Annotated in this window: 235 protein-coding genes, 6 tRNA genes, 3 rRNA genes and 20 pseudogenes (1 of these 264 running past the window's edge); 181 read left to right on the top strand and 83 right to left on the bottom strand. The window is 38.1% G+C overall.

Annotation, left to right across the window (positions count from 1 at the left end):
• Positions 1 to 25: 25 nt before the first annotated feature.
• The 19 genes and pseudogenes from CVPH_RS09845 to CVPH_RS09760 all read left to right on the top strand — a co-directional run bounded on the left by CVPH_RS09845 (position 26) and on the right by CVPH_RS09760 (position 10,789).
• Positions 26 to 544: a YqhA family protein gene (locus CVPH_RS09845; RefSeq protein ID WP_201341526.1), complete on the top strand. Its 519-nt coding sequence runs from the start codon at positions 26 to 28 to the stop codon at positions 542 to 544.
• 71 nt (positions 545 to 615) lie between these two features.
• Complete coding sequence (gene tpiA, locus CVPH_RS09840; protein WP_201341525.1) at positions 616 to 1,362, top strand: triose-phosphate isomerase; 747 nt, start codon at positions 616 to 618, stop codon at positions 1,360 to 1,362.
• A gap of 2 nt (positions 1,363 to 1,364) precedes the next feature.
• Positions 1,365 to 1,733, top strand: a complete 369-nt coding sequence (secG, locus tag CVPH_RS09835; protein ID WP_201342476.1) for a preprotein translocase subunit SecG — start codon at positions 1,365 to 1,367, stop codon at positions 1,731 to 1,733.
• Between the two features lie 16 nt (positions 1,734 to 1,749).
• Positions 1,750 to 1,835, top strand: a tRNA-Leu gene (locus CVPH_RS09830).
• Between the two features lie 173 nt (positions 1,836 to 2,008).
• Positions 2,009 to 2,377 (top strand): hypothetical protein, encoded by a 369-nt coding sequence (locus CVPH_RS09825; RefSeq protein ID WP_201341524.1) that lies wholly within the window; start codon positions 2,009 to 2,011, stop codon positions 2,375 to 2,377.
• Positions 2,374 to 2,679 carry a hypothetical protein gene (locus CVPH_RS09820; protein ID WP_201341523.1) on the top strand — a complete coding sequence of 102 codons (306 nt, stop codon included), beginning with the start codon at positions 2,374 to 2,376 and terminating at the stop codon, positions 2,677 to 2,679. Before CVPH_RS09825 ends, CVPH_RS09820 begins: the two co-directional genes overlap by 4 nt.
• Positions 2,663 to 2,908 (top strand): hypothetical protein, encoded by a 246-nt coding sequence (locus tag CVPH_RS09815; RefSeq protein ID WP_201341522.1) that lies wholly within the window; start codon positions 2,663 to 2,665, stop codon positions 2,906 to 2,908. Before CVPH_RS09820 ends, CVPH_RS09815 begins: the two co-directional genes overlap by 17 nt.
• Positions 2,874 to 3,260: a hypothetical protein gene (locus CVPH_RS09810; RefSeq protein WP_201341521.1), complete on the top strand. Its 387-nt coding sequence runs from the start codon at positions 2,874 to 2,876 to the stop codon at positions 3,258 to 3,260. Before CVPH_RS09815 ends, CVPH_RS09810 begins: the two co-directional genes overlap by 35 nt.
• A gap of 15 nt (positions 3,261 to 3,275) precedes the next feature.
• A complete protein-coding gene (locus CVPH_RS09805) occupies positions 3,276 to 3,950 on the top strand; it encodes a DUF1302 family protein (protein WP_201341520.1) in 675 nt (224 codons plus the stop codon).
• A gap of 165 nt (positions 3,951 to 4,115) precedes the next feature.
• A complete protein-coding gene (locus CVPH_RS09800; RefSeq protein ID WP_201341519.1) occupies positions 4,116 to 4,517 on the top strand; it encodes a hypothetical protein in 402 nt (133 codons plus the stop codon).
• Between the two features lie 165 nt (positions 4,518 to 4,682).
• Entirely contained in the window at positions 4,683 to 4,964 is a 282-nt protein-coding gene (locus CVPH_RS09795) for a hypothetical protein (protein ID WP_201341518.1), read from the top strand.
• A gap of 170 nt (positions 4,965 to 5,134) precedes the next feature.
• Positions 5,135 to 5,601: pseudogene (locus CVPH_RS09790) on the top strand (substrate-binding domain-containing protein); the annotation flags it as partial.
• Positions 5,602 to 5,661: 60 nt separating this feature from the next.
• Positions 5,662 to 6,498 (top strand): annotated as a pseudogene (gene pstC, locus CVPH_RS09785) (phosphate ABC transporter permease subunit PstC); the annotation flags it as partial.
• A gap of 24 nt (positions 6,499 to 6,522) precedes the next feature.
• A pseudogene (gene pstA, locus CVPH_RS09780) lies at positions 6,523 to 7,803 on the top strand (phosphate ABC transporter permease PstA).
• 4 nt (positions 7,804 to 7,807) lie between these two features.
• Positions 7,808 to 8,630 (top strand): annotated as a pseudogene (gene pstB, locus CVPH_RS09775) (phosphate ABC transporter ATP-binding protein PstB).
• Between the two features lie 15 nt (positions 8,631 to 8,645).
• The gene (locus CVPH_RS09770; RefSeq protein WP_201341517.1) at positions 8,646 to 9,008 is read left to right on the top strand and encodes a PhoU domain-containing protein; all 363 of its coding nucleotides are present in this window, start codon (positions 8,646 to 8,648) and stop codon (positions 9,006 to 9,008) included.
• A gap of 431 nt (positions 9,009 to 9,439) precedes the next feature.
• Positions 9,440 to 9,817, top strand: coding sequence for a histidine kinase dimerization/phospho-acceptor domain-containing protein (locus CVPH_RS09765; protein WP_201341516.1), 378 nt, complete (start codon positions 9,440 to 9,442; stop codon positions 9,815 to 9,817).
• A gap of 94 nt (positions 9,818 to 9,911) precedes the next feature.
• Complete coding sequence (locus CVPH_RS10430) at positions 9,912 to 10,073, top strand: ATP-binding protein (protein ID WP_225879721.1); 162 nt, start codon at positions 9,912 to 9,914, stop codon at positions 10,071 to 10,073.
• Positions 10,074 to 10,264: 191 nt separating this feature from the next.
• Positions 10,265 to 10,789, top strand: coding sequence for a hypothetical protein (locus tag CVPH_RS09760; protein ID WP_201341515.1), 525 nt, complete (start codon positions 10,265 to 10,267; stop codon positions 10,787 to 10,789).
• 192 nt (positions 10,790 to 10,981) lie between these two features.
• Here CVPH_RS09760 and CVPH_RS09755 read toward each other — a convergent pair whose 3' ends face one another.
• The 6 genes and pseudogenes from CVPH_RS09755 to rpsB all read right to left on the bottom strand — a co-directional run.
• Positions 10,982 to 11,581 (bottom strand): LytR/AlgR family response regulator transcription factor, encoded by a 600-nt coding sequence (locus CVPH_RS09755; RefSeq protein WP_201341514.1) that lies wholly within the window; start codon positions 11,579 to 11,581, stop codon positions 10,982 to 10,984.
• Positions 11,582 to 11,773: 192 nt separating this feature from the next.
• Positions 11,774 to 12,109: a hypothetical protein gene (locus tag CVPH_RS09750; RefSeq protein WP_201341513.1), complete on the bottom strand. Its 336-nt coding sequence runs from the start codon at positions 12,107 to 12,109 to the stop codon at positions 11,774 to 11,776.
• Positions 12,106 to 12,339 carry a DUF2141 domain-containing protein gene (locus CVPH_RS09745; protein WP_201341512.1) on the bottom strand — a complete coding sequence of 78 codons (234 nt, stop codon included), beginning with the start codon at positions 12,337 to 12,339 and terminating at the stop codon, positions 12,106 to 12,108. The genes CVPH_RS09750 and CVPH_RS09745 overlap by 4 nt, the downstream gene beginning before the upstream one ends.
• Positions 12,336 to 12,524 (bottom strand): hypothetical protein, encoded by a 189-nt coding sequence (locus CVPH_RS09740; protein ID WP_201341511.1) that lies wholly within the window; start codon positions 12,522 to 12,524, stop codon positions 12,336 to 12,338. Before CVPH_RS09740 ends, CVPH_RS09745 begins: the two co-directional genes overlap by 4 nt.
• Before the next feature lie 213 nt (positions 12,525 to 12,737).
• A complete protein-coding gene (gene tsf, locus CVPH_RS09735) occupies positions 12,738 to 13,616 on the bottom strand; it encodes a translation elongation factor Ts (RefSeq protein WP_201341510.1) in 879 nt (292 codons plus the stop codon).
• A 242-nt stretch (positions 13,617 to 13,858) separates the two neighbouring features.
• Positions 13,859 to 14,635 (bottom strand): annotated as a pseudogene (gene rpsB, locus CVPH_RS09730) (30S ribosomal protein S2); the annotation flags it as partial.
• Between the two features lie 379 nt (positions 14,636 to 15,014).
• Between rpsB and ppsA the strand changes: the two are divergent.
• The 3 genes and pseudogenes from ppsA to CVPH_RS10900 all read left to right on the top strand — a co-directional run bounded on the left by ppsA (position 15,015) and on the right by CVPH_RS10900 (position 18,002).
• Positions 15,015 to 17,386 (top strand): annotated as a pseudogene (gene ppsA / locus CVPH_RS09725) (phosphoenolpyruvate synthase).
• Between the two features lie 252 nt (positions 17,387 to 17,638).
• The gene (locus CVPH_RS10905; RefSeq protein WP_342590438.1) at positions 17,639 to 17,809 is read left to right on the top strand and encodes a kinase/pyrophosphorylase; all 171 of its coding nucleotides are present in this window, start codon (positions 17,639 to 17,641) and stop codon (positions 17,807 to 17,809) included.
• Entirely contained in the window at positions 17,802 to 18,002 is a 201-nt protein-coding gene (locus CVPH_RS10900) for a kinase/pyrophosphorylase (RefSeq protein ID WP_281064646.1), read from the top strand. The genes CVPH_RS10905 and CVPH_RS10900 overlap by 8 nt, the downstream gene beginning before the upstream one ends.
• Before the next feature lie 208 nt (positions 18,003 to 18,210).
• Here the strand turns inward: CVPH_RS10900 and rpe are convergent, their stop codons facing one another.
• From rpe to CVPH_RS09630, 19 genes are all read right to left on the bottom strand, one after another.
• Positions 18,211 to 18,882: a ribulose-phosphate 3-epimerase gene (gene rpe, locus CVPH_RS09715; protein WP_201341508.1), complete on the bottom strand. Its 672-nt coding sequence runs from the start codon at positions 18,880 to 18,882 to the stop codon at positions 18,211 to 18,213.
• 36 nt (positions 18,883 to 18,918) lie between these two features.
• Positions 18,919 to 20,457: a 2,3-bisphosphoglycerate-independent phosphoglycerate mutase gene (gene gpmI / locus CVPH_RS09710; RefSeq protein WP_201341507.1), complete on the bottom strand. Its 1,539-nt coding sequence runs from the start codon at positions 20,455 to 20,457 to the stop codon at positions 18,919 to 18,921.
• Between the two features lie 31 nt (positions 20,458 to 20,488).
• Positions 20,489 to 21,580 carry a redox-regulated ATPase YchF gene (gene ychF, locus CVPH_RS09705; RefSeq protein WP_201341506.1) on the bottom strand — a complete coding sequence of 364 codons (1,092 nt, stop codon included), beginning with the start codon at positions 21,578 to 21,580 and terminating at the stop codon, positions 20,489 to 20,491.
• A gap of 23 nt (positions 21,581 to 21,603) precedes the next feature.
• The gene (gene pth, locus CVPH_RS09700) at positions 21,604 to 22,179 is read right to left on the bottom strand and encodes an aminoacyl-tRNA hydrolase (protein ID WP_201341505.1); all 576 of its coding nucleotides are present in this window, start codon (positions 22,177 to 22,179) and stop codon (positions 21,604 to 21,606) included.
• Positions 22,180 to 22,195: 16 nt separating this feature from the next.
• Positions 22,196 to 22,876 (bottom strand): 50S ribosomal protein L25/general stress protein Ctc, encoded by a 681-nt coding sequence (locus tag CVPH_RS09695; protein ID WP_201341504.1) that lies wholly within the window; start codon positions 22,874 to 22,876, stop codon positions 22,196 to 22,198.
• A gap of 149 nt (positions 22,877 to 23,025) precedes the next feature.
• Positions 23,026 to 24,630, bottom strand: coding sequence for a 2-polyprenylphenol 6-hydroxylase (gene ubiB / locus CVPH_RS09690; RefSeq protein ID WP_201341503.1), 1,605 nt, complete (start codon positions 24,628 to 24,630; stop codon positions 23,026 to 23,028).
• 2 nt (positions 24,631 to 24,632) lie between these two features.
• Entirely contained in the window at positions 24,633 to 25,172 is a 540-nt protein-coding gene (locus CVPH_RS09685; protein WP_201341502.1) for a ubiquinone biosynthesis accessory factor UbiJ, read from the bottom strand.
• A 6-nt stretch (positions 25,173 to 25,178) separates the two neighbouring features.
• Positions 25,179 to 25,919: a bifunctional demethylmenaquinone methyltransferase/2-methoxy-6-polyprenyl-1,4-benzoquinol methylase UbiE gene (gene ubiE / locus CVPH_RS09680; protein ID WP_201341501.1), complete on the bottom strand. Its 741-nt coding sequence runs from the start codon at positions 25,917 to 25,919 to the stop codon at positions 25,179 to 25,181.
• Positions 25,920 to 25,921: 2 nt separating this feature from the next.
• Positions 25,922 to 27,058 (bottom strand): citrate synthase, encoded by a 1,137-nt coding sequence (locus CVPH_RS09675; protein ID WP_201341500.1) that lies wholly within the window; start codon positions 27,056 to 27,058, stop codon positions 25,922 to 25,924.
• Positions 27,059 to 27,061: 3 nt separating this feature from the next.
• The gene (gene erpA, locus CVPH_RS09670) at positions 27,062 to 27,415 is read right to left on the bottom strand and encodes an iron-sulfur cluster insertion protein ErpA (protein ID WP_201341499.1); all 354 of its coding nucleotides are present in this window, start codon (positions 27,413 to 27,415) and stop codon (positions 27,062 to 27,064) included.
• Between the two features lie 9 nt (positions 27,416 to 27,424).
• Positions 27,425 to 28,447: an N-acetyl-gamma-glutamyl-phosphate reductase gene (argC, locus tag CVPH_RS09665; RefSeq protein WP_201341498.1), complete on the bottom strand. Its 1,023-nt coding sequence runs from the start codon at positions 28,445 to 28,447 to the stop codon at positions 27,425 to 27,427.
• A 3-nt stretch (positions 28,448 to 28,450) separates the two neighbouring features.
• Positions 28,451 to 29,800, bottom strand: coding sequence for an acetyl-CoA carboxylase biotin carboxylase subunit (accC, locus tag CVPH_RS09660; RefSeq protein WP_201341497.1), 1,350 nt, complete (start codon positions 29,798 to 29,800; stop codon positions 28,451 to 28,453).
• 5 nt (positions 29,801 to 29,805) lie between these two features.
• A complete protein-coding gene (accB, locus tag CVPH_RS09655; RefSeq protein WP_201341496.1) occupies positions 29,806 to 30,240 on the bottom strand; it encodes an acetyl-CoA carboxylase biotin carboxyl carrier protein in 435 nt (144 codons plus the stop codon).
• A complete protein-coding gene (gene aroQ / locus CVPH_RS09650) occupies positions 30,241 to 30,690 on the bottom strand; it encodes a type II 3-dehydroquinate dehydratase (protein ID WP_201341495.1) in 450 nt (149 codons plus the stop codon).
• A gap of 86 nt (positions 30,691 to 30,776) precedes the next feature.
• The gene (locus CVPH_RS09645) at positions 30,777 to 33,008 is read right to left on the bottom strand and encodes a protein-disulfide reductase DsbD (protein WP_201341494.1); all 2,232 of its coding nucleotides are present in this window, start codon (positions 33,006 to 33,008) and stop codon (positions 30,777 to 30,779) included.
• A gap of 241 nt (positions 33,009 to 33,249) precedes the next feature.
• Positions 33,250 to 33,813 (bottom strand): thioredoxin family protein, encoded by a 564-nt coding sequence (locus tag CVPH_RS09640; RefSeq protein WP_225879836.1) that lies wholly within the window; start codon positions 33,811 to 33,813, stop codon positions 33,250 to 33,252.
• Positions 33,814 to 33,834: 21 nt separating this feature from the next.
• Entirely contained in the window at positions 33,835 to 33,960 is a 126-nt protein-coding gene (locus tag CVPH_RS10895) for a hypothetical protein (RefSeq protein WP_281064645.1), read from the bottom strand.
• Between the two features lie 245 nt (positions 33,961 to 34,205).
• Entirely contained in the window at positions 34,206 to 34,634 is a 429-nt protein-coding gene (locus CVPH_RS09635) for a hypothetical protein (RefSeq protein WP_201341492.1), read from the bottom strand.
• Between the two features lie 25 nt (positions 34,635 to 34,659).
• Positions 34,660 to 34,980, bottom strand: coding sequence for an O-antigen ligase family protein (locus tag CVPH_RS09630; RefSeq protein ID WP_201341491.1), 321 nt, complete (start codon positions 34,978 to 34,980; stop codon positions 34,660 to 34,662).
• A gap of 179 nt (positions 34,981 to 35,159) precedes the next feature.
• Between CVPH_RS09630 and CVPH_RS10420 the strand changes: the two genes are divergently transcribed.
• From CVPH_RS10420 to CVPH_RS09510, 26 genes and pseudogenes are all read left to right on the top strand, one after another.
• Positions 35,160 to 35,333, top strand: a complete 174-nt coding sequence (locus CVPH_RS10420; RefSeq protein WP_225879720.1) for a hypothetical protein — start codon at positions 35,160 to 35,162, stop codon at positions 35,331 to 35,333.
• Between the two features lie 130 nt (positions 35,334 to 35,463).
• Positions 35,464 to 35,913, top strand: coding sequence for an O-antigen ligase family protein (locus CVPH_RS09625; protein ID WP_201341490.1), 450 nt, complete (start codon positions 35,464 to 35,466; stop codon positions 35,911 to 35,913).
• 358 nt (positions 35,914 to 36,271) lie between these two features.
• Entirely contained in the window at positions 36,272 to 36,550 is a 279-nt protein-coding gene (locus tag CVPH_RS09620; protein ID WP_225879719.1) for a CDC27 family protein, read from the top strand.
• A 727-nt stretch (positions 36,551 to 37,277) separates the two neighbouring features.
• Positions 37,278 to 37,514, top strand: coding sequence for a hypothetical protein (locus CVPH_RS09615; RefSeq protein WP_201341488.1), 237 nt, complete (start codon positions 37,278 to 37,280; stop codon positions 37,512 to 37,514).
• 9 nt (positions 37,515 to 37,523) lie between these two features.
• Positions 37,524 to 37,868, top strand: a complete 345-nt coding sequence (locus CVPH_RS09610; RefSeq protein WP_201341487.1) for a hypothetical protein — start codon at positions 37,524 to 37,526, stop codon at positions 37,866 to 37,868.
• A 743-nt stretch (positions 37,869 to 38,611) separates the two neighbouring features.
• Positions 38,612 to 39,232 (top strand): hypothetical protein, encoded by a 621-nt coding sequence (locus CVPH_RS09605; RefSeq protein WP_201341486.1) that lies wholly within the window; start codon positions 38,612 to 38,614, stop codon positions 39,230 to 39,232.
• Positions 39,232 to 39,513 carry a hypothetical protein gene (locus CVPH_RS09600; protein WP_201341485.1) on the top strand — a complete coding sequence of 94 codons (282 nt, stop codon included), beginning with the start codon at positions 39,232 to 39,234 and terminating at the stop codon, positions 39,511 to 39,513. The genes CVPH_RS09605 and CVPH_RS09600 overlap by 1 nt, the downstream gene beginning before the upstream one ends.
• 19 nt (positions 39,514 to 39,532) lie before the next feature.
• Positions 39,533 to 39,805 (top strand): hypothetical protein, encoded by a 273-nt coding sequence (locus CVPH_RS09595; protein WP_201341484.1) that lies wholly within the window; start codon positions 39,533 to 39,535, stop codon positions 39,803 to 39,805.
• 140 nt (positions 39,806 to 39,945) lie between these two features.
• Complete coding sequence (locus CVPH_RS09590) at positions 39,946 to 40,518, top strand: hypothetical protein (RefSeq protein WP_201341483.1); 573 nt, start codon at positions 39,946 to 39,948, stop codon at positions 40,516 to 40,518.
• A gap of 5 nt (positions 40,519 to 40,523) precedes the next feature.
• Positions 40,524 to 40,937 carry a hypothetical protein gene (locus CVPH_RS09585; protein WP_225879718.1) on the top strand — a complete coding sequence of 138 codons (414 nt, stop codon included), beginning with the start codon at positions 40,524 to 40,526 and terminating at the stop codon, positions 40,935 to 40,937.
• Positions 40,909 to 41,169: a hypothetical protein gene (locus tag CVPH_RS09580; RefSeq protein WP_201341481.1), complete on the top strand. Its 261-nt coding sequence runs from the start codon at positions 40,909 to 40,911 to the stop codon at positions 41,167 to 41,169. Before CVPH_RS09585 ends, CVPH_RS09580 begins: the two co-directional genes overlap by 29 nt.
• Before the next feature lie 9 nt (positions 41,170 to 41,178).
• Entirely contained in the window at positions 41,179 to 42,027 is an 849-nt protein-coding gene (locus tag CVPH_RS09575) for an autotransporter outer membrane beta-barrel domain-containing protein (protein ID WP_201341480.1), read from the top strand.
• Between the two features lie 42 nt (positions 42,028 to 42,069).
• Positions 42,070 to 42,222: pseudogene (locus CVPH_RS11345) on the top strand (tail fiber domain-containing protein); the annotation flags it as partial.
• Between the two features lie 9 nt (positions 42,223 to 42,231).
• Positions 42,232 to 42,774 carry a hypothetical protein gene (locus CVPH_RS09570; RefSeq protein WP_225879717.1) on the top strand — a complete coding sequence of 181 codons (543 nt, stop codon included), beginning with the start codon at positions 42,232 to 42,234 and terminating at the stop codon, positions 42,772 to 42,774.
• A gap of 82 nt (positions 42,775 to 42,856) precedes the next feature.
• The gene (locus CVPH_RS09565) at positions 42,857 to 42,997 is read left to right on the top strand and encodes a hypothetical protein (protein WP_201341479.1); all 141 of its coding nucleotides are present in this window, start codon (positions 42,857 to 42,859) and stop codon (positions 42,995 to 42,997) included.
• Positions 42,998 to 43,084: 87 nt separating this feature from the next.
• On the top strand, positions 43,085 to 43,339 hold the full coding sequence (locus CVPH_RS09560) for a hypothetical protein (RefSeq protein ID WP_201341478.1): 255 nt from the start codon (positions 43,085 to 43,087) through the stop codon (positions 43,337 to 43,339).
• Positions 43,332 to 43,598 carry an STN domain-containing protein gene (locus CVPH_RS09555; protein WP_225879716.1) on the top strand — a complete coding sequence of 89 codons (267 nt, stop codon included), beginning with the start codon at positions 43,332 to 43,334 and terminating at the stop codon, positions 43,596 to 43,598. The genes CVPH_RS09560 and CVPH_RS09555 overlap by 8 nt, the downstream gene beginning before the upstream one ends.
• Positions 43,599 to 43,606: 8 nt before the next feature.
• Positions 43,607 to 44,101 carry an STN domain-containing protein gene (locus tag CVPH_RS09550; protein ID WP_201341476.1) on the top strand — a complete coding sequence of 165 codons (495 nt, stop codon included), beginning with the start codon at positions 43,607 to 43,609 and terminating at the stop codon, positions 44,099 to 44,101.
• Between the two features lie 465 nt (positions 44,102 to 44,566).
• Entirely contained in the window at positions 44,567 to 44,827 is a 261-nt protein-coding gene (locus CVPH_RS09545) for a secretin GspD/PilQ domain-containing protein (RefSeq protein ID WP_201341475.1), read from the top strand.
• Between the two features lie 174 nt (positions 44,828 to 45,001).
• On the top strand, positions 45,002 to 45,394 hold the full coding sequence (locus CVPH_RS09540; protein ID WP_201341474.1) for a hypothetical protein: 393 nt from the start codon (positions 45,002 to 45,004) through the stop codon (positions 45,392 to 45,394).
• A 130-nt stretch (positions 45,395 to 45,524) separates the two neighbouring features.
• Positions 45,525 to 45,749: a hypothetical protein gene (locus CVPH_RS09535; RefSeq protein ID WP_201341473.1), complete on the top strand. Its 225-nt coding sequence runs from the start codon at positions 45,525 to 45,527 to the stop codon at positions 45,747 to 45,749.
• A 447-nt stretch (positions 45,750 to 46,196) separates the two neighbouring features.
• Entirely contained in the window at positions 46,197 to 46,490 is a 294-nt protein-coding gene (locus CVPH_RS09530) for a hypothetical protein (protein WP_201341472.1), read from the top strand.
• A 187-nt stretch (positions 46,491 to 46,677) separates the two neighbouring features.
• On the top strand, positions 46,678 to 46,911 hold the full coding sequence (locus CVPH_RS09525; protein ID WP_201341471.1) for a hypothetical protein: 234 nt from the start codon (positions 46,678 to 46,680) through the stop codon (positions 46,909 to 46,911).
• Between the two features lie 408 nt (positions 46,912 to 47,319).
• Entirely contained in the window at positions 47,320 to 47,694 is a 375-nt protein-coding gene (locus CVPH_RS09520; RefSeq protein ID WP_201341470.1) for a hypothetical protein, read from the top strand.
• Positions 47,678 to 48,010: a hypothetical protein gene (locus CVPH_RS09515; protein WP_201341469.1), complete on the top strand. Its 333-nt coding sequence runs from the start codon at positions 47,678 to 47,680 to the stop codon at positions 48,008 to 48,010. Before CVPH_RS09520 ends, CVPH_RS09515 begins: the two co-directional genes overlap by 17 nt.
• Positions 48,011 to 48,045: 35 nt before the next feature.
• Positions 48,046 to 48,645 (top strand): formylglycine-generating enzyme family protein, encoded by a 600-nt coding sequence (locus CVPH_RS09510; RefSeq protein ID WP_201341468.1) that lies wholly within the window; start codon positions 48,046 to 48,048, stop codon positions 48,643 to 48,645.
• Positions 48,646 to 49,095: 450 nt separating this feature from the next.
• Here the strand turns inward: CVPH_RS09510 and grpE are convergent, their stop codons facing one another.
• Entirely contained in the window at positions 49,096 to 49,659 is a 564-nt protein-coding gene (grpE, locus tag CVPH_RS09505) for a nucleotide exchange factor GrpE (RefSeq protein WP_201341467.1), read from the bottom strand.
• 124 nt (positions 49,660 to 49,783) lie between these two features.
• Between grpE and CVPH_RS09500 the strand changes: the two genes are divergently transcribed.
• The 3 genes from CVPH_RS09500 to CVPH_RS10405 all read left to right on the top strand — a co-directional run bounded on the left by CVPH_RS09500 (position 49,784) and on the right by CVPH_RS10405 (position 51,918).
• Positions 49,784 to 50,602, top strand: a complete 819-nt coding sequence (locus tag CVPH_RS09500) for an NAD(+) kinase (RefSeq protein WP_201341466.1) — start codon at positions 49,784 to 49,786, stop codon at positions 50,600 to 50,602.
• Between the two features lie 5 nt (positions 50,603 to 50,607).
• Positions 50,608 to 51,168, top strand: a complete 561-nt coding sequence (locus CVPH_RS10410) for an AAA family ATPase (RefSeq protein ID WP_225879715.1) — start codon at positions 50,608 to 50,610, stop codon at positions 51,166 to 51,168.
• A gap of 228 nt (positions 51,169 to 51,396) precedes the next feature.
• Positions 51,397 to 51,918, top strand: a complete 522-nt coding sequence (locus tag CVPH_RS10405) for a DNA repair protein RecN (protein WP_225879714.1) — start codon at positions 51,397 to 51,399, stop codon at positions 51,916 to 51,918.
• Between the two features lie 386 nt (positions 51,919 to 52,304).
• Here the strand turns inward: CVPH_RS10405 and CVPH_RS09490 are convergent, their stop codons facing one another.
• Positions 52,305 to 53,591: an NAD(P)/FAD-dependent oxidoreductase gene (locus CVPH_RS09490; protein WP_201341465.1), complete on the bottom strand. Its 1,287-nt coding sequence runs from the start codon at positions 53,589 to 53,591 to the stop codon at positions 52,305 to 52,307.
• A gap of 170 nt (positions 53,592 to 53,761) precedes the next feature.
• Between CVPH_RS09490 and CVPH_RS09485 the strand changes: the two genes are divergently transcribed.
• Genes CVPH_RS09485 through CVPH_RS09445 form a run of 9 tightly spaced genes read left to right on the top strand, consistent with a single transcriptional unit; the run spans position 53,762 to position 60,569 of the window.
• Positions 53,762 to 54,124, top strand: coding sequence for an ATP synthase subunit I (locus CVPH_RS09485; protein WP_225879713.1), 363 nt, complete (start codon positions 53,762 to 53,764; stop codon positions 54,122 to 54,124).
• Complete coding sequence (atpB, locus tag CVPH_RS09480) at positions 54,124 to 54,978, top strand: F0F1 ATP synthase subunit A (protein ID WP_201341464.1); 855 nt, start codon at positions 54,124 to 54,126, stop codon at positions 54,976 to 54,978. Before CVPH_RS09485 ends, atpB begins: the two co-directional genes overlap by 1 nt.
• 25 nt (positions 54,979 to 55,003) lie before the next feature.
• The gene (atpE, locus tag CVPH_RS09475; protein ID WP_011738379.1) at positions 55,004 to 55,237 is read left to right on the top strand and encodes a F0F1 ATP synthase subunit C; all 234 of its coding nucleotides are present in this window, start codon (positions 55,004 to 55,006) and stop codon (positions 55,235 to 55,237) included.
• Between the two features lie 34 nt (positions 55,238 to 55,271).
• Complete coding sequence (locus tag CVPH_RS09470) at positions 55,272 to 55,745, top strand: F0F1 ATP synthase subunit B (RefSeq protein ID WP_201341463.1); 474 nt, start codon at positions 55,272 to 55,274, stop codon at positions 55,743 to 55,745.
• A gap of 6 nt (positions 55,746 to 55,751) precedes the next feature.
• Entirely contained in the window at positions 55,752 to 56,303 is a 552-nt protein-coding gene (locus tag CVPH_RS09465) for a F0F1 ATP synthase subunit delta (protein WP_201341462.1), read from the top strand.
• 27 nt (positions 56,304 to 56,330) lie between these two features.
• Positions 56,331 to 57,872: a F0F1 ATP synthase subunit alpha gene (gene atpA, locus CVPH_RS09460; protein ID WP_201341461.1), complete on the top strand. Its 1,542-nt coding sequence runs from the start codon at positions 56,331 to 56,333 to the stop codon at positions 57,870 to 57,872.
• Between the two features lie 13 nt (positions 57,873 to 57,885).
• A complete protein-coding gene (atpG, locus tag CVPH_RS09455; RefSeq protein ID WP_201341460.1) occupies positions 57,886 to 58,749 on the top strand; it encodes a F0F1 ATP synthase subunit gamma in 864 nt (287 codons plus the stop codon).
• Positions 58,750 to 58,772: 23 nt separating this feature from the next.
• Complete coding sequence (gene atpD, locus CVPH_RS09450; RefSeq protein ID WP_201341459.1) at positions 58,773 to 60,152, top strand: F0F1 ATP synthase subunit beta; 1,380 nt, start codon at positions 58,773 to 58,775, stop codon at positions 60,150 to 60,152.
• The gene (locus CVPH_RS09445) at positions 60,153 to 60,569 is read left to right on the top strand and encodes a F0F1 ATP synthase subunit epsilon (protein ID WP_201341458.1); all 417 of its coding nucleotides are present in this window, start codon (positions 60,153 to 60,155) and stop codon (positions 60,567 to 60,569) included.
• Between the two features lie 46 nt (positions 60,570 to 60,615).
• Here CVPH_RS09445 and CVPH_RS09440 read toward each other — a convergent pair whose 3' ends face one another.
• From CVPH_RS09440 to rpmH, 8 genes are read right to left on the bottom strand one after another with little or no spacing between them, the layout of a single operon-like run.
• Entirely contained in the window at positions 60,616 to 60,918 is a 303-nt protein-coding gene (locus tag CVPH_RS09440) for an MGMT family protein (RefSeq protein ID WP_201341457.1), read from the bottom strand.
• On the bottom strand, positions 60,915 to 61,448 hold the full coding sequence (gene kdsC, locus CVPH_RS09435) for a 3-deoxy-manno-octulosonate-8-phosphatase KdsC (protein ID WP_201341456.1): 534 nt from the start codon (positions 61,446 to 61,448) through the stop codon (positions 60,915 to 60,917). Before kdsC ends, CVPH_RS09440 begins: the two co-directional genes overlap by 4 nt.
• Positions 61,435 to 61,959 carry a 1,6-anhydro-N-acetylmuramyl-L-alanine amidase AmpD gene (gene ampD, locus CVPH_RS09430; protein ID WP_201341455.1) on the bottom strand — a complete coding sequence of 175 codons (525 nt, stop codon included), beginning with the start codon at positions 61,957 to 61,959 and terminating at the stop codon, positions 61,435 to 61,437. The genes kdsC and ampD overlap by 14 nt, the downstream gene beginning before the upstream one ends.
• 15 nt (positions 61,960 to 61,974) lie before the next feature.
• Entirely contained in the window at positions 61,975 to 62,850 is an 876-nt protein-coding gene (locus CVPH_RS09425; protein ID WP_225879712.1) for a TauD/TfdA family dioxygenase, read from the bottom strand.
• Entirely contained in the window at positions 62,843 to 64,468 is a 1,626-nt protein-coding gene (gene yidC / locus CVPH_RS09420) for a membrane protein insertase YidC (RefSeq protein ID WP_201341454.1), read from the bottom strand. Before yidC ends, CVPH_RS09425 begins: the two co-directional genes overlap by 8 nt.
• A 28-nt stretch (positions 64,469 to 64,496) precedes the next feature.
• On the bottom strand, positions 64,497 to 64,712 hold the full coding sequence (gene yidD, locus CVPH_RS09415) for a membrane protein insertion efficiency factor YidD (RefSeq protein ID WP_201341453.1): 216 nt from the start codon (positions 64,710 to 64,712) through the stop codon (positions 64,497 to 64,499).
• Entirely contained in the window at positions 64,712 to 65,053 is a 342-nt protein-coding gene (rnpA, locus tag CVPH_RS09410) for a ribonuclease P protein component (RefSeq protein WP_201341452.1), read from the bottom strand. Before rnpA ends, yidD begins: the two co-directional genes overlap by 1 nt.
• A 9-nt stretch (positions 65,054 to 65,062) precedes the next feature.
• Complete coding sequence (gene rpmH, locus CVPH_RS09405) at positions 65,063 to 65,203, bottom strand: 50S ribosomal protein L34 (protein ID WP_201341451.1); 141 nt, start codon at positions 65,201 to 65,203, stop codon at positions 65,063 to 65,065.
• A gap of 298 nt (positions 65,204 to 65,501) precedes the next feature.
• Here rpmH and CVPH_RS10400 point away from each other — a divergent pair, with 298 nt between their 5' ends.
• From CVPH_RS10400 to CVPH_RS11335, 20 genes and pseudogenes are all read left to right on the top strand, one after another.
• On the top strand, positions 65,502 to 65,864 hold the full coding sequence (locus CVPH_RS10400) for a DNA-processing protein DprA (protein ID WP_225879711.1): 363 nt from the start codon (positions 65,502 to 65,504) through the stop codon (positions 65,862 to 65,864).
• Between the two features lie 94 nt (positions 65,865 to 65,958).
• Positions 65,959 to 66,159, top strand: coding sequence for a DNA-processing protein DprA (locus tag CVPH_RS10395; protein ID WP_225879710.1), 201 nt, complete (start codon positions 65,959 to 65,961; stop codon positions 66,157 to 66,159).
• Positions 66,156 to 66,341, top strand: coding sequence for a DprA-like winged helix domain-containing protein (locus CVPH_RS09395; RefSeq protein ID WP_281064683.1), 186 nt, complete (start codon positions 66,156 to 66,158; stop codon positions 66,339 to 66,341). Before CVPH_RS10395 ends, CVPH_RS09395 begins: the two co-directional genes overlap by 4 nt.
• Positions 66,342 to 66,348: 7 nt before the next feature.
• A pseudogene (locus CVPH_RS09390) lies at positions 66,349 to 66,817 on the top strand (Smg family protein).
• On the top strand, positions 66,817 to 69,180 hold the full coding sequence (gene topA, locus CVPH_RS09385; protein WP_201341449.1) for a type I DNA topoisomerase: 2,364 nt from the start codon (positions 66,817 to 66,819) through the stop codon (positions 69,178 to 69,180). The pseudogene CVPH_RS09390 and the gene topA overlap by 1 nt, the downstream one beginning before the upstream one ends.
• A 46-nt stretch (positions 69,181 to 69,226) precedes the next feature.
• Positions 69,227 to 69,424, top strand: a complete 198-nt coding sequence (locus CVPH_RS10890; RefSeq protein WP_281064644.1) for a DNA adenine methylase — start codon at positions 69,227 to 69,229, stop codon at positions 69,422 to 69,424.
• A gap of 20 nt (positions 69,425 to 69,444) precedes the next feature.
• The gene (locus CVPH_RS10885) at positions 69,445 to 69,687 is read left to right on the top strand and encodes a DNA adenine methylase (RefSeq protein ID WP_342590436.1); all 243 of its coding nucleotides are present in this window, start codon (positions 69,445 to 69,447) and stop codon (positions 69,685 to 69,687) included.
• Entirely contained in the window at positions 69,641 to 69,994 is a 354-nt protein-coding gene (locus CVPH_RS10575) for a DNA adenine methylase (protein ID WP_245396168.1), read from the top strand. The genes CVPH_RS10885 and CVPH_RS10575 overlap by 47 nt, the downstream gene beginning before the upstream one ends.
• A gap of 465 nt (positions 69,995 to 70,459) precedes the next feature.
• On the top strand, positions 70,460 to 70,681 hold the full coding sequence (locus CVPH_RS09375) for a hypothetical protein (protein WP_201341448.1): 222 nt from the start codon (positions 70,460 to 70,462) through the stop codon (positions 70,679 to 70,681).
• A complete protein-coding gene (locus CVPH_RS09370; protein WP_201341447.1) occupies positions 70,662 to 71,018 on the top strand; it encodes a DpnII family type II restriction endonuclease in 357 nt (118 codons plus the stop codon). Before CVPH_RS09375 ends, CVPH_RS09370 begins: the two co-directional genes overlap by 20 nt.
• Entirely contained in the window at positions 70,927 to 71,157 is a 231-nt protein-coding gene (locus CVPH_RS11340; protein WP_425353118.1) for a DpnII family type II restriction endonuclease, read from the top strand. The genes CVPH_RS09370 and CVPH_RS11340 overlap by 92 nt, the downstream gene beginning before the upstream one ends.
• A 162-nt stretch (positions 71,158 to 71,319) precedes the next feature.
• Positions 71,320 to 71,553 (top strand): DpnII family type II restriction endonuclease, encoded by a 234-nt coding sequence (locus tag CVPH_RS09360; RefSeq protein WP_201342472.1) that lies wholly within the window; start codon positions 71,320 to 71,322, stop codon positions 71,551 to 71,553.
• Between the two features lie 248 nt (positions 71,554 to 71,801).
• Positions 71,802 to 72,551 (top strand): annotated as a pseudogene (locus CVPH_RS09355) (TRM11 family SAM-dependent methyltransferase).
• Between the two features lie 52 nt (positions 72,552 to 72,603).
• Positions 72,604 to 72,843, top strand: a complete 240-nt coding sequence (locus tag CVPH_RS09350; protein WP_201341445.1) for a hypothetical protein — start codon at positions 72,604 to 72,606, stop codon at positions 72,841 to 72,843.
• 111 nt (positions 72,844 to 72,954) lie between these two features.
• Positions 72,955 to 73,137, top strand: coding sequence for a sulfur relay protein DsrC (locus CVPH_RS09345; protein ID WP_201341444.1), 183 nt, complete (start codon positions 72,955 to 72,957; stop codon positions 73,135 to 73,137).
• A gap of 10 nt (positions 73,138 to 73,147) precedes the next feature.
• The gene (locus CVPH_RS09340) at positions 73,148 to 73,855 is read left to right on the top strand and encodes a hypothetical protein (protein ID WP_201341443.1); all 708 of its coding nucleotides are present in this window, start codon (positions 73,148 to 73,150) and stop codon (positions 73,853 to 73,855) included.
• Complete coding sequence (locus CVPH_RS09335) at positions 73,855 to 74,463, top strand: phosphoribosylanthranilate isomerase (RefSeq protein WP_201341442.1); 609 nt, start codon at positions 73,855 to 73,857, stop codon at positions 74,461 to 74,463. The genes CVPH_RS09340 and CVPH_RS09335 overlap by 1 nt, the downstream gene beginning before the upstream one ends.
• Positions 74,460 to 75,665, top strand: coding sequence for a tryptophan synthase subunit beta (trpB, locus tag CVPH_RS09330; protein ID WP_201341441.1), 1,206 nt, complete (start codon positions 74,460 to 74,462; stop codon positions 75,663 to 75,665). The genes CVPH_RS09335 and trpB overlap by 4 nt, the downstream gene beginning before the upstream one ends.
• Positions 75,665 to 75,847, top strand: coding sequence for a hypothetical protein (locus CVPH_RS09325; RefSeq protein ID WP_201341440.1), 183 nt, complete (start codon positions 75,665 to 75,667; stop codon positions 75,845 to 75,847). The genes trpB and CVPH_RS09325 overlap by 1 nt, the downstream gene beginning before the upstream one ends.
• A gap of 125 nt (positions 75,848 to 75,972) precedes the next feature.
• A pseudogene (locus tag CVPH_RS11335) lies at positions 75,973 to 76,155 on the top strand (helix-turn-helix transcriptional regulator); the annotation flags it as partial.
• A gap of 44 nt (positions 76,156 to 76,199) precedes the next feature.
• On the opposite strand, the pseudogene CVPH_RS10385 reads toward CVPH_RS11335, so the two are convergent.
• The 6 genes and pseudogenes from CVPH_RS10385 to CVPH_RS09285 all read right to left on the bottom strand — a co-directional run bounded on the left by CVPH_RS10385 (position 76,200) and on the right by CVPH_RS09285 (position 81,069).
• Positions 76,200 to 76,658, bottom strand: a pseudogene (locus tag CVPH_RS10385) (diheme cytochrome c).
• Between the two features lie 180 nt (positions 76,659 to 76,838).
• A complete protein-coding gene (locus CVPH_RS11330; protein ID WP_201341438.1) occupies positions 76,839 to 77,129 on the bottom strand; it encodes a DUF1924 domain-containing protein in 291 nt (96 codons plus the stop codon).
• Positions 77,130 to 77,329: 200 nt separating this feature from the next.
• On the bottom strand, positions 77,330 to 77,674 hold the full coding sequence (locus CVPH_RS09300; RefSeq protein ID WP_225879708.1) for a cytochrome b/b6 domain-containing protein: 345 nt from the start codon (positions 77,672 to 77,674) through the stop codon (positions 77,330 to 77,332).
• A gap of 283 nt (positions 77,675 to 77,957) precedes the next feature.
• Positions 77,958 to 78,800 carry an MFS transporter gene (locus CVPH_RS09295; protein ID WP_225879707.1) on the bottom strand — a complete coding sequence of 281 codons (843 nt, stop codon included), beginning with the start codon at positions 78,798 to 78,800 and terminating at the stop codon, positions 77,958 to 77,960.
• 229 nt (positions 78,801 to 79,029) lie between these two features.
• Positions 79,030 to 80,388, bottom strand: coding sequence for a bifunctional UDP-N-acetylglucosamine diphosphorylase/glucosamine-1-phosphate N-acetyltransferase GlmU (gene glmU / locus CVPH_RS09290; protein ID WP_201341436.1), 1,359 nt, complete (start codon positions 80,386 to 80,388; stop codon positions 79,030 to 79,032).
• Between the two features lie 9 nt (positions 80,389 to 80,397).
• On the bottom strand, positions 80,398 to 81,069 hold the full coding sequence (locus tag CVPH_RS09285) for a hypothetical protein (protein WP_201341435.1): 672 nt from the start codon (positions 81,067 to 81,069) through the stop codon (positions 80,398 to 80,400).
• 195 nt (positions 81,070 to 81,264) lie between these two features.
• On the opposite strand from CVPH_RS09285, the gene CVPH_RS09280 reads away from it, so the two are divergent.
• The 8 genes from CVPH_RS09280 to CVPH_RS09245 all read left to right on the top strand — a co-directional run bounded on the left by CVPH_RS09280 (position 81,265) and on the right by CVPH_RS09245 (position 89,118).
• The gene (locus CVPH_RS09280) at positions 81,265 to 83,667 is read left to right on the top strand and encodes a heavy metal translocating P-type ATPase (protein WP_201341434.1); all 2,403 of its coding nucleotides are present in this window, start codon (positions 81,265 to 81,267) and stop codon (positions 83,665 to 83,667) included.
• A gap of 74 nt (positions 83,668 to 83,741) precedes the next feature.
• Positions 83,742 to 83,954, top strand: a complete 213-nt coding sequence (rpmE, locus tag CVPH_RS09275) for a 50S ribosomal protein L31 (protein WP_201341433.1) — start codon at positions 83,742 to 83,744, stop codon at positions 83,952 to 83,954.
• Positions 83,955 to 84,069: 115 nt separating this feature from the next.
• The gene (gene hemE, locus CVPH_RS09270) at positions 84,070 to 85,113 is read left to right on the top strand and encodes a uroporphyrinogen decarboxylase (RefSeq protein WP_201341432.1); all 1,044 of its coding nucleotides are present in this window, start codon (positions 84,070 to 84,072) and stop codon (positions 85,111 to 85,113) included.
• A 6-nt stretch (positions 85,114 to 85,119) separates the two neighbouring features.
• The gene (gene trpA, locus CVPH_RS09265) at positions 85,120 to 85,917 is read left to right on the top strand and encodes a tryptophan synthase subunit alpha (protein WP_201341431.1); all 798 of its coding nucleotides are present in this window, start codon (positions 85,120 to 85,122) and stop codon (positions 85,915 to 85,917) included.
• Between the two features lie 19 nt (positions 85,918 to 85,936).
• A complete protein-coding gene (accD, locus tag CVPH_RS09260) occupies positions 85,937 to 86,785 on the top strand; it encodes an acetyl-CoA carboxylase, carboxyltransferase subunit beta (protein WP_201341430.1) in 849 nt (282 codons plus the stop codon).
• The gene (locus CVPH_RS09255) at positions 86,778 to 87,185 is read left to right on the top strand and encodes an FKBP-type peptidyl-prolyl cis-trans isomerase (RefSeq protein WP_201341429.1); all 408 of its coding nucleotides are present in this window, start codon (positions 86,778 to 86,780) and stop codon (positions 87,183 to 87,185) included. Before accD ends, CVPH_RS09255 begins: the two co-directional genes overlap by 8 nt.
• Positions 87,182 to 88,108, top strand: a complete 927-nt coding sequence (gene ispH / locus CVPH_RS09250; RefSeq protein WP_201341428.1) for a 4-hydroxy-3-methylbut-2-enyl diphosphate reductase — start codon at positions 87,182 to 87,184, stop codon at positions 88,106 to 88,108. The genes CVPH_RS09255 and ispH overlap by 4 nt, the downstream gene beginning before the upstream one ends.
• A 68-nt stretch (positions 88,109 to 88,176) precedes the next feature.
• A complete protein-coding gene (locus CVPH_RS09245) occupies positions 88,177 to 89,118 on the top strand; it encodes a carbohydrate kinase family protein (protein ID WP_201341427.1) in 942 nt (313 codons plus the stop codon).
• A gap of 62 nt (positions 89,119 to 89,180) precedes the next feature.
• On the opposite strand, the gene mfd is transcribed toward CVPH_RS09245, so the two are convergent.
• Complete coding sequence (gene mfd / locus CVPH_RS09240) at positions 89,181 to 92,621, bottom strand: transcription-repair coupling factor (protein ID WP_201341426.1); 3,441 nt, start codon at positions 92,619 to 92,621, stop codon at positions 89,181 to 89,183.
• Between the two features lie 5 nt (positions 92,622 to 92,626).
• Entirely contained in the window at positions 92,627 to 93,232 is a 606-nt protein-coding gene (locus CVPH_RS09235; RefSeq protein WP_201341425.1) for a Maf family protein, read from the bottom strand.
• Between the two features lie 56 nt (positions 93,233 to 93,288).
• On the opposite strand from CVPH_RS09235, the gene CVPH_RS09230 reads away from it, so the two are divergent.
• Positions 93,289 to 93,780: a dihydrofolate reductase gene (locus CVPH_RS09230; protein ID WP_201341424.1), complete on the top strand. Its 492-nt coding sequence runs from the start codon at positions 93,289 to 93,291 to the stop codon at positions 93,778 to 93,780.
• A gap of 34 nt (positions 93,781 to 93,814) precedes the next feature.
• Here the strand turns inward: CVPH_RS09230 and CVPH_RS10380 are convergent, their stop codons facing one another.
• Together CVPH_RS10380 and gltB are read right to left on the bottom strand one after the other, a co-directional pair.
• On the bottom strand, positions 93,815 to 94,066 hold the full coding sequence (locus CVPH_RS10380) for a VOC family protein (protein WP_225879706.1): 252 nt from the start codon (positions 94,064 to 94,066) through the stop codon (positions 93,815 to 93,817).
• Positions 94,067 to 94,234: 168 nt separating this feature from the next.
• The gene (gltB, locus tag CVPH_RS09220; protein ID WP_201341423.1) at positions 94,235 to 98,734 is read right to left on the bottom strand and encodes a glutamate synthase large subunit; all 4,500 of its coding nucleotides are present in this window, start codon (positions 98,732 to 98,734) and stop codon (positions 94,235 to 94,237) included.
• 152 nt (positions 98,735 to 98,886) lie between these two features.
• Here gltB and yaaA point away from each other — a divergent pair, with 152 nt between their 5' ends.
• Positions 98,887 to 99,639 carry a peroxide stress protein YaaA gene (yaaA, locus tag CVPH_RS09215; protein WP_201341422.1) on the top strand — a complete coding sequence of 251 codons (753 nt, stop codon included), beginning with the start codon at positions 98,887 to 98,889 and terminating at the stop codon, positions 99,637 to 99,639.
• A 146-nt stretch (positions 99,640 to 99,785) separates the two neighbouring features.
• On the top strand, positions 99,786 to 100,295 hold the full coding sequence (locus tag CVPH_RS09210; protein WP_201341421.1) for a ComF family protein: 510 nt from the start codon (positions 99,786 to 99,788) through the stop codon (positions 100,293 to 100,295).
• 224 nt (positions 100,296 to 100,519) lie between these two features.
• Here CVPH_RS09210 and CVPH_RS09205 read toward each other — a convergent pair whose 3' ends face one another.
• The 3 genes from CVPH_RS09205 to CVPH_RS09195 form a co-directional block, all read right to left on the bottom strand.
• Entirely contained in the window at positions 100,520 to 100,762 is a 243-nt protein-coding gene (locus tag CVPH_RS09205; RefSeq protein WP_201341420.1) for a type II toxin-antitoxin system RelE family toxin, read from the bottom strand.
• Positions 100,763 to 100,766: 4 nt separating this feature from the next.
• Complete coding sequence (locus tag CVPH_RS11325; protein ID WP_483414769.1) at positions 100,767 to 100,937, bottom strand: RelB antitoxin-like protein; 171 nt, start codon at positions 100,935 to 100,937, stop codon at positions 100,767 to 100,769.
• Positions 100,938 to 100,999: 62 nt separating this feature from the next.
• On the bottom strand, positions 101,000 to 101,368 hold the full coding sequence (locus CVPH_RS09195) for a helix-turn-helix domain-containing protein (protein WP_201341419.1): 369 nt from the start codon (positions 101,366 to 101,368) through the stop codon (positions 101,000 to 101,002).
• Positions 101,369 to 101,458: 90 nt separating this feature from the next.
• On the opposite strand from CVPH_RS09195, the gene CVPH_RS09190 reads away from it, so the two are divergent.
• The 5 genes from CVPH_RS09190 to CVPH_RS09170 all read left to right on the top strand — a co-directional run bounded on the left by CVPH_RS09190 (position 101,459) and on the right by CVPH_RS09170 (position 103,510).
• Positions 101,459 to 101,806 (top strand): hypothetical protein, encoded by a 348-nt coding sequence (locus tag CVPH_RS09190; RefSeq protein WP_201341418.1) that lies wholly within the window; start codon positions 101,459 to 101,461, stop codon positions 101,804 to 101,806.
• A gap of 84 nt (positions 101,807 to 101,890) precedes the next feature.
• Positions 101,891 to 102,271: an Ig-like domain-containing protein gene (locus CVPH_RS09185; protein WP_201341417.1), complete on the top strand. Its 381-nt coding sequence runs from the start codon at positions 101,891 to 101,893 to the stop codon at positions 102,269 to 102,271.
• Positions 102,252 to 102,530 carry a BspA family leucine-rich repeat surface protein gene (locus CVPH_RS09180; protein ID WP_201341416.1) on the top strand — a complete coding sequence of 93 codons (279 nt, stop codon included), beginning with the start codon at positions 102,252 to 102,254 and terminating at the stop codon, positions 102,528 to 102,530. Before CVPH_RS09185 ends, CVPH_RS09180 begins: the two co-directional genes overlap by 20 nt.
• Positions 102,527 to 102,889 (top strand): type I secretion C-terminal target domain-containing protein, encoded by a 363-nt coding sequence (locus CVPH_RS09175; protein WP_201341415.1) that lies wholly within the window; start codon positions 102,527 to 102,529, stop codon positions 102,887 to 102,889. Before CVPH_RS09180 ends, CVPH_RS09175 begins: the two co-directional genes overlap by 4 nt.
• A gap of 306 nt (positions 102,890 to 103,195) precedes the next feature.
• On the top strand, positions 103,196 to 103,510 hold the full coding sequence (locus CVPH_RS09170; RefSeq protein WP_201341414.1) for a hypothetical protein: 315 nt from the start codon (positions 103,196 to 103,198) through the stop codon (positions 103,508 to 103,510).
• A gap of 147 nt (positions 103,511 to 103,657) precedes the next feature.
• Here the strand turns inward: CVPH_RS09170 and CVPH_RS09165 are convergent, their stop codons facing one another.
• On the bottom strand, positions 103,658 to 104,581 hold the full coding sequence (locus tag CVPH_RS09165) for a Nudix family hydrolase (RefSeq protein WP_201341413.1): 924 nt from the start codon (positions 104,579 to 104,581) through the stop codon (positions 103,658 to 103,660).
• Positions 104,582 to 104,691: 110 nt separating this feature from the next.
• On the opposite strand from CVPH_RS09165, the gene gshA reads away from it, so the two are divergent.
• The 10 genes from gshA to rrf all read left to right on the top strand — a co-directional run bounded on the left by gshA (position 104,692) and on the right by rrf (position 116,316).
• Positions 104,692 to 106,182 carry a glutamate--cysteine ligase gene (gene gshA / locus CVPH_RS09160; protein WP_245396167.1) on the top strand — a complete coding sequence of 497 codons (1,491 nt, stop codon included), beginning with the start codon at positions 104,692 to 104,694 and terminating at the stop codon, positions 106,180 to 106,182.
• A 7-nt stretch (positions 106,183 to 106,189) separates the two neighbouring features.
• A complete protein-coding gene (mnmE, locus tag CVPH_RS09155; protein WP_201341411.1) occupies positions 106,190 to 107,533 on the top strand; it encodes a tRNA uridine-5-carboxymethylaminomethyl(34) synthesis GTPase MnmE in 1,344 nt (447 codons plus the stop codon).
• 123 nt (positions 107,534 to 107,656) lie between these two features.
• Complete coding sequence (locus tag CVPH_RS09150; RefSeq protein ID WP_225879705.1) at positions 107,657 to 109,051, top strand: GAF domain-containing sensor histidine kinase; 1,395 nt, start codon at positions 107,657 to 107,659, stop codon at positions 109,049 to 109,051.
• Positions 109,048 to 109,677 (top strand): response regulator, encoded by a 630-nt coding sequence (locus CVPH_RS09145; RefSeq protein WP_201341409.1) that lies wholly within the window; start codon positions 109,048 to 109,050, stop codon positions 109,675 to 109,677. The genes CVPH_RS09150 and CVPH_RS09145 overlap by 4 nt, the downstream gene beginning before the upstream one ends.
• Positions 109,678 to 109,682: 5 nt before the next feature.
• The gene (locus CVPH_RS09140; protein WP_201341408.1) at positions 109,683 to 110,162 is read left to right on the top strand and encodes a rhodanese-like domain-containing protein; all 480 of its coding nucleotides are present in this window, start codon (positions 109,683 to 109,685) and stop codon (positions 110,160 to 110,162) included.
• 344 nt (positions 110,163 to 110,506) lie between these two features.
• Positions 110,507 to 112,052 (top strand): 16S ribosomal RNA (locus tag CVPH_RS09135).
• A 215-nt stretch (positions 112,053 to 112,267) separates the two neighbouring features.
• A tRNA-Ile gene (locus CVPH_RS09130) sits at positions 112,268 to 112,344 on the top strand.
• A 106-nt stretch (positions 112,345 to 112,450) separates the two neighbouring features.
• Positions 112,451 to 112,526: transfer RNA gene (locus CVPH_RS09125), tRNA-Ala, on the top strand.
• A gap of 463 nt (positions 112,527 to 112,989) precedes the next feature.
• Positions 112,990 to 115,893: ribosomal RNA gene (locus CVPH_RS09120) — 23S ribosomal RNA — on the top strand.
• A 307-nt stretch (positions 115,894 to 116,200) separates the two neighbouring features.
• Positions 116,201 to 116,316 (top strand): 5S ribosomal RNA (gene rrf, locus CVPH_RS09115).
• The 16S, 23S and 5S rRNA genes sit together here with 2 tRNA genes alongside, the layout of an rRNA operon.
• Before the next feature lie 66 nt (positions 116,317 to 116,382).
• Here the strand turns inward: rrf and trxC are convergent.
• The 3 genes from trxC to CVPH_RS09100 are packed head-to-tail and all read right to left on the bottom strand — an operon-like array spanning position 116,383 to position 117,808.
• A complete protein-coding gene (gene trxC / locus CVPH_RS09110) occupies positions 116,383 to 116,805 on the bottom strand; it encodes a thioredoxin TrxC (RefSeq protein WP_201341407.1) in 423 nt (140 codons plus the stop codon).
• Positions 116,806 to 116,857: 52 nt separating this feature from the next.
• Positions 116,858 to 117,490 carry a hypothetical protein gene (locus tag CVPH_RS09105; protein ID WP_201341406.1) on the bottom strand — a complete coding sequence of 211 codons (633 nt, stop codon included), beginning with the start codon at positions 117,488 to 117,490 and terminating at the stop codon, positions 116,858 to 116,860.
• Positions 117,491 to 117,520: 30 nt separating this feature from the next.
• Complete coding sequence (locus tag CVPH_RS09100; protein ID WP_201341405.1) at positions 117,521 to 117,808, bottom strand: rhodanese-like domain-containing protein; 288 nt, start codon at positions 117,806 to 117,808, stop codon at positions 117,521 to 117,523.
• An 82-nt stretch (positions 117,809 to 117,890) separates the two neighbouring features.
• On the opposite strand from CVPH_RS09100, the gene serS reads away from it, so the two are divergent.
• From serS to secF, 4 genes are read left to right on the top strand one after another with little or no spacing between them, the layout of a single operon-like run.
• Positions 117,891 to 119,180 carry a serine--tRNA ligase gene (serS, locus tag CVPH_RS09095; RefSeq protein ID WP_201341404.1) on the top strand — a complete coding sequence of 430 codons (1,290 nt, stop codon included), beginning with the start codon at positions 117,891 to 117,893 and terminating at the stop codon, positions 119,178 to 119,180.
• A 21-nt stretch (positions 119,181 to 119,201) separates the two neighbouring features.
• Entirely contained in the window at positions 119,202 to 119,546 is a 345-nt protein-coding gene (gene yajC / locus CVPH_RS09090; RefSeq protein WP_201341403.1) for a preprotein translocase subunit YajC, read from the top strand.
• Positions 119,547 to 119,561: 15 nt separating this feature from the next.
• On the top strand, positions 119,562 to 121,415 hold the full coding sequence (gene secD / locus CVPH_RS09085) for a protein translocase subunit SecD (protein WP_201341402.1): 1,854 nt from the start codon (positions 119,562 to 119,564) through the stop codon (positions 121,413 to 121,415).
• The gene (gene secF / locus CVPH_RS09080; RefSeq protein WP_201341401.1) at positions 121,412 to 122,338 is read left to right on the top strand and encodes a protein translocase subunit SecF; all 927 of its coding nucleotides are present in this window, start codon (positions 121,412 to 121,414) and stop codon (positions 122,336 to 122,338) included. Before secD ends, secF begins: the two co-directional genes overlap by 4 nt.
• 39 nt (positions 122,339 to 122,377) lie before the next feature.
• Here the strand turns inward: secF and fabB are convergent, their stop codons facing one another.
• The 9 genes from fabB to CVPH_RS09035 all read right to left on the bottom strand — a co-directional run bounded on the left by fabB (position 122,378) and on the right by CVPH_RS09035 (position 131,399).
• Complete coding sequence (fabB, locus tag CVPH_RS09075; protein WP_201341400.1) at positions 122,378 to 123,595, bottom strand: beta-ketoacyl-ACP synthase I; 1,218 nt, start codon at positions 123,593 to 123,595, stop codon at positions 122,378 to 122,380.
• Complete coding sequence (gene fabA, locus CVPH_RS09070) at positions 123,595 to 124,104, bottom strand: 3-hydroxyacyl-[acyl-carrier-protein] dehydratase FabA (RefSeq protein WP_201341399.1); 510 nt, start codon at positions 124,102 to 124,104, stop codon at positions 123,595 to 123,597. The genes fabB and fabA overlap by 1 nt, the downstream gene beginning before the upstream one ends.
• Before the next feature lie 30 nt (positions 124,105 to 124,134).
• Entirely contained in the window at positions 124,135 to 125,301 is a 1,167-nt protein-coding gene (locus tag CVPH_RS09065) for an O-succinylhomoserine sulfhydrylase (RefSeq protein ID WP_201341398.1), read from the bottom strand.
• Positions 125,302 to 125,326: 25 nt separating this feature from the next.
• Positions 125,327 to 126,844 carry an amidophosphoribosyltransferase gene (gene purF, locus CVPH_RS09060; RefSeq protein WP_201341397.1) on the bottom strand — a complete coding sequence of 506 codons (1,518 nt, stop codon included), beginning with the start codon at positions 126,842 to 126,844 and terminating at the stop codon, positions 125,327 to 125,329.
• A gap of 10 nt (positions 126,845 to 126,854) precedes the next feature.
• Positions 126,855 to 127,703: a CvpA family protein gene (locus tag CVPH_RS09055; protein ID WP_201341396.1), complete on the bottom strand. Its 849-nt coding sequence runs from the start codon at positions 127,701 to 127,703 to the stop codon at positions 126,855 to 126,857.
• 39 nt (positions 127,704 to 127,742) lie between these two features.
• Positions 127,743 to 128,966, bottom strand: coding sequence for a bifunctional folylpolyglutamate synthase/dihydrofolate synthase (locus CVPH_RS09050; protein WP_201341395.1), 1,224 nt, complete (start codon positions 128,964 to 128,966; stop codon positions 127,743 to 127,745).
• A complete protein-coding gene (locus CVPH_RS09045) occupies positions 128,954 to 129,409 on the bottom strand; it encodes an FxsA family protein (RefSeq protein WP_201341394.1) in 456 nt (151 codons plus the stop codon). The genes CVPH_RS09050 and CVPH_RS09045 overlap by 13 nt, the downstream gene beginning before the upstream one ends.
• Positions 129,409 to 130,083, bottom strand: a complete 675-nt coding sequence (gene trmB, locus CVPH_RS09040; RefSeq protein ID WP_201341393.1) for a tRNA (guanosine(46)-N7)-methyltransferase TrmB — start codon at positions 130,081 to 130,083, stop codon at positions 129,409 to 129,411. The genes CVPH_RS09045 and trmB overlap by 1 nt, the downstream gene beginning before the upstream one ends.
• Positions 130,084 to 130,631: 548 nt before the next feature.
• A complete protein-coding gene (locus tag CVPH_RS09035; protein ID WP_201342469.1) occupies positions 130,632 to 131,399 on the bottom strand; it encodes an exodeoxyribonuclease III in 768 nt (255 codons plus the stop codon).
• A gap of 27 nt (positions 131,400 to 131,426) precedes the next feature.
• Between CVPH_RS09035 and pyrE the strand changes: the two genes are divergently transcribed.
• The gene (pyrE, locus tag CVPH_RS09030; RefSeq protein ID WP_201341392.1) at positions 131,427 to 132,065 is read left to right on the top strand and encodes an orotate phosphoribosyltransferase; all 639 of its coding nucleotides are present in this window, start codon (positions 131,427 to 131,429) and stop codon (positions 132,063 to 132,065) included.
• A gap of 2 nt (positions 132,066 to 132,067) precedes the next feature.
• On the opposite strand, the pseudogene CVPH_RS09025 reads toward pyrE, so the two are convergent.
• Together CVPH_RS09025 and CVPH_RS09020 are read right to left on the bottom strand one after the other, a co-directional pair.
• Positions 132,068 to 132,598 (bottom strand): annotated as a pseudogene (locus tag CVPH_RS09025) (DUF1223 domain-containing protein); the annotation flags it as partial.
• Positions 132,599 to 132,881: 283 nt separating this feature from the next.
• Positions 132,882 to 133,316, bottom strand: a pseudogene (locus CVPH_RS09020) (DUF4126 domain-containing protein).
• A gap of 149 nt (positions 133,317 to 133,465) precedes the next feature.
• Between CVPH_RS09020 and CVPH_RS09010 the strand changes: the two are divergent.
• From CVPH_RS09010 to CVPH_RS10875, 16 genes and pseudogenes are all read left to right on the top strand, one after another.
• Positions 133,466 to 133,818 (top strand): annotated as a pseudogene (locus CVPH_RS09010) (ATPase, T2SS/T4P/T4SS family).
• Between the two features lie 34 nt (positions 133,819 to 133,852).
• Positions 133,853 to 134,065 (top strand): hypothetical protein, encoded by a 213-nt coding sequence (locus CVPH_RS09005; protein ID WP_483414750.1) that lies wholly within the window; start codon positions 133,853 to 133,855, stop codon positions 134,063 to 134,065.
• Between the two features lie 67 nt (positions 134,066 to 134,132).
• On the top strand, positions 134,133 to 134,801 hold the full coding sequence (locus CVPH_RS09000) for a hypothetical protein (protein ID WP_225879704.1): 669 nt from the start codon (positions 134,133 to 134,135) through the stop codon (positions 134,799 to 134,801).
• A gap of 168 nt (positions 134,802 to 134,969) precedes the next feature.
• Positions 134,970 to 135,332, top strand: a complete 363-nt coding sequence (locus CVPH_RS08995; RefSeq protein WP_201341387.1) for a hypothetical protein — start codon at positions 134,970 to 134,972, stop codon at positions 135,330 to 135,332.
• Positions 135,333 to 135,404: 72 nt separating this feature from the next.
• A complete protein-coding gene (locus CVPH_RS08990; protein ID WP_201341386.1) occupies positions 135,405 to 135,584 on the top strand; it encodes a hypothetical protein in 180 nt (59 codons plus the stop codon).
• Positions 135,585 to 135,671: 87 nt separating this feature from the next.
• Positions 135,672 to 135,857 carry a hypothetical protein gene (locus CVPH_RS08985; RefSeq protein WP_201341385.1) on the top strand — a complete coding sequence of 62 codons (186 nt, stop codon included), beginning with the start codon at positions 135,672 to 135,674 and terminating at the stop codon, positions 135,855 to 135,857.
• Positions 135,847 to 136,092 carry a hypothetical protein gene (locus CVPH_RS08980; protein ID WP_201341384.1) on the top strand — a complete coding sequence of 82 codons (246 nt, stop codon included), beginning with the start codon at positions 135,847 to 135,849 and terminating at the stop codon, positions 136,090 to 136,092. Before CVPH_RS08985 ends, CVPH_RS08980 begins: the two co-directional genes overlap by 11 nt.
• A gap of 106 nt (positions 136,093 to 136,198) precedes the next feature.
• The gene (locus CVPH_RS08975) at positions 136,199 to 136,393 is read left to right on the top strand and encodes a hypothetical protein (protein WP_201341383.1); all 195 of its coding nucleotides are present in this window, start codon (positions 136,199 to 136,201) and stop codon (positions 136,391 to 136,393) included.
• A complete protein-coding gene (locus CVPH_RS08970; RefSeq protein ID WP_201341382.1) occupies positions 136,380 to 136,631 on the top strand; it encodes a hypothetical protein in 252 nt (83 codons plus the stop codon). The genes CVPH_RS08975 and CVPH_RS08970 overlap by 14 nt, the downstream gene beginning before the upstream one ends.
• A 31-nt stretch (positions 136,632 to 136,662) precedes the next feature.
• Complete coding sequence (locus CVPH_RS08965; protein WP_201341381.1) at positions 136,663 to 136,872, top strand: hypothetical protein; 210 nt, start codon at positions 136,663 to 136,665, stop codon at positions 136,870 to 136,872.
• 49 nt (positions 136,873 to 136,921) lie between these two features.
• On the top strand, positions 136,922 to 137,101 hold the full coding sequence (locus CVPH_RS08960; protein ID WP_201341380.1) for a hypothetical protein: 180 nt from the start codon (positions 136,922 to 136,924) through the stop codon (positions 137,099 to 137,101).
• 135 nt (positions 137,102 to 137,236) lie between these two features.
• Complete coding sequence (locus CVPH_RS08955; protein WP_225879703.1) at positions 137,237 to 137,578, top strand: hypothetical protein; 342 nt, start codon at positions 137,237 to 137,239, stop codon at positions 137,576 to 137,578.
• Positions 137,579 to 137,772: 194 nt separating this feature from the next.
• On the top strand, positions 137,773 to 137,967 hold the full coding sequence (locus CVPH_RS10570) for a prepilin peptidase (RefSeq protein WP_201341378.1): 195 nt from the start codon (positions 137,773 to 137,775) through the stop codon (positions 137,965 to 137,967).
• Positions 137,906 to 138,130 carry a prepilin peptidase gene (locus CVPH_RS11320; protein WP_201341377.1) on the top strand — a complete coding sequence of 75 codons (225 nt, stop codon included), beginning with the start codon at positions 137,906 to 137,908 and terminating at the stop codon, positions 138,128 to 138,130. Before CVPH_RS10570 ends, CVPH_RS11320 begins: the two co-directional genes overlap by 62 nt.
• The gene (locus CVPH_RS10880) at positions 138,091 to 138,279 is read left to right on the top strand and encodes a prepilin peptidase (protein ID WP_425353135.1); all 189 of its coding nucleotides are present in this window, start codon (positions 138,091 to 138,093) and stop codon (positions 138,277 to 138,279) included. The genes CVPH_RS11320 and CVPH_RS10880 overlap by 40 nt, the downstream gene beginning before the upstream one ends.
• Positions 138,255 to 138,422, top strand: coding sequence for a prepilin peptidase (locus CVPH_RS10875; RefSeq protein WP_281064688.1), 168 nt, complete (start codon positions 138,255 to 138,257; stop codon positions 138,420 to 138,422). Before CVPH_RS10880 ends, CVPH_RS10875 begins: the two co-directional genes overlap by 25 nt.
• An 84-nt stretch (positions 138,423 to 138,506) precedes the next feature.
• On the opposite strand, the gene CVPH_RS08930 is transcribed toward CVPH_RS10875, so the two are convergent.
• Together CVPH_RS08930 and CVPH_RS08925 are read right to left on the bottom strand one after the other, a co-directional pair.
• The gene (locus CVPH_RS08930) at positions 138,507 to 138,749 is read right to left on the bottom strand and encodes a helix-turn-helix domain-containing protein (RefSeq protein WP_201341374.1); all 243 of its coding nucleotides are present in this window, start codon (positions 138,747 to 138,749) and stop codon (positions 138,507 to 138,509) included.
• A 77-nt stretch (positions 138,750 to 138,826) separates the two neighbouring features.
• A complete protein-coding gene (locus tag CVPH_RS08925; protein WP_201341373.1) occupies positions 138,827 to 138,964 on the bottom strand; it encodes a hypothetical protein in 138 nt (45 codons plus the stop codon).
• Between the two features lie 328 nt (positions 138,965 to 139,292).
• On the opposite strand from CVPH_RS08925, the pseudogene hemN reads away from it, so the two are divergent.
• Positions 139,293 to 140,619: pseudogene (gene hemN / locus CVPH_RS08920) on the top strand (oxygen-independent coproporphyrinogen III oxidase).
• Here hemN and CVPH_RS08915 read toward each other — a convergent pair.
• Both CVPH_RS08915 and CVPH_RS08910 read right to left on the bottom strand, forming a co-directional pair.
• Positions 140,612 to 141,193, bottom strand: coding sequence for an outer-membrane lipoprotein carrier protein LolA (locus tag CVPH_RS08915; protein WP_201341372.1), 582 nt, complete (start codon positions 141,191 to 141,193; stop codon positions 140,612 to 140,614). The pseudogene hemN and the gene CVPH_RS08915 overlap by 8 nt on opposite strands.
• Positions 141,186 to 143,471, bottom strand: coding sequence for a DNA translocase FtsK (locus tag CVPH_RS08910; RefSeq protein WP_201341371.1), 2,286 nt, complete (start codon positions 143,469 to 143,471; stop codon positions 141,186 to 141,188). Before CVPH_RS08910 ends, CVPH_RS08915 begins: the two co-directional genes overlap by 8 nt.
• A gap of 47 nt (positions 143,472 to 143,518) precedes the next feature.
• Here CVPH_RS08910 and trxB point away from each other — a divergent pair, with 47 nt between their 5' ends.
• Both trxB and CVPH_RS08900 read left to right on the top strand, forming a co-directional pair.
• Complete coding sequence (trxB, locus tag CVPH_RS08905) at positions 143,519 to 144,463, top strand: thioredoxin-disulfide reductase (RefSeq protein ID WP_201341370.1); 945 nt, start codon at positions 143,519 to 143,521, stop codon at positions 144,461 to 144,463.
• Positions 144,464 to 144,517: 54 nt separating this feature from the next.
• A tRNA-Phe gene (locus CVPH_RS08900) sits at positions 144,518 to 144,593 on the top strand.
• A 280-nt stretch (positions 144,594 to 144,873) separates the two neighbouring features.
• Here CVPH_RS08900 and CVPH_RS10365 read toward each other — a convergent pair.
• The 5 genes from CVPH_RS10365 to CVPH_RS08880 form a co-directional block, all read right to left on the bottom strand.
• A complete protein-coding gene (locus tag CVPH_RS10365) occupies positions 144,874 to 145,065 on the bottom strand; it encodes a UPF0149 family protein (RefSeq protein ID WP_225879702.1) in 192 nt (63 codons plus the stop codon).
• Between the two features lie 173 nt (positions 145,066 to 145,238).
• On the bottom strand, positions 145,239 to 145,433 hold the full coding sequence (locus CVPH_RS10360; protein WP_225879701.1) for a UPF0149 family protein: 195 nt from the start codon (positions 145,431 to 145,433) through the stop codon (positions 145,239 to 145,241).
• Entirely contained in the window at positions 145,430 to 146,392 is a 963-nt protein-coding gene (locus CVPH_RS08890) for an aspartate carbamoyltransferase catalytic subunit (protein WP_201341369.1), read from the bottom strand. Before CVPH_RS08890 ends, CVPH_RS10360 begins: the two co-directional genes overlap by 4 nt.
• The gene (gene ruvX / locus CVPH_RS08885; protein ID WP_201341368.1) at positions 146,373 to 146,801 is read right to left on the bottom strand and encodes a Holliday junction resolvase RuvX; all 429 of its coding nucleotides are present in this window, start codon (positions 146,799 to 146,801) and stop codon (positions 146,373 to 146,375) included. Before ruvX ends, CVPH_RS08890 begins: the two co-directional genes overlap by 20 nt.
• Positions 146,798 to 147,982 (bottom strand): lytic murein transglycosylase, encoded by a 1,185-nt coding sequence (locus CVPH_RS08880; RefSeq protein WP_201341367.1) that lies wholly within the window; start codon positions 147,980 to 147,982, stop codon positions 146,798 to 146,800. The genes ruvX and CVPH_RS08880 overlap by 4 nt, the downstream gene beginning before the upstream one ends.
• A gap of 12 nt (positions 147,983 to 147,994) precedes the next feature.
• Here CVPH_RS08880 and CVPH_RS08875 point away from each other — a divergent pair, with 12 nt between their 5' ends.
• Genes CVPH_RS08875 through crcB form a run of 3 tightly spaced genes read left to right on the top strand, consistent with a single transcriptional unit; the run spans position 147,995 to position 150,622 of the window.
• Positions 147,995 to 148,921 carry an FAD:protein FMN transferase gene (locus CVPH_RS08875; RefSeq protein ID WP_201341366.1) on the top strand — a complete coding sequence of 309 codons (927 nt, stop codon included), beginning with the start codon at positions 147,995 to 147,997 and terminating at the stop codon, positions 148,919 to 148,921.
• A 55-nt stretch (positions 148,922 to 148,976) separates the two neighbouring features.
• Positions 148,977 to 150,227: a replication-associated recombination protein A gene (locus tag CVPH_RS08870; RefSeq protein ID WP_201341365.1), complete on the top strand. Its 1,251-nt coding sequence runs from the start codon at positions 148,977 to 148,979 to the stop codon at positions 150,225 to 150,227.
• Complete coding sequence (gene crcB, locus CVPH_RS08865) at positions 150,227 to 150,622, top strand: fluoride efflux transporter CrcB (RefSeq protein ID WP_201341364.1); 396 nt, start codon at positions 150,227 to 150,229, stop codon at positions 150,620 to 150,622. The genes CVPH_RS08870 and crcB overlap by 1 nt, the downstream gene beginning before the upstream one ends.
• Here the strand turns inward: crcB and gshB are convergent.
• Complete coding sequence (gshB, locus tag CVPH_RS08860) at positions 150,616 to 151,578, bottom strand: glutathione synthase (protein ID WP_201341363.1); 963 nt, start codon at positions 151,576 to 151,578, stop codon at positions 150,616 to 150,618. The genes crcB and gshB overlap by 7 nt on opposite strands.
• Positions 151,579 to 151,614: 36 nt before the next feature.
• Here gshB and CVPH_RS08855 point away from each other — a divergent pair.
• The 16 genes and pseudogenes from CVPH_RS08855 (at position 151,615) to rnhB (ending at position 161,072) form a co-directional block, all read left to right on the top strand.
• A tRNA-Met gene (locus tag CVPH_RS08855) sits at positions 151,615 to 151,691 on the top strand.
• Between the two features lie 98 nt (positions 151,692 to 151,789).
• Positions 151,790 to 152,251 (top strand): ribosome maturation factor RimP, encoded by a 462-nt coding sequence (rimP, locus tag CVPH_RS08850; RefSeq protein ID WP_201341362.1) that lies wholly within the window; start codon positions 151,790 to 151,792, stop codon positions 152,249 to 152,251.
• Positions 152,252 to 152,283: 32 nt separating this feature from the next.
• The gene (gene nusA, locus CVPH_RS08845) at positions 152,284 to 153,759 is read left to right on the top strand and encodes a transcription termination factor NusA (protein ID WP_201341361.1); all 1,476 of its coding nucleotides are present in this window, start codon (positions 152,284 to 152,286) and stop codon (positions 153,757 to 153,759) included.
• 57 nt (positions 153,760 to 153,816) lie between these two features.
• The gene (gene infB, locus CVPH_RS08840; protein WP_201341360.1) at positions 153,817 to 156,255 is read left to right on the top strand and encodes a translation initiation factor IF-2; all 2,439 of its coding nucleotides are present in this window, start codon (positions 153,817 to 153,819) and stop codon (positions 156,253 to 156,255) included.
• 17 nt (positions 156,256 to 156,272) lie between these two features.
• A complete protein-coding gene (rbfA, locus tag CVPH_RS08835; protein ID WP_201342468.1) occupies positions 156,273 to 156,611 on the top strand; it encodes a 30S ribosome-binding factor RbfA in 339 nt (112 codons plus the stop codon).
• Between the two features lie 187 nt (positions 156,612 to 156,798).
• A pseudogene (locus tag CVPH_RS10355) lies at positions 156,799 to 157,218 on the top strand (hypothetical protein).
• A complete protein-coding gene (locus CVPH_RS10350; RefSeq protein ID WP_225879700.1) occupies positions 157,196 to 157,336 on the top strand; it encodes a hypothetical protein in 141 nt (46 codons plus the stop codon). The pseudogene CVPH_RS10355 and the gene CVPH_RS10350 overlap by 23 nt, the downstream one beginning before the upstream one ends.
• Positions 157,311 to 157,514 carry a hypothetical protein gene (locus CVPH_RS10345; protein WP_225879699.1) on the top strand — a complete coding sequence of 68 codons (204 nt, stop codon included), beginning with the start codon at positions 157,311 to 157,313 and terminating at the stop codon, positions 157,512 to 157,514. The genes CVPH_RS10350 and CVPH_RS10345 overlap by 26 nt, the downstream gene beginning before the upstream one ends.
• Before the next feature lie 28 nt (positions 157,515 to 157,542).
• Positions 157,543 to 157,749 (top strand): hypothetical protein, encoded by a 207-nt coding sequence (locus CVPH_RS08825; RefSeq protein ID WP_201341359.1) that lies wholly within the window; start codon positions 157,543 to 157,545, stop codon positions 157,747 to 157,749.
• Complete coding sequence (locus CVPH_RS08820) at positions 157,730 to 158,074, top strand: hypothetical protein (RefSeq protein ID WP_201341358.1); 345 nt, start codon at positions 157,730 to 157,732, stop codon at positions 158,072 to 158,074. The genes CVPH_RS08825 and CVPH_RS08820 overlap by 20 nt, the downstream gene beginning before the upstream one ends.
• Before the next feature lie 84 nt (positions 158,075 to 158,158).
• Positions 158,159 to 159,114: pseudogene (locus tag CVPH_RS08815) on the top strand (phosphoribosylamine--glycine ligase).
• A gap of 151 nt (positions 159,115 to 159,265) precedes the next feature.
• On the top strand, positions 159,266 to 159,484 hold the full coding sequence (locus tag CVPH_RS08810) for a hypothetical protein (RefSeq protein ID WP_225879698.1): 219 nt from the start codon (positions 159,266 to 159,268) through the stop codon (positions 159,482 to 159,484).
• The gene (locus CVPH_RS08805; RefSeq protein ID WP_201341356.1) at positions 159,481 to 159,720 is read left to right on the top strand and encodes a Fic family protein; all 240 of its coding nucleotides are present in this window, start codon (positions 159,481 to 159,483) and stop codon (positions 159,718 to 159,720) included. Before CVPH_RS08810 ends, CVPH_RS08805 begins: the two co-directional genes overlap by 4 nt.
• Positions 159,721 to 159,780: 60 nt before the next feature.
• Positions 159,781 to 160,020 carry a Fic family protein gene (locus CVPH_RS08800; protein ID WP_201341355.1) on the top strand — a complete coding sequence of 80 codons (240 nt, stop codon included), beginning with the start codon at positions 159,781 to 159,783 and terminating at the stop codon, positions 160,018 to 160,020.
• Positions 160,021 to 160,064: 44 nt separating this feature from the next.
• A complete protein-coding gene (locus CVPH_RS08795) occupies positions 160,065 to 160,442 on the top strand; it encodes a hypothetical protein (protein WP_201341354.1) in 378 nt (125 codons plus the stop codon).
• An 87-nt stretch (positions 160,443 to 160,529) separates the two neighbouring features.
• Positions 160,530 to 161,072, top strand: a pseudogene (gene rnhB / locus CVPH_RS08790) (ribonuclease HII).
• Here the strand turns inward: rnhB and CVPH_RS08785 are convergent.
• From CVPH_RS08785 to CVPH_RS10870, 3 genes are read right to left on the bottom strand one after another with little or no spacing between them, the layout of a single operon-like run.
• Complete coding sequence (locus CVPH_RS08785; protein ID WP_201341353.1) at positions 161,044 to 161,793, bottom strand: BON domain-containing protein; 750 nt, start codon at positions 161,791 to 161,793, stop codon at positions 161,044 to 161,046. The pseudogene rnhB and the gene CVPH_RS08785 sit on opposite strands and share 29 nt — an antisense overlap.
• 49 nt (positions 161,794 to 161,842) lie before the next feature.
• Positions 161,843 to 162,037: a YraN family protein gene (locus tag CVPH_RS08780; RefSeq protein WP_281064641.1), complete on the bottom strand. Its 195-nt coding sequence runs from the start codon at positions 162,035 to 162,037 to the stop codon at positions 161,843 to 161,845.
• On the bottom strand, positions 162,006 to 162,125 hold the full coding sequence (locus tag CVPH_RS10870; RefSeq protein ID WP_425353134.1) for a YraN family protein: 120 nt from the start codon (positions 162,123 to 162,125) through the stop codon (positions 162,006 to 162,008). Before CVPH_RS10870 ends, CVPH_RS08780 begins: the two co-directional genes overlap by 32 nt.
• 40 nt (positions 162,126 to 162,165) lie before the next feature.
• Between CVPH_RS10870 and rsmI the strand changes: the two genes are divergently transcribed.
• Both rsmI and CVPH_RS08770 read left to right on the top strand, forming a co-directional pair.
• Complete coding sequence (rsmI, locus tag CVPH_RS08775; RefSeq protein WP_201341352.1) at positions 162,166 to 162,996, top strand: 16S rRNA (cytidine(1402)-2'-O)-methyltransferase; 831 nt, start codon at positions 162,166 to 162,168, stop codon at positions 162,994 to 162,996.
• A gap of 9 nt (positions 162,997 to 163,005) precedes the next feature.
• Positions 163,006 to 163,278: a (2Fe-2S) ferredoxin domain-containing protein gene (locus CVPH_RS08770; RefSeq protein WP_425353117.1), complete on the top strand. Its 273-nt coding sequence runs from the start codon at positions 163,006 to 163,008 to the stop codon at positions 163,276 to 163,278.
• A 23-nt stretch (positions 163,279 to 163,301) separates the two neighbouring features.
• On the opposite strand, the gene coaE is transcribed toward CVPH_RS08770, so the two are convergent.
• Positions 163,302 to 163,910 (bottom strand): dephospho-CoA kinase, encoded by a 609-nt coding sequence (coaE, locus tag CVPH_RS08765; protein WP_201341351.1) that lies wholly within the window; start codon positions 163,908 to 163,910, stop codon positions 163,302 to 163,304.
• A gap of 76 nt (positions 163,911 to 163,986) precedes the next feature.
• Between coaE and CVPH_RS08760 the strand changes: the two genes are divergently transcribed.
• From CVPH_RS08760 to ubiA, 13 genes and pseudogenes are all read left to right on the top strand, one after another.
• Positions 163,987 to 164,063: transfer RNA gene (locus tag CVPH_RS08760), tRNA-Met, on the top strand.
• A 177-nt stretch (positions 164,064 to 164,240) separates the two neighbouring features.
• Positions 164,241 to 166,226: a transketolase gene (gene tkt, locus CVPH_RS08755; protein WP_201341350.1), complete on the top strand. Its 1,986-nt coding sequence runs from the start codon at positions 164,241 to 164,243 to the stop codon at positions 166,224 to 166,226.
• 107 nt (positions 166,227 to 166,333) lie between these two features.
• Positions 166,334 to 167,329: a type I glyceraldehyde-3-phosphate dehydrogenase gene (gene gap / locus CVPH_RS08750; protein WP_201341349.1), complete on the top strand. Its 996-nt coding sequence runs from the start codon at positions 166,334 to 166,336 to the stop codon at positions 167,327 to 167,329.
• Positions 167,330 to 167,369: 40 nt separating this feature from the next.
• A pseudogene (locus CVPH_RS11375) lies at positions 167,370 to 167,762 on the top strand (DUF302 domain-containing protein).
• Between the two features lie 18 nt (positions 167,763 to 167,780).
• Positions 167,781 to 168,956, top strand: a complete 1,176-nt coding sequence (locus tag CVPH_RS08735; RefSeq protein WP_201341347.1) for a phosphoglycerate kinase — start codon at positions 167,781 to 167,783, stop codon at positions 168,954 to 168,956.
• Entirely contained in the window at positions 168,949 to 170,391 is a 1,443-nt protein-coding gene (gene pyk / locus CVPH_RS08730; protein WP_201341346.1) for a pyruvate kinase, read from the top strand. The genes CVPH_RS08735 and pyk overlap by 8 nt, the downstream gene beginning before the upstream one ends.
• Positions 170,392 to 170,462: 71 nt before the next feature.
• Complete coding sequence (fba, locus tag CVPH_RS08725) at positions 170,463 to 171,524, top strand: class II fructose-bisphosphate aldolase (RefSeq protein ID WP_201341345.1); 1,062 nt, start codon at positions 170,463 to 170,465, stop codon at positions 171,522 to 171,524.
• A 67-nt stretch (positions 171,525 to 171,591) separates the two neighbouring features.
• On the top strand, positions 171,592 to 173,460 hold the full coding sequence (gene mnmG / locus CVPH_RS08720; protein ID WP_201341344.1) for a tRNA uridine-5-carboxymethylaminomethyl(34) synthesis enzyme MnmG: 1,869 nt from the start codon (positions 171,592 to 171,594) through the stop codon (positions 173,458 to 173,460).
• Positions 173,457 to 174,068, top strand: coding sequence for a 16S rRNA (guanine(527)-N(7))-methyltransferase RsmG (rsmG, locus tag CVPH_RS08715; protein ID WP_201341343.1), 612 nt, complete (start codon positions 173,457 to 173,459; stop codon positions 174,066 to 174,068). Before mnmG ends, rsmG begins: the two co-directional genes overlap by 4 nt.
• Positions 174,065 to 174,826, top strand: coding sequence for an AsmA family protein (locus tag CVPH_RS08710; protein ID WP_201341342.1), 762 nt, complete (start codon positions 174,065 to 174,067; stop codon positions 174,824 to 174,826). The genes rsmG and CVPH_RS08710 overlap by 4 nt, the downstream gene beginning before the upstream one ends.
• Positions 174,827 to 174,871: 45 nt before the next feature.
• Positions 174,872 to 175,642 carry a TatD family hydrolase gene (locus tag CVPH_RS08705; protein WP_201341341.1) on the top strand — a complete coding sequence of 257 codons (771 nt, stop codon included), beginning with the start codon at positions 174,872 to 174,874 and terminating at the stop codon, positions 175,640 to 175,642.
• The gene (locus CVPH_RS08700) at positions 175,639 to 176,550 is read left to right on the top strand and encodes an RluA family pseudouridine synthase (protein ID WP_201341340.1); all 912 of its coding nucleotides are present in this window, start codon (positions 175,639 to 175,641) and stop codon (positions 176,548 to 176,550) included. The genes CVPH_RS08705 and CVPH_RS08700 overlap by 4 nt, the downstream gene beginning before the upstream one ends.
• Positions 176,547 to 177,416 (top strand): 4-hydroxybenzoate octaprenyltransferase, encoded by an 870-nt coding sequence (ubiA, locus tag CVPH_RS08695; protein WP_201341339.1) that lies wholly within the window; start codon positions 176,547 to 176,549, stop codon positions 177,414 to 177,416. Before CVPH_RS08700 ends, ubiA begins: the two co-directional genes overlap by 4 nt.
• Before the next feature lie 117 nt (positions 177,417 to 177,533).
• On the opposite strand, the gene CVPH_RS08690 is transcribed toward ubiA, so the two are convergent.
• Both CVPH_RS08690 and dapD read right to left on the bottom strand, forming a co-directional pair.
• Positions 177,534 to 177,887: an ElyC/SanA/YdcF family protein gene (locus tag CVPH_RS08690; RefSeq protein WP_201341338.1), complete on the bottom strand. Its 354-nt coding sequence runs from the start codon at positions 177,885 to 177,887 to the stop codon at positions 177,534 to 177,536.
• An 82-nt stretch (positions 177,888 to 177,969) separates the two neighbouring features.
• Positions 177,970 to 178,785 carry a 2,3,4,5-tetrahydropyridine-2,6-dicarboxylate N-succinyltransferase gene (dapD, locus tag CVPH_RS08685; RefSeq protein ID WP_201341337.1) on the bottom strand — a complete coding sequence of 272 codons (816 nt, stop codon included), beginning with the start codon at positions 178,783 to 178,785 and terminating at the stop codon, positions 177,970 to 177,972.
• A gap of 158 nt (positions 178,786 to 178,943) precedes the next feature.
• Between dapD and ccoG the strand changes: the two genes are divergently transcribed.
• From ccoG to CVPH_RS08665, 5 genes are all read left to right on the top strand, one after another.
• Positions 178,944 to 180,338, top strand: a complete 1,395-nt coding sequence (gene ccoG, locus CVPH_RS08680) for a cytochrome c oxidase accessory protein CcoG (RefSeq protein ID WP_201341336.1) — start codon at positions 178,944 to 178,946, stop codon at positions 180,336 to 180,338.
• Entirely contained in the window at positions 180,338 to 180,817 is a 480-nt protein-coding gene (locus CVPH_RS08675; RefSeq protein WP_201341335.1) for a FixH family protein, read from the top strand. The genes ccoG and CVPH_RS08675 overlap by 1 nt, the downstream gene beginning before the upstream one ends.
• Positions 180,818 to 181,179: 362 nt before the next feature.
• Positions 181,180 to 181,344 (top strand): hypothetical protein, encoded by a 165-nt coding sequence (locus tag CVPH_RS08670; protein WP_201340675.1) that lies wholly within the window; start codon positions 181,180 to 181,182, stop codon positions 181,342 to 181,344.
• A 225-nt stretch (positions 181,345 to 181,569) separates the two neighbouring features.
• Positions 181,570 to 181,695 carry a hypothetical protein gene (locus tag CVPH_RS10865; protein WP_281064617.1) on the top strand — a complete coding sequence of 42 codons (126 nt, stop codon included), beginning with the start codon at positions 181,570 to 181,572 and terminating at the stop codon, positions 181,693 to 181,695.
• On the top strand, positions 181,692 to 182,564 hold the full coding sequence (locus CVPH_RS08665) for a toxin TcdB middle/N-terminal domain-containing protein (RefSeq protein ID WP_225879642.1): 873 nt from the start codon (positions 181,692 to 181,694) through the stop codon (positions 182,562 to 182,564). Before CVPH_RS10865 ends, CVPH_RS08665 begins: the two co-directional genes overlap by 4 nt.
• Before the next feature lie 245 nt (positions 182,565 to 182,809).
• On the opposite strand, the gene CVPH_RS08660 is transcribed toward CVPH_RS08665, so the two are convergent.
• Positions 182,810 to 183,001: a hypothetical protein gene (locus CVPH_RS08660; protein WP_201340673.1), complete on the bottom strand. Its 192-nt coding sequence runs from the start codon at positions 182,999 to 183,001 to the stop codon at positions 182,810 to 182,812.
• A 188-nt stretch (positions 183,002 to 183,189) separates the two neighbouring features.
• On the opposite strand from CVPH_RS08660, the gene CVPH_RS08655 reads away from it, so the two are divergent.
• Genes CVPH_RS08655 through CVPH_RS08645 form a run of 3 tightly spaced genes read left to right on the top strand, consistent with a single transcriptional unit; the run spans position 183,190 to position 184,340 of the window.
• Positions 183,190 to 183,429 (top strand): RHS repeat domain-containing protein, encoded by a 240-nt coding sequence (locus CVPH_RS08655; protein WP_225879832.1) that lies wholly within the window; start codon positions 183,190 to 183,192, stop codon positions 183,427 to 183,429.
• Positions 183,401 to 183,778: a hypothetical protein gene (locus CVPH_RS08650; RefSeq protein ID WP_201341334.1), complete on the top strand. Its 378-nt coding sequence runs from the start codon at positions 183,401 to 183,403 to the stop codon at positions 183,776 to 183,778. The genes CVPH_RS08655 and CVPH_RS08650 overlap by 29 nt, the downstream gene beginning before the upstream one ends.
• Positions 183,741 to 184,340, top strand: coding sequence for a hypothetical protein (locus CVPH_RS08645; protein WP_201341333.1), 600 nt, complete (start codon positions 183,741 to 183,743; stop codon positions 184,338 to 184,340). Before CVPH_RS08650 ends, CVPH_RS08645 begins: the two co-directional genes overlap by 38 nt.
• Positions 184,341 to 184,712: 372 nt before the next feature.
• Here the strand turns inward: CVPH_RS08645 and CVPH_RS08640 are convergent, their stop codons facing one another.
• On the bottom strand, positions 184,713 to 185,426 hold the full coding sequence (locus CVPH_RS08640) for an ATP-binding cassette domain-containing protein (protein ID WP_201341332.1): 714 nt from the start codon (positions 185,424 to 185,426) through the stop codon (positions 184,713 to 184,715).
• Positions 185,427 to 185,532: 106 nt separating this feature from the next.
• On the opposite strand from CVPH_RS08640, the gene polA reads away from it, so the two are divergent.
• The 3 genes from polA (at position 185,533) to CVPH_RS08625 (ending at position 193,349) form a co-directional block, all read left to right on the top strand.
• Positions 185,533 to 188,262, top strand: a complete 2,730-nt coding sequence (gene polA / locus CVPH_RS08635; protein ID WP_201341331.1) for a DNA polymerase I — start codon at positions 185,533 to 185,535, stop codon at positions 188,260 to 188,262.
• A 6-nt stretch (positions 188,263 to 188,268) separates the two neighbouring features.
• Positions 188,269 to 189,969, top strand: a complete 1,701-nt coding sequence (argS, locus tag CVPH_RS08630) for an arginine--tRNA ligase (protein ID WP_201341330.1) — start codon at positions 188,269 to 188,271, stop codon at positions 189,967 to 189,969.
• A 206-nt stretch (positions 189,970 to 190,175) separates the two neighbouring features.
• Complete coding sequence (locus CVPH_RS08625; RefSeq protein WP_201341329.1) at positions 190,176 to 193,349, top strand: UvrD-helicase domain-containing protein; 3,174 nt, start codon at positions 190,176 to 190,178, stop codon at positions 193,347 to 193,349.
• A 62-nt stretch (positions 193,350 to 193,411) separates the two neighbouring features.
• Here the strand turns inward: CVPH_RS08625 and CVPH_RS08620 are convergent.
• Together CVPH_RS08620 and thiE are read right to left on the bottom strand one after the other, a co-directional pair.
• Positions 193,412 to 194,437 (bottom strand): annotated as a pseudogene (locus tag CVPH_RS08620) (rod shape-determining protein).
• 160 nt (positions 194,438 to 194,597) lie between these two features.
• Complete coding sequence (gene thiE / locus CVPH_RS08615; RefSeq protein ID WP_225879697.1) at positions 194,598 to 195,224, bottom strand: thiamine phosphate synthase; 627 nt, start codon at positions 195,222 to 195,224, stop codon at positions 194,598 to 194,600.
• A 31-nt stretch (positions 195,225 to 195,255) separates the two neighbouring features.
• Here thiE and lptC point away from each other — a divergent pair, with 31 nt between their 5' ends.
• The 6 genes from lptC to aprA all read left to right on the top strand — a co-directional run.
• Positions 195,256 to 196,137 carry an LPS export ABC transporter periplasmic protein LptC gene (gene lptC / locus CVPH_RS08610; RefSeq protein ID WP_245396165.1) on the top strand — a complete coding sequence of 294 codons (882 nt, stop codon included), beginning with the start codon at positions 195,256 to 195,258 and terminating at the stop codon, positions 196,135 to 196,137.
• Positions 196,130 to 196,615 carry a lipopolysaccharide transport periplasmic protein LptA gene (gene lptA / locus CVPH_RS08605; protein ID WP_201341326.1) on the top strand — a complete coding sequence of 162 codons (486 nt, stop codon included), beginning with the start codon at positions 196,130 to 196,132 and terminating at the stop codon, positions 196,613 to 196,615. The genes lptC and lptA overlap by 8 nt, the downstream gene beginning before the upstream one ends.
• Positions 196,616 to 196,922: 307 nt before the next feature.
• Positions 196,923 to 198,131: a sulfate adenylyltransferase gene (gene sat, locus CVPH_RS08600; RefSeq protein WP_201341325.1), complete on the top strand. Its 1,209-nt coding sequence runs from the start codon at positions 196,923 to 196,925 to the stop codon at positions 198,129 to 198,131.
• A 203-nt stretch (positions 198,132 to 198,334) separates the two neighbouring features.
• Positions 198,335 to 199,204 (top strand): adenylylsulfate reductase, encoded by an 870-nt coding sequence (locus tag CVPH_RS08595; protein WP_425353116.1) that lies wholly within the window; start codon positions 198,335 to 198,337, stop codon positions 199,202 to 199,204.
• A gap of 32 nt (positions 199,205 to 199,236) precedes the next feature.
• On the top strand, positions 199,237 to 199,716 hold the full coding sequence (gene aprB / locus CVPH_RS08590) for an adenylyl-sulfate reductase subunit beta (RefSeq protein ID WP_201341324.1): 480 nt from the start codon (positions 199,237 to 199,239) through the stop codon (positions 199,714 to 199,716).
• Positions 199,716 to 200,428, top strand: partial view of an adenylyl-sulfate reductase subunit alpha gene (gene aprA / locus CVPH_RS08585; RefSeq protein ID WP_201341323.1) — the 5' portion only. 1,171 nt of this gene lie beyond the right edge of the window; 713 of the gene's 1,884 nt are visible here — the first part of the coding sequence; its start codon is at positions 199,716 to 199,718; its stop codon lies beyond the right edge, outside the window. The genes aprB and aprA overlap by 1 nt, the downstream gene beginning before the upstream one ends.

The raw sequence follows: 200,428 nt of genomic DNA, 5'->3' as shown, positions 1-200,428 counted from the left end.
GTATATTATGCACGTGGGTTAATCAATGAGTGGTTTAGAAAAGTATTTTGAAAAATTATTGTGGGGTTCTCGCCACATGGTTTTGGCAGCTGTTATTTCGTCGTTACTGTTGTCATTATTACTATTTGTTATCACTGCAGTTGATGTGGCTGCTTTATTGGTGCACGCTTTTGATTATATTTCAGCCACAACAGAGGTTAGAAAGTTGTTAAAGATTGAATTGGTTGCGCATACGGTAGGTTCAATCGATGGATTTTTGTTAGCAACCATTTTGTTAATTTTCTCATTGGGTTTGTACGAGCTTTTTATTAGTGACATTGATGAGGCTAAAGAAAGTGGTCAGTCGTCTAAAGTTTTGGTGATTAATTCATTGGATGATTTGAAATCTAAACTTGCTAAGGTAATACTTATGATTTTAGTGGTGACTTTTTTTGAGGTGTCTTTGTCAATGTCATTTAATTCGGCATTGGATTTGATGTATTTTTCTTTGGGTATTTTAATGGTTTCTTTGGCCTTATATTTTGGCTCGAAATCTTCACACTAAGACCCTGATAGGATTGATTTTTACAACTAAATAGCGTAACATCGTTTCAATTTTTTGAAAGATAATTAATTATGCGTCAAGTAATCATAGCGGGCAACTGGAAAATGAATGCTTCAAAAGAAGCGACCAATACATTGGTTATGGGCATTCTTTCAGGCATGGCAGATGTTAAATCTAAGGTCATTGTTTGTGTGCCTTCACCTTATATGTCACAGGTTGAGGCATTGGCTGTACATTCACAACTTAATTTAGGCGCGCAGAACTTAAATATCAATGCATCGGGCGCTTTTACAGGTGAAATCAGTGCTGATATGATTAAAGATTTTGGTGCACAGTACGTTATTGTCGGTCATTCAGAACGCAGAAGTCTTTATGGTGAAACCGATGAGATTGTTGCACAAAAAGTACAAGTTACACTGGATAATAATTTAACCCCGCTTTTTTGTATCGGTGAATTGTTAGAAGACAGAGAATCTGGTAATACGCAAGTGGTTGTTTCAAAACAAATTCAAGCGGTGATTGATCAGGTTGGTATTGACGCGTTTAAAAATATTATTGTGGCTTATGAGCCTGTTTGGGCAATTGGCACAGGTGTTACCGCAACGCCACAGCAAGCACAGGACACACATGCCTTTATTCGTTCAATGTTAGCTAAACACGACGCTGATATCGCGCAAACCACCCCAATTCTTTATGGCGGTAGTATGAATCCTAGTAACGCAGCTGAATTGCTTAATTGTGAAGATATTGACGGCGGTCTAATTGGGGGCGCTTCACTTAAAGCACAAGATTTCTTACAAATTTGTAAAGCAGGTTAATGATGTCGTTTCAACTTATTTTAATTGTTCATATATTATTGGCACTAGGTTTAATTGCTTTAATTTTAATGCAACATGGCAAGGGTGCTGATGCAGGTGCTGCTTTTGGTGCAGGTGCTTCTGGGTCAGTTTTTGGTGCACGAGGTGCAAATTCATTTCTTTACAAGTTAACTGCCAGTTTGGCTTTTGGTTTCTTTCTAACCAGTTTGATATTGGCTTATTTAGCAACCAATGACAATGACAGTGGTGTTAATAGCGAACTAACAAGTATTATGGAACAAGTAACAGGCGAGACAGTTCCATCTGACGTGCCTATGGTTGTTATGCCCATCTCAACTGAGTCAGATATTAGCGATATTCCAAATCAGTAATATTCCAAACTTATATGCCGATGTGGCGGAATTGGTAGACGCGCTACCTTGAGGGGGTAGTAAGCTAGGCTTGTGCCGGTTCGACTCCGGCCATCGGCACCATTTTTGATAATTCTATTTAAAATCTGAATAGGGCGCAATATAAAAAAACGAAGACTTTTAATAAGTGTCTCGTACCAATCATTTGTAAATAAATTGAAATTGTCGTATTACCAAGTAGTTTTTTAATCTGTTGTTAAATAGGCTTATATATGAATACGAATTGGTGTTATCGCGTGGAAAGAAAATTTGAATATTTTTCAGATTTTATCTTTGATCATCAGAAGAAAGTTATTGTGGCTATATTGTTATTAGTATTAGCAATGGGCTTCCAACTTAAACATCTAACCATGGACACTTCAACAAAAGGTTTTTTGACAAAGCTTGAGAAGTTGCACAAAAGACTTGAGAATGAATTGCCTTATATTGAAGAGGTGGGTTCACTTATTAATGCTAGAAACACTTATGGCAATAAGGGTAGTTTAATTGTTGAAGATTTATTTGAACAATTGTCTAAGTCCCAAGTAGAAATTTACCCGAAAAAACAAAGAGCGCTGATCAATCCATTATTAAAGATAGCGAGGATCAAACCTTCACCACTTTGATTATTGATACGCAAACTTACTCATCATTTGATGCTGATGGGTATTTGATTAAGCTCAGCGAGGAAGATGAGTTTGCAGATGAGCCAAGTGAAGTATCAGAACAATTGTATTTAAGCGATACGGAAAATACCGAAATCGTGATTAAAATCCAACAAATTATTAAAGCTTTTCAAGTAGATAATTTTGATATTTATTTAACCGGCTCTGCTGTTATTGCCGGCACTTTAAAGCAAATTATACCGTCTTTCTTGCTGGCAAGTTGTTACAGGTGGCACGATTCATTTATTGAGTGTCTTTTATAAGGGTTATGTCAAATTAAAAGATACGAAAGCCTCACTGCGTTATGCAATGGGGCATTCAGGACTGGCCATTGTGATGACTGTTTTAACAACCGTTGCAGGCCTTTGGTCATTTTCATTTTCAGCGGTTGCTCCTGTTGCTGATTTGGGTGTTTTTGCTAGTAGTGGTGTATTGTGGTGTTGGCTTGTTGTTTACTTTGGTGCTAGTATCGGCCATACTGAGTACCACTAAGCTTAAGCACAAGGCAGTTAAAGAAAACCAAGAGGGTAACACTCAAATGGATAGGTTTTTGTTAGGGATTAGTAACATTGCAACAGACTATCCGAAAGCTATTGTGCTTGTGAGCACACTAATGATTCTTATTACTGTCTTTTTTGACTCACAATTGCGCTTTTCACATTTGCCGCTTAAGTGGTTCCCTGAAAATAATACTTCTAGGATTGCCACAGAAGTTGTAGATGAGGAGTTAAGAAGCTCAATCACTCTAGAGGTTATTGTTGACACTGGCAAAGAAAACGGTTTATATGAGCCAGTGGTGCTTAATAAAATTGAATCTACCAGTCGTTACCTTAATAGCATTTAAACTAAGGAATATTTTGTGGGTAAAACTTTGAGTGTGGTAGCTGTGCTTAAAGAAACCACCATTAAACGTAAACGCGGCAATGAAGCGGTGTGGGTGATTGAATCATTGCTAAATAATCAAGCCATCATTGATGAAGCCGATTATACCAAGAGTATTTTATATGTGCGTAAAGACAATTATGTGCTGGTACGTGCTAAGTTTTATTTGAAAAAAAGTAAAAGAGTGAAATGTATGGATGTGCGTAAGTTGGCACAAATTAATGGCATTTGGGTGGCGATGCAAACCACCATGACTACTACGCCAAAGGGCTATAAGCACGAATTGAATTTAAATGAGTTAATCCTTGAAGGTAGCATTAACCCTAAAATTGGCAGACAAATTGTTGTCTGGGGGAGGTCAGATTCTATTCGCATAACAGATGTTCTCAACCCATTGGACAATCGTATGCCAGGCTTGGTAGGTATTAAAAATTTACGTCTTGGTAGGTTGATGAGTAAACTGGATTATTATTTTGATAAGTTGAATTTATCCATGATTGTTTTACATGAAAATCGTTTTAGCAAAACTGCCGCCTATGGTTCTGACTTTAAAATAAGTGCAGATAAGCCTGTTAATAAACCTAGTAATGCCTTGGATAATACAGGCGTGGCATTAAGTTTTACAGGCATTTTTGAAGGTTATGATTTATAGGCCTATATTTTGCAGATACTTATACTGACAAGCCGTATTTAGAAGGCGGTGTATTGCAATTTGATAATCACTCAAAAATGTTAGGCATGGCTTATAATCAAGCGATTGATAGTTATTTATTAAAAGTCGAAAAATGCACATTTTAACCACATTAAATACAATGGTATGAGTGACGCCAAGGCGAGAACCGACTTGTTGCTAGGCATCGAATATAGTGGCATTACTGACGGCTCTATTGGTTACAAAGTCGCTATACGTAACATTCATGATTATTCTCATTTAATCAATATTAAATCAAACGGCTTCAAGTCAAAAAGGGAATACCAACAAGTGGTTCGTTTTAACCAATTTTATTTTAATCAAACTTTGGATTTAACAGTTGTGATTAGTGTCTTTGGAAAATCCGTGCAAGTAGGTGGCTCGGCAAGAGTGTCGTTTGATTATGTCATTGATGATCAAACCTCAATCAGTGGCGGTGTGATTGATTATATGGGTGGAGATTTGCCAGTATTCGAAGATATTAAGAATAATGATAGAATCTTTGCTAAAGTAAGCTTTCTTTTTTAAGATGATGATTGATTGCTGGATATTTTTATGAAAAAAGTTAACTGGTTATTATTTTTTTTATTAATAACATCCAATGCATCCTTTGCGTTTTGGAACGGCAACAATTGGGCGCTAAATTACAACAATCAGACAAATAATCCTTATTGGAGAGCTCCTTCAAGCGTTATGAATCATTACAATACTGCAAAAAATCCAAGCGTTTGGCTAAATGATACAAAACCTCGAGTTCAAAATAGGGTTAAGCCTAGTAATTGGCTAATACAAACTGATTTTTCTTCCACCTTGAAAGAAAACAAAACCTCGAGGCCTAATTTTACTATTGATAACGATGTTGGACAATACCGGAGAAATTTTTTTGGGGTAACGGGCGCAACTCACAACAAGCAAGGCCTCACGTTGTCTCCTGCAGCAGTTTCTACCTTAAGGGTTAATACTCAACAAGATTGAGGTAATGTCTATTTCTGATTATTAGAAATAGTTGCGTGAAGTTAAGTGAGAATTATTTTTCACTCTGTCATATTCATTGATTAAACTGGCAGCGTTTTTAACAAGATGGAGTAATAATCATGAAAAATAAAGTTCAATATGTGGTAGTTGTCTTTGGCGCTGTTGTAATAATGACAATTTTTACGCCCGCAATGTCTGTTGTGAGAAACTACATTGATGTGGTAGGCTCATCAACAGTTTATCCTTTTGCAACAGTTGTTGCTGAAATCCATGGTAAAAAAACAAGGAGCAAAACACCAAAGATTGAATCAACAGGTTCAGGAGGTGGTATGAAACTTTTTTGTTCGGGTAGGGGTATTAACACACCAGACATTACCAACGCCTCATGCCGAATAAAATATAGCGAGTTTAAAAAATGCCAAAAAAAATGGGGGTTAAAGATATTGTTGAGGTGAAAATTGGCTATGATGGTATTGCCATTGCAAACTCAAAACAAGCCCCTGTTTTTGACTTAACTCGTCGAGATTTATTCTTAACACTGGCAAAATAAGTGCCAAGTGGCAACAAGGGTGTGTTGATTGATAATCCTTATCTGAATTGGCGTGATGTTAATGCCAAGCTGCCAAACACTAGAATTTAAGTACTAGGCCCGCCACCGACTTCTGGGACAAGAGATGCTTTTGCAGAACCAATGGTTGTTAAGACTGCTATTGATGCGCAAACAACCATTGGTATTGTTTTTTCTGTTGTGTTTGAGGCTGTTCAATTTTTCAAGAGTGCACCTATTTCTGAATTTGTGTTTGGCACGTTACTGGAGTCTGCAAGAGGTAATTAGAGAAGGCCAAGTTGGCGGCTTTGGCTCTTTTTGTAGGCACATTGTTGATTTCTTTTATTGCCTTGCTGATTGCAGTACCTTTAGGACTAATGTCGGCTATTTACTTATCTGAATATGCGATAGATAAATTCAGGGCCTTTGCAAAGGCCCTACTTGAAATTTTGGCAGGCATTCCTACTGTGGTTTATGGATTCTTTGCTGCATTAACAGTTGCGCCATTTATTCGCGATATGGGAGAATCACTGGGTTTGCAACTAGCATCAGAAGGTGCACTTGCAGCTGGTATTGTGATGGGTGTTATGATTATTCCTTTTGTTTCGTCATTGTTAGATGATATTATTTGCGCCGTTCCTCAAACAATGCGTGATGGCTCTTATGCAATGGGTGCAACCAAGTCAGAAACTATTAGGCAGGTTATTATTCCAGCAGCATTGCCGAGCATTTGTTGGTGGTGTTTTGTTGGTGGCTTCACGCGCCATTGGTGAAACCATGTTTGTGGTGATTGTGGCAGGTTTATTTGCAAATCGCACACTAAATCCATTACAAGCAGTAACAACGGCCACTGCCTAAATAGTAACTCTATTGACAGGAGGTCAAGAGTTTGACAGTCCTAAAACATTAGCCGCTTTTGCATTAGGACTGGGACTAAATATTATTTCACTATATATGGTGAGTAAGTATCGTGAACAATATGAGTAGCAGTATATTATGCAAAAATCTGTCATGATTAATAACGAGATAATTAGAAAAAGGCTGGCTAAGCGTTATGCTAAAGAAAGGCGATTTCGCTTATATGGTGTTGCGTTTATCATTATTAGTATTGCCTTTTTGTTAACCCTACTGGTGAATATTTCACTTAATGGATTGCCTGTATTTCAACAAACCTATATCAATTTAGAAGCCAATCTTGATGAGGATATATTTGGCGTTATTTCAAATTCTAATGACAAATAATTTCTCCAAGGCAGTTATAGTAAAGCAATTAAAGCTTCTTTAAAGAAGCTATTTTTTAATGTTAAAGGTTAGGGGAAGAACAATAAAGCATTAAAGCAATTGGTGAGTAGTGGCGTTGCTTATCAGCTAAGAGATTTTGTTATGGACAACCCGAATATGATAACCACCCAGTCTTTTTGGTTTTTAGCCAAGGACGATATAGATGTGTTTATCAAAGGAGGGGTTGATAGGTCATTACCTGAAACGAATCGTCGTCTTAAAGATTTTCAATTGATTTGGATTGGTCAGTTACTGTTTGAGCAGCGATTAGAAAAACGCTTCAATTTTACTTTTTTACGCAGAGTGATTCTCGTGAGCCAGAACAAGCAGGTATTAAAGGTGCAGTGGTTGGGCCGTTATTAGTCATGTTGGTGACTATGTTGCTTTCATTTCCAATTGGTGTGTTGGCGGCTGTATATTTGGAAGAATTTGTACCGAAAAACAATAAATGGGTCGATATAATTAACATTAACAACCTTGCTGCTGTGCCTTCAATTGTTTTTGGTTTACTGGGGTTGGCAGTTTTTATTGGTTTGTTTGGTGTGCCTAGATCGGTGCCTTCGGTGGGCCGGTCTAGTGTTGACACTAATGACATTGCCCATGATTATTATTACTGCCAGAGCAGATTTAAAGGCAGTGCCTTATTCAATCCGTGAGGCAACATTGGCATTAGGGGCTTCTCGTGTGCAAATGGAGTTTCATCATGTTGTGCCTGCTGCTATGCCGGGTATATTGACAGGTGCAATTATTGGTATGGCGCAAGCGCTTGGCGAAACAGCACCACTATTAATGGTTGGCATGGTTGCTTTTGTAGCAGATGTGTCTCAAGGGGTTGCCGATCCATCAACGGTGCTACCTGTGCAAATATATTTGCAGTCAGACAGTTCCCTGGAGCGCGCTTTTATTGAAAGAATATATGCAGCAATTACAGCCCTAATAGGATTTTTGGTGATGATGAATTTTATTGCCGTGATTATGCGCAGAAGATTTGAAAAAAAAATACTAGGTTAGAATAATGATAAATAAACGCAACGAATTCGATGTAGAAATTAATGATACGAAAGGCACGCCCTTTATTGACAATGCTAAAATTTCAGCACGCAATGTTGATATTTTTTATGAGAAAAAACAGGCTATTTTTAACACCAGTATAGACATTGGGGAAAACAAAATTGTTGCTATGGGATCTTCTGGGTGTGGAAAATCAATCCTTCTAAGGTGTTTAAATCGAATGAATGACACTATTCAAAGTTGCCAAACAAGAGGTGAAATTAAATTAGACAATGAGGATATATACGTTCGACAACAAGATCCAGTTTTGTTGCGTGCCAGGGTTGGCATGGTGTTTAAAAATCCCAACCCTTTTTTCTAAATCTATTTATGATAATGTTGCATATGGTGCAAAGTTACACGGATTGACAAGTAATCAAGCAGAATTAGATGACCTGGTTGAGAAAAGCTTAACACGCGCAGGTCTTTTTAATGAGGTTAAAGATGATTTACACAAGCCGGGTATAGGGCTACCTGGAGGGCAACAACAGCGACTGTGTATTGCCAGAACCATTACCATAGACCCAGAAGTTATTTTAATGGACGAACCAACATCTGCACTTGATCCAATTACCACTGCTGTGATTGAGGAGTTAATGATTGAGTTAAGTAAAAAATACATCATTGTTATTGTGACGCATTCTATGCAACAAGCTGCTAGAGTCTCGCAGCAGCGTACAGCTTATTTTCATACGGGTCATTTGGTTGAGGTGAGCGACACAAGTACCGTATTTACCAATCCAGAATATCAACCAACAGAAAATTATATTACAGGCCGTTTCGGCTAGTTATAGGAGGGTACTATGGAGATTCAACAACACATATCACAACAATATAATCAGGACTTAAAAAGCATTAAGAGCAAGGTTATAAGTATGGGCAGCCTGGTTGAATTGCAGGTTAAAAATGCGATTTATGCATTGCTTAATCAAGATAAAGAATTGGTAAAAGAGGTGTCCATGTCTGATTATAAAATCAATAAAATGGAGATGAAAATTGATGCAGATTGTGCCAAGGTTTTTACAAAAAGGCAACTAGCTGCTGGTGATTTAAGGCTCGTTATTGCCGTGGTTAAAATTATTACTGATTTAGAGCGCATGGGTGATGAGGCTGAAAAAATTGGCCTTAAAGGAAGTGGCAGCCGAAATGCATGTCGAGCTTTCTAGTTTGGGAAACAAAGCGATGACTATGCCAAACATGGACACGTTAGACTCATTTGCTCGCATGAATGCCCTGCTAAAACGCTCTCAAAGCATCGTAAAAGGACTGCCATATGCCACTGTTGTGCTTAAAATGGTAACAATGAAATTGATTGGACTAATAAGCTATCTGGTCAATTATTAGGCATTAGCATGAAAGTTGATCGTGGATAGCGTATTGATGATTTAATTCGCTCTTCTGAGTTGTATAAATTGCTTATAACGCAAAGCAATCATGAGGTTTAAATTGAATCACCAAAAAATTCAGCTATTAAACTATCGTTAAGAGTTATTGTTATTAATGCTGATTTAAAATTGTTAATTGCGCGAGATATTAGTGAGAGAGCTCAAATTTTAGACATGCGTAAAAGTTTTATCTCTAATGTATCGGGTATGAGTTGCGCACGCCATTAACAGTCATTTCAGGCTACCTGGAGATGATGCAAGACAGCCATCTTTTGCCAGAAACACTATTTAAAGCTGTACAGTCATCTTATGAGCAGTCAGAAAGAATGGGCAATATTATTGAAGATCTTTTAACGCTTTCGCGCTTAGAAAGCACTAAGTTAGCCCATGAGGCGAGCACGGGAATTAATATGGAAAAGGTGATTAATCATATTTGTAGCGATGAAGGTGATTTAATTATTACAAAAATACCATCAAAGGCACTAATACTTGGCATTGAAACTGAAATTATTAGCCTTTGTTCTAATTTGATATTTAACGCAAAACGGCACATGCCAGATGGCACTAAAATTATTGTTAGCTGGCGCTAAGGGCCAGAAGGTGGGGCGTGTTTTGAGGTTCAAGACTACGGTTCTGGTATTCCTGTAAGACACTTAACACGATTAACTGAACGTTTTTACCGTATTGATAATAGATCTAGAGGTCAAAAAAAGTGGCACTGGTCTTGGATTGGCGATTATTCAACACACCGCCCAAAGGCATGGCGGCGTATTAGATATAAAAAGCGAACTTGGCAAAGGTTCTGTGTTTAACGTATGTTTTGCTAAAAGCAGCGTGATTTTTTAATATAACGACGCTAATTTATTCTGTAATTCTGTATCACATCGGCTTTTTTAGGCACTTTCTAAAATATATATTATAATATCATTGACTTCTAATATATTTACCATATAATACCCCCATCAAGACCACAAAGTCTGATACCTAAAACCCGCTTAACAATAAGAGCGTTAATACTTTTAAATTTGGAGATTAATATGAAAAAAATAATTGCGATTGCTACTTTAGTAGCGGCTACATCAGCATCAGCTGGTTTCTTTAACAATGGTTCAAACAACAACGGTTATGGCTATGGTAACGGTGCTAATAATTGGGGTCCTTTTGACGGCGGTTCTAACTTTGGCCCAATGAATGGCGGTTCTAACTGGGGTCCTTTTAATGGTGGCAACAACATGGGTCCTTTCAACGGCGGTTCAAATATGGGTCCTTTCAACGGCGCTAACAACTGGGGTCCTTTTTCAAACAACAACGACATGAACAACGATTCTGACTGGGGCTTCCATTACAACAACAAGAACAAAACTAAGAACATTTCTAATGCAACTGTTGATGGTCAATATGCAGGTACTGCTGATGCTAATGCTAAAGGTGTCGCTGATGCTTATGCCAAAGGCCAGGCTGATGCATTCGCTAAAGCACAAGCTGACGCTTATGCTAAAGGTTATGCAGATGCTAAAGCTAATGCATCAGTTGACAGTCGTGATCAAGTGATTGCTAAGTAAAGACTTGGCCAATTGACTGCTGGGTTAATCTAGTAGTTTAAGGTTAAATAAAGACCGCCCTTTGGGGTGGTTTTTTTATGTCTGAAAAAATAATAATACTGAATATTTTTGTATGACTTGTTTGATAAACGGCAGGTATAAAATAATATAGGGGCTAAATTTAGCAGAAAAAGTCTTTTAGATGGAGTAAGGTTACATTTTTTTAAATAAGTTAATATGGTTACGACTTACTGATAATGCGGTGTCATCATCTAAATGAACCATCAATTTATCCTGTTTGTTTTTGGATATTTTGCTAATAAATTCTAAGTTTACAATGGTGCCGCGATGAATAGTCCAAAAGTAATTTGGGTCTAATTGGTTAATCAATAGTTTAATGCCGGTATTGATTAAATATGCTTTATCTTGGGTGTAAATATTAGTATATTTGTCTTGTGGTTTAAAGTATTTAATGTCTTTAACATTGATTAAAAATATGACACCTTTGGCATCAGTAGCTTTAATCCAAAGCAAATATTTCGTGTTACCATCACTGAGTTTTTGCTTGATTTTTTCAAGCGCTTCTTGGTTTTCTAAACGATTGAAATATAGCCAAGCAATAACAATGGCAATTACCCCGAAGAACAAACTGATATAAACAAATGTATAATTTAAGGCGGTGTCAAAAATTAATTCATGTCCAATAAAGGCAATTATCCCGCCTAGTACGAACCTTGTCAGGCTATACATTACTATCTTAGTAATGTTTTGCGAATAACGCCCATAAGGAATGAAAAAATTACTTGTCATCATGGATAAACCAATGCTGTGTGAGATAAATAGTAATGAGATAAAAGATGCGTGGCTAGAAAGTGCGAATACCAGTAGGGTAATTAGTGTATTAAAAACTAAAGTGGCAATAATAAATAGGAATAAGTTTATTGTTCATATTTGTAACGCCGTATTACACAGGCTAGTTCCACTGACTAAAGCCAGTTAAAGGTTTTAAAAATTTAATTTCAATTTCTCTGCACTGGAAGTTCTGTCAGACAGGTGTGTATCAAAAGCGGGCATTGTCATTTTTTGCTTATGTTTTTCTAGCAAACGCTTGGCGGTGTCTACCATTTTTCCTAAGTGGGATATTTTTCCTTCAATTTGAATATCAATAGTTTGAAGAATTTCCTTATTTGTGCCTTGCCAGCCTATAAGCCACGGTTTAATTTTAAGGTTTTGATTGAATGCTGTTATCCACTTATCTTGTTTGGCAAATGACAGATGTGGAAATACCAAACTGCTTAATGCTAAAGTGCTGGTTGATTTTATAAATTCTCTTCTGTTCATCGTACTAGCACCACGTCAAGATTAATGGTTTCTTTGTTATCATTAATAACAAAACTAGCTTCTGAAAATGTTGGTTTGCCAAAATTACCAATAACATTATTTGAAAACCCATAGCCTTCATTTGGTGCACCAAAAAAATTAGTACCTAGCGTATTATTATCTTCATCGTGAAATATAGAAAGGGCATAAGTGTCAGGTTCAACGCCATTAATGATAATTTTATGACTCAAGGCCGATACTTTTTTCTAGCACTAAAAATGCTATTTGACTTGTCGTTTTTATCATAGGTATCTTCAGTGTCAAGCGCAATTGATAGTCGACCTATGATAGGTTTGATATTGTTAATGGTTGCTTCAATATTAGTAGCATAGGATAATGTTGAACCGAACAACAATATAGGTATTATTTTCTTCATTTCATTCTCCTTTATTTGAAAAATGATAGTCTAATTGCTTTGTTTCATTGTTTGAAACAAACAGATAAAGGGTTGTTTTTAGAGATCTTTGACCGGATAAACTGGGCGGTCTCCTGTCTTTGGCGTTATTTGTGTATTTGTGCGTAACAAACCAAGACATGGGTAGAAACTATGTTCTGGGCGGCAAGGCGAATAACCGCCTTTTAATCAGTATTAACCTTGAATTTGTGCCATAACTTCATCGGCAAAGTTTTCTTCTTTCTTTTCAATACCTTCGCCAACCTCAAATCGCACAAAAGACTTAACTTGTGCATTGTTTGATTGTGCAAGTTTGCCTATTGTTGTGTCAGGGCCTTTAACAAAAGATTGTTCATATAACGTTACTTCACTCACAAGTTTTTTCATACGACCAACAATCATTTTTTCAATGATACTGTCTGGTTTTCCTGATTCCTTGGCCTGCTCAATAAAGATTGCTTTTTCCCTTTCTAAAAGGTCTGTCGATAGTTCTGCTTCAGTAATACATTCTGGTTTGGTGGCAGCAATATGCATTGCAATGTCTTTTGCTAGCGTTTCATCACCACCTTCTAGCACTGTTACTACAGCAATACGCTCGCCATGTTTGTACGCACCAATGACGCCACTATCAGTTGTGATTGTTTGTACGCGCCTGATTGCAATATTTTCACCTACTTTTGCAATGATGTCCTCACGCGCTTTTTCTAGTGAGTCGCCATTGTCTAGCGTTTGAGATAAAAATTCTTCGATATTAGCGGGTGTTGTTTTAAGTGCTAGCGCACCAAGCATATCAACAAAATCAATAAAGGCATCGCCCTTGGTAACAAAATCAGTTTCAGAATTAACTTCTAAAATGGTGACTGTTTTCTTGTCAGTGCTAATGTTAATTTTAACCAAACCTTCAGCTGTAACACGACCTGATTTTTTAGCAGCTTTAGCAGTGCCAGAGGTGCGCATTAAGTCAATAGCTGCTTCTATGTCGCCATGGGTTTCAGTTAAGGCCTTTTTGCAGTCCATCATGCCTGCACCCGTTCTTTGCCTTAATTCTTTAACTAAAGAGGCTGTAATTGCCATAATTAATCTCCTGTTTGTGTTGCATCTTTACCACCCGTAAGCAGTAAAGGCGTATTAATCAATGCGTTGAATTATGCAAGCTTTTCGATAATTTTTGCCTTAGTGTCGGCACTATTAATAGCTACGTCCTGTGTTTCAGCGTAAGCAACTAAGTCAGTTTTTTTCATTGTATTAAGGACTGTTTTATTTAGTGTTTCAGGCTTGTTGTCTTCCTTATCCTTAACAGGCGCTTTAGTAGCCTCTTCTTTTATTGGCGTTTGTTCAACAGGCGTTTTTTTGGCGGCCAGTTTTTTAGTTTCTGATTTTTTGACCGAAACCTTTTTCTCAATTGATGTGCCAGTAGCAGCCTTGGCTTCTAAAATAGCATTTGCAATTTCTCTTGCGTAATAACCAATTGCTCTAATGGAGTCATCATTGCCAGGGATAACATAATCAATACCTTCAGGGTTGTGATTGGTGTCTACAATGCCAATAATGGGTAAGTGTAGTTTTTTAGCTTCTGCAACTGCATTTTTTTCAACACCAATGTCAATTACAAAGACAACATCTGGAATGCCGCCTAAATTTTTAATACCACCAAGACTACGCTCTAGTTTTTTCATTTCACGCGTCATCATCAGAGCTTCTTTTTTGCCAAATTGATTAAAATTCTCTTCAGCTAAAAACTCAAGGTCTTTTAAGCGTTTAATAGAGGCTTTAATGGTTTTGTAGTTTGTCATCATGCCGCCTAACCAGCGGTGATTAACATATGGCATGCCACAACGTATGGCTTCTTGTTTGATGATATCGCTCGCCGCTCTTTTTGTGCCTACAAATAAAATTGATCCACCGTCTGCTGTGGTTTTGCTTGCAAAATTAAGCACATCATTAAACAGGGGCAGTGTTTTTTCTAGGTTGATAATATGAACACCGTTACGAGTGCCATAAATAAAGCGTTCCATTTTTGGGTGCCAGAAACGAGAACGGTGACCAAAATGTACACCAGCTTCTAGCATTTTTTTCATTGACGTTTTTGCCATTATATTTTCTCCAAGGGTTAAATAAAGCACCTATTGACACCTTCTTCCACAACTTCTACCAGCCAACTCTTTTGTAAGAGCACCCTGACTAATATGTCGAGCTGTGTGATACATTAATAAAAACTGAACTTGCCATTTCAAGAAAAGCGCAATTCAATAATTTGGTTTTTGCAAAAACCATAAAAGCAGAGATTATACCTAAGGGCTAGGTTGCATACGATGATATTTCCTATCTCTAAAATAGGCATGATTTACCTTTTAAAACCAAATGGTGATATTTTGTTAATTGCCGTTGTTATACATAAAAGTCTTGGATTAAATAATAATTTAAGTTCTTGTTAGTAGCGGTTCATTCAAATCAAACCTTGAGGAGGGAGAGGTGAATAAATATATTGTTTGGTTAAAGTCAGTAGGCATCAAAGATGTTAACTTGGTGGGTGGTAAAAACACCTCATTAGGAGAGATGATTATTGGCTTGTCAAAACAAGGTGTGCGTGTTCCCAATGGATTTTCAACGACAGTTGGTGCCTTCCAAGATTTTTTAAAACACAATAAGTTAAAACTTAAAATTGATGCCGTATTGGCAACACTGGATATTAATGATATTGATGCATTAAGCACAACGGGTAAGCAAATTAGAACCTGGGCGATGGAAGGCGCTTTTCCTAAAGTATTGCATGAGGCTATTGTCAAGGCACACCAACAATTTGAAAGTGAATTAGGCAAACAAGCAACTTTTACAATGCGATCTTCTGCTACAGCTGAAGATTTACCAGAGGCTTCATTTGCTGGGCAGTAAGAAATCTACCTTAATGTTGGCTCAATTGATATGATATGAATATCAATTAAAAAAGTATTTGCATTACTTTACAATGATAGGGTAATTTCTTATCGTGTGCATCAAAAATTTGAACATGAGGCGGTTTTTTATCTGTAGGTGTTTTTTTCAGCAAACGGTGCGTAGTGATGTTGCCTCTAGCGGCGTTATGTTTACCCTAGATACTAAATCAGGCTTTAAGGATGCGTTGTTTATTACCTCAGCTTATGGATTAGGGGGCTATTGTGCAAGGGGGGCGGTCAAACCCGGATGAGCTTTACGTTTATAAGCCTGCTTTGGCGCCTGGTAAATAGGCAATACTTAGTCCAAATCTTGGATCTAAAGCAATTTAAGATGACCTATGCCTATAATAACTTAAAAGACACGGTTAAGCATTGAGTCAGTGTCTCAAAAAACAGTAGCGTGAATTTAGCTTGAATGACCAACAAGTACAAGAGTTAGCTGCTTATGCGGTATTGCTTGAAAAGCATTATGGCAGGTCCATGGATATTGAATGGGCGTTAGATAGCAATGATAAACAACTTTATATTGTACAAGCACGTCCAGAGATGGTTAAAAGCCAAGAACACAATATACACCAAGTAGATCGTTATCAGCTAAAACAACACGCCCCAGTGTTGGTTGAAGGTAGGGTTATTGGATAGCGTATCGGCTCAGGTACAGTAAATATTATTAATGATATCTCAGGGACGGACAAGGTAAAATATGGTGATGTGCTAGTCACAGATATGACCGACCCTGATTGGGAGCCTGTAATGAAAAGAGCCTCATCCATTATTACCAATCGTGGGGGGCGAACTTATTATGCAGCCATTATTGCTCGTGAGTTAGGTGTGCCTGCTGTTGTTGGCACTGGAAATGCAAGCACAATACTCACCAATGGCGAGTCTGTGACTGCCTCTTGTGCTGAGGGAGGTACGGGCTATGTGTATCAAGCGTTACTGGATTTTGAACATACCAAAACTCAAATTGATATATTAGCAAAAATTCCAGTAAAAATTATGCTTAATATCGGTAATCCAGGCACGGTATTTGATTTTTCCAATATTCTTAATGCTGGCGTAGGACTCGCAAGGCTAGAATTTATTATTAACAACACGATTGGCACTCACCCAAAGGCATTATTAGAGTTTGAACAACAGTCTGAACAAGTGCGTTTAGAGATTGAGCGCAGAACCTCTGGCTATACAACCCCAGTGGGTTTTTATATAGAAAAACTAGTGGAAGGCATTGCTACTATTGCAGCGGCTTTTGCGCCAGGCCTGTGTTATTATTCGCATGTCTGATTTTAAGTCAAATGAGTATGCTAATCTTTATGCGGGTGGGTTTGTATGAGTCTAAAGAAGAAAACCCAACGCTTGGACTTTTCGTGGTACAGCGTGCTATATTTCAACCGAGTTTCGTGGTTGTTTTGAGCTGGAGTGTTAGACCATCCGTAAAGTTCGTAATGATATGGGGTTAAATAACATACAAATTATGATTCCGTTTATACGCACTGTTAGCGAAGTATCTGCAGTTATTGAACCACTAAAGGAAAACGGCCTGGAGCGAGGCAAAGAGGGTTTGTGTATTATCATGATGTGTGAGTTGCCTGCCAATGCAATATTGGCTAAGCAACTTTTAGAATATTTTGACGGCTTTTCAATTGGCTCAAACGACATGACGCAACTTACGCTTGGCATGGATCGTGATTCAGCACTGATAGCACATGAGTTTGATGAGCGCAACCCTGCGGTGAAAGCCATATTAAGTATGGCAATTGAAGCTTTGCCCATGCACAAGGTAAATATGTAGGCATTTGTGGCCAAGGTCCTTCTGATTTTTCAGCGTGGTTATTACAGCAAAAAATCTCCAGTATCTCTTTAAACCCTGATACAGTGTTGCAAACTTGGCGCAGTTTGGGGAATCTTTAAATTTGAACACGAAGCGAGTTGTTTGTTTATCTCTGACCGTATTGGCATTATATCAGAAACGCTAGGGCGTAGTTAATTTGCTCAAATTGAATTTAAAACCACTACCTTGGCTTTTATTGATACGCTAGGAAAAACCAAAAAAGTGGTCAATAAAATTAATCATAATTGCCAAGTAAATGATGAGCCATTGCTGATTTTAGCACGCAAGTAAACCAAAAACATTGTGACTTATTAGCTCAGAGTAATGGCATATTGTTTGACTTGTTTGACATTTTCATCTCTAAAATGGAAGCAGCCTTGCACAGTAAATCCTTGCATACAACAGGGCTTGCACATACAGTAGTGCATGGCGACAGTAATTATTTTAATAAAACTAATAGTGTTAACTTTGTGCTTAATAGTGATAAGGGTATTAATGCATAAAAATTATGCTACTACTGATGTTATATTGATAGGTGTTTCACGCTCAGGAAAAACCACAGCTTGCTTGCTACTGGTATTACAATACGGTATTTACGCTACAAATTATCCACTAATTGAGCAAGATTTGCATACCGAGTGCTTGCCTGAATCTTTACAGGCGTGCAGACACAAAATTGTTTGGGTTAATGATTAACTCTACACGTTTACATAAAATCCGCAGTAAGCGTAATAGCCACTACATGGCATTATCTCAATGCAAAAAAAGTTCGTTGCGCGCAAGATGTGTTTGGTACTAATCAGATTATCTTTGTTGATATTAGCCAAATATCTATTGAAGAAATTGCCGCCAATATCGTTAATAATCTAGGCCTAATAACGTCGTTTAAGGCCTAGATTATTAGTTAGGCTTTTGCTAATTCTATGCGCATAGCATCAATGGTTGCCTTGTAATCTTCAGTATTGAAGATTGCAGAGCCAGCAACAAATGTATCTGCACCAGCTTTAGCCACTTCACGAATGTTGTCAATTTTTACACCACCATCAATCTCTAAACGAATGTCCCTGCCACTTGCATCAATCAGTTTTCTAACTTTGTGGCATTTTTCCAATGTATGAGGAATGAAAGATTGCCCGCCAAAACCAGGGTTAACTGACATTAATAAAATCATGTCTAGTTTGTCCATGACATTTTCTAGTACGTGTAGTGGCGTTGCGGGGTTAAATACTAAGCCAGCTTTGCACCCTCCCTCTTGAATTAGGCCTAATGTTCTGTCAATGTGCTCTGATGCTTCTGGATGAAAAGTGATATATGATGCGCCAGCTTTAATAAAATCAGGAATAATTCTATCAACGGGTTTCACCATTAAGTGGACATCAATTGGTGCACTAACGCCATGATTTCTAAGCGCTTCACACACCAAAGGGCCAATTGTTAAATTTGGCACGTAGTGATTGTCCATGACGTCAAAGTGGACGATATCTGCGCCATCTTTAAGCACATTGTCAACTTCTTCGCCCAGTCTGACAAAGTCTGCCGCAAGAATCGAAGGGGCAATAAAATTAGTTTGTTTCAAAGGTTTCTCCTTGTGAGTGTTAATCTTGTTATTATTTTACTTAAATGTTAATAAACTATTACCAGTCATTTCATCTGGTTTTTCAATATTCATCATTGCTAATAAGGTTGGTGCAATGTCTGATAATGCGCCTTTTTCTGGCTTGGCAACGTCTGCTTTACGCTTACTAACAAAGATTAATGGCACCGGGTTGTTGGTGTGTGCTGTATGCACCTCATGTGTTTCTGGGTTAACCATTTGTTCTGCATTGCCATGATCAGCGGTGATTAGCATTTCGCCACCAATGGCAAACATAGCTTTATGAATAATACCTAGGCAACTATCAACTGTTTCAACAGCTTTAATAGTGGCGTCTAATTTACCAGAATGACCTACCATATCAGTGTTGGCAAAATTGCAAATAATTAAATCATATTTTTGACTTTCAATGCTTTCAACCAGTGCATCAGTGAGTTCAAAAGCACTCATTTCAGGCTGTAAGTCATAAGTGGCAACATCAGGTGAAGGAATTAGTATGCGGTCCTCGCCATTAAAAGCTTGTTCGACGCCACCATTGAGGAAAAAAGTGACGTGTGCATACTTTTCAGTTTCAGCAATTCTAAGTTGGGTCATGCCTAAATTTGATAAATATTTACCTAAAACGTTATTCAGTTTAGAAGATGGATAAACCACCGGTAGGTTAAAGTCTTTTTTGTATTCAGTCAGGCAGACAAATTGTGTTGGGACGAATGTTCCACGTGAAAACCCTTGAAAATCTTCATCAGTGAAAGCGCGTGTAATTTGCCTAGCACGATCTGCGCGATAATTCATAAAAATTAACACGTCGCCTTTTTTAATTGAAGTTGGTGCTTTAACCGAGGTTGATTGAATGAATTCATCGGTTTCACCGCGCGCGTATGCCAATTCAACAGCATGCAGGGCAGATTGGGCTAAAAACTTCGCCTTGCCTTTGGCGATAAGCTCATAAGCACAACGAATGCGTGACCAGCGATTGTCTCGATCCATTGAAAAGTATCGACCAATAATGCTAACAACTTCTCCTGTACCAAGGGCAGCCATTTTGTCTTCAAGTTTTTGAATGTATTTTTCAGCACTTTTTGGCGCACAATCTCTGCCGTCTGTAAATAGATGTAAGTAGACGTTTTTACAGCCTTGTTTGTGTGTCATTTCTAACATAGCGTGGATTTGTTCTTCGTGCGAGTGTACCCCGCCATCAGATAAAAGCCCCATAATATGAACTGCCTTGTTATTGTCATTTGCGTATTCTAATGAGTTTTTTAAGATTGGGTTTCTAAAGAAGTCGCCATTTTGAAGTTCGTTATAAATGCGAGTAAAGTCTTGTTTCACAATGCGTCCTGCGCCCAGATTAAGATGCCCCACTTCTGAATTTCCCATTTGCTCGCCAGGCAGGCCAACGTCTTTGCCACTGGTGTGGATTAAAGAGTGTGGGAAGGTTTGGTTTAATTTGTCCCAAACTGGGGTATTTGCTAGTGCAATAGCATTATTTTGGGTGGTTTCAGAATGCCCCCAGCCGTCTAGAATTAATAATAATTTTGTTTGTTTTTTAGATTGCATTAGTAATGATCTGTACCAAGGTTAAATAAGTTTATACATTAAACAGAAAGTGTATCACATCGCCATCTTGAACAATATATTCTTTGCCTTCTGAGCGTAATTTTCCAGCCTCTTTTGCACCTTTTTCACCACCAAACTCAATAAAATCAGAAAATGCAACGGTTTGGGCGCAAATAAAGCCTTTTTCAAAATCACCGTGAATTTTTCCAGCGGCTTGCGGGGCGCTATCACCAGTGTTAATTGTCCATGCACGTACTTCTTGTACGCCAGCGGTAAAATACGTTTGTAGCCCTAATAATTGATATCCTGCTTTAATTAATCTGTTCAGCCCTGATTCGCTTTGCCCCATTTCAGATAGAAACTCTTGCTTTTCGTCTTTGTCTAATTCGGCAATTTCAGTTTCAGTTTCAGCACAAATGGCGACAGTTTGCGCATTTTCGCTGTGGGCGAATTTTTCTATTATTTCCAAGTGAGAGTTATCAACAAAGCCGTCTTCGCTTATATTGGCAACGTATAAGACAGGCTTAATAGTGAGCAGTTGAAAGCCTTTTAGTAGTTTTAATTCTTCCTCATCAAACGAGAGTGTGTGGACGCTGTTTCCTTGTTCAAGTACAAGCAATATTTTTGCCAATAGATTTTTAAGAGGGATGCCATCTTTTTGACCCGACTTGGTGTTTTTAAGGGCTCTTTGATACAGTTTTTCAACCACATCTAAGTCAGCTAAAATAAGCTCAGTGTTGATGATTTCAATATCATCAAGTGGTGAAACCTTGCCAGATACGTGAATAATATTATCATCATCAAAGGCACGAACGACGTGGATGATGGCGTCTGTTTCACGGATGCTGGTTAAAAATTGATTGCCTAATCCTTCGCCTTTTGAAGCGCCTTTGACCAATCCAGCAATGTCAACAAACTCCATTGTGGTGGGTAGAATTTTTTGAGGACTAACAATTTTTGCCAACTCCTCTAAGCGCGAGTCATTAATAGGCACAATACCAACATTTGGCTCAATCGTACAAAAAGGGTAGTTGGCAGATTCAATGCCAGCTTGAGTTAATGCATTAAATAAGGTTGACTTTCCAACATTTGGCAGACCAACTATACCGCATTTAAATCCCATTTTTTATCATTCCTCTAAATTGTTTATTCTTTTGTATGTAAGGTTTTCATAGCTTTATCAAAGTTGCCTTTAATTATATCTTCAATGACTTGCAATGAATCACTCAAAGCGGTTTGTATTTTTTCTAATTCGTTCTTGCTGGGCGCATGTAGTACAAAACTAGCCACCTGTGATTTATCACCAGGATGGCCTATGCCAACTCTCAGTCGGTGAAATGCTTTAGTGCCAAGGGCTTTAATAGTGTCTCTTAAGCCATTATGCCCGCCATGCCCGCCATTAGATTTAATTTTTGCAATACCAGGGTTGATGTCTAGCTCATCATGCACAACCAATATTTCATTGGTATTAATTTGATAAAAATTAGCAATGCCTTGAATAGATTGTCCTGAGCAATTCATAAATGAAGTAGGCTTGAGCAATCGAATGTTGTGGCCAGATATATTAATTTGGGCAACTTCGCCGAAAAACTTTGCTTCTTTTTTAAAATTACCAGTGTACAGGTGTGCTAAAGTCTCACAAAACCAAAACCCTACGTTATGACGATGAGACTGACAGTCTTTGCCCGGGTTACCTAGGCCCACAACTAGTTTTATCGTCATGTTAGTTCAGTTTAAATTATGAAACTGATTTGTCTTTATCAGTATCATTGTTTTCGGTATTTTCATCGTCAGCACCTTCAGCGACAACAGGAGAGGCTTCTTCTTCAATTTTGGCCATTTTTCTAGGCTCTTGAACGGCAACAACGCTTTGATCGCGTGCTTCAATATCGCCATGTGTTAGTGCGGTAATAACCACGCCTTTTGGCATGTTAAGACCTGTCAAACTAATATGTTCGCCCATTGCGAGGTTGCTGATGTCTACATCAATAGCGTGAGGCAAGTCTGTTGGTAAGCAAGAAACCCCAACTGAAGTAACAAATTGGTTAAGAATTGCACCTAGACGCATTGCTTCGTTATCTTCCTCGCCATTAAAGTGTAGAGGGATGCTAGTGACAATAGCTTGTTTTAAGTTGATACGTAGAAAGTCAACATGAGTGACGATGTTTTTAGCAGGATGGCGTTGTAGATCTTTAATAATCACAGCCTCTTTTTTCTTATCAACCACTAGATCAAGCACTGAAGTGTAAGATTCCTCGTTTTCTAATAGGTGGGTAATTTCAAAAACATCTAGGGTGATATTGCTAGGGGCTTTGCCAGCGCCATAAACAATGGCAGGGGCTTTATGATTGCGACGTAGGCGGCGGCTCGCACCCTTACCTTGATCATTTCTTGTTAAAGCGTTAATTGTTAAACTCATGTTGATACTCCAAAAAATAAAAAAACACCGCAATGGGCGCCACACAAAAGATATATTTTGCGACCAAACATATCAAGAGGGCTATTTTACCCGAAAACCTAATCAAAAGTAAAACAACAAATTTTCTATGTTGGGATTAAGAAAACTACCTATCTAGACTTGAACCAAAATATCAAAGCAATAACACTACTGAGCAAACTTGGTAGCCAAAATTCATTAACCGCTAAAATGCCACTAAGAATAGCCAAAGCGCCAGCAAAAATAGCATAAATTTGCCTGTTTGCATTGTCTTTGAGTTGGTTAACAATACTATCGGTTTGCTGAGCATGAAGAGGTCCAATGTCTTTTATTTTGTTTAATTGCTTGAGCGCATTAATGGTCAAGGCAGGCAACTCTGGAATATCTTTCAGGAGTTGTGGCACTTGGTCTTTTATTTTTTCAAAGGTATTTTTCACACTGTATTTCTCTTTAACTAAATCTTCTAAAAATGGTTTTGCAGTTGTCCATAAGTCGAGCTGTGGATACAACTGCCTGCCAAGCCCTTCAATATTTAATAAGGTTTTGTCTAATAATAACAGTTGTGACTGAATAGTGATGTCAAAATTTTTAGCCTCTTGAATAAGTTCAAGTAATACCTGACCAAAAGAGATTTCACCTAGAAGCTTCTCAAACATCGGTTCACAAATTCTTTTAACGGCAGCTTCAAAGGCAGATATGTCTGTTGTTGGGCTTATCCAGCCAGAGTCAATATAAGTTTGTGCTACTTTTTTATAATCTTGGTTGAAAAAAGCCAGAAAAATATCCGCTAGAAGGTCTTTGTCAGCTTCAGTAAGCGTGCCCATGATGCCAAAATCAACCCCTATATATTGTCCATTAGTACTGACAAAAATATTACCAGGGTGCATATCAGCATGGAAAAAATTATGCTTAAAAACCTGGGTGAAGAAAATAATCACACCTTCTTCTGCCAATCGTTTCATGTCAATATGATTGGCTTTTAGTTGTTTAATGTCACCTACTGGAATACCATGAATGCGCTCAGTGGTTAGAATGTTCTTATGGCACAAGCTTGGGTAAACTTTTGGAATGTAAAGCAAACTGGAATTTTTAAAATTTTTGCCAATTCTTAAACAGTTTTTGGCTTCAATGCGCATGTCTAGTTCATTCAAAATAATGCCTTCGAACTCTGCTACAATTTCTATAGGACGTAGTTTTTTACTAATCGGATGTTTATTAAATAGCCTTGCTAAGGTGTACATTAGTTTAATATCACGCCTGATGGCTTTATCGATATCAGGTCTGACAACCTTAACCACCACTTCATTATCATCATTTGTTAGTGCGGTGTGCACTTGAGCAATTGAGGCTGAGGCTAGAGGCTTAATATCAAAGCGTTTAAATAAACTTTCAGTGGGTGCACCTAATGATTGTTCAATAATTTGCTTGGCCTTTATTGGGTCAAAAGCGGGACAACTGTCTTGCAATTTTTCTAATTCATCGCCAATATCCCCTGGTAGTAAATCACGCCTAGTAGAGAGCGTTTGCCCAAATTTGATAAATATGGGCCCTAGCTCTTCTAGTGCTAAGCGAATACGTTGGCCTCGTGTGTATTTTTTAATGGGGAAGTAATGCCAAGGAATGAGATACACCAAAGGCTTGAAGCTTTTCAGTAGTGGTGTTGATAGCACCAAAGAATCAAGACGATAGCGCATCAAAACACGAGAAATTTTAATAAATCTTAGAAGGCTGTGCATGGCTAACTGTTTTTATGTTTGTATCGTTCAGATTTAATTGGATTGATTAACAAGGTAGACAGCCTGTTTTTAATTATCTCAAGCAGGTTGTTTGATTGTGCACCGGTATGGTTGAATTTTTTTGTTAGCTTTCCAAGTTGGTTGGCAATTATATCACCTGTGTATTTTGATGCTATTTCTTCAAGGTCAATATCGACTTCTTTTAGTAAACCAACCAATAATTGAGCAGTTTTAACATCACCATGAATATTAATTTTATCTTGTCTAAGCAGCTCAGTTAGGTCTTTACCTTGGAACAAGGATATAAATACTATAGGTTTGAGCTTAATATTAACGTTTGTGGGTTTGTCAGTGGCAGACAAAACAAATATTCGATTATTGGCACATACAAAGTGCACGTCCAATGGTAAATCCTGCAAAGAAAAGCCAATCGTTTTGCCATTAAGCACGCCAATGTCAACTTTGCTGTTAATGATTAAGTGGTTTAATGCTTGCTCAAGAATAACGGCTTGTTTATGCCAAAAAATTGCAAAGGGCTGCATCGGGCTTTATACTTTGATACCTTTATGCAAGGCAACAATGCCGCCTGATAAATTATGATATTCACAAAAGTCGAATCCGGCGTTCAGCACCATGTTTTTAAGGGTTTCTTGGTCTGGATGTTTGCGGATTGATTCAGCTAAATATTGATATGAGGCTTCGTCACCAGCAATAATACCACCGAGTTTTGGCATAATATTGAACGAATAAAAGTCGTATAATTTTTTTAATAATGCAGAGTCGGTTGTTGAAAATTCTAAAATCAACAAACAGCTACCAGGCTTCAAGATACGATACATTTCTTTGAGTGCTTGGTCTTTATCAGTCACGTTTCTAAGACCAAAGGCAATGCTGACACAATCAAATGTATTGCTATCAAAGGGTAGGTATTGCGCATTGAGTTGCACAAAATCAACCCCAAAAATACCTTTATTGGTTAAGTTTTTACGGCCTTCATTCAGCATAGCAGCGTTAATATCGCTTAGTATGACCTGCCCATTATCACCTACTTTTTTCCTAAATTCAATGGCTAAATCACCCGTTCCACCAGCAATGTCTAGTACTTTGTCGCCAGCCTTAACATTACTTGAAGCAATCGTATAACGCTTCCAAAGGCGGTGCGCACCAAAGGATAAGACATCGTTCATTAAGTCATATTTACTTGCGACAGAGTTAAAAACATCCCTAACCAAACTTTGTTTGTCGTTTGTGGCAACCTGCTTGAATCCAAAATGTGTGGTATTTTCCATGATTATTTTTTAGGATAATCTCTAAAATCAGCCCCTGTGTAGATTTGTGTGGGCCTGAAAATGCGGTTATGCCCAACTTGTTCGTGCCAATGAGCTGTCCAGCCAGCAGAACGAGCCATGGCAAAAATAGGCGTAAAGTGTGTTTGTGGAATTTTGAAAATTTCAGCATATAAAATGCCTGAGTAAAAATCTACATTTGGATAAACACCTTTGCTTGATAGCAATTCTTCACAAATTCTTTCTACCTCTAGTGCAGTTTCAAAGCGTTTAGAAAGACGCATGTTAGATTTTTTGATATAGGCCTCAATCATGGCTTGTAAAATACTTGCGCGAGGGTCTTTAATGCTATATTCTCTATGCCCCATACCCCAAATGACTTGTTTGTTTTCTAGGCGGTTTTTAATATAACCACGAGCATTTTTAGCATCGCCAATTTCATCCAACATTTTAAGCACATCTTCATTTGCACCACCATGTAAGGAGCCTGCTAAAGTGCCAACTGCAGCCGAAATCGAAGCAAATGGATTAGCAAGCGTAGAAGCGGTTACCATGGCAGAAAAAGTTGAGGCATTAATGGTATGTTCTGCATGCAGAATTAAACAGGCATCAAAAAGCTTGACAATATCATCATCAGGCTCTTCTCCAAAGGACATATATAGAAAGTTCTTAGCGTAGGACATTCCCCTGCTGGGAGGAATGGGGTCATAACCAGCACTAATGCGTGCCCACATTGCCACCAGAGTGCTCATGTTAGAAATAATTTTAGTCAACGCACTTTGTGTATAGATAGAGTCTGGGTTTTGTGCGTCTGCACCAGGATAGAATGTTGCCATAGCGGCAATGGCAGTTTGTAAAACATCCATCGGATGTCCATTGGTAGGCAAAGACCACATCATAGAACGGATGTTGCGCTTTACTTCATAACGTTTGTGTAAAACATGTTTAAAGTTATCTAGTTTGTTTTTGTCTGGTAGTTCTCCATCTCGAAGTAGCATAGACACTTCTTCAAAAGAGGCGTGTTTAACCAAGTCCTCAATTGAGTAGCCACGATAAGCCAAAATACCATTTTTTCCATCAATAGAAGAAACAGAAGATTCTGTTGCAGGAACACCTGCCAAGCCCGGGATATATTCAATCATAATTTATACCGAAAAAGATGAACCGCAACCACAAGTGGTTTTAGCATTTGGGTTGTGGATAATAAAGCGTGCGCCTTGTAAGTCTTCTAAATAATCAACGGTTGCACCAATTAAGTATTGATAACTCATGGGGTCAACGACTAATTGTACGCCACTGTTATCAACGCTTGAGTCACCCTCTTTGTAGGTTTCGTCAAAAGTAAAACCATAGGAAAAGCCAGAACAACCACCGCCTGTAATATAAACACGTAAATGCAAGTTGTTATTTTTTTCCTCTTCAATGAGTATTGATACTTTTTTAGCCGCATTGTTGCTAAAAGTAATGTCTGCTTTTTCTAAAACTTGTCCTGTTTCCATATTACTCCCCTATGGCAATAAGCCAATTTGTTCCAATCCTAAGCCTTCATCAAGTCCAAACATGAGGTTCATGTTTTGTATGGCTTGTCCTGAGGCGCCCTTACCTACGTTATCAATAACCGTCATAATAATAAGTTTGTTGTTTGATTTTTGAATACCAATATGGCAATTATTCGTGCCTTTAACTGATTTGGTTTGTGGATAAATGCCAATTGGCAATATATGAACAAATTTGTTGTCTTGGTAGTGATTTTCAAACAATTCTTGTGCATCGATATCCTTTGTTAAATCAACGTAAACACTGGCAAGCATGCCCCGAGTCATAGGTACCAGGTGTGGGGTAAAGATAAAATCCACATCTGTATTTGCAATGTCTGTTAGCACTTGTTGTGTTTCAGGTTTGTGACGGTGTTGATTAACATTATAAGGCTTTAAGGAGTCGTTTACTTCGCAAAAAAGTGTGGCAATATTCGCATCTCTGCCTGCGCCACTAACGCCTGATTTGCAATCAGCGATAATGCTTTTTGTGTCAATGACATTTGCTTCAAGCAAAGGCTTAAGTGCTAGCGTGATTGCAGTCGGGTAGCATCCAGGGTTGGCAACCAAGGCGGCGTTTTTGATTTGTGAGCTGTAAACTTCAGGCAAGCCATAAACGGCATTTTTTAACAAAGCACTTTGTGTGTGTGCCATGCCGTACCATTTGCTCCATTCAGTACTGTCTTTAATACGAAAATCAGCACTTAAGTCAATTATTTTGATGCCTTTGTCTAGGAATTGACCAGTGCTATTCATAGCTACGCCATGTGGTGTGGCAAAGAAAATGACGTCGCACTTAAATAATGTCTTATCATTTGGCGCAATAAATTTAAGATCAACATAGCCTATTAGGCTGGGAAATTCTTCAACAACGGCTTTACCAGCATTTGCCCTTGAACATAGGGCAATAATTTTTGCACTTGGGTGGTTATGTAAAAGACGCATAAGCTCCAGCCCTGTGTACCCAGTAGCGCCAATAATGCCTACTTTAATCATATACTAGTGAGCTCCCAACATTTTTTCGAGATAGTGGATATTCATACCGCCTTTTTGGAAGGTTTTGTCATTCATAATTCTTCTTTGCAAGGCGATATTGGTTTTAATACCATCAATCACCATTTCATCAAGTGCATTTTGCATTTTGATAATGGCGCCTAGTCGAGTATCAGCAAAAGTAATCAATTTTCCAATCATAGAATCGTAATGGGGTGGTACGGTATAGCCATTATATATGTGTGAATCGACACGTACGCCTAAACCGCCAGCGACATGATATTGGGTGATTTTTCCTGGTGAAGGCATAAAATTATTAGGGTCTTCAGCATTAATACGGCATTCAATCGCATGGCCTTTGATTTTCACATCATCCTGTGTAAATGAAAGTGTTTGACCATCAGCAATGCGTATTTGTTCACGCACAATATCAATACCAGTAATCATTTCGGTGACAGGGTGTTCCACCTGAACGCGAGTATTCATTTCAATGAAATAGAATTCATCATTTTCAAATAAAAATTCAAACGTGCCAGCGCCGCGATAGTTAATGGCTTTACAAGCATCCGTACAAGCACTACCGATTTTTTGGCGCAATTCCGGTGTGGTGCCAGGTGCTGGTGCTTCTTCTACCACTTTTTGATGGCGTCTTTGCATCGAGCAGTCGCGTTCGCCTAAGTGCACAGCATTGCCATGCTCGTCAGCTAATATTTGAATTTCAACATGCCTAGGCGTGGTTAAAAATTTCTCCATATATACTTCGCCGTTGCCAAAAAAGTTAAGCGCTTCTGTTTTAGTTAGCTCAATCGAATCAAGTAGGTCGGCTTCTTTTTCAACCACGCGCATGCCACGACCACCGCCACCGCCAGAGGCTTTGATGATAATTGGAAAGCCAATATCACGAGCAAGTTTGGTGTTTTGGGCAGCATCTTCAGTCAAACCACCATCTGATCCAGGTACACAAGGTACGCCATATTTTTGCATGGCTCTAATAGCGGTAACTTTATCGCCCATGACGCGAATATTATCTGCATGTGGGCCAATAAAAATAAAACCACTTTCTTCAACGCGTTGTGCAAAATCTGCACTTTCAGATAAAAAACCATAGCCAGGATGAATGGCATCAGCGTGAGTAACTTCTGCAGCAGCAATCAGTGCAGGGATGTTTAAATAACTGTCTTTTGATGGGTGTGGGCCAATGCACACAGCCTCGTCAGACAAGCGCACATGCTTAAGGTTTTTGTCTGCTGTTGAATACACAGCAACGGTTTTGATACCTAGCTCCTTACAAGCTCTTAAAATTCTAAGCGCAATTTCACCACGATTAGCAATGAGAACTTTGCGAATTTTATTCATTGACGTCATTGAATGACGACTAGTGTTTGACCAAATTCAACTGCATCGCCATCTGTACATAAGATTTCAGTGACTGTTCCAGGTTGGTCTGCCTCAATTTGGTTCATGATTTTCATGGCTTCAACGATACAAATTGTATCACCTTGGTTGACGTGTTGACCAATTTTAATAAAAGCATCAGACGTGGGCGATGCTGCGCCATAAAAAGTACCAACCATAGGTGAAGTAATCGGATGACCATCTACTGTTGGCGCACTATCTTCAGATGGTACTGCCATTGTAGGAACTTCTGCTGGCGCTACTACAGGGGCTGCTATTGCTACTGGTGCGTTGCCATAGCGCGAAATACGCACGGACTCTTTACCCTCAACAATTTCAATTTCACTCATGCCAGATTGTTCTAGCAATTCCATTAATTTTTTTACTTTACGGATGTCCATTCATGACCTCTTTAATTGTTGAATATGTTGAATTGCGGCTTGTAGTGCAAATTCATAGCCTTGGGCGCGAAAGCCTGAAATGACGCCTTGTGCAATGTCTGAAAAATAAGATTGTTTACGGAAGTCTTCACGCTTATACACATTAGACAAATGAACTTCAGTGAACTCAATACCTACAGCGAGCAGGGCATCACGCAAAGCGACTGACGTGTGTGTGAAAGCTGCAGGGTTGATAATGATATATTGAACGCCGTTATTTGTAGCGTTGTGAATATGTTCAATCAATCCTGCTTCTGAATTGTCTTGATGGTGTTCAAGTATAAGTCCAGCATCGTTTGCTATTTTTGCAAGATTACTGGTAATGTCATCCAGTGTTTGTGCGCCGTAATAATCAGGCTCGCGAGTACCAAGCAGATTAAGGTTAGGACCGTTTAATAAAAGAACATCCATTTTGTTAACAAGAAAAATTTAAATAAAAACGATTTTACCACCAATACCGTGTACGATAGTTGGTTTTATCCGCATTTTCGCTTATTTTATTTGGTTTTATTGAGGTGGCTGAGAAAGTCTTGTGCGTTAATCTCGCCAATAATTCTTTGCGAGCGATTTTCAATATCATTGTTGAAAAACAAAATAGCAGGCGGGCCAACAAGACCAAATCGTTTCATTAATGCTTTATCGTTGGCATTGTTTTCAGTCACGTCGGCTTGAAGTGCAATGACATTAGCCATAGCCATTTCGTTAACCACACTGGCATTAGAAAACACAAAGCGCTCAAGCTCTTTACAAGAGATACACCAGTCAGCATAAAAGTCTAGCATAACAATTTGGTTGTTACTCTTCGCTTTTGCTAGAATTTGGTCTAGCTCATTCACCGATTTGACGCGTTCAAATTTTATATGGACTGATTCAGTTGTTATACTTGACGCCCCCCAACCTGATAGCGGTTGGAACATATCGCCACCACCACGTGCCACCAATATCCAAAGCAAGATACCATAGCCCAGTATGATTAAGCCTAATGCTTTAAAGATACGTTGCCAAGGGCTTGAAGTGCTTGTTTGTGTGCTCAATGCACCCATAGCAATTGGTGATATGGTAGTGAGCATCGCCCATAATACAAGTGACGTAAGGGGTGAGATGATTCTATCAAGTAGATAAATTGCTACGGCTAGCATTAAAATACCAAAGACGTATTTAATATTATCCATCCAGCCGCCTGCTTTAGGCAGTTTGCTTATGCCTGCGCCAATCGCAACAAGTGGCGCGCCCATACCTAAACTCATTACAAACAGCGACAACCCACCTAATAATGTATCGCCAGTTTGCCCAATATAAATCAACGCACCTGCTAGCGGTGGCGCAACGCAAGGCCCCACAATGAGCGCTGATAAAAATCCCATAATAGCCACACCAATTAAGTGCCCACCTTCTTGGCCATTGCTTATTTTTGTAATTTTTCCTTGTAAATTGGCAGGCAGTTGGATTTCATAATAACCAAACATAGAAAATGCCAAGGCGACAAAAATCAAACTAAAAATAGCCAGTATCCAAGGGGTTTGGAACAACACTTGTAAATTTTCACCAAAATAGCCTGCCAATACACCCGCAATTGAATAGGTTATGCTCATGGACAATACAAATACAATGGACATAATTAGCGCTTTTTTAGTGCTAACTTCGCCTTTTTGACCCACAATAATACCTGACAGAATTGGAATCATTGGAAACACACAAGGGGTTAATGACAGTAATAAGCCAAAGCCAAAGAAACTTGCTAATACTAGCAATATGTTGTCTTGTTGAAGTAGCGCAGTAATTTGGTCGGTTTCGTTTAATTCAACTTGCTCGATACTAGGCGCTTGTGGCTTTTCAGGTGCGGTATTGATATTAGAGTCGTCAACCTGAGAAAGCAACGTAATGTCTTTGGTTTTTTCTTGTGGTGGATAGCAAACACCGCCCTCCCAGCAGCCTTGATATTTAACGATAAAAGTAATTGGTTGATTACTGACATTAATAAGCGGAATCTTAACTTCTAATACGCCTTTATGAACCTCAATTTTGCCAAAAAACTCATCGTCTTTAATTTTTCCTTTTGGAAAAACAATATCGCCAAATTTTGCCCCTTTGATATCAAAGAAAAACTTATCATGATATAAATAATATTCTTGATGAATAGTCCATTTTACTAGTAGCGTATTGGCATCAATTGCCACCACTGAAAATTTAAATGCATCATCTGCAGGTAGAGGCTCATCAGAGATTGGAATGATTTTTTCAACAATTGATTGCGCCTTATTAGTGACTCGTGAAAATAGATTAAATACATTATCAGTCAAGGAGGTCGAGCGCATTGAGCCGATGCTAAGCGCAACTGATTTAGTAATAGGTGGGTAACAAACGCCCAAATCGGCACAACCTTGATAACTAACAGTTAATAAAATAGACTCGGTATCGCCTTTAAGCACAGGAACCACCACCACGGCATTATCACGATAAACCCCAATTTTGCCAAAAAATTCATCATTTCTAATCTTTGCTGTTGGGAACTTAGCATTGCCTAACTGGGCTGAAAAATCAGCAGAAATCTTAATTTTTTCTTTATAAAGATAGTAACCTTTAGCAATATCCCAATTAAGCAGTATCTCGTTATTAACCACGCTAGCCTTAAAGACAAACGCCTTATCTACTGGTAATAAATCATCTTCTACCTGCACTAATGAAAATGCGGATAATAATAAAAATAAGGGTAGTAATAAACGTTTCATGCCTCTTTCCTCAATGTATCAATTGTGCCTTAGTATGTTATACGCTTAGTTGCAACAAATGAAAATTGTATAAAACCTCCATCAATACGAGTAATTTCATTGTCCTCATTGAATAAGACAATGCCAGATCAGTAGTTAAGCTTGAGTTGTTGCGGCCTAGTCTTTAGGTGTGGTTTGATTGCCTTTATTACCAATAATAGCTTGTGTGGCATCAACATTAAAACGAACCACACTAAAAGCGTTAAACTCTATTGACGACAGCGCTGTCTTTGAGCGTTGTGTTATAAAAATAAGCACAAGCGTCGCAACCTTTATCTTCAAAAATTATGGCTAATGGTGTTTTAAGGGCGGAAAAACCCTTAATTTTTTGAAACATTTCGTGGCTTTGTGGTTGGCGATCGCTCGTTTTTTTAGTCGTTTCAATATATTGTGCTAAGGTTAATTCTGTATATGCTTTGCTATATACATAGTCTAAAACTTTTTTCAATTTTTTAGGCTTGCGATAGCTATTTGTTCGTGCTACCACCTCATTTTTTTGATTTAAAAAAAGCACAGTCGGTGTATATTGCACTTCGACTTGTGCTGCCAGTTCTTTCTCACTCAACGGTTGATTTTCATTAATCGCCACTTCTTTCTCGCCTCGAATATTAATAGCAATCACATCAAAATGTTGTTGAATAAATTTTTTAAGCGACGGTTGATTAAAATCTTTCACCATTTGATCACAATAAGGACATTCATCTAAATGAAAGAATAACAACACATGTTTATTACTCTGCTTTGCCTCATCAGCATCGTCAGCAATTTCTAAAAAACTGTCTTTAAATCAAGGCAGCATTGCATGAGACACACCACCAGTAACTACGCCTGATTTTATTGGCGGTTGTGCATTGACAATATCAACAAGCATTGATAAAGCAAGGATAGCAAACTTTAGATTAAAAACTTTCATAAATACCTCATTACGATTTCTTAAAGCCTATTATGTTTATTTCTGTAAACTGCTGCTCTTTGATTTAATATCTGAATATTGATTAATGTACTGGTAAAAAGTTGGCAATAATTTTTTCAAAGTGAGGGTTTGTTTTGAACAAGTGCTCATTCTTGTCTAGCTAGTGTTTTATTTTGCTTGGTGTTTATCAAGATTATAATTACCTTTTGGCTGATTATGTTTGGCTTTTCGCAATGTCTTTAACGCTAATTCATACCGACCAACTTTATATAAGTTGCGAGCTTTTCTAATGAAAAATTATTCTCCCAATAAGTCAAATTTTTATTCTCAACCCGTATATTTAAAATAGGCGTGCCTATTTTATCATAACTATAGGCTAGATTTTTTAGCACGGTTTGTAAATCTTGATGATAAATAATGCTATCAGCCATGTTCAAATATCTAATTTTTTTGGTGTCAACGAACGAAGCCAAAATACCAATCAATGATAATATGTAAAATAAAGCATTTTTTTGTTGATTTTTGGCACATCTAATGACCGCTTGAATTAAAAAAAATACAACCAAAATAAACAACACAACGCCAAATAGCCCCAACTCAACCAACAACTCTAATAAATCATTATGTACTCGCTGATAATCTATTGTACCTATGGTATGGAACCCTTTCACCATTTCGTTATGCATAAAACTACCAGATCTACGCCAAAAAAAGCGAGCTATTGAACATATCAAGCGCAATCGCCCAAATGTTAAAACGTGAATAATTGGCGTTGCTGTAATCACCCAATGCGGTGATTGTGGCTTGATTAATGTGGTGCCAAAATGGTTCAAAACCACTGGATGAAAAATTAATCATAATCAGTAGAAACAGCAATGCCACAAGGCTGTCATAAGTTTTTTCTGGATCCCAATTAAGTTTAAATCTACCAGAAAATAGTAATATAAAAATTACCAAGAGTCCAAATGACACCGCAAGCCATACTGCATGTGTTTGAGTATAAAGCACAAAAATCAGCACTAAGGATATTGCAAAAGTTGCCAAATAGTGTTGATAAGATCTTTTGAGTATTATGCAAAAGATATAAACCCAATGGCAAAATAAACACGAATGGTTGTGCGGACATATTTTTATTGCCAAATGTTGCTGCGGGATTAATTGAGCCTTGCAACATAGGGTAGGAAAATAAATGTTGCGATATGCCTATTAATACAATGAGCACAGCAGAAGTCACTAATGACAAGGTGACAAGATTAAGGCTTTTTGGTTGGTTGTTAATCATTCTTATTAACATAAAAGCAAAAAATACAATCAGCTATAAAATTGCAACAAACACAGCAAATGAAGTGACGTACGCTTTAACAAAGAAATAATTATAAAAACTTGTGTCAAACCAAGGAGCGGACAGCGTGGCGATAATCAATATAGAAAAGACCAATAACGCATGCTTTGTATTGTTATGCATACAAAATCAACAACAAAGGAACTTGGCTTTTGGCCATTATGGCGGCATTAATAATGGCGTTTATTTTTTACACCAAAACCAGAGGCGCATGGCTTAGTATTTTTATAGAGTTTGTTTTAATTTTAGTCTTCTTAATCGCTCAACGAAGACGACTAGCATACTGGTTTTTTGGAATAAAAGTAAAAGAAATGCCAGTATATTTGTTGTTGCACTATGTCTTTTTACTGATTAACTTCTCCAGTGATGGTTGGACACCATTCTGGCATGAGCTTTCTTCCGCCGTTTCTACAATTGGTGAAGACGCAATCAATAGTGAATATTCTCGTTATCAAATTTGGCAAGTGGCTTGGCACATGATTAAGGATTCTCCATGGTTTGGCACGGGCCTCGGTACTTGGTTTGACAATGAAATTCAAGGTGGTTATGGTTCGTGGAATGTATTGTCCTACCAAAAGAGTGCACAACGACACGTTAGAGATCGGCGTTGATCTTGGGTTTGTTGGGCTGGGTTTATTTTTTATTGTTGTTGTGGCACTTTTGTCCGCACTTTGGAAGATAGTTAAACTAGAAGACAATGCCAATGCATGGTTTTATTATTTACTATTTGTATGTTTAAGCGCCTTATTTGTAAATATGCAATTTAGCTTTCCTCACCAGTTGGCAATGCCAGCAGTTTTGTTTGGTTTCTATGCTGGATTTCTTGCTAAGAAATCAGAGCAGTTTTTGCCAAAAAATAAGACTAACTGAGCTAAATTTCAGTCAAACTCTATGCCAAATTATATTTGGATTTTGGGTGTTTGTTTTTATTATTACCAGTGGGTTGGGCTTTATTCTACTTTGAACAACATGAATCAAACTTTAAAATTTAGCCGCTTGAACAACATAAATCCACTTGTTTACCACTTAGAAACTCAAAATATATTAGGCTTTTTGCCGCAACTTCATTTTAAGCGTCAAAATTATCAAAACGTTATTAAGCTTGAAGAAAAAATACTAATGTACTGGCTTGATGCAAACGATTCACTGTATCGATATGCTTATGCGCTGTTTAAGCAAAAAAAATATGACCAAGCGTTAAAAATAGTAACAAAATTAAAAGAAACAAGCGCCTATAGGTTCATATAGGGCAAACGTTATTGAGCTAAAAATTTATCAACAAAAACAAGATACTCAAAAGTTTCAACAAGCATTTGAAGAGCTTTATTTTCAAAAGGAAAGTTTTTTGGCGTTAGATGAGCCTAGTTACCGTTTTTTGCTTGCTTTTAGTGTTTCTTATAGTGGTCTGCAAAAACACACATTGGACTTATACCAAAAATATATAAAGTACCAGGGCTATCAATGTTCAGTTGAAAATAATATGATTATATTTTATATTACAAGAAGGAATAATGAAAATGCTAGTGTACATTTTGATTTGGTAATGAAGAATAAGAGTGCAAATTGTCCAAATCCTAAGCTTGTTAGTAATATGAAGATGAAAATTTTAAGGTAAAATTACGGAGATTTTTTTTGATTTTCAATTATGATGCAAAAAGCAAGAAAAGTTTGAAGGCGATGATAAATTTTATTATTCTACCTATCTACCTATTTAAGCGATATATACTCAGACTCAGAGGCACGATATAGTGAAAAAGATATCTCTTATCAAGAGCAAGATAAGCAGCACGAAAAATTTCATTGGTCACTGAAGCCGCTGTTCAATATTAGAACAGATTACCATTATAATGTGTATCATTATTAGCTCGGTACTTTTTTCATCTCAAATTAACAGCAGTCCAAAGTCAGAAATTTTTAGAGTGGGTGTTGTCATGCCCCTCCTAATGTTTTTGATATCAAAGCTTTGTAATTACCCTTGGTCGGTAGTTTCGTTGATAAACGAGTTATTTTTGAAGATTTTATTAAGAATATTAAATCAGAAAGGATGGCCAAACGGTTTTCAAATGATAATCAGTTTTACCCAAAGTTAAAGATTAAACGAAGGGCTCGGATTGGTGAGGACACTGATAGTGTCATGGTTTCAATAGATATTAAAAAACCAGAAATTACCAAACAACGGTTAGATGGCTTCTTGTCATTTTCTGCTAGTTAAACAGTTGCTTTGTTGATTAGAAATTCTGCAAAAAAAATCAATGATAAAAAACAGGATATTAAATTCGAAATTGATACTAGGTATGTTGAGGCACAAGGAGGGGATAAAGAGTTAGGCAGAAAAATAAATAGATATGAGCAGGCATTAAAAATAGCTAAAAATAAAGGGATTGCCACTTCTATTGGGGTTGATAGCCTGTCAAAAGAAAGCCGTTCTGGTGATTTATTGTACCTTCAAGGTTATTGGCAGCTTGATTCTGAAGTTGACAGAATAAGATTTGCTATTGACAAGCAAGAGGTTGATGCGGATTTTGAACAACAGGAATTAGAAAGACTTAAAAGACGTACCTCCTAGTTCTGATGACATTAAAGTATTTTCGCTAGAGCGAGCTTTAAAAATAGAAGATTTAAACCTAACAAAAGACAAGCAAGCGGTTTGGGATGTTGTTGGTGGTTTTATAGGATTGATGTTAGGCATGATTATATCCCGTCCATTTAGGCGCAAGAAAATAAAGTAAGTGCAAAAAATGGCTTTAAAAAATATTTTTTTATGCTTATTGTTGCTATTAGCAACAAGCACCACTCTTGCCGCCAAAAAACAGCTAATTGAGGAGGCTAAAATAGCTAAAGCCATTGAAGCAATCGGCTATTTTTAGAAAATTTCTAAAAGCTCTAAACGTCAAAAATAACAACGAAAGTGCAACCAGTATTCTTCAAATTTGTGAATACGCATAAACCACCGCCATTAAGCATGATTTTTATTTTGAGAAAAAAGACCCTTGGGGGCTTCCGTGGACATTTGGTACTAAAAATGGAAAATTTTTTGTTGACAGTGTTAATTATAAAAAATACCGAGAAGAGCAAGCACTAAAGACCGGTAATATTAAAAGTAACCCTTATGCTAATTCTGGCTTTGGAGAAGAGGTAAAAAGCAGTGAAAAGTTACTAGAATCTGATGAAGAAATTGGCAGGTCTAGTAAGCGTGATCGCATAAGGGCTGGACAATATGATTGTCAAGGACTACTTATTGAAACTAATCAGTTTAGTTTAGATTGTCATCGAATATCTTTTGACAAAGGTGCCAAAGTTGAAAAAGAAGTGAGTGCCAGTATTTATTATTCTGGCGATAAGTATCTATTAGGTTTCAGTGAAAACAGCACAATTAAGAGTTTAAATATTGCCAATATTCAAAGTGCTGAATTGATACTGGATATGGACAAAGTATCAGAATTTAACCCTCTTAAAACTGATTCACTTAAGGATGTTAGCGACGCTAATTTAGAAAATATTGTTGCAAAAAAAATCAACGATAATGATATTGTTACATTAGATATATTGCCAGAAATTGCTGTTGTGTATAGCAAGATTGGTAGCGATAATAAAATTAAAATCGATGGCATTGAGCGCAATAAGGGCACGATAGCTATTGCTACTAGCGATAATCAAAATTACGCAACCTTGACAACCTTAAAAGATTTAAATACTAGAAATATTAAAATTGGCAAACCGGATAATATTTTAGTTAAGAATAACAATTCTATATCAGTAAAAGATGATGTTGCTGTTGCTGGCAATATTTACAGTAGTGACGCACTCAGCATTGGAGATATAAACCTTTCAAGTGTTGGCGGAGGAGAAGTTTCTTATAAAGATAATATAAAAATTCAGGACTTAACGATTGGTGTAGTCGCTAATGACATTGAAAATGTCCACTCTTGATGCTGCTAATTTGGTTTTTAAAGGCAGAAGGTATTAACTTTCAAACCGATATGACTAGTACTGCTGCTTATTCATTTGGCAATAACAACACTTTAATTTTAGATACAGTTAATTCTAGCGCAGGTATTGGAAAAAATCCTAGTAGTGGTTACACCTTGGATGTTAGTGGAACGGCGACAGCCAAGTCAATTGAAGCTGAGAAAGAAATCCAAACCAAGGTTTCAGCACAAGGAGGGCTTTTTTCTTTACATACTGATGCAAATAATATGAATTGGTTATAGTATTAATGATTTAAGTTCGTTGCCTGACCCTGATGATATTGGTAATGGCTCCTTAGCTTTTAATTCTAGTGAAGGTGAGATGTACATTAAGGATAGGATTGGGTGGCAAATATTTCCATCAGATGAGAAATTGGTACACTTGGGTTGTGATACAAAAGCTTCTACAATGTCTATTGGAACAAAGGATTCATATTCTTTTGAGCTTATTACCAATGAAAAAGTTGCAATGGTTTTGGATAAAGATGGTAATGCCACTTTTAGTGGTACTGTTACCTTGGGGGTAATGACATAGTTAATGTTAATAGTTTATCAGTCAATACCATCAAAGCAGATGCCACGGTTTTAGAATTAAATGATGGCGAGGAAGATGCTTTAATTATTGAAAGTGGCGCGATTGAGTATTTAAAATTTAATACCTTAAATAAAGAAATATTGTCTAGCAAAACCACAACGTTAGGCGAGAATATAATTCAGGGTAATTGCTTTAACATTAGTGGCGGTTCTATTGATGGTGTTAGCATCGGAGTTGACACGCCAGCATCTTTTTTTAAAGTGGGCAGTTTAACCTTTAGTAAAAATACCATTAGGGCTACGAATGTAAATGGTATTAATTTCTCGAATAATGATATTATTGCAGGGTCATTTACTTTTTCGACTGCTAGCAATCTTGATTTTACAGCCGGTAATTTGATTGATGCAGGCGATGTTAAGCTTGATAGTATTAATGCTCAAACAGGGTCAGGCATAGATATTAATCTTAAAAACAATCAAGCCAGCGCGCTTGTTGTTAGGCAAGGCGTTAACGAATATCTAAGGTTTGATACAGTAAATAGCAAGATAGTTGTTTCACAGAACTTAGAATTAGATGCCAACATTAGTGGTTTAAATTTTACTATTACTGGTGGCAATATTGACAACACCATTATTGGCGCAAACACAGCAGTTTCTGTAAATTTCACCAACTTGTCTTTTGATTCCCAAGTCGGCGCATCTGATTTTAAATAATATTAATGCTGGTAGCATTGATGGGGGTAGAGCTTGGCACGAATACCCCTATTACTAACATTAGAGTTGGTAGTTTAACTTTGAGTGGCAATAACATTACTTCGATAACTGATATTAGTTTTGGCAATAATAATCTAAGAACTGACAGCACTTTTAAAGCAGATTTATATCTAAGCACTGGCAAAATTGTTGATATTAATAATATGGGCCTTAATGACATATCAGCCAATACTAATGTTTGGGCTATTACGCTTAAGGACAATCAAAACCAGGCATTAGCCATTGGGGGTAGTACGGATGATTATTTAGTGTTTGATACTGACACATGCAAGTTATTCTTAAGCCAAAATGGTAATAATTTAAACAATTTTAAAATGTCATCAGGCACAATTGATATCAAAACTCACCATTGGCAGTAACAATCCAATTGAGTCAATCAGGGTCGGTAGCTTAACGTTAAGTGGCAGTAGTATCAACTCTACCGGTGATATTGATTTCGGTAGTAGCAACCTTATAACCACTGGAACTACAACCGCAGAAGGGCTGGTATTTACTGGCGATTCAGGAAATATTGGCAATGCTGATGATATCCAACTGAAAACTTTAAGTGCTAATGGCAACACCATGACTTTTAAGCTGACTGATAACTAGCCTAAAGCCTTGGTTATTGGTGAAGATACTAATAATTATCTAACCTTTGACACCACTGATGGTAATGAAAAACTCATCACCGGCGGTAGTATCAGTGGTATTGATGGCATAACTCTAATCAGCAGTGCCCGAATTGGCGATATTAACATCACTGGCAATGTGATTAGCAATGCAATTGCTACAGACATTGATTTTTCTGGAGACAATTTGACTAATATTGGCACAATCGGCACAATAGCACTTGATTTAAACAGTGGTGATATTACCAACGTTGATGGCATTGTATTAAACACTTTAAGTGTCAATGGTAGTACCATGGCCTTTAATTTAACCTCTGGACAAAGTATAGCGCTAGTGATTGGTACAACTGGCAACGAGTATCTAACCTTTGACACCGACAATCAAAAACTCATTATCAACAAAGCCGTAGAGCTAGATGGCAGTGCTATCAGCGGTTCAAACTGCATCATCACTGGCAACGTGATCAGCAATGCTGTATCTGGTGCTAGTACAGGCATTAATTTTAATGCTAACAACCTAACCAACATCGGCACAATCAGCGCAACAGGATTTAATTTAAACAACAATGATGTTACTAATGTTGGCGACACTTCACTTAATTCAATCACTGCTGATGGTGCTGATATTAACATCAACATTAATAGCGGTAGTTTTAAGGTTAATACGGATACCCTGGTAGTTAATAACTCTACAGGTGTTAGCATTGCTGGAGACCTAGATGTAGTCGGCGCAGTAACGATTAATGGCGATACTGGCACTGTACTTAAAATTATCACCTCAGTTAATGGAGTCCTACTGCTATGGTTTCTTTTTATGATACGCCAAACCCTTAAGTAGGTTCATTACAGGTATAACGGCTCCAACTTCTCATTAGTCAACCTGTCTGACAGAAGAACTAAACAAGACATTCAAAATACCAACATTGATGCCATACACATTTTATCTAATCTTAGAATTGTAGATTTCCACAGAAAGAGCAATCCTAATGGTGAGTTAGTCACTGGTTTTATTGCTCAAGAAGTCCAAGCAGTTTATGCCCCAATGGTGTCAAATCTTAGCCCAAGTTTGTTAGGTGTTAGTGAAGCCAGGTTGATTCCTGTCTTAGTTAAAGGCTTCCAGTTGCAACAAAACAAAGTCGATGAGTTGTCTAAAGCATCTACCATTAGCAATGAATCAATTAATCTAAACCAAGCACTTAGCATCAATAATAAAATAGTGATCGATAAGGATAATAACTTATATGCCAATAGCCTAGAGTTGAGTACTGATATTAATATCAGTGGCAATGAATTCAATATTAAGTGTTCAAGTGAAATAGGTAATTTAATCAGTATTAAAACTGATAAAACAGCTGGCAGCGGTGCACAGGGTTATTTATCGGTTAAGGGCGTTTATTTGTCGGATGGTAATGTTTGGGCAAGCAATATGGCGTCTAAGTTTGATGTGTTTGAAGTAGAGTCAAATATTAGCAAGTGTAATAAAAGATCAGACACTGGTAATATTGGTGTTTTAGTAAATAGTGAAAAGTTCTATATTTGTACAGGTGCAAAAGGTTGGCATAGAGATGGAGGACGTCTAGAATGAATTTAGGTATTAAAATTATTATCGCCATTGTGCTTGGCGTTGCAGTTAATTTTTTTTGGAAAACCAACTGATGCAGTTGTGATTGATAATCAGTATCATTTATCCAAAAACTATTAGAATAGGCAATAATATTGCTGTTCTTGATTTAAATTTTAAGAAAAAAGATATTAGTATTAAGGCACTGGTTTTTAAGATTGTGTCTTATCAAGAATTTCTTGCCTAATTGGCAGTAAAAATTGCCATGGAATTTCCAATATTTTCATAGTATAGCATAGAAGATGTTTACAACAAAAAAAGGAAGTGTATTGTAATGAAAGTTTTAAAAACAGTTGGCATTGGTTTTATATCAACCAGTATCTTAGTTAGTGGCTGTAGTGATTATTCAGCAGAGAATATTAAAAATCATAGAGAGAAAGTTGCTGTTGTCAGTAGTAATTATCAAGATGCCGCACCCAAAGTTAAAAATTACCCGGTTATTGAACAAGAAGTTGAGTTGTTTAATAGAAAGGTCACCCTGACGATTTTTAATCAGGCTGTTAAAAACAGTATTGCCAACTTTGGTTGATGAGGTTAATTATAGCGAAGGCATCAATGCGAACGTGCTGGTTTCTTTGGAGGTAATAAACCTTGCTGTAAACCAGGCTTTGCATCAAATACTAAAACCTGTTGGGCTTTCTTATACTCGAACGACTGGCGGTATTTTAGTCATTAAACAAAAACGTATTACTTTTCGTGCATTTAATCAACCGCTAGATGTTGTTTTAAATACCATACTAGGCGATATTTCCTATATTGTTAGAGACGGGGCGCTGAAGAGAGTTTGAAAGCGTTGGTGAGTGTTGAATTCAAAGACTTGCCAATTGAGATGGCACTAGATAGATTGCTAGCACAACTTAATATTGTTTGGAAAAAAGAAGCAAAAAGTTATATTATTTTCCGTGACAAAGAACAATTATTTACGGTTAGTTTTCCACTGATTGAACAATCATTTAATGTCAGTTCTTCAAGGGAAGAAACGAGTACTAAGACTTCTAAGGACAAAAACGACAAAGCAATCGATTTTTCTGCCGGTAAGGCCATTTCTAGTGGAGGCACTGCTACTTTGAGTAATCTAACAGCAACCATTGAAAAGTTTCTAACCGATAGTGGCCGAGTTGTTATTCATAAAGAACTGGGTATGATTTGGGTAAAAGATAGAGCCGATGTTGTTGATAGAATTGGCAATTTTCTAGTAAGTGTGAATAAATCTATGTCTAGATCAGTTTCAATCAGTGGTGTTATTACCGAAGTTGACTTAACTGAAGAAGAGAAATTTGGTGTTGATTAGACTGTAGTTGCTGGTGATTTAACTCGTGTTGGCGCTTCAAGAGCCTCTACATTTGGCGGGGTCAAACGGTGCTAACTTTACATTGGCCTGGACAAAAGGCGGCAATACAACAAGGTCTTATACCAATGCTTTAAAGAAATTTGGTGATGTTGCAGTTATGTCTCGTCCTTCTATTCGCGTAGCTAACAATACAATCGGTTCACTAACTGTGGGTAAAACTATTTTCTATGCGGCAGGGGTGACTCTAGCACCTCTTCATCTGATATTACTCGGTATACATCAAATCTTAAATCTTTACAAACAGGGCTTAATTTTTACCTCTTGCCACATATTATTTCTGATACAGAGGTAATTCTGTATATCTCTCCAGAATTAACTTTATTGGAGGAGATGCGTTTAGTTAGCAGTGAAGGCGTACCAAATATAGAAGCGCCAACCATCAGTATGCGTTAAACTCAAACCGTTGTGCCAATACGTAACGACGAGAGTTTGGTTATTGGTGGCTTGGCGGTAGAAAGCAGTAAAAAGAAAAATTCTACAACGCCAGGTTTAGGTAGCGTATCTTTCCTTGGTAACTTGTTTCAAACCAAGAATGAGTCATCAGGCGTTAGTGAGTTTTCACTAATGGCTAATAACAATTTAATTGAGTTCTCACCTAAAATTGTTGTAATATTTTTTGTGAGTTTGGTGGTTTATATCAGCTCAAGTTATTATAAAAACAAGTAATGCAAAACAATAGGGGTTTTGCTATTAAACTTTCCAAAGAGTTGCATAATAAGGCTGGTTTGGCGGTAAAAAATAATAACTTTGATCCAATTATGCCAGCCGCTCTTTTAAGAGTATTATTCATTACGTGTATGTTAGTAAAGATAATAATAAATACACCATTTATTTAGATTGATGAAACTTAAGGATAAATTAAAATTTATATTACCACTTTTGTCAATTGCTTTACTATATTTAAGTTATTTTCAATTTGTTGATGGTTATAACTTTAGTAAAAAAATCAGTAAAATTAGTCAAAGTGATACGAAATTAATGCAAGAACTGTTAAATATTGAAGGCAATTTGAAACTTAATTCAATTGATAAAAGTATGCAAATTTTGAGAAATTTACTTCAAATATTACTTGATAAATTTAATATCTCTAATATTAACGAAAATACTATAGCTGTAGAGGGTATCAATAGAATTGGACAGTTTAAGGATATTGAAATTACTGTTAAGGTGACTTCTGGCAACAGGTTTATTTCTTACAACAAGTCAACAAAAACATGCGCGATTTTGTTGTGATTAATCAATTAATCGGAAGTAATGCCCAGGCATTATTCAATACAAGGATTTATGGACGTGCAAACTAATACCAAAACATTACTTATTTATCTTTATTTCATTTATTTTAGTAAGTTCAGTCACTTCTTTTATGCTTAATGCAGATTTTGAAAAATCTGCTAGCAAGGATAGTGAAGTTATCTTGTTTAATTTAAAAGTTTTGAATGAAAAGATTTCTGATATAGAGCAAATAGTTAAATCAAATGCTGGCAAGGTTAAATTAAAAGATAGGCTTGATCCAAATTTAGTCGTAGAATTTGGCGATGACGATGTTTTTTTACAAAAGATTACTGTTTTAAAAAAAACAAATTGTTAAACGACGTTTAGAAGGTGAAGTAATAAAATTAGAAAATTGCCAGAGATAACATTATTAGTAATGTTGATATTTATCATAGTCTCTATCAGGCAAACATTGCCTCAAAGGTTTTTGAAATAATAATAAATTCAAGCAGTGGTACTGCTGTTATTCGTGTTGATAGTAATGTAGTCAGCGTTAAAGAGGGAAGTAATATTAAAGGTTTTATTGTTCGTAAGATTAACCCAGACTCTGTTATTGTAGGCAGGGAAGACGGTGATAATGAAGTACTGGGGCTTAACTATTTAAGTAATAAATTATATCAAGAAAAAAAGGATAGCAAAGATGTTAAATAATAATAAAAAACTCTTAATTTTGGCGATATTATTGCCAATTGCATTTTTTAATGCAATTGTTGTTGGCGTTGGGTAAATCGGGCAGTGTTATGTTTACAAAATAAACGATGTATTGATTTTAGTTTCAGAGGGCGATGTAATTGACGGTTGTATGGTTAAATTAGGTAGCGGTTTGCAATGCTCACAACAAAATAGTAATATTAACAATGAAAATGCGTTAAGGGATTTAGCTAAAAAGCTAAAACGACTAAGTTTAATTCTAGACAAAAATAAATCATTGGAGTCTCAATTAGAGGAGAAAAATGATGAAATTGATAGAATTAAACTAATGAGTAGTAAAAAGATAATTCAAAAAAACAAAAAGATCAGTCAGCTTAGTCATTATTTAAACCCTACGAGGCATTGATTTGTTGCGTTTATTGGGCTTAGTTTTTCTTTTTAGTTTTCCTGATGTTGGCTTTTCTAAGGTTGATTTTTTTCAAAGAAGTTTTACAGAAACTACATTTGATCATATTGTAAATATTACAATAGCAAGTCAGAATTTTTTTAATGATATTGGGCATTAGCTAAATTCAATCGAACATTTAGTGGGTATGAATTATTTAAAAAGCACACCTCATGGCTATTCTTTGTTAAATAAAAACGGCAATCTTGATATTGCTATTGACAATAACGGTAAAAATAACGCCAGCTTAGAGAAATATTTTTTAAAATATACATTTGATAAGAAAATGGGTAAGATTTTGGCGCCAGTCAGTGGGGATGACAAAATAAACGATAAATATCATGCTTTTGGGGTTTGTTCCAATTTGTATTGTTTGTCTTAATTAGAGCTTTTTTAGTGTAAATTTTTTTTAGAATCGCAGATGAAATTTGTGATTAAATAATTTTTAAAAAAATAAGGATAGAGAAATGTTTAAAATGGCTATTTTTTTGTGCTTTACTGGTTTTATTAGCAAGTGGTTGTCAATCTAAAAGCGGCATCGTTAAAACTTTTGTTATATCCAAGTTGGATCATACTAGATATAGTAGTAAAGAATTGGCTGGAATGCACAATAAAGCGAAGCGGTTTGTTACCTCTGGAGAGGTTTAAAAGGCGGAGGATATCTTACAAAAAATATCCAATTATCATCAACCCTCTAATAAACTACTAAAACGTTTAGAAGCGCCTTTTAATCTAGCACTTAAGTCTGTGGAAGACTGCATTCAAGACTGGTTACTTAGACCAACTGAAGTTGACACCTATTCAGCTAAGAAAACCAAGCCACCTAGCTATTCCTTCGCCTGCAATTATTGCTAAAGGTGAATTTGAAACAACAAAGCAATTTCGTATTAGGCTAGCACAAAGGAAAAATATTTATCAAGAAAAATTAAATGCAATTAAACAGAGTTATATTAATAAGGTTGGTGTTTATAATACGGCAATCAAGTCTTATAACAATGAGATATACTGGGAACAGAAAAGACGACAAGAACAAGTTACCTCCTCTATGCGTTCTAGACTTTTAAATACCGCTATTAATGAAATATTAGGCACACTAAGATTGATCAATGTTAAATATTATGCAGATAAAGAAGTTTTTACTGCTAGAATTGTTGCATTCGGATGATGCAGTTTATTATGATGTGGCTGTTCCTGTTGCCATTAGTGAGACGCAGAATTTTAAGAATGATGCACGTAAGTCAAAAATTCTAATTAAGATGAACCTGGATGGAAAAATTAAGCCAGTTAATTTTAAAATTAAAAATCCTGAGAAAACTTATACGGTATATTTGCTAGACTCAAAAGATGCAGATTCGCTAACTAGACAAAGAAGTGTTGGTATTACAGAGATTGGTCTAAACGATATTAAGATTAACAAAATTGATTCTCTAAAAGTTGATCAAATAATTGAAGGCAATAAACAGTATTTTAGAAAATTTTAGGTAACTGTTGATAGAGAGTTAGGTGTGTCATATGATTGAAAGCAGTAAGAACTATTTTTGGTGGGTGTATTGTAAGTGAAAATTCATCCGAGAGTGCCTTGTCTGCAAATGAAGAGTGTGTTGATGATTTTTATATTAGTGATGGCGAAATTACTAACGCCCAGTACAATAAATTTCTATTAAATACAGGAAAGTCAGATGAGGTGATTGCTGAAAATGCACAAAATCCTGTTGTTAATGTTAGCTGGCAAGAGGCGGTTGACTTTGCTAAGTGGATGTCAAAAGAACACCAAAAATACTACATGCTACCAAAGTCCATCCATTGGAAATACACAGCTAATGCTAACGCTCTGAGCGTTAAGAGGAATACCTGCAGCCAGGTAAATGTTTATTATTGCAACAATCAACCAGAGTCTATAATGTCTGTTAAATCTCTAAGCCCTAACCTATGGGAGTTGTACGATATGCTTGGTAATGTTTGGGAGTGGGTTATTGATGAAAGCACTCGAAAGAGAGTTGCCAAAGGCGGTAGTTGGAAATCTATTAGTGCAAAATTTGTTGATTTAAACTATCAATATATACCCAAGTCTGAAAAATCAGATGAAATTGGTTTTCGTATTGTAATGATTGGTTAGTTTTATTATTCTATACTGCTTATCTAAATCTAACGGGTAAGTTTTTTCCTCTTGTAAATTTCATATTAATACCGCCTTTTTAGATTTATTAGAAAGGCGTGTTTGATAAAATAATAATAAATAAAGGTGTTATATATACGGTATTGCTACAGATAATCGTTGTTATAGGGGATGGGCAACGCAATAAAAAGTAAAACAACGCACCTTAAATCACAATATTTTATTTGAATAAATTAAAATTCTAAGTATGGTTGGGTGCTTTATTTGAGCGTGGAGTAAAACCAAGATAGACGGCACCTAACAAAAACTTGTGACAAGTTTAAAACTATTTTCTAAAATGGAGTTTTATCCCGCTCAACCAATCTACGTTATAAACTTGATTTGAGTAGTAAGCCATCTTATTACTCACTCTGTTATTAGAGACTTGCTTGAATTGTGGAAACTTATTACCTATTGGACTACCACCACCATTGCTGGGCGAACTAAGCGACCATTTAAAGTAAAACCAAATTGTACGACTTCTAAAACAGAATTTGAGTTTTTGTCTGGCATGGGTATCATGGTCACGGCTTCGTGTAATTCTGGGTTAAAGGCTTCACCTTTTGGGTTAATCATTTCTACGCCAAATTTTTCTAAGGTTGATAGAAAAACTTTATCGGTCATTTCTAACCCTTCAACAATATGCTTAACGGTGGCCTTTTCTTCTTGTGCAGTTTTAATGCCCATGCTTAACGAGTCTTTGACTTCGAGTAATGCTTTGACAAAAGCATCCAGTGCAAACTTGTATGCATTTTCAACATCTTTAGCGTTGCGGCGTTTGAGGTTCTCCATTTCTGCTTGAGACCTTAAAAGTTTGTCCCAATTATCTTTGGCAGATTGTTGCGCTTGGGCTAGTTGTTCCTGCAAATCATCATCTTTAGGTGTTTGCGAGGCAGCTTTAACGGCGGCTTCAATATCCTCTTTTTCTGTTGAGGGGTTTTTTTGGTTCTTATTTTCTGGTTTCTTTTTTGTCATTTTGTTGCTCAATTCATGTATATTTGTTAAAAGTATTGATTATGGATAAGATCAAAACTACCCACAAAGTGCTTGATTATAATGGTGACTCTTTTAAAGAATTCAATCTTAATGATTAACAAATATGTTTAACACAATTGGCATTATTACCAAACCTAACGATTCTGTGAGTGAAGATACAGCTATTGAGTTGCGTGAATTTTTATCAATTCAGGGCGTAGGTGCGGTGTTTGACGATAAAAGCATTGCTCAACAGGCTGACTTGATTATTGTTTTAGGCGGTGATGGCTCACTACTTAATACGGCACGTAGTTTTGTTGATAACAATATCCCAATTTTGGGTATTAATCTTGGGCGGCTGGGCTTTTTGGCAGATGTGCCATTAACAGGCATGTTTGATATCGTCTCTGAGGTTTTAAATGGTGAATACACCAAAGAAGAGCGCTGTCTGCTGTCTTGCCAAATAGAGCAAAATAACGAAGCATTAGACAATTTTTTAGCATTGAATGATGTGGTTATTCACCGAAAAGAGCATTTAAAAATGGTTGAATTTGATGTTTATATTGATGACAAATTTGTCAATAATCAACGCGCTGATGGTTTGATTATTACCACACCAACAGGATCAACTGCTTATGCACTATCCAGTGGTGGTCCTATTATGCATCCAGGCGTGAACGCTATTGGCTTGGTATCAATTTGTCCGCATACTATGAGCCATCGTCCTTTGTTGGTGCCAGGTGATAGTGAAGTGGTGATTCAAGTGAAAGATTCAGATGATGGGGCGATTGTTAGTTTTGATGGGCAAACTTCGGTTGCTATTAAAGCAGGGCAGAATATTCATGTGCGACAGCACAGTAGTTTTATTCATTTATTACACCCTAAGGATTATGACTACTTTGAGATTATTCGCTCTAAATTACACTGGGGTCGCAAGTTTTAATCAAAATGCTGTCTCAATTAAGTGTTAAAAATTTGGCTGTTGTTGAAGTTCTAGATTTATCTTTTAAGCAAGGCATGAGTGTTGTTACGGGTGAAACAGGCACAGGGAAATCCATTCTTTTACAAGCTCTTAATTTGGCATTGGGTGGTTGTAGTGATGCTACTTTGGTGCGTTTTTGCGCAGATAAGGCTGAAATCAGTGCTAGTTTTGATGTGGCTCATTATCCAAAAATTCAAAACCATCTTCAGGCGCAATTACTAGAAGATGAGGGCGAGTGCATTTTGCGTAGAGTATTGAATGCTGATGGTCGTTCAAGGGCGTTTGTTAATGGCATTAATGTACCTTTGTCAGTGATGCGCGGTGTCGGTGAATTGTTGGTTGATATGCATGGTCAAAACGAGCATCAACTTTTATTGCGCCCCAATCAACAACGGCAATTATTAGATATGTACGCTGATACGCAGGCACTTTGTATTTCGCTTAATTTGGTCGTGAATGCACACAAACAGGTGAGCGAGCAAATTAAGGATCTGAATAATAACCATCAAATGAAGTTGCAAAAATAAGAGCTGCTCACTCACCAACTCAAAGAGTTAAATGATGCCGTATTAAGTGAACAGGAGTTAAACACGATTGAGGCTGAATTTAAGACCAATGCAAATGGTACGCACTCGCTTGATGAGCTTGCCCATCAAAAAAGGCAACTGCAAGCAGATTACCAAGAAAAAGCAGCGCACTTAAGTAAAATTAGAACCAGCAAGGCGCATGAGTTATCAAATTTAGTCACACAAACCATGCAAGTACTGGGCATGCCTGGTAGTGAGTTTTCATCTGCCTTACCCTCCAAGTCTGATGGCGTGCATTTAAATGGTACAGAGTCGGTTGATTTTTTAGTCAAAACCAATATGGGGCAAGATTTTAAGCCTTTAAAAAAAGTCGCCTCAGGCGGTGAATTATCACGAATTTCATTAGCCATTTCAGTGATTGATAGTGACAGTGAATACACCCCTACTTTGATTTTTAATGAGGTGGATATTGGTATTAGTGGTGCAGTGGCCGAAGTTGTTGGGAAAAAACTCAAACAATTAAGCGAGTATTATCAAGTCATTTGCATTACTCATTTAGCACAGGTTGCTGCTTTTGGTCATCAGCATTTACGTGTGCAAAAATCACAAGATAAAGACGGCGTACAAACCACAGTAACGCAGCTATCTAGCAATGAACGTGTGGATGAGATTGCGCGTATTTTAGGGGGTGCAACCATCACCGAGAAAGCTCGAAATGCTGCTGCAGAAATGATTGGAATGAGTGTTTAACGCCTGAATTCAGGCGATGTATTGGCTGGAATATGACATCTCCATAATCAGAACTTCACCTGGAGGTCTGCTCGCATATGTACCAGTTTCAAGCCATTGTTCAAAATCTTTGCCATAAAAACCCTGCTAGATACAATAAATCATCTTCAGGATGATTATGGCTTTTAGCGTCAAAACAATTTGCACAATAGCCATCTTTGAATTTAGATAGCTAAGTGTAACCACCAGAGACTAGATCTTTAGAAAAGGAAAGCTCTAGAATATTTCTATTTGAGCCGTTAACCTCCTTTCCATTTTCCAAGGCTTTAAGAATCAAGGGGATTCTAGTAGGTGCTTGTAGATTTCATAGCGACTCTCTTTAGAGTCGCAAACAGAATTAGAGAGGTCTATTTTTTCTTTAAGCGTTCAATGCCTAACATTTTAAAAATGTATTTTTGATAGGCAGGCTCTGAGTTGCCTGTTTTCATGTTGCGAATGAAGAATTTTTCAAAGGCGATTTTAGCAAGGTGTATTATTTTGCCTTTTTTAGCCCAAGTGACGTTTCTAGGTGGGATTTGTGGCATGGCAACAAAGGCTATGCCTGTATCGCCCATGTCAGCAATACAAACGGCATTCCAGGTTGGAATATGAGAAGGCGCTTTATCGGCAATCATTTCTTCAATATTATGTACAACAGCGGTGACCATGGATTCAATCATATAGCCTGTTTTTGGTGTGCCACACATAACAGGGGTTGCTTCAACAGGCGGAATGGCGATATTCACACCAATTGAAAAAATATTATTTTTAACAGGGGATTGTTGATAATCATTCACCATGACAAAGCCACGTGGATTGACAAAACCTGCATCTACATTGGCTAATTTTGCAACTGTATCAACACCTTTAAAGGCTGGCAACAGCATGGTATACCGGGTGGCAACTTCAATGGTTTTAATCATTTCTCCTTCGTCATTAACTTGGTCTACCGTGACAGTATCAGCAGTGATATTAGCCACTTTAGCATTGGTAATCCACTTGATATGGCGTTGTCTGAATTCTGATTCTAATAAACCTTTTGAATCACCCACACCGCCCAAACCTAGATGGCCAATGTAGGGTTCTGCGGTCACAAAGGTGATGGGACATTTATCACGAATGCCTCGTTTTTTAAGATCAGTATCCATGATGCATGCAAATTCATAAGCTGGACCAAAACAGGAAGCACCTTGTACAGCACCCACAACAATTGGACCACCGCCATTGGCACAAAACTCTGTCCACTTTTGACGTGCTGATTCGGCATGGGCAGTGGTGCAAATTGAAACGCTATAACCTTCAGGACCTAAACCTTCAACCTCATCAAAGGCTAATTTAGGACCTGTGGCTAGCACTAGATAGTCATAATCTACAACTTGGTCGCCAACTATAACTTGATTATCATTAGGTTTGATTTCACTGGCCTCGCCGATAATCAACTCAATATCTTTGTGTTTCAAATGAGGTTCAAGTAAAAAACTAATGTCTTCTTTGCTACGCCAACCAACTGCTAGCCAAGGGTTTGAAGGAATAAAGTTAAAGTTTGGATTATTGGAAATAACCGTTACCTTGTGATCTTTTCCTAATGTTTTTTTAATATCATAGGCAAAAGGCAGTCCGCCTGTGCTTGCGCCAATAACAACAACATGGACCATATTTCTCTCCTTAAAATGAGTCAATTATCCTGATAATGCGCACACTTGTCAAATATATCACAATGTGCTTATATTGTTAATTATAACAAGGCGTGATTTAATTGATTAAAGCCACAAAAAAACGATTTTTTTATAAGTCAGACTAGTATAATCTTAATTTTGTGAGTTTGATGGCGATAGATATTTTGGCAACGGACAACGGATGGCCAAAGGCACAATTAGGTATATTGTTAATAGCCGGTGTTTATTTTGCTATCAATGGTGTGGCTTTAGCAGCAATTTATGGCAGTATGATTAGCTTGTTAAATACAGGTTTAATTAATAGGCACACAAATAAGCAAACAAGACAATTAGGTATTAGCGCAGGAGCTAGCGTTGGTATGATGGCAGTGAGTGTTATTATGCGTATGGTTCTGTTGGTGGCATTGACTTTATTCGGCTTATTGATTTTAAAGTTATCACCGGAGGCGCTAATTATCGGCTTGGTTTTGGGACAGGTTGGTTTTTTAATAGATAAGGTTATAAATAAATAATGTCAGTGACAAATGAAGTTATAACTTCTGGTAGCTATATTAAGCACCATTTACAATATTTGACATATGGTCAATTTCCAGACGGACATTGGGGACTTGCGCACGCTGCAAGCGAAGCAAAAGAAATGGGCTTTTGGGCTTTTCATCTGGACACATTAAGTGTTTCCTTTGTATTAGGCGCTTTATTTTTAATCTTTTTTTACCGAGTGGGTAAAAAAATGACCTCCGACACCCCTTCAGGTGCGCAAAATTTTATTGAAAGTGTAATTGATTTTATTAACGAGAATGTTCGTGGTTCGTTTAATGGTCAAAACCCCATGGTTGCACCATTAGCACTCACTACTTTTATTTGGATTGTATTAATGAACACCATGGATTTAGTACCGGTCGATTGGTTGCCATATGTGGCACAGCAAATCGGTGTTTGGTTTGGTGCCGACCCGCATCACGTTTTCTTTAAGGTGGTGCCAACCACTGACCCAAATGCGACCCTTGGCATGTCAATTGGTATTTTCATTCTTATTATTTATTACAGCATCAAGGAAAAAGGCGTGGGCGGTTTTGCAGCAGAATTGACCTTTCATCCATTTGGTAAAATGATGTTGCCGTTTAATTTGTTCTTAGAAGGGGTGAACTTAATTGCCAAGCCTGTTTCGTTGGCATTGCGTTTATTTGGCAATATGTATGCAGGAGAGATGATTTTTATTCTCATCGCTTTATTGCCATTCTGGGTTCAGTGGAGTTTATCTTTGCCATGGGCAATTTTCCATATTTTGATTGTATTGTTACAGGCCTTTATTTTTATGACTTTGGTCATTGTGTATATGGATATGGCTCACCAAAAAAAGCATTAATTTTTTTATAAAATAGGAGTAAAAAATGGAACAAAGTATTTTATTTTTAGCAGGTTCAATTTTAATGGGCTTGGGTGCGCTAGGCGCAGCAGTGGGTATTGGTATTTTAGGTGCAAGGTTTTTAGAAGGAGCAGCGCGCCAGCCAGAGTTAATTCCAATGCTTAGAACGCAAATGTTTATTGTCATGGGTTTGGTGGATGCAGTACCAATGATTGCTGTTGGTATTTCAATGTATATTTTATTTGCGGTTGCAGGATAAAATAAAAAATGATTTAAAACGCAAGGGTTAAGCTATGAATATTAATTTGACGATGTTTGGGCAATTAATCATGTTTGCCATGTTTACTTGGTTTTGCATGAAATTTATTTGGCCGCCTATTGTGATGGCCATGGAAGAACGTAAAAAACGTATCGAAAGCGGTTTATTAGCGGCGGAACGTGGTCGCTCTGAGCAAGAAGAGGCACAAGCCAAAGTTCAAGAGATGATTAATCAATCTAAAGATCAGGCGGCTGAGATTATTGCAAATGCCACTCGTCAAGCATCAAATATGGTTGAAGATGCGAAAGACGTTGCTTTAAAAGAAGCGGGTAAAGTAAAAGAAAAAGCACAAGCACAGCTTGAACAAGATACAATTCAAACGCGTAATGAGTTAAAAAATCAAGTGTCTGATTTGGTTATGCAAGGTATTAGTGCGGTGCTTGCTAAGGAAGTTGATGCAAAAGTACACCAACAAATGTTGGGTAAATTGTCACAATCGCTGTCGTAATTAGTTATGGAATTAGCCGTCATCGCCAAACCTTATGCCAATGCAATTTTTGAATTGGCACAGCAAGACAAATCGTATTTGCAGTGGAAAATGGTTTTAGATGCAGGTGCACAATTGCTTGTTGATCAGCAGATGCATAGATTTATTGCTTCTCCCAATGTTTTAAAACAAGATAAATTAAGCACTATTAAGGCATTGCTCAAGTCAATATTGGCAAGAGGGTTAAGCGAGCATGAAGCGACATTTATTGGTGTGCTATTAGACAATAATCGCACCAACGCTTTGCCAAGTATCTCCACCTTGTTTGAAAGTTTGATGAATACAACAAGTGATGCCAAAATGTTTAATGTCATTAGCGCTTATCAATTAAGTGAGTCTGAAAAAAAGCAAATTGTGAGTGATTTGGCAAATCAATACAACAAAGTAGTAAGCATTGATACCACTATAGATAAAGACTTGGTAGGCGGCATTATCGTTAAAGACGGTGATAAAGTTATTGATATGTCAATCAAAGCTCAAGTGGATGAGTTAAGGTTGTGTTTATCAATAACACACTAAATTATTAAAATTTAAAGAGGAAAGACTATGCAATTAAACGCTCATGAAATTAGTGATTTAATTAAAAAGCAGATAGAAGGATTTGACTTTGCCGCTGAGGCGCGTACAGAAGGTAGTGTGGTTAGTGTGAGTGATGGCATTGTCCGTATTCATGGTTTGGCTGATGTACAATTTGGTGAGATGCTCGAATTCCCAAATAACACCTTTGGCATGGCACTTAACTTAGAGCAAGACAGTGTTGGTGCGGTTGTTCTGGGTGATTATTTGCATATTTCAGAAGGCGATGTTGTTAAATGTACCAATCGTCTGGTTGAAGTACCTGTTGGTGAGGCTATGCTAGGTCGAGTAGTTAATCCATTGGGCAAAGCCATTGATGGTAAAGGTGACATTGATGCTCAAGGTGTGCGACCATTAGAAATAATGGCACCTGGCGTGATTGATCGTAAATCGGTAGATCAGCCTATTCAAACAGGCATTAAAGCGATTGATGCGATGGTGCCAGTAGGTCGTGGTCAGCGTGAACTCATCATTGGCGATCGTCAAACAGGTAAAACAGCTATCACGATTGATGCGATTATCAATCAAAAAGACAGCGGTATTCGTTGTGTATATGTAGCTATTGGTCAAAAAGATTCATCAGTGGCGGCAGTTGTGCGTAAATTAGAAGAACACGGCGCATTGGCAAATACCATTATTGTGACTGCAGGTGCTGCATCAGCGCCAGCGCTACAATACATTGCACCTTATGCAGGATGTGCTATGGCTGAATACTTCCGCGATCGAGGTGAAGATGCACTGATTGTTTATGACGATTTAACCAAGCAAGCTTGGGCTTATCGTGAGGTTTCTTTATTGCTTAAACGCCCACCAGGGCGTGAGGCTTATCCAGGTGATGTATTCTATCTACATTCACGCTTGCTTGAGCGTGCCTCACGTGTCAATGCAGACTATGTAGAGAAGATGACTAATGGTGAAGTTAAGGGTAAAACAGGCTCTTTAACAGCATTGCCAATTATTGAAACGCAAGGCGGCGATGTGTCAGCATTCGTTCCTACCAACGTTATTTCAATTACGGATGGTCAAATTTTCTTAGAAACAGATTTATTTAATGCAGGTATCCGCCCAGCGATTAACGCAGGCTTGTCAGTATCACGTGTGGGTGGTGCAGCGCAGACTAATATTATTAAAAAACTAGGTGGCGGTATTCGTCTTGATTTGGCTCAATATCGTGAGTTGGCGGCTTTTGCACAATTTGCATCAGATCTTGATGCAGAAACTAAAGCGCAAATTGATCGTGGTCAGCGCGTGACAGAACTAATGAAGCAAAAGCAATACTCGCCCTTATCAATTGCCGAAATGGCAACCTCATTGTTTGCTGCCAATTCAGGCTCGTTAGATGATATTGAGACAAATAAAGTGGTTGATTTTGAATCGGCACTAATCACTTATATGAATGCAAACCAAGCATCATTGATGGATAAAATTAATGAAACAGGTGATTACAATGATGAAATTTCAAACGAACTACAAGCAGCAATTGATGACTTCAAGGCAAACCATACTTGGTAGAATGGGGTAGATAATGGCAGCTGGCAAGGAAATTAGAACACAAATTTCGAGTATTAAAAATACTCAGAAGATTACTTCGGCTATGGAAATGGTTGCAGCTTCTAAGATGAAAAAAGCGCAAGATAGAATGTTAGCGTCACGCCCTTATTGCGAAAAAATCTCCAATGTTATTGGTCATTTAGCCTATGCACATTCAGAATTTGAACATCCTTATATGAACAGTTCTGAAAAACTTCAGCGCATCGGCATTATTATTATTTCAAGCGATAGAGGTTTGTGTGGTGGTTTGAATACTAATTTGTTTAGGCATATGTTAAAACAAGTTGTTGAATACCAGGCCAAAGGCATTGAGGTTGATATCTGCACCATTGGCAAAAAAGCAACCTCATTTTTTAAAAATTCTGGCTTACATGTTAAATCTGTATTAACAGATTTAGGTGATGCACCTCATTTTGATGATTTGTTAGGCACGATTAAAGTTATGCTTAACGGGTTTGATGCAGGCGAAATTCAACAATTATCAGTGGCCTACAACAAATTTGAAAATACCATGATCCAAGCGCCCACAATTATGCAATTGGTGCCAATGGTAGCGGGTGAATCGGACAATGTGAATCACTATTGGGACTATATCTATGAGCCTGATGCACAAGAGGTTCTAAGTGCGTTATTAGTGCGTTATATTGAGGCTTTGGTTTATCAAGGCCTGGTTGAAAACATTGCCTGTGAGCAATCTTCGCGTATGGTTGCAATGAAAAGTGCAACTGATAATGCAGGTGATATGGTTAAAGAGTTAGAGTTGGTTTACAACAAGGCAAGGCAAGCGGCAATTACGCAAGAAATTTCTGAGATTGTTAGTGGCGCTGCTGCTGTTTAAAGTTTAAAAAAAGGAAAAGCAAAATGAGTACAGGAAAAATTACACAAATTATTGGTGCGGTTATCGATGTCGAATTCTCAGCAGACAGTATGCCAAAAATTTATGACGCCTTAAAAGTTTCAGAAACAGGCTTAACCTTAGAAGTTCAGCAACAGTTGGGCGACCACGTGGTGCGTGCAATTGCCATGGGTGGTTCTGAAGGCCTAAAAAGAGGCTTAGAAGTCACCAACACAGGAGAGCCTATTAAGGTACCTGTTGGCGTTAAGACATTAGGGCGTATTATGAATGTACTGGGCGAGCCGATTGATAATGCTGGCGACATTGGTCAAGAAGTCGATTGGGCTATTCACCGAAGTGCGCCTGCTTATCATGAACTAGCACCTGCAGCAGAATTATTAGAAACAGGCATTAAAGTTATTGATTTGATTTGCCCGTTTGCTAAAGGCGGTAAGGTTGGCTTGTTTGGCGGCGCTGGTGTTGGCAAAACCGTTAATATGATGGAATTAATTCGTAATATTGCGATTGAGCATTCTGGTTATTCAGTATTTGCTGGTGTGGGCGAGCGCACTCGTGAAGGTAATGATTTTTATCACGAAATGAAAGAGTCAAATGTACTTGATAAGGTGTCTTTGGTGTATGGGCAAATGAATGAGCCTCCAGGAAACAGGTTGCGTGTTGCCTTAACAGGACTAACCATGGCAGAATACTTTCGTGATGAAGGTCGTGATGTATTGTTGTTTATTGACAATATTTATCGTTATACACTTGCAGGTACGGAAGTGTCGGCACTATTAGGTCGTATGCCATCAGCAGTAGGCTATCAGCCAACATTAGCAAGTGAGATGGGCGCATTACAGGAGCGTATTACTTCAACTAAAAAAGGCTCAATTACCTCAATTCAGGCAGTGTATGTGCCTGCAGATGATTTAACCGACCCATCGCCAGCAACCACATTTGCTCATTTAGATGCAACGGTTGTATTATCACGTCAAGTAGCAGAATTAGGTATTTATCCTGCGGTAGACCCACTGGATTCTACTTCACGCCAACTAGACCCATTAATCGTGGGTGAAGAGCACTATAACGTGGCTCGTGGCGTACAAGGCGTATTACAACGCTACAAAGAATTAAAAGATATTATTGCGATTTTAGGTATGGATGAATTATCTGAAGAAGACAAGCGTTCAGTGTCTCGTGCTCGTAAAATTCAACGTTTTTTGTCTCAGCCATTTTTTGTGGCAGAAGTCTTCACTGGTGCACCAGGTAAGTATGTCTCACTTAAAGATACGATTTCTGGGTTTAAAGCTATTCTTGATGGTGAGATGGATGATTTTCCAGAGCAAGCCTTTTATATGGTAGGTTCGCTTGATGAGATTCGTGAAAAAGCTAAGGAGAGCGCATAAATGCCAACCATTCATGTTGATGTCGTTAGCGCAACAGAGTCTCTCTATTCAGGCGAGGCATTGCGTGTGTTTGCGCCTACATCCACAGGCGAATTAGGTATTTATCCAAAACATACAGCACTTTTGTCAACCTTAAAACCAGGTGAAGTTCGAGTAGAAACCGATAAAGGCATAGAATCCATTTATGTTTCTGGAGGCATCATAGAGGTTCAACCAGATGTCGTGACTATTTTTTCTGACACTGCAATTAGAGCAAGCGATTTAGACGAATCTAAGGCACTAGAAGCTAAACAGCGTGCGCAAGAGGCAATGGAAAATGCAACTGAGAGTCAAGATATTTCAGCAACACAGGCAGCACTTGCTGAGTCAATAGCACAATTGCAAATGATTAACAAAATGCGTGGTAAGAAAATTTAAGAACCATAATTCTTAATTAAAAAATACCACTAATCAAATTTTTTAGCTATAAGTAATTAATTTTTTTAAAGTTAACAATTCTGTTGTTAACTACTTCAATACCCTCTTTTTGGAGGCGTTTTATTTTGACTTTAATGTCTTCTGCAAAATCGCCTAAATCTCCATTTGACTTAACCACACGATGACAAGGCACTTCGGGTGCAAAAGGGTTTTTGTTCATTGCAGAACCAACTGCTCTATAGGCGTTGGGATGGTTGATGAGTTTGGCAAGGCCAGCGTAGGTAATAACCCTACCAGCAGGAACTTTATCTTTAAGAGTTTGGTAACATTTTTGTTGAAATGGAGTCATGTTAGATACTTTTCCATGGCTTTGTTAAAGGTATTTTGAGCTTTTAGTAATAAATCACAAACCTCTCTTACTGCGCCATGGCCGCCTATTTTTTCAGTCACAAAATAAGCATTTTCTTTAACCAGCTCATGGGCATTAGCAACGGCAATTGGTAGGCCAACTTTTATCATAACGGGTAAATCAATGATGTCATCGCCCATGTAAGCAACTTGTTCAGCTTGAAGTGATAGTTTTTTGATAAGATTATTAAAAGCAATAACCTTGTCATCTTGTCCTTGGTAAAAATGTTCAATACCTAAATTCCTCATTCGGTGTGCTACATTTTTAGAGTTTCTGGCACTAATAACAGCCACTTCAATACCGTTTTGTTTGAGTAGTTTAATCCCTAGCCCATCAAGTGAATTAAAGCGTTTAAGTTCTGTGCCTTCGTCAGAAAAATATAAGCCACCGTCTGTTAATACACCATCTGCATCAAAAATAATTAGTTTGATGTTTTCAGCTTGCAAGTAAAATTTATCAAGTAATTGCACGTAGTTTACTCCACTTAAAATAAGGCCCAGGATCTGTTTTTCTTATCGGAGAAATGTCACTATGACCCTTGATAGCGCTTATTGGATAATGAGATTTTAATAAATCTATCACTTTATTTAAGGCTTCATATTGTACCGATTCATACGGTGTATTGTCATCTCCTTGCAACTCGATGCCAATAGAAAAATCATTACAGACATGCTTGCCTTTATAGCTTGACTCACCTGCATGCCAAGCACGCTGATTAAAAGGTACGAATTGAATTATCATGCCGTTACGTTTAATCAACAGGTGCGTGGATACTTTCAGGTCTTTAATGGTTTTGAAATAAGGGTGCTGACTGGTATCAAGTTGATTGGTAAAAAAATCTTCAATATAGTGATTGTTGAATTTGCCAGGCGGTAGTGAAATATTATGAATAACAACCAAAGATATGGCTTGGTTGGGCCTTTTATTAAAGTTTGGTGAGCTGACTTGCTTGGCGTTTTCAAGTCGGTGGTTGTTAATCATCGCTCAATTATAACCCTAATTTAACCGGTTAAAGTAACGACCTCTGAGTAGCAACCTTGGATTGAGCGGATTGTCAATAAATTCAGAACGCTTGTGCAGGATGTTGTTGCACAATATGCCCTGATTAGCAGTCATAATATGGCTAAAGTGATATTCAGTGGTTGTACTTAAATGCACATCTAAAATGGTAATGGCTTGCTTAACTTCTTGGGCATCTAAAAATTCGATGTTTTTTTTTCTTTGCGTGTAGCGCATATAAAGTTGTGAGCTGGGTTCATCGATAAAAAAAATGGCCCCTATGGAGGTTTTACGCCTGACAACACCGTTCACAACGTGCTCGGGTATACTCATAGCTTGGGTGTGAGTAAGCGCCTTAGCAATATCTGGATTAGACTCCCTTAGTTGTAAATATACCATTTGCTGATCAATCCATTGGTTTTCTCCACCACGATTTGCAGGTGTGACACAAAACAAAGAAAAGGCACGTATGCGCTGCTCTATTGTATTGTAATAACCGTCTGTATGCCAGCCGATGGCTTTATCAGTGTAGGGAATAAATTCCGCCTGGTCTTTTTTAACGCTTTGGGTAATATGCGCTAAGCCCTGGTCTTGGACGTATAAATGTGGGTCATAACCTACCAATCCAAGCTGTTTATTAATGGCAAAAATGGCTTGCGGGTAGTTGTCTTGTTGCTCAATGTTAAACAAGGCAAAATTGTTTTGCTGGCACAAAAGCCTAACCCTGTCTTTTTCTGAGCGTGTGAGCTCAAAGGGATTACTGATTTCAATCAGACAGGTTTCAATCTTAGTATTTGCATTTGCTAGTTTGTTATCTCGCCAACGTTTGTATTCATCTAAATTGCTGAGAATGGACATAATAATTTTAGCCATTAATGCGTTTATCAATCACCCATTGTTGGGTGATTGATAAGATGTTGTTAACCACCCAATAAAGCACTAATCCAGACGGGAACCATAGGAAGAAAATGGTAAATACAAAAGGCAATGCCATCATAATTTTTGCCTGCATTGGGTCAGGTGGTGGCGGGTTTAGTTTTTGTTGAACAAACATTGAAACACCCATGATGAGTGGCAATATGTAGTAAGGGTCTTGGGCTGATAAATCGGTTAAATACCAAAATGGTGCTTGGCGTAATTCAACCATTTCTAATAGCACCCAGTAAAGTGAGATAAATACAGGAATTTGTACCAAGATGGGTAAACAACCAGAGGCAGGGTTGATTTTTTCCTTTTTATATAATTCCATGGTTTTTTGACCCAGTTTTTGTTTGTCATCACCATAGGTTTCTTTAAGTTTTGTTAATCTAGGGGCGAGCTGTCGCATACCTGCCATTGAGCGGTATGATTTTTCGCTGAGCTTGTAAAATGCCAATTTGATTAACAAAGTAAGGATGATAATAGAATAACCCCAAGAGTGAATCACTGAATAAATCCAGTTAAGCAACTCAGACAATGGCTTGGCAATAATAAACAACACGCCATAGTCAACAGTTTTGTCTAAACCCGGTGCAACATTGTTAATTTGCTCTTGCTCCTTAGGTCCAATATAAAGGCTACTGCTTGGTAGCGTGGCTGTTGCACCAGGCGCTATTGCTAGTTCTGGGTTGACAACGGTTAGTAAATACTCACCATTGATAATCTTTGATGAATAAGTATGTGTTTGGTTTGTATCTGGGATTGCAGCCACAAAAAAGTAATGCTCAATCATTGCTATCCAGCCGCCTTTGGAGGTGGCTTTTGGCTGGTCGCCAAAGTCTTCAAACTCTATTTTTTCATACACATCTTGGTCATCAAATCTTGCACCACCTGTATAGGTTGGCATCACCATGTTGGGCTGGTCAAGTGCATTGCGAACCAATTGTGTGTAACCAGTTATGTTTAATGTGTTGTTAGTGGTGTTGGTTACTTGGTAATCGATACCAACCACGTAGCTGTTTTTGTTAAAGTGATATCGCTTAGTGACTTTGATGCCATTCTCACTTTGCCAAGTAAAGGGCACGACCAAACTATTACCATCCATTTGATAGTGGCTATTTTTTGAACTAAATATTGAGTGGTGAGTAGGCATTTGTCCTTGCGGCAATAAACCACTTTGTGCTTGGAATATTTCACCAGTTTTATTACTGAGCAGTTGAAACTTTTGCTCAGAATTAATCTCTATTGGATAATCATTAAGCCATGCATTTTGGATAGTGCCACCTTTGTGACTAATTTCTAAGGTTAGTAAATCTGTTGTGACCGTTGTAAATGGGCCTTTATTTTTTGCAACAGCATTAGGAAGGTCTAATTCAGCATTACGATTTGTAGCACTGGGCACGTCTAGGTTCTGATTTGCTAAGGAGTCATTTATCGTGCCAGCACCTGTAATTTTGGTTTGACTGATTAAATTACCGTTTGCATCTACTGCATGTGTTACCTCCCACTTGTCCCACAAGAGAAAAACGCTTAAAAAAATAGCAATAATGAGAAAGAATTTTTGATTGTTCATAAGATTATTTATTAATTAAAGAGTAGTATTATTTTTTTGGTACGGGGTCAAACCCACCATCATGCCATGGATGGCACTTACCAATACGTTTTAAACTAAGACCAAGCCCCTTAAAAAAGCCATGCACTTGGATTGCGTCATAGGAATACTGTGAGCAAGTCGGCTGAAAACGACAATTAGAACCCAATAAGGGGCTAATAAATAGTTGATAAAATTTAATGGGCATTAAAAGTAAGTAACGCATTAATGGGTGGTTATTATTTTGAATAAATGTAGCAAGTCATCGATCATTATAGAGTTTTTAGCGGGTTTTGAATGCCTTGCCATCACCACAAATTCCCAATGATTTAAGTCATTTTGATGTGTTCTAAAGGTTTCGCGTGCAATTCTTTTGGCTCTATTTCTATTAACAGCTAATTTATGAACTTTTTTTGCAATGGCAAGCCCGAGGCGTGGTGTGGGCGTGTCAATCTTTCGTGCAATGATTTGCCAGTACCGCCCTTTGGCCATTTTTCCATGGTTAAAAATAGCTTTATACTCAAAGGGTTTTAAAACTCTTAAGTTGCGTGTTAGCCTAAGGGACACTTAAATTAGCTAAGCTGCTAAACGCTTACGCCCTTTTTTTCTACGCGCATTAATAATAGCACGACCTAATTTGGTGCTCATTCTTGATCTGAAACCGTGTGTACGTTTACGTTTGATAACACTCGGTTGAAAGGTTCTTTTTTGCTTCATAAAGAAATACCTTAAGATAAAATCTTGCAATTTTACCATAATTTAATTTTACAGTCTTATGTTTGTTGTCTTGTTAAGGCTTTAGTGTTTTAATATTGTATCGTTTTTTATACACATGTTTAAAAAATACTACAATAGCCAATTTGTGGATTAAAGTAAGAGCTTTAAGTGGATATTGTTTATTGGTTAATGTTGTTAAAGGTGCCCTATCTTGGGGTAAAAACGTTTTGAATCGCCACAGCAAGTATTTGAAGCATCTGATGAGCAGCGCAAGCAATCGGGCTTATTTAGAAAAGAAATGTTAACATTTTTACAACAAGCGGATAAAGCACTGGTACAGGCAGATACTGATTGGACAAAAAATGAAAACTGCCACGTTCTAACCTTAATTGATGAAAAATATCCTGAACAATTAAAAACCATTTCAGATCTACCACCACTGCTTTATGTCAGAGGTGATGTTGGATGCTTGTCAAAACCACAACTGGCCATTGTTGGTAGCAGAAATCTAACATCAGGTGGTGCCCATACCTTTGCGTTTGAATTATCCAAGTTGGGCATGGCAAGTGGTATTGATGCCAAGGCACATATTGGTGCTTTAGATGCAGATGCGCAAACGATTGCAGTTTGTGGTATGGGCTTGATAGAATTTATCCAGTAAAGCATAAATCTTTGGCGCATCAAATTTCAATGTGCGGTGCACTTATTTCAGAGTTTCCCATTGGCACTTTAGTGGTGGAGGCAATCGGCACACCATGATTACTGCAAAATTAGCCGCTGAACAAGGCAAGGAAGTGTTTGCAAAACCCAGTTTAATTCATAACCCATTATCAAAGGGCTGTCATCAACTTATTAAGCAAGGCGCTAAATTAACTGACAATATTGAAGACATATTATCTGAGCTACCCAAGGGTTTGGGTTTGTCAGTTCCATTTAAAAAAAGTCTGTTGATATAAAAAATGTAGATAAAACAGACGCTATGCTATTAAAATATCTGAGTTATAATGTGGTGACGGTTGATAAGCTGGTTGAAAAAACCAACCTTAGCCCACAGATAATTATCCAAGCGCTTTTGCTGCTTGAGCTTGAAAATAAAGTTGCTAAAATTGCAGGGCCAGGCTACGTACTAACTAAGTGAGATTTTTATGACAAATAATATTCTTGACGTTCTAACCTATATGTTTGATTATCTTTTTGAAGAGGCAGGGCAAGACTCTACCTATGAAATTGATGATACCGAGTTAAAAGCACCCCTTTCAGATATCGGATTTGATACAATGCGCCTTGATAAGGTGCTTAGTTGGCTAGGAAACATCGCCACCATTCAAGACGACTTATCAAGGCAGTATGCGCATTTATACTGAGGCTGAAAAAATAAAACTTAGTGCCAAATCCAGAGGGTTTTTATTGTTTATGGAAAACATTGGCCAATTGGATGCCAATCAACGCGAGATGATTATTGATCAAATCATGTCATTAGGTGATACCAGTATTTCTTTAGAAGGTCTTAAATGGGTGGTAATGATGGTATTAGGCAATAGTGTCGATGGTGAAACGTCAGCGCAATGGCTAGAATCTATCGTGTTTCTTGATGACAATCACACCATTCAATAATGGCAAAAAATCTTGTTATTGTTGAGTCCCCTGCCAAAGCCAAAACCATTGAAAAGTTTTTAGGTAAGGACTTTAGCGTTAAATCTAGTATCGGTCACATCCGTGATATGCCTAAGAAAAACATGGGTATTGACATTGAAAACAATTTTACCCCCACCTATGAAATTACCACAGATAAGAAAAAAGTAGTCGCTGATTTGTGCAAGGCCGTAAAAGTCGCAGAAAAAGTCTACCTTGCAACGGACGAGGATCGCGAAGGTGAAGCTATTGCTTGGCATTTACTAGAAGCACTCAATTTGCCCAAAGACACCCCAAGAATTGTCTTTCATGAGATTACCAAAAGTGCCATTACTAACGCCATTGTTAAGCCTAGAACGGTTGATTATCAGTTGGTAGATGCTCAACAAGCGCGTCGCGTTATTGACAGATTAGTAGGTTTTGAAATATCGCCTGTTCTATGGCGCAAGATTTCAGGCGCGCGTTCCGCTGGCAGGGTGCAATCCCCGGTGATGCGCCTCGTGGTCGAAAGAGAGCGAGAAATTAGCCAACATATTACCAATTCTACTTACAAAGTCAAAGCAGAGTTAGTGAGTGGAGGCGGCAAAGTATTTGAGGTTAAACTGAGCAAGGAGTTTGAATCTAAAGAGCAAGCATTGGCCTTTGCTAATGCACTTTTATCGGCTAATTTAACCGTTGCATCAACTGATAAAAAGTCCTCTAAACGCTCATCTAAGCCCCCCTTTATCACCTCAACCTTGCAACAAGAAGCCTCTCAAAAATTAGGCTTTTCAGTTAAGCAAACCATGACTTTGGCACAAAATTTGTACCGTGAAGGCTCTATTACTTATATGCGAACTGATTCATTTACGCTGTCAGAAACAACAATTGAGGCAGCCGGTCAAGTCATTGCAAAAGGATTTGGCAGTGACTATCACCACATAAGACGATATAAAACCAAAGATACGGGCGCACAAGAAGCGCACGAGGCAATTCGCCCAACCGATTTAACCAAGCCCAGTATTTTTGGTATTGAAGATCAAGCCGCCAAATTATATAGCCTGATTTACAAACGCACATTGGCTTGCCAAATGAGCGATGCCCAACTACAAAAAACCCAAATAAAAATCAATATTTCAGGACTTGATGAAAAATTCATAGCCAATGGCGAAATATTGACATTTCCAGGGTTTCTAAGAGTTTATGATTATCTGTCATCAGAGAATAAATTACTACCTGATTTAAACAAAGGTGATGCGCTGGGTTTAGCTAGTTTTAAAGCTAGAGAGAGTTTTTCAAGAGCCAAGCCTCGCTATACCGAAGCCTCACTGGTGAAAAAAATTGAAGAAATGGGCATCGGTAGACCTTCAACATTCGCCACTATGGTATCGACAGTGCAAGACAGAAATTACGTTACAAAAGAGACCAGAGAGGGTGTTGAACGTGCGTATCAATTAGTTGAAATCAAAGATAATCAAGTCATTCAATCACAACCAAACGAGGTAACAGGCGCTGAAAAAAACAAACTGTTCCCAACCAATGTTGCCTATTTACTTACTGATTTTTTAGTCAAATATTTTGACAACATTATTGATTATAAATTCACTGCTAAACTTGAAAGTGATTTTGACACCATTGCCACACAAAATGTTCCATGGCAAGGCGTGGTTAAAAACTTTTACACCCCTTTTCATCAAAAAATAGAAGATGCTGCTGACATTTCCAGAGAAGAAACCCATGGCATGCGCGAACTTGGCACCGATCCAAAAAGTGGTAAACCCGTCAGTGTGCGCTTTGGCAGATACGGTGCTTTCGCCCAAATCGGCCATAAAGACGACGAAGACAAACCAGCCTTTGCCTCACTCAGGGGTTCATTAGACATTGAGAGCATCGCTCTTGATGAGGCTTTAGAATTATTCAATATGCCCCGCACCGTTGGCGAAACTGATAATTTTGGCACCATCAAAGCTAACTATGGTCGCTTTGGTCCCTATATCCAATATGGCAAGAAATACGCCTCACTCAAAGAAGATACCCCAGAAGAAGTCAGTCTAGAAAAAGCACTAGAACTCATTAAAGCTAAAGAAAAATTCGACGCCGAACGCATCATCAAAACCTTTGATGACTCCGACATCCAAGTCCTCAACGGTCGTTTTGGCCCCTACATCTGGAACGGCAAGAAAAAAGGAAAAGGCCAAAAAAATATCACCATCAAAAAAGTCTTCGGCGATAAAGCCCCCGCCGACCTAACTCTTGAAGAATGCAAAAAAGCGGTTGCTGGTAAAATAAAAGCCAAAGTCAAGCCCAAAAAGAAGATAGTTAAGAAAAAAGTTACTATAAAGGTAGATCCAGTGCCAAGTATTTAATTAAAATTAAAAATACTTTGCGTCTTTTAGTTTTTAACTATGAATTATGCCAACCTCTAAAAATACCTTTCAACCCCAAGCCAAGCTATTTTTAAAATGGGCAGGCTGGAAAAGAGGGTTAATAACACAATTATTTGCCAAATTTCCCATTGATTTTAATAACTATCATGAGCTATTTTTAGGTGGTGGTGCGGTATTTTTTGAACTTTATTCAAGGGGAACGTTAAAAGGTACACCTTTCTGATATAAATTCAGAACTTATTAATGCTTATAATGTGGTTAAAAAATAACCCTAAAAATCTAATAACTGAACTAGAATATTATAAAAACAGCCACAATAAAGAGTTTTTTTATCAAACTAGAGGACTAGACAGGCGGGATATTTTTCAAACACTGACAGAATTAGTGAGAGCTGCACGATTTATTTACCTTAATAAGACTTGTTTTAACGGACTTTACCGTGTCAACTCAAAAGGTTATTTTAAATACACCAATAGGCAGTTATAAAAATCCAAATATTGCTGACAAAGAAGCAATTTTAAATGCCGTCATTACTAACCAATCGTTTGATAAGACAATAGACAATGCGAACTCAAATGATTTTATTTACTTTGATCCGCCTTATTATCCACTGACAGAAACTGCCAATTTTACTGCTTACGATAAAAATGCTTTTTTAGATGAAAAACAAAAACAGTTATTTGACACGTTTAAAAAACTACATCAAAAAAAATATACAGTTATGAAAAGCAATTCTGATACAAGTTTTATTAAAAATTTATATCAAGAATACGTGATTGACTTTGTACAATAAAATCGTTTTATAAACAGCAAGAGCAGCGGTTGCAACAAAATTAATGAAATTTTAATAAGGTGCTAATATGAATTGTGACGGCTTAAAAAACGATTTTAAATTAGTTAATAAAGTAGATTTTTTTTGTCCAAATAAATACTGGAGATTGGGAGAAAGACAGAAGAAACATTAGAGATGAAGTTATTGAGTTATTTAAATCTGAAGAGACAGGGGTAGGCACAAAAGAAAAATCTGTAAGAGTTAAATATTACGTAGAGAAAACACATAATAATGAAATTGTATATTTACAATGATCTGCCTACTTAAACAAAGGTTTTGATTTTACTGTTAATGTCAAAAAATACAAATTCAAAGTACCAATAGAAAAGAACCCTAAAAGAGAAACAACAACCCCAAGACATGAGACAGCGTGTATTTAGAATTACAAGCCATTAATTAGTAAAATAAAGAACACTCTGTTTTATAATGGGTGAGGCTGTAGAGAAAATTTACAATTGTGAAGATCCTGGTGAAATTTTAAAAGATGGAAAGTTTGCACTATTAAAAAATTGCTACATTGGCAGCGTTGAATATGAAACATTATTAAAGGCCATAAAATGGCTATTTATAGAGCAAGACATAACTTATTGGAGTTTTTCTGGAAGGGCGATGTTTAAAAATAAGATAGATGAAAACGTACGATTTTGATGATTTAAAAACTACATTCCAAGACTCAATATTTACATGGAGTTATTTCACAGACTTTAGCAAGGTCAAATTAAATGTTGCAAAAGTCGATGTGGAGCTTAATATTTTAAATAGTTTGATTGGGAAAGACGATATAGAAAATGAGTTTATATTACTGATAAAACAATATCCAAACATCAGGAAGGCATTACCGCTTTTAATCGCTACTAGAAAAAATAAACTTCAAGATACACCGATTGTTTCAGATGTGGGTGGATTATTCTCTGAGAATAAGTCGTATATTTTCTATAACACTATTGATGAAAAAATTAAAAAAAGAGTTGTTGATCATTTTTAACGAAAGCGGTTTAAAAGAAATTTTTATAAATAAACACGTTAAAAACTTAGTAGGTTATTGTTTTAGCGTAGAGGTTAGTTTTGATGCCAATGCAAGGAAGAATAGAACGGGCAAATTAATGGAGGGCATTGTATCTTAATATTTGCAAGATTTTTGTAGTGAAAATAACAACTTTAGTTACATAGAGTAAGCAACACAAACAAGCATTAAAGCAATGTTTGATTATGAAATTAGAATTGATAAAAATAATCGTCGATTTGATTTTGCCTTATATGACGAATAGAATAGAAAATTACATCTAATTGAAGTCAATTATTATGGCGGTGGCGGCGGATTTAAATTAAAAGCAACTGTGGGTGAATATCAAGCATTGAATGATTTTGTTAAATCACAAGGTGTAAATTTTATTTGTATTACTGATGGCAAGGGATGGTTGACAGCGTTCAACCCTTTGGAAGAAACTTTTAATCACAATGATCGTGTTACTAATTTAAATATGCTAAAAAACAATGCTTTAAAAGGTATTTGTGTTTAATTTTATATCTTTTGTATATTATTTTATTTATAATAATAAAAATTAGGTTTCAATCATGTTTGAAAAAGATATTAAGATTGAATTGATAAAAAAGAGACATGAAACCCTAGTGAAGTTTATAAGGCATTAGGACTTGAAAGGGCGCATTTTTATCAAGCAATCAAAAGCTATAATCTAAATAACAAGACTTTAAAAAAGATTTTGGATTATTTAGAGCTGGAAATATTTGTTACTTTGAAACATAAAGATTGCCTGAACTACACCAAAAAATAAAAAAACTTAATCCTTCAAATTTTGAACAGGAATGTGCCACAGTATGGAGTTTTCCTCAGCGTGGGAATTGGGCAACCCATAAAAGCACATATAGGGGGATTGGGCACCAGAAGTTGTTAGGAATTTAATTTTAAGGTATTCAAAACAAGGTGATTATTTACTTGACCCTATGATTGGTGGCGGTACAATTACTGTAGAGTGCAAACTATTAAATAGGAATTTGTTAGCACTTGATATAAATCCAAATTACAGAAACTGCACTTGATTTTGAGAGTGAATTTAATCCAACTATAAGAACAAAAATTAACGATAGTAGGGATTTGTCTATGTTGAAGGACGGTAGTATCGACCTTATCCTTAACCACCCACCCTATGTAGATATTATCAAATATTCTGATAAGAAAATAGAACAAGATTTGTCTAATATTCATGATTTAGATGTGTTTTGTTGTGAGATGAAAAAAGTTTCAAAAGAATTTTATCGGGTATTGAAGCGTGGCAAATATTGCGCTATTTTAATTGGCGATACTAGGCGTAATAAGATGTATCAGCCTTTGGCGTTTAAGGTCATGCAAAGATTTTTTAATACTGGGTTTGAATTAAAAGAAGATTTTATTAAACATCAGCATAATTGCAAGGTAACTGGCTTTTGGGTTAATAAAAGTAAAGATTATAATTTTTTGTTAATTAAGCATGAACATTTGTTTGTATTTAAGAAAGTATAATGGTTTTGAAAAATAATTAAAAGGAGCGTATTATGTATGATTATCAAATTGTTTGTTTGAATGGTGCTGTAGAACGACAGATGAAGAAATCACAGATGCAACAGTAATTCACCCAATAAGCAAGGCGTGTGAAGTTTTTATTGAGAAATTTTGCCAAGAAAATAGTATAGTGTGTTTAGGCGGTGTTGCGTTTGGCGAAGGTTTATTGAGAAATTTAATTTATGTATTAGAAGAAAATTGGACATTCTTTAGTGATACATATACTGATCAATTAGAGCCTATGACATGCTGAATTAAAAAAACACTATACAATTAAAGTTTTTACGTATTTTGATCAAGGTTGAGCATAAAGATGTTGATGTGAATGTGCGGTAAAATGCTAGATTTTTGCAACTAAAAGATTATGTTATTGTTAAGCGAAGTGATTATTGCCAATCCGCAAGTGGAAAATTTTGAGGCGTTGGTTGCGGTTTTGAAACAGGTATCTAAGGGATCTGATGAGCGGTTTTTTAGGATGGATGTGAAGCCTGATTATACGGATGTGCCTGATAATTGGGAGGACCGCTTAGAGGCAGCCTTTTATTAGGAAATAGCTGATGGGAAAATACTTAAATAAAGAGCAGATTTTTGATGCTGAAGGCGGTGAAGATTTATATGCCAATGAAGAGCAGCTCCAGTCCAGGCTGGATTTTTTTGAAAAACAAATCCAAGCACAAACTGTGGATACGCCTGTTGAGGAGCAAATTAAGAATTTATTAGAGATTGGCAGAATTCAAGTTGAGCGTTATAAGGGTTCAGATGCTTGGGAAAAGGCATTTAGTGCCTTTGATATTGCAAGGGATAATGAGCTTTGGGAGCTGGCAGTTGAGGCCTGTGATGTGATGTTTTTATCCGAAGGACCGGATGCTTTGAAGGCGTTAGGTCATGCGTTGTGGTTAGGTGTGACTTTTCCAATTGACCCAGAATTGACTGTTGCAATGCTACAACATTTGGTTGAGGAGTCGCCAAAAGAGGCAGATACCCGTGCTATCGCTGCTGCAACGGCGTATTATATTACCTCTATGCGTTGTGGCGTGGATGATGATTTAACTTTTTTTGCTTCACAAATGATGGCATCTGTTGCGGATGAGCATTCGCATGTGACTGATCAGTCAACTTTTGATTTATGGCGTAAAACCTTACAACTAGACAAACCAGAAGTGTTTTTGAAAAAACTTTCAGGCGCTGTTGACCAATTAGTGGCGGATGATTGGTGGGTTGATAGAGATAAGATTAAAGCAAAATTAGACGCTGAGGGCAAGTAATGAAGATTAAGGTTTGTGGATTTACCAATGCAGATAATGCCAATCAAGCTGCTATGCTTGGTATTGATGCAATTGGTTTGGTATTTTATGACAAATCCCCGCGCTGTGTTGATATAGGGACTGCGATTGATATTGTAAGTGGATTGCCACCCTTTGTAAGTCGTGTGGGCTTGTTTGTGAATGCGGACGCTCACTTTATTAATGAAGTATTGTGCGAAGTACCACTGGATACTTTGCAATTTCATGGCGATGAGCCAGCACATCAGTGCGCTCAATATGCCATGCCGTTTATTAAGGCGCTGCGTGTGAATGCGCAGACTAATATCACCAAAATGTCAGATGAGTATCATCAGGCTAGTGGTTTGTTATTAGATGCGTTTAACAAAGATATTTATGGTGGTACAGGTGAGTATTTTGATTGGCACCTGGCTAAGGTTGATATTAACCTGCCTATTATTTTAGCGGGCGGGCTTAACTCTAATACGGTAGCTGATGCTATTAACCAAGTACACCCTTATGCAGTTGATGTGTCAAGTGGTGTTGAAAGTGAAAATGGTATTAAAGACATTAATAAGATTAAGAAATTTATTCAAAAAGCAAATCTATGAGTAATTACAATTTACCAGATGATAAAGGACATTTTGAGCAATATGGCGGTGTTTTCATTGCAGAAACACTCATGATAGCTGTTACTGAGCTCAAAGATGCTTATGCTAAATATAAAGACGATAAGGATTTTATTCATGAGTTTGAACAGGATTTAAAGCATTATGTAGGTCGTGAAACACCACTTTACCATGCACAAAATTTAAGTAAGAAGTTGGATGGTGCCCAAATTTACCTTAAACGTGAAGATTTAAATCATACGGGTGCGCATAAAATTAATAACACCATCGGCCAAGCGCTACTTGCTAAGCGTATGGGTAAAATACGCATCATTGCTGAAACAGGCGCAGGTCAGCATGGCGTGGCAACGGCAACGGTTGCAGCACGTTTGGGGCTAGAATGCGTGGTTTATATGGGCGAGGTGGATATGGCTCGCCAAGCACTCAATGTGTTTCGTATGAAGTTGTTAGGTGCCAGGGTTATTCCAGTTACTTCAGGTTCAAAAACACTCAAAGACTCACTTAATGAAGCGATGCGCGACTGGGTGACGAATATTGATGATACGTTTTATATTATTGGTACAGTCGCAGGTCCGCACCCTTACCCAATGATGGTGCGAGATTTTCAAAGTATTATTGGCAAAGAAGCAAAGGCGCAATTTGCTGCACAAGTGGGTGGCTTGCCCGATGCTTTAGTGGCTTGTGTGGGTGGCGGTTCAAATGCGATTGGTTTGTTCCATACATTTATTGATGACGCCTCAGTTGAAATCTATGGTGTTGAGGCGGCAGGATATGGCTTAGAAAAAGGCCCAACTGCACATGCCGCTCCACTTTGTGCAGGCAGTGTGGGTGTGTTGCATGGCAATCGCACTTATTTAATGGAAGATGAGAATGGGCAAATTATTGAAGGACATTCGATCTCAGCAGGTTTGGACTATCCTGGTGTTGGTCCAGAACATGCATATTTAAAAGACAGTGGTCGTGCACAGTACGTGGCAATCACTGATGAAGAGGCATTAAAGGCGTTTCATACACTTACCAAAGTTGAAGGTATTTTGCCAGCGTTAGAGTCTTCTCATGCGGTGGCTTATGGCATTAAACTTGCAAAAGAATTGGGTAAGGATAAAAATATTATTATTAACCTTTCAGGTCGTGGTGATAAAGATATCCATACCATTGCACAAATTGAAGGTATTGAGTTTTAATGAATAGGACTCAAAAAACTCAGAATACACCCTCTAAGCAGATTGTTTTGGCGGCATTAATTTATATCTTTTTTTCAAATACCATGCCATTTGTTAAGGATATTATAGAGGGTGATAGTCTCATGCACTTGCTACACGAAGGTGTTATTGCAATCTATATTTTGTTTGGCGTGAAATTGTGATTAATAGCCATTACATGTAGGATTTGCAACAAGCAAACAAGGATATAAAAACCTATTCCAAACAAGTTAAAATTTTTAAGAATGAGTTATTTAAAGTTCTAAAAATTCAATTTAAAGAACGGTCTTTAAGTAAATCTGAACAAGAAGTGGCATTGCTGTTATTAAAAGGCTTGAGTTTTGAAGAAATCAGCTAAATAAGAGGCACTAAGGAAAAAATGATACGGCAGCAAGCCCCAACTATTTATCAAAAATCTAACTCAAAAGGTCGGCATGAACTAGCAGCCTATTTTCTTGAAGATTTGTTTTAAAGAAATGGCGTAGATGCAAACTGCTCTAATCATTATATCGTATTTTAGTAGAAATTAGCATTAGGTATGCGTATCTGATCGTCATCATAATTACCTTTTGAGGCTTTTTTATGGCATACTTCATAGTTTGAGAGCGTCCCTACTTCTGGCTGGGTAATCAGTCTTTGGGGTATATCGCTATGTTTTCTACGCATGTAAGGTGTTTTTAATATGCTCAATGGTGCATCATCATATGATAGAGACTTCATGATTTTTCACGAACGTTTAAACGAAGAATTATCAATCATATAGCTAAGTAGTTGTTTTCTTATCTGCTGTTCATCAAATACGATATCTTCACCAAAGTGGTCTTGTAATGATGAGTTACTCATCATTTTTTGCCAAGATCTGGCTGGTAATAATCCGGGTTGATAAGGAGAATGACAGGTACCACATTCTTCTAAATATAACGAATTTTCAACTGGAGCAACATCTGGTTCTTTACCAAAAAAATTACTAAAAATATTATCTGCTCGGCTATAAAGCGAATAAAAAGATATGGTAAATAATGACGTAATTGTTAAGTGTTTTTAAAACATAATTTTCTCCTTAGCTTTTTCTAATAAATTCTATGAAATTAACTTTTTCTACTGCTGCACATTCTCATTTATAGGTAAATTTGTAGTTTCTTTTTAGCCACTTGTTTATTTTTTTTGGTATCGGTTAACCTTTTTTTGATTAATTTTTGGCGACATGGGTTTAATCAATTTTTTAGTTCTTACATGGGCGCCATTTTTTTTAAGGTCGTTAGTATAGCAACTTGTGCAACTTTTATTGGGCATTAGCTCTCTTTTCCAAAACAACGCCCCTTGGGTTGTATTTATTGTTGCAATGTCAATGCCCCATGAGCGATACAATTGGTTGAAATCTATTGTTTCAGAATGGATATTAAAGGCGTATAAAGGCAATATAGCTATGTATTTATATATCTTCATTATTAAAAAAATGTAATTTTCCAGTAACCATCATTATTGGAAGGTTTGCTTTGTAAATATAACTTGAGTAAACAACACCAGAAATGTGAAATCCAATTGCAATCAATAAAATATATGACAAGAGAAGGTGTATTTCTTTGATGATGAAGGCTTGTGAGTCGCTAATATAAGTTGTAAGTAATAAAAAGATGCCTTCTAATTCAAACAAAGATTGTATTAATAAGCCACTTATTATTACTGCCATAAGTATAATTATCATTTATTAAAATTATTGTATTGCCAGCAGGATTGTGAGGTTTGGACTTTATTGGTGTTAGATTAGATGGTTTAAGCAGATAATTGAATATTGATTTTGGGTTGTATAGATAATGATGCCATAATGCATTTTTATCACCCATAAAGCCCCAAACGATTCTTGCTAGTACAAAACTGGTTAATAAATAGCCCGAGATAATATGTATTGCACCACCTTCATTATTGTTATTGCCCGTAATGAAAAGAGTAACAAATAAAACAACTAGAAACCAATGAAAGATTCTAATCATAATATTGATATCGGTGTTATTAGAGTGCATGATATTTATCACATTGTTGTAAAACTTGAATGAATGATAACCAATTAAATATGGTTTTATATTGGGTAAAGGTCTTGTTGTGAAGGTTTTTATACGTACGTCTAATAAAAAAAGACGAGTGACTTCGTGAGAGTATTGTTATTTCAAATCAGGGTTTTATTTAGAGTTGTGTTGGTTTTTTTCTTAGCCACCGTAATAATATCAATAGTTAGAGTAGTAACAATGGGACGGTTGACAAAAATAGCACAACTCCCTAGTCAAAATTGAACACAAACCAGCCTGCTGATGGCGAAGCCATAGCTTGCATATTAAAAATTAGAAAGTCATTGACAGGTTGTACTTTACATTTTTCAAGATTATTATAAGCATGTGGTAATAAACTGGTGCTACCGATAAATAAAAAGTTCCAGCCAAGCCCTAAGAGGATTAACGCCATCCAGTAATTATTTAAACTATGGCTGGTATAGCTAATTACGATACAGACTAAATATAGCATGATGCCGATTATCATCATTTTGCTAAGCCCAAATAATTCGACAATCATTGGGGTAAATAAAGACGGTAGAAACATGGCAATAACGTGTGATTGAATAACAAATTTAGTTTGTGTCAATGAAAAGCCATCAATAACATACATACTCATTGGTGAGGCAGTCATAACAACGTAACCTGCTGCAGCACTGGACACGGCAACGATAAATACGGGCTGTTTGATAATAATTTTTAAACCTCTGCCTGATTGCTTTTGTTTGATTTTAGGCGCGTGGTTTGCTTGATAAAACCACAGTAATAAGAACGTAAGTACAAAACAGGTGCTGAGTAGTAAAAATGAGCCGATAAAGGCGGCATCAAACCAATCCTTGCCTAAAATCGCAAGTTCTGGTCCTAAAAAAGCAGAAACCAAACCACCAATAAGTACAACCGAGGTTGCTGTTGCACTAAGATTTTTATCAACACCTTCAATAGGAGTAAATCTAAATTGATTTATGGTTGCTGTGGTGGCACCAAATAAAAAAGTGGCTAGGCAAATAAATAAAACGATTTTATTTGTAAGGCGGTGATGGCAAGTGCAATGATAGCGATTGTATAGACACAAATACCCAAAAAAGTACGCCTTCTGCCAATTTTAGACATGATGTAGACAACAGGAATGATACTAGCAGAGTACCTAGCACAATCATTGCTACTGGTAAGGTTGATAAACTGGCATAGGGCGCTAAGGATTGACCAATAATACCACCTAGAAAAATAACAAAAACGCCTAGGGACATAAATAGCGACAAACTAATTGTCAACAACTAGGCATTACGAGGCAGTGAACGCATTTATTTTTTAGTCGGGCGTTGCCAATTTTTTAGGCTGGTTTGCTTGGTGCGACTTAAACTTAATTGGTTGTCAGATACTGTTTTGGTGATAGTAGAGCCCGCACCAATCGTGGCATTTTTACCAATTTTGACGGGTGCAACTAGTTGAGAATCAGAGCCAATGAAGGTGCCATCGCCAATGATGGTTTGATGTTTGTTAACGCCATCATAATTACAAGTAATGACACCAGCGCCAATGTTGACGTTCTCGCCGATAACGGCATCGCCCACATAGCTTAAATGAGAAATTTTGGTGTTTTCACCAATGGTGGACTTTTTAACTTCAACAAAATTACCAATTTTGGCATGGGTTTTGATGTGGGTTTGTGGGCGAATACGTGCAAATGGACCAATAGTAGCACCATCTTCAATAATGCAATCTTCAATAACGCAGTTTGGCAAAATTGATACGTAATTTCCAATCTTAGCGTTTTTTATAATACAATTCGGTGCAATTGTGGTGTTGTCTCCCAGTGCCACTTTGCCTTCAATGAGTGCGTTAATGTCAATCTCGCAATCTTGCCCAAAGGTGAATGCACCTCGACAATCAAACCTATTTGGGTCTTTTAAGCTAAGCCCTTGTTGCATAAATTGGGTCGCTTGATTTTTTTGGAAAATACGTTCTAATTCTGCCAGTTGTACTTTGTCATTCACACCTGATACCTCAAATTGATTTTTGCTAATGATGGATGAAACAGTTTGTCCATCAGCAACTGCACAAGCAATAATATCGGTTAAATAAAGCTCTCCCTGGGCATTGTTTGTGTTGATTTTGCTTAAATACTGCTTTAATAATTGTGAGTGAACAGCCATGATGCCCGTATTCACTTCATTAATATTTAGTTGTGCATTATTTGCATCTTTGTGTTCAACAATGGCTTGTATTTGTTCATTTTGGCGAATAATGCGCCCATAGCCAGTTGGATTATCTAAAATCACGGACAATAAGGCAATGCTACTTTGTTGCGCTTTATGAATTAAATCAGCCAGTGTGGATTTTTTAATCAGTGGTACATCGCCATATAATATGAGTGAGATTGAATTGTCTTCAATATGTGGCATTGCTTGTGCCACGGAATGTCCAGTACCCAATTGCTCAATTTGTTCTACCCAGTTGATATTGGGGTCGTTAATTTTTCGTTGTACTTGTTCGCCTTCAAAGCCATAAACTACATGAATTTGATCGCACAAGGCTTGAGCTTGAGACAAAACATGCCCCAACAAGGTATTATTTGATAAGGTTTGTAAGACTTTTGGCTTAGATGAGTTCATGCGCAAGCCTTTGCCTGCGGCCAAAATAATAGCGTGAATATTGCCCATAAAAATAGCCTAAAAATCCTCTACAATTGGGTTTTGATCAAGATAAGACTGAGTAATACCAGGCACAATAAAACTAATAGTGCCAATCACTTGCCCATTTTTTCGACCCACGCTATAAGTTGCGGCACGCATTTGCATGGGTGCATTTTTAAAAATATCAGCAAAGTTGTGCGATTTGCGTGATTGGGTAATAAAATCCTCTTTACTGATGAACGTGTATTTGATATTGTGCTTTTGGTAGGCTTCATTTTCAAAATCAGAGATTATTTTAGTAAATTCACGCTTATTAAAGGTATTGGCGCTAATTTGGATAATGTCTAATTTATTATTACCTTGTTCAATTAAGACTAAATCGAACTGCGTTTTTAACGCGTAGAATATTTTCTTAATCTTGCTAACATTAATTAATGGCATTATTAGCACAATGGAAACAAGCTTGTCATTTAAAAACCGAAAAGCTATTTCAGCTTCCTCACCTGCTAATGAATGTTTTTGCATGCACAGCGTTCCTTTTTCGTATTTGGCAGAGCAATCCTCTAATGGGTGCGACTTTTGTAAATATGCTTTTGGCATGCCAATTAGGTATTGTTTATAAAGGCGAATTGGCGATTCAGAGATGCTTTGGGTGCTAAGCAACAACAAACCAAGTAGTGTGACAAGTTTTGTGGAAAATTTATTCACAGCGATAGATGCAAAGTGTGATTTATTCGTCTGAAAAGTATAGAATATAAATTTTTATTTAAAAAACAAAAGATGTGGCTAGTCATTATTAAAAAATCGTTGCTTTATGTGTTGTATAAATTGTGTCAAGTTAATAAGTAGTCTGGGTTGATATTGTAAACGCTTAGAGGCATAAATACAATAAAATCAACCACCATGAACAATACCTGTTATCACTGCGGATTAGAAGTGACTAGACATAATAAAGTCCAAGCACCTATTGAAGATGAGCAGAAAGACTTTTGTTGTGCTGGTTGTGCAAGCGTGTGTCAAACCATTTATTTGAGTGGGTTAGGTTCTTTTTATCATCATCAAATCAACTCACTACTGTCTGTTGTTGATTTGGAATATCCAGTAGAATTTTATGATGCAGATGCTTTTCAGCAGCCTTTTTTAGAACCTTCTGATGAGGGAGTTAAAACCATCACCCTAATTAGCGACAGCATTCATTGTGCTGCTTGTGTGTGGTTGATTGAAAGAGCAATTGGCGTGCTTGATGGGGTTGTTTGGGTGCGGGTGAGTTTGACTGATAAGCGCATCCGCCTTAGTTGGGTTGATGCTGATATTCAACTGTCTATAATTATGCAAAGATTAGCAGACCTTGGATATGCGGCTATGCCGTACGAGCAAAATATGGCTGAGTCTATTGCTAATAAAGCCAACAAAGCCATGCTTTACCGTATTAGTTTTAGCGCATTTACAATGATGAATTTATTGTGGATTTCAATTGCTATGTATACAGGTGCAGCAGATGGAAAGTACCATAATTATTTTCAGTGGCTGGGCTTTGCATTGGCTACACCTACTTTATTTTATGCGGGTATGCCATTTCTTAAAAATGCTTATTTTGGGCTTAAAAACCGTTTTATGAATATGGATGTGCCGATTAGTATTGGGGCATTGAGCACGTATTTTTATTCTGTGTATGTGCTATCGGGGCTGTCTACTAAAAATGAGGTATATTTTGACACGGTGGTTAATTTTATCTTTGTGATTCTAATTGGGCGTTATCTTGAAAGCTCAGCCAAAAAATCCACACTATCAGCCTCTAGTGCTTTGCAGCAGCTACAACCCAAAGTTGCCTATGTGATTAGCAAAGGCGAGGAAAAAATTACGCCAGTGGACGCAATTAAAATGGGTGAAACTGTGCTAATTAAGCCTACAGAGCGTTTAGCAGTGGATGGTATTGTTTTGTCAGGTGATAGTGAAGTGGATGAATCGCTATTGATAGGGGAGTCTTTGTTGGTTAGAAAGCAATCTGGTGATGAGGTATTTGCTGGTTCGGTCAATGCCACTGGCAGCCTTATGATTAAGGTGACAAAAACCTTAAAGAATTCGGCTTTAGGACAAATTGTTAGCCTAGTTGAGAACACACAGTACAACAAGAACTCAATTATTTGTACGCTTGATAAAATCATTCCCTATTTTGTTGGCACGACCATTTTTTTGGCAATAGCGACTTTTATTTATTGGTATCCATATGATTTTGATTTGGCATTGTTAAGTGCCACTAGCGTGCTGATTATCACCTGTCCTTGTGCATTTGGGCTGGCTACACCAATGAGTATTGCGGTTGCCAGTGGCGTGGCAATTAAGAAAAAAATACTCATTAAAAACAGTGATGCACTTGAAGTGCTAGATAAAGTAGATTGGGTGGTTTTTGATAAAACTGGCACACTCACCAAAGGTGAGTTTAGTATTAGTCATATTGAAGCTTTGATTGATAAAACCAATTTTATCAATATCATGGCTAGCATTGAAAGGCATTCTGAACACCCTTTGGCTAAAGCAATTGTTGGCGCTGATAAAGCTGACAGCATTTTAGAAGTAAGCGAGTTTTATGCTGACCATGGCCGAGGTGTGAGCGGTGTTATTCATCAGCAAAGTTATAAAATCGGTCATTTGTCTTATGTGGATAGTAAACATCAAGTGGATACTGATTTGTTAAATAAATCTAGCATATTAGAGCAGCAAGGTGCGAGTTGTATTTGGTGTGCTAATGAATCTGACGTATTGGGCTTTGTTGCTTTAAAAGATCAAATTAAATCAGATGCTACCAAGGTTATTGATAAGCTTAAATCTATGGGCAAGCAAGTCAGCATATTAAGTGGTGATAGCAAAGTGGTTACCCAAGCGATTGCCTCAAAATTGGGGATTGAACATATGATTGCGCAAGCCTTGCCAAAAGACAAGGCCGATTATATAAAACAATTACAGCAAAGCCATACAGTGCTTATGATAGGTGATGGCGTGAATGATGCACCTGCCTTAGTGCAAGCTAATGCCAGTATTGCGATTGGCTCAGGCAGTGATGTGTCGGTTAATAGTGCAGATTTGGTTATCTTAAAATCCACACTTAGCCCAATTATTGAACTGATTAATTTAGCAAAGCGTACCAACAGCACCATTAAACAAAACATCACTTTTGCGCTACTATACAATGCTTTTATGGTGCCACTGGCGATAATGGCAAAGGTTACGCCGCTATTCGCCGCTATTGTTATGCCGATTAGTTCATTAATTGTGATTGGCAATGCTGCACGTCTAAGAAACAAGTAAAAACAGCACACGCATAAGTTTCAAATAGTATATAATATGTCCTCTTTTACGATTTTAGAATAAGTCCAGATAACATGAAAACAGATATTCATCCTAATTACAATGACGTTAAAGTAGTTTGTTCATGTGGCAATACCTTTGAAACACGCTCAACCGTTGACAAAGAAGAATTACACTTAGATGTATGTTCTAGTTGTCATCCCTTTTATACAGGTAAACAAAAGATTATGGACAGCGCTGGTCGTGTTGAGAAGTTTAAATCACGTTATGCCAGTTTTAAGAGATAAGGGCACAAAATTCAATAAAAAAAGCCACTTTCGTGGCTTTTTTTATACCTGATTGGCAAAGATATACGAACAAAATCATTATAATTACAGCGTTTACTTTTTATATTAAAAGCCCATGTCATTTGATTATATTAATGCCTTATTGAAAAAACCCACCTCACGCACACCTATTTGGGTGATGCGCCAAGCGGGTCGTTATTTGCCAGAATATCGCGTCACTCGAAAACAGGCAGGTGATTTTTTATCGCTGTGCAAAAATCCAGAATTAGCTTGTGAAGTTACTATGCAACCGATTGATAGATTTGATTTAGATGCGGCGATTTTATTCTCTGATATTCTCACCATTCCTGACGCAATGGGTTTGGGTTTGTATTTTTCAGAAGGCGAAGGCCCTAAATTTTCAAACCCACTTAATACATTAGCCTCCATTGAGCAATTAAAAAAGCCTAATGTGGGTAATGAGTTGTCTTATGTCACTGATGCTGTGTCGGTTATTAAAAAAGCCTTAAATAACAAGGTGCCATTAATTGGTTTTACGGGTAGTCCGTGGACATTAGCCACGTATATGGTTGAAGGCGGTTCAAGCAAGAACTTTGCTAAAGTTAAAGGGCTGATGTATGAAAATCCCGCACACATGCACCAATTATTAGACAAATTAGCAGACACAATTATTGATTATTTGAATGGTCAAATTCAAGCAGGCGCAGATTCGGTGATGATTTTTGACACTTGGGGTGGTTTGTTGAATAAACAAAGCTATGAAGATTTTTCACTTCAATATATGGCTAAAATCGTTAATGGCATTAAGCGTGAATTTAACGGTAAAATCATTCCAGTCACCTTATTTACTAAAGGTGGTGCTATGCGGCTAGAGCAGATTGCAAACAGTGGTTGTGATGGTGTGGCATTGGATTGGACGGTGGAGTTGAATGATGCACAACGGCGTATTGGCGCCAAGGTGACACTTCAGGGTAATCTAGATCCTTGTGTTTTATACGCATCACCTGAAAAAATACGCAAAGAAGTTAAAAAAATATTATCACAATTTCAGGGTAATACAGGCCATGTGTTTAACCTAGGCCATGGTATCTCTCCTGATGTCAATCCTGAGCACATGAAAATTCTGGTAGATGCTGTGCATGAATTTAGCAAAAGATAACACATAATGTCAAGGTTAAGTACAATTTTTACCCAACTCCCTGTTGGCAAAAAAGCATTTATCCCCTTTATCACTGCGGGGGATGGCGGGCTTGATAATACCCTTGAATTGATGCAAGTTTTGGTCAAAAATGGTGCGGATGTGATTGAGTTGGGTGTACCGTTTTCAGACCCGATGGCTGATGGCCCTACAATTGCTAAGTCGCACGAGCGTGCGGTGAAGGATGGCGTAAGTCTATCTGATGTGCTTGCTTTGGTTAAAAAATTCAGACAAAGCAACGACACAACAGCCACTGTACTGATGGGTTATTTAAATCCGATTGAGGTTTTTGGTTATCAAGCCTTTGCTAATGTTGCTAGTGAAAGTGGCGTTGATGGTGTGTTGGTAGTAGATATGCCACCAGAAGAAGCGCATGATTTAAAGCAGAGTCTTGATGGAGTTGATATTGATCTTATCTTTTTAGTTGCGCCAACGACAACAGATGAACGTTTAGCATTTTTAGCCACCATTGCCTCAGGTTTTATTTATTTTGTCGCCCTTAAAGGTGTGACGGGCGCAGGGCATTTGGATGTTGATTTGGTCAAAACACATCTTTTAAGAATTCGTCAAACGGTTGATTTGCCCATTGGGGTGGGTTTTGGCATTAAAGACGCTAAAAGTGCAAAGGCAGTGTCTGAGCATGCTGATGCAGTTATTGTGGGCTCATCGTTGGTTGCATTTGTTGCACAATATGCAAATGATAGAGATAAAATGCTAGCAAGTGTTGGGCGTTTGGCAGATGAAATTTCTACCGCAATTAAATAATTAAAACAAGGAAAAGCGTATGAGTTGGCTAGAAAAAATCTTACCCTCTATTACCAGTGTAGCGAAGAAAAATATCCCAGAAGGCTTATGGAGCAAGTGTCCTAAGTGTGAAACCACGCTTTATTCAGAAGAATTAAAAACGTTGAATTATGTTTGTCCTAAGTGTGATTACCATATGCGTATTTCTGCTCGTATGCGACTTGATAGCTTCTTGGACGAAGATGGGCAGGAAGAAATTGCTGCTAATTTAAGTGCGGTTGATCCTTTAAAGTTTAAGGATCAAAAAAAATACAAAGATCGTTATTTACAAGCACAAAAAACCACCCATGAAAAAGATGCGCTTGTGGTTAAAACAGGCACACTTAACGGCATAAAAGTCATGGTCGCTGCTTTTGAATTTAAATTTATGGGGGGCTCTATGGGTTCTGTGGTTGGCGAGAAGTTTGTTCGTGCTGCAAAAATAAGTATTGAAACCAACGCACCGTTGATTTGTTTTTCAGCTTCAGGCGGTGCACGTATGCAAGAGGGCTTGTTTTCACTGATGCAGATGAGCAAGACAGCTTTAATGATTAAGTTGCTGAGTGATAAAAAAGTACCTTTTATTTCGATTTTGACCGATCCAACCATGGGCGGCGTTTCTGCTAGTTTTGCCATGTTAGGAGATATTCATATTGCTGAACCAAATGCGTTGATTGGTTTTGCTGGCCCTAGAGTGGTTGAACAAACCGTGCGAGAGTCATTGCCAGAAGGCTTTCAACGTAGCGAGTTTTTGCTAGAAAAAGGTGCGATTGATATGATTGTGCACCGGTCTGAGTTGCGCACTCAAGTACATAAAATATTAAGCGCCATGATGTTTAATAATGGCTAAATACAAAATCCTCTACAAGCTTAGCCATGCAAATGGTGCATTGGTTGATGAATCTTGGGACGAGCCACTTGAGTTCGAATTGGGCGATGGCCAGCTAGATTCGTGCTTAGAGTCCTGCGTTATTGATGCTCAAGTGGGAAAATTGCAAACCTTCCTTTTAAGCACATCAGAGGCATTTGGCAGTGAGCTGGAAGAAGCCTTTCAAATAATGAAACGCTCAGATTTCCCACTAACCATGCCGATTGAGCTAGATGCCGTTGTTGAGTTTAAAACACCTATAGGGGATTCTTATGTGGGTTGTATTGATAAAATTGAGGGAGATGGTATTACCGTTAATTTTAACCACTCACTGGCAGGTAGTGATGTCTCTTTTCAAGTAAAAATCCTCCAAAAACAGTGAAAATTTTACTGGCAAACCCACGTGGTTTTTGTGCTGGTGTTGACCGTGCAATTGAAATTGTGGAGCGTGCGTTAAAGTTGCATGGCGCACCTGTGTATGTTCGTCATGAAGTGGTGCATAATAAATTTGTGGTTGATGGGCTAAAGGCTAAAGGTGCTGTTTTTGTTGAAGATATTTCTGATGTGCCTAATAACCAAGTGGTTATTTTTAGTGCACATGGCGTATCAATGGCAGTGCGAAAACAAACACAAAACACGGGTGCAACCATTTATGATGCCACTTGCCCTTTGGTGGCCAAAGTGCATAAAGAAGTTGCCAGAAAACAAAAACAAAATCATCAGGTTATTTTGATTGGTCATAAAGGACATCCAGAGGTTGAAGGCACGTTAGGGCAATCTAGCGAGGACAAATGTGTTCAATTAGTGGAAACAATTGAGGACGTTGAGCGTTTAAATTTATCAAAAAATACCCATATTTCTTATACAACACAAACCACGCTTTCGATTGATGATACTCAACATATTGTGAATTATTTAAAATCAAAGTTTCCCACTATTGATGCGCCCAAGAAAGATGATATTTGTTATGCCACACAAAATCGTCAAGATGGGGTTAAAATTTTGATGCAATCTTCTGATGTGTTGTTAGTATTAGGCTCTAGCAACTCATCTAATTCAAATCGCCTTAAAGAAATTGCTGAAAAAATGGGTATTCCTGCCTATCTGATTGATGGTGCTGATGAAATTGATGAGTTGTGGCTTAAAGGTATGAATACAATAGGCGTAACCGCAGGTGCTTCAGCGCCAGAAGTTTTGGTTCAAGAAGTAATCCATTATTTGCGAGATAAGGGCGCAACTAAAGTTATTGAAGTGAATGGTGCGAAGGAGAATATTCATTTTCCAGTGCCAAAAGAATTAAGATAGGATGTTTTATTTAATAAGTAAGCTAAGTTTGGCAAAGACACTCATCCCTTATTAAAAATAAAAATAGTATGAAAAAAACAGCATTAATTTGTGGCTCGTACGCTTTTGACAGCATTATGGTGTTTCACGATCATTTTAAAAATCACATTTTGCCCGACAAGGTACATATGCTCAATGTGTCATTTTTAGTGCCAACCATGCGCAAAGAGTTTGGCGGTTGTGCTGGCAATATTGCTTATAATTTGCATTTATTGGGTGCCAATTCAGTGCCAATGGCAACAGTAGGCAGTGATTTCACACCCTATTTAGCGTGGATGGAAAAGCACCATATGAACACCTCATATATCAAAATTCTAAAAGATCAATATACAGGGCAAGCATTTATCACCACTGATATGAGTGATAATCAAATTACTGCTTTTCATCCAGGTGCGATGGATCAATCACACCAAAATAAGGTGTCTGATGCCAGTGCGGTTGATATTGGCATTGTGTCTCCTGATGGACGTGTTGGCATGATTGAGCATGCGGCACAATTTAAACAATTAAAAATTCCATTTATTTTTGATCCAGGTCAGGGTATGCTAATGTTTTCAGGCGAGGAGCTGGTCAATTTTATTGAACAAGCCACCTATATAGCAGCCAATGACTATGAATCACAAATGTTACAAGCCAAAACTGGACTAGATTTGCCAACCATTGCTTCCAAAGTTGACGCTTTGATTATTACTAAAGGTAGCGAAGGTTCAGAAATTCATACCGATGGCAAATTAATCAATATTGGCCCTGCCAAGGCAGATACTGCGCAAGACCCTACAGGTTGTGGTGACGCTTATCGTGCTGGATTGTTGTATGGCTTAATGCATGACATGGATTGGAAAACGATTGGCCAATTAGCAGGACTATTGGGCGCTATTAAGGTGGCGCATCTAGGTACGCAAAACCATGAGTTTGATATGGCTGATATTGAAAATCGCTATCAAGATAGTTATGGCGAATCGTTGTTTTAGCTAAGGCGGTCGTTATTTTTTTGTCTTTTCTATTTGGAAAGCCAGTTTTTGTTATAACTGAATTAATTTAATGTTTTTAGTAGGTTTTCTATCAATTCAATTCGTCTAATATCTTCAGGCATCTCTTGTTTAACAATTAATTGATTTTGACCCTTTAGCTGATATTTTTTTGCTTGCTTTTGAATAAGGTTGATGATTCTTATCGGCTCAATGGCATTTTTATTACCAAAGGTAATGATGGCTTTGTCTTTATAGAGGTTGATTTCATCAATACCAATTTTTTGTGAAAAGAGCTTGAGTTTGGTATTAGCAAATAAGTTTTTGGTTGAATTTGGTAATAATCCAAAACGGTCAATCATCTCAATTTGTAGAGCTCTAAGTTCTTTATTGTTTTGGCAACTGGCAATGCGCTTGTAGAGTACGAGTCGTTCGTGCACGTCAAAAATATACGCCTCTGGAATGATAGATGGCAAGCCAGAATCAATTTTCACTTCATGATTAATTGGGTCGTTAAGGTTAATTTTTCTACCAGAGCGCATGGCATCAATGGTGCGTTTTAATAAATCATGGTAAAGATTAAAGCCAATTTCGCTAATTTTTCCAGATTGATTATCACCCAATAAATCACCCGCACCACGAATTTCAAGGTCGTGATTAGCTAGCATAAATCCAGCACCAAGCTCTTCTAAAGACTCAACGGCATCAAGGCGTTTTTTGGCTGTTTTAGATAGTGATTGATGAGATTTAATAATTAAATAGGCATAAGCCCTATGGTGGGAGCGACCAACACGGCCCCGCAGTTGGTGTAGTTGTGCCAGACCAAAATTTTGTGCATTAATAATAATAATGGTATTGGCATTGGGAATGTCAATCCCTGTTTCGATAATCGTGGTGCAAACTAAAATTTGGAAACGTGCGTGATAAAAATCACTCATGACTCTTTCTAGTTCACGTGTCGGCATTTGTCCGTGGGCGATACGAACGTGAACTTTTGGTATAATTTGTTTGAGATTTTCTGCCATATTATCAATTGAGTCAATATCGTTGTGTAGTACAAATACCTGACCGCCACGGTGCATTTCACGTGTGATTGCCTCTTTGATGTTGTTGTTATCCCACTCTTGCACAAACGTTTGGATGGCACTACGTTTGGCAGGTGGCGTGGCAATAATGGATAACTCTCTTAATGAGCCTAGCGCCATACTTAATGTGCGTGGAATAGGGGTGGCAGTCATGGTTAGAATGTCGCTCTCGCCCCGTAGTTTTTTCAATGCCTCTTTTTGTTTAACGCCGAAGCGATGCTCTTCGTCAATAATAATCAAGCCAAGGTTTTTGTATTTAATAGTACCTTGAATAATTTTGTGTGTGCCAATGACAATGTCAATTGTTCCTTGGTTTAATTTTTCAATAATTAGTTTTTGCTCTTTTTGGGTTTGAAACCTTGAAAGCGCTGCAATTTCAACAGGGTGGTTGGCAAAACGGTCAACAAACGATTGATAGTGCTGGTTAGATAATAGCGTGGTTGGTACCAAAATTGCCACTTGTTTGCCTGCTTCAACCGCTAAGAATGCCGCACGCATGGCAATTTCAGTTTTGCCAAAACCAACATCGCCACAGACCAATCTGTCCATTGGTTTGTGTGATTGCATATCTGCTAAAACTTCGCCCATAGTTTTTAGCTGATCTGGTGTTTCTTCAAAGGGAAAGCTGGCAACAAATGAGGAATAAGCATCATTCGGTTCAGGGAAAGCAAAGCCTGTTTGAGAGACTCGTTTGGCATAAATTTCTAATAATTCAGCTGCCACATCAAACAAAGCCTCACCCGCTTTTTTCTTAGCCTTACTCCATTGATTTGTGCCTAGCTTGTGTAATGGTGCACTATCTAGTGAAATGCCAGCGTACCTAGAGATTAAATTAAGCGAGGTGATTGGTACCATTAACTTTGCGTTATCAGCATATTCTAGGGCAATAAAATCTTGTGATTGTCCATCAAAGGTTTGGGTTTTAAGCCCTAAATATCTGCCCACACCATAGTTTTCATGCACAATCGCATCACCCATTTTAATTTCAACTAGGCTTTTAATTGCCTCATTAAAATCTTTATGTTTGGCACGGCGACGGCGCTGTTGCTGAACCACTTCTTGACCGAATAAATCCTCTTCAGTAACAATGGCGATACCATTAGTGAATAAGCCATGGGTAATGTTTTCATGGGTAATGTTAAGTGGCTTGTTATTTTTGCTAAATTCATGCCAGTTTTTAACACTATGAACATCAAGGTTATGGCTGATGAGTAAATCACTGAGCACATCTTGCCTACCACGCGACCCACAAACAATTAATATTTTTTTGCTTTGCTTGTTGGTAAATCTTTTAACAAATGCTGAAAATTTGCTTAATGGATTTTTTGTTTGTGGCTCAATGTGTATGGAAGGCAATAGGCTTGAATTAAAATTAAAGTGTTGGTTTTTATTTTCTAGTTTTGACGTGCTAATGATGAGTTGTGATTTTTGCTTGATTTCACTAAACAACAACTCTTTGGACAGGAAAACTTGGGGAATATCAAGTGGAGCTCTATCTAATGATTTTTTAGCATTTTCAAATCGTTCACGTATCTCGCTATAAGTCTTATCCACTAAGTCTGAAAATCCTTTTGATGTGGCAACAATAGTGTTATCCACTAGATAATCAAATAAGGTGTTGGTTGTGTTAAAAAACAGCGGTAAATAAAATTCAATACCACCTGGTAGCCTACCTTCGCTAACTTCGGTATAAATAAAGCCATTGTCATTAAACGCTTTTTGATAATTGGTTTTGAAACGCTCAATGCTAGCATTATCTGTGGCAAATTCTCTGGCAGGCAATAGCGCAATTTCAGACACTTGCACCTTGGAGCGTTGAGTTGAAGTATCAAAGGTGCGAATAGACTCTACTTCTTGGTCAAACAAATCAATTCGGTAGGGTGTTTTTGCGCCTATTGGGTATAAATCAATCAATGAGCCATGAATATTAAACTCACCATGCTCCATTACGGTGGTTACACGGTTGTAGCCAATTTTGAGTAGTTTTTCACTAAAGGCTTCAATATTAATGTTGTCATTAATATTAATATTGAAGCTATATTTTTCGCCAAACTCTAATGGGCATAAACGTGAGAATAATGATTCTAATGTGGTGATAACAATACCACGTTTAAGACTTTTAAGTTTTGATAGGGTTTTTAATCGACTTGAGATGATATCAGGATGAGGTGAAAAGTGATCATAGGCGAGTACCTCCCAGCTATCAAATTTTAAAATTTCTAAGTCTGTATTGTAGAAGTTTAAAGATTTATAAAGACTGTCAAAATGGGTAATGTCATTAGCAATGACTAAAATAACTTGCTGTTGTTGATTGGAAAATTCAATTAATGCCAGTGCATCTGCACTGCCGTATAGTGAGCCCCAATAAGTTTTTTGACCTGATTGAAAGCGTTTAAGCTTATCAGGATAGAGATATGGCATGACGTTTAGTTATTGTCAGTCAGGATGCTAATGCCTTCATTTTCTAGCATTGTAATGAGTTGAATAAGTGGCAAGCCAATCAAACTATTTGGATCATTACCAATCATACGTTTAAATAAACTAATGCCCAGGCTTTCTGATTTAAAACTACCTGTACAGTTATAGGGGGTCTCTTTTTTAAGGTAATATTCAATTTGTTTACTATTCAAATCTTTAAAGACCACTTTAAAAGTTTCAACTTTAGTTTGCATATTGTTATTATTTGTATTTAAAAGTGCCAAACTTGTAAGAAAAGTTACTGTATTTCCAGAACTTTGCTGTAGCTGTTTAATGGCATTTTCATGGTTTTTTGGCTTGGTTAATATCTTATCATCAGCGTTTTTACCATGAGCAAGTGTTGCGACTTGATCAGAAGCAATGATTAACCCATGATGCGTTTTTGCAATTTCTTTAGCTTTTTCTTGAGCCAGCCGATAAACCAACTGCTCGGGTGTTTCGCCCTCTTTTCTTGATTCATCAATCTTTGGCGAATGCGCCTTAAAAATTAACCCTAGTTTGGCAAGTAATGTTTTTCTAAAAGGTGAACTTGAGGCTAGAATTAATGATACCATAATGAGTGATATTTGTAAAATATCACATAATTTTACTTTAATTGAAACTTTTTTCTATGAAATTATCTATTATTGTGGCAATGGATGACAATCAGCTGATTGGTAAAAATAATGCCTTACCTTGGCATTTGCCAGCAGATTTGGCTTATTTTAAAAAGACAACAACAGGCAAAGCCGTCTTAATGGGGCGCAAAACTTATGACTCTATTGGCAAGCCGCTACCCAATCGTCGCAATATTATTGTGAGTCGTAATATGAAGTTCAAAGCTGATGGCTGTGAGGTTGTTGGTAGTATTAACGCAGCATTAAGTCTGGCTAATGGTGATAATGAACTGATGATTATGGGCGGTGTATCTTTTTACGAACAAATGGTAAATAGTGTTGATAGACTCTATATCACCGAAGTTAATGGTAAATTTGATGGCGACGCCTACTTTCCAAAATTTGACCGCGCTCAATTTAGCGAACTTAGCCGTGAATCTCATCAACCTGATGAGAAAAATCCACATGCCTATGATTTCGTCATCTTACAAAGGAATACGGACTAGGGGTAACAACGCATTCTATAGTTGAAATAATAATTTAATTATCTGAATATATAAATTCCACCCGAATGCCACTTGGTTCGTAACACATCATGCGTTTGGCAGGTCCTTGTCCTAATTGCTCTGGTGGAAATTCAATATTAATGTGCTTTTTGAGTAATTGTTGGTAAAGCGTATTTAGACTCTGCTCACTTTTAACTTCAAGCGCTATTATATAATGCAGGCCAATATTTTTATCCTTGTTGAATAGGTTTGGTGTGTCTTCTTTAGCTAGCCAAAGTGTGAGCATAACATAGCCATCACTAACAAAGATAGCTGGCTATGTTTTATTTCTACGCACCTCTTTCCACCCCAGTAGCGAGATAAAAAACTCTGCACTTTTTTCTAGTTTTGAGACTATTGATTCAGCATGGTGAATGCCTTTTGTTATTGCTACGACTATTTTTTTAAAGGTTTGTTAGTTAGAATTTTTAGTTAAAGCACGCTTGAAATCTTTTGGCATGATTTTGATAAAATGCTTGATTTCATCATGCCAGTTGTCAAGAATGCGTGCAGCCACTTTTGAGCCAGTATATTTAGCATGATTGTTGGTGTATTGTTTTAATTCTATTTGTGCCTCATCATCCATCGGATCAAGATCAATCATGATTGGATTGACCATGGATTCAAACGTATGATTTGGATTATAGATATAAGCAATACCGCCACTCATGCCAGCACCAAAGTTACGACCCACTTCACCTAGAATAATAACGCGACCGCCTGTCATATATTCACAACCATGATCACCAACGCCTTCTACTACAGCGATAGCACCTGAATTACGTACGCAGAAGCGCTCAGATACGCAACCCGATAAATACATTTCACCACCTGTTGCACCGTAACCACAAACGTTGCCAGCAATAATTTCATCTTCAGTATTAAAGGTTGAGTTTTTAGGTGGATAAACAATAATATGACCACCTGAAAGCCCTTTACCAACATAATCATTAGCATCGCCCTCAACCTCTAAAGTAACACCTTTTGCTAAAAATGCACCAAGAGATTGACCTGCAGAGCCTTTAAAGTTAATATGAATAGTGTCATCTTTTAAGTTATTACCACCACGTGCCTTAACAATGTGTGATGAAAGCATCGTGCCTACAGCGCGGTCAACGTTAGTAATAACAGAATTGATATGAATTTTTTCAGTATTTTTAATAGCTGATTTTGATTGTGCAATGAGCGTATTGTCAATTTGTTGGTCTAATTGATGGTCTTGAGCAATAGTTTGATAAGTGCCCGCGTCTTTGCTAGGTTTTTTAGCAGGTGTTAATAAAGCATCTAGGTTGATGGTTTCTTGTTTCCAATGGTTAAGTGTTTGATTCATCTCTAACATATCAACACGGCCAATCATTTCATTAACAATTTTAAAACCAAGTTCTGCCATGATTAAACGTAATTCCTGAGCTACCATAAATAAATAGTTCACCACATGTTCAGGCTTGCCTGTAAATTTTTTACGTAATTCTTTGTCTTGTGTGGCAATGCCGACTGGGCAAGTATTTAGGTGGCATTTACGCATCATAATACAGCCTAGGGTGATCAGTGGTGCGGTTGAAAATCCAAACTCTTCAGCACCCAAAAGAATACCAATGGCAACATCTCTACCTGTTTTTAACTGACCATCTATTTGGATAACCACACGTGAGCGTAGTCCATTCATCACTAAGGTTTGGTGAGTCTCAGCCAAACCTAATTCCCACGGCAGACCTGCATGTTTGATTGAGGTTAGTGGTGAAGCGCCTGTGCCACCATCATGTCCAGCGATAACAATATGATCAGACTTTGCTTTAACAACACCTGCAGCAATCGTACCTACGCCTACTTCTGCAACTAACTTCACGCTAATGCGTGCATCTGAATTAGAGCGTTTTAGGTCAAAAATAAGCTGCGATAAGTCTTCAATTGAATAAATATCATGATGAGGTGGTGGGGAAATAAGTCCTACGCCAGGTGTGGAGTGGCGTATTGAGGCGATGCCTTCATCTACTTTTGCACCAGGTAATTCGCCACCTTCACCAGGTTTTGCGCCTTGTGAGATTTTAATTTGAATTTCATTTGCGTTATTTAAGTAATCAATGGTAACACCAAAACGCCCTGAAGCTACTTGTTTAATAGCACTACGACGTGAGTCACCATTGGCATCTGGTGTCCAGCGTTTGGCATCTTCACCACCTTCACCCGTGTTTGATTTGCCGCCCAAGCGATTCATGGCAATGGCTAAAGATTCATGTGATTCTGCTGAAATGGAGCCAAAACTCATCGCACCTGTAGCAAAACGTTTGACAATTTCTTTAACATCCTCAACGTCATCAATAGAAATTGGGTCGGATTTTTTAAACGACATCAAACCACGCAATGTTGAGTTGCGCGTGCCTTGTTCGTTGGCGTGTTTTGAAAATGCCCAATAAGCCGATTCATCATTATTGCGTGCTGCTAATTGTAAGTTGGAGATTGCTTGCGGGTCCCACATGTGTTTTTCACCGCCACTGCGCCAATGGTACTGACCTAAATTATCCAAAGAGTTAGTTTGGTAAGCATGTTGATGGCGTTTTTCACCCTCTGTTTGCAAAATGTCAAAATTAACGCCATCAATGCGAGATGCTGTGCCAAAAAAGCATTTATCCATCACTTCTGGTGCTAGACCTACTGCTTCGAAAATTTGTGCACCTTTGTAAGACTCTAAGGTAGAAATACCCATTTTTGCCATGACTTTTAGCATGCCTTTAGCAATGCCTTTTCGATAGGCAGATATAATGGCATCATCACTTTCAATGTCAATGATGTCATCACGACGTGCTTGCCATAATGCCTCAAACGCAAGGTATGGATTAATTGCATCCGCACCAAAACCTATCATCAGGCAGAAATGATGAACCTCTCGAGCCTCGCCCGTTTCAACAATAATACCCACTTGGGTGCGTTCAGCACTGGCAACTAAGTATCTGTGTAGGGCAGAAGATGCCAATAGGCTAGATATTGCAACACGATTTTTACCAATATTACGATCAGACAGTACGATTAAACTGTGCCCGTCTTTAATAGCTTGAGAGCCTTGGGCGCAAATATTGTCTAATAATTCAGATATTTTTTTGCTCTTATTAATATCATAAGTAATGTCAATGGTTTTACTCGTCCAGCCACGATGATTGCAATGTCTTAATGCGGCAGCCTTTTTATTGGTTAAAATTGGATGTTCAATAACTAAGCGGTGTGCGTTTTCAGCGTTGTCGCTTAATAAATTGCCTTCTGGCCCAATAGAACAACGCAATGACATTACCACTTCTTCACGAATAGAGTCAATTGCTGGGTTGGTGACCTGTGCAAATAACTGCTTAAAATAATCATAAATAATGCGTGATTGACTAGACAGACAAGCCAGTGCTGAGTCATTACCCATAGAGCCTACTGGGTCACGCAGTTCGTTAACCAGTGGCAACAACATAAATTGTAAGGTTTCGGTGCTATAGCCAAATGCTTTTAGGTGGTGAATTAATGACTCTGGGTGAAGGCCATGAGCCTCAACTTCACAGAGAAATTCTGATAGGTATATTTGTTGATCGTTTAGCCAGTCTTGGTAAGGATTTTTTGAGGAAAATTCAGATTTTATAGCCTCATCATCAATCAACTCACCTTTGTCAAAATCAACCAAAAACATCTTGCCTGGGCGTAACCTGCCCTTAGTTTTGATATTATCAGTTGCTACATCGACTACACCCACTTCACTTGCCATGATAACGCGCCCATCGTGAGTTAAATAGTAGCGCGAAGGGCGAAGGCCGTTACGGTCAAGCACCGCACCAATATAAGCACCATCTGTAAAGGTAATGGAGGCAGGACCATCCCACGGTTCCATAACGTTAGAGAAATATTCATAAAATGCTCTTTTTGAAGCACTCATGTTATCGTCATTTTGCCAAGCTTCAGGCACCATCATTAGCACTGCTTCTTGCAGTGTACGGCCATTCATCATCAAAAATTCTAACACATTATCAAAACTGCCAGAATCAGATACTTCGGTTTCAATAACAGGCAGGGTTTTGCTCAAATCGTCTTTAAAGAGGTCGCTTTTCAGCACGCCTTCTCTAGCATGCATCCAGTTATAATTGCCTTGGCGAGTGTTAATTTCACCGTTGTGTGACATATAGCGGCAAGGTTGTGCTCTATCCCATGAAGGGAATGTATTGGTCGAAAAACGCGAGTGTACCATCGCCAAATAAGTTGAATACTCAATATCAGATAAGTCTTGATAAAAATCAAGCACTTGTGAACCCATTAACATGCCTTTGTAAGTAATAACACTACTTGACAAACTGCAAATATAGAATAATAATGCTTGAGATAAAGCCTCATCTGTTCTAATGATATTTGAGGTGTGTTTTCTGATAATAAATAGTGCACGCTCAAAAGCTGGCGTGTCAATTCCCTCAGCACGAGCAATAATTAACTGCTTGATTATAGGTTGGGATTTTCTAGCAATATTACCAATATTGGCTTTATCAGTATTAATAGGTACATCACGCCAGCCAATAAAAGTTTGACCTTCACGCGCAACAGATTGTTCTAATAAATCCATACAATGTGCTCTTTGTTTTTCATCTTGTGGCAAGAAAATATTACCAGTACTATAAGCACCTTTTTTAACCGATACACCAAATAAACGCTTAATTTCTTGAATGAAAAACCCGTGCGGAATGTTGGTTAAAATACCAGCACCATCCCCTGTATTGGCTTCACAGCCACAGCCACCACGATGGTCCATTCTGGATAACATTTCCAAAGCGTCAAGGGTAATTTGGTGTGAAGATTTGCCTTTAATGTGGGCGATAAAACCTACGCCACAGCTCTCTTTTTCATTATTTGGATGATAAAGGCCGTGCGCTTTAGGCAGGTGTAATAATTGGGTACTCATAGGTTAAAATCTACAAAATAAAAATTGAAAAAAATCTCCTAATTATAACGTAAAAAATACTCTATTAATGCCTCTAATGCACCACTTTAGTGGTGCATTTATCAATCATATTAAGGTAGAATATTAGTCAATTTTTACTTAGATTTTATCTAATGTTAGCTATTATTTCCCCTTCAAAAACCCAAGATTTTTCTACTTCTAACATTGATGAATGCACGCAAACACGCCAAATTAAGCAATCTAAAACATTAATTGAGGTTTTAAAGGTAAAAACCAAAGATGAGATAGCTCAACTCATGTCAATTAGTGACAAACTGGCCAATTTAAACCATGAACGTTTTCAAACATTTTCAACCCCTTTTAATCCAGTAAATGCTAAACAAGCATTACTTGCATTCAAGGGTGATGCCTATAGCGGTATTGACGTGCCCTCTTTATCAATGGCAGATTTAGAGTTTGCACAAAACACCTTGCGCATGTTGTCAGGTCTATACGGCGTGATTCGTCCACTTGACTTAATTCAGCCTTATCGTTTGGAGATGGGTATTCGGCTTGAAAACGCCAAGGGGAAAAATTTATATGAGTTTTGGGGTGATGAGATTTCAACTATATTAAATGAAGATGAAGCTGATACTATCATTAATCTTGCCTCTAACGAATATTTTAAAGGCATTGATCAAAAAGCCTTGAATGCCAAAATCATCAACATCGCTTTTAAAGAGTTCAAAAACGACACCTATAAAATTATTGGCATTTATGCCAAGCGCGCTAGAGGTCTGATGGTTAATTATATGATTAAAAATAGAATCACCCACGCAGAAGATTTAAAAAGTTTTGACAAAGAAGACTATCAATTTAGAGCCGATATGTCTGATGACACAACATGGGTTTTTACCAGAGGTTAATCCTCAAGCAGTCCTGCGTACTTTGCTTTGAAACTGCAAAGTTTTGCGTGTGCAGAACGTGCGAATCCAGTTTTGTTGTTAATGATAATCGCTGCTTTTGTTGCGCAGTTAAACTTTCCTCTAATTTAAGCTTTTGTGGCGAGTGCTTGAGCCGTTCCCCTGCTTTTTCCAAGACCTGTGTTCTCTATGATTATTCCCACGCTTGCGCACAACTTATTAAGCAGTTTAAATTTAATCACCAATTGTGTATTGGCGATTATTTTGCCCATCAATTACACAGTTTATATCGCTCAATAATTAAAGAAAATGGCAATTATGCCGCCATTATCCCTTTGCCTCTAAGCCGTGCACGCATTAAAGAAAGAGGCTATAACCAAACCCACGAATTGTTAAGAATTATCGCTAAAAATACCAACACGATTATTGATACAAAAAGCGTTAGGCGCATCAAAACCACCCAGCCATTATCGTCATTAAACCTAGAACAGGGGAAAAAAGAAATTAAAGGCGCATTTAGCGCACAAGTAATGTCTTATAAAAAAGTTTTGTTGGTTGGTGATGTCATGACCACTGACTCTAGCCTGAATGAGATGGTAAAAACGCTCATCAAGGCTGGCGTTGAGTGTTGTGATGTGCTTATTTTGGCTAGAGCTTAATAACTTAAGGCATAAATTTGCGCTGTTTGGTCTTATTTTATAGGTTGTTGACTATGTCAATGATACATCTAATGCCTTAGCGAGTTTGACAAAAGGCGGGAAAGTAAAGGGGAGGTCGGAAAATGCCTATTATTCTGATAATTGAGAAGAATTATTTATATATAATCTCTCTAAAATATATATCATTCACGATTAATTGAATTATCAAGCGTTATGGAAAGTATTTATAAATTCCCCCCCCCTCTGTGCTTCACGGTAGCGACAACAATATATTCGTTTTTTCTTTTTATGCCAACACTAACTTTAAAGCAGTTTTTATAGCCTATCATTTTTTCAATATTCCCAACTTGCTCAATAGTACTACATTTGGGCAGTGATTCAAAAACAAATTTCTCTATTTTTGTAGAGGTTTTGTTGGGTAGTTTTGCAAGTTCTTTTAAAAACTGTTTGTTATATTTAACCTGCATTAAATCACTTTAGTGCTTTGTAATAATCTTTTGCTTTTTCTAGGGAAAAATTATCATCATCTAAATTTAAATCAATAAATTGTGCTAAAGCGTAACTTTCAAGTGTGTCAGTTATTTTATTGTAGGTTTTAATATCTATTTGCGCAGCAATTTTATGATTATTATTATCAATAATATAGTTAGGTTGTAATTGTATAATACTTTCTTTTTAAATGCTAAAACTCAAATTATACACCCCTAAATCGTCATATCGCCCAAAAACGCTACTAAAGATTCCTTCTGTTTGGGGCTCATTTTTTCCATGAGTACACTGATTTTTGTTACCTGAGTATTGTGCAGTGTTTCTTTTTCTTTCTCGGTTAAAACGGTTTTTTCACCCTCATTTTCCACCCCAGTTGCTAGCCATTCAAATGAGACATTTAATACCTTAGCGAGTTTGATAAGGTGGGCGGTAGAGGGGTTGGAGTTACCGCGTTCCCACTTACCGACAATAGTGCCAGAAAGACACATTATTTCGGCTAAATTTTTTCTATTTAATTTGTTTTTCTCTCTTGCGATTTTAATTCTTTCGCCAATAAAATCATTTTTAGTAAAATTTATATTCATAAGAAGTATTATTTATCTAATTTGTTAAAAATTAGGTAAAATTACTACTTTATATAAATAATGATTGTTTATTTTTTTAAAGGACAAACTTTGAAACAAAAAATCAAAGTCACTAAAAATCAATCGATAGACATCAAAGTATCTTCAGGGGATAAAATAAAAATCACTGGAGACACGCATAAAAGCTTTTTTGCTAGAAAGTTAGATAACGATTTAATCATTACTTATGCTAATGGCGCAAAATTATCTTTGCTTGATTTTTACAAACAACAAGCACTAGAAGCAAATAACAAGAAAACTTTAGAAGAAACAGCAGACAAAGTCAATACAGTTAAATTTGATAATACCACTATAGTATCAACTGATGTTGTAGGCAAACTTCTTAATGATAATTCAATACTGGTTAAGTCCTATGGTGAGGAGGCATTATTAGCCTAACTCATTGATTATTCAATCTTCTCAGATGATGGGCTCAAATAGTGCGGTTGTTGCAAGTAACAGCAGCAGCAGTAATCTGCTCCTGTGATTAACAACACCATCGTCACGACTATTACAGGCAGCGGTTCAGCAGGTGCAGAACCACACACAATCACCTTTGATTTTTCTGACGATATTGCTACTTTTAACGAGGGTGATATCGTGGTTAAAAATGGCACGCTAGTTGCCAGTTCTCTAACCAAAGTTAGTAATACACAATACACCATACAAGTTAATGCAGATTTAGCAGAAGGGCGCGCTAATATTACAGGCAGTATTGCCAGCGGTAAAGTCATTGGCACGGGTGGAGAGGGAAACCTTGCGGGAAAAAATACCACCACACTCAATAACTTGAGTGCCACAACGAATTTTCCAAGTGCTGATATTACTAATTGGGACACATCTCATGCAACTTTTAGCTTTTAGCTATAACGCTACATTTAACCAAGACATTGGTTCGTGGAATGTTTCAGGCGTGACTGATATGGCATTCATGTTTTTTACCGCCACTAACTTCAATCAAAATATTAGCTTATGGGATGTGTCAAGTGTGACTAATATGGATCAAATGTTTACTGCTACTGTATTCAACCAAGATATCGGTTTATGGGATATTTCTGCTTTATCTGCATCTATTAGTTCAATTGATAGTGCAGCAGAAGAGATGTTTTGGGCTCTAATATGAGCATTACTAATATGGATAGCACTATAAAAGGTTGGGTAAAACTTGATACCTCTACTGGAGAAACTGCTATTAATAATGGTATTGAATGGGACATTGTTAATTATTCTGATGCCACATCAAAACAATATCTAATTGATGCTTACAACTGGATAATTAATAACGGTACTTTTGATACTACCAATGTAGAGCAAGGCGTCAGTAGCGATGTGATAGATATTAGCGATTTGTTGGTGGGTTATGGCACAAGCATTACTGACTTTGTCACTTTAAATGACGATGGCACAGATACAACATTGAGCATTGACTGTAACGGCGCTCACTCCATAGTTGGTGATACCGGCGTGACTATTTTATTGTAAGGTATATCAGGAGTAAATTTTAATGATATGGTCACCGATGGTAATTTGATTATTTAACTGTGGTGGCGACAATTCTTATTACAATTAATTTTAAATTTACAACTTATACAACTTTTAACAACAAGAAAAAATACTCACCATAGCTAAGGCATTAAAAAAACGACCGTTATTATCTTTAGGTATCTACCCTGTTTATAATACTGTGCGTGATACACACGCATTACGTGAGAAAGAATTGGCTGATAACAAACAAAAAATTATCAAAAAAAGCCGTGGAACAAGCCTCCAACTGCTTCTTATAAAGTATTGAGATATACACATGAAAAACGTTTCAGCGTTGAGGGTTCTCAGGAATGTATAGCAGTCATTAATCGTACTCAGAGCACAAATAGAACACGCACTCAGCAGGTAAAACACCTACAGCTTGGCGATGCGTTGCGTGATGAGTTGCGTGATGAGTTGCACTATAATGTTATAATTGACCATATAAAGCCTTCAACACTTGCATCACAAAGGGCGCAATCTATTTATCAGTTTTTATTAAGTCAAGATCTCAGCTCTAAACGCTTGAAATTACTTAAATTAAAAGAAGTAGAGGTACAAGAAAATAATTGGGTATAAAGTAAATTATCTTTAGATGCTTCGCGGTAACAGTCCAAAACTATTGCAAAATGACATCAGGTTCTATGTTGCAATAATTCAAACAAGTTTTTACATGCAAAGAGAAGTGGGTATAAAACTTCCCTCAAGTTATTTTGTTTGTTACTATTAAAAGGCACTAACGCCCGCAATCCCTTGCGCGCCAAGTTGTTGGGTTTTTTCTAGGTCTTTAAGCGCCATCCCACCTAAAAAATACACAGGAATATTGAGTTTATCCACAACTTCTTTGGCACTATCCCAGCCTAATGGCAAAGTGTCAGGATGGGTTTTGGTGGCTTGTACGGGGGAGATAACAATAAAGTCAGCACCCATTGCTTGGGCTTTTAGTGCTTCGGCTAGATTGTGTGTGGATGCGCCTAAGAGTTTATTGTTAGCGCAAGGCCTTTTGTTCGATTTAAGCATTTCAGTGGTGGTGATATGCCAGCCATCGCAATAGCCCTCATCAAAGGTTTTATTAACGGTATTAAGCAGTAACTTGATGTTATTTTTCTTGCATTTGTTGTGAAGTTCGGTAATAAAGGAATAATCTAATTCTATCTTACTTCTCAGTTGAAGCAGTGTTATGTCTGAATTGAGTTTTTGATTAAATTTTGCCATCCATTTATCACTTTGGTGATTATTTGATGGGGTAATCCAGTATTTATTAGGCAGAATAATAGAGCTAATAAAGGCTTTCATGGTGGGTAATAGTTTGTAGTCATTTAACTCATTAACACCAACCCAAGATATGGCTTGATCTTCGATACCCAAAGGCGTGTTTTGGTACTCGTTGATGTTATAAATACTTAGTTGGACGGTTCTGTCTTCATACTTATGCATCATGGTTTGATGAAGACTTAATTGATTAACCTGTATGCCTAATTCTTCTTTTAGCTCTCTTGTGATAGCCTGTTCTTTTGATTCGCCAATCTCAATTTTGCCGCCAGGGAGTTCCCAAAAGCCACCCATAAATTGCTCTTTTTTACGTTTTGCAATGAGTATTTTTTGGTTTTTGTTGCGTAAAACACCCACGACCGCCTTGATTGTTTTCATCAGTTGCCCTAATGTAAAATAATGCTATTTTAGCATCTGGACTTGTTTTGCAATTACAGGAAAAAATTCAACAACTAAAGCCGTATAGTGGGCTATTGAAGGGCAATTTAATGGGCCTAGAAAAAGAAGGGTTGCGTGTGTCAAGAAAAGGTGGTATTTCTCAAGCGCCACACCCTCAAACTTTTGGTTGTGCATTGACACACCCTAATATCACTACGGACTTTTCTGAGTCATTAATAGAATTGGTAACGCCGCCGCTTGGTAATGCGGTAGAAATGTTGTCTTTTTTAGAAGACACACAGCATTATTTGTATTATCATTTGCCTAAGGATCAAAACTTTTGGCCGACAAGTATGCCTTGTGTTATTCGTGGCGAAACCACCATTCCCATTGCTCAATATGGTACTTCTAACCAAGGCATGATGAAAACAATTTATCGTCAAGGGTTGGCAAATCGTTACGGCAGTGTGATGCAAACCATTGCAGGCATCCATTTCAATTATTCATTTTCCCGTGAGTTCTGGCAGCAATATCAAATATTGCTTACTCCTACAGAGGCATTAAGGTCATTTATTGATAATGGTTATATGGACTTAACCCGTAATATAGTGCGTTATGGCTGGATAATTCCTTATTTATTCGGTGCATCGCCTGCTGTGTGTAAGTCGTTTTTAAAAGGCTATCATGCGCATTCGTTGGTTGAGTTTAATGAGTCAACTTTGTATGAACCTCATGCCACTTCTTTGCGCATGGGGGATATTGGCTATCAGAATTTGGCTGAGGATGAAGCAGGTGTTAAGGCCAATTACAATAGTTTGAGCCATTATGTAAATAGTCTTAAAGTAGGTATGCAAACGGCTTGTTCTGAGTATGAAATGATTGGCTTAAAACGCCATGGGAAATATCAACAACTTAATACCAATATTTTGCAAATTGAAAATGAATATTATGCTTCTGTACGCCCAAAACCGCTGGTTGAGCCAGATAAAAAACCCCTAGATGCACTAAGTAGTAGCGGCATTAGCTATGTTGAGTTAAGGTCAATAGATATCAATCCACTCTTGCCACTGGGTATCGACAAAGCACAAGTTTATTTTTTAGAGGCTTTTATGTTGTTTTGTTTGCTTGAACCATCTTGTGCTATTTCTACCTTAGAGCAGCTTGAAATTGACACTAATGACCAGCTAGTTGCCCATGAGGGTCGCAAGCCTAAATTAATGTTAATGCATAGAGGCACACAGGCTTCACTTCAAAAGTGGGGAGGTGATATTATGGCTAAGATTGAGCAATGTGCAACCTTACTAAGTGAAAGCCACCAAGTGTCTGTTCGGGATATAGCACGTCGTATTAATAATCCAAATTTAACGCCTTCTGCGATAACACTTAGTCAGATGAAAGAGCGCAATCAGGGATTTTTTGATTATACTAATTCATTGTCTAAACAGTATAGAAACGATTTTTTATCCAACACAATCAATCAAAAACACTTTGATTATTTGGATCATCAGGCAAAGGTTTCATGCAAAAAGCAGCAACAGATCAAAGCCTCTGATTTAGTGAGTTTTGATATATTTTTAACTGAGTATTTTAAAAATACCTAAAAAATTAATGAACAGTAGTGAAACAACAATTTGTGCATTGGCCAGTAGAATTGGTAAAGGCGGCATTGGCGTGGTGCGTGTATCAGGGCCATTATGTAAAGTTATTGCAAAAAAAATGCTTGGCCTTGTTCCCAAGCCGCGTTATGCGCATTATGGTTTATTTTTTGACCAAGAAAATGTTGAGATAGACAAAGGCATTGCTCTTTTTTTTCCTAAACCGCATTCATTTACAGGCGAAGATATATTAGAATTTCAAGGGCATGGTGGCATGAGTGTGATGCGTTGTTTGTTAGAATCTGCCATATCAATGGGCGCCAAACCAGCTGAACCAGGTGAATTTTCAAAACGCGCTTTTTTAAACGGAAAAATGGACTTGGTGCAAGCAGAAGCGGTGGCAGATATGATTGATGCTAACTCAAAGCGCGCTTCTAAATCAGCATTTAGGTCTTTATCAGGCGTGTTTTCTAGTCAAGTTAACGCGCTTACCAAGTCCATTATTGAACTTCGAGTTTTTGTTGAAGCGACTATTGATTTTTCGGATGAGGAAATTGATTTTTTACAATCTGAGCAAGTTAAACTTAAAGCAAAAGGCATTAAACAAGCGGTTGAAACCATTTTAAAATCTGCCACACAAGGTGTTATTTTAAGAGAAGGGTTAAATGTTGCCATTGCTGGTAAGCCTAATGCTGGCAAGTCTTCGTTGCTGAATGCGCTCACACAAGAATCCAGCGCTATTGTGACTGATATTGCAGGTACAACGCGTGATGTGTTAAAAGAAACCATTCATGTAAACGGCATGCCACTTAATATTATTGATACAGCAGGTCTGCATGATAGTTATGATAAGGTAGAAAAAGAAGGCATCAAAAGAGCGCATTTGGAGATTGAGCGTGCTGATGTAGTGCTGATGGTGTTTGACGCGCAAGATGACAAGCCAGATTTTTCTATATTGCCTAAAAATATGGATTATCAATCCTTATTACTAATCAAAAATAAAGTGGACTTAATAGGCGGCACTATTGAAAGAGACGTGATTAATGATGTTGTTCAATTGTCAGTTTCAGCCAAGCATTCAAAAGGCATGGAGCTGTTACGAAAAGAGTTGTCTGATATTGCAGGATTAGAAGATTTTTCAGAAGGGGTTGTGCTTGCCAGAAAACGTCATATTATTGCCCTAGAAGCGTCATTAGCGTCTATTAAAAATGCCATTATGCAATTAGAAAATGGTGCAGTAGAGCTAATGGCTGAAGATTTACGCTTTGCTGGTCAATCTATGGGTAGTATTACTGGTGAGTTTTCATCGGATGATTTACTTGGTGAAATATTTTCTTCTTTTTGTATCGGAAAATAAGGAAAACCAGCTTTCTGGTTTAAAACTAAACATATGAATATTAGAATAAAATTCTACATTTACTTTCTGGTCACGATTTTGCTCTCGCCATTGTTAATGTATGAGGTAGTGCTTGCTTATACAATGATTAATGTCGTGGATGTATTGTTGGTTGTCTTAATTCTATTGGTTTATTTAGGCCTCTATTTATCCATTCGTCAAGATTTCTTATTACCATTTAGTGATTTGCAAAGTTGGGTAGATGGTTGTAAGTTTAATCAAAGTGTGCGTTTAAGTGACCACCAAAGAACCACATTTCAGCCTGTTGCAAAAGCCATTAATCATTTAGTTGATGAAAATCAACATTTATATGATGATATGGAAAGCATCTTAAACAAACAAATTCAGCGTTTAAGTAAAAAATCTGCCTCTTTAGAGACGCTCTATAGCGTGTCATCAAAACTTAATAAAATGCATTCGATTGATGAATTGTTCACACACTTTTTAGACATTTTTATTAACATGACTGGCGCCTCATCAGGTGCTGCACGCAGTTTATCTGATGATGGCCAGCTTCATTTGATGGCAACACAAGGCGTTATTGACAAGCAAGGTCAAGTAACAGATGTATTAAGTGCAGATTGCTTTTGTGGTGAGGTGGCTATGGCAAGTGATACTTGTGTGCAGTTTAGTGTACATACTTGCGCACAATGCGTCGGTAAAAAATCTCAAACTAAGGCAAGCGTTGGTACGATATTTATCCCGCTTAGATATCATGGGAAAACACTAGGCACTTTTAATTTATTTTTTGATACATTGCCCTCGCTGGCTTTTGATGAACGTGCACTGCTCAGTTCTATTGCTGAAAATATCGTTATTGCACTAGATAAAGCTCGCTTAGATGCCCAAACCAAGCGCATGGAATTGTCACAAGAGCGTTTGTTTTTATCACAAGAGATACATGATTCATTAGCCCAAACTATTTGCAGTTTAAAACTGCAAGTAACGGTACTTGGGAACATGCTTAAAGCAGGCAAAAAATCTGATGCGAGTGATAAAGTGTTGAGTTTACAATCTAATATTACTCAAGCAAACCAAGAGCTGCGTGAGCTGATGTGTAATTTTCGTGTGCCATTAGACCCTAAAGGGATTGAAGCTTCTTTAACAAATTTACTCAATCGATTTATGTCAGAAGAAGGCATTGCCACTTATTTACAAGTTGAAGGCAAACTGCAAGTATCCCCAGAAGTTGAAATACAAATTATGCGCATCACTCAAGAGGCGTTGTCCAATATACGCAAACACGCCAAAGCTCGTAATGTACGTGTTTTTCTTTTGGCAGAGCCTAATTGTCAATTATTGATTGAGGATAATGGTGTTGGATTTGAAAAAGACCAAAATGAAAGTGAAGTAATGGGGAATAATATTGGCATGAATATTATGAAAGAACGAGCAATAAGAATTGGTGCTAGCATTGAAATTGAATCAGAAGTCGATGAAGGTACACGCGTTATCGTCAACTTCCCGAAACTGTCATGAAAATCTATATCATTGACGACCATGCCTTGTTTCGTAACGGACTCATTGCCTTGTTAGAATCTAAACAAATTAGCGCCAGTGCTGCTGCTTCGCCAGAACAAGGCTTGGCAGAAATTCCTTCTTTATCAGTGGATATTATTCTACTAGATTTACGTATGCCACAAATGTCTGGACTCGAAGTATTAAAAACGCTCAAAGAAAAAAACATCACCACACCAATTGTGATGCTAACTACCAGCACCCAAGAACATGATTTACGTAATTGTCTTAAACATGGTGCCCAAGGTTACTTATTAAAGGATATGGATCCAGATGCACTGGTTGATGCTTTAGATGAAGTTGTTAAAGGCTCAATTGTTGTTGCACAAGATATGACACACGTACTAGCAAAGGCTCTACGAGATGAATTAACCGATAATGAACCTTCGTTTAACTCCTTAACCAGCCGAGAAAAAGAAGTGGTCTGTCAAGTATCCAACGGTTATAGTAATAAAGTCATTGCTAGAGAACTGGGCATCTCTGATGGCACAGTTAAACTTCATGTTAAATCAATTCTTAAAAAATTATCACTCAGTTCACGCGTTGAAGTGGCAGTCATGGTGACACAAAAAGGCTATTGCAAATAAAGCCAATGGATGGATATCAAAAACTAGTAGCGCAGGCATTAACAATAGTAGGTGAAGTGTTTCCATGGGATTTGGAAGAAGAGATTAAGTACAACGCTGATTTAATATTACTAGATATTCGCGAGCAAGATGAATTTGATATGATGCACATTAAGCATTCAATTCATGTTCCTAGAGGTGTGCTTGAAGGTGCTTGTGTTTGGAATTATGACGACACTGTGCCTAAATTAGTACAGGCAAGGGAGCAAAATATTGTTGTAATTTGCCGTTCAGGTAATCGTAGCGCACTTGCAGCCTTTACTATGCAAAAAATGGGCTTTACCAAAATGCGCTCATTAAAAATGGGCATCAAGGGTTGGAACGATAACGATTTTGAAATGGTGAATGTTAATCATGCAATTGTTGATATTGACCAAGCTGATAAATGGCTTAATAGAGCGGTTTCAGAAGATAAATTAACACCTTTCAAAAATAATGTTAATTAACACTTGATCCGGTGTGTTTTCTTAGTATAATCCTGTACTTTCACTGCACATAAACAGCCTTTGTTTTTAATGCAAGGAAAAGTCGGAAAATAAAAGTTTAAAACAACGCTTGACAGGTTATCAGTTGGCGGTATAATTCCAACTTTCACTGCATCAGAAAATTGCCTTGGCTATTTATGTTGTAGTTGCTCTTTAAAAAACTATCAAACAACTTGTGTGGGCACTCGTACAATAAAATTGTGCAAGTGCACATTAAAAACTAAAGCAAACAAGCTTTTCAAAAAATTGAACGCAAAGCGCATTCATTCATTTGAATGTTGCCAATGTTCTAAGTAGTTAGAATTGAACTGAAGAGTTTGATCCTGGCTCAGATTGAACGCTGGCGGTATGCTTAACACATGCAAGTCGAACGGAAACGATACTAGCTTGCTAGTAGGCGTCGAGTGGCGGACGGGTGAGTAACGCGTAGGAATCTGCCTGATAGTGGGGGATAGCCCGGAGAAATCCGGATTAATACCGCATAATCTCTACGGAGTAAAGGAGGCCTCTATTTATATGCTTTCGCTATCAGATGAGCCTGCGTAAGATTAGCTAGTTGGTGAGGTAAAAGTTCACCAAGGCGACGATCTTTAGCTGGTCTGAGAGGATGATCAGCCACACTGGAACTGAGACACGGTCCAGACTCCTACGGGAGGCAGCAGTGGGGAATATTGGACAATGGGCGCAAGCCTGATCCAGCAATACCGCGTGTGTGAAGAAGGCCTGAGGGTTGTAAAGCACTTTCAATTAGGAAGAAAAATTAATGGTTAATACCCATTAGTCTTGACGTTACTTTTAGAAGAAGCACCGGCTAACTCCGTGCCAGCAGCCGCGGTAATACGGAGGGTGCAAGCGTTAATCGGAATTACTGGGCGTAAAGCGTGCGTAGGTGGTTTGTTAAGTCAGATGTGAAAGCCCCGGGCTCAACCTGGGAACTGCATTTGAAACTGGCAAACTAGAGTATAGGAGAGGAAAGTGGAATTTCAGGTGTAGCGGTGAAATGCGTAGATATCTGAAGGAACATCAATGGCGAAGGCAGCTTTCTGGACTAATACTGACACTGAGGTACGAAAGCGTGGGTAGCAAACAGGATTAGATACCCTGGTAGTCCACGCCGTAAACGATGATAACTAGCCGTTGGGGGGGATTTACCCTTTAGTGGCGAAGCTAACGCGTTAAGTTATCCGCCTGGGGAGTACGGCCGCAAGGTTAAAACTCAAAGGAATTGACGGGGACCCGCACAAGCGGTGGAGCATGTGGTTTAATTCGATGCAACGCGAAGAACCTTACCTGGTCTTGACATATCGCAAACTTTCTAGAGATGGAAAGGTGCCCTCGGGAATGCGAATACAGGTGCTGCATGGCTGTCGTCAGCTCGTGTCGTGAGATGTTGGGTTAAGTCCCGTAACGAGCGCAACCCTTATCCTTATTTGCCAGCACATCATGGTGGGAACTATAAGGAGACTGCCGGTGATAAACCGGAGGAAGGCGGGGACGACGTCAAGTCATCATGGCCCTTACGACCAGGGCTACACACGTGCTACAATGGGAAGGACAAAGGGTCGCTAAGCCGCGAGGTGGTGCTAATCTCACAAATCTTTTCGTAGTCCGGATCGGAGTCTGCAACTCGACTCCGTGAAGTCGGAATCGCTAGTAATCGTAGATCAGAACGCTACGGTGAATACGTTCCCGGGTCTTGTACACACCGCCCGTCATACCATGGGAGTGGGTTGCACCAGAAGTAGCTAGTCTAACTGTTTACAGAGGACGGTTACCACGGTGTGATTCATGACTGGGGTAAAGTCGTAACAAGGTAGCCCTACCGGAAGGTGGGGCTGGATTACCTCCTTAAGAAAAGTATGAGTGTCCACAACAAGTTGTTTGATGATTATAAAGATAAGAAGAATTACATTACACTTTTGTGTAATAACTTTTATAGTGATTACGTAGGATATTTTTTATTATTCAAGGTATTTTTTGAGTGAAGGTAGGAGTGTGGTAGTAGCTACATGACTACCCGAGTTAAGAAAATAATGCAGAAGAATGAAAAATAAACCAGTAATTTTGGGTCTGTAGCTCAGTTGGTTAGAGCGCACCCCTGATAAGGGTGAGGTCGGTGGTTCAAATCCACCCAGACCCACCAAATTTTATTTTTTACAGTGTTAGATGTTTAGTCGTTTACTTACTCGTAAACGCCCTCACATCCGCTTTGTAAAAAATAAAATTGCAGTATTTTTTATGCTGTTTTAGGGGCCATAGCTCAGCTGGGAGAGTGCTTGCCTTGCACGCAAGAGGTCGGGAGTTCGATCCTCCCTGGCTCCACCAAATATTCTTTTATTTTAAAACTTAAACAAGGCAATTTTTAATCGTTGCCTTGTTTAAGTTTTTATACCACGCTTTCGGGTGTGGAGCTCTTTAACAATTTAATACATGAAGTAAAGTTTGTAAATATGCAATATAACAACGCAAAGACTGTTGTGATGACAGTTTTCATTGGTGAATTGCATTGACACAACAATTTCAAAAAATATGGATTCTCATCGCTAGTGTAAAAACTAGCAATGAAATAAAGAATTCACCAATTGTGATTTATCACAATTGGTGAATTCAAGGTGAAATACGAAACCTATAACCTTTGTAGGTTTGTGATTTCAGATTTTGCTTATTTTCAAGAAATTTTTTGAGTGAGCGTAGGAGTTTGGTTAATCCAAACGACAAGTGAGCGAAAAAAATGACGCAGAAAATAAGCAAAAGATGGAAGATACAAACAGATACTTTGGGGTTATCTGGTCAAGTGAATAAGTGCATACGACGGATGCCTTGGCATTAGAAGGCGATGAAGGACGTGATAATCTGCGATAAGCTTCGGTTAGCTGATAAATAAGCTCTAACCCGGAGATCTCCGAATGGGAAAACCCAGTGGTCATCAGACCATTATCCTTAACTGAATACATAGGTTAAGGAGGCAAACCTAGGGAACTGAAACATCTAAGTACCTAGAGGAAAAGAAATCAACCGAGATTCCCTTAGTAGCGGCGAGCGAACGGGGACCAGCCCTTAAGCATATTTTAAATTACTAGAATGTTCTGGAAAGTTCAATGATACAGGGTGATAGTCCCGTATAGGAAAGTTTAATTTATGTGAAATCGAGTAAGGCGGCGCACGTGAAACGCTGTTTGAATATGGGGGGACCACCCTCCAAGGCTAAATACTCTCTAATGACCGATAGAGAACAAGTACCGTGAGGGAAAGGCGAAAAGAACCCCGGAAGGGGAGTGAAATAGAACCTGAAATCGTATGCATACAAGCAGTAGGAGCGGATTTATTCCGTGACTGCGTACCTTTTGTATAATGGGTCAGCGACTTACTTCTCAGTAGCAAGGTTAACCAATAGGGGAGCCGTAGGGAAACCGAGTCTTAAATGGGCGTTTAGTTGCTGGGAGTAGACCCGAAACCGGGTGATCTATCCATGGCCAGGGTGAAGGTTAGGTAAAACTAACTGGAGGCCCGAACCCACTTATGTTGAAAAATGAGGGGATGAGCTGTGGATAGGGGTGAAAGGCCAAACAAACCCGGAGATAGCTGGTTCTCTCCGAAATCTATTTAGGTAGAGCCTCATGTATTACTGTCGGGGGTAGAGCACTGTTATGGCTAGCGGGTCGTCAAGGCTTAGTAAACCATTGCAAACTCCGAATACCGACAAGTATGAGCATGGGAGACACACTGCGGGTGCTAACGTCCGTAGTGGAAAGGGAAACAACCCAGACCGTCAGCTAAGGTCCCAAAATTGTAGTTAAGTGGGAAACGATGTGAAAAGGCCCAGACAGCCAGGAGGTTGGCTTAGAAGCAGCCATTCCTTTAAAGAGTGCGTAATAGCTCACTGGTCGAGTCGGTTTGCGCGGAAGATTTAACGGGGCTAAAACTACATACCGAAGCTGCGGATCGCAATTTATTGCGATGGTAGGAGAGCGTTCTGTAAGCCGTTGAAGGTGAACTGTGAGGTTTGCTGGAGGTATCAGAAGTGCGAATGCTGACATGAGTAACGATAAAGGGGGTGAAAAACCCCCTCGCCAGAAGTCCAAGGTTTCCTACGCAACGTTAATCGGCGTAGGGTTAGTCGGCCCCTAAGGCGAGGCAGAAATGCGTAGTCGATGGGAAATGGGTTAATATTCCCATACTTCATATAACTGCGATGGGAAGACGGAGAAGGTTAACGCAGCTTGGCGATGGTTGTCCAAGTTCAAGCGTGTAGAGTAGGTTCTTAGGAAAATCCGGGAACCTTAGATTTAGTTCTAAGGCTCAAGGCGTGATAACGATCCCTCTTTTGGGAGAAGTGCGTGATACCATGCTTCCAGGAAAATCCTCTAAGCTTCAGGTTATATGAAACCGTACCCCAAACCGACACAGGTGGACGAGATGAGAATTCTAAGGCGCTTGAGAGAACTCGGGTGAAGGAACTAGGCAAAATGACACCGTAACTTCGGGAGAAGGTGTGCTCTTGCCGGTGATTTTACTTGCTAAATGAGCTGGTAAGAGTTGAAGATACCAGGTGGCTCCGACTGTTTATTAAAAACACAGCACTCTGCAAACACGTAAGTGGACGTATAGGGTGTGACGCCTGCCCGGTGCTTGAAGGTTAATTGATGAGGTTAGGATTCGTCCGAAGCTTTTGATCGAAGCCCAAGTAAACGGCGGCCGTAACTATAACGGTCCTAAGGTAGCGAAATTCCTTGTCGGGTAAGTTCCGACCTGCACGAATGGCGTAACGAGGGCCACACTGTCTCCACCCGAGACTCAGTGAAATTGAAATTGCTGTTAAGATGCAGTATACCCGCGGCCAGACGGAAAGACCCCGTGCACCTTTACTACAGCTTTGCATTGAACTCTGATCCTACCTGTGTAGGATAGGTGGGAGGCTTTGAAACTTGGACGCTAGTTCGAGTGGAGCCATCCTTGAAATACCACCCTGGTATGGTTGGGGTTCTAACCTAGGTCCATTATCTGGACCGGGGACAATGCATGGTGGGTAGTTTGACTGGGGCGGTCTCCTCCCAAAGAGTAACGGAGGAGCGCAAAGGTACCCTCAGCACGGTCGGACATCGTGCAATGAGCGCAAAGGTAAAAGGGTGCTTGACTGCGAGACTGACACGTCGAGCAGGTAGGAAACTAGGTCTTAGTGATCCGGTGGTTCTGAGTGGAAGGACCATCGCTCAACGGATAAAAGGTACGCCGGGGATAACAGGCTGATACCGCCCAAGAGTTCACATCGACGGCGGTGTTTGGCACCTCGATGTCGGCTCATCACATCCTGGGGCTGAAGCAGGTCCCAAGGGTATGGCTGTTCGCCATTTAAAGTGGTACGCGAGCTGGGTTTAGAACGTCGTGAGACAGTTCGGTCCCTATCTACCGTGGGCGTTGGAGACTTGAGGGAAACTGTTCTTAGTACGAGAGGACCGGAATGGACACACCTCTGGTGTTTCGGTTGTGACGCCAGTCGCATTGCCGAGTAGCTATGTGTGGAAAGGATAACCGCTGAAAGCATCTAAGCGGGAAGCCCCTCCCAAGATTAGGTCTCCCTGAGCGTTAAACGCTCCTTAAGATCCCTCGAAGACTACGAGGTTGATAGGCAGGGTGTAGAAGCGCGGTGACGTGTGAAGCTAACCTGTACTAATTGATCGTGAGGCTTGACCATATAACACCCAAATTATTTGAGTGAGTCTGTAATTTTTGTGTTGATGTGTCATGCAATACGCTGATAAGCGACAAATTTTATGAATGTATTTAATTGTTATATCTTCTGGATACTTGTAGCCAAGGTATAAAAACTTTTTAATTCGTCTCTAACTTATAAAACATAAGTTAACAGATTTGACTATTTTTGGAATTTTGCAAGGCATATTTTTAAAATATGAAAGAGTATAGTGCAAACTATGTGATTGAATTTTTTTTAAATTTAACGTCGAAAAAACCGAAAATAGGCGAATGAGACACTAAGTTTGCTTAGTGACAATAGCGAGTGTGACCCACCTGATCCCATCCCGAACTCAGAAGTGAAACCACTTAGCGCCGATGGTAGTGTGGGGTCTCCCCATGTGAGAGTAGGACATTGCTAGGCTTTAAATTTAAAAAACCCCAGACATCTTTTTGATGCTGGGGTTTTTTATTGCCTAAATGATTATTCCTATATATGTTGATTAACCCAATTAGTAAAATCTGGCGCACTAAGTGCGCCAGAAACACGCGCTACCTCTTTACCATTTTTAAAAATGGCTAGTGTTGGAATGGAGCGAATGTTGTGCTTGGTGGAAATGGCCTGTTCTTTGTCGGTTTCGATTTTGATAAATCGGGCTTTAGGCTCAAGTTGAGCTGCTACTTGTTTAAAAGTAGGGGCGAATATTTTACAGGGACCACACCAAGTTGCCCAAAAATCAACCACCAACAATTCATTGGTTTTTTCTATTGCACGAGTGAGTTGTACACCACTCATATTAATAGGCTGTCTGTTATAAATTAGACTTTTGCACTTTCCACAATTGGGCTTGTTGTTTAATTTGTCTTTTGGAATGTTGTTAAGTCCGCCACAGTTTGGGCACATTGCAATCATGTTAGCTCCTATTTTTTGATATCATTGAGTATTATCTATGGGTGGATTGGGTTTATTGCAAGTCAGGGCGGGTTGATTTGCGTTTGGATCTGGGAATTTTGCTCTTTTTATTTTTTATTTGCTCAGCTTTGGATATTATTTTTTCAACTGCCACCAAGTCCTTAACACTTTTTTTGATTGATTTAAAGGCTTTTGGGGCTTGGATTTCAATAATTTGTTGGACAATCCATTTTGAATCAGCATGAGTCATGGCTTTTTGAATTTTCTCTGCAAAGTATCTTAAGAAATGATAATTAGGTTCACCATTTTTAAATTCATAATTGGCGTAGTCTTGAGACCTGGCATTATAAATTTGAATAAAGTCTTTCCAGTGCTCACCTGAGCCAATACATTCTTGTTTGTTTTCGTGAAAATAATCAGCCGATTGTTTGGCTAACTTGACAATCAATGCTTGACGTTGTTTGGCATCTAATTTATCAAATACCAGTCTATCAATACACTGAATTAGAAAACATAAGTATTCAGAGATTACATCAAACACTTGTGCTTTTTCAATCACGAAGGCTTCGTTAATTAAATCTTCTAAATGATTTTTAGTAATGCGCCACGAGTTAAATGCCAGCGCACCAGCAATATCACCAATGGTTTTAACTTGGGTTTTGTGCCAAGTGCTTTTAACCCTCATTGCACCAGTTTATACCATTATTGTATTGTGCTACTTGCAGTTGTAATTCTTAAACGAACCCAAATCATTAACATTCTCATAACCCATTTGGATTAAATAATTTTTAGCAGTTGATGAACGAGCACCTGTAACGCAATAAAGAATAACGGCCTTGTCACGGTCGATGATTTGGTCAGCACCCATAATGGATTGTAGTGGCAGATTGATTGCATTTGGTAGTGCGCCTTGGGCAAATTCGCTACTAGAGCGAACATCAACTAATTGAGCACCATTGGCCAATAGTTTGCAAGCATCACTGCTTGAAAATGAATTAAACATAGTATAATTTCCGAAGTTAGTTTTTAAAGTCAAACCTAGTATAACTAGGTGTTAATCTATATTAGTAAATAATTATATAACAATGTTAAGCAAAAAGCAATTAAGATTAGACATAAAGGCTGTTGCTAATGCCCTGAAGAAGCGACACTTTTCTTTTGATGTCAACCAATTAACTGGGTTAGAAGATAATAGAAAAAAAAATCAAATTGAAACTCAAAACCTGCAAAACCTACGCAATATACAGTCTAAGACGATTGGTAAAGCCAAGGCTTCTGGAGAAGATGTTAAGCCTTTATTAAAGGACGTTGCAGATTTAAGTGATCAGCTAAATTTGGCAAAATCAAATTTGCAAGCGATTCAGTCTGATATTGATGCGATTGTTTTACTGATGCCAAATATTCCTCATCATTCTGTACCTGAGGGTAAGAGTGATGAGGACAATGTTGAGGTGTCAAAATGGGGTGAGCCAGGTCAGTATGATTTTGATGTAAAAGATCACGTTGATTTGGGTGGAATGTATGGGCTAGATTTTGAGACGGCAGTTAAGATCTCTGGTGCTAGATTTTCTGTCATGACTGGGAAAATTGCACGTTTGCATCGTGCATTGACACAATTTATGCTAGATCAACATAGTGAAGTGAATGGTTATACCGAGGCTTATGTGCCTTATTTGGTAAATGCAGAATCTTTAATTGGCACGGGTCAGTTGCCAAAGTTTGAAGCTGATTTATTTAAAACGCACCTACATGGTGAGCAAGGAGAGGTCAAAACATTGTATTTGATTCCAACTGGTGAAGTGCCTGTGACTAATATGATGCGTGATATGGTTGTAAAAGAGAGTGATTTACCGCTTAAGTTTGTGGCGCATACACCTAGTTTTAGATCAGAAGCAGGTAGCTACGGGCGTGATACTCGTGGCCTTATTCGCCAACATCAATTTGAAAAGGTTGAGTTAGTGCAAGTGGTTAAGGCGCAAGATTCGTATCAAGCTTTAGAAGTGTTAACTGCACATGCTGAAGGTATCTTGCAAGCATTAGAATTGCCTTATAGAAAGGTCAACTTGTGTGCAGGAGATCTTGGTTTTTCTGCCGCTAAAACCTATGATTTAGAAGTGTGGTTACCTGGGCAAAATTCTTATCGTGAAATTTCTTCTTGCTCTTGTTTTGAAGATTTTCAGGCGCGACGTTTACAACTGAGATATAAGAACAAAGAAACTAACAAATCGGAATTATTACACACATTAAATGGCTCAGGGTTGGCAGTTGGTAGAACGTTAGTGGCAGTACTAGAAAACCATCAGCAAGCCGATAGAAGTATTAAAATACCCTTTGTTTTACAAAGTTACATGGGCGGTTTAGAAGTTATTAATTAATTTTTTACATAAGGAGATAAAATGAGCTTATTAGATTTAATCATTGCACCAACATTTGCAGAAGGTTTAGTCTCTATAGAGGGAAGTGTCTCAGACCCCTGGGGTGGACTGCCATTTTTATTGGTTATGTTTGTGCTGATGTATTTTTTACTCATCAGACCACAACAAAAACGTGCCAAGGAACACAAAACATTATTAGCAGTGTTAAAAACAGGCGATGAAGTTGTTACCAATGGTGGTGTGATTGGCAAGGTTGTTTCTGTGGACGAGTCTTTTGCAACATTGGAAATTGCTGATGGTGTTGTGGTTAAGGTGCAAAAGCAAGGCATTAACCAAAAAATGCCAAAAGGCAGTACTAAAATTTAGTTAAAAATAACCATTATGAATCATTACTCAGGGCTTAAAAATGCATTGATTGCATTTGTTTTATTGCTTTCAATGTTGTATGCGTTGCCAAATATATTTGGCTCTGATTTGGCTATTCAAGTGTCAAGCGCAGGTAATGCTTTGATTGTTGACCAAGATTTGGATAAAGTTAAAAATGCATTGAAAGTTCAACAAATTGAATTTAAATCTGTTGAACTAACCAGTCAAAGAATTTTGGCGCGTTTTAAGGACAATACACAACAGCTTTTAGCCAAGGATGCCCTTAAACAGGCATTAGGTCGTCGTTACGTGGTGGCACTAAATTTAGCACCTTCTGTACCAACTTGGTTGGCGAGCCTTGGTGGTAAAGCCATGTCACTTGGTTTAGACCTTAGAGGTGGTGTGCATTTCTTATTAGAGGTTGATATGGAGGCGGTCATTTCAGCCTCAATGGACAAGGCATATAATGAACTTCGTGTTTTATTACGTAAAGATAGACTATATAAGAGCATTAGGCAAGAAAATAGCAGTATTGTTATTCGTTTTAAGCACGCTGAATTAAAAGACAGAGCGGCTCAGTTAATTAAATCAGAATTGGATGGCTTGGTGATTTTTGATAACAACAATACGGGCGAATTATTACTCAATATTGGTATTAGTAATAGTGCACAAAAACAAGCCAAAAAAAGTGCACTTAAACAAAATATTACAACGTTGCGTAATCGAGTGAATGAGTTAGGTGTGGCAGAGCCAATTATTCAACAGCAAGGTTCGGAACGTATTGTGGTTCAACTGCCAGGTGTACAAGATACAGCTAGAGCAAAAGAGATTTTAGGTGCAGTGGCGACTTTGGAGTTTAGACTGGTTGATGAAAAAAATGACCCACAAACAGCCATTCAATCAGGGCGTGTGCCAATTGGTTCAAAACTTTATTATTTTAAAGATGGTCGTCCATTATTGCTAAAGAGTCGCGTTATCACAACAGGTGAGAACATTACAGGTGCGGCGTCTGGCATTGATCAAGAAAACAACATTCCAATGGTGAATATCACACTTGATAGTATTGGCGGCAGAGCAATGCTTAACACCACTAAAAAATACTTACACCATCGTATAGCAGTTGTCTTTATTGAAAATAAGGTTGAAACCATAACTAAAAATGGAAAAACCATTAAGAAACGTACCACCACTAAAGATATTATTAATGCTGCCACAATTCAAGGCACATTTTCATCACGGTTTCAAATTACAGGGATTGACAGTGCTCAGGAAGCGCGTAATTTAGCCTTATTATTAAGGGCAGGTTCACTCTCGGCACCGATTGAAATTATTGAGGAACGCACTATTGGTCCAAGCCTTGGCGCAGATAATATTACCAAAGGTGTGATATCGGTATCGGTTGGTTTTGTTTTGGTGTTGTTATTTATGGCTATGCGTTATCGTGTATTTGGCATGGCGGCGAATGTGGCTTTGACGCTTAATTTGGTGATGATTGTGTCTGTTTTGTCTTTATTACAAGCCACGCTGACGTTACCAGGTATTGCAGGCATTGTACTTACAGTGGGTATGGCGGTGGATGCCAATGTGTTAATTTTTGAGCGTATTAAAGAAGAATTAGGTGCAAATAGCAATATTCAAAAAGCCATTTCAAGTGGCTATGATAAAGCGTTACTGACCATTGCAGATGCTAATATTACGACTTTGATTGCGGCATTGGTTTTGTTTAGCTTTGGTACTGGACCAATTAAAGGCTTTGCGATTACTTTGTCAATTGGCATTATCACTTCAATGTTCACAGCCATTATTGTCTCACGTGCAATCATTAATAAAATATACGGTGGCAAAAAGTTAGAGGAGATTTCAATATGAGTTTAAAAGCATCAAACATTCCAACGATTGACTTTGTGGGCAAGCGCACTTATGCCATTATATTTTCGGTATTATTGATTGTTGCTAGCATTTTTTCATTGACCATGAACGGGCTTAAGCTAGGCATTGATTTTACGGGCGGCACTTTAATTGAAGCGGGTTATCAACAAGGTGTTGATTTAGCCGAGATTAGAACCACGCTAGCCAAGGCAAATTTTAAAGGGGCTAATGTCCAATATTTTGGTTCAACTAATGAGGTTTTAATTCGCTTAGAGCTACAATCAATTTCTAGTGCCAAACTAAGTTCAAAAATCACCAATTTATTGGGCGATGATGTTGATATTCGTCGGGTTGAATTTGTAGGCCCTAAAGTGGGTGAAGAGCTTACTAATGATGGCGGCTTGGCAATGTTGTATGCGCTGATTGGTATTTTGATTTATGTAGCGATACGTTTTGAATATCGTTTTTCATTAGGCTCAATTGTCGCCCTTATGCATGATGTTATTATCACCCTAGGCTTTTTCTCATTATTTCAAATTGAGTTTGATTTAACAGTACTGGCTGCCATATTAGCCGTCATTGGCTATTCTTTGAATGATACTATTGTAGTGTTTGACAGAATTCGTGAAAATTTCTTATCAACACGTCATGTTGATTCTTCTAAGATTATTAATGGCGCGCTTAATCAAACGCTATCTAGAACAATCATGACTTCTTTAACCACCTTATTGGTGTTGTTAGCGTTGTTCTTTTTAGGTGGTGAAACTATCCATAGTTTTGCTTTAGCGTTACTAATTGGAGTGGTGGTGGGTACTTATTCTTCTATTTATGTTGCTAGTTCAATGATTCTTGCATTGGGCATTACTAAGGAAGATTTGTTGCCATCTGAAAAAGAAAAGAAAGCACTTGATTCACGACCATAGTTAAGTAATATTTGGATGCTTGTTAAGAAGTTTTTTCGTTTATTGCTTAAATTTTTCAAAGACTAGGCAAGCATTTGTACCACCAAAACCAAAACTATTAGACATCACTCGCTTGAGTGATTGTTTGGTTGTTGTTCGTACAATTGGTACGCCTTCAGCTGCTTCATCAAGATTTTCAATATTAACAGATTCTGCCATAAAGTCGTTTTGTAGCATGAGTAATGAGTAGATTGACTCATTCACGCCTGCTGCACCCAAGGCATGTCCAGAAAGAGATTTGGTTGAGCTAACATATGGGATGTTGTCGCTAAATACTGCTTTAATAGCACCTAATTCTTTAACATCACCCACAGGGGTAGAAGTGCCGTGTGCATTGATATAATCAATCGGACCTTTAATGGTTGAAATGGCAAGTTGCATACAGCGTTTAGCACCTTCACCTGACGGTGCAACCATATCATAGCCATCGGACGTTGCACCATAGCCCGTGAGTTCTGCAAGAATAGTTGCACCTCGAGCTTGTGCATGTTCTAATGATTCAAGTACTAATGTACCACCACCACCAGAAATAACAAAACCATCACGACTCGTATCAAAGGCACGAGAAGCGCTTGAAGGTGTTTCGTTGTATTTAGAAGATAAGGCGCCCATTGCATCAAACAACATGGTGAGCGACCAGTCTAACTCTTCACCACCACCAGCAAATACCACATCTTGTTTGCCCATTTGAATTTGTTCCATGGCGTTACCGATGCAGTGTGCAGAGGTTGAACAAGCAGAGCTGATTGAATAGTTAATGCCCTTAATTTTGAACAGGGTTGAAAGGCAAGCTGAGGTTGTAGAGCCCATCGTGCGCGGTACACGATAAAGACCAACACACTTAATGCCTTTTTCCCTTAAGATGTCGACGGCTTCTACTACGTTTTGGTTGCTAGCGCCGCCAGAGCCCATGATAAGTCCAGTACGTTCATTTGATATTTGTTCAGGTGTTAATCCTGATTGCTTAATCGCCTCATCTAGGGCAACTGCATTGTAAATAGCAGCATCAGCCATAAAGCGTTTCATTTTTCTATCAATGATTGCATTAGAGTCTATTTCAGCAATCAAGCCAGAGACGTGTGAACGAAGCCCCATTTTCGCTTGGTTTTCGTCAAATTTAATGCCTGATTTTGCCGCTTTTAAAGAGGCTAAAACTTCTATACAGTTTGCACCCAAACTAGAAACAATTCCCATTCCTGTGACAACAACTCTGTTCATTACATTTTGCTAGTATCAGTAAATAATCCAACCTTAAGATTGGTGGCCTCATAAATGACTTTGCCATCCACTTCCATGGTTGCATCAGCTACACCCATGTACAATTTGCGTGCAATAACGCGCGATAAGTTAATTTTGTAGGTTACTTTTTTTGCACTGGGCAATACTTGACCGACAAATTTAATATTACCAGCACCAAGCGCACGACCACGGCCAGGGCCACCCAACCACCCTAAATAAAAGCCAATTAATTGCCACATGGCATCTAGTCCTAAGCAACCAGGCATAACAGGATCTTCATTAAAGTGACATTCAAAAAACCACAAATCAGGGTTAATGTCTAATTCGGCAATAATCTCACCTTTGCCATATTCGCCACCCTCACTAGAGATATGGTTAATGCGATCAAACATTAACATCGGTGGCTTTGGCAGTTGGGCGTTGCCCAGCCCAAACAATTCGCCATTGCCACATTTAATTAATTCATCATAGGAAAAAGAATTTTGCATTGTGTTTTTTACGTAAAAATTTTCCCTACATTATACCAGTGTCTGCTTAATATCAGCAATGATGTCTTTAATGTCTTCTAGACCAACAGACACCCTGATTAATCCATCTGTTATATGAGCATTAAGTCTTTCTTCATCGGTTAAGCGTCCGTGCGTTGTGGTGGCTGGATGGGTGATTGTAGATTTTGTATCACCTAAATTAGCGGTAATGGAAAGTATACTGGTGGCGTTGATTATTTTAAAGGCCGACTCTTTTCCACCTTTAACTTTAAACGATACAATGCCACCAAAACCAGACTGTTGGGATTTAGCTAAGTTGTAATCAGGGTGCGAAGACAGACCTAAATAATAGACTTTTTCTACCTGATCTTGGGTTTCAAGCCAGATGGCAAGTTTAAGCGCATTGTCTGAGTGGGCTTTCATTCTAAGACTTAGAGTGTCTAGCCCCTTAAGCACAATCCAAGCATTAAAAGCGCTCAAACTAGGGCCTGTGGTGCGCACAAATCCATGAACTTGCTCAATAATGTCAGCACTTCCAACCACAGCACCTGCTAAGCATCTACCTTGACCATCAATATATTTAGTGGCTGAGTGAATGACAATATCAGCACCCAAGGCAATAGGATTTTGTAGCGCAGGGCTTAAAATTGCATTGTCAACTGCTAAAAGAACATGATGGGCTTTTGATATTTTACTAAGCGCAGCAATATCTACAACCTCACCCAGTGGATTAGATGGCGTCTCAAGTAAAAAAAGCTTGGTGTTATTTTTAACCGCACTTTCCCATGCTGATAAGTCAGATAAATCTACAAAATTAATGTCAACATTAAATTTAGTAATAATGGTGTTTAATAGCACAATTGAGGTGCCAAACATATTACGAGAAGCAACAATATGATCACCTGATTTAAGCAGTGCCATGATGGTGGCAAAGATTGCCGCCATACCAGATGATGTTGCAACACAGGCTTGCGTACCTTCAAGTGCGGCTAATTTTTTTTCAAAGGCATCTACTGTTGGGTTGGTAAAACGTGCATAAATATTCCCTGGCTCTTTTTTAGAAAAGCGATTAGCGGCCTGTTCGGCTGAGTCAAAGACAAAACTGGAGGTTAAAAATATTGCCTCAGAATGTTCCTGTTCAGTAGTAGGTTGATAACCTGTGCGTATAGCTTTGGTATTGAAGTTTAAATCTTTCATGTGCTTGTAAAATTATTAAATAGCGCTATTCTACATCATTACCAATCAATTCAGAAGCTTCAAAGGTGTTGTTTTCCTCTTTCGCAAGGTCGCCTCGTAAAAATTCAACATGTTCAAGATAGTCTTTATCGATATCATCGGTTACGTATTGACCATTAAAACAAGAGCAATCAAACATGGTAATTGCCTTATTGCCTTGCTGTACACACCAAATTAAATCATCCAAATCTTGATAAATTAGCTTATCCGCACCAATGGCTTTGCAGATTTGATTAGTATCTCTATTGTGAGCAATAAACTCTTTGTGGCTAGCCATATCAATACCATACACATTGGGATGGCGCACGGCAGGCGCGGCTGAGGCAAAGAACACCTTGTTAGCACCAGCATCACGAGCCATTTGTACAATTTGCTCACTGGTTGTGCCACGTACAATGGAATCATCGACTAATAATACATTTTTGCCTTTGAACTCAAGTTCAATTGTGCTGAGTTTTTGACGTACAGATTTTTTTCTCTGTTTTTGCCCTGGCATGATAAAAGTGCGAGCAATGTATCGATTTTTAATTAAGCCTTCACTATATTTAACGTCTAGTTTATGTGCCAGTTGTAGTGCAGCTACTCTAGAGGTGTCGGGAATTGGGATTACCACATCAATATCATTAACGTCCCATTCTTTATGAATTTTTTTGGCTAACTTTTCTCCCATTCTTAGGCGAGATTTGTATACGGAAATATTATCAATGACTGAATCTGGACGGGCAAAATAAACAAATTCAAAGATGCAAGGCGAGTGCTTGGGGTTTTCTGCGCATTGTTTGATAAATATATTACCCGCTCTGTCAATAACGACCGCCTCACCTGGTTTAATATCTTGAGTAATCTCATAACCAAGCGCACTAAGTGCCACACTTTCAGAGGCTAACATATATTTAGTACCGCCTTTAGTGGTACGTTTGCCAAGAATTAATGGGCGAATACCATTAGGGTCTCTAAAGCCAAAAATACCATAGCCTGGAATCACGCCAATGGTTGCATAAGCACCACGTACACGCTTATGCACTTGTTTTACAGATGCAAAAATATCAGCCTCGTTAATGCGTTGTTTTTGTAACTTGGCTAATTCACTGGCAAATACATTGAGTAAAATTTCTGAATCAGAGTTGGTGTTGATATGGCGAAGGTCTTGCTCAAATAATTCTTGAGCCAATTGCTCAGTGTTGGTTAAGTTGCCGTTATGTGCAAATGCAATGCCGTATGGCGAATTAACATAAAAAGGCTGTGCCTCTGCATTAGATGAGCTACCTGCAGTAGGATAACGCACATGGCCAATGCCCATATCGCCTAACAACTGTGTCATGTGCTTAGTTCTAAAGACATTTTTAACCAAGCCATTTGACTTGCGCATATAAAAACGTCCTTTATGAGCAGTGACAATGCCTGCTGCGTCTTGACCGCGATGCTGTAAAATAGTCAGCGCATCATAAATATAAACAGCTGTATCTTTCTTAGTGGTAGATAAAATGCCAACAATGCCACACATAAGTTATTTCCTAATTGTTTTCAATAAATAATAAGTATTGTGGCAACTCAGGTTTAATGTCTGAAGCCACATCTTGAAAGACTCTTAAAGCGCCATGAGTTTCAATCCAATAATACTTTTGTGAAATCCAACTAATACTTTGTAACACTAATACCATGATTAAAATTGCCAAGCTACCTTTGATTAAGCCTACAATTAAGCCTAATAAACTGTTTTGAGTGTTGTTGATATTTTTGGCATTAAGCTTGGTGTCTATTGCTTGCAAAATCTCAAGTATTTTTTTGAAAAAAGACGACAAGAAACAAGGTTTGGTTTCATCAATAGAGATATTTAACACACTTGATATAAAAGTTAAAACACCAAAGGCAAACCCAAATACAATTGAAAATGACAAGCCAATGCGAACAGATTCATTGCCAATCAGTATTTCCATAATGCCCAGCTTAGCCACAACCTTTAAGTAATGCCAACTAAACATTGTGATTGCCACCAAAACGACCATTAGCGCAAACAGTTTGTTTAGTACACAAGGATTATCAACGGTTGAGGAGAGCTGTGTTAGTTTGTAAATTATTCTTTTTATGATCACAACACCAATAAAAATCACCCCAAATGAGATGGCTAAATGAGATTGGTGTGAGAGTGTTAGCCAAGTGATGAGCGAGCTTATGGCCAATATTTGGTAAAACAGCCATGCAATTAAAACGGCTAATAATAAAAACCCCAAATTGATAAGCTCTCTTGCCATACCGCGCTTAAAGCCCAGCACTAGGAATGTCGCTAAAATAGCAATGGTTATCCAGTCAGACCAAACTAAGCGTTCAATCATGTGCCAGATAGTTGCAAAAAACTCATCCATCAAATCTCTCCTAGAGGTGCTTTGTGATTAGTTACAATTTTACAAGATTTCTTCTTCATCATTTTTCATAAATGGCGTAAGTATTTTTAATGCATCAGCCACAACATGAAACGAGCCAAAAATAACAATACGCTGATATTGCTTGTCGTTAAGCCCGTGATTAATGGCATCTTGCATATCATCACAAACGTGAATGTTATGATTTAAACCAAACTCGCTACTAAGCGCTTTCATGTCTATTGCTCGATTTACATCAAGTGGCACTAGTAGCCACTGATTAATAATCAGGCTAATTTCATTAATCATCAAGCCAATATTTTTATCTTTTAAAGCTGAAAATATGGCGACGGTGGGGCATTTTTGCCTTGCCAATTCTGCTGATAACACTTTAACAGCCGCTGCATTGTGCGCAACATCAAAAATAACAGTTTTGTTATTAATGGTTTTTATTTGAAATCTAGCATCAAGTTGTGCATATTTAATACCTGTTTTAATTTGAATGGCATTAATTGGGAGGGTTTTATTCAATTTTTGCACAGCAAGCATTGCCGCAGCTGCATTTTGCTGTTGGTGCTTACCGATTAAGCCTATATCACTTGTATATTTTTCCTTAACAAATGCCAGTTGCGTCTTGATTTGGTGAGCATATTGACTAATTGAGGCGGGTGGATTGATATCAGCACAAATACAAGGCGTATTTGTGCGCATAATGCCCGCTTTTTCAAACCCAATCAGCTCACGAGTATCGCCTAAATAATCCACATGGTCAATATCAATATTAGTAATGACGCTCACGTCGTTATCGATAATATTAACCGAGTCCAACCGACCACCCAGCCCTACTTCTAATACAGCCACATCAACTTTTTCTAGCTCAAAAATAATCAGCGCAGCCAAAGTTGAAAATTCAAAATAAGTGAGTGAGGTTTTGCCTCGAATTTGTTCTATTTTATTAAATGCCGAGCAAATCTGCTCATCAGTGGCTTGCGCGCCATTAATCACAAAACGCTCATTGTATTTAAGAATGTGTGGCGAACTAAATTTAGCCACTTTAAAGTTTGATTGTTGGTAAATGCTATCAATAAAAGCAACGGTAGAGCCTTTACCATTGGTACCAGCAACGCTAATTACTTTAAAAGAAACACCTTTTGGAAACAGCTTTAGATAAACTTTTTTAACACGTTTTAGCCCTAGATCAATGTCCTGAAAATGTAGGTTTTCTTGGTAATTTAGCCAGTCATCTAGGGTGTTTAGTCTTCCCAAAACTCACCCTCAATGGTGTTGTCTTTATTGCGCTGTTGGGGGGGTGGCGTGTTTTTGGTTTTATGAATAAAATCAGAGCGATTTTTGCTAAATATTTTTTTTGCGTTCTTTTTCAAAATTTGATTAATAAAATAAGCCCTTGAAATGGGTATAAGCCCAAGCAGGCCGATAAAATCCGTAATAAAACCAGGCGTTAATAACAAAACACCTGAGACTAAGATGACTACTCCTTCGAGCATTTCAAAAGCAGGCGTTTGTGCGTTCATGGTTTTTTGCTGTACTTTTGCAAGGGTAGAAAATCCTTGTTGTTTAAGTAGTGTTGAGCCAATAAGTGCAGTAATAACAACCAATAATATGGTTGAAAAACCACCAATTGACTCACCCACTGATACTAAAACATAAATCTCAAGCAGCGTCATGACAACAAATAAAGGAAATATCATTATGTTTTCTCGTTAATAAAAATTAAATCCCAAACACCGTGCCCCAGCCTACGACCTCGTCGTTCAAATTTAGTAATGGGTCGGTATTCAGGTCTTGGTGAATAGATAAGGTTGTTTTGTGTGTTTTTAAAGTAGGGGTGATTTTCTAAGGTGTCCATCATTGCAGTGGCATAATGTTCCCAGTCAGTTGCCATGTGAACTTTTCCACCTTTAATTATTTTGCGTGACAACAGATCTAGAAAATCAGTTTGCACAATTCGGCGTTTATGGTGTTTTTTCTTATGCCACGGGTCAGGGAAAAACAGCTGAAAACGATTAAAACTGTCGTTTTTTATATGGTTTGTTAATACCTCAACGGCATCTTCTTTAATGATTTTAAGATTGCTTAATTGGTGTTTGTGTGCCTCGTTAATTAATCTACCAATACCTGCCTCATACACCTCAATGCCCAAAAAATTTCTATCAGGTGTCTTAATTGCCATTTCCAGCAAACTATCCCCATTGCCAAAGCCTACTTCTAAAATAATTTTTTGTTGCTTGACAAACAAATGCTTTAAGTTAATCTTGCCTTTAGGTAAATCAACCCCATAATCCGCCCAAAGTTCAGTCAGCCCCATTTTTTGCTCCAGTGTTAATCGACCAGAGCGGCGTACAAAACTTTGAATTTTTCTCATTTTATTTATCAAAATATTGGCACAAATATAAATAGCATTTAGTTAAGGTGTTGCTAAAAAAAGCAACACAACACACCCATTAAAAAACCTAAAAGAGCAAGCGCTCTATAAAAGTTATCCGTGAAAACGGATTTTATTTTACCGTTTGACAGTCAAGTAGTATGTGGTATATTTATAAGCCTTAAACCAAAGAAAGCGGTTTCCCGCTTACCGTTATTACAACAGCTTTTTTGTACCTAAAATAAATAGGGACAAAATCGCTTATGGTAGGCTGAGGAGAGCCGAATAGGCTTTTTGGCTAATAAGTTCCCGTCTTTCTTTTTTTTGGATAAGTGAGATCTACCACCTTTTTTAGATTGCAGATTTTTTATCCAATTAATCAGGATGCCCTATGTCACATACAACCAATGTAGCCACAGAGTTATTAACATTAGCACTAAGTAGTTTTAACCAAGTTCTTTGTGTTGAGCTTGATGGAATAGATTACAACCATTGACCTTTGTTATTTAAACTTGCAAGAGATGGAGGCAATACCGTCATAAGTTCCCTTATAATTGATAATCCATAATCAGTGGTGCGTGGTCTGAAAAACGTCCATCTTTATAAATGCTGACACTTTTAACTGTGCCTTTGAGATTCGGCGTGAGGATTTGATAATCAATGCGCCAGCCAATGTTATTCACCCATGCCTGACCACGATTACTCCACCAAGTGTATTGCCTATTTTCTTGATTAACTTCACGAAAGCCGTCAATAAAGCCAACTTCAAAAAATAACTCATCCAGCCAAGCGCGCTCTTCTGGCAAACAGCCTGAATTTTTCTGATTTGCCTTCCAGTTTTTAATATCTCTTTCCTGATGTACGATATTCACATCACCACAAATAATGACCTTACGTCCGCTTGCCTTAAGTTCTTGTAAGTAAGGCATAAATCGCTTAGTTAAAAACGCTATTTTTAAATCTTGGCGATCTTGTTTGGCACTGCCTGAATGTATGTAAATTGAAATAACTGACAAATCTTCGAAGTCAGCTCGAATAAATCGTCCTTCAAAATTAATATCATCCCACGGGCTTTCTTTAATGACTTGAGTGGGCACTTGTTTGGTAAAGATGGCTGTGCCAGAATAGCCTTTTTTCTCAGCAGGTTGGTAATAGCAGTGGTATTCTTTTGGATAAAATCGTTCATCTAATTGGTCTTCTTGTGCTTTGATTTCTTGCAAGCAAACCACGTCTGCATTTTGGGTTTTTATCCAATCAAAAAAACCTTTTCGTTCAGCGGCACGAATTCCGTTGACATTAGCCGTTATAATTCTTATCATCGAAATAATTTTATAGGAAAACCCATGGAACAGTATCAAAAAGACTTTGTAGATTTTATGTTAGGCAGTGGTGCGCTCAAATTTGGTGAATTCACCTTAAAATCCGGTCGTATTAGCCCTTATTTTTTTAATGCTGGGGCGTTTAATACGGGGCAGCATCTTTCTCAACTGGGTAAATTCTACGCGACAGCGATTGAAAATAGTGGCTTGGATTTTGATGTTTTGTTTGGCCCAGCCTATAAAGGCATCCCGCTAGCAACTGCAACTGCCATGGCGTTTAATGATGGTTTTGATAAAAATGTGCCTTATAGTTTTAATCGCAAAGAAGCCAAAATGCATGGCGAGGGGGGGGGTATTGTTGGTCATTCACTTGAGGGCAATATTTTAATTATTGATGATGTCATCACAGCAGGAACGGCTATTCGTAAGGCGATGAATGTCATTAAAGCAAATGGTGCGACTGCCAAGGGTGTGATTGTGGCGGTTGACCGTCAGGAAAAAGGCAAGGGCGAGCAATCTGCTATTCAGGAAGTTGAGCAGAATTTTGGGCTTTCAGTTTTAAGTATTATTAATTTATCGCACTTGGTTGATTATTTAAAGCAAGGCAACGATCATGCGTTAATTGAGCGCATTGAGGCGTATCGAGATTGCTATGGTGTTTAAGGCTAAAGCCAACTGCCACTAGCCTGAATGGGTTTTAATGAACGTGGTGTGCTGATCCATACTGCCAGTGCAAAGCGTTTTGCTGATTTTGTTGAGCGTGGTAGTTTGATTGACCAGCGATTACCCTTGCTGATTTTTTGTGTGTGATTGAGCACCATAAAATCATGGTTTAAAATTTTGTTGTCGTTCTCACCAGCCGTAATTTTGTTTTCAAATCCAAAGCCTAATAGGGCAATATGCGCCATTAAAGGCTGGCGTTTTTGTTGTGGTTTAAATTTAATATAAGCCATGTCGTCAAGCATATCAACGCTTAATTTTCCTACTTTTTGCTGGCTTAAAGTTTGGGGATGTGGGTAGCGCCAAGTTCTATCTTCTTTGCCGTTTTTAATGATTTGTGGCGTATAAACTTGAGAAATATTGCCTTGTTGATGGTGTTGTTTTTGTCTTTCTGTATAATCAGTATGTGTAAATTTGTCTTGCCAGCCGATATAATCCCAATAGTCCACATGAAATGCCATGGGTACTATTTCACTAAATAATTTTGGGCGTTGTTTAAATTCACTGAGCTATTTATCCGCTGGCGGGCAAGAACTACAGTCTTCAGAGGTGTAAAGCTCAACCTTGGTATTTTGGTAGTCAGTGCTTTCAAAGTGAAGGCTTTTTGCAAGGCAAGTATTGCCTAAAAGGACAAGAAGTAGTGAAAGTGTTATTTTTAATAAATGCATACCCTAATGTACGCACTTATTAATAAAAAGTTTCAGCTAGGCGGCTTTTTTGTTGGCTCGAAACAGATTGGCAATTTTTCTGAAAATAAGCTTAATGCCACGCCAAAGTTTTGGCAATAGCCAAACCATAATAATAATGGCAACAATTAGGATGATTAATTGCTGCCCACATGCCAATAAACACAGCAATATCTTCAGTGATTGAAGCTGTCCAATTACTAACTGGCTCAGGACTGGTGTTAATAATAGTACGTGTACCTGCCTTAGTAAAATGTGTTGCAGAGGTCAGTCCACCACCAATAACCATCCCCACGGTTTCACTTACAGGGCCAAACTCTGCTATTGCATCGCCTGCAAGTAGTGCCCCAAGTGGAATGCGAATAAAAGTATGAACATTGTCCTAAATTGAGTCAAATCCAGGGATTTTGTCTGCAAAAAACTCCACACCGTACATCAGACCTGCTGCTATTACTAATGGATTTTGCAATACTTCTAATTCTCCAGGCAAGGAAACATGCCCTGTCATACCTGATAGGTCTAAAATCAGCATGGTTGCATAAATTATTAAACCCACTACCCAGTCCAATTCCCAGGGCAAGTGCAATTGTTTGAATGAGATTGGATGTCTAGTATAGAATATATGATTTTAATGGTGGAGGGATAGGGATTTGAACCATGCTTCGTTCTGATACTAACGTTATCTTGGTGGGTGAAATTCGCGATGCAGAAACGGCTAATTTGGCAGTAGAAGCAGTAATGACAAGGCATTTGGTGCTTCTACTTTACATGCCAGAGCAGCAATGGGTGCTATTTCCCGCTTGGTTAAACTGGGCGTTTTCCCTACTGATTTGGCAGATACTTTGGCATTATCAGTTGGGCAAAGAATGATTCGTAGGGTTTGTAAGCACTGTTCTGATGAGGTTAGGTCTTCTAGTTTTAAAGAATCGCAACCCACTTTGTATTGCAAATATATTGATTTAATCAAAGATGATAATATAAAAATCAGAACCGACCTTAAGGGGGTGTGATGAGTGTGGTGGCTTTGGCTATTCAGGCAGAACATTGGTTACAGAGGCGGCATTAGTGGATGATAATCTGCAAAAGTTGATTGTTGATTGTGCCACAATGGGTAAATTTAACAAGCACCAAAAAGAATCAGGGCTGTTGGATTTGTGGGACCACGACATTGAATTGGTTAAAAAGCAAGAAACCACACTAGAAGAAGCAGAATCTATCTTGCCTAGGCGTAATAGTAATATTGGGTATGATATATAACGTCTCAAAAGAGATATTTTTTATAAAAAAAGAGGAGAAGTAACCGTGAATAACTCACAACAACACAGTGCGAGTACACTTAAAAAACAAATGCAGAAGGGCTTTCTTTTCTAAAGATTTTCCAAATGTGGTGCTGTCTTGCATGGTGCGTAAAAATGAGGTGCTAGATTGTGTTAATAAAGCACAATTGTTGGTTGATGATATCGATCCGTTAACAGAGTGGGGCGATTCTTGGTCTGTAGCAGTTCTAATAGCTGGTAATGATGATGCTGAGGCGTTGTCAGGCACTGCTAATATGACAGACAGAGTTGCACAGAGAAGTATTGTGCTTTGTTACCCAATGGAAGAAGTGGCAATTGAAGATAGACAAACTTTACAAGATGATATCATTGAGTACATGGGTGATGAAACTTCGTGGACTGCTGCTGGTAATGATGTTGAAGGGCAGGGTTATATTATTGGTTCAGACGCATCAAATGATGCAAGAACTGCAAGAACAATTGCTATTGGTGACGTAGGAACAGATGTTAATCCAGTTCTTAACCTTGTGTCTGGTCAAGTAGGCGGAACTACATCTCCTGGCACGGCTCCTGTTGTGTGTGGCACTAGTGTTGATGCTGTATCTCGAACTACCGCCGCTCAAGATACGAATAACCAGATTAATGTTGGCGGCGCTACTTTAGGTGGTGCTGATGGTCGATACATTGAAATGATGTATGTTATGCGTCGTCCATAATTAAGACTGTTTCTTAGTTATTTTTACGGCGTAAGTTTGTTGACTTGCGCCATTTTTTACAAGTGAAAACAAGACTTTCACCCTTTTTAAATTTGGAGTAAATTATGCCTTGGTATCTGATTCAATATCTTGATCAAGACGGACGTAAGCGCCGTATTGAAGTTGAAGGTGCGGGGATTTGATGCTGAAGCCATTAAAAACTCAAGAATTGATGAAAATCAAATTCTTAAGCCTACTAAATCGATGGTCATTGGGTCAAGAGATTTACCCCTATCTGTTCAAGAACTCATTCTATCGCAAATTCGCGCTTTGGTTTATTCTGGCCAAACCGTCAATAGCGGGATTGAACACATGCTCAGTCGCATTGGCGCGCTGAAGAAAAAGAAAAAAGAAATTACCTTTTTATTAGAGTCCAGTGTGGTGGTGAGCGACATACTCTCAGCCATGGGTATTAGTAAAGCCTCGGTGGCTTTGGTGCGCGCTGGTGAAAGTTCAGGTAAGCTTAAAGAAGCGCTGGATTCTGCTTTGTAACACGTCGTTGCAGAGAAAGAAATCAAAGAGCAAGTAAGTTCACCTTTTACCCAAGGGCTAACCATTATCCTGTTGGCTTTTGGCATGGTGATGGGCTTGCCGAATATGACTGGTCCTGCCTTAAATACACTAATGAAAGCAGGACTTGCTTTAGACACCAATATTCTAACGGATATTTTGATGTTTATTTTTCATTACAATGCAGAAATATGGTGGAGTTTATTAGGTGTTGTGGTGTTTTTTGGTGTTTAGAAAGTTGGTGTGGCGGTACGGGCAAAACTTGCCTGTTCTTAGAACGGTGAAAGACTTTTTTTTATTAAACGCTCGGTTTTATTGCTGATGGTGTTTAAGCCTTTATTCTCCCCAGGCATTTCTCTTAATAAATTATTAGAAATTGTCAAAAGCTCAATGAGTGGTGTGAGTGATATTAGAGTCATTGAAAATGTGATGCTACTGATGGAATCAGGCTCAAGCCTCTCAGTTGCTATTCATAATGATAATGGATTGGGTGCCAATGTTTTATAACAGTTTTACCAGTTTTAAACAAGCCACTTTTGAAGCGCAAATGCAACTCATTGAAAGAGCCACTGTTGTTCTATTGGGCGAACTTAAAAATATCTCTGCTAGAATTGCACTTACTGCAGGCATACTTGGAAAATTATTAGGGTTTTTTGCACTGATGATGGTTTGGCTATTACTTTCCATCCCTCACTGCTTCTACCTAGTGAGTCTTGGCGCGGTAACGGCAATGAAACAATAAGGCTTCCCAAAACCAGGATTGAACTCATGGTGATTATGGCCATTGTGGTTATTTTGGCAACCTTAGGCAGTCGTGCTTTTTTGGTTTTCAAGATTCTGCTTGTCTTTTGGCAACGATTAATGAAATGCGTAATATGGTGAATGTGATGGCAGATATTAAGAAAGGTTATGCGGGTAATGTCGGTGAATCTTGGCAGTCTACGCCAATTTTTGCTGATTTTGGCAGTATTGCTACGTTCAATGTTGCCTATACAGGCGGTAGTTTGCCCACTACGAATCATTTTAGCAATGAGGCTGGATAGTAACTACACCTATACTGTATCGCCAACAGTATCAATCTCTACTCGTGTTCCCTTCGATGAAGCTGAACCTGTTGGGTTTATTGCTAGTAGTTTAGAGAATAGTAGTGCCACTTCTACTGTTTTTAGGGTTTATCCTAGAGCGAAGTTAGAAAAAAACCAACTGGGCAAGCTTAACTGGAATAAGCAGTTTTACTATCAACAAGATTATGAACAACTCAAAGTAAAACAGGGTTCTTGAAATTTTAGAGCTAATTATTTAACAGGAAAATATGCGCCATAATCTTAAAATACAATCACCGCATCAAGCAAGGCTTGATGCGGTAGTAAAGCAAAAAGGTTTTCCTATGATTGAGTCGATGGCCATTATGATTATTATTACCATTTTGTCCAGTGTGTTTATTCCACATATTTTTGATTTTGAGAAAAAACGTGCCGAGCTGGTGGTTTCTGAAATGTGGACCATTGCTGAAGCGGTGTAATTGTATGATACTCAGCAATGTAGATTTCCTGGTACAAATAATATTTGTAATGATACAATATAGTGTATTTTCTGCCAGCCCAATGTTTTTACAGGGCATTGCAACTGATACAACTGCTTGGGGGCTTGGTACAGTCTATACCACTGTTTGTACTGCGACTAATGGTGCAACATTTACGGTTGAAATTGGTGATATTAACCTAAGTTGGGCTGAATATATTGCTAACTAGCTACCTAATGCAACGATTACTTTGGGTGCCTCCCTTACTGTTAGTCCTGCAACTGTTGTTTTGAATGTTTTAAAATTGGCTTACGTATCAGTGCTAAATAGGTTCTTGTGTTTAACAAAAAATAATAACGTATTTGTGCATGGGAGTTCAGTATCTTTGGGAGACGCTACTGGTGCTTATGATGCGAAAAAAGGCATTATTCAAAATGTGGTTGATATTGAATTAACGAATCGTAACCGTCTTGAAAAGAGTTTGTCCTTCGTACCTTTTAACCAGGGGTTGAAGTTTGCTGGTGGTAGCGCCTCTGGCAGGGCTTCCACACCCACGGTTTATAAACCTAGTTGTGATTTTGATAATGATAATGATGCATCGCCTACTATTTATGTAATGCCCTCTTTAATCGCGTCTGCGAATGGCGAGGAGATTATTTCTTGGACTTCTCATGCAACTGATATAGTTGGTGCAACCGATTCTTGAGATGTGTGGATTACTTTGCTAACGCCTAGTTCTGGTACTACCACCGGAGGTTCTGTAACACATTTTATGGCCAGTGTAAGTTCTACGTTATTTTTTGTTACTAAATGCATTCCTTTTGAGCCTTAATTTAAAGGGGTAGCAAAGTGATATTCTTAGCCATTGTATTGGGTTTATGTATAGGCAGTTTTTAAAATGTGGTCATTTCCCGTTTGCCACTGAATATTAATGGCGAAGATATTAGTATTAACAGCCCTGCTCGCTCGTTTTGTCCAAATTGTGGACATACCTTGGGGGTTTTAGAATTAGTGCCTATTGTTAGTTTTTTTAGTGCAAAAAGGCAAATGCAAGAGCTGCCAAGTGCCCATCTCTTTTCAATATCCGCTAGTTGAGTTAACAACAGGCATATTAAGTGCCTTGGCGGTTTATCAATTTGGTATTAGTGCCCAAAGCGGGTTTTATTTATTGTTTGCTTATGCGCTGATTGCACTTTTTGTAATTGATTCAAAGCATCAATTATTGTCGATGTTATTACTTTGCCATTGTTGTGGCTAGGGCTTATCTTTAATATTGATGGGCGTATTCATTTGTCTGATGCAGTGATTGGTGTAGTGGCAGGGTATTTGATTTTATGGAGTATTTGTTGGTTGTTTAAAATTTGGAAAGGCAAGGAAGGCATATGGGCTATGGCGATTTTAAATTAATGAGCGCTATAGGCGCATGGCTTGGCTGGCAGAGTTTACCTGATGTGTTATTAATTGCTTCAGCGCTTGGTATTTTGTTCTTTTTTGGTTATTGGCTTAGGAGTCGTACTTATAATCAAGCATTTGCCTTTGGGCCTTTTTAGTATTATCTGCATTTGTGTTATTATTTTTCAGCCCGTCTTATGTGGCAATATAATATTAACTAATTGAGCACAGGGTTGATTTATTTATTGGTGCGTACATCGATCGGTTTTAAAAGACGAGCAATTTGCTCCAGTAACTTTATCACAACAACCGCACAATTCATGGCCATTGGCCGATTTGATTTTTTTATTATCTAGAATGATGCCATCCTTTTTAAGTTCTGCTAGTGCCCTTGAAAATGATTCTGGTTTCATGCCTAAATAAGCAGCAGTTAAGGATTTTGAATAAGGCAATTCAAATGTGTTGTTAATTTTGCTGTGTACCAAGTATTAGCCTACTTTTTCTTTGGCAGTTTTTAGTTGTAGCACTTCGGCACTTAACATAAGAGATTTTACGTTATCAGCTAAGGTAAAACAACATCTTTTTTGCTAATAATACTCAGTACGATTTCACCACCTCTTTCGTCAATTTTGGTTAGTTTAAACAGCCCTTCATAATTAATATAAAGCTTAGAATGTTTAGTTGCATTAAAGGCCACCATCTCGCTTTTGTGAAATTGTTTAACCTGTATGGTGGACAGAAATATTTTTCTGTTAGGTGTTTGAATATAGGCAGTCTTAGTAAGAAGTTACGGTATCAATTTAGGTGATCTTTAGTGGGAATCATGGTGCGTATTTTATCATCTAAAGTAATTTTGCTGGTTGTTCGATATTTTTTTGATTGCATTATTTATTTTTTTCTTGGTATAGGTCAAGGGGGTAGTTGTTTAAATTTGCTATAATTTGAACCTCTCCCCGGGGATTAGTCTGTCACCAATCCCCACCCAATTTTGGAAAGCCTTTATTTTTTAAATAAGGATTTTGATTAATATGAGTTTATTTGACCTGACTTTAATTAAAAAATATGACCGTTCTGGAACAGGATACATGTCTTATCCGACAGCGAATAATTTTTAAAGCGTTGACCCAAGATGAATATCAAGCTCAAGTTGTTATTAGTAACGAGCGAAAAAGTCCTATTTCGTTATATTGTCATATTCCATTTTGCGACACGGTGTGTTTTTATTGTGGTTGTAATAAGGTCGTTACTAAGGATAAAACTAAGGCTGAACCTTATTTGGAAAGATTGTTTAAAGAAATTGACCAGCAAGGCGCATTATTTAATCACTCACGCAAAGTTGAACAAATGCATTTTGGTGGCGGTACGCCAACATTTTTATCCAATGCACAAATCATTCGCTTGAGTGAGAAATTGCAAAGTGTGTTTAATTTTGTTGATGATGGTGAATACTCTATTGAAGTTGACCCTAGAGGAGTTGATGAAGGCACAATTAAGACATTAGCGCGAGCTAGGTTTAATCGCATTCAGAGTTTTGAACAAACCAAATCAGTGATGGATTTATCCAGGGCGTATAGGTTTAAGTCCATCAGTATTGATTTGATTTATAGACTGCCTAAGCAATCGGTGCAAACTTTTGAAACGACACTTAATCAGGTTGCGTAGTTGTGTCCTAACCGTATTTCATTATTTAACTACACTCACTTGCCAGAATTATTTAAACCACAACGTCGTATTGATGTTTTGATGTTTTGATGTTTTGATGTTTTGATGTTGCTATCGGCTGATGACAAACTGGCTATTTTTGAATATTTAATGGATTTTTTATTAAGCCGAGGCTATGTATATATCGGCATGGACCACATTTTGCTTTGCCAGAAGACCCGCTGGCAATTGCACAAAGTAAGGGGCAACTGCATCGAAATTTCCAAGGTTATTCTACTCATGCGCAGTGTGATATTATTGGCTTGGGGTCTAGTGCAAGTGGGTGATGGTTTTTCTCAGAATGAAAAGAACATTGAGCAGTATTATCAAAGGATTGATGCGGGGGAATTGTCCATTATCAAAGGTCAAATTATTAATCAAGATGATAAGATTAGGCGTTTAGTGACTATGGATTTGATTTGCCATTTTGAGTTTAGTTTTACTAAAATCGAACAAACTTTTAATATTGTATATGCAGATTATTTTGCAGACAACTTGTCTGAGTTGAGTGAGATGGCTAAGGATGGTTTGCTTGAAATAACAAATCGTTCAATTAAGGTAATGGATAAAGGTCAATTATTGATTCGTAACATTTGCATGATGTTTGATGTATATCTTGCTTTGAGCAAAACTCAGTTTTCAAAAACTATCTAAGCACATCAAATTCTGGTGCAAGGTTTAGTTCAAAAGCATTTGTTTTAATGTTTGGATTGATGGTAACTGAGTTAAAGATAACTAAAATTGTTTGATCCAGTTCATTATTAAGCGTAATGGCTTGTAGCGTGCTATCCTTAAAACCAAAACTCAATTGGTTGGTTTGCTGGGTGCTGTACCAATCAATCTTATCTTTTGTGTGCGTGTATTGTGGCGTATGGCTGATATCGCTAGGTCGATTAATAAGCCAATATAGTGGCGTTTGTGTTAAATCAGTTGTTTGCATTAAACTGGCTTGTTCTAATTCAATATCAACCAGCCACAACGTAGTATTATTTAACAGTAGTATTTGTTCATTTGGTATTAGTGTATGCCAGATGAGTTGCTGTGGGCGTTTAAATAATAGAGTACCAGAAGAGTTGGCTAACAGTGTGCCCGTATTGCTATAGGTGCTTTGTGTAAAGTTGGCACTTAAACGTTCAAATGAGTTGAAAAAATTAGAAAACTCATGATTGCTGTTAGCAAAGCTAAAACTAGAAAATATAAGTATTAGAGTGCTTAAAATTTTAGTCATTAGTATTAATGGGTTCAGGTGCTAATACTTGGCGATTGCCAGCGCTGTTCATGCTACTTACTACGCCACTGGCCTCCATGTCTTCAATAATACGTGCTGCGCGGTTATAGCCAATACGCATGCGACGTTGTAGGCTAGAGATTGAAGCGCGATGTGATGAGGTTACAATTTGCACGGCTTCATCATACAAAGCATCAAGTTCGCCTGAGGCACTTGAAGTGCTGTTTGAGTCTTGTGAATCATCCGACTCACTATGGGCGTTAAGAATGCCATCTAGATAACTAGTTTCAGAATTTTCTTTTAAGAAACTAACCACGCGTTCAATCTCGCCATCATCAACAAAGGCGCCATGCACGCGAGTAAGGTGTGACATGCCTGGCGTCATATAGAGCATATCGCCCATACCGAGTAATTGTTCAGCGCCACCTTGGTCAAGAATGGTGCGCGAATCAACTTTTGAAGAAACTTTAAAAGCAATACGTGTAGGTATGTTAGATTTAATCAAACCAGTAATGACATCCACACTTGGGCGTTGCGTGGCAATGATAATGTGGACGCCTGCAGCTCGAGCTTTTTGTGCTAAGCGCACAATGAGGGTTTCAACACGTTTGGCCTTAGCACGGTCCTCTTGGGCGAGTGCACTAAGCATATCGGCGTATTCATCAATCACCAACATAATCAGTGGTAGTGCTTCTAACTCAGGCACTGTTTCATCTTCATCGGCAGTGTTTGGATTAAATGATGGGTCAAGCAGGGGCTCGCCTTTGTCCTTAGATTTTTTGAGTTTCTCATTAAAGCCTTCAATATTACGCACGCCAAACTTGGCTAATAATGAATAACGACGTTCCATTTCATTAACACACCACCACAAGGCAGAAGCAGCTTGGTTCATATCTGTTACAACAGGTGTAAGCAAGTGTGGAATATCAGCATAACAGGCCAGTTCAACAATCTTAGGGTCAATCATAATAATACGCACCTCTTCTGGCTTGGCTTTGAAAAGTACACTTAGAATCATGGCATTTAGTCCGACTGATTTGCCCATGCCAGTTGCCCCAGAAACAAGCAAGTGCGGCATTTTTGCTAGATTGGCAATAATAGGAATGCCATTAATATCCTTACCCAGACCCATGGTTAAAGCAGAGCTAGATTTAATAAAATTTTCAGAAGCAAGGATTTCTTTAAGGCTAATCATTTCACGTTGCGTATTTGGAATTTCCAAGCCAATAACAGGCTTGCCAGGGATAACATCAACAATACGCACACTTTCAACCAATAAAGCACGGGCTAAATCTTTATTAAGGTTCATAATTTGATTGACCTTAACACCAGGCGCAAGTGATATTTCAAATTGAGTAACCACAGGGCCAGGGGTAACCGTAGTCACTGACACATCAAAGCCAAAATCTTTAAGCTTGATTTCAACTTGGCGTGACATGTCTTCCAATGCTTGTTTAGAATAACCTGTGGTATGTTCAGTTGGTTCGTCAAGCAAATCTAGGCTTGGTAAACCAGTAATGGTTGTTGTATTAAATAAGTTGGAAGGGGTGGCTTTTTTAATGCTTTTATTTGACTTTTCCTTTCCTTCCTTTATTTTGGTAAGCACACTGGATTTGGCGTTTGATTGTTTGGGAGTGGTAGAAATCTTTATAGCTTTTTTGGTTCTAGCTTGTATTCTAATGTCATGTATTTTTGTAAAAAGATGATTCAACACGTTGCTAGTAGAGGAAAAAATAGCAATCCATGAAGTGCTACTGACAATGCTAAAGCTAATCATCATGATACTGAGATAAATAACGAGTGCTGCCGAGCCAAATAAAACACCAAAATAATGATGCATGGTAATGCCAATATAGCCACCAGAAGCACCTGTGCCTGCGAAGTTTTGAGTTAAAAATGCCGTGCTAAAGGCAATCAATGTAATAAGTGCGATAAAACGAAGGGCGGTTACTGAGTATTTTGGCTTTTCTTGATCGGTGTGTTTGTGAATATTCCAACCTAGCCATATGAATGAGATTGGTATTAAATAGGCGCTATAACCTAAGATAGATAAAGAAATATCACTTAAGTAAGCGCCAAATACACCCGCAAGATTGACAACCGGTGCAACCAGAGCAACATCACCCGACCAAGGATTTTCGTTAGCAGAGTAAGTAAATAAGGCAGATAAAAAAATAAGACCCATGGCACTCAAAAAGATAAACAGCATTTCACTGGCTATTTTGGTGCGAGGTTTTTGTGGGTATCTTTTTGTGCTTATTTTGTTATTCTTTTTCAAGGTGGTTTATAATGTTTCGAAGTATCCACAAAGTATAAAGTATTCATATGAGCGAAAATAAACATTGTAAAGTATTGATTGTTGGTTCAGGCCCTGCGGGTTATTCTGCTGCAGTTTATGCAGCTAGAGCCAATCTTAATCCCGTTATTGTAAGTGGCATGGAACAAGGTGGCCAGCTGATGAGTACCACGGATGTGGATAATTGGCCTGGAGATGATGTTGGTGTTCAAGGTCCAGATTTAATGGCACGTATGAAAAAACATGCCGAGCGTTTTGATACACAAGTCATTAACGACACCATTGCATCAGTTGATTTTGCCAAGCGCCCTTTTGTTTTAAAAGGTGAGGTAACTACTTACACGGCGGATGCAGTGATTATTGCAACGGGTGCAAGTGCGCGTTATTTGGGTTTAGAGTCAGAAGAAAAATTTAAAAGCAAGGGTGTATCTGCTTGTGCAACGTGTGATGGATTTTTCTATCGAAACCAAAGGGTGGCAGTGATTGGTGGCGGTAATACAGCGGTTGAAGAGGCGCTGTTTTTGTCAAATATTGCTGATCACGTTACCATTATTCATCGCAAGGATAAATTTTCTTCTGAAAAGATTTTATCTGACCAGTTAATTGAAAAGGCAAAAACAGGCAATATTACCATCGAATATAATCACAATCTTGATGAGGTATTGGGTGACGCTATGGGCGTGACAGGGCTTCGTTTAAAAGACAATGATGGCAAGACAAAAGACATTAACGTACATGGTGTGTTTATTGCTATTGGTCATACACCTAATACGGCTATTTTTGAAGGGCATTTAGAAATGGCTCATGGTTATATCAAAGTACAAAGTGGAACACAAGGCAATGCAACGCAGACTAGTGTAGAGGGTGTATTTGCAGCAGGTGATGTGTCAGACCATATTTATCGTCAGGCGATTACTTCAGCTGGGTCGGGTTGTATGTCAGCATTAGATGCTGAGCGATTTTTAGGCGAATAAACTTTTTTTAAAGGTATAATTCTCATTTTTTTGCCCAAAAAAAAAGGCGTAAATGGCCACATAGCTCAGTTGGTAGAGCAAGGGACTGAAAATCCCTGTGTCCCTAGTTCAATTCTAGGTGTGGCCACCACATTTAATTAAGCGCACTGAGGTGTGTTTTCTAATTAATATTATAGTTTTATTATATAATAAGTTTGAAATATTATTATTTAATGATATAATACTCAGATGTCGCCACTCTCCCCCAAGAATTGCTCTCTCCTCAAGAGATAAGGTGGTGACATACTCATTTATTTAGAATATGTTTCTAAAAACAAAACACATACATTTTTATCATTAGGCACAATCCCACACTCTTTGAAGAGTCTGGTTAATACGTTGCGTTTTCCAACTAGTGTAGTATTTCAGGGCTAATGTAGTCTTGTTTGGAAGGTTTTAAGGGTTTCTTGAATTAGCAACACACCCATACGTACAAACTCAATAATTTCATTCAAGTCTTGGGCATTTTCCTCATTGTCAAGTAAGTCAGTATCAAGTTTTAATATTTCGTACAAATCTTTAATCATCTCTAGGGCGTCTTCATCTGTGTAGGGCGTCTTCATCTGTGGTTGAGATTTTTTGCAAGCCTAAGCCTATTAAATAACCCTGACACTATTGTATTAACGTGCTGGCACGTGCGCCCAATTTTTCTTCGTCATCAGCAATTAGCAATTAAAAATCTAGGGTTTCATCACTCAGTTGTGACAAAGGTTTATTAAAAATTTGTGCCAATGTTTCATTGGGCAGATTTTTCATTAAGATTATTTAAATTAATACTCACAAGCACCTCATTTAACCAATCATCAAGACTAAGGTTGGGTTTTACGCAAGCAAAGCCGCATAAAATACCATGCGCACTAGAGATGGTATCGTCTGTATTTAGATGATGCAGTGTGGTTTTTAATTGATCAAAGTTAAGTTTATTACTCATGATTTGTTAGCAAGAATTTGCATGACTGCCATACGTACTGCAATGCCATTAGTGACTTGTTGTAAAATGATTGATTGATTGCCATCAGCCACGCTTGAGTCAATCTCAACGCCACGATTAATTGGGCCTGGGTGCATCACAATGGCACTTGGTTTTGCCAATGCTAGGCGTTTTGGCGTGAGTCCAAAATTATCAAAGTACTCTTGTTCGTTGGGGATATCAGCTTCAATCATGCGCTCTTTTTGTAACCTTAATACGATCACCACATCGCAATTTTTAAGCCCTAGCTCAATGTTATCAAAATGTTTAATTGCTGAGCAAGGCTTCAAATCATATTGTAAGACTTTTGGAGCAATGAGGCGAATATCAGTCGTGCCTAGCGTTTTAAGTGCTTGAATATCAGAGTGAGCAACCCGTGAATGCGTGATATCACCCACAATAGCGACTGATAAATCCTCAAATGTTTTTTTGTGTTGGCGAATGCTGAGTATATCAAGCAGTGCTTGGGTTGGGTGGGCATTAATGCCATCGCCTGCGTTTAGAATAGAGACATCTTTTAAATGTTGTGCCACGTGGTGTGGCAAGCCATTTTGTTTGTGGCGAATCACAAACATATCAATTTGCATGGCTTTAAGTGTGCGCATGGTGTCAAGCAAGTCTTCATTCTTTTTGAGTGCTGAGTTGGCAAGATCAACGTTGATGATATTAGCACTACTGCGCATTGCAGCAATTTCAAACGTGTTGCGTGTGCGCGTTGATGGTTCAAAAAATAAATTAGCAATAGACATATCATCTAGTGCTTTGGATTTTCTTAAATTGCCAGAGGCATCAATTAGGCTATCGGCCTTATCGAGAATTTGCGTTAAGTGTTGTTTAGAAAGACCTTCAAGACCTAATAGATGAATTAATTGACCAGAGTTATCTAGTTGGATGTGGTTACTAATCAAATCTTTTTTCATTGAGCCATGTTTGTAATATTAACTGTGATGATTGTTTGTCGACATCGCCACGCTGTGCGTTGTGATGATGATGATTGTATTTTAAAAGTTTTTTGGCCTCATTTGAGGATAAATGTTCATCGATAAATTCGACCTCAATTTGGTAGCGATTTTTTAACTTTTTGCCAAATGATTTAGCGATAAAAGTCATTGTCTGTTCTTTGCCTTGTTGGTCAAATGGCAAGCCAACAATGAACTTGTTAATACTATGAGCACTAATAACGTCATCAAACGCAGCCCAATTGGTTGAACCATTTTTATGGTGTTTAACCACCTTAATGCCCGTTGCTTGTATGGTTAAACTATTGGCGATGGCAATACCAGTACGCTTAGTGCCAACATCAAATCCCAAGTAAGTGCTAATACTCACTGAAGTTGTTGTAATAATTGATAGCCAACGTAGCCATCAATTGGTAAGTTGTTTGCTTTTTGGTAGGATCGTGTTGCATGGCGGGTTTTAGGTCCTGGTATGCCATCAGGTTTGCCTGTATCAAGGCCAAGTTGATTTAGTGCGGTTTGAATCTGTTTAATATCAACCCGACTCAGTGAAGGCTCGGTAATTGATTTTGCAAATAATTGATTTGCCCCAATTAACCGATCAGACAAATGCCCCACAGACAGTGCATACAAAATTGAATGATTCCACCTAAGAATGGCGTGAAAATTTTGATAAACCAAGAACGCTGGGCCGTTATAGCCCATAGGCAATATGAGTGAAGCTTGCATGTTTGAATTGGGTAGATTGGTGTTATCAATTTTGCGCACACCTAATGTTTGCCATTCATTGACTGTCTTTTTAGTGCTTAAATTTGCCAGATGATAATTAAAAGTTTTAGGAATGTTAACTTCACGACCCCAGCGCTCGCCTTGGTGCCAACCAATCTTTTTTAGAAAATGTGCTGCACTTGTAAAAATATCCGCTTGTGTGTGCCACAAATCAATCTTTCCGTCAGTATTGGCGTCTATGGCGTAAGCGGCAACATTGGTGGGTATAAATTGCATGCTTCCCATTGCACCTGCCCAAGAGCCTTGGGCATTTAAAGGCAGTTTTCTCTCATCAATCAACTTGAGTAAAGTTAATAATTCATGGGTAAAAAATTCACGTCGGCGTTTATCAAAACTTAGTGTGGCAAGCGAACGGATTAGATGCATTTTACCAACATTTTTACCATAATTGGTTTCCAAACCCCAAAAAGCCACAATAATTTGTGATGGCACACCGTATTTTTTATAATTTTCTTGTAGGAATTGTTGGTGTTGTTGAAGTTTTATCACACCTTTATCAAGCCTATTTTGACTCACTCTTGAGTTTAGGTAATGCCAAAAATTAAGGTTAAATTCTGCTTGATTGCGGCTATATTCTAATACTTTTGGATTTGGCGTTAAATCATTAAAAGCACCATCAAGTGTGGCTTGCGAGATGCCTAATTTTGTAGCTTGCGAGCGGATATTACTTAAGAACTGTGCAAAACTATACGTATTGGATGAGCCTTGGGTATCATCTGCATATACAAAGGATGTCAGTAGCAAACAAAAAATAAATCTTAACATGCCAAAATTATAATGCCTAAATTGTTGACAATTTTTATCTTTTTATTTTTAAGTGCTTGCAGTGTTGATGAAACAACACAAATCATTACTGGCACTACAATGGGCACTAGTTATAGTATCAAAATCAACAATAATCATGGTTCAAAACCAGTCATTGATAAACGACTTGATGAAATTGAGCAGGTATTTTCTACTTGGGATGAAGCTTCTGAGCTTTCGCAATTGAACGAGGCACTGATTAATCAGTGGGTAGAAGTGTCAGATGAGTTGTTTTTTGTTTTAAGTCAGGCAAAAAAAATACACAGGCAGACGCAAGGTTTTTTTGACCCTGGCATGGGTCGTTTAATTGATATTTGGGGTTTTGGTGCTGTTAGGGTTGGTGTAAAACCCAGTCGGGAGAGTATAGTTCAAGCGTTGGCAATGTCATCTATTGGGTATTTGCGCTTGAATAATTCACGGGTTAAAAAACTTAAAGATATGCATATTAATTTATCTGCCATTGCCAAAGGCTATGGTGTGGATGTAGTGGCAAATATGTTAATCAAGCAAGGGCTTAAAAATTTTATGGTGGAAATTGGTGGCGAGGTGATGGCTCAAAGTCAGTGGACGATTGGTATTGAAAAGCCAAATCATGGCATGCCGATTGCCATTGAATTGCAAAATCAAGCCATTGCCACCTCAGGGGATTATCGCAATTATCTCAAATGGCAAGGCAAAAAATATCAACACATTCTAAATCCTAACACAGGCTTGCCTGTTAATACCGACCTAAGTTCTGTTAGTGTGATTCATAACAGCGCCATGATGGCAGATGCTTACGCAACTGCAATGATGGCAATGGGTAGTCAAAAGGCTAAAATATTAGCACAACAACTTGGCTTGTCAGTGGTGCTTATTTTGAACCAGCAACATGATTTTAAAGTGCTGAAAATCAATTAAGACAAAATCTTGGTTATAATTGAGTGTTTGTTTTGTAATTGATTAAAATAAAAACATGTCTAACCATAGACCACTTGCCGAAACGTTAAGACCAAAAAATTTAGATGATTTTTTTGGTCAATCACATTTACTCAATACCCAACATCCATTTCGCCAAGCGATTGATAGCCAACGATTACACTCAATGATTTTATGGGGGCCATCAGGTACGGGAAAAACCACTTTAGCAAGGATTATTGCCAGCCAAGTTAAAGGGCATTTTGAACAACTAAGTGCTGTGTTAGATGGGGTGAAAGAATTGCGAGCAGTGGTTGAGAATGCTAAGAAATTTCAGAAAATTGGCAAACAAACGCTACTGTTTGTGGATGAAATTCATCGTTTTAATAAAGTCCAGCAAGATGGATTTTTGCCACATATTGAATCGGGCTTATTGATGTTGATTGGGGCAACGACTGAGAATCCTTCTTTTGAAATTAATAAGGCGTTACTTTCGCGTTTAAGCGTTTATACATTAAATGCGCTAAATACACAAGAGCTTGAGCAAATATTACAAAGAGCGTTCAAGCATGAGTCACTAACTTTGCCAAATGAAGTACTTAGAATGCAGATTATTAGTGCAAGTAGTGGTGATGCACGTCGACTGATTAATATTGTAGAGCAAATTTCTTTGTCAGGATTAACCTTATTAAATACTGAATCGCTCAATCAGCTATTACAAGACAAAATCAGTATCTTTGATAAAGGTGGCGATGTTTTTTATCAACAATTGTCTGCTTTTCATAAATCAGTACGTGGCTCGTCTCCTGATGGGGCTTTGTATTGGATGGCAAGAATGCTGGTTTCTGGGTGCGATACAAAAACGATTACTAGGCGTTTGTTGGCAATTGCCTCAGAAGACATTGGTAATGCTGATCCACGTGCGCTAGAAATTACACTTAATGCTTGGGATGTATTTGCACGTGTGGGCGCTAAAGAAGGCAATCGAGCCATTGCTCAAGCTGTGGTGTATTGTGCAGTTGCGCCGAAATCTAATGCCGTGTATAAAGCATTTAACCAAGCGATGGCCGAGGCCAAAGAAACGCCAGGTTTACCTGTACCAAAACATTTGTGCAATGCGCCGACCCAGTTGATGGATGAATTAGGTTATGGAAAAAAGTATCGCTATGCACATGATGAGTCCGATGCATTTGTACGTGGGCAGACTTATTTTCCCAGTGAATTGGGCGAACAAGCTTATTACCAGCCTAGTAATCGAGGTTTAGAGATTAAAATTGGTGAAAAATTGAAACAATTAAGAGGTTTGTAATGAGTGTTTTACCCACAGTTTTAGCAATTGGTATCGGTGCAACTATTGGCGCCAGTATGCGTTATTACTTAACCCAATTAATGAATGCCACACTTGGTTCAGGTTTTCCTTATGGCACTTTAGGCGTGAATGTCTTGGGCTCATTTTTGGCAGGCATATTGGTGGTGATTGTGCTTGAAAAAGCTGCCTTACATGAAGCATATCGGTTGATGTTGCTGATTGGTTTAACGGGTTCATTAACCACCATGTCAACTTTATCTTGGGAGTCTATTGAAATGATTAGCCTTGGGCATTACGGACAAGCGGGGTTTAATATTTTGCTTAACGTTGCCTTATCTCTGTCTGCTGCTAGTATAGGCGTGGTATTGACCCGATATTTATTGATTCCTCAATAGCAATCAGTGTTAATCTCTTGTTCAATAACATCAAACAATTTACCTGCAATATTAAGGTTAAACTGTGCATCTAGCTCGCGAATGCAAGTCGGACTGGTAACGTTAATCTCAGTAATATAATCACCAATGACATCTAGCCCAACAAACATTAAACCTTTGGCTTTAAGTGTGGGCGAGATTTGTTCGCATAGATATCTATCTCTATCACTTAATGGCTGTCCAACACCTTTAGCACCAGCAGCAAGGTTGCCTTTAAAACTACCCTTGGCAGGAATGCGAGCAAGTGCATAATCGATTGGTTTGCCGTTAATCAACAAAATACGTTTGTCGCCCTTATCAATGTCAGATAAAAACTCTTGAGCCATGATTGGGCGTTTGCCATTGTTTGTTAGGCGTTTTAATATGGTATCTATGGTTGTATCATGCGTTTCAAATTTAAAGATATCACACCCACCCATGCCATCAAGTGGTTTGATGACAGCAGTATTTTGCGTTTTTATAAAGGCTTTAATTTTGCTTTGGTTAGCACTAACTAGCGTTTTGGGTATGCAATGTGGGAAATTAAGGGCAAATAATTTCTCATTGGCATCACGCAAGGATTGGGGCTTATTAACGACCAACACGCCTTTATTTTCAGCTTGCTCCAATAAATAAGTGCTATAGATATAGTCCATATCAAATGGCGGGTCTTTACGCATTAAAATGACGTCAAACGCATCAAGCGTCATGATTATATTGGTTTCTTTTTCAAACCAGTGATTAAGATTATCACTAACTGTGGTTCTTGCACAATCAGCAAATACTGAGCCATCTTGAGCGAACAAATCAGTAGTGTTAAAGGTGTAAATCTTCCAACCTCGTTTTGATGCTTCTAACATCATGGCCAAGGAAGAGTCTTTTTTTGGATTAATAGTGCTGATATTATCCATTAATACGGCAATTTTTATTTTTTTCATATTGAAATATTATAGTGTATAATCTATACCCTTTAGTGCGGGGTGGAGCAGTTCGGTAGCTCGTTGGGCTCATAACCCGAAGGTCATAGGTTCAAATCCTGTCCCCGCTACCAGTTAAGTGCTTTTTTTATTTTGTTAATAAAAGAGTTGATTAAGACCCCCTTTCTAGGGGTTTTTTGTTATGCGTAGAAAGGTAAACGAGTAGAAATATATGGCAAAAGTGACTGACAAAATTACCCATTTAATTGAGCCTGTTATTGAAGACATGGGCTATGAATTAGTGGGCATTGAATACGTTGCTAGCGGTAAGCACAGCATCTTAAGGGTTTTTATTGATACAGATAAAGGCGTTGGCGTTAATGATTGTGAAAAAGTCTCTCATCAATTGAGTAGTATTTTTGATGTGGAAGAGCCGATTAGTGGACAATACACCTTGGAGGTTTCATCACCTGGTATTGAGCGCCCATTGTTTCATAAGGGGCATTATCAGCGTTTTTTAGGCGCTGATATTAAATTGCGTATGGTTAGGCCGATTGATGGGCGGCGTAATTTTTTTGGCGCAATTGGTTGTGTTAACGAGGTTGATAATACGATTGAGTTAGTCGATGAATTGGGTTCAGTTATTTTGGATATTAACCTGATTGAAAAAGCAAATTTAGTGGTTGGTTTTTAAGCCCAATTGGGCAATTTAGGAGAATAAAGACTATGGACGGCAAAGAATTATTTTTAATGGTTGAGGCAATTTCAAACGAGAAAAATATCTCTAAAGAGGAGGTGCTTGAGTCATTAGAAGAGGCGTTGGCTATTGCGACAAAAAAACGCAATAATATTGATGCGCATGTTGAAATTGATAGACAAACGGGCGAATTTTTAACCTTTAGGCGATGGATGGTTGTGGCAGATGGCGAGTCGTTTGTTGATGATGATGGTACTGAGTTTGATTCAGAATTACACATTTATGCAAAAGAAGCAAGTGGTATAGCAGTTGATGATTACGTGCGTAAGCCAATCGAAACACAAGAGTTTGGTCGTATTGCAGCACAAATTGTTAAGCAAGTGATTATCCAAAAGGTTCGTGAGGCAGAAAGAGGGGTGATTGTTAATGATTATTCCGCTCGTATTGGCGAAGTGATTATGGTTACGGTTAAGCGCGTTGATAGAGGTAATGTTTATGTGGATATGGGCGGTGTTGATGGCATGATTCCTAAATTTGACCTTATTCCTAATGAATCAGTGCGTAAAAATGACCGTTTAAGGGCCTATATTAAAGAGGTGAAATCCTCTGTTCGTGGTGCGCAAATTTTCCTATCGCGCAGTGTGCCTGAAATGATGATTGAACTGTTTAAAATGGAAGTGCCTGAAACTTCTGAAGGCGTGATTGAGATTATGGGTGGTAGTAGAGATCCAGGTTTGCGCTCGAAACTAGCAGTCAGGGCTAAAGACAAGCGTATAGATCCCATCGGTTCTTGTATTGGTATGCGTGGTGCGCGTGTTCAGGCGGTATCAAATGAGCTAAATGCTGAGCGTGTTGATATCATTCTTTGGGATGAGGATTCTGCACAATTTGTGATTAATGCAATGGCACCTGCACAGGTGAGTTCAATTATTGTTGATGAAGATAAGCATTCAATGGACATTGCGGTTGAGGATGACCAGTTGGCATTGGCCATTGGTCGTGGTGGTCAAAACATTAAGCTTGCTTCTCGTTTGACTGGCTGGAAATTAAATGTAATGTCAACAACCCAAGCTGATGAGAAACAAGCACAGGAGATGCTAAAAATTAGCGATAAACTTGCCGATCAATTAGGTGTTGATTCTGAAGTAGCAGGCGTGTTGATTGAAGAAGGGTTTGGCAGTGTGGATGAGCTGGTTGATGCAGATGCACAAGTCTTAGAAAGCATAGAAGAGTTTGATGCATCAATGGTTGAAGAGCTTCAAGAGCGCGCATCAGATGCACAATTAGTACAGGCCTTGGGGGATACTGAAGCTTCTGAGGTGCTCATGAGTGTTGAAGGCGTTAGTGAGGATTTGGCGAGTGCATTAATTGAAGCAGACATTGTCACTGTTGATGACTTAGCGGAGTTATCTATCGATGAATTGCTTGATATTCAAGATATGGATACCGAAATAGCATCCAGTGTTATCATGACCGCAAGAGAAAATGAAGGATGGTTTGATTAATTTAGCGTTAGAATTTATTTTAAGTTAATAATTATAAAAAAAATATAGGCAAGCATTATGGCACATACAGTTCAAACACTCTCTAAATTATTGAAAAAGACGCCTGGTGAGGTAATCACAATTCTGGCTAATGCTGGCGTTGATGGTAAAAATTCAGACTCTGCCATTTCAGCAGAAGAAAGAAAAATTTTGATGAGCAGTCTTTCAAAACGCTCAAGTAGTAAATCTAGTATGTCTGTCTCTCGTAAGGCAGATACTAAGTCCAGTGCCAGTTCAGCAAGTGGTGTTAAGGTGCAAGTTAAGAAAAAACGCCTTACAAAGTCAGCCACAACGACTGATGAACAGCCTGAAATCGCTGCTAATGAAGCTGCTCAAGCTGCCTTGGATGCTGGTCGTGATGCAGATGAAAAATTATTAGCCCAAGATGCTAAGCGTTTGGAGATGGTGCGTTTGCAAAAAACCCAAGCAGAGGCGTTAAAAGCCCAGAAAGAAACGGCTAAACAAGCGCCAGTGCAAGAAACTGCAAAAAAAGTTGAAAAACCTAAAATAACGGATAAGTCTAAAGAAGATAAAAAATCTAAACGCTTGCATAATGCACTTAGTGGTAATAATACTCGCAGGCAACTTCATGTTGCTAGACATAATCCAAATCGAAAGCTGAAGAAAAAAGACAGAACACGCTTGTCACAAAAAGTACAAGAAGAGCAGGCGCAACATGCCTTTCAAAAGCCTGTTGACAAAATGATTCATGAAATCGCTATTGCTGAGAATATTAAAGTAACCGAACTCGCACAAAAGATGGCCACCAAAGCTGGAGAAGTGCTTAAAGTGTTGATGGACATGGGTGTTATGGTAACACTGAATGATGTGATTGACCAAGATACCGCCATGTTAGTTGTAGAAGAAATGGGGCATAAAGGCATTGCTAGTGTTGGAGAAACCATTGAAGATGTGTTAATTGAGCAGTCAAAATCTAGTGGTAATGAAAGTGCTAGACCACCTGTTGTAACCATTATGGGTCATGTTGACCATGGCAAAACCTCATTGCTTGACTACATTCGTAAAGCCAAGGTAGTAAACAGTGAAGCTGGCGGTATTACGCAACATATCGGTGCTTATCAAGTTCAGTCAAACGGTAACACCATTACTTTTATTGACACACCAGGACATGAGGCATTTTCAAAAATGCGCTCTCGTGGTGCTAATGTGACCGATATTGTTATTTTGGTGGTGGCTGCTGATGATGGCGTGATGCCACAAACGATTGAGTCCATCAAACACGCACAAACTGCAGGTGTGTCAATGATTGTTGCCATTAATAAGATAGACAAAGAAGGGGTGGATATTGATAAAATTAAGCAAGTTCTTTCAACGCATAATGTTATCTCTGAAGATTGGGGTGGCGACGTAATGACGATACCCGTATCAGCGTATACTGGCGAAGGTGTGGATGCTTTATTAGACGCAATCTCACTAACTGCTGAGGTTTTAGAATTTTCAGCGGTGATTAAAGCACCAGCATACGGTACTGTGCTAGAAGCACGCCTTGAAAAAGGCCGTGGCAAAGTCACCACGATTTTGGTGCAATCGGGCACGTTGAACAAAGGCGATATCATGATTGCTGGATTTGAATATGGCAAAGTGAAGCAAATTGTGGATGACAAAGGCAAAGTGCTTAAATCAGCCACACCGTCAATGCCTGTAGAAGTGCTGGGCTTATCTGGTGTGCCTAACTCTGGTGATGAAGTGTTAGTGGTGGATAGTGAGCGCAAGGCTCGTGAGGTGGCTGATTTTAGAAAAGCCAAAGACCGTGAGGCGCAATTACAAAAACAACAAGCATCGAAGATGGAGAACTTCTTAATGAAAATGGAAGAAGGCGATGTTTCGACTGTTAATGTATTGCTTAAAGCGGACGTTAGAGGTTCAGCGCAAGCATTGATTGAAGCCTTGGAAGAATTATCAACGGATGAAGTTAGAGTAAAAGTAATATCAAGTGGTGTTGGCGGTATTAACAATACTGATATTACACTGGCAGCAACTTCTAATGCTTTGGTGCTTGGCTTTAACGTGCGTGCTGATGCTGTTGCACGTAAAACGGCTGACAATGAAGGTGTTCGTGTTGAATATTACTCAATTATTTATAACTTAATTGATGATGTGAAGGCGATTATGAGCGGTTTACTCAGCCCTGAACTTAGTGAAAATATTATTGGCATTGCCTCTGTTAAGGATGTATTCAGATCTCAAAAAATGGGTGACATTGCAGGATGTATGGTTGAGGAAGGTGTGGTTAGACGTGACAGTCTAATTCGAGTATTGCGCGATAGTGCGGTTATTTTTGAAGGCGAGCTAGAATCACTAAGACGCTTTAAGGATGATGTTAATGAAGTGAAATCAGGCACTGAATGTGGTATTGGCGTCCTTAATTACAGAGATGTTCAGCCAGGTGACCAGATAGAAGTCTTTGAGCGTGTTGAAAGAACGCGCACACTCTAATTGGATTTTTGATACAAGTGTTAGAACAAGCCTCTTATAGAATTGAAAGAATTAACGAACTTATTCGCCGTGAGTTAACGCTATTATTAAGGACTACCACCAAAGACCCAAGATTAAGTGGCGTGGTGATTACCGATGTATTGGCAAGTCGTGATCTAAGCAGTGCCAAGGTTTTTTATACGGTCACTAAGGAAGACAAAGCAGTGGTTAAGCCACTACTTGCTAAAGCCAGTGGCTTTTTTCGTTCTCGTTTGTCAAAAACGCTAGAACTTCGTCACACACCTGCACTTAGATTTATCTTTGACCCTGCGCCTAACACAGGCGCAAGGATTAAACAACTATTGTCTAAACTTTAACAAACTGTTGCACGAACTCATCCCATGTCAAGACGCAATCCAAAAAGGTAGAGGCATTAATGGTATTGTTTTATTAGATAAAGATTTTGGCTTAAGTTCTAATGCTGCTTTATAAAAAGTAAAATGACTTTTCTTTGCCAAGAAGGCGGGACATACGGGTGCACTAGATCCTTTAGCCAGTGGTATTTTGTCAATCTGTTTAGGGCGGGCGACTAAAATTGCACAATTTTTACTAGAGGATGATAAATGTTATTTTATGCGTGGTAAGTTGGGGCAAATGAGCGATACAGGTGATTGCGAAGGCAGTATTATCAAAACCCAGCCTTTTGAGCATTTAAGTGACAGTGAAATTGCTAAGGCTATAAGCTTTAAGGGTAGTATTTTGCAGATTCTGCCTATGTATTCAGCACTCAAAAGAAATGGGCAACCATTGTATAAACTTGCCAGATAAGGCATAGAAGTAAAAAGAGAACCACGTCCAGCTACCATTCATAAAATTATTTATCTTGGATATGAAAATGGCATACTTTCGCTTGAAGTAACGTGTTCTAAAGGCACTTATATTCGTACTTTAATAGAAGATATTGGTAAAAAAACTAGATTGTAGTGCGCATGTTGTTGAACTCAGGCGCACAGGTTTTGCACATATTGATATCAGCCAAACCTTTAAATTTTCTGACCTTGAGGTGCTGGCATCAGATGATTATCCACAAGACACTAGATGAGAAAATTTTTGCCAGTGAAGCCATGCTACTAAATCTTGAGGATGTTTACCTGAGTGAGGTCCAAAGTGTGGATATCAAGTTTGGCAGAGAAGTTCAAACAGATAAGCAAGGATTGCTTAAAGTGAAATTATTTGATGAGAAAAAACAATTTTTGGGCTGGACAGCGTCAAGAAAATAGGATAATTGCACCAAAAAAGGTTATTTGTATGAACAAAAAAGATGCACTGGTTGGTTATTATTTTAATAACAATTTAATGCATTCTATCAAGGGCGATAAAAGCCTGCGTGAAAGTGTTTATAACCGCGATCAAGCTTTTAATACTGTCGATGACCACTTAGATGAATTGGTTGATATTTGGCTGTTTTTGCTACTTAAAAACGGGTGTATATCGTTTGGTGATTGGGCTCAATAATGTAGAAGTGTGTATTGCATCAGTGTTTGACCCGTTTAATACCGAGGTGCATTTAGCAGATGATTTGTTAAAGCCTGACTATGTTGATTTTCATTTTAATAAAATTAGCCTTGATAAAAAGGACAAACTTATTAAACGCATTTATTTAATGCTTGAAAAAGATAAGACTTTTGCCCTACTTTCAAAAGATTGGCAGCAGTCTTTGTTAGATAGAAATCAAAAAATGCAACAGTTAACTCATGAGGACGATTTGCATTTTATCTTGCAAAACATTCCAAAATTACGCCATCTTGATGGGTTATTATTTGCGTTCAATTGCCATTAATTTGTTTAATTCAACCGTATCAATGTCGTTTAATTGCGACAGTACGCAAATTATGTCACATATAAAATTTATTATAGAGTGCTTATGAATGTTTTAGTTATTGGTAGTGGTGGTCGCGAATATGTTTTGGCTTGGCAGTGTGCCAAATTTGATACAGTCAGTCAAGTGTTTGTTGCCCCTGGTAATACTGGCACACAGTTAGAAAATAAATTGACCAATGTTGATATTGCTGTAGAGGATATAGCGGGTTTAATTAATTTTGTAAAAACCAATTAAGTCAATTTAACCATTGCTGGTCCTGAAGTGCCACTGGTAATAGGCGTGGTTGATCATTTTCAAGCCGAAGGCTCGGCAATTTTCGGGCCAACTCAGGCTAGGCCGTCTCACAACTGGAGAGATCTTAAAGGATTTTTTAGAGCGTAATAACATTCCTACGGCGTATTACGACGTATTTACCGAAGTAAACTCCGCCATTCAACATGTTAAAAATAAAGGCGTACCTATCGTGATTAAGGCTGATGGCTTGGCTGCAGGCAAGGGTGTGATCATTGCTCATACGCAAGCTGATGATTGACCAAGATAATAATTTTAAAGTATTGGAATATAACTGTCATTTTGGCGGCCCTGAAACCCAGCCAATTATGATGCGTCTTAAGTCTAATTTAGCAGACTTATGCTTATTGGCAACGCAACAAAAATTAGACCAAGCAAGCATTGAATGGGATGAACGTGCGTTTTTGGGTGTGGTGCTAGCGGCCAATGGTTATCCAAATACTTATCCTTCTAATGAAGTGATTGTCCTGCCAGAAGATGGCACATCAGCAAAAGTATTTCACGCTGGCACTAGGATGAATAGTGGCAATGTTATTAGTAATGGCGGGCGTGTTTTATGTGCCACTGCACTTGGAATAGACACTAAAAATGCACAAAAAAATGCTTATGCGCTAAACTTGAAAAAAATTGACTGGGAAAACGCCTATTATCGAGATGATATCGGCTTTAAAGTGATTGATAGCCAGTGCCATATTAATGTAAATTAAATGCTAACTAATAATTCTATATATTGGGTTAATCACTGTTAATACCGCATATCCATTAAAAAAATTACCCAACTATCAATTGTTAAAAAATTGATAGTTGGTGTTATAACATGTCTTTTTTATGAAAATTGTATCTCCACCCAAATCCTTTATGCAAGATTTGTTAGAATTGGCAGTTGGAAAAATGCAACAAGAAGTAATGCTACGTATAACCGATGAAAAAAATCGCTATCTGCATTGGGATAAAACAGGCTACTTAAAAGTGTCTGAAAATTTTGATAATATTGAGCAATATTGGCACTTTGTTAAATTTTCACGGATGCAGCAGCAAAAAAACTACCTTTTATTGAAAATCCTTCTTTTATTTTGACAGACGATATTCAAAAAAATATCTATGAAATTGATTCAAAAATACGTGGTTCGCTTGAGGTTAAAAATATTGACGATAATAAGGATAGGTACACTATTCGCTCATTGATTGATGAAGCAATTAGCTCCTCTCAAATGGAAGGGGCGGCAACCACTAGAAAAGTCGCACGTGATATGTTGAAATATGAAAAAACGCCCAAAGACCATTCACAGAAGATGATTTATAACAATTATTAGGCAATTAAATTTATTAATAACCATAAGAATGATGGTTTAACCCCGAGTTTTATTTTAGAATTGCACGCTATTGTTGCTATCGGTACGATGAATGATTCAGATGTTGGTAAACTTAGGCAAAACAACGAAATTAATGTAGTTGATAACAATATAGGGAATATTCTACATCATCCGCCTAATTTTGAAGAATTACCTGATAGATTAGAAGACTTATGTAACTTTGCCAATGGCAACTCCCCTGATTATTTTGTTCATCCTATTATTCGGGCGAATATTGTGCATTTGACCATCCTTTTGTAGATGGTAATGGGTGTACAACTAGGGCGTTGTTTTATTGGGTGATTTTGAAAAATAATTATTGGTTGTTTCAATATGATACTTTATCAACTTATATTAAAGAAGCACAAGCGCAGTATGGCGAGTCTTTTCTTATGGTTGAAAGTGATGATTTTGATTTGACCTATTTTGTCAATAGCCAACTCAAATTTATTAATCAAAGCATCAAGGGCTTGTTTGATTATGTGGACAATAAGCAAAATCAGCAGCAACAAGCATTAAAACTGCTTGGTGCATATTTAGCCGGTGGAAAGTTAAACTCTCGTCAAGCTATGATTATTCAACATGCTATCAAACATTCGGGAGTGGGTTACACAATTGTAGGGCATAAATTATCTCATCATGTTAGTTATGCAGCAGCTAAATCAGATTTAGAAAAATTATAGGCTTATTACAACAATCCAAACGGGGGACGGGTGTGCTTTTGTATTTATTGCCCCAAATGACTTAGAACAACGCATTCAATCCTACAAATGATTATTGTCGATGTGGATGAAGTTGGTAGGGGTTGTTTGGCAGGCAATGTGGTGGCAGGTGCCGTTATTTTGCCAAATGATTTTGATTTGTCTGAATTGACTGAGTCAAAAAAAGCTTAGTGAGATTATATACGTTGATTACTCATCAATGCCAGTGGGCAGTGGGCGAGGCAAGTGCGATTGAAATTGATAAAATTAACATTTTGCAAGCCACTATGTTGGCCATGCGCCGTGCTGTTGAGCGTCTAGATATCAGATATGATCAGGCGTGGGTGGATGGTAATCGCTGTCCTGAACTTGAAAATTGTACATCAATTATTAAAGGAGATTTAACCGAAGCAGTTATATCGGCAGCATCGATTTTTGCTAAAGTAACGCGTGATAGGCTAGATGGTTGAATTAAATAAGCTTTATCCAATGTATGGCTTTGCCAAATACAAAGGTTATGGCACTAAGGTGCACATTGAGGCCTTAATAAAGTTTGGCGCCATTAATGAGCACCGATATTCATTTACTCCGGTGAAAAATTTGTCCCTGTAGTATTGCTACCTAATGCCCTAATTTGACGCTGTAAGTCAGCTTTTTTTGCCTCAAGCTCGGCTTGTTGTTTTTCAAGTTCAGCTCTACGTTTATCCTCAAGTGCTTTGAGCCTATCACGTTCTATTTCAGCTTTGGGACGAGTTTTTAGATAATCAAATAACTTCACAACTTTGTAAGCACCTTTGGCTTTAGCAGCAGTTTTGGCGGCCATATCTGCTTCGCGCTTAGTTAAAGCGCCCATTAAATAAATCACTTGGTCTTCAGTCATCACCCGAACATGGGTTGGATGAAATACTTCCTGATTTTGAAATAGAAGTTCAACTTGTATGGTGATGGTTGAATCCTTGGCTCGGCTGAGTAGCCCGCTTGAAGGTCCGAGTTTGATTTCATTAAATATTTGTGAAATTTTTGGTACTTGACGTTGTGCTTGCTTGCTGGCATAAACGCGCATTTCGGGTGTTGGCACTTCTCCAGTAATGAGTACTATTTTGTTATAAACCATGAAATTAAGATGTGCATCACTTAATGTTGAATCTTCGCTAGACCAGGTTAATAGCCTTAAGGCAATGGTTTTGTCATCCAGTATCTTCCCAATACTACGTCTGTCATTACTTATTGAAATGACTGAACTAACGGTTGAGGCACCTTGAATGGCTGGTGCACAACTTGTTAGAAACAAAGAGTTTGCTATTAGAAATATTGATAGAATGATTTTTTTCATGATGTTTAGCTTTCGAAAGCGTCTTTTACCCAATTGATTTTAGGATATTTTAAATCAGATTCAAGCCGATAACATCAAACCTGCACAGATAATCTTGATATTTTTGGTATCTTTGTAAATACAATTCAGCAGTGCGAATTATTTTTGTTTGCTTTTTGTGAGTAACCGTTTCTACCGTGGCGCCAAAACGAATGTTGGTACGATAGCGAACTTCAATAAAAACTAATGTTTGACTTTTTATCAAGCATAATAATATCTATTTCACCCAATGGGGTTAAATAATTTTTTTCAATGAGTTTAAGACGTTGTTTGGACAAATATGCTAATGCAATGTCTTCTGCTTGATTGCCAATTTTTCTTTTAAAACTGAATATGAACGGAACGCTTTATATTGTTGCCACGCCAATTGGAAACCTAAGTGATATCACTTTTAGGGCGGTTGAAATGCTAAAAACAGTTGATATTATTCTAGCAGAGGACACACGTCATTCCAAACACTTGCTTAATCATTATGATATTGCAACGCCCATGCGTGCTTTTCATGAGCATAATGAAAGGCATAAAACACCCAATGTAATCAATGAATTATTAGCAGGCAAACATATTGCGTTGATTAGCGATGCGGGCACACCACTTATTAGCGACCCGGGCTATGTATTAGTAAGCGAGGCGAAAAAAGCAGGCATTAACGTATCACCCATTCCTGGTTCTAATGCAATGATTAGCGCAATTAGCGCATCAGGGATTGCCAGTGATAAATTCAGTTTTTTTGGTTTTTTGCCCAGTAAACAATCAGCGCGCTTGAAGGTAATTCGTTCAATTGCTCATATCAATGAAGTAGCTATTTTTTATGAATCGCCCAAACGCATTCTTTCTTGTGCGCAAGATTTACAAATGGTACTAGGCAATGAGCGCATTGTTTGTTTTGCCAAGGAGTTGACTAAGTCGTTTGAGACGATTAAAACAGATATTTTGCCAAAGTTGATTAGTTATTTACAAGCAGACGATGCACACCAAAAAGGTGAATTTTCAATTCTTGTTTCTGCAGTGGATAAAGACAACCAAGTATCAGGAGAAGAAATATTGGATAAAATATTGCCCATTCTGCTCACTGAGATGGGCACAGCAAAAGCCGCTAAACTTGCAGCTAAAATGACTGGTATTGATAAAAAATACTGCTATCAACGCGCTATTGATTTATAAGGATTTTTGATGAGCCTTTATACACGGTATATTTTCTTTTGTAAAAATATTCGCAAAGACGGCAAAGCATGTTGCTCACAACTTAATGCTAAAACGATGTATCGTTATGCCAAGGGTAAGTGCCGTCAAGAAGGTATTATGGGTGAGGGCAAGATTGGGGTTAGAGAATCACACTGTTTGGGGCGTTATGAATATGGGCCTGTGGCGGTTGTTTATCCTGATAATGTTTGGTATCAAATATTGATGAAGAGGACATTAATGGTATTATCACCGAACACCTAATCAATGGCAATGCTGTTAAAAGACTACAAATTGATTAGCTTTTTATACAATTGATTAGTTTTCTGAGTTAAGTCAGCAATATCTAGGTTATTTTCAATAACATCAACAGGTAGTTTATCACATAATTCCAAGCGTAGTGAATGACTAGTTTGTGTAGAAATCATGCTTTTTGCTTCTTTTAGATTGATATTATCACGAGCAATTAATCTTTTTAGTTGTTGCTCTTCATTGCATTCAACAATAATTGCTCTATTAAACAAATGAGTAAGGTTCTTTTCAGCTAATAGCGGTATTTCAACCACCACTAGTTTGCTTTCTAATTTGTTAATTGCAGTTTGCATGCGCACTAATATTTCTGGATGCAACACTGCTTCGATCAACAGTTGATTAGATTTACTTTCTAGCAAAAGTTTACGTAAAGCGCCACGATTAAGGCTTTTATCAGCATTAAGAAGAATATCATTACCAAAGTACTTTACTAATTCTTTGAGTCCAAACGTGTTAGGCTTAACCACGTCGCGTGCAAGTTCATCAAGGCTGATAACATCTACGCCCAGACCGCTTAAGAGTTGACTCGCTTTTGATTTACCACAAGCAATTCCGCCTGTTAGTGCTATTTTAATGATTGACATAGTCAATTGATTTTATCAAAATTATACTTTATCTATTGACATTTACGTTAAATCTTTCGATAATACTCCTTCTTATGGTTATGTAGCTCAGCTGGTTAGAGCACAGCATTCATAATGCTGGGGTCGGTGGTTCAAGTCCACCTATAACCACCATATAATATCAATGTTTTAATAAGTGTCTTTTTTTTGTCTATTATAAAGACCAGCCTTATAATTCAGTTATTCCTATTGTATGGCTACTTTATTTTTATAAAACAATCATTTGGGAGCGCCTTGATTAAAGAGTAGTTTTTACGTATAATTATTCAGTTTTTGTTCAAGGAATTTTATATGCCATCACGCAGAGATTTAGCAAATGCCATTCGCGCTTTAAGCATGGATGCAGTTCAAAAGGCAAAGTCAGGACACCCAGGCGCACCAATGGGTATGGCAGATATTGCACAGGTGCTTTGGAACGATCATTTGAAGTATAACCCAATACACGCTAAGTGGGCTGATCGCGACCGTTTTGTATTATCAAACGGACATGGTTCAATGCTGATTTATTCATTGCTACATTTATCAGGTTATGATCTTAGCATAGATGATATTAAAAATTTTCGTCAATTACATGCCAAAACCGCAGGTCATCCTGAATATGGTTATGCAGATGGTATTGAGACAACAACAGGCCCATTGGGACAAGGCGTTGCTAATGCAGTTGGTATGGCAATTGCTGAGCGTACGCTAGGGGCGCAATTTAACAAGCCAGGTTATGACATTGTTGACCACAACACCTATGTATTTATGGGTGATGGCTGTTTAATGGAAGGCTTGTCTCACGAGTCTTGCGCTATGGCAGGCACGTTAGGGCTTGGCAAATTGGTTGCGTTTTGGGACGATAATGATATCTCTATTGATGGTCATATTTCTGACTGGATGGAAAAAGACGTAGCGGGTCGTTTTGAGTCTTATGGTTGGCATGTTGTTCGTGATGTTGATGGCCATGATGCTGATGCAATTAATGCGGCAATTATCGTTGCTAAAGCTGAAACTACCAAGCCTTCACTTATTTGTACACGCACAATCATTGGTTTTGGTTCGCCTAATTTATGCGGCACGCACAATTGTCATGGTGCGCCACTGGGTGATGATGAAATTGCAGCAACTCGCAAAGAATTAGGTTGGGATTCTGCACCATTTGAAATCCCTGCAGATATTTACGCAGGCTGGGACCATAAAGAAAAAGGTGCTACTGATGAATCAGCTTGGGATGTTAAGTTTGCAGCTTATAAGGTAGAGTTTCCAGTGGATGCTGCTGAGTTTGAGCGTCGTATATTGGGTGATTTGCCTGTTAATTTTGCAGTTGAAATGGATAAATTTATTGCTAAAATGCAAGAAGAAATGCCAAGCATTGCTTCCCGTCAAGCCTCTCAACGTGCGATTGAGGCTATGGGTCCTTTATTGCCAGAAATGTTTGGCGGTTCTGCTGATTTGACCGGTTCTAACCTAACCAACTGGTCAGGCACTGTTAAAGTGAATGCACAAAACGCAAACGGTAATTATATTTCATGGGGTGTTCGTGAATTTGGCATGGCGCACATGATGAATGGCATGGTACTTCATGGTGGTTTTAAAGTTTACGGTGCAACTTTCTTTATGTTTATGGAATTTATGCGTAATGCATTACGCATGTCCGCACTGATGAAAATTGGCACAATTTATGTTTATACCCATGACTCTATTGGTTTGGGTGAAGATGGTCCTACGCATCAGCCGGTTGAGCAGTTAGCAACCATGCGCATGATTCCTAATTTCCAGTCTTGGAGAGGGTGTGATGCTGTTGAATCAGCGGTATCTTGGAAAATGGCGATGCTTAGAGGCAATGCACCAACAGGATTGGTCTTTTCACGTCAAACCTTAACAGCAATGGCGAGAACTTCTGAGCAAGTGGCTAATATTGAAAAAGGCGGTTATGTCCTTAAAGATTGTGAAGGTGTGGCTGATATTATCTTTATTGCAACGGGCTCTGAAGTGGGCTTGGTAATTGAAGCAGCGACGGCAATGAATGTCAAGGTGCGCGTTGTTTCAATGCCTTGTACAAATGCTTATGACGACCAAGACCAAGCTTATAAAGATTCAGTTTTAACACCAGGTGTTAAACGTCTTGCGATTGAGGCAGGTGTTGGTGATGGATGGTATAAATACGTAGGTCTAGATGGTGATGTGGTTTGTATGACAACCTTTGGTGAGTCTGCACCAGCGGATCAATTATTTAAAGCATTTGGCTTTACAACAAAGAATGTTATTGCAAAAGCAAAAGCTGTTATTGGTTAAATAATGAATTTAAGCACGACGAAAGTTACTGATGATTTTTTTAGTGTTTTTTACGAGATTTATGCCCAAATGGCATAATGTAATGAAGTAAAAAAAAGGAGTGAGAAATGGCAATAAAAATAGGTATTAATGGTTTTGGTCGTATTGGTCGCATGGTGTTTCGTGCAATTGCAAAGGATTTTCCAGAACTAGAAGTAGTCGGTATTAACGACTTATTAGATAATGATTACTTAGCATATATGCTTAAGTATGATACAGCTCACGGTCGTTTTGACGGCGATATTGCAGTTGATGGTGATAATTTTGTCATCAATGGCAAAAAAATTCGCTTGTCAGCTGAAAGCAATCCTGCTGATCTTGCATGGGGTGATATTGATGTAGATGTAGCGATTGATTGTACTGGTTTTTTCTTAACAGAAGAATCTTGTCAAGCACATATTGATGCAGGTGCAAAAAAAGTAGTTCAGTCAGCGCCTTCTAAAGACAGTACACCAATGTTTGTATATGGTGTAAACCACACCGAATATGCAGGTCAAGCCATTATTTCAGCGGCGTCTTGTACCACGAATTGTCTTGCACCAATTGCTAAAGTGATTAATGATAATTGGGGCTTAAAGCGCGGTCTAATGACAACAGTTCATGCATCAACAGCAACACAAAAAACGGTTGATGGTCCTTCAATGAAAGATTGGAGAGGTGGTCGTGCGGTGTTTGAGAATATCATTCCTTCATCAACAGGTGCTGCTAAAGCAGTCGGCGTTGTATTGCCAGAGCTTAATGGCAAATTAACAGGCATGGCGTTTCGCATTCCATCAGTTGATGTTTCAGTAGTTGATTTAACTTGCGAGTTAAACAAAAGCGCCACTTATGAGCAAATTTGTGACGCTATGAAAGAGGCATCAGAAAACTCAATGAAAGGCACATTGGCTTATACTGAAGACTCGGTTGTATCAAGTGATTTCCGTGGTTTTAGCGCTTCTTCAATTTTTGATTTTGGTGCGGGTATTGCACTGGATGATACGTTTGTTAAAGTTGTGTCTTGGTATGATAACGAGTATGGCTATACTTGTAATATGCTTCGTTTAATTGAACATATTGCTTAAACTATTAAAAATACGGATCGTGTTATGAGCCGTGCTTTTTATGTCAAATTTATATATTAAAAGCTCACAACTTGGTGTTAGTGAGGTAATTGAAAAACTCAAACAAGCTGTTATAAACAACCAGTTTGGCATTTTGCATGCTTTTGATATTAAGCAAACACTGGCTAACAAAGGTCAAGAGTTGACAGAAGAATGTCACGTATTTGAGGTTTGAAATCCAAAAGTTGCAAAAGATATTCTTGAAAAGGATGTTAATTTAGCCATCATGTTGCCGTGTCGAATTTCGGTATATACTCAGGATAATGTTACCAAAGTTGGATTGGCATTGCCCTCTAGGCAAATTGTCCAACTGTCAAACATTAATGGGCTGTTGCCATTAGTTGAGCCTGTTGAAAAAAGCCTGATTAAAATTGTTGATCAGTCTATTGCATAAATAAGTAGGAGAATTATTATGTTAGTTATTAATCTATCAGATTTGGATTTAAGTTCAAAACGAGTGTTAATTCGTCAAGACCTTAATGTACCAATTTCTAATGGGGTTGTTACCAGTGATAAGCGCATTAAGGCTTCACTACCAACCATTGAAATGGCTTTAAAACAAGGCGCTAAAGTCATGCTAATGTCACACCGTGGTCGTCCAACCGAGGGTGAGCTAAGTGATGAATTTAGCCTGCAGCCTGTTGCTGATCGTTTGAGTGAATTATTAAACACCACAGTGCGTTTAGAAAAAGACTGGCTGGATGGTGTTCAGATGAATGATGGTGAGGTGGTACTTTGTGAAAATGTACGCTTTAATGCTGGTGAAATGGCTAATGACGATAGCCTATCTAAGCGCATGGCTTTGATGTGTGATATTTTTGTGATGGACGCATTTGGTACCGCGCACCGCGCTCAGGCCTCTACTCACGGTGTTGCTAAATATGCACCCATTGCTTGTTCAGGCCCATTATTATCGGGTGAACTTGATGCGCTTGGCAAGGCATTAAATAACCCTAAGCGCCCAATGGTTGCGATTGTTGGTGGTTCTAAGGTTTCAACAAAGTTGACCGTACTTGAATCTTTATCCAAAATAGTGGATCAGTTGGTTGTAGGTGGTGGTATTGCCAATACCTTTATTGCAGCTCAGGGTTTTAATGTGGGCAAATCTTTGTGTGAACATGATTTAATTCCAACGGCCAAAAAACTCATGGAAGGTTGTGAAATTTCAGTGCCAACAGACGTGGTTTGTGGCAAGGAATTTTCAGAGACCGCAGAAGCACAAACCAAGGCCTCGATAGAAGTTGCTGATGATGACATGATCTTTGACATTGGACCTGAGTCTGCTAAGCAACTAGCTGAGATTATGAAAAATGCAGGCACGATTGTGTGGAACGGTCCAGTTGGTGTGTTTGAATTTGATCAATTTTCTAGTGGTACCAAGATACTAGGTAAGGCAATTGCTGAATCTGATGCATTTTCAATTGCTGGTGGTGGTGATACATTGGCAGCTGTTGATAAATACGGTATTGAAGACAAGATAAGCTATATTTCAACAGGCGGCGGTGCATTTTTAGAGTTTTTAGAGGGTAAAACATTGCCAGTAGTAGAAATTTTAGAACAAAGGGCTGCGGGTGTAGATTTTGCCTAGAAGAACTAAGATATTAGCCACACTTGGTCCTGCAACGGATAAAGAAGGTGTGTTAGACAGCATTCTTGAAGCAGGCGTTAATGTTGTGCGTATTAATTTCTCGCACGGCTCAGAAAAAGAACATTTAAACAGAGTCAAGGCAGTACGCACTTGGGCGCAAGCCAATCAGACTTATGTGGGTGTTTTGATGGATCTTCAAGGCCCTAAAATTCGTATTGCTACTTTCAAAGATGGTATGAAAATCCAATTGAATAATGGTGATACCTTTGCACTTGATGCTGACTTGGATGATCATTTAGGCAGCCAACATTCGGTGGGTATTGCGTATAAAAAATTACCACAAGAGGTGCAGATTGGTAATATTTTATTATTGGATGATGGAAAAATAGTATTAGAAGTTACTAGTATTAAAGGCAATAAAATTAATACCATTGTGACACAAGGTGGTATTTTGTCAGATAAAAAAGGCATTAATCTTCGTGGCGGTGGCTTGTCTGCTAATGCATTGACTGAAAAAGACAAAAAAGACATCATAATTGCAGCAAAAGCTAAAGCAGATTACGTGGCTTTATCATTCCCAGTTAGTGGCGATGATGTGCGTGAAACTAAGCAATTATTAAAACAGGCAGGTTGTGATGCTGGTGTAATTTCAAAAATTGAACGTGCTGAGTCTTTGGTGGAGGGTGTTATTTTAGATATCATCAAAGAGTCGGCAGGCATTATGGTAGCACGTGGCGATTTAGGTGTTGAAATTGGTGATGCACAGTTACCTGCACAACAAAAACGCTTAATTAAGTTGGCCAGATCAAATAATCGAATTGTTATTACTGCAACACAAATGTTGGAATCAATGATTATCAGCCCAATTCCAACTCGTGCTGAGGTTTTTGATGTTGCTAACGCAGTATTAGACGGTACTGATGCAGTGATGCTTTCAGCTGAAACAGCAGTAGGTGATTTCCCTGAAAATGCTGTTAAAACTATGCACGATGTTTGTATTGAAGCTGAAAAAAATCCCATTGCTAAAATATCCCACCATCGTCTTGACGAAACCTTTACTTATATTGATGAAACCATTGCTATGAGTGCAATGTATGCTGCTAATCATATGGGTGCTAGGGTGATTGCAACCTTAACAGAAAGTGGTAAAACTGCCATATGGATGTCAAGAATTAGTTCAGGTATTCCTATTGTAGCGATGTCTGATAAAGTATCGACTTTGCAAAAAGCTACCCTTTATAGAGGGGTTCATCCTTGTTTTTTGCCAACTAGAAAAGATTGGGCAAAGATAAACAAGGCTGTTATCAAGCGTTTACAAGTTGGCGATTTTGTTTATGATGGCGATACTGTTATACTAACTAAGGGTACGTATACAAATAAGTCTGGCGGCACAAATCTGATGAAAATTTTGACAGTGGGTGATTCAGAGTATTAAAATAAGAGTAAAAAAGCGTAACTATTAAATAGAAAAATGCTAAACTTTAACGACTTAAAAAGGAGAAAAATATGTTAGTTTCATTAAGAGAATTATTAGACCACGCGGCAGCCAACAACTACGGTATGCCAGCATTCAATATTAACAATATGGAGCAAGTCCATGCTATTATGCAGGCTGCAGATAAAACCAATAGCCCTGTTATTATGCAAGGTTCTGCTGGTGCAAGGGGCTATGCAGGCGAGCCGTTTTTACGCCATTTAATTTTAGCAGCAACTGAAATGTACCCGCATATTCCAGTGGTTATGCATCAAGACCATGGTTCTGAGCCATCTGTCTGTCTGCGCTCAATTCAATCGGGTTTTTCATCAGTGATGATGGATGGTTCATTAGAAGCAGACATGAAAACACCGGCTTCATTTGAATATAATGTTAATGTGACTGCTGAAGTTGTGAAAATGGCACACGCAGGTGGCGTTTCCGTTGAAGGTGAGTTGGGCTGTCTAGGTTCATTAGAAACTGGCATGATGGGCGAAGAAGATGGCCATGGTGCTAAAGGTAAGTTAGATTTAGATATGTTGCTAACTTCAGTTGAAGAAGCCGCTGATTTTGTTAAAGCAACTAATGTTGATGCATTGGCCATTGCTATTGGCACCTCGCATGGTGCTTATAAGTTTACCCAAGAGCCAACAGGCGATGTGTTGCGCATTGACAGAATTAAAGAAATCCATGCACGTATTCCAGATACACATTTAGTGATGCATGGTTCTTCTTCAGTGCCACAAGACTGGTTAAAAATTATTAACGATTTTGGTGGTGACATGGGTCAAACTTATGGCGTTCCTGTAGAAGAAATTCAAGAAGGCATTAAACACGGTGTACGTAAAGTTAATATTGATACCGATTTACGCATGGCGTCAACAGGCGCAGTTCGCAGACACTTGGTTGAAAACACATCAAACTTTGATCCGCGTAAATTCTTAAAAGAAGCAACCAGTGCAATGAGTGATATTTGTGCAGCACGTTTTGAAGCGTTTGGCTCAGCGGGCAATGCAGATAAAATCAAAGTTTCTTCATTAGATACCATGAGTCAAAAATATCTTTCTGGTGAACTGGATGCCCAAGTAAGGTAGGCAGCCTAACAGCTCAAAATAAAAAAGGCTTGTTTTAACGGGTCTTTTTTATTTTGAGTTATAAACCATGGAACAAACTAAGCATTATTCAGTGATTGTCATTGGTGGCGGTCATGCTGGCACAGAAGCAGCACTCGCAAGCGCTCGTATGGGTGTTTGTACGTTGCTTATTTCTCATAACATTGAAACACTTGGACAAATGAGTTGTAACCCTGCAATTGGAGGGATTGGCAAGGGACATTTGGTTAAGGAAATTGATGCGATGGGTGGTGTTATGGCACGCGCGATTGACAAATCTGGGATACAATTTCGTACGTTGAATACTTCAAAAGGCCCTGCAGTCCGTGCAACTCGTGCGCAGGCTGATCGTATTTTGTATAAGGCACAGATTCATTATGTTTTAGAAAATCAAGACAATCTATCTTTGTTTCAACAAGCAGTTGATGATTTAATCATTGAGCATGATCAAATTAAAGGTGTAGTGACTCAGATGGGGCTTGCTTTTATGGCAGATAAGGTTATTTTAACATCAGGTACTTTTTTGGGCGGTGTTATCCATATTGGACAGCGTAATTTTCAAGGTGGTCGTGCAGGTGATGTGCCATCAAATGCCTTATCAAGAAAATTGCGCTCTTACGATTTAGGTGTTAGTCGACTAAAAACGGGCACACCTCCAAGACTGGATGGTAGAACGTTAAATTATTCCCTCATGCAGATACAACCAGGGGACACGCCACTGCCGACGTTTTCATTCATGGGGGTTAAAGAAGACCACCCAAGGCAAATTCCTTGCTATATCACGGATACCAACGAAAAAACCCATGACTTTATTCGCACTGGATTAAAAGACTCACCTATGTTTACTGGTAATATCGAAGGTATTGGCCCTAGATATTGTCCGTCAATTGAAGACAAGGTGGTGCGTTTTAGTGAGCGTGATTCACATCAAATTTTTGTTGAGCCTGAGGGACTGACCACCAATGAGGTTTATCCAAATGGGGTGTCCACATCGTTGCCTTATGAGGTACAACTAGATTTTATTCATTCAATTAAGGGTTTTGAAAATGCACATATCATACGTCCAGGTTATGCAATTGAATATGATTTTTTTGATCCCAAGGGGTTAAAACAGACGCTAGAAGTTAAGAAAATCTCAGGGCTGTATTTTGCTGGGCAAATTAATGGCACTACAGGCTATGAAGAAGCAGCAGCTCAAGGGTTGTTGGCAGGTGTTAATGCGGTATGTGCCACACTAGAAAAAGATGCTTGGTTACCAAAACGCGATGAGTCCTATATTGGCGTTATGGTGGATGATTTGATTACCAAAGGCACGAATGAGCCTTATCGAATGTTTACCTCGCGTGCTGAATATCGCTTGTTATTAAGAGAGGATAATGCGGATGAACGTCTCACGCCTAAGGCTAAAGAACTTGGGTTGATTAGTGAGGCACGTTGGCAGTCTTTTCAAGTTAAATATGAGGCTATTTTGCAAGAAAAAAAGCGTCTTAAGAATACTTGGATACAGGCGAGTGACACTCAAGCTGGCGTGGTTTTAAATCAAAGTTTAAACCACGAATATTCTCTGTTTGAATTGCTTAAACGGCCTAAAGTTGATTATCAAGTATTAAGCCAAATCGAATCTGGCAAGCCATTTTTAACAGATACTACTTTAATTAATTCAGTTGAAAATCAAATTAAATATGCTGGTTACATTAAGCGTCAATTAGAGGAAATTGAAAAATACCGAAAAAATGAAAATACAGCATTATCTGCAGATATAGATTATGACTCAATTAAAGCACTTTCTGCTGAGGTCAGACAAAAACTTGAACTGCACAAGCCAGAGACCATTGGTCAAGCAAGTCGAATTCAAGGCGTTACTCCTGCCTCTATTTCTATTTTATTGGTTTATTTAAAAACGTATCAGTCAAAATGAGCTCTGAAGCGTTGTTAATAGAAGGTGCCAGCTTGATGGGTATTAAGCTTGAAAGTGAACAAATCAGCAAATTGATGAACTATCTTGAGTTGATTATTAAATGGAATAAGATTTACAATCTAAGCGCCATCAGAACTACAGAACAAGGCGTTTACAAGCATTTATTAGATAGTCTATCAGTTATTGCGTATATTAAAGATCAGCCCTTATTAGATGTTGGTTCTGGTGCGGGTCTACCAGGCATTGTGATTAGTATTATGAAACCCGATCTTTCAGTTACTGTGCTTGATGCAGTTGGTAAAAAATGTCGTTTTATGCAATTTGCCAAAACCCAACTACAATTGAAAAATCTTAATGTAGTTAATAATAGGGTAGAAAATTATCAAGTTGAGTTTCGCTTTGGACAAATTATTTCAAGAGCCTTTTCAGAGGTTGAAGCAATATTAAAATTGACACAACATTTATTATGCGATAATGGTGAATACTTGCTAATGAAAGCAGCGAGCTTTCAACAAGAGACACTACCTCATGGTATAGACATTCAGCCGTTATACGTTCCAGAAGTCTTAGGCAGGCGATATTTATTAATTCTTAGGAGAGAAAAATGAAAAAAATAGGGTATTTTTTAATAGGTTTGATTATTGTTTTAGCGCTTGTTATGACGTTTGCATTTGACCCAATGGGTAAAAAATATGCACAACAATATGCACAAAATTTACTCAAAACACCGGTAACCATTAGCCAATTTAGCAGTAGTTTTTTAGATAAGCGTCTAAATATTGATTTTATTGAAGTGCAGAACCCACCAAATTTCAACAATAAAGATGCCTTTTCTTTGGACCACTTTGTATTAAAAATAAGTGATGAAACCACCTCAGATTTGATTGTCATTGATGAGCTATCTTTTGATAGCATGCATTTTGTTTTAGAACAAAATAAGGCCAATGTGAATTTAGTTACGCTAATTGACAACCTAGATAAAGCTAGCAGTAATGCCACTTTATCTTCATCTGAAAAGACTCAAAGTGCTGGTAATAAAAGGATTAAGATTAATCAATTTAATGTCATTAATACCACGTTAAAAATTGACACAAAGTGGCTTAAAGAAACCATTAAAGTGCCTAATATTAACCTTGAAAAATTCGGTGGTGGTAGTGGCATTGCACTTAATCAAGTGGGTCAAGAATTGATGACGGTTGTGCTTAAAAATCTAAAAGGCGCTTTAGAGAAAAAAGGTATTGAACTGGGTAAGAAAGAAATTAAAGAATCCCTAATGCGTAAATTAGGGATTGATAATATTAAAGAAAAATTTAACTTAGATAAAATTAAAGACTCGCTAGATTTTGGTGGCACAGAAGAGCTATAAAACAAAGCCAAAGATCTATTTAAGTAACTTGGTTTTTAATTAATTGTGCAAATAGTTGACTCGCATTGTCATCTCGATAGAGTAGATTTATCCGCTTTTGGTGGTAGTGTTGAGCGCATGCTTGCTCATGCTAAAGGATTATCGGTAACGCAATTTTTATGTGTGTGTATTGATTTAGAGCATTTCGATGAAGTGCTTTCTTTGGTGAAAAACTATTCGCAAATTTACGGCTCAGTTGGTGTACATCCTTGTGAACTGGAGGGTAAAGATCCAAGTGTGGAGGAATTGTTAGCATTGGCAGAACATGACAAAATTATTGCTATTGGTGAAACCGGTTTGGATTATTTTCATGTTGAAAAAGACACTGCTGACTGGCAAAGAAATCGTTTTAGGCGGCATATTAAAGCCTCAAACCAATCAGGCAAGCCGATGATTATTCATACACGTAATGCCAAAAAAGACACCATTGCCATTATGCAAGCCGAAAAAGCTGAACAAGGCGTTATGCATTGTTTTTCTGAAGATTGGGAAACTGCCAAGGCGGCATTGGATTTAGGTTTTTTTATTTCTTTTTCTGGCATTATTACCTTTAAAAGCGCTCAAGATTTACGTGAAGTAGCAAAAAAAGTACCCAGAGATAGATTACTAGTTGAGACCGATTCGCCCTATTTAACACCTATACCTTATAGAGGCAAGCCTAATTCACCAGCTTATAGCTATTATGTTGCTGAAAAGTTAGCTGAAATTCGTGACGTGAGTATTAATGATATTGCCAATACAACCACAAATAATTTTGAACAACTTTTCTTAGCATGAGTGTGAGTTTTCAAACCGTTGATGAATTTTCACAAGGCCAACGCCTGGATAATTATTTACTTAAAACACTTAAAGGCGTTCCCAAATCACACATCTATCGGGTCATTCGCAAAGGCGAGGTGCGCGTTAATAAAGGCAGAAAAAAAGCAGACTATAAACTCATTTTGGATGATGTTGTGCGTATTCCACCGGTTAAAGTGTCTGTCACTAAGTCTGTATATACCTCAGATAGTCTAGAAAAATTATTAATCAATGCCAAGTTGTATGAGGATAAGGGCTTACTTATTATCAACAAGCCAAGTGGCTTGGCAGTGCATAGTGGTTCTGGGGTTGATGTTGGCGTTATTGAAGCGCTTAGACAAATGTATAAAGAGCCCATTGAATTGGTGCACAGATTAGATCGCGCCACTTCTGGGGTGCTTTTAATTGCCAAGAAGCGTAACGTGCTAAAAAACTTGCACGAGCAGCTAAGTCAGCACACCGTTGAAAAACGCTATACAGCTCTGGTTAAAGGAATTTGGTCAAAAAAGCGTCATACTATTGATGCGCCACTTTATCAAAACTCAAGATACGTTGTGGTAGATGCTAAGGGTAAATATGCAATTAGTCATTTTCAGCCACTTAAAATTTTTTCCGCTGGGGATTTTTCCGCTTCATTGGTTGAAATTAGTATTGAAACTGGACGCACTCACCAAATTCGCGTGCACGCAAAGTATGCTGGACATGCACTGGCTTGTGATGATAAATATGGGGACAGAGAATTTGACAGACAAGTTAAATTCAAAGGCTTGAAAAGATTATTTCTGCATGCGCATCAACTTATTTTTACCAATCCATTAACCAATGATACTCAGAAAGTGAATGCACCTTTACCAGTCGAACTGGAAGAATTTTTAGCCAAATTATGAACCCGCAGCCCAAGACTACTTCCTTCGGGGCGTATTTGCGCCTGATGCGTTTAGACAAGCCAATTGGTATTTATTTATTATTATGGCCAACATTATGGGCATTGTTTTTGGCGGAAGAAGGAGTGCCTGATCTAAAATTGCTGTTGATTTTTGTTTTGGGTGTTGTTTTAATGCGATCAGCAGGTTGTGTGATTAATGACTATGCAGACAGACACATTGATAAACTTATAGAACGCACTAAACACAGACCCATTACCTCAGGTGAGATTAATCATGAATCTGCGCTTAAATTGTTCGTACTACTAATCGTGCTAGCATTTGTATTAGTGTTATTAACCAACTACTTAACCATTCAACTTGCGATGATTGCAGCACTATTAGCAATCTTGTATCCATTTACTAAGCGTTGGACTCATTTGCCACAGTTTGTGCTAGGCCTGGCATTTGCTATGAGTGTGCCAATGGCTTTTTCAGCAACCCTTAATACCATACCAATTATTGCTTGGTATGTATTTGCAGCAACGATAATTTGGACAGTGATTTATGACACGATGTACGCCATGGCTGACCGGGAAGAAGATTTAAAAATTGGGGTCAAATCAACCGCCATTTTGTTTGCTAAATTTGACCGATTAATCATCGGAATTTTGCAAATTGGATTGTTGTTAATTTTAATAAAAATATCAGACGTTTTCAATCTGACTATCCTTTATGATATTTCATTAGTCTTAGTTGCGTTGTTAATGATTTATCATCAATATCTTATTAGAAATCGTAAGAAGAGTGCTTGTTTTCAGGTATTTTTACATAATCATTATATAGGCATGGTCATTTTTGTAGGTATTACATTATCTGTTGCTGTATAAGTATTTTGGCGTATTAAAATACTTTTTTTAATAAATTAGATAATGCCGGGTAATGCCTAAGAACTCATGAATGGCAACTTTTTATTTTTTAAAAGCACCAATAGTTGGTTGAGTAAGCTATGCCTGATTTTTTCCATGAAAATCTGTAGGCGCAGCAATTGGGTTTATGCCCATATTTTTGAATAGTGTCATGGCTCTAGGTATATGCGATACTGAAGCGACAAGCGCAAAAGACTTGTCATGAATGATTGATTTAGCAAACACCGCCTCTTCTCGAGTGTCTTTTAGCTGTCCGTTAACGATGATACTTTGATTGACTAATGCCCGCACAATTTTTGCATTGGTTATGAGGTTGCTTGACCCTGCATAACCAGTAAAAACCATCTTTAAATTGTGATTATTGGTGGCCTTAAAGATGCGAACATCCTCTATGGTTCTTTTTAAGCTGGCATTGCCAATTTGGCTAGACAATGGCCAGTTAGTATTAACCCTAATAGCGCAACAAAAAAAGTAATGAACTTTTTTGCTAAGAAAAGAAGCGTCATTTGCTTGTTTAAATGCCTCGTAAAAGCTCGTTGATGCTAACTTTAGAGCGTGTCTTGGCATCAACTTGTTTGACAATTACCGCACAATAAAGCGAATAAGTGCCATCCTTGCTTGGTAAATTACCAGATACAACTACTGAACCAGCAGGAATACGCCCATACGTAATTTCACCCGTTTCACGATTGAAAATTTTGGTGGATTGCCCAATATAAACCCCCATTGAGATAACTGCGCCTTGTTCAACAATAACGCCTTCCACGACTTCTGACCTAGCACCAATAAAACAGTTGTCTTCAATAATCGTTGGACTGGCCTGTAATGGCTCTAGTACACCACCAATGCCAATACCACCTGATAGATGAACGTTTTTACCGATTTGTGCGCATGAGCCAACCGTTGCCCAAGTGTCTACCATCGTGCCTGAGTCCACATAAGCACCAATATTGACATAACTGGGCATCAACACTGTATCTTTAGCAATGAAAGAGCCGCGGCGTGCACTTGCTGGTGGCACCACACGAACACCTGCTGCATTAAATTCATCTGCTGACATATCAGCAAATTTAGAAGGTACTTTGTCAAAGTATTGAGTAAAACCACCTTGCATAACGACATTGTCTTCTAATCTAAAAGATAACAGGACTGCTTTTTTCAGCCATTCGTTAACAACCCAATCGCCCACACCTTTTTGCTGTGCAACACGCGCCTGGCCTGAATCAAGTAAATGGATGGCTTCAGTAACCGCTTGTTTGATTTCCATGCTGGCTGATTGTGGGTTAATATTGGCTCTATCTTCAAAGGCTTGTTCAATAATATCTTTCATGTTAAATCCTGTCCAAAAAATTAGGCATTATATCAGCAAGCGCGTTTTGTTGATAAGTAGTGGGTTTAAATTGTTGTATTTTTTGATGTAAATCAAGAAAAAAATTAGGATTGATGATATGATATGCAAGATTAAAATATCCCATTAAAGAGGCAAGCATGGCAGACAAAAAAATCCAAGTAGAAAGCCTATATGAAGAGGGTGAGCAATGGGTACAAAACCTAGGAGATGAAACTATTCATGCAAAACGCATGAATGGAAAATTCCGTAATTTAAAATGGTTGGCCATTATTGCTTGGTCGCCATTTTTTATTGGTCCATATCTTACTTGGAATGATAAGCAAGCCATTTTATTTGATATGGATAAAAGGCAGTATCACTTATTTGATATTACTATTTTCCCACAAGACATTTGGATGCTCACCATGGTGTTGCTATTTTTAGCGATTTTATTAGCAGCAATGACTACTGTTCTGGGTCGAGTATTTTGCGGTTATTTTTGTTTTCAAACGATTTGGACGGATATTTTTACCAAAATAGAGCAATGGATTGAAGGCACGCCAGCCCAACGCCGAAAGCTAGACAAGGCACCAATGAGTTTTAATAAACTCAAACTCAAACTGACTAAGCACTCTATTTGGGCAGCAATCGCACTTTTCTCCGGCATTACTTGGATGCTGTATTTTGGGGTCACTTGGGCTGATTATTTTAAGGGCGATGTTACCTCTACAACGATAGCCATCACCGCCGCTATTGCGTTTGGTGCTTATGTATTTGCTGGGTTTATGAGAGAGCAAACTTGCTTGTGGATTTGCCCATATGCACGTATTCAAGGGGCAATGGTTGATGATCAAAGCATTTTGCCAACTTATGACCATTATCGTGGCGAGCAACGCGGTAGACTTAAAAAAGGTGAGTTTGTTGAAGGATTTGGTGATTGTATTGATTGTCATCAATGCGTTGCTGTTTGCCCAACAGGTGTTGATATTCGCAAAGGTCAAGAATATGGCTGTATTACTTGCGGGCTGTGTATTGATGCTTGTGATTCGGTAATGGAGAAGGTTGGCAAGCCTAAAGGCTTAATTCGTTATACCTCCTTAGCTGAGATGAAATTTAACAAGCCAGTTAAAGCACTTTATAAGCGCCCAAGAGTTATTATTTATGCGTCAATATTATTAGCGGCATTATCAGTATTGACTTATGGCATTTTAAATCTTGCGCAAATGGACTTAAAAGTACTGCACGACAGACAGCCACTATTTGTACAGCTTTCTGATGGTTTAATTCGTAATAAATACGAGCTCAAAGTCATGAATAAGACAGACAAAGTTATGCCAATTAGCATTAGTTTTAACAGTAAAATTGAAAATTTAAAATCTAAAAAAGCACTCAAAGTAGTAATGATTCCAAGCGGTAATGTTAAATCTATTTATGTTTATTTAACCGCCTTTGAAAGTGACGTAGGTGCCGATAACGATGTTATATTTGTGGTTAAAAGCGAACAAGCCACTTTAGAATATAAGACTTCATTTTTCACACCCAAGAGTATGTAATGAGTATTCACAAAAGCCCAATCATGATGGCCATGTTAGTGCTGTTTATCACTTTAGTGGGCGCGACTGTCTATCGAATTATTACCGCACTTGAAACCCATCCAGGGTTAGTGGTTGAAGATGCATATTCGAGTGGCAAACGCTACGCAGAAACACTAAACCACAAGAACCAATTAGCGCGACTTGGCTGGACATTAAACCTTACTACTCCTAAAGTTGTAGCGCATAATATTAAACAAATCTATACGGCTAATAGTGCACAGAATGGCAAGATTTTAGCAAGCGCTTTGGTTACAGCATATTTTTATCGTCCTTTAGAAAAAGCACACGATTTTTCTATCGATATGGCATTTCACCAAGAAATAAATCAATATCAAGCACAAGTAACACTACCCTTAAAAGGGCGCTGGGATGTGGTGGTTGAAGTGGTTAAAGGGGAGTTTGTACAAAGAACTTCTAGAAAGCTATTTGCCCAATAGTTTTAATTTAGTTAAGTAATTTTTTTATAAAAACCTTGTAGAAGGTTGGATTCCTTATGATAGAATTCCTTTAACTTATTCAAACACCTAGGAGCATCCATGCCCACCAACTAGCGCTACCTGTCCTTCGGTATCGCTGTTTTTGTTGTTGCTCTTATCATCTTCTCCCTCAACATTGACACTCAACCTAATAACAACACCTCATCTATATTCACCCAAACAACCCAATCTGACACACACCAAACCCAAGCAAACGCAACCACAAACATTGACACCAACCACCCTAGTTGACAGCACCGCAGGTAGCTTCAGCGTTAACCAAGACGCTGTCAACTACACCATCCCCATCACTGTCCCACCCGGTGTTGCAGGCATGCAACCCGAACTCAGAACTCAGTATTAACTACAACTCAAACGCTGGTAACAGCATTCTAGGCATGGGCTTTAGCTTAGGTGGCTTATCTCCCATCCACCGCTGTTCAAAGACCACTGCTACTGATGGCATCAAAGGCGGCATTCAACTATGACGATAACGACAGATGCTGCCTAGATGGGCAAAGGCTCATCGTCATATCAGGCAACAATGGACAAGCCAACTCAGAATACCGCACTGAGATTAATAACTTCAGCAAAGTTAAATACAATGGTAACCACTGGACAGTGAAACCAAATCAGGGTAAACCTTTGGGTATGGTAATACACAAGACTCAAAGATTAAAGCCCAAGGTAAATCAACCATTAGACTCTGGGCAGTGAATAGAGTCACAGATGCTACAAACAATGCTGTTAACTATGTCTATGATGAAGACAATGCAAATGGCGAATACACGCTTAATAGAATTAATTATGCTAATAATTCGGTTAGGTTTGTTTTATGAAGACAGAGAAGATGATATTAAAACTAAATTCAAAAATAGAAACTACTAAGCGACTAAGAAATATTCAAACTTTTGCAAACAACAGTTTGGTTAGGGATTATCAGGCTAACTATCAATACAGTAGCAAGCCAGAAACCAGTCAGATTACTGAAATTATACAAAAGACGGGCGGTGGTGAGGAGACTCTTAGTCCAATTGTTTTTACTTGGGATGAAATAGACCTGCCTGTTCATGGTAAGTCTGGTCAATGCTACAGACAAAGTTATAAATATAGAGGCTGGGGACGTAGCAAGCCATCAGAATTAGTTGGATATAATGAGGGTGATATTGAGGGTTTCTATCCAAATGGAATAGCGAGATATAGCTACTTACTTGAGTTTGTCGATGTCAATGGCGATGGGCTGAGTGATATGATTGTTAAAGGAAAGGCGTTTTTATCTAATGGTTCTAGTTTTTATGCTAATAAGCATCTCGGCTCTTGTGGTAGAGTTATTTATAAGAATTATGAGATTAGAACCTATAAAAATGACACCTATGGTTATGCCGATGTCAATGGTGACGGCAAGGCAGACTTTATTAAATCAAGTGATGGTATGGTTACAGTATCCTTGTCAACCTTTGATAAGACAAAAACAATTACTAGCATTGATAACGGCTTTAACATTAGCACTACAATTAATTACAAGCCTTTAACGGGTGAGGGTATCTACCAACAAGAGGCAAAAGCATACCACCCAAACAAAAACATTTATGCGCCCATGTTATTGGTCTCCAGCACAGCAACCAACAACGCCATTGGTGGACAAAACACCGCCACCTACCAAAATACGGTGGCGCAAAGGTCAATCTCCAAGGTCGTAGCAACCTAGGCTTTACTTGGATTGAATCTTTCGATGAACAATCCAACAAATTCACCCACACCGAATACAATCAAGACTACCCTTATGTAGGACAAATAAGTAACACTCAAGAATACATTAAAACCAATAACAATCGCCAACTATTAAACAGCCAAACCAACACCCACCAAGACAAGTCCAGCCATAACAACAAAATACACGCCCCTTACCTAACCCAAAGCCTCTCAAAGTCTTTTGATTACAACTCAAACGCATTACTCACCACCACAACCACCAGCCAATCCAACATTGACGATTACAGCAACGTAGTCGACCACCACAGGCAATGTGGAAAGACCTTCACCAAAACCACCACCAGTGGCACTGACATCACTACCAGAAGTATCACCACTGAGTATTCCCAAGACGGCAAATTCCCACTCACCACCACGCCATAGTGAGACCAAAACCTATGACAACATAACAAGCAACCTATTAACCCTCACAAGCCCCGACCAAACTAGATACTTACACTATGACAACCTAGGCAGCATCGACACCATCACCGATGGCCAAGGCAATGTCGTGGAAAGAATGAGCCGCGGCCGCCTTTGGCGAAAGGAGAAAGGCAGACTGGCGCGCAGCTGACCCACTCCTGCCCATCATCCTAGCACTCACTAACCGAGGCTTTACTGGGCATGAGCACATTGATGAGATGGGGCTGATTCACATGAACAGTTGGGTATATGACCCGCAGATTGGGCGTTTTCTTTCAGCAGATTCACATATACAAGTGCCTTACAACACACAGAGTTACAACAGATATACGTACGCACTCAATAATCCACTTAAATACACAGACCCAAGTGGCTATTTGGGGGAGTGCCATCTTTAACGTAGTAGTTGCAACAGCAGTAGTGGTTGTGCAAGTTGTTACTGCTGTTATTTCTACCGTATGGCAGGTAGGTTCTGCAATTTTTAATACAGTAGGCACTATGGCAAATTCAATAGACGGTGCTATTGGTGCAACTGGTAAAATACTAACTGCAATTACCCAAGGTGCACAAATAGGCTTTGTTGGTGGTATTACAGGCGGCTCACTTGAGAGTGCAAATAAAGGCGCAAGCACAGGATTGGCACAAAGTATCGGACACAATTGGCTTGGTACTGGTGAAGGGCTTACAGGTATTAACAAGCACATTGCCCATGGCTTTGTTCAAGGAGCAAGTAGTCAAAATTCTTAGGGGCAATTTTAAAGATGGGTTTACGGGTGGGTTTTCAGGTTCCTTAGTAGGAGATTACACACCTAAAACAAATAATAGAATTACAGATACTATTATTACAGCAACAGCAGGGGGTGTTGCAGCAGAACTAGGTGGAGGTAAGTTTACGAATGGGGCGAGGAGTGCGACGTTTGTGAATTTGTTTAATCATTTAAATATAACAGAACAGTGCGTGGCTCAATGCCATGATAATAATATTTCCAGCCAACATGGGCATTTAACCAGCAATGAGAGAATGCTCTTAGGTGCTCCTGCTTATGCAGTAGGAGGTGGTGCATATGTGGCAGGAGCAAAAGGCTTGGTAAGTTTGGGTCGTTATGTGCCTACTGTTTTTGATAAGATACGCACTTGGTGGTATTCAGGTGTAGCTAGTGGTTTGACGGTTATGAGCAATCCTGCAGTGCAAATCAGGGCGGCGGATTTTGTTGCTGGTTACTCAATATCTGGAGCACCTCCACCATCTCCATTAGGGTATGCTGGGTCTGGTGTAAATATAATAAATAGTTATATGGACAATAAATAAGATGCGATTATTGAAAGCTTATTTATTTATGTTGTTTGGCTTGTGTTTGAGTGTATGGTCATTTTTTCATTGGAGAGCTTCTGGATTTAAAGTTTCTGGAGGGTATAACGCAGGTCAAATTGATGATGGATTATTTTTCTTTCTTTATGGCCTATTTGAAAAAAATATTTAAGATAAAAAGTAATAAAGGGGATGCTACCCTTTAATTACAAAACCCTGTTAGAATACACCTTATGCCAAGACAACCTCGCAGTATATTTGCTAATACCCTCTATCACATTACTCTAGTAGGCCTAGAAAGGGTAGAAAATAAGATACTGTCTTAAAAAGATTGACTTTTAAGACAGTATCTTATCTTTTTTATCTTGTATATTAATGCTTGTGGTCATGACCATGCTTGTAAGTGGCCATAAGTTCATCTATTTGGTCGGCAAATAAATCATTAAATTGAGCGTCTTTTAAAATGGCTTCTGGTTGTCCCATGCAGCAAATATGGTGGTATAGACATAAGACTTGGGTTGATTCTTTCATGACTCTATGCAGGTCGTGTGATACCATGAGCACGGCACAATTTTGTTGTTTGTGAATATCTTGAATGAGTTTATATAGGTGCATTTGGCCATTTACATCAAGGTTTTGGGCGGGCTCATCAAGGATTAAGGCATTGGGCTTTGCAAGTAAGGCGCGAGTCAGTAATACACGCTGTATTTCGCCACCAGATAAATTTTTTAATGATAAATGTAGCAATGTTTCAATGCCTGTGAGTGTGGCAGTATCTGTTAAAAACTGGGCATTAATTTTTTGGTTGAGTTTTAGAAAATCAATGACTGAAATGGGGATAAACTCATTGGGGATGAATTTTTGTGGTGTATAGCCTAGCCTAATATGCTTAGATTTTTTAATCTTGCCATTGTCAGGGGTAATAAGTCCAAGCAGGATTTTAATTAATGAACTCTTTCCAGCACCATTTGGACCAATTAAGGTAATGAATTCGCCTGTTTTTAATTCAAAACTAACGTCATCAAGCACCTTCTTGCCATGAAGGCTAAGACTAATATGATTTACACTAATAAGGACTTCTGACATGGGCTAACAATGATGAATGACTAGTTTGTATTTTATACGTATAATTTATATATTTTGGTTTATCTTATGCCCGCGTGAATGTTCAAAAATTGGTAAAATCTAGTCCATGCCACATAAACTAATTTTAATGGATGGCTCGGCTTTTTTGTTCCGAGCTTATTTTTCTACGCTAAAGCAAAACTTAACCAATCAAGATGGTTTTCCAACAGGCGCTATGTTTGGTGTTATTAATGCCATTAAACGCCTTCAAAAGCAGTATCCAGAGGCTAAGATAATTACCATATTTGACGCCAAAGGTAAGAACTTTAGACACGATATTTACCCGCAATACAAAGCACATAGAAAGCCAACTGATAGCGAATTGGTGATGCAAATTGAGCCTTTGTATGAGATTATTAAAGCCATGGGGTTTCATTTTATGTGTGTGCCTGATGTTGAAGCGGATGATGTGATTGCCACCTTGAGTTGCTGTGCCAATCAAAATAATATTAAGACTATTATTGCTAGTGGTGATAAAGATTTAATGCAATTAGTGGGCGCTAATATTTCTCAATTAGACATGAAAGGCGCTGTGTATGATCGCCAAGGTGTGATTGAAAAAATGGGTGTTGCACCAGAGAAAATTTTAGACCTTTTAGCCTTAACTGGGGATAGTGTAGATAATATTCCTGGTGTGCCTAGCGTTGGTCCTAAAACAGCCATTAAATGGTTGCAAACTTATAGCGATATTGCAGGTGTTAAGGAAAATTCAATACAAATTAAGGGCAAGGTGGGTGAAAAGTTACGTGATAATTTTGATTTGTTGGATTTATCTCATCGGTTAGTTAAGCTTAAATTTGATGTTGCCTTGCCTTGTAATATCTTGGATGACGAGTCAGGACAAGATATTGCCAAACTAGCTGATTTGTATCAGCAGTATGGCTTTTCGATGTGGTTAAAACAACTGGGCAATGTGCCTATACTAGAGCAAGTAGGGACTCAAGCCATTGAAATAGCTGAAAATACTGGTAATGTGGTTGATGTTCTTGAGGGCTATTCACAGACATTGGTGCTAGATTTAGATGTGTTTGACACAATGCTTAATCGGCTTAAAACCTCAAAGACGTTTGTATTTGACTTAGAAACCACGTCGCTAGATTATATGAATGCCGCCATTGTTGGTTGGGTATTTTTAGTTGATAAGGATAGTTTTTATGTGCCTGTTGGTCATGATTATTTAGATGCGCCAAGGCAGTTGGATTTTAAGGCTGCGCTTAATCAGCTAAAGCCAATTTTAGAGGATGTGTCTATTGGAAAAGTTGGGCAAAATCTAAAATATGATGCACACATCTTAGCCAATTACCAAATTGATTTGCAAGGCATTAGTGATGATACCATGGTGAAATCTTATTGCTTAAATTCAGTTGCCACAAGGCATAATATGGATGATTTGAGTGAATATTACTTGAATCATCAAACCATTCATTTTGCTGATGTGGCAGGCAAAGGCAAAAAACAAATTACTTTTAATCAAGTAAATTTAGAAATTGCCTTTCCTTATGCCTGTGAAGACGTGATAGTGACGGATTTGTTAAATCATGTATTGGATGGGGAAATTGCCCAATATCCCAAGTTAGTTAAGTTGTATCAAAACCTAGAATTGCCATTGATTAAAGTCTTGTTGCGTATGGAGCGTAATGGTGTTGAATTAGACGTGAACGCACTAAGCGCCCAACAGATAGACATTATTCAACAAATGAAGGATATTCAGGCTCAAGCGTTTGAGCTGGCAGGTGGTGTGTTTAATCTTGAGTCGCCTAAGCAAATTCAACAAATTTTATTTGAACCCGAAGGTTTAGGACTAACCCCTTTGAAAAAAACCCCCAAAGGCGCACCTTCTACGAATGAAGAGGCGTTAAAGCTTTTAGACCATCCATTGGTTGATTTAATATTAAGCTACCGTACATTAACCAAGCTTAATTCCACGTATCTTGAAGCATTGCCCAGGCAAATTGATTTAAATACGCATAGGCTTCATACTTCTTATCATCAGGCAGTAACTGCTACAGGTCGGTTATCATCGAGTAATCCAAATTTACAGAATATTCCTATTCGCACCACACAAGGTGCGCGTATTCGTGGTGCGTTTATTGCTGGTAAAGATAACGTTATTATTGCTGCTGATTACTCGCAAATTGAACTGCGAATTATGGCGCAATTATCTCAAGATGAAGGCCTATTAGACGCTTTTAATCATGATAAAGACGTGCATAGTACAACGGCATCAACCATGTTTAATGTACCAATTGATGAGGTGAAAAAAGAACATCGTTGGCGTGCTAAGGCCATTAATTTTGGCTTAATTTATGGCATGAGTGCCTTTGGTTTGTCAAAAAAAATTGATGTTTCCAGGACTGAAGCAAAACAATATATTGATGCTTACTTTGATAATTATCCTAGTGTGTTACATTACATGGACAATACCAAAGAAAGCGCAAAAGTACAAGGCTATGTTGAAACTGTTATGGGCAGACGCTTGTATTTACCACAAATTAATGCCAAGAATAAAATGCTACAACAACACGCGCTTAGAACTGCCATTAATGCACCCATGCAAGGCTCTTCAGCAGATATTATTAAAAAAGCAATGCTTGATGTTCATGCGTGGATTGGGCAAAACAATCCAAATATTAGAATGATTATGCAAGTACACGATGAGTTGGTGTTTGAAGTAAGCACATCAAAAGCTGATGAATTTGCTCATAAAATACAAGACTTAATGGCCAAAGCCTATCCATTAGATATTCCTCTTAAAGTAAATGTGGGGATTGGCAGTTCTTGGCAACAAGCACATTAAATTATTATGAAAGAACAATTACAAAAAATATTAAAGCAAGCTCTAAACTCGTTAGTGAATGAGGGCGTGCTTGAGAGCGCGCCTGAGAGTATTCGTATTGACTATTCCAAGGACAAAACCCAAGGAGATTTTGCCTCAAATATTGCCATGGTTTTGGCAAAGCGATCAGAGCTGATTCCGAAAGTATTAGCACAAAAAATTATTGATAATTTGGGTGACAATACGCAAATTGATCAAGTGCAAATTGCAGGTCCTGGGTTTATTAACTTTTTTATTTCTCAAGATGAAAACGTGCAGATAATTGAGCAGATTATTAATCAAGCAGAGCACTATGGAAAAGCGGACGTGGGTAAAGGTCAGCGCATATTGTTGGAGTTTGTATCTGCCAATCCAACTGGCCCACTTCATGTGGGGCATGGTCGCGGGGCGGTATATGGGGCAACAGTTGCTAATCTTTTGCGTGCAGTAGGGTTTGAAGTTGACAATGAATATTATGTGAATGATGCAGGTCGGCAGATGGATATTTTGGCGACTTCAGTTTACTTGCGTTATGTTGAAACTGAGCAATTTCCAGATAATGGTTACAAGGGTGATTATATCTTTGATATTGCTAAAAAAATTAGTGGTGTAAAAAAGTTTGATATTTTCGATGGTGTTTGCAAGGATGAGAAAAACGGTGGCGACAAAGAAAAGCATATTGACGATTTGATTGCTAATTGTAAGTCTCAATTAGGGCATGATTACAAAAAAATCTTTGATTTGGCGATTAATAATATTTTGAGTGGTATTAAAATTGATTTGGCTGAGTTCGGTGTTGAATATCAGCAGTGGTTTTCTGAACAGTCTTTAGTGGATAGTGGCTTAAGTAAAGAAACCGTGAAAAAACTACAGGATTCAGGATACATTTATGAAAAAGAAGGCGCGCTTTGGTTTAAAACCACCGATTTTGGCGATGATTTAGACCGTGTAGTGGTTCGGGAAAATGGGATGCACACTTATTTTGCCTCCGATATTGCCTACCATCTTGAAAAGTTTGAACGTGGTTATGACAAAATTATCAACATTTGGGGTGCTGACCACCATGGTTATATTGCTAGGGTTAAAGCCTCGATTGAAGCGCTTAATCACAATCCTGATAAGTTAGAAATCTTATTGGTGCAGTTTGTTAACCTATATCGAGGCGATGAGAAAGCTTCCATGTCAACCCGCAGCGGTTCGTTTATTACTTTGGAAGAGTTGCGTGAAGAGGTGGGCAATGATGCGGTACGTTTTTTCTATATTTTGCGCAAATCAGAACAACACATGGATTTTGACCTAGATTTAGCCAAATCAAAAAGCAATGAGAATCCAGTGTTTTATATTCAATATGCTCATGCACGTATTTGCTCAGTCTTAAAACAAGGCAAGCCCTCTATGGTGGATATTGATTTGTCGGTATTAAACAATGAATCAGAGATCTTATTAATTAAAGAGCTTAATCGTTATAAAGACATCTTACAATCATCTGCGCTTAACTACGAGCCACATATGCTGGCGCATTATTTACGTGATTTGGCGGGCGACTTCCACAGTTATTACAATAATTGCGAGTTTTTAGTGAATGACGACAAACTGAGAAACTCAAGATTATTGCTTATTACAGCAGTGAAACAAATATTGGTAAATGGATTGAGTCTTTTAGGCGTGTCTAGCCCTGAAAAAATGTAAATAAACTTGACTTTTTAACAAAAACTGTCAAAATTTTAAGTATATTTTTTACTTAAATTAAAATGCGTTAGAGTTGAGGTGGGCAAGATATTTAATAAATGTAATGAATTAAAAAATAAAATATCAACCGCATGTCAAAATGTAAAAAACAATCAGCATACTAATGTTAATGAATTAGTAGAATTTTTAAAAAATATCAAGAAACGGTGAATGACCAAACACAAAGGCGACAAGCATTAGACGTTAGTCAATCTTTTATCGTTCAAGCGCCTGCGGGTTCGGGGAAAACAGAGTTATTAACGCAGCGTTATTTGAAATTGTTATCAGTGAGTGCTTCGCCTGAAAGTGTGATTGCAATGACCTTTACTAAAAAGGCGGTGAGTGAGTTGACCACTCGGGTGATTGAGTCTCTAAAATTAGTCCAAGGCAATCGACCAAAAGAGTTACATAAGCAAATTACTTATGACTTGGCTCTTAAAGTATTAGAAAAATCCAAGATACTTGATTGGCAATTATTAAACACGCCTGAGCGGTTTAAAATCTCAACGATTGATGGTCTGTCAAGTTTGATTATCAGTCGTTATCCAAGTAAGAATCAACTAGTACCCAAGCAAATCATAGCGCAAAACTGGGCAAGAAATGATGTTTATCTTCAAGCTGCGAAGCAAACATTATTGGCAATTGATGAGCCTGAATATCAAAATAGCATTGAGTCGGTGCTGTTATATTTGGATAATAATGTTAATAAGTTTTATCGTTTGATTACGGATATGCTGGCTAAGCGTGATCAGTGGCTTTTGAAGTTGTACCAGCATGGCGCGCTTAATATTAAAACCTTGCGGTTGAGTTCTGAAAGGGTGATTACACAGCACCTACAGTTGTTAAAAAATGAGGCTAAGCACCACCTTGATGGTGCTTTTTTTGACTTATTAAAATATAATATTCAATCTAAATTTTCGCAAATACAGGCACTGCCAAATACAAGTATTGGGTGCTTAGATGTATGGGCAAATATAGCAGACCTATTGCTTGATGGTAAAAGCAAAAAAAACAATAAGTGGCGTAAAAGTGTTAATACGAACAATGGATTTCCAGCTGAAGTGAAAGCACAAAAAGACGAGTTTATTAAATTTTTAAACCATTTTCAAGGTAAAGATAATTTTAAAGATTTGTTATTTGAGACATTTAACTTGCCCGATGTTGATTTTTCAACCAATCAAATTAATGCCCTCCAAGACATTGCACAAGTATTAAAGTTGGCTGTTGCTCAATTAAATGTTTTGTTTGATGTTAATCAAACGCATGATTTTATTCAGGTTGCCTTGGATGCAGATCAGGCTTTAGATGAGCATCAAGTCAGTGATATTGCACTATTCTTGGACAACAAAGTCCAGCATATTTTGATTGATGAGTTTCAAGACACCTCAGCTACGCAGTTTTCTTTATTAGAAAAGTTGATTGTTAATTGGCAAGTAGGCGATGGTAAAACACTGTTTTTAGTGGGCGACCCCATGCAGTCTATTTACTTATTTCGGCAATCTCAGGTGGGCTTGTTTTTACAGGTTCGGACGCAAGGCATTGCCAATATTAAGCCTGAATTTTTACAACTGAGTACTAATTTTCGCTCCTCTAAATCTGTGGTTGAAGGTAATAATAAAATATTTTCAAAGATATTTCCTCAGCAGGAAGATGCCTTTAAGGGTGCAATTAAGTATGAACATTCACAGGCCAATTCTATTGATAAAGGTGAAAATGCCATTAACTTTTATCCATTTGCACACAAGTGTTATGATTTTGAGGCACAAAAAGTGCTTGAAATTATCCAAAGCAACCCAACAAAAGAGATTGCTATTTTAGTTAGAAACCGTTCGCACCTAGGTAATATTGTGCCCGTTTTGAAGCGTGCCAATATTCAATTTGAGGCATTAAGAACATCCCCATTAAAGGAGGATTTATTTACCCGTGATTTGCTTAGTCTGACTCGAGCGCTTAAACATCTGGCTGATAAACTTGCCTGGTTAGCTATTTTAAGAGCGCCTTGGTGTGGATTGTTGTTAGAAGATCTGCTTGTATTGTCACAACAGGATGGGTGTGTTATTTTTGATTTAATTCAAGATGAGCAAGTTTTACAAGATTTGAGCGAGAACGGACAATTGCGTGTGCGAAATTTTGCTCATGTTTTACGTGATATTGTTAATCAACAATCTAGATTTAGTTTCACAAAGGTGCTTGAATTTGCGATTAACCAGTTAGCACCGCAGGATTCCTTATCCGTTAAACAATCTATGATTAAAGCTCAGTTTTTGCAAATTATTCATGATTGTGAGTCTGCGCAACAACTTGATATTGAAACCATTAATCAAATGTTAGGTGAGTTGTATGCGCCCAGTGTAAATGCACGAATTAAGCTAATGACCATCCATGAAGCTAAAGGTTTGGAGTTTGAATTGGTTATTATTCCTGGGCTGGGTAAAGCGCCACAAAATAACAAACCACCCATCATTCACTTGCAAGAATTTAGCAATCAGTCGTTATTATTGGCACCGATAAGGTCTTATACACAACTAGATGACAGCCATACTTACACCTATTTAAAGCATATTGCATTACAACAAAATAAGTTTGAAACGATGCGTTTATTGTACGTGGCAATGACACGTGCTAAGTTTGAAATTCATTTATTAGGAACGCTAAATAAAAGCAATCAAGCCAGTAGCAATACTTTTTTAAAACTATTGGCACCTATATTTCAGCATCAATTTGACAAGCTCAAACTATCAACCACTGAGGATAATCAACAACCCGTTCAAGCGCCAGAGTTGGTACGTTATATTAAGCCCTTAGAATATGATAATTTGCCTGATGAAAGTAAGGAAAAAATGGACTTTCAGCTTAGTGTTGATTTGCAATACAAAAGCTTGCTTGGCACTTTGTTGCATCAATATTATGAAGACGGGTTGTTTTCACCAGAAAAACAAAGTATAAGAGCAAGACTAATGGAGTGTGGTGTTGGTAATATGGACATTGACAGTCATATCGATTTTATTGTCAACATGCTTAATTTAACGAAACAAGACAAACACTTTTCTTGGTTGTTCAAACAAAGAACATCAACCCAAGTTGAGGCAGAGTTTATAAGTGACAAGTGTAGCGTTATTATTGATCGATTATTTATTGATGAAGATATTTTGTGGATTATTGATTTTAAAACCACAAGACAAACGAATGATGAATCAATAGCACAATTTATACAAAGTCAAAAAACCAAACATACGAAACAATTATTGTCCTATAAAGTGGTTTTATCAGCGTGTTATTCAATGGAAATAAAGTGCGCTTTGTATTGTCCAGCAGTGCAAGAATTGATTGAAATTGATTAGATGAAATCTTTGCATAAATAGGACAATCACCACATTTTTAGTACCCTCTTAGTTTTTAGGTGCTACTCAGTTGATAAGAAATTCATCTTATGTTTGTCGATTAAATCTAGTGTAAGTGCGCCGCTACGAGCAACACAATTTAATGGCTCTTGTGCAATCGTACGTTAAGATTAGTTTGGTCTTTAATGAGTTTATCTAGTCCTTTCTAGCAAAGCCCTGCCATCTGTGATGTATAACACCATTTTTTGCAATATCAGCAGACAATTCTGGCGGAGTTTTTTCTAATGCGCCTCTGGTTGAGCTAATAATGGCTTTTAAGGGCTCTTTTAATGCCGATAAAACTTGAGCACTGGCCATGACTGGTAATCCTGAGGTGACATCACGGCCTGTATAAATCTTTTCTGTGGGTATGTTAGGCTCAAAAGCTGAGCCAATTTCTTCTTTAATTTTTTCAGCTGTTGTTTCGCCGATGGTGACTTTGTGCTTATGGCGTACATATTTAATAAGGCTGTTATTAAAAGCATCGCCAGCAATGCGTAATGAATCAGCATAAACAATGTCATTCAAAGACATAATCGCAACTTCGGTTGCGCCACTGCCAATATCAATGACCATATGTCCAGGTGATTGTTCAATTTCCATGCCAGTACCAAGCGCTGCTGCGATAGGCTCTTCAATCAAAAATACATTTTTTGCACCAGCTTTCAACAGCGCTTTCTTTAATTGCGCGACGTTCTACTTGAGTAGCGCCACAAGGTACACAAATTAAAATATTAGGATTGGGTGAGAAAATCTTAGTGTTTAATACTTGATGAATAAAATGCTGCAACATTTTTTTTGGTAATGGTGAAATCAGCAATCACACCGTCTTTCATTGGGCGAATGGCATGAATAGAATCAGGCGTTCTGCCGAGCATATTTTTGGCTTTTCTGCCAACAACAATCACTTTGGTTTCTGGCGAGCCTCTGTCATCACGAACTGCTACGACTGATGGCTTGTTTAGAACCAACTCATTATTTAGATAAATGAGCGTGTTAACTGTGCCCAAGTCAATTGAAAGATTCTTTGGTTTAAATAGTTTAAACATAGACACCCTAAGTTGTGTTTAGTTTTAGTTGTTCCAAGTTTAAATTTAATGCCTATTTAAGGAGATGAGACAACAAAAAATTAAATTGGTGATATTAAATCAAACTTCAAGTTCGGATATTGTACACCAACCTAGATACATACGAAAGAGGCGATAATGCCTAGTGGCGACTTTTAAACAAAGTGTTGATCATTGCGACTGCATTACAGCCAGCATCAAACGCTTGCTGCTGGTTATGAAAGTCAATGCCACCAATGCCAATAATGGGTATGTGTAATATTTGTTTGGCTTTTGTGATCAAACTAAGTGGGCAATGTGGTGCGTCAGGTTTGGTGTTGGAGTCAAATAGTGCACCAAAAGCGACATAATTAGCACCTTGATTTTGAGCTTGAAGTGCTAAATCGATATTATCATAGCAAGACACGCCAATAATAGTAGCATCGCCTAATTGTTGCCTTGCTTGTTGTATTGAACTATCATTCTTGCCTAAATGCACTCCATCAGCATGGACTTTCTCTGCCAGATTAATGTCATCGTTAATGATAAATAAAGTGTTGTGTTCTAAGCACAAAAGACGTAATGCATATGCCTCTTTGAGTTTAATATTGTCGTCGTTAATTTTACGTCGATATTGGAGTATACTAATCCGGTGTTCAATAATGACCCGTTTTATTAGAGTATAATTAAGAGAAGTGTTGAGCGTTATGGCATAAATATTTGATATTTTTCTATTAAACACCATGGCTAGTTTCCAATTAAGGCGTAATTTATTACGTACAATTTCCATTATAGTGATTATTGGTGTTATATGGTTTTTGATGGTGTTATTATTGTCTTCATTTTCCACACCAAAGGATAAAAAACAAACACTATTAATACAAAATCAAACAACTTCCAAAGAAGCGACTTATCTTGAAAAAATTGATAACTTTTCCTTGCAAGAATTTGATGCTAAAGCGCAATTGTCACATCTTGTCAAAGCTAAAAGCTATTTTAGTTTTAAAAATTCTCCAGCATTGTTAATCGAACCAGAAGTAATATTTTATGATGAAAAAGGCCTTAAAGATTATGTGTTAAATTCTAAGCGCGCTCATTATACCGACAGCGGTGAAATTAAATTTAAAGGTGAAGTGGGTGTTCAATCTAGCAATGGACTTAGTCATAAAATAAATACAGAAGAGTTATTAGTCGGTATTAAAACCAGTGACCTGATAAGTAAAAAACCAGTGACTTATTTGGGTGAAAATATCAAAATTATTGCCCAAGGTATGCATATGTATGCTAAGGATGATACAATGAAACTAACAGGTTATACCAAAATTAACCAAGACAGTGGGCAACAAATTTTAACCAAAGATTTGTACATCGATCAATCCAAAGGTCAAAAGTATTATTATTCAAACAATAAAACCACTTATCTAACCAAGAAAAATAAAATCTATGCCAGTGGTGTTGATATGGATAGACAAAAACAAGTGATACAACTATTAGGCAAGGTGAAAATTGTACAAGATTCTGGCTCTGAGATTAATACCAAAAACCTAACCATTGATCAGTCTAATGGTTTAGAAGTGTACCGAACTAAGGAGAAAATACATTACCAATCTAACATTGCTGATATTCATGCTTTTGGCATGAATTATGATGTAACTGAGCAAAAAATTAAGTTGACGGGTGGTGTGGTAGGGCGTTATGAATAAAGCCCTTCTAATATGTTTATTGATATTGTCTGGTCGTGCAATCGCTTTAGTGATTGACGGCTCTAAGTCTATAGAAGTTAGCGCTAATATGGTTGTGATTGACGAGAGAAAAAATATAAGCACTTACATAGGCAAGGCCAGTATTGCTCAGGGTTCTCTTATTTTAAACGCTGAAATCATACAATTATTTAGCAATCAACAAAGTGTTATTAAAATTATTGCCAAAGGCACCCACAAACAACTTGCGCATTACCAACAAAATCAACCAAACCAGTCTCGCTTTATAGAGGCGCGAGCACTTAATATAACTTATTTAATCGAACAAGAACTCGTACATCTTAAGGGTAGGGCGCATCTAGTACAAGGGTTTGATTCTTTTAGTGGTGGCACACTTGATTATGATATTAAGAATGACAAGATAATCATCAGTATGTTAAAAGATGGTACACAAAGAGTTCGATTTAAAATCAAACTTTAAGAGACCTTTACATGAATAGGGATGATAACAAAATGACAGATTTTATTAACTTTGTAATTTTTTAAATCCACTCCTAGCAGAGTTAAGGGCGTTTTTAAAAAGTTTTAAAATTGATGAAAGATGGTGTTTTGTTATCATCCCTATTCATGTAAAGGTCTCTTAAATGTGGTTATCCTTCATTACTTCTACGTAGATATTTTTAACCCATATACCTATAGGGATATATGGGGATATCCCCATAGAGTAATATAGGTAAAAATGACAGTGTGTATAATTTTTGGTTTTATATTTAAGATAGGATTGCAATATGTCAAAACTGGTCCCACCACATGGCAGTGACACATTAAAGCCATTAGCACTAGAAGGTAGCGCTTTAGCAGCTGAGTTAGAAAGAGCAAAATTACTACCAAAAGTTAACTGTTCTTCAAGAGAAGTAGGCGACATCATTATGATGGGTATTGGCGGCTTCACACCGTTAGAAGGCTTTATGGGCAAGGCAGATTGGCAAAGTGTTTGTGATAATATGACCATAGAAAGCGGCTTATTTTGGCCAATTCCTATTACCCTATCTACTGATAGTGAAGATGTTAATCAGGGCGATGAAGTTGCTTTGGTCAATGGTGAGACGGATGAAATTATTGCAATCATGGCTATCAGTGAAAAGTATTCAATTGATAAAACTCATGAGTGCAATATTGTTTATAAAACAACTGAGATGGCGCATCCAGGGGTTGTCATGGTAATGGCTCAAGGCAAATACAATCTTGCTGGCTCTATCAAGGTATTGTCAGATGGTGGTTTTCCTGAAAAGTATAGTAATTTATATATGACCCCAATGGAAACTCGTGCTTATTTTGATGATAAAGGTTGGAAGACAGTTGCAGCATTTCAAACACGCAATCCAATGCACCGTTCACATGAATACTTAGCTAAGATTGCAGTGGAGATTTGTGACGGCGTTATGATTCACTCAGTATTAGGCGGTCTTAAGGTTGATGATATTCCTGCTGATGTGCGTTCAGAAGCAATTTCAGTATTAATCGAAAACTATTTTGTAGACAATACCATCCTACAATCTGGCTATCCATTAGACATGCGTTATGCAGGTCCTCGTGAGGCATTATTACACGCATTATTCAGACAAAACTATGGTTGTTCGCACCTGATTGTTGGTCGTGACCATGCTGGTGTTGATGATTATTACGGCCCATTTGATGCCCATAACATTTTTGATGAGATTGCTGATGACGCATTGGTGACAAAAGCGCTAAAGATTGACTGGACATTCTGGTGTCAGAAATGTGGCGGCATGTCTTCAATGAAAACTTGTCCTCATAATGCAGAAGATCGTGTATTGCTTTCAGGTACTAAAGTTCGTAAGATGCTTTCTGATGGTGAAGATTTGCCAGAGACTTTTTCTCGTCCTGAAGTAGCCAAAGTTTTACAAGCCTATTATGCAGGTATTAAGGATGAAGACAAAGTAGAAATTAAGTTGAGTGGACACTCGGCAAAATAATAAACCATATCCATAATCAAGACATCTTGAGAAATTAAAGATTTTTTGATTGTAACGAAAGTTTTATATAAGTATAATAGGTCGGATTTTGACAAAACGTCATTGGACGTTAAGACGAAAAAAAAGACTGGTAAGAACGCTGATTGGAAAAGAATCGGCAAAATTTAGAATGAGAGTGATTTAACTTTAAGGAGAAAAAACCAATGATCGATATCAATTCAACACCAATTGCTAGTTTATTAGCAGAAGGTATTTCATACGCAGACATGCAAATGTATGTAGTCACTATGATTGCCCTAGTGGTTGTTATGACAGCGCTAGATTTGTTACATAAGAAAAGTGCAACTTACTTTTTTAATGTAACGGCAAAAGCTGAAAAAGATTTAGCCGCAGGTGATGCACCATGTTCATTGGGCAAAGAAGAAGGCAGGCTTAAGGTATTAAGCGCTGGTGATAAAGTAAAGATATTATCAAGTACGATTGTAGTAGATGTTGCAACAGCTGGTGAATTTAGCAATGGACTTCGTAGATTGGTACATATCCTAACCATGTGGGGTTTCATTCTTTTTAACGCCTCAACTGCTATTATTATTTTTGGTGCACAAGAGACTCAGATATTAGCACAAGTATGGAATATTAGCGCAATCATGTTATTTATTGGTACATTTTGGTACTGGTTTGGCTTCAAAGTAGATAGCCAAGCGGAAGGTTATTCATGGACAAGAATTGTTATTAAAAAAGACATGTTTAGTTTGTCATTAATGGCAACTTCAGTAACTGCACTAGGTTGGAACATCTACGGTGGCGGTACTGGCGTGTGGTTTATCTTAGTTCTTTTTGCGACTGCATCCCTATTTGGCGGCGTATATTGGTCTAAATTTTCTCATATGTTCTTTAAGCCTGCTGCTGCATATAATAAGCGCATTATCAAAGCTAATGGCACAAACGAGAACTTGCCTCACGAGACAAGAGACGATGTGTGGCAACAAAACAGATATTCAATGGAGCTTCTAAAAGACGCACCAATGAATATGGGCCTTGGTATTAAGCGTGAAGCACCTAAGCACTACTAAATTAATTAAATAAGAAGAGAGGAAAAAATAATATGCCAACTTTTGTATATATGACTCGTTGTGATGGTTGTGGACATTGTGTAGATATCTGCCCATCTAACATTATGCACATTGATGATAAATATCGTCGTGCTTATAATATTGAACCAAGCATGTGCTGGGAGTGTTATGCATGTGTTAAAGCATGCCCGAATCAGGCAATTGATGTCCGTGGTTATGCAGACTTTGCACCACTAGGACACAGTGTTCGCGTTATTCGTGACGAAGAGAAAGGCACCATTGCATGGAGAGTTAAATTCCGTGACGGTCGTGTAAAGAACTTCTTATCACCAATTACAACTCAACCATGGGGAACCAAGATTCCTGATTTCAGAAATGAGCCTGAGCCTAGTGACGACATGCGTAACTCGCAGTTATTAGCATTTGAACCTAGATATATTCGTATGGATGATGGCGATATTCACACGTTAGAATCTAACGGTTTGAAATTTAAAGAAGGAGTGTACTACTAATGGGTATTAAAACAATTGTAGAAGGCAACATTGATATTTTAGTTGTTGGTGCTGGTTTAGGTGGTACAGGTGCTGCTTATGAGGCTAGATATTGGGGTCGTAATAAAAAAATCATCATTGCAGAAAAAGCAAACATTAATCGTTCAGGTGCTGTTGCTCAAGGTTTATACGCGATTAACTGTTATATGGGCACTCGTTTTGGTGAAAACAACCCTGAAGACCACGTGCGTTATGCACGTATGGATTTAATGGGTATAGTCCGTGAAGACTTGCTGTTTGATATGGCTCGCCATGTTGACTCTGCAGTGCATAAGTTCGAAGAGTGGGGTCTTCCATTGATGAAGGATCCTAAGAGAGAAGACATTGGTGCTTATATGCGCGAAGGTCGTTGGCAGATTATGATTCATGGTGAATCATATAAGCCTATCGTTGCTGAAGCTGCAACCAAGCAGGTTGACAAAGTTTACAACCGTATTATGGTTACTCATTTGTTAATGGACGATGCACAAGAGAATCGTGTTGCTGGTGCTGTTGGTTTTAACGTACGTACTGGTAACTATCATGTGTTTAAGTCTAAGACTACTATTGTTGGTGCTGGTGGTGCGTCTAATATCTTTAAGCCTCGCTCAGTAGGTGAAGGTATGGGCCGTGTATGGTATGCACCATGGTCTTCTGGTTCTGCATATGGCTTATTAATCGAAGCTGGTGCGAA

This window comes from Abyssogena phaseoliformis symbiont OG214 (assembly GCF_016592595.1).
Taxonomy (GTDB): Bacteria; Pseudomonadota; Gammaproteobacteria; order PS1; family Pseudothioglobaceae; genus Ruthia.
This window is presented reverse-complemented; position numbering and strand designations above follow the sequence as displayed.

What these genes read in the sequence shown, in the direction of transcription:
- CVPH_RS09845 (WP_201341526.1), top strand. Translation starts at nt 26, where the DNA reads ATGAGTGGTTTAGAAAAGTATTTTGAAAAATTATTGTGGGGTTCTCGC.
- tpiA (WP_201341525.1), top strand. Translation starts at nt 616, where the DNA reads ATGCGTCAAGTAATCATAGCGGGCAACTGGAAAATGAATGCTTCAAAA.
- secG (WP_201342476.1), top strand. Translation starts at nt 1,365, where the DNA reads ATGTCGTTTCAACTTATTTTAATTGTTCATATATTATTGGCACTAGGT.
- CVPH_RS09800 (WP_201341519.1), top strand. Translation starts at nt 4,116, where the DNA reads ATGAGTGACGCCAAGGCGAGAACCGACTTGTTGCTAGGCATCGAATAT.
- CVPH_RS09795 (WP_201341518.1), top strand. Translation starts at nt 4,683, where the DNA reads ATGAATCATTACAATACTGCAAAAAATCCAAGCGTTTGGCTAAATGAT.
- CVPH_RS09770 (WP_201341517.1), top strand. Translation starts at nt 8,646, where the DNA reads ATGGAGATTCAACAACACATATCACAACAATATAATCAGGACTTAAAA.
- CVPH_RS09760 (WP_201341515.1), top strand. Translation starts at nt 10,265, where the DNA reads ATGAAAAAAATAATTGCGATTGCTACTTTAGTAGCGGCTACATCAGCA.
- CVPH_RS09755 (WP_201341514.1), bottom strand. Translation starts at nt 11,581, where the DNA reads ATGATGACAAGTAATTTTTTCATTCCTTATGGGCGTTATTCGCAAAAC.
- CVPH_RS09750 (WP_201341513.1), bottom strand. Translation starts at nt 12,109, where the DNA reads ATGAACAGAAGAGAATTTATAAAATCAACCAGCACTTTAGCATTAAGC.
- CVPH_RS09740 (WP_201341511.1), bottom strand. Translation starts at nt 12,524, where the DNA reads ATGAAGAAAATAATACCTATATTGTTGTTCGGTTCAACATTATCCTAT.
- tsf (WP_201341510.1), bottom strand. Translation starts at nt 13,616, where the DNA reads ATGGCAATTACAGCCTCTTTAGTTAAAGAATTAAGGCAAAGAACGGGT.
- CVPH_RS10900 (WP_281064646.1), top strand. Translation starts at nt 17,802, where the DNA reads ATGCATAAAAATTATGCTACTACTGATGTTATATTGATAGGTGTTTCA.
- gpmI (WP_201341507.1), bottom strand. Translation starts at nt 20,457, where the DNA reads ATGCAATCTAAAAAACAAACAAAATTATTATTAATTCTAGACGGCTGG.
- ychF (WP_201341506.1), bottom strand. Translation starts at nt 21,580, where the DNA reads ATGGGATTTAAATGCGGTATAGTTGGTCTGCCAAATGTTGGAAAGTCA.
- pth (WP_201341505.1), bottom strand. Translation starts at nt 22,179, where the DNA reads ATGACGATAAAACTAGTTGTGGGCCTAGGTAACCCGGGCAAAGACTGT.
- CVPH_RS09695 (WP_201341504.1), bottom strand. Translation starts at nt 22,876, where the DNA reads ATGAGTTTAACAATTAACGCTTTAACAAGAAATGATCAAGGTAAGGGT.
- ubiB (WP_201341503.1), bottom strand. Translation starts at nt 24,630, where the DNA reads ATGCACAGCCTTCTAAGATTTATTAAAATTTCTCGTGTTTTGATGCGC.
- CVPH_RS09685 (WP_201341502.1), bottom strand. Translation starts at nt 25,172, where the DNA reads ATGCAGCCCTTTGCAATTTTTTGGCATAAACAAGCCGTTATTCTTGAG.
- ubiE (WP_201341501.1), bottom strand. Translation starts at nt 25,919, where the DNA reads ATGGAAAATACCACACATTTTGGATTCAAGCAGGTTGCCACAAACGAC.
- CVPH_RS09675 (WP_201341500.1), bottom strand. Translation starts at nt 27,058, where the DNA reads ATGATTGAATATATCCCGGGCTTGGCAGGTGTTCCTGCAACAGAATCT.
- erpA (WP_201341499.1), bottom strand. Translation starts at nt 27,415, where the DNA reads ATGGAAACAGGACAAGTTTTAGAAAAAGCAGACATTACTTTTAGCAAC.
- argC (WP_201341498.1), bottom strand. Translation starts at nt 28,447, where the DNA reads ATGATTAAAGTAGGCATTATTGGCGCTACTGGGTACACAGGGCTGGAG.
- accC (WP_201341497.1), bottom strand. Translation starts at nt 29,800, where the DNA reads ATGAATAAAATTCGCAAAGTTCTCATTGCTAATCGTGGTGAAATTGCG.
- accB (WP_201341496.1), bottom strand. Translation starts at nt 30,240, where the DNA reads ATGGACATCCGTAAAGTAAAAAAATTAATGGAATTGCTAGAACAATCT.
- aroQ (WP_201341495.1), bottom strand. Translation starts at nt 30,690, where the DNA reads ATGGATGTTCTTTTATTAAACGGTCCTAACCTTAATCTGCTTGGTACT.
- CVPH_RS09645 (WP_201341494.1), bottom strand. Translation starts at nt 33,008, where the DNA reads ATGAAACGTTTATTACTACCCTTATTTTTATTATTATCCGCATTTTCA.
- CVPH_RS10895 (WP_281064645.1), bottom strand. Translation starts at nt 33,960, where the DNA reads ATGAAAGTTTTTAATCTAAAGTTTGCTATCCTTGCTTTATCAATGCTT.
- CVPH_RS09635 (WP_201341492.1), bottom strand. Translation starts at nt 34,634, where the DNA reads ATGGTGAAAGGGTTCCATACCATAGGTACAATAGATTATCAGCGAGTA.
- CVPH_RS10420 (WP_225879720.1), top strand. Translation starts at nt 35,160, where the DNA reads ATGCCTATTAATACAATGAGCACAGCAGAAGTCACTAATGACAAGGTG.
- CVPH_RS09625 (WP_201341490.1), top strand. Translation starts at nt 35,464, where the DNA reads ATGGCGGCATTAATAATGGCGTTTATTTTTTACACCAAAACCAGAGGC.
- CVPH_RS09620 (WP_225879719.1), top strand. Translation starts at nt 36,272, where the DNA reads ATGAATCAAACTTTAAAATTTAGCCGCTTGAACAACATAAATCCACTT.
- CVPH_RS09600 (WP_201341485.1), top strand. Translation starts at nt 39,232, where the DNA reads ATGCTGCTAATTTGGTTTTTAAAGGCAGAAGGTATTAACTTTCAAACC.
- CVPH_RS09585 (WP_225879718.1), top strand. Translation starts at nt 40,524, where the DNA reads ATGCTGGTAGCATTGATGGGGGTAGAGCTTGGCACGAATACCCCTATT.
- CVPH_RS09570 (WP_225879717.1), top strand. Translation starts at nt 42,232, where the DNA reads ATGGTGTCAAATCTTAGCCCAAGTTTGTTAGGTGTTAGTGAAGCCAGG.
- CVPH_RS09560 (WP_201341478.1), top strand. Translation starts at nt 43,085, where the DNA reads ATGAAAGTTTTAAAAACAGTTGGCATTGGTTTTATATCAACCAGTATC.
- CVPH_RS09540 (WP_201341474.1), top strand. Translation starts at nt 45,002, where the DNA reads ATGAAACTTAAGGATAAATTAAAATTTATATTACCACTTTTGTCAATT.
- CVPH_RS09535 (WP_201341473.1), top strand. Translation starts at nt 45,525, where the DNA reads ATGCTTAATGCAGATTTTGAAAAATCTGCTAGCAAGGATAGTGAAGTT.
- CVPH_RS09525 (WP_201341471.1), top strand. Translation starts at nt 46,678, where the DNA reads ATGAATTATTTAAAAAGCACACCTCATGGCTATTCTTTGTTAAATAAA.
- grpE (WP_201341467.1), bottom strand. Translation starts at nt 49,659, where the DNA reads ATGACAAAAAAGAAACCAGAAAATAAGAACCAAAAAAACCCCTCAACA.
- CVPH_RS09500 (WP_201341466.1), top strand. Translation starts at nt 49,784, where the DNA reads ATGTTTAACACAATTGGCATTATTACCAAACCTAACGATTCTGTGAGT.
- CVPH_RS10410 (WP_225879715.1), top strand. Translation starts at nt 50,608, where the DNA reads ATGCTGTCTCAATTAAGTGTTAAAAATTTGGCTGTTGTTGAAGTTCTA.
- CVPH_RS10405 (WP_225879714.1), top strand. Translation starts at nt 51,397, where the DNA reads ATGCAAGTACTGGGCATGCCTGGTAGTGAGTTTTCATCTGCCTTACCC.
- CVPH_RS09490 (WP_201341465.1), bottom strand. Translation starts at nt 53,591, where the DNA reads ATGGTCCATGTTGTTGTTATTGGCGCAAGCACAGGCGGACTGCCTTTT.
- CVPH_RS09485 (WP_225879713.1), top strand. Translation starts at nt 53,762, where the DNA reads ATGGCGATAGATATTTTGGCAACGGACAACGGATGGCCAAAGGCACAA.
- atpB (WP_201341464.1), top strand. Translation starts at nt 54,124, where the DNA reads ATGTCAGTGACAAATGAAGTTATAACTTCTGGTAGCTATATTAAGCAC.
- atpE (WP_011738379.1), top strand. Translation starts at nt 55,004, where the DNA reads ATGGAACAAAGTATTTTATTTTTAGCAGGTTCAATTTTAATGGGCTTG.
- CVPH_RS09470 (WP_201341463.1), top strand. Translation starts at nt 55,272, where the DNA reads ATGAATATTAATTTGACGATGTTTGGGCAATTAATCATGTTTGCCATG.
- CVPH_RS09465 (WP_201341462.1), top strand. Translation starts at nt 55,752, where the DNA reads ATGGAATTAGCCGTCATCGCCAAACCTTATGCCAATGCAATTTTTGAA.
- atpA (WP_201341461.1), top strand. Translation starts at nt 56,331, where the DNA reads ATGCAATTAAACGCTCATGAAATTAGTGATTTAATTAAAAAGCAGATA.
- atpG (WP_201341460.1), top strand. Translation starts at nt 57,886, where the DNA reads ATGGCAGCTGGCAAGGAAATTAGAACACAAATTTCGAGTATTAAAAAT.
- atpD (WP_201341459.1), top strand. Translation starts at nt 58,773, where the DNA reads ATGAGTACAGGAAAAATTACACAAATTATTGGTGCGGTTATCGATGTC.
- CVPH_RS09445 (WP_201341458.1), top strand. Translation starts at nt 60,153, where the DNA reads ATGCCAACCATTCATGTTGATGTCGTTAGCGCAACAGAGTCTCTCTAT.
- CVPH_RS09440 (WP_201341457.1), bottom strand. Translation starts at nt 60,918, where the DNA reads ATGACTCCATTTCAACAAAAATGTTACCAAACTCTTAAAGATAAAGTT.
- ampD (WP_201341455.1), bottom strand. Translation starts at nt 61,959, where the DNA reads ATGATTAACAACCACCGACTTGAAAACGCCAAGCAAGTCAGCTCACCA.
- CVPH_RS09425 (WP_225879712.1), bottom strand. Translation starts at nt 62,850, where the DNA reads ATGGCTAAAATTATTATGTCCATTCTCAGCAATTTAGATGAATACAAA.
- yidC (WP_201341454.1), bottom strand. Translation starts at nt 64,468, where the DNA reads ATGAACAATCAAAAATTCTTTCTCATTATTGCTATTTTTTTAAGCGTT.
- yidD (WP_201341453.1), bottom strand. Translation starts at nt 64,712, where the DNA reads ATGCGTTACTTACTTTTAATGCCCATTAAATTTTATCAACTATTTATT.
- rpmH (WP_201341451.1), bottom strand. Translation starts at nt 65,203, where the DNA reads ATGAAGCAAAAAAGAACCTTTCAACCGAGTGTTATCAAACGTAAACGT.
- CVPH_RS10400 (WP_225879711.1), top strand. Translation starts at nt 65,502, where the DNA reads ATGTTAACATTTTTACAACAAGCGGATAAAGCACTGGTACAGGCAGAT.
- CVPH_RS10395 (WP_225879710.1), top strand. Translation starts at nt 65,959, where the DNA reads ATGATTACTGCAAAATTAGCCGCTGAACAAGGCAAGGAAGTGTTTGCA.
- topA (WP_201341449.1), top strand. Translation starts at nt 66,817, where the DNA reads ATGGCAAAAAATCTTGTTATTGTTGAGTCCCCTGCCAAAGCCAAAACC.
- CVPH_RS10890 (WP_281064644.1), top strand. Translation starts at nt 69,227, where the DNA reads ATGCCAACCTCTAAAAATACCTTTCAACCCCAAGCCAAGCTATTTTTA.
- CVPH_RS10885 (WP_342590436.1), top strand. Translation starts at nt 69,445, where the DNA reads ATGCTTATAATGTGGTTAAAAAATAACCCTAAAAATCTAATAACTGAA.
- CVPH_RS09375 (WP_201341448.1), top strand. Translation starts at nt 70,460, where the DNA reads ATGGGTGAGGCTGTAGAGAAAATTTACAATTGTGAAGATCCTGGTGAA.
- CVPH_RS09370 (WP_201341447.1), top strand. Translation starts at nt 70,662, where the DNA reads ATGAAAACGTACGATTTTGATGATTTAAAAACTACATTCCAAGACTCA.
- CVPH_RS11340 (WP_425353118.1), top strand. Translation starts at nt 70,927, where the DNA reads ATGTGGGTGGATTATTCTCTGAGAATAAGTCGTATATTTTCTATAACA.
- CVPH_RS09345 (WP_201341444.1), top strand. Translation starts at nt 72,955, where the DNA reads ATGTTATTGTTAAGCGAAGTGATTATTGCCAATCCGCAAGTGGAAAAT.
- CVPH_RS09340 (WP_201341443.1), top strand. Translation starts at nt 73,148, where the DNA reads ATGGGAAAATACTTAAATAAAGAGCAGATTTTTGATGCTGAAGGCGGT.
- CVPH_RS09335 (WP_201341442.1), top strand. Translation starts at nt 73,855, where the DNA reads ATGAAGATTAAGGTTTGTGGATTTACCAATGCAGATAATGCCAATCAA.
- trpB (WP_201341441.1), top strand. Translation starts at nt 74,460, where the DNA reads ATGAGTAATTACAATTTACCAGATGATAAAGGACATTTTGAGCAATAT.
- CVPH_RS09325 (WP_201341440.1), top strand. Translation starts at nt 75,665, where the DNA reads ATGAATAGGACTCAAAAAACTCAGAATACACCCTCTAAGCAGATTGTT.
- CVPH_RS11330 (WP_201341438.1), bottom strand. Translation starts at nt 77,129, where the DNA reads ATGAAGATATATAAATACATAGCTATATTGCCTTTATACGCCTTTAAT.
- CVPH_RS09300 (WP_225879708.1), bottom strand. Translation starts at nt 77,674, where the DNA reads ATGATTAGAATCTTTCATTGGTTTCTAGTTGTTTTATTTGTTACTCTT.
- glmU (WP_201341436.1), bottom strand. Translation starts at nt 80,388, where the DNA reads ATGGGCAATATTCACGCTATTATTTTGGCCGCAGGCAAAGGCTTGCGC.
- CVPH_RS09280 (WP_201341434.1), top strand. Translation starts at nt 81,265, where the DNA reads ATGAACAATACCTGTTATCACTGCGGATTAGAAGTGACTAGACATAAT.
- rpmE (WP_201341433.1), top strand. Translation starts at nt 83,742, where the DNA reads ATGAAAACAGATATTCATCCTAATTACAATGACGTTAAAGTAGTTTGT.
- hemE (WP_201341432.1), top strand. Translation starts at nt 84,070, where the DNA reads ATGTCATTTGATTATATTAATGCCTTATTGAAAAAACCCACCTCACGC.
- trpA (WP_201341431.1), top strand. Translation starts at nt 85,120, where the DNA reads ATGTCAAGGTTAAGTACAATTTTTACCCAACTCCCTGTTGGCAAAAAA.
- accD (WP_201341430.1), top strand. Translation starts at nt 85,937, where the DNA reads ATGAGTTGGCTAGAAAAAATCTTACCCTCTATTACCAGTGTAGCGAAG.
- CVPH_RS09255 (WP_201341429.1), top strand. Translation starts at nt 86,778, where the DNA reads ATGGCTAAATACAAAATCCTCTACAAGCTTAGCCATGCAAATGGTGCA.
- CVPH_RS09245 (WP_201341427.1), top strand. Translation starts at nt 88,177, where the DNA reads ATGAAAAAAACAGCATTAATTTGTGGCTCGTACGCTTTTGACAGCATT.
- mfd (WP_201341426.1), bottom strand. Translation starts at nt 92,621, where the DNA reads ATGCCATATCTCTATCCTGATAAGCTTAAACGCTTTCAATCAGGTCAA.
- CVPH_RS09235 (WP_201341425.1), bottom strand. Translation starts at nt 93,232, where the DNA reads ATGGTATCATTAATTCTAGCCTCAAGTTCACCTTTTAGAAAAACATTA.
- CVPH_RS09230 (WP_201341424.1), top strand. Translation starts at nt 93,289, where the DNA reads ATGAAATTATCTATTATTGTGGCAATGGATGACAATCAGCTGATTGGT.
- CVPH_RS10380 (WP_225879706.1), bottom strand. Translation starts at nt 94,066, where the DNA reads ATGCTCACACTTTGGCTAGCTAAAGAAGACACACCAAACCTATTCAAC.
- gltB (WP_201341423.1), bottom strand. Translation starts at nt 98,734, where the DNA reads ATGAGTACCCAATTATTACACCTGCCTAAAGCGCACGGCCTTTATCAT.
- yaaA (WP_201341422.1), top strand. Translation starts at nt 98,887, where the DNA reads ATGTTAGCTATTATTTCCCCTTCAAAAACCCAAGATTTTTCTACTTCT.
- CVPH_RS09205 (WP_201341420.1), bottom strand. Translation starts at nt 100,762, where the DNA reads ATGCAGGTTAAATATAACAAACAGTTTTTAAAAGAACTTGCAAAACTA.
- CVPH_RS09195 (WP_201341419.1), bottom strand. Translation starts at nt 101,368, where the DNA reads ATGAATATAAATTTTACTAAAAATGATTTTATTGGCGAAAGAATTAAA.
- CVPH_RS09180 (WP_201341416.1), top strand. Translation starts at nt 102,252, where the DNA reads ATGCAACTTTTAGCTTTTAGCTATAACGCTACATTTAACCAAGACATT.
- CVPH_RS09175 (WP_201341415.1), top strand. Translation starts at nt 102,527, where the DNA reads ATGAGCATTACTAATATGGATAGCACTATAAAAGGTTGGGTAAAACTT.
- CVPH_RS09165 (WP_201341413.1), bottom strand. Translation starts at nt 104,581, where the DNA reads ATGAAAACAATCAAGGCGGTCGTGGGTGTTTTACGCAACAAAAACCAA.
- gshA (WP_245396167.1), top strand. Translation starts at nt 104,692, where the DNA reads ATGGGCCTAGAAAAAGAAGGGTTGCGTGTGTCAAGAAAAGGTGGTATT.
- mnmE (WP_201341411.1), top strand. Translation starts at nt 106,190, where the DNA reads ATGAACAGTAGTGAAACAACAATTTGTGCATTGGCCAGTAGAATTGGT.
- CVPH_RS09150 (WP_225879705.1), top strand. Translation starts at nt 107,657, where the DNA reads ATGATTAATGTCGTGGATGTATTGTTGGTTGTCTTAATTCTATTGGTT.
- CVPH_RS09145 (WP_201341409.1), top strand. Translation starts at nt 109,048, where the DNA reads ATGAAAATCTATATCATTGACGACCATGCCTTGTTTCGTAACGGACTC.
- CVPH_RS09140 (WP_201341408.1), top strand. Translation starts at nt 109,683, where the DNA reads ATGGATGGATATCAAAAACTAGTAGCGCAGGCATTAACAATAGTAGGT.
- trxC (WP_201341407.1), bottom strand. Translation starts at nt 116,805, where the DNA reads ATGATTGCAATGTGCCCAAACTGTGGCGGACTTAACAACATTCCAAAA.
- CVPH_RS09105 (WP_201341406.1), bottom strand. Translation starts at nt 117,490, where the DNA reads ATGAGGGTTAAAAGCACTTGGCACAAAACCCAAGTTAAAACCATTGGT.
- CVPH_RS09100 (WP_201341405.1), bottom strand. Translation starts at nt 117,808, where the DNA reads ATGTTTAATTCATTTTCAAGCAGTGATGCTTGCAAACTATTGGCCAAT.
- serS (WP_201341404.1), top strand. Translation starts at nt 117,891, where the DNA reads ATGTTAAGCAAAAAGCAATTAAGATTAGACATAAAGGCTGTTGCTAAT.
- yajC (WP_201341403.1), top strand. Translation starts at nt 119,202, where the DNA reads ATGAGCTTATTAGATTTAATCATTGCACCAACATTTGCAGAAGGTTTA.
- secD (WP_201341402.1), top strand. Translation starts at nt 119,562, where the DNA reads ATGAATCATTACTCAGGGCTTAAAAATGCATTGATTGCATTTGTTTTA.
- secF (WP_201341401.1), top strand. Translation starts at nt 121,412, where the DNA reads ATGAGTTTAAAAGCATCAAACATTCCAACGATTGACTTTGTGGGCAAG.
- fabB (WP_201341400.1), bottom strand. Translation starts at nt 123,595, where the DNA reads ATGAACAGAGTTGTTGTCACAGGAATGGGAATTGTTTCTAGTTTGGGT.
- fabA (WP_201341399.1), bottom strand. Translation starts at nt 124,104, where the DNA reads ATGCAAAATTCTTTTTCCTATGATGAATTAATTAAATGTGGCAATGGC.
- CVPH_RS09065 (WP_201341398.1), bottom strand. Translation starts at nt 125,301, where the DNA reads ATGAAAGATTTAAACTTCAATACCAAAGCTATACGCACAGGTTATCAA.
- purF (WP_201341397.1), bottom strand. Translation starts at nt 126,844, where the DNA reads ATGTGTGGCATTGTTGGCATTTTATCTACCACTAAGAAAGATACAGCT.
- CVPH_RS09055 (WP_201341396.1), bottom strand. Translation starts at nt 127,703, where the DNA reads ATGGATGAGTTTTTTGCAACTATCTGGCACATGATTGAACGCTTAGTT.
- CVPH_RS09045 (WP_201341394.1), bottom strand. Translation starts at nt 129,409, where the DNA reads ATGATATTTCCTTTATTTGTTGTCATGACGCTGCTTGAGATTTATGTT.
- trmB (WP_201341393.1), bottom strand. Translation starts at nt 130,083, where the DNA reads ATGAGAAAAATTCAAAGTTTTGTACGCCGCTCTGGTCGATTAACACTG.
- pyrE (WP_201341392.1), top strand. Translation starts at nt 131,427, where the DNA reads ATGGAACAGTATCAAAAAGACTTTGTAGATTTTATGTTAGGCAGTGGT.
- CVPH_RS08985 (WP_201341385.1), top strand. Translation starts at nt 135,672, where the DNA reads ATGGTGTTTAAGCCTTTATTCTCCCCAGGCATTTCTCTTAATAAATTA.
- CVPH_RS08980 (WP_201341384.1), top strand. Translation starts at nt 135,847, where the DNA reads ATGTTTTATAACAGTTTTACCAGTTTTAAACAAGCCACTTTTGAAGCG.
- CVPH_RS08970 (WP_201341382.1), top strand. Translation starts at nt 136,380, where the DNA reads ATGAGGCTGGATAGTAACTACACCTATACTGTATCGCCAACAGTATCA.
- CVPH_RS08965 (WP_201341381.1), top strand. Translation starts at nt 136,663, where the DNA reads ATGCGCCATAATCTTAAAATACAATCACCGCATCAAGCAAGGCTTGAT.
- CVPH_RS08960 (WP_201341380.1), top strand. Translation starts at nt 136,922, where the DNA reads ATGATACAATATAGTGTATTTTCTGCCAGCCCAATGTTTTTACAGGGC.
- CVPH_RS10875 (WP_281064688.1), top strand. Translation starts at nt 138,255, where the DNA reads ATGGGCTATGGCGATTTTAAATTAATGAGCGCTATAGGCGCATGGCTT.
- CVPH_RS08925 (WP_201341373.1), bottom strand. Translation starts at nt 138,964, where the DNA reads ATGGTGGCCTTTAATGCAACTAAACATTCTAAGCTTTATATTAATTAT.
- CVPH_RS08915 (WP_201341372.1), bottom strand. Translation starts at nt 141,193, where the DNA reads ATGACTAAAATTTTAAGCACTCTAATACTTATATTTTCTAGTTTTAGC.
- trxB (WP_201341370.1), top strand. Translation starts at nt 143,519, where the DNA reads ATGAGCGAAAATAAACATTGTAAAGTATTGATTGTTGGTTCAGGCCCT.
- CVPH_RS10365 (WP_225879702.1), bottom strand. Translation starts at nt 145,065, where the DNA reads ATGAAGACGCCCTACACAGATGAAGACGCCCTAGAGATGATTAAAGAT.
- CVPH_RS10360 (WP_225879701.1), bottom strand. Translation starts at nt 145,433, where the DNA reads ATGAGTAATAAACTTAACTTTGATCAATTAAAAACCACACTGCATCAT.
- CVPH_RS08890 (WP_201341369.1), bottom strand. Translation starts at nt 146,392, where the DNA reads ATGAAAAAAGATTTGATTAGTAACCACATCCAACTAGATAACTCTGGT.
- CVPH_RS08880 (WP_201341367.1), bottom strand. Translation starts at nt 147,982, where the DNA reads ATGTTAAGATTTATTTTTTGTTTGCTACTGACATCCTTTGTATATGCA.
- CVPH_RS08875 (WP_201341366.1), top strand. Translation starts at nt 147,995, where the DNA reads ATGCCTAAATTGTTGACAATTTTTATCTTTTTATTTTTAAGTGCTTGC.
- CVPH_RS08870 (WP_201341365.1), top strand. Translation starts at nt 148,977, where the DNA reads ATGTCTAACCATAGACCACTTGCCGAAACGTTAAGACCAAAAAATTTA.
- crcB (WP_201341364.1), top strand. Translation starts at nt 150,227, where the DNA reads ATGAGTGTTTTACCCACAGTTTTAGCAATTGGTATCGGTGCAACTATT.
- gshB (WP_201341363.1), bottom strand. Translation starts at nt 151,578, where the DNA reads ATGAAAAAAATAAAAATTGCCGTATTAATGGATAATATCAGCACTATT.
- rimP (WP_201341362.1), top strand. Translation starts at nt 151,790, where the DNA reads ATGGCAAAAGTGACTGACAAAATTACCCATTTAATTGAGCCTGTTATT.
- nusA (WP_201341361.1), top strand. Translation starts at nt 152,284, where the DNA reads ATGGACGGCAAAGAATTATTTTTAATGGTTGAGGCAATTTCAAACGAG.
- infB (WP_201341360.1), top strand. Translation starts at nt 153,817, where the DNA reads ATGGCACATACAGTTCAAACACTCTCTAAATTATTGAAAAAGACGCCT.
- CVPH_RS10345 (WP_225879699.1), top strand. Translation starts at nt 157,311, where the DNA reads ATGATTATCCACAAGACACTAGATGAGAAAATTTTTGCCAGTGAAGCC.
- CVPH_RS08825 (WP_201341359.1), top strand. Translation starts at nt 157,543, where the DNA reads ATGAACAAAAAAGATGCACTGGTTGGTTATTATTTTAATAACAATTTA.
- CVPH_RS08810 (WP_225879698.1), top strand. Translation starts at nt 159,266, where the DNA reads ATGCAAGATTTGTTAGAATTGGCAGTTGGAAAAATGCAACAAGAAGTA.
- CVPH_RS08785 (WP_201341353.1), bottom strand. Translation starts at nt 161,793, where the DNA reads ATGAAAAAAATCATTCTATCAATATTTCTAATAGCAAACTCTTTGTTT.
- rsmI (WP_201341352.1), top strand. Translation starts at nt 162,166, where the DNA reads ATGAACGGAACGCTTTATATTGTTGCCACGCCAATTGGAAACCTAAGT.
- CVPH_RS08770 (WP_425353117.1), top strand. Translation starts at nt 163,006, where the DNA reads ATGAGCCTTTATACACGGTATATTTTCTTTTGTAAAAATATTCGCAAA.
- coaE (WP_201341351.1), bottom strand. Translation starts at nt 163,910, where the DNA reads ATGTCAATCATTAAAATAGCACTAACAGGCGGAATTGCTTGTGGTAAA.
- tkt (WP_201341350.1), top strand. Translation starts at nt 164,241, where the DNA reads ATGCCATCACGCAGAGATTTAGCAAATGCCATTCGCGCTTTAAGCATG.
- gap (WP_201341349.1), top strand. Translation starts at nt 166,334, where the DNA reads ATGGCAATAAAAATAGGTATTAATGGTTTTGGTCGTATTGGTCGCATG.
- CVPH_RS08735 (WP_201341347.1), top strand. Translation starts at nt 167,781, where the DNA reads ATGTTAGTTATTAATCTATCAGATTTGGATTTAAGTTCAAAACGAGTG.
- fba (WP_201341345.1), top strand. Translation starts at nt 170,463, where the DNA reads ATGTTAGTTTCATTAAGAGAATTATTAGACCACGCGGCAGCCAACAAC.
- mnmG (WP_201341344.1), top strand. Translation starts at nt 171,592, where the DNA reads ATGGAACAAACTAAGCATTATTCAGTGATTGTCATTGGTGGCGGTCAT.
- rsmG (WP_201341343.1), top strand. Translation starts at nt 173,457, where the DNA reads ATGAGCTCTGAAGCGTTGTTAATAGAAGGTGCCAGCTTGATGGGTATT.
- CVPH_RS08710 (WP_201341342.1), top strand. Translation starts at nt 174,065, where the DNA reads ATGAAAAAAATAGGGTATTTTTTAATAGGTTTGATTATTGTTTTAGCG.
- CVPH_RS08700 (WP_201341340.1), top strand. Translation starts at nt 175,639, where the DNA reads ATGAGTGTGAGTTTTCAAACCGTTGATGAATTTTCACAAGGCCAACGC.
- ubiA (WP_201341339.1), top strand. Translation starts at nt 176,547, where the DNA reads ATGAACCCGCAGCCCAAGACTACTTCCTTCGGGGCGTATTTGCGCCTG.
- dapD (WP_201341337.1), bottom strand. Translation starts at nt 178,785, where the DNA reads ATGAAAGATATTATTGAACAAGCCTTTGAAGATAGAGCCAATATTAAC.
- ccoG (WP_201341336.1), top strand. Translation starts at nt 178,944, where the DNA reads ATGGCAGACAAAAAAATCCAAGTAGAAAGCCTATATGAAGAGGGTGAG.
- CVPH_RS08675 (WP_201341335.1), top strand. Translation starts at nt 180,338, where the DNA reads ATGAGTATTCACAAAAGCCCAATCATGATGGCCATGTTAGTGCTGTTT.
- CVPH_RS08665 (WP_225879642.1), top strand. Translation starts at nt 181,692, where the DNA reads ATGAAGACAGAGAAGATGATATTAAAACTAAATTCAAAAATAGAAACT.
- CVPH_RS08645 (WP_201341333.1), top strand. Translation starts at nt 183,741, where the DNA reads ATGGCTTTGTTCAAGGAGCAAGTAGTCAAAATTCTTAGGGGCAATTTT.
- CVPH_RS08640 (WP_201341332.1), bottom strand. Translation starts at nt 185,426, where the DNA reads ATGTCAGAAGTCCTTATTAGTGTAAATCATATTAGTCTTAGCCTTCAT.
- polA (WP_201341331.1), top strand. Translation starts at nt 185,533, where the DNA reads ATGCCACATAAACTAATTTTAATGGATGGCTCGGCTTTTTTGTTCCGA.
- argS (WP_201341330.1), top strand. Translation starts at nt 188,269, where the DNA reads ATGAAAGAACAATTACAAAAAATATTAAAGCAAGCTCTAAACTCGTTA.
- thiE (WP_225879697.1), bottom strand. Translation starts at nt 195,224, where the DNA reads ATGGAAATTGTACGTAATAAATTACGCCTTAATTGGAAACTAGCCATG.
- lptC (WP_245396165.1), top strand. Translation starts at nt 195,256, where the DNA reads ATGGTGTTATTATTGTCTTCATTTTCCACACCAAAGGATAAAAAACAA.
- lptA (WP_201341326.1), top strand. Translation starts at nt 196,130, where the DNA reads ATGAATAAAGCCCTTCTAATATGTTTATTGATATTGTCTGGTCGTGCA.
- sat (WP_201341325.1), top strand. Translation starts at nt 196,923, where the DNA reads ATGTCAAAACTGGTCCCACCACATGGCAGTGACACATTAAAGCCATTA.
- CVPH_RS08595 (WP_425353116.1), top strand. Translation starts at nt 198,335, where the DNA reads ATGATCGATATCAATTCAACACCAATTGCTAGTTTATTAGCAGAAGGT.
- aprB (WP_201341324.1), top strand. Translation starts at nt 199,237, where the DNA reads ATGCCAACTTTTGTATATATGACTCGTTGTGATGGTTGTGGACATTGT.